The sequence below is a fragment of the Pseudomonas sp. Irchel s3h17 genome, from assembly GCF_900187505.1.
Classification (GTDB): Bacteria; Pseudomonadota; Gammaproteobacteria; order Pseudomonadales; family Pseudomonadaceae; genus Aquipseudomonas.
Window position 1 is genome coordinate 111,031 of record NZ_FYDL01000010.1, and the last position, 177,226, is coordinate 288,256.

Consider the following 177,226-nt stretch of genomic DNA (forward strand, 5'->3'; position numbering starts at 1 on the left):
TGCACATGGTGCTGTGATGTCTGAATCGCTGGGTTTTCGCGAGCTCGGCCAGCTGGCTTACGAGCCGGTTTGGCATGCCATGCAACGTTTTACCAATGAGCGTGGCAGCGAGCGGGCCGATGAAATCTGGCTGGTCGAGCACCCGCCGGTATTCACCCAGGGGCAGGCCGGCAAGGCTGAACACCTGTTGCTGCCTGGCGATATTCCGGTGGTGCAGGTCGACCGGGGTGGCCAGGTGACCTACCACGGTCCGGGCCAGCTGGTGGCTTATCTGCTGCTGGATGTGCGCAAGCTGGGGTTCGGTGTGCGTGACCTGGTCAGCCGGATGGAACAGTGCCTGATCGAACTGCTGGCCAGCTACGGCGTCACCGCCGTGGCCAAGGCCGATGCGCCGGGCGTCTACGTCAACGGTGCGAAAATCGCTTCTCTGGGGCTGCGGATCCGCCACGGTTGCTCCTTTCATGGCCTGGCCCTGAACGTGGATATGGACCTTGAGCCGTTCCGACGGATTAACCCCTGTGGCTACGCTGGGCTGGCAATGACTCAGCTGCGTGACCATGCAGGGCCGATTGAATTTGCCGAGGTAAGTGCCCGGCTGCGCGCGCAGCTCGTCAAACACCTCGACTATGCTGAGCAGACGACCCTAACGGGCGGAATCGACTGATATGACTACTGATGCAGTGCAAACCATGATCCCGACGCTCGATGTCACCGAGCGTCCGGCCCCGCGTGCCAAGGTTGAAGCCGGCGTCAAGCTGCGCGGCGCCGAGAAGGTTGCACGTATCCCGGTGAAGATCATTCCGACCACCGAACTGCCGAAAAAGCCTGACTGGATTCGCGTGCGTATCCCGGTGTCCCCGGAAGTCGACCGGATCAAGGCCCTGTTGCGCAAACACAAGCTGCACAGCGTCTGCGAAGAAGCCTCCTGCCCGAACCTGGGCGAGTGTTTCTCCGGCGGTACCGCGACCTTCATGATCATGGGCGACATCTGCACCCGTCGCTGCCCGTTCTGCGACGTCGGCCACGGCCGTCCGAAGCCACTGGACACCAACGAGCCGGAAAGCCTGGCCATCGCCATTGCCGACCTGCACCTGAAGTACGTGGTGATCACCTCGGTGGACCGCGACGACCTGCGTGACGGTGGCGCCCAGCACTTTGCCGACTGCATCCGTGAAATCCGCAAACTGTCGCCGAACGTGCAGCTCGAGACCCTGGTGCCCGACTACCGTGGCCGCATGGACATCGCCCTGGAAATCACCGCTGCCGAGCCACCGGATGTGTTCAACCACAACCTGGAAACCGTGCCACGCCTGTACAAGGCGGCGCGCCCGGGTTCGGATTACCAGTGGTCGCTGACCCTGCTGCAACGCTTCAAGCAGATGATGCCGCACATCCCGACCAAGTCCGGGCTGATGCTGGGCCTGGGCGAGACCGACGAGGAAGTCATCGAAGTCATGAAGCGCATGCGCGAGCACGACATCGACATGCTGACCCTGGGCCAGTACCTGCAACCGTCCCGCAGCCACTTGCCCGTGCAGCGTTTCGTGCACCCTGACACCTTCGCCTGGTTCGCCGAGGAAGGTTACAAGATGGGCTTCAAGAACGTCGCGTCCGGCCCGCTGGTACGCTCTTCGTACCACGCCGACGAGCAGGCGAAGCTGGTCAAGGCCGAGCTGATGTCGTCCTGATCCGGCACGCCCGCAAGACCTGAAAGTCTTGCGGGCGTTCTTTTTTGTGCTGCCCACTGCCACACCAACCTTTTCCCGCAACCAGCGGGGTGGTTGAACCTCTTCTGTTTGTCCCCGTTCCTGACTACTGTGTGTGCAAGCCGTCACGCAGGGAGAATCACGGATGACCACTCGCTCCACCCTCACCATTAGCGAACACACCCCCGTCCCGGCACTGCCGGCTGAAGGGCGCATTGGCGTCATTGCACCGGCGGGCCCGGCGGCACTGGAGGCCGAGAAGGCGCTGCAGTGGATGCGGATGCGGGGCTACTCGCTGCGGATCTTCCCCGGTGTCCTGGAAAAGGATGGTTACCTGGCCGGCAGCGATGAGGTCCGCCTGAAGGACCTGCATGATGCATTTACCGACCCGGCCATCGACGCCATCCTCTGTCTGCGCGGGGGATACGGCAGCCCTCGCTTGCTGGACCGTATCGACTATGAGCTGCTGCGGCGCCATGCCAAACCGTTCGTCGGCTATAGCGACATCACCGCATTGCACCTGGCGATCAGCCGCTACTCGGGGTTTGTCACGTTTCACGGGCCGATGCTCAACGCGGACCTGCTGGGGGACAAGCAGCAACCGACCGAGGCGTCATTGTTCAGCATGCTCAGGGGGCAGCTCAAAGCCGGCAGCCTGTTGGCGCACCCGGTGGCCTATCCGCTGACGACCATCGAGCCTGGCATCGCTCACGGGCGTTTGCAGGGCGGGAATCTGTCGATGATCGCCGCCACCCTGGGAACGCCGTTCGAAATCGATGCCGACGGGATCATTCTGTTCATCGAGGACATCAACGAGCCGCTGTATCGCATCGATCGACTGCTGACCCACTTGCGACTGGCCGGAAAGTTGAACCGGTTGCGGGGAGTGTTGGCGGGGGATGTGGCCGGTGTGGACAACGAGGCGCTGGCGCAGTTGCTCAAGCAGACCTTCGCGCCGTTCGGCATTCCGGTGCTGGCCGGCTGGCGCAGCGGGCACTGCGACCCGAACCTGACCTTGCCGATGGGCGCGTTGGTAACGCTGGATGCGGGGAGCAAGACGTTGGTGCTGGAGCAGGATGTGGTGGTCAAGCCCTAGCGACAGGTGCTTATGCTGCTCAATAAGGCCTGAACGCTGCTCCCTTGGCGAGCGAGCTTGCTCGCGCTGGGTTGCGCAGCAGCCCAAAAAATGTCACCGAGGTCTTTCTGATAGACCGCAATCACCTCTCAAGGTGCGCTGCGCGCCCCAGCGCGAGCAAGCTCGCTCGCCACGGGGAGGTGTTCGGCGCTCCTCTACGTGGCGAGAACAAGCCTGTGAGCAGGGCAGTTGCTCTTGCCTACGATGCCTTTAGCGGTTACGCAAACTATCCAGCAGCTTGCGCGTCGGATAGCCGTCCGCCGGCCAGCCAAATGACTGCTGGGCTGCGCGAATGGCTTTGCGGGTGTTGGCGCCGATGATGCCGTCGGGGTTGCCGGCGTCATACTGGTTGGCGCTGAGCAGGGTCTGCAGTTCAATGCGCTCGGTGCGACTCAACGGCAGATCGTCCTTGGGCCATTCGCCGTTGATCCGGCCAGCGCCGCTGAAGCGTTCCGACAACAGGTTCACCGCCAGTGCGTAGGACGACGAGTTGTTGTACTTGAGCACCGCACGGAAGTTGTCGAGGATCAGGAAGGCCGGGCCGCGATAGCCGGCGGGCAGCAGCAGGGCAGCGGACAGTTGCTCGGAGCCTGCGGGTACGCTGGCGTCGTTTGGCAGCTTGACGCCCAGTTGCGTCCATTCGGCGACGCTTTTGCGGATGGCGCCGTCGGCCAGCGCGTAATTGAAGGTACCTGGCACTGTGACTTCAAAGCCCCACGGCTGGCCTTTCTGCCAGCCGGAGCTTTGCAGGTAATGGGCGGTCGAGGCCAGCGCGTCGGCCGGGCTGTTCCAGATGTCGCGGCGACCATCGCCATCGAAGTCCACGGCGTGCGTATTGTAGGTGGTCGGGATGAACTGGGTCTGGCCCATGGCGCCGGCCCAGGAGCCGAGCATCTTCTCGGGGGCGATATCACCCTGTTGCAGAATCTGCAACGCCGCCAGCAATTGCGCGTGGGCAAAACCCGGACGCCGGCCTTCGTAGGCCAGGGTTGCCAGCGAGCGAATCACTGACTTGTCACCCTGGAAGCTGCCGAAATTGCTTTCCATTCCCCAGACGGCCACCAGGACCTGGCGATCGACGCCATAGCGCTGTTCGATGGCGCTCAGGGTGTCGGCATACTGGCTGAGCAGTGCCTGGCCTTTGCGCACGCGCAGAGCGGAGAGGGCGCCGTCGAGGTATTCCCACACCGGCCGAGCGAACTCAGGCTGGCTGCGGTCGGCACGGATCACGCTCATGTCCGGCGTGACGCCGGCAAAGGCGCGGTCGAACAGGGAAGGGCTGATGCCGGCGGCGAGGGCGTCCTTGCGGAACGCGGCCTGCCATTGCTCAAACGTCTGGCTGGGTTGGATCTCGAGGTTTTCTGTCGGTACGACGGGCGTAATGACGGCCGGGGCGGTCGTGACCGGTACGGTCTGAAGCGGTTGGGCGTCGGCGGCGGTCGGTTTTTCCGCGCAGGCAACAAGCAGAACAAGGCTGGAAGCCGCAATCAGTTGGCGCAGGTGCCAACGACGGGAAATACAAAAGGGCATGCACAGGTCCAGAGAAAACGAATCAGGTGTCGACCTTATCATGACCGGAGGGCTGGAGGGGCCTCACCTTTCAAGCGGCCAGAAAGCAAGAAGCCTCCCAGCTTTTAGACTGGAAGGCTTCGCGGCGGTAGCTGCCTTTGCCCTTGGCCGGTTGTTCCTGGCGGCTGCGGAACAGTGGTTGGGCGACGATGGACTTGGCCTTATTGGGCCGCTTGTTTCTGCTCATGGGCGGTACGCTCGCTGGGTGGGTTCTTGCGCGGAGAATCATCGGCCGAAGTTTGGACGTTGTCTAGTCCATGGGATAGGCAGGACAGATGATCCGTGGCGAGGGAGCTTGCTCGCGCTGGGTTGCGAAGCGACCCCCAAAGAGCATCCTCATCGACGACGGCTGCACCGGAGCGCAGACCGGCCGGCGGGAGCAAGCCCTCTAGCCACAAAAGGGTTACTCGGCGGGCAAATTCAGGCGCTGGCCAGCCATCAACAGCGACAGACGGCTGAGGCTCATCCACGGCGAGCCGGCGGCCTGGCCCTTGATCTGTGCGTCGATGCGTTGCGCTTCGAGCAACAGTTGCGCCCAGCGCGGTGCCGAGTAGCGTTGCAGGGCCTTGCTCATCAGCGGCTTGCGCTTGTCCCAGACCGGCGGTCGGGCCTGGCTGAAGGCTTTGTCCAGCGGTACGCCCTGGCTGTATTGCAGCGACAGGTTGGCCAGCAGGCGCAGTTCCCGGGCCAGGGCCCAGAGGATGACTGGTGGTTCCACACCTTCGCCGCGCAAGCCTTCGAGCATGCGCAGCGCATGGGCGGCTTCACCGTTGAGGATCGCATCGGTGAGCCCGAATACATCGAAACGCGCACTGTCGGCCACGGCCGCCTGTACCGTTTCCACGGTGATCTGGCCACCTTCGGCCATCAGCTTGAGCTTTTCGATTTCCTGGGCGGCGGCCAACAGGTTGCCTTCCACCCGGGCGGCGATCAGTTCAACGGCATCCTGGCTGGCGGACAGCCCGGCCTGGGACAGGCGCTGGCGAATCCACTGCGGCAACTGGCCGACATCGACCGGCCAGATTTGCACGAACTGGGTCTGCGCACCTTCGACCAGCGCCTTGCCCCATTTGGTTTTCTGCGCGCTGCCGTCAAGCTTGGGCAGGCTGATCAGCAGCAGCGTGTCTTCTGCCGGTCGCGAGCAGTATTCCATCAATGCCGCTGCGCCCTTGTCACCCGGCTTGCCGGACGGCAAGCGCAGCTCCAGCAGACGCTTTTCGGCGAACAGGGACATGCTGGCACCCGCTTGCAGCAGGGTGCCCCAGTCGAAGCTGGCATCGGCACTGAATACCTGGCGCTCGTCAAAACCCTGCTGGCGGGCAGCAGAGCGGATGGCGTCGGCGGCTTCCTGGCACAACAGCGGGTCATCGCCGCTGATGATGTACACCGGAGCGAGGGCACCTTGCAGGTGTTTGCCGAGTTGGGCGGGGGCGAGTTTCATAAGGCGGGGCAAACGGGGCGCAATAGCGCCCCGTAAGACTTACTCGGCAGGTACTTGCAGAGGCGACTGACGCGGGGTGTTCGCCTCGGCTTTCTGGGCCGCTTCCAGCGCCTGGGCTTCGGCCTTGGCACGTGCATCGGCGGATTGTTGCAGCTGATCCAGTTGAGCAGGGCTCAGTTGCTGCAGGCGCAACATCATGCGTTGCACCAGGTCACGGCGTATTTCCTTCTGGGCTTCATCGGCTTCCTGAACGGAGCCGGTGATGTTGCTGCCATCGTGCATGACGACTTTCTGTACTTGGATTTTGTCGCGGATCAGCGACAGGTTGTTCTGGCCGACGATCTGGTAGTCCAGCACGGTGGTCAGTTCGTTCTCCGCGGCACGGCCGGCACCGGAGTAGCTCAGGACGCGCTGGGTCGTCTGCTCATTGGTGAACACCAGTTTGTAAGGTGCGCCGGCAGCCACGTGGACGCCACTGCTTTGCAATACCTGACGCATCATCACCACGGTATCGCCATAGGCGTTACGGGCGCTCAGGTCGAGTTCCTTGATCGCCAGTTCGGTGGAACCGGTGCCACGCAGCTGGAAACCGCAGGCGCTCAGCAGGACCGCGAGGCCCATCACCAGCAGGTTGCGCTTGATCATCTTGTTGCTCCCCTTGAAACCGTGAGGGCCGACAGCGCGGCCCGAAAGGTTTTATACGGCGCCAGGCGAACCTGGCGCCTGATCCAATTAGCTGGCGACGATGTTGACCAGTTTCCCGGGCACCACGATCACTTTACGAATCGTCAGGCCGTCGACAAAGCGCAGCACGTTCTCGTTGGCCCGTGCAGCGGCCTCGACTTCTTCGCGCGTCGCGCTGGCCGGCATCTCGATCTGGCCACGCAGCTTGCCGTTGACCTGGATGACCAGTTGCAGGCTGTCCTGCACCAGCGCGGTCTCGTCCAGCACCGGCCAGCCGGCGTCGATCACCGGATCGGCGTGACCCAGGCGATGCCACAGCTCATGGCTGATGTGCGGCGTGATCGGAGCCAGCAGCAGGGCTACGGTTTCCAGGCCTTCGTGAATCAGTGAGCGGTCCTGGTCGGTCCCTTGCGGGGCTTTTTCCAGCACGTTCATCAACGTCATCACCTGGGCGATGGCGGTGTTGAATTTGTGGTGCTGGCCGACGTCCTGGCTGGCTTGCTTGATGGCCAGGTGGATCGAGCGCCGAATGACTTTCTGCTCGTCGTTCAGTGTGGCGATGTCCAGCTTGCCCGGCAGGCCCTGGCCTACATGAGACTGAGCCAGGCGCCAGACGCGCTTGAGGAAGCGGTGCGAACCCTCGACGCCGGAGTCGGACCATTCCAGGCTCATGTCAGGCGGCGAGGCGAACATCATGAACAGGCGGCAGGTGTCGGCACCGTACTGGTCGATCATCGACTGCGGGTCAACGCCGTTGTTCTTCGACTTGGCCATCTTCTCGGTGCCACCGATTTCCACCGGCAGGCCGTCGGAAATCAGCTTGGCGCCAATGATCTTGGCCTTGCTGTCGCGCTCCAGTTCAACGTCTGCCGGGTTGAACCAGGTGTAGCTGCCGTTGGCTTCGCGACGGTAGTAGGTTTCCGCGATCACCATGCCCTGGGTCAGCAGGTTCTTGAACGGCTCGTTGGAGCTGACCAGGCCTTCGTCACGCATCAACTTGTGGAAGAAGCGTGCATAAAGCAGGTGAAGAATGGCGTGTTCGATACCGCCGATGTACTGGTCCACCGGCAACCAGTGGTCGGCCGCTGATTTTTCTACCAGGCCACCTTCAAAGTGCGGCGAGGCGTAGCGGGCGTAGTACCACGAGGACTCGACGAAGGTGTCCATGGTGTCGGTTTCACGCTTGGCAGGCTGGCCGCATTTAGGGCAGCTGCACTCGTAGAACTCGGGCATGCGCGCCAGTGGCGAGCCAGCGCCGTCGGGTACGACGTCTTCTGGCAGGACGACAGGCAACTGGTCTTCCGGCACCGGCACGTCACCGCAGGTATCGCAGTGGATGATCGGGATCGGGCAGCCCCAGTAGCGCTGGCGGCTGATGCCCCAGTCGCGCAGGCGGAACTGGGTGCGCGAGGCGCCCAGTTCTTTCTTGATCAGGGCGACTTCCATGGCGTCGAACGCGCCTGCGAAATCGAGGCCGTCGAACTCGCCGGAATTGATCAGCGTGCCGTGTTCGCCGTAGGCGTCTTGCCATGGCGCCGGGTTGGTGTCACCTGTGCTGGTGCGCACCACCGATTTGACCGGCAGGTTGTACTTGTGGGCGAACTCGAAGTCGCGCTCGTCGTGAGCAGGCACTGCCATGACCGCGCCATCGCCGTAGTGCATCAGCACGTAGTTGGCGACCCACACTGGCAGTTTTTCACCGGTCAGCGGGTGTTCGACGAACAGTGACGTCGGCAGGCCTTTCTTCTCCTGGGTCGCCATGTCGGCTTCGGCGACGCTACCGCCCTTGCATTCAGCGATGAACGCTTGCAGCTCAGGGTTGTTCTGCGCGGCCAGGGTGGCCAGGTGGTGCTCGGCGGCCACGGCGACGTAGGTCGCGCCCATCAGGGTGTCTGGACGGGTGGTGAAGACTTTCAGTGCGCCGGTTTCGCCGATCGACTCGACGTTGTACGGGAACTGCACTTCCATGCCGCGGGATTTGCCGATCCAGTTGCGCTGCATGGTCTTGACCTGTTCAGGCCAGCCAGTCAGTTCATCGAGACTCTCCAGCAGTTCATCCGCGTAGGCGGTGATCTTGAAGTAGTACATCGGGATTTCGCGTTTTTCGATCAGCGCACCGGAGCGCCAGCCGCGACCGTCGATCACTTGCTCGTTGGCCAGAACGGTCTGGTCGACCGGGTCCCAGTTCACGGTGCCGTTTTTACGGTAGATCACGCCTTTTTCGAACAGGCGAGTGAACAGCCATTGTTCCCAGCGGTAGTAATCGGGCTTGCAGGTGGTCACTTCGCGCGACCAGTCCACCGCCAGGCCCAGGCTGCGCAGCTGGGTCTTCATGTAGGCGATGTTCTCGTAGGTCCATTTGGCGGGCGCTACGTTGTTCTTCATCGCGGCGTTTTCCGCCGGCATGCCGAAGGCGTCCCAACCCATGGGTTGCAAGACGTTCTTGCCTTGCATGCGCTGGTAGCGGGAGATCACGTCGCCAATGGTGTAGTTGCGCACATGCCCCATGTGTAGCTTGCCGCTGGGGTAAGGGAACATCGACAGGCAATAGTAGGTTTCCTTGCCTGGCTGTTCACTGACTTCAAAGGACTTTTGCTCATCCCAGAATGACTGGGCGGCGGCTTCGATTTCACGGGGCTGATATTGTTCGTGCATGGCTACTTTTGAACTGAATAGGGGTGGCCTAATCCTCTTCAATGCAACGCTGGACCCGGATTGCGCCAAATATGGCGTTTTCGATGCCCAGCAGAGCTGGAAGTGGAGTTACAGGAAGCGCCGTAGCATACATGACCGTGCTCGGCCTAGGGAAACTTGATTGTGCAGCGCCGCCCACGCGTGGGGCCGTTGGTCGCGGCGCACGGTCGGTTTGCCCAGTGAGGCTAAGCTCTAGTTGGGGAGTGAGTCTTATCTTCAATGAGGTGAGGGATGGTTGAGTCGCAAACAAAAGTCACAAAACCCGAGTTGTATGAAAAGCTGATAGATCGTCTGGGGGTGGCCCTGGATGCGGCAAAAACAGCTGGGCGGTTGCGCGATGAGCGCCCTCTGGAACTTGAACTTCGCGGGTTGAGCCGCGCAGAGTTCGAACTGATCAAGGCTTATCTGGACCGTAGTGAACGCGAGGCGCATGGCGTCTTGTCAGAAGCGGTGAAGCACAACGATGCCCCTCGTTCGGCCAAAGTCATATGGTTGAAAGACAAGGTGCCTGGCAGTGACGCGGTAAAGGTCCGGTCCCTGCGAGTCAAGTAAGTGTACAGGCGCGTGTTTGTCGCCCCATGCGGGCACATGAAGTCACCGGTGATGGCTTTTTGATGAAAAAGCCAGCCACCTTAGTTGTCGCTTTGCTTCAACCCACTTAGGCTTCGGGCATCTTTCGGAGATGCTCGATGCCTTTTCGCTATTTCGTCAAACAACTACTCTTGCCGCCCGGCATTCTCTTGCTGTTGCTCCTGCTTGCCTGGTGGTTGCGCCGATCAAGGCCGCGCCTGGCAGGGCTGTGTTTCGCCCTCGGGCTGGGCGGGTTCTGGTTGATGAGCTTGCCGGTGGTCGTACAGTGGGGCGCCAGGATCCTTGAGCGCGAACCGCCCCTGGCCCGCAGCGAATGGGCGACCCTGGCCGAGCGTGCCGATGTGATTGTGGTGTTGGGCGCAGGGCGCGAGCGGGGTGATCGGGCCTGGGGCAGTGATCAGCCCACCGGGGTGGTCCTGGAGCGTGAGCGTTATGCCGCGCGGCTGGCCAAGGCCTCGGGGCTGCCAGTGTTGACCAGTGGCGGACTGCATTACGGCACTCCGCCCACCGAAGCCAAGCTCATGGCCGATTCGCTGCAGGATGATTTTGGGGTGACGGTTCGCTGGCAGGAGGGCCGCAGCCGCACGACCTGGGAGAACGCACAGTTCACCGCCGAGCTGCTGCAACCCTTGGGCTTGAGGCGGGTGGTGCTGGTGACGCAGGCCTGGCACATGCCACGCAGTGTCTGGAGCTTCGAGGCGGCGGGATTGACGGTGGTGCCGGCGCCCGTGGGCTTTATGGGTGCCGACAACGGTGAGCCCTTTGGCGGCTGGCTACCGACGGTCAAGTCGGTCTGGCGCTCGGGGCAGTTGGTGAACGAGGCAGTAGGGCAGATGGGTTATACGGTGTTTTACCGATAGTTGAGTCGACACTGTTCCTGTGGCGAGGGAGCTTGCTCCCGCTCGGGTGCGCAGCAGCCGTCACAGGACTGCTGCGGTGTGCCTGATAAATCCGATTTGCTGGATTGGGACCGCTTTGCAGTCCAGCGGGAGCAAGCTCCCTCGCCACAACGGCTCATTCGCCAGCAAGGCCGGGTATAGCGCTTACACCGTCTTGGCGATCCGGCTTGCCAGCAGTGCCCAGCCAAACAGCAGCGTGCAGACAATGATCAGCGGCCATGAGCGCCATTGCAGGTAAGGCGTCAGGTTGTGCATCGGCACCACTTCACCATAGAGAATGCCGCGCTCGAATTGCGGAATCTGCACGGTGATCTTGCCGAACGGGTCAATCAGCCCGGTCACGCCGTTGTTGGTGGAGCGAATCATCCAGCGGCCGGCCTCCAGTGCCCGCATCTGCGCCATTTGCAGGTGTTGCAGGGGGCCAATGGAGGTGCCGAACCAGGTGTCGTTGCTGATGGTCAGCAGCAGATCGCTGCGCGCCGACAGGCTGGCGGCAAATTCCGGATACACCACCTCGTAGCAGATGAACGGTGCAATCTGGTAACCCTTGGCTTGCAGCATCGGCTGATCGGCCGGGCCGCGGGCGAAGTCCGACATCGGCAGGTCGAAGAAGGCGATCAGCCCGCGCAGCACTTCCTGCAGTGGTACGTATTCGCCGAACGGCACCAGTTTTTGCTTGAGGTAGGTGCCTTCACCTTCACCGACCACGGTAATGCCGTTGTAGAAGCGTTTCTCTTGATGCACTTGCTGGCGGATCGGCACGCCGGTGATCAGGGCCGAGTTTCGATCGGCGGCGAAGTTGCCCATCATGTTCAGGTAGCCCTCGGCGGACTCCTTGAGCACAGGCACCGCGGTTTCCGGCCAGATCAGCAGGTCGACGCGCTTGGAGCTCAGGCTCATGTCACGGTACAGCGCCAGCTGCGAGTTGAGCTGCGCCGGGTCCCATTTCATGCTTTGTTCGATATTGCCCTGAATCGCCGCAACGCTCAGCGGATCGCCCGACGGGCTGGTCCAGGCATGCCCCTTGAGCGACAGTCCAACGACCCACGGCGCGGCCAGTAACAGCAGGCCCGCGACGATAAAACCGGTGCGGCCGGCCTTGATCAGGCGCGGCAGGTTGTACAGCAGCGCGGCGCTGAGGGCGATACCGAAGGAGATCAGCCAGATGCCACCCAGCGGTGCCAGGCCGGTCAGCGGGCCGTCGAGTTGACTGTAGCCGGAATAGAGCCAGGGGAAGCCGGTGAGGAACCAGCCCCGGAACGCTTCCTGGCCTACCCACAACGCAGCGAAGGCCAGGGCGTCGGCCAGCGGTGCTTCGTTGCGGCGCAGCCAGCGTGCCCAGACCCAGGCGGGCAGGGCGAAGAACCAGGCAATCGCCGCGGTGAACGCCAGCATCAGCAGGCCGGCCAGCAGCATGGAAGCGCCGCCGAAGTGGTGGATGCTGTAGTAGATCCAGCTGGTGCCAGCGCCAAACAGACCAAAACCGAAGCACCAGCCGCGGCCCAGGGCCTGGCGGGGTGTCAGTTCACGCAAGCCTGCGTAGAAGAACCCGACCGCCAGCAACGCCAGCGGCCAGATATCGAATGGCGCCAGCGCCAGGGTGGTGATTGCACCGGCCGCCACGGCCAGCAGGTTACCGGGCCAGCCGGGGCGGGTCATACGATGCATTTCAGTCCTTAGAATTACCGGGCGATAGGTGTCAGGCGCAGCAAGTGGATACGACGGCTATCGGCATTGAGGATGCGAAAGCGATAAGCGCCGATTTCAGTGATTTCATTGCGTTTTGGCAAGTGCCCGAACGCGCTCATCACCAGGCCACCGACGGTGTCGAACTCGTCGTCGGAAAACTCACTGTCGAAGAACTCGTTGAAGTTCTCGATCGGGGTCAGGGCCTTGATCAGGAAGTCACCGCTGGGCAGCGGCTTGATGTAGCTGTCCTCTTCGACGTCGTGCTCGTCCTCGATGTCGCCGACGATCTGTTCCAGCACGTCTTCAATGGTCACCAGGCCCGCCACTCCGCCGTATTCGTCGATGACGATGGCCATGTGGTTATGGTTGGCGCGGAATTCGCGCAGCAGCACGTTCAGGCGCTTGGACTCGGGCACGAAGGTGGCTGGACGCAACAGGTCCTTGATGTTGAAGTTGTCGCCGTTCTCCTTGAGGATCAACGGCAGCAAGTCCTTGGCCAGCAGCACGCCCATCACGTCGTCGTGGCTTTCGCCAATCACCGGGTAGCGGGAGTGGGCCGAGTCGAGCACGGCGGGCAGGAACTCGCGGGGTGTCTGGGTCGCCTTGATGCTGATCATCTGCGAGCGCGGGACCATGATGTCCCGTACTTGCAGGTCAGCCACCTGGATGGCGCCTTCGACGATGGCCAGCGCTTCGCTGTCCAGCAACTTGTTCTGGTGGGCATCGCGCAGGAGTTCAAGCAGCTCCTGACGGTTTTTCGGCTCATGGGCAAAAGCTTGGGTGAGTTTACCCAGCCAGGACTTTTGCCCGTTGCTCGATCGATCTTCGCTCATAGCGATTACTCTGAATCCTTTGTTGTAACGATAGGGGGTGTTTCGGTTTCGTCGTCCGCATAAGGGTCCGGATGACCCAGTTCTGCAAGCAACGTTCGTTCCAGCGCTTCCATTTCTTCGGCTTCGTCATCATCTATATGGTCGTAACCCAATAGATGCAAGCAGCCATGAATCACCAGATGTGCCCAGTGGGCCTTCAATGCCTTGCCTTGCTCGGTCGCTTCGCGCTCGACCACGGCCACGCAGATCACCAGGTCGCCCAGTAACGGGATGTCGAGGAACTCGTCAGGCACATCGGCCGGGAACGACAGGACGTTGGTGGCGTAATCTTTTTGACGCCAGGTGTGATTGAGTTCACGCCCTTCCGCTTCGTCGACCAGGCGAATGGTCATTTCCGAGTCGGCGCTGCGTTGGCGCAGGGCCAGCTCGCACCATTGGCGGAATTCGGCTTCGCTTGGGGCAGGCGCCTGGGTCGCCCGTTGCAGGTCAAGCTCAAGCATCGCGGTGGCTGTCCTTCGGGTTTTGTGCAGCGGCATGGTTTTCATAGCGCTCATAGGCTTCGACGATGCGCTGGACCAGCGGATGACGCACGACGTCTTTGGGCTTGAAGTGAGTAAAGCTGATACCTGGCACGTCCTTCAGTACTTCGGTCACATGGATGAGTCCGGACTTGGTGCCTTTGGGCAGGTCGATCTGGGTGACGTCACCGGTAATGACCGCCGTCGAACCAAAGCCGATCCGGGTCAGGAACATTTTCATCTGCTCGACGGTGGTGTTCTGGCTTTCGTCGAGGATGATGAAGCTGTTGTTCAGCGTGCGGCCGCGCATGTAGGCCAGCGGCGCGACTTCGATCACCTGGCGTTCGATCAGTTTGGCCACCAGTTCGAAACCGAGCATTTCGTACAGCGCGTCATAGAGCGGGCGCAGGTACGGGTCGATCTTCTGCGACAGGTCGCCAGGCAGGAAGCCGAGTTTCTCGCCAGCCTCGACCGCCGGGCGTACCAGCAGGATGCGGCGGATCTGCTCGCGCTCCAGCGCATCGACTGCACAGGCTACGGCCAGGTACGTCTTGCCGGTACCGGCCGGGCCGATGCCGAAGTTGATGTCGTTGGCCAGGACTTCCTTCACGTAGCGCTGCTGGTTCAAGCCGCGAGGGCGAATCATGCCCTTCTTGGTGCGCAGCGCGACGGCGGGTTCGGCGGGCGAGTGATTGTTCAGCTCTTCCACGGCCGACTCCTGCAGGAACAGGTGGACCATGTCCGGCGACAGCTCGCTACCCTTGGTTTCACGGTAGAGCCGGCGCAACAGGTGTTCCGCGGAGGTGGTGTGTTTGAGCTCGCCGATCAGTTCGAACTGATTGCCGCGATTGCGGATCACGATCGCCAGGCGCTGCTCGATCAAGCGCAGATGCTCGTCGAATTGCCCGCACAGATTGGCAAAGCGATGAGCCTCAAAGGGCTCGAGTATGAAGCGATGGGGTTCTATGGGTGCGTTCAAAGTTGTTTTTAGCCGCCCTTGGGCAATGAAGATGAAATCAAGGATAACGCCAGAGGGCTGGGTGCGAAAGCTCTTATACGGAGCAATGTAGCCGGCGATGATTCTGTAGGAGCGAGCGTGCTCGCGAAGGACTCGAGAGCACCACGCTCATTCAGGATGCAAGCGTCATCGTTGACGATCATCGCGAGCACGCTCGCTCCTACAGCAGTGAACCGCGCAGCGAGTGCGGCTGTGCGGCGTCGATGTGCACGTCCGCGAACTGGCCGATCAGGGTTGGAGTATCGCAGCGGAAGTTGACGATACGATTATTCTCGGTGCGACCTTGCAGTTCGCCGGGGTCTTTTTTCGAGTAATCGGTCACCAGGATTCGCTGGACCGAGCCGACCATTTGTCGGCTGATCTCGAAGCCTTGCTGGTTCAGGCGATGCTGCAGGGCATTCAAGCGCTCTTTTTTCAGCTCTTCCGGCGTTTCGTCGGCCAGATCGGCGGCCGGAGTGCCCGGGCGCTGACTGTAGACAAAGGAATAGGAGAAGTCGAAACCGACGTCTTCGATCAGCTTCATGGTTTGCTCGAAGTCTTTTTCGGTCTCGCCGGGGAAACCGACGATGAAGTCCGAGCTGATGCAGATGCCGGGTACGGCGGCCCGCAGCTTGCGCAGTTTGGACTTGTACTCGAGCGCGGTATGGTTGCGTTTCATGGCGCTGAGAATCCGGTCCGAGCCCGATTGCACTGGCAAATGCAGGTGCTTGACCAGCTCGGGGACGTCGGCGTGGGCCTGGATCAGGCTGTCGGAGAACTCCAGCGGGTGCGAGGTGGTGTAGCGAATGCGGTCGATCCCCTCGACGGCGGCGACTACCCGGATCAGTTCGGCCAGGTCGGCCAGGCGGCCATCGTGAGTGGTGCCGCGATAGCCATTGACGTTCTGCCCCAGCAGGGTGACCTCGCGCACGCCATGCTCGGCCAGGTGGATGATCTCGGCGATCACGTCGTCGAACGGCCGGCTGACTTCCTCGCCCCGGGTGTACGGCACCACGCAGAAGGTGCAGTACTTGCTGCAACCTTCCATCACCGATACGTAGGCGCTTGGGCCATCGATGCGCGGTTCGGGCAGGTGGTCGAACTTTTCGATTTCCGGGAACGAGACGTCGACTTGCGGCAATTTGGTGATGCGCGCGGCGTCGATCATTTCCGGCAGGCGGTGCAGGGTCTGCGGGCCAAAGACCACATCGACGTAGGGCGCGCGGTCGCGAATGGCCGCCCCTTCCTGGCTGGCCACGCAACCGCCGACCGCAATCACCATGTCCGGGTTGGCGAGCTTCAGTTCGCGCCAGCGCCCCAATTGGGAGTAGACCCGGTCCTGGGCACGCTCGCGGATCGAGCAGGTGTTGAGCAGAATCACGTCCGCATCTTCAGCGCGAGCTGTCACTTCCAAGGCCTGATGTTCGCCCAGCAGATCGACCATGCGCGAGCTGTCGTACTCGTTCATCTGGCAACCGTGGGTTTCGATGTAAAGCTTCTTGGCCATGGAGGGAGTCATCACGTGATTCAAAGAACCGCGCATTATAGGGAACAAGTCCCCAGGTTCCTACCATCGTGCGTCCAGCGGCTATGCTATAGTTCGCGCCCTCATTTTTATCCCTCGATGTGTTACCCGCCCACCATGACCAAACGTGAAGCTCCAATCTACAAGGTGATTTTCCTCAACCAGGGCCAGGTGTTCGAAATGTACGCCAAGCAGATCTATCAAAGTGATCTGTGGGGCTTCCTGGAAGTGGAAGAGTTCGTCTTTGGCGAGCGCACGCAAGTGGTCGTCGATCCGAGCGAGGAAAAGCTCAAGGCTCAGTTCGAAGGCGTGGTGCGCAGTTTTGTACCGATGCATTCGATTGTGCGCATCGATGAAGTCGAGCGCCTGGGTACCCCGAAAATCAGCGAAGCCCGTGGCTCGGTTGGCAATGTCATGCCGTTTCCGATGCCGATGCCTGAGAAGTAAACAGGTTGCCCCTGTGGCAAGGGAGCTTGCTCCCGCTCGGCCGGTCCGCGTTCGGGCGAAGCAGTCGTAACGCCCAGGAGTGCGGTCTGCCAGATCGACAGTGATTGCAGGGTTCAGGGCCGCTTCGCGCCCCAGCGGGAGCAAGCTCCCTCGCCACGTAGGTCCGCCAGTCGTTCAGCAGTATTCAGGGCAGTGGCGCGAAAGGCGTGCGCCCGTCCGCGCTTTGCAGTTCCATCAGGTATTTACGGAAAATCTGCCCCAGCACCTGGGTGGCCACTTCCAGTTCATCGCGCTGCATGTGTTCGGCGACTTCGTCGGCGGTGTCCAGCGCATCTTCCGCACCGTTGACCGCTGCCATTTTCAGCACGATGTACGCCTGGATGTTATTGGCCGGCACACCTTCGCCCCGGAAGAACATGGTGCCAAGTTTGAATTGCGCCTGGGCATGGCCTTGCAGCGAGGCCTTTTCGAAGTAGCTCAGGGCTTGATTGAGGTCGCGCGGCGCGCTTTTGCCTTCGTAGTAGAACTCGCCCAACTCGTATTGCGCTTCCGCATCCCCGGCATCCGACGCTTTCTGGCAGGCATCGAGTGCCTCCTTCAGGTCTTCAGGCTGGGTATTGAGGGTGCAACGACCCATTGCCGGGATCAACAACGAGTTGCCGCCTGCTTGTGCGTGCGCGAGCAGGGGCTGAAGGAGCAACAGGCAGCCCAATGCAAGGGTGCGGCCGGTGCGGTTCATGGGAATCGACTTACCTCTGGAGGGCGCGTGGACCCGTCGAGGGATCCAATAAGCGCGCATTATGAAATAAGCAGGACCATCCTTACAAAGTCTTTACTCGTTTTTCTGCCGCGTGGGGACTATATCTACCGCATTTAAGGGTAATTGAGCCTGTCAGGTCAGAAAATAAATAGAAATGTAGGGTAACGCTGACGTCGACAACGGTTGTCGACGTCAGCGCATCCCTTATTTCAGGGCGGCGAATGCGCGCTCTGCGGCGTCCAGCGTCAGTTTCAGTTCGGCTTCGCCGTGGGCGATCGAGGTGAAACCGGCTTCGAAGGCACTTGGTGCCAGGTACACGCCGCCTTCGAGCATCAGGTGGAAGAAGCGCTTGAACAGGTTGGCATCGCTGGCCATCACGTCATCGAAGGTCACGATGTCATCGGCGCCACTGAAGTACAGGCCAAACATGCCGCCGGCCTGGGTGGTCACGAACGGAATGCCCGCCGCATCGGCACGCTGTTGCAGCCCGTCGAGCAGGCGGCTGGTGTAGTCGCTGAGTTCGTCGTGGAAGCCGGGGCGGCTGATCAGGCGCAGGGTAGTCAGGCCGGCGGCCATGGCCAGCGGGTTACCCGACAGGGTGCCGGCCTGGTAGACCGGGCCCAGAGGTGCGATGTGCGCCATGATTTCGCGCTTGCCGCCGAAGCAGCCAACCGGCATGCCGCCGCCGATGATCTTGCCGAAGGTGCTCAGGTCCGGTGTCACGCCGTAATGCGCCTGGGCGCCGCCGAGTGCCACGCGGAAACCGGTCATCACTTCGTCGAAAATCAGTACCACGCCGTGCTTGTCGCACAGGCTGCGCAGGCCTTCGAGGAAACCTGGTGCCGGCGGTACGCAGTTCATGTTGCCGGCGACCGGCTCGACGATGATGCACGCGACTTCCTGGCCGACGTCGGCAAGCATTTGTTCAACCGCATCGATGTCGTTGAACGGCAGTGTCAGGGTGTGTTTGGCAAAGGCGGCGGGTACACCGGCGGAGCTTGGCACACCTTGGGTCAGCAGGCCGGAACCGGCCTTGACCAGCAGGCTGTCGGAGTGGCCGTGGTAGCAGCCTTCGAATTTGATGATGCTGTCGCGACCGGTAAAGCCGCGAGCCAGACGAATGGCGCTCATGGTGGCTTCGGTGCCAGAGCTGACCATGCGCACCATTTCCATCGACGGCACGATCGAGCAGACCAGGTCGGCCATCTCGGTTTCCATCGCGGTAGGGGCGCCGTAGGACAGGCCGTGTACCAACTGCTTGCGCACGGCGTCCAGTACGTCCGGGTGGCTGTGGCCGAGAATCATCGGGCCCCAGGAGCCGACGTAGTCGACATAGCGCTTGTCGTCTTCGTCCGTCACATAGGCGCCTTCGGCGTGCTTGAAGAACAGCGGCGTGCCGCCGACGCTCTTGAATGCACGAACGGGCGAGTTCACGCCGCCGGGAATGTGTTTCTGGGCATTGGCAAACAGGGTTTCGGAACGAGACATGATTGGGCTCTCAAAAATCGGTAGTTGAATACTTAAAACAAATCGTTGAAGGCGCGCGCGCGGCGCGTCACTTCCCGGGTGCTTTCGGCTCCGAACAGGCCGTGCACCACCGCCAGCAGATCAACCCCATGGGCCACCAGCGGGGCGGCGTTGTCCAGGGTGATGCCGCCGATCGCGCAGATCGGCAGGTGCAGCGTGCTGCGGGCCTGGTCGAGCAGATCGAGGTTGCAGGTCGGCGCGCCGGGTTTGGTGCTGGAGTTGAAGAAGCGGCCGAAGGCGACATAGCTGGCGCCTTCGGTTGCCGCTTGCTCGGCGAGCTCGAGCTGCGCGTGGCAGGTCGAACCGATGATTGCCTCGCGGCCCAGCAGCGAGCGGGCCGGGGTCAGCGGGCCGTCGGTTTGCCCCAGGTGTACGCCAACGCCCAGGCGCGCGGCCAGTTCGGCGTCATCGTTGATGATCAGTTGGGTCTTGTAGCGCCCGCACAGGTCATGCAGGGCTTGCGCCTCGCGCAGTCGACGGGCGTCGTCGCTGCTCTTGTCGCGGTACTGCAGCAGGGTGACGCCGCCATCCAGCGCGGCCTCCACGTACTGAAGAAATTTCCCGGCCAGTAACTGGCTGTCGGTAATGGCGTACAGGCCACGTAGTTTCATCGGGCAGGCCTCATGACGTTACGAGCAGAAGTCCAGCGGCAGGCGGCGCGGCACGAACTGGCCTTTGCCCAGTTGCTCGGCGTCACGCAAGGTGCGCCAGGTGTAGTCGAGTGCCGATTTGACCGCGCTCGCCAGGTGTTCGCCTTGCGCCAGGCGACCGGCCAGGGTGCTGGCCAATGTGCAGCCGGAGCCGTGATAGCTGCCCGGCAGGCGTTGGCAGGTAAAGGTTTCACGGCGCCCGTCGCGGCTGTACAGGCGATTATGCACTTCGTGTTCGTCGCCATGGCCACCGGTGATCAGCAGGTGTTTGACGTAAGGCAGGAGCTTTTCCGCGCATTCGTCGGCCGTGCCTTCAGGCAGTTCGGCAAGGATGCGCGCTTCAGGAAGGTTGGGGGTGGCGATGATCGCCAATGGCAGCAGGCGCTCGCGCATGGCGTAGCCGACTTCGTCCTTGCCCAGGCGGCCACCGCCACCGGCGCGCAGCACCGGGTCGCAAACCACTGGCAGGTGCGGGTGCGCCTGGAGCAGTTCGACCACGGTGTCGACCATTTCCAGTGAGCCGAGCATGCCCAGCTTGACCGCCGCCACCTGCGAGTCGTTGAGCACGGCGTTGGCTTGTGCCAACACCCACTCACGGTCGAGGACGCGAAAATCACTGACATTGACGGTGTCTTGCACGGTCAGGGCAGTGACGGCCGGGGCCGCATGACAACCCTGTGCGAGCAGGGCTTCGATATCTGCCTGCAAGCCGGCGCCACCACTTGGGTCGTGGCCGGAGAGACAGAGGACAACGGGGCGAGAGCTGTAGATATTCATGGTGCGCGAGCTTACCACCAAACCTGTTTTTTCGGTGTGTCGTGCCGCGTAATGCGCTCGCCACGGGTATCCAATGGTCGTAATGGCGCTTTGATGTCTTGGTCTGAGGCGCCTGTCTAGATGGGTTATGTGCTCTGTAATGCCCGTTCTAGAGCCTTCAAACTAAAGATTTCGGTGGTGTTCAAACGCCACCACCGGCTATGCTAGAGTGGATCCAAATCAATAACAGGTCATGCCGGTTTTACGTCTACTCAAAAGGAAATGGGGGGGCTTCCTGACGCAACCGGACAGGCCATGCTGGGGCTTTATGCGCTATTTGCTGATGTTGCTGTTGAGCTTGCCCTTGCTGGCGACCGCGGCTGATTTTAACGAGCTCACCCAAAGCCTCCCCTTGGGTCGCAGCATGCAGGTCTACGAAGACGTCGCCGGCACTGCGACGATTACCGATGTCCTCGCGCAAGCCGCGGCTGGCCAGTTCAAGCCCCACGATAAAGACACACTGAACGCCGGTTACTCGCGCTCCGCGTTCTGGTTGAAAATCGACCTGCATTATCGCCCGAACAATCCTGATGCCCGGCACACCTGGCTGCTGGAGCTGGCCTATCCGCCCCTCGATCATCTCGATCTGTACCAGCCCGATGAGGCTGGCCGCTATCAACTGACTCAACGCACGGGTGACGCCTTGCCCTTTGCCAGCCGGGAGATCCGTCAGAACAATTACCTGTTCGACCTGGACTTTGCCGCGAACGAGCAGAAAACCCTGTACTTGCGCCTGCAGAGCCAGGGCTCGATACAAGCGCCGGTGACGTTGTGGTCGAGTACCGCCTATCTGGAAGAACAGCCGGTGCGCCTCTATGTGTTGGGGCTGATCTACGGCGTGCTGCTCGGAATGCTGGTCTACAACCTGTTCATTTACCTGAGTGTGCGCGACACCAGTTACCTCTATTACATCTTCTATATCGCTTCGTTCGGCCTCTATCAGCTGTCGGTCAACGGGGCAGCGGTGGAGTATTTCTGGCCGGACAACCCGTGGTGGGCCAACGCCTCGACGCCGTTCTTCATCGGCTGTGCCGGATTGTTCGGAAGCCAGTTCGCCCGCAGCTTTTTGCAGACCGCCAGACACAGTCGCTGGATGGACCGCCTGTTGCTGGTGCTGATCGCATACGGCGCCTTGGTGGTAGGGTTGTCATTGATGACCAGCTACGCCCTGGCCCTGCGCCTGGCCACGGCCTTGGCCTTGATCTTCACCGTGGTGATTTTCGCGGCGGGGATTTTCGTCTGGTGGCGAGGCCTGCGGGTCGCACGCTACTTCATCATTGCCTGGTCGGCGTTCTTGCTGGGCGGCATCGTCAATACCCTGATGGTGCTGGGTTACCTGCCTAACGTGTTCCTGACCATGTACGCCAGCCAGATTGGCTCGGCGATCGAGGTGGCGCTGCTGTCACTGGCGTTGGCCGACCGTATCAACGCCATGCGCGAGCAGCAGGCGCAAACGCTGTTTGATGCTGGGCAGAAGCTCGAAGTGTTGAACCAGCAACTGGCTCACAGTAACCAGCTCAAGGATGAGTTCCTCGCGACCCTGACCCATGAACTGCGCACCCCGATGAATGGCGTGATCGGTTCGCTGGAGTTGATGCAGACCGTCGAGCTCGATCCGGAGCTTGAGCAATACCAGCAGACGGCGGCCGGTTCCGCACGCGACATGATGCGCATGGTCAACGGCATTCTGACCTTGACCGAATTGCAGGCTGGCCGACTCAGGGCCTGCCCCGAACCGTTCAGCTTGCGCTCGGTGGTCGACAACGTACGGCGGCAGTTCGCGGCCAATGCCTCGGGCAAGGGGCTGGATTTCAAGGTCGAGGTGGCCCCGGGTGTGCCGGACCGGTTCAACGGTGACAGTGCCAAGCTGGTGCAGTGCCTGGAGTGTCTGCTCGACAATGCAATCAAGTTCACTCGCGTGGGTGGGCTGGCCTTGCGGGTCAGCGGCAAATCCACCGAGCCGGGACGCCAGAACCTGTCCTTCGCGGTGATCGATACCGGTATCGGTTTCACCGACCTTGGGGAGGCGACCATGTATCAGCGCTTCTTCCAGCTCGATGGCTCCATGACGCGCGAATATGGCGGCCTGGGCGTTGGCCTGGCCATCTGCCGGCAATTGGTCGAGCTGATTGGCGGGCGCCTGACCCATCGCTCCGAACCCGGACGCGGTAGTCGTTTTCAGCTGGATGTCGAGTTCGACGTGGTCACGGTACGCCCGGTGGCGGCACCTTCCCGTCAGCCCCCGGAAGTCATGAGTGTGCGTGCCCCGCAGGAGTGCACGGTGTTGCTGATCGATGACAACAGCATCAATCAATTGGTGATGCGCGGCATGTTGCTCAAGCTGGGTTATCGGGTACGCAGTGTCGACAGTGTCCCGGCGGCACTGGACAGCTTGCGCCGCGAGCGGTTTGACGGGGTGCTGCTCGACAGTCTGGTATCGCCTGTCGACGGTTCATCGGTGTGCAGCCAGATCCGCGCTTTACCGGGGTATTCCGGGTTGCCGGTGCTGGCGGCCGTGGCCTCGATACAGGGCATTGACCTGGAGGCGGGGTGGACCGATTGCCTGAATAAACCGGTGAAATTCGATGAGTTGCAGGTGGCACTCTACCGGCGAGTGCTGTGTCAGAATCAAGGTGAAAGCGCCGATATTTAGGCGGATATGCCACTTTGTCCACGGGCAAGGCGGTGCTTAACTGAGGGTCTCAACGGACCCGAGGAGGCCCCGCCATGAACCTGCACCAGTTCGCCGAAACCCACGAAGTCACCAACCAGCCACCCTCGCTGGACGGCGCCAACCTCTATCGCATCGACCTGCCGTTGCAAGAGTGGACCCGGCGATTCGGGGCCGGTTGGGCGGACTCGCGCATCGATGCTTATGGCGCGCTGGCCGGTGGTCCGTTGATGGAAGCCGGTTTTTTGGCCAACCAGAACAAACCGGTGTTCTCCAGCCATGATCGTTACGGTCACCGCGTCGATCTGGTGGAGTTCCACCCGGCCTACCATGAACTGATGCGCACGGCGGTCGAGCACGGTTTGACCTCCTTGCCCTGGACAGACCCCAAGCCTGGCGCCCATGTGGCCCGCGCCGCGATGAGCTATCTGCACAGCCAGGCCGAAGCCGGCAGTGGCTGCCCGTTGACCATGACCTTCGCCAGCGTCCCGGCAATGCGCCTGCAACCGGACCTCGCCAGGCAGTGGCTGCCGAAAATCCTTGCCACCGAGTATGACCCGCGCAACGTCGGCATGGCCCACAAGGCGGGCGTGACCATCGGCATGGCGATGACCGAGAAGCAGGGCGGTACCGACGTGCGGGCCAACACCACCAAGGCCTATCCGGTCGGCGCGGCGGGTCCGGGGCAGGCGTATGAACTGGTGGGCCACAAGTGGTTCTGCTCGGCACCGATGTGCGATGCCTTCCTGACCCTGGCACAAACCGACAAGGGCCTGACCTGTTTCCTGCTGCCCCGTCATCGACCGGACGACACCCGCAACCAGTTCTACATCCAGCGTCTGAAAAACAAACTCGGCAATTGCTCCAATGCCTCCAGCGAAGTTGAGTTTCGCGGTGCGCTGGCGTGGATGGTGGGTGAAGAGGGGCGCGGTGTGCCGACCATCATCGAGATGGTGGCCATGACTCGTTTCGATTGCATGGTCGGCTCAAGCGCGCTGATGCGTCAGGCACTGACCCAGGCCAGCCATCACTGCGCTCACCGCAAGGTGGGTGGCAAGGTACTCAGCGAACAGCCGCTGATGCAAAACGTCTTGGCCGACCTGGCATTGGAAAGCGAGGCGGCGCTGGCCTTGAGCCTGCGCATGGGCCGGGCGCTGGATCACCTGGACGACGCCCGGGAGGACAAGTTTGCCCGTCTGGTCACGGCGGTGGGCAAGTACTGGATCTGCAAACGTGCCCCGGCCATGATCAACGAAGCGGCCGAGTGCATGGGCGGCGCGGGGTATGTCGAAGAAAGCATCCTGCCCCGGCTGTACCGTGAGGCGCCAGTGAACTCGACGTGGGAAGGTTCCGGTAACGTGCAGTGCCTCGACGTGCTGCGCGCCTTGTCGAAGGAGCCGGGCGTGCTGGATGCCTTGTTCAGCGAACTGGGCGACGGTCATGGCGACAAGCGCCTGGCCGCCCACATCAGTCAGCTACAGGCGGCGTTCAAGGACACCGGCGACATTCAATACCGTGCCCGACAACTGACCGAAGACATTGCCCTGGGCCTGCAGGCCAAGCTATTGCTCGAAGCCGGCAATGCCGCCGTCAGCGATGGGTTCATCGCCAGCCGACTGGGTACGGCCGGACGGGTGTATGGCACCTTGCCGAGGGGCGTGGATGTGGAAGCAATTGTCGCCCGCTCGACCCCTCACGGGTTCTGACCAACGGTTGATGAACATCACGGATCCTGTGCGGGAGTGGGCAGCCTGCTCCCGCAGGGTTCCCGTGCGCCGCGGTTGCAGGCAAGATGAAGGTCTGCAAGTCAGAACACAGGAAGCTGATCGTGACCGAAGCGTTTATTGTCGTCGAAACCGCTGAACAAGCCGTGGATCGTCTTGCCGCTCTGCACGAGCGGGCCACTTCTGCGCTGAACCAAGCGCTCAAGCGCTACCTCAAGGATCGCATCGAACCCGATGCCGAGCAGCGTGCACTGTTTCGTTACCCTGAACTGCGTCTGACCTACCTTTGCCAGGGCGAAGTCCCGCAAACCACGCGTGCCTACGCCAAGGTGCAGCTGCCCGGGACCTACAGTGTTACCGTCACCCACCCGGCCGCGTTCCGCAAATACTTGCTGGAGCAACTGGAACCCCTGATGCACGACTTTACCGTGACGGTGGAAGTGGGCGTCAGCGAGCAGAACATTCCGTACCCGTACGTGGTCGAGCAAGGTGATGAGTTGGCCGGCTCCGGCGTGACCGCCGCGGTGCTGGCGCGGGTTTTCCCCAGTACCGACCTGTCCGCCGCCACCGATGGCATTGCCGATGGCTTGTACGATTGGGAAAACACCGATCCGTTGCCACTGGCGCTGTTCGATGCCGCGCGGGTGGATTTTTCCCTGCGTCGCCTGGTGCATTACACCGGCAGCGACTGGCGCCATGTGCAGCCGTGGATTCTGCTGACCAACTACCACCGCTACGTCGACCAGTTCATCGTTCATGGCCTGGAGCAACTGCGCAACGATCCACGCTTCGTGCGTATGGTCCTGCCGGGCAACGTGATCATCGAAAAGTCCATGGACCACGGCGAAGCGTCGGCCATTGCGGCCGGTGTGGTCTGGCACCGTTATCAGATGCCGGCCTATCACCTGCAGGCGTCGGACGGCCACGGCGTGACCCTGGTGAACATCGGTGTCGGCCCTTCCAACGCCAAGAACATCACCGACCACCTGGCGGTGTTGCGCCCTCATTGCTGGCTGATGATCGGCCACTGTGGCGGTCTGCGGCAGTCGCAAACCATTGGCGACTATGTGCTGGCGCACGCGTATATGCGTCGCGACGGGATTCTCGATCGCGTGGTGCCGCCGAACATTCCGATCCCGGCGTTGGCCGAAGTCCAGCTGGCCTTGCAGCAAGCCGCCGCCAATGTCACCGGCGAGCAGGGCGAGGCGCTGAAAAAACGCCTGCGTACCGGCACTGTGCTGACTTACGACGACCGTAACTGGGAGCTGCGCTGGGCCCAGGAACGGCCGTTGATCAACCTGTCCCGAGCCGTGGCGGTGGACATGGAAAGTGGCACCGTCGCCGCGCAGGGCTACCGTTTGCGGGTACCGTACGGCACCTTGCTGTGTGTGTCGGACAAGCCGTTGCACAGCGAAATCAAGCTGCCAGGTTCGGCCAACGCCTTCTATGAGCGCGCGGTCAGCCAGCACTTGAAGATCGGCATTGCTGCCGTGGATTTGCTGCGTACCGAACTCAACTCGTTGCACTCGCGCAAACTGCGCAGCTTCGACGAGCCACCGTTCCGCTGATCGGGAGGTGGTTATTTAACGGTCAGGCCACTAGCATTGTCGGTCCTGACCGTTAGATGTTGTGTTTGCCATGTCGCGTCCCCCTCGTCCCCCTTCCCGTCGCCCGGGTATGAAGCCTGCACCATCCTCTTCTGCCCCTCGGCGGGTGGCCAAGGCACCGCCGGCCGAGCCGAAACTGATTCTGTTCAATAAACCCTTCGATGTGCTGACGCAGTTCAGTGACGGAGAGGGGCGGGCAACGCTCAAGGACTTCATCGAGATCCCCGGGATCTACCCGGCCGGTCGGCTGGATCGCGACAGCGAGGGTTTGTTGTTGCTGACCAACGATGGTCAGCTCCAGGCGCGCATCGCTGATCCGAAGCACAAGCTGGCCAAGACCTATTGGGTGCAAGTGGAGGGTGAGCCAAACGCCGGGCAACTGCAGCGTTTGCGCGACGGTGTGGAGCTCAATGACGGCATGACCTTGCCGGCCGAGGCGCGCCAGCTGGAAGAGCCCGAGCTGTGGCCACGCAACCCGCCGGTGCGCTTTCGTAAAAGCGTGCCGACCAGTTGGCTGGAATTGGTGATCCGTGAAGGACGCAACCGTCAGGTGCGGCGCATGACCGCCGCGGTTGGCTTGCCGACCCTGCGTCTGGTGCGCGTGCGGATTGGCGACTGGACGATCGAGGGGCTCGATCAGGGCCAGTGGAAGGAAGTGCCGGCGCGCTTATAGCGTGCCGGATTCGATCAGGCCGATGACCACGCTTTTGATGATGAACGCGGCCACGCCCAGGCCCAGCACGAAGAACAGAATGAACGAACCGAAGCGTCCGGCCTTGGACTTCTTCGCCAGATCCCAGACGATGAAACCCATGAAAATGATCAGGATGGTCACCAGGCCGGTCATCATCCACTCTTCAAATACTGCAGGATCCATCGAACATCTCCAGCGCGGGCAGGGCAAAAAGGGCGGGGCGAGTATACGCCATGGGGGATTGGTGGAGTATTGGCCTGCGTCGGTGTGCCGCACCTGTGGCGAGCGAGCTTGCTCGCGCTGGGCTACGTAGTAGCCCCATAACCGGCTACCGGGTTTTTATCTGAAAGACTGCAATCGTCTTGTTGGGGGCGCTGCGCACCCCAGCGCGAGCAAGCTCGCTCGCCACGGGGATTGCGTTCACACGTTTATTCAGCCGCGCAGATGAGTCAACGGCAGCTCGGTGCTGTTGAGCACCTGGTTGAGCACGAAGCTCGAGCGCACGCTGGTCACGCCTTCGATGCGGGTCAGGTGCCCCAGCAGCAGTTTCTGGTAGTGGTCCATGTCCGGCACCACGACCTTGAGCTGGTAGTCGGCGTCCATCCCGGTCACCAGGCTGCATTCGAGCACTTGCGGCAGGGTGCGGATAGCGGCCTCGAAGTTTTCGAAACGCTCCGGGGTGTGGCGGTCCATGCCGATCAGTACATAGGCGGTCAGGCTCAGGCCGAGCATTTTGCGATCCAGCAGCGCCACCTGGCGGGAGATGTAGCCATCGTCCTCCAGTTGCTTGACGCGTCGCGAGCAGGGCGATGGCGACAAGCCGATGCGTTCGGCCAGCTCCTGGTTGGAGATGCGAGCGTCACGCTGCAATTCAGCCAAAATGCTCAAGTCGTATCGGTCGAGTTTGCTCATGGATCAGGCCTTTATCATAGCAATTGCGGTGGATTATCTATCCGGGGTGAAAAATTGCGCAAGTCATGTTTATTTGAGCAATCTTCGCAATCCTCTACCGCGGGCCAAAGCCTATTCTTATCACCAGAATCACTGCCCGGACAAACAGTCCACAGCGGCCCGCCGAATCAGGCTAGCCGCGGCCACCTTCTCCCACAGGAGCTGAGTCGGCCCCCGGGCTACACACTGTCCACAAGACGGCGTGAGGTGAGCCGGCGTCAAAAGCGTCGAGCAGGGACGAAGTTCTCAAAGGGAGGCCGACGGGTCTCCCTTTTTTATTGCCTGCGAAATCAGTTTAAAGCGTGTAGCTAACGTCCTAGCCCTTGCTCATTGTTGCGACCGGATCGGCATGCACCAGGACTTCGGCTTGCGGGTAGACCGCACGAATGGCATCGGCCGCCTGGTCGCTGAGGCCGTGGGCCACTGTCAGGGTCAACTCCCCCGGTAACTCCAGGTGCAGTTGCACGAACCAGTGATTGCCGGAGACCCGGGTGCGCAGGTCGTGGGCCCCGAGTACCCCGGGCACGCTGCAAGCCAGTTCGAGCATGCGCTGGCTGACGTCCGGGGGCAGTTCCTGATCCATCAGTACGGCAAAGCTTTCCCGGGCGATCTGGATGGCGCTCCACAGGATGTAGGCGGCGATGGCCAGGCCGAACCAGGCATCGAGCTGATACCAGCCGAATCCGGCGAGCACCAGCGCGATCAGGATGCTGCCATTGAGTAGCATGTCCGAGCGGTAGTGCAGCGAGTCGGCCCGTACCGCATTGGAACCGGTTTCGCGCACCACGCGCTGTTGCAGCACCAGCAATGCCGCTGTCAGCAGCAAGGAAAAGATAATCACGCCAATGCTGAGCCAGGCCGCGCCAATCGGTTCAGGGTGTTTGATCCGTTCGACGGCTTGCAGTGCGATCAATACCGCACTGCCGGAAATGAACAGCGCCTGGGCCATGCCGGCCAGCGACTCGGCCTTGCCGTGTCCGTAACGGTGATCGTCGTCCGCCGGGCGCAGCGCGTAATGCACCGCCAGCAGGTTGAGCAGTGAGGTCACGCCATCGAGGGTCGAATCCGTCAGGCCGGCGAGCATGCTCACCGACCCGCTCATCCACCAGGCGATGGCTTTGGCGACGATCAGGATGCTGGCCACGGCCACCGATGCGCGGGTGGCCAGGCGTAACAGGCGGGCGTGTTCCGTGCTGCTGGTCATAGGTGCATCGTTCCTTCGGTGCGGTGCCTCAAGCGGCGGGTTGCAGGCCGAGCATGGCCAGTTGCTGGGCGCTGCCCTTGTGCTGGATCAGGCGTGGGTCGTCCAGCGGCAGATGACGACCCAACTCGCTTTCGAGAATAGCCTGCAACTTGATGTTATCGACCTTGCCATCGGCGTCGATGGCCTGCTGGAGTTTCTCCGGTGCCACCTGCGCGGTCTTGCCCGGCTCGAAGTAAATCGCGCCGGTGGCGAAGTCCACGGCAAAGGCGATCAGCCCCGGGATGATATAGAACAGTAGGCCCACGGCGTCGAGCGCGGCAATGGCCGGGTCGATCTTGCCTTCGATCTGGCCGCGGCGATCGGGATAGAGAATCGAACCGCATGCGGTGATCTGGGTCAGCAGGGTCGCGATCAGTACACCGCCCATCAGGCGAAAGGGAGCACGCATGGAAAATCTCCTGAGCAAACTTGAAACGAAACGTCGTCGGTCAACATTAGGACCTTGATTAACGTCAGGCAGTTCGCCGTTATACTCGCCGCTCTGTTTTGGAGCCAGCATGATTTCTTTGCCGATCGATGATGTTTTACCCGCGCTGCGTGACGCCCTGTCGACACGCCACGAAGCGGTGCTCGAAGCACCGCCCGGTGCCGGCAAGACCACCCGCGTGCCCTTGGCACTGCTGAATGAGCCTTGGCTGGCGGGGCAAACCATCCTCATGCTTGAACCGCGCCGGCTGGCGGCGCGGGCGGCGGCCGAGCGGCTGGCCAGCGAGTTGGGGGAAAAGGTCGGCGAAACGGTCGGCTACCGGATTCGCCTGGACAGCAAGGTCGGGCCGAACACCCGTATCGAAGTGGTGACCGAAGGCATTCTCACCCGACGCCTGCAGGAAGACCCGGCGCTCGAGGGTGTGGGCCTGCTGATCTTCGACGAGTACCACGAACGCAGCCTCGACGCCGACCTGGCCCTGGCCTTGAGCCTGAACGGTCGTGAGTTGTTTCGGGACGAACAGCCACTGAAGATCCTGCTGATGTCGGCGACCCTGGAAGGCGAACGCCTGGCCGGCTTGCTCAATGATGCGCCGATCCTGCGTAGCGAAGGCCGCATGTACCCGGTGACGATGCGCTGGGGCCGGCCGTTCCAGCCGGGCGAGTTCATCGAGCCGCGGCTGGTGCAGACCGTCCTGGAAGCGCTGGACGATGAAACCGGCAGCCTGTTGGTGTTCCTGCCGGGGCAAGCGGAAATCCGGCGTGTCCATCAACAGTTGGCGGATGCGCTGGGCGAGCGCCCTGAAGTGCTGCTGTGCCCGTTGCACGGTGAACTCGACCTGGCGGCGCAACGGGCGGCCATCGACCCGGCGCCACCGGGGCAGCGCAAAGTGGTGCTGGCCACCAACATCGCCGAGACCAGCCTGACCATCGACGGTGTACGCGTGGTGATCGACGCCGGCCTGGCGCGGGTGCCCCGTTTCGATCCCGGCAGCGGCATGACCCGTCTCGACACCCAGCGCATCTCCCGCGCCAGCGCGACCCAGCGTGCCGGTCGGGCGGGGCGCCTGGAGCCGGGTGTGTGTTATCGCTTGTGGTCGCAGGATCAGCACGAACAACTGGCGGCCTATGCCAGCGCCGAAATTCTCTCCGCGGACCTCGCCGGCCTGGCCTTGCAGCTCGGTCGTTGGGGCGTTCTACCAGGGCAATTGGTCTGGCTCGATGCACCCCCGACGGCGGCGTATGCCCAGTCCCAGGACTTGCTCGAGCGCCTGGGGGCGCTTGAGGGGGCTTCGCCCGAAGACTGGAAACTGACCCGTCACGGCCAGGCCATGGCCGAACTGCCGGCCCATCCGCGCATTGCCCATTTGCTGCTGCGCGGTCAGGCGTTGGGGCTGGCGAACATGGCGTGCGACGTGGCGGCACTGCTCGGCGAGCGGGATATCTTGCGCGGCGCCGGCGCTGACCTGCACAGCCGCCTGGTGCTGCTGTCCGGTGAAGAGCGTGCGGCGCGTGGTGCCCAGGGCGGCGTGCAGCGGGCGCGGCAATTGGCCCGGCAGTATCGCGGCTATCTGCGTGGCAAGGCCGAACAACCGGTCAGCGACCCGGACCATCCGCGCTGGCTCGGTGCGTTGCTGGCGCTGGCCTATCCGGACCGGGTAGCGCAGCAGCGTCGCGCAGGGGGGGCGGAGTACCGCCTGGCCAACGGTCGCGCGGCCTTGTTCGCCGAGGCCGATAGCCTGATGAAGCAGCCCTGGCTGGTGATCGCCGACCTGGGCAGCCGTCAGGGGCAGCGTGAAGAACGGATTTACCTGGCCGCCGATTTTGATCCGGCGCTGTTCGATTCGGTATTGGCAGAGCAAGTGCGTTGCGTCGATCAGCTGGACTGGGATGAGCGTGAAGGCGTGCTGCGGGCCGAGCGCCAGCGCAAGGTGGGCGAACTGGTGCTGAGTCGCGAACCCCTGACCGGCCTGGACGAAGCGGCGCGCAGCCAGGCGCTGATCAATCTGGTGCGACGCAAAGGGCTGGAACTGTTGCCGTGGACACCCGAGCTGCGCCAGTGGCAGGCGCGGGTGGCGTTGTTACGTCAGTTGGACCTCGGCAGTAAGGACCAGAGTGAATGGCCGGATGTCAGCGACGCCGCACTGCTTAAAAGCCTCGAACACTGGTTGATGCCGTATTTGGGCAAAGTCTCGCGGCTCAGTCACTTCGCCAACCTGGACCTGTCCAGCATCGTCCATAACTTGCTGCCGTGGCCCCTGCCACAGCGCCTCGATGAGCAGGCGCCGCATCACCTGAGCGTGCCTTCCGGTTCGTCGATTCGCCTGGACTACAGCGAGCAGCCACCGATTCTGGCGGTGCGCTTGCAAGAGTTGTTCGGCCTGGCCGAAACCCCGCGCATTGCCGGTGGCCGTCAGGTGGTCAAACTGCATTTGTTGTCACCGGCGCGGCGGCCGGTGCAAGTGACCCAGGATCTGGCGAACTTCTGGCGCAGTACCTACGCCGAGGTGAAGAAGGATCTCAAGGGCCGGTATCCGAAGCACTACTGGCCGGATGACCCGCTGGTGGCGGAGGCCACGGCGCGGGCCAAGCCGCGCAAATAGGGAGGTACATGCGCGGCCTCACCCAGGCGATGGGTTCATCCGGTATTGCAATCGTTCAGGCCTCCCCGTAGAGGTCCTGCGAAACACTGCGTTTGTGCTTGATGCCATAACAAACCCACATCAGCGCAATCCACACCGGAATGGCATAGACCGAGATCCGAATGACGGGATCCATCAACATGACGCCCAATATGAATACCAGGAATGCCAGGCATACATAGTTGCCGTAGGGGTACCACAGCGCCTTGAACAGCGGTTTCTGTCGGGTACGGTTCATGTGCTGGCGAAATTTGACGTGGGACAGGCTGATCATCGCCCAATTGATCACTAACGTCGCAACCACCAGCGACAGCAGCACGACGAGCACGCCGATGTAGAAAATCAGGATGCGGTAGATCACCTGATTGATGGCTTTGGGGATCATGGTGCGAGGTTTTTCCGCCTCGGCAGCGGTGAAGCCGAGCATTTCCAGGCCGCCAAAGGACAGCATGATGATTGCCATGGACATAGCCAGTCCGCTCAGCCCATGGGGGAAAAAACCGCCGTGTTGCCACAGGTTGCTCAGCGAGGCTTGTGGCCCTGCGTTGCCGCTGACCAGGAGATAGCTGCCCATGGCAATCATGCCGATCACGGCCAGGACCTTGATGATGGCAAACCAGAATTCGGCCTCGCCGAATATTTTGACGTTTGTCAGGTTGATTGCATTGATCAACACGAAGAAGACTGCGGCCGATACCCAGGTCGGAATCTCTGGCCACCAGTAGTGCACGTATTTGCCGACGGCTGTCAGTTCGGACATGCCAACCAGGATGTACAAGATCCAGCAGTTCCATCCCGACAGGAAACCGGCAAACCCGCCCCAGTACTTGTGGGCGAAGTGGCTGAAAGAGCCGGCGACGGGTTCTTCAACAATCATTTCGCCCAGTTGTCGCATGATCATGAAGGCGATGAAACCGCAAATCGCGTAGCCGAGGATTATTGAGGGGCCGGCAGACTTGAGTGCTCCCGCCGAGCCCAGGAACAGGCCGGTACCCACTGCCCCACCCAGGGCGATCAGTTGAAGGTGTCGATTTTTCAGGCTGCGCTTCAGCTCGCCGCGCATTGGGTCCGCTCATGAGAAGGGGCCCACGTAAGGTTTGATGAGGAGTGTTGCAGGGTGCTTGAGGGCCTGCTCACGCAGTACCGATGAACCGCCTGCGCATGCAGCAGGTGATTGCGATTTTTCCACGGTCATACGGCCTCTGATTATTTAAATTATTTTTCATATATATCAATCGGTTGGTTTTTTTGACGCGACCTTCGACGATGTTCCGTGCGTAGTCATAAAAAATCCAATGGAAGAAACATATTTCTATCTGTTGAGTTTGTAAAAGGAGAATGGTATCTAATGCATCGCAGACGGAGATGCCGACGATTCCAGGGAAGTGAGGAGCGATGAATGTGAAGGGCAGTGATACAGAAGGGGCATTCGATTTCGTGGCCAGCGCATACGCTGATCCGGGACGCAATTTTTCAGACGACGCGGACGACCTCCATAAACAGCTGCTGAATGACGGGGCCGTTGTCATTCGTGCCGCCGATCAGTGCAGGGACCCTGGCGTGTTTGAAAAGGCCATTGGCGCATTGGGCATTCAGACCCGGGATTACGTCGGCGGGAGCTCTCCACGCTCGACTATTCAGGGGAAGGTCATGGAAGCTCTCGATGATTCGCAAGGGTTTCCAACGCAACTCAGTGAGACCTTACTCGAGGTGAAAATGAGCGAAACACTGCCCTTATTTCACGAAAAGCCGTATCTGAAGCAGCTGGAATGTCGAGTCGATCTGCTTGAACGCGACGACGGGGGGCTTCCTTTTGCACTCCTTGGCGAGACAGTTTTCTACCCGCAAGGAGGCGGACAGCTCGGAGATCGAGGCGTGTTGAATATCCCGGGCCCTGGGAAGAATGAGGCACCGCGAGCGTTGGAGATTGTGTCGACCAAGAAAAGGGATGATCAGATCAGGCATTACCTGAGCGTTGACGATGAGGTGTTCACGCTGCTGAGAGAGTGCGCGATTGGCCAGCAGGCTACGGCAACGCTTGATTGGCCGTTGCGATATCATCAGATGCGTCTTCATTCAGCCATGCATTTGATGCACTGCATGCTAGAGCAGACGCTTGGGCGGTCCATTCCACACCCGGTACGCTCTCCGTTGAGTGACGAGGGTGGGGAGAATCAATACGAGTTTATCGGAGAGTTCGACGAAGACAGTTTGAGGCGGGCGACGGATGCCTTGAACGAGTTTTGCTCTGCAAGTCATGAGATTCGTACGGAAGCGGATACGAGCAAAGGACATGGATTTCGTTGGTGGCAATGCGAAGATTGGTCAATTCCCTGTGGGGGAGTTCATGTGCGTAATACGCAGGAAATAGGCGTGGTAACTTCAAGTATGAAAATCAAGAAAAATACGACCAGAGTGGCTGTCACTGTGTCGGCAGAGGCTGAAGAGCTTGGATAGTAAACGAGCGTTTGGTGCGTTTCTCATGCAGTTGCGGATCGAAACGGGGCATCTGAAGATTTCAACGTTTCTCGATGAGGTCAATATTCCATTTTCGGCCAATTACTATCGTGACGTTGAGGCCGGAAGGAAATACCTGAGCATTGATGCCGCAGTGGAGTTGCATGACCATCTTGGTATCGACGCCTCAAGCAAAGTCAGTTTTGATTATTTTTGGCATTACTTCAGAGACTTGCTGCCCGCTAACGTCCACGAGATGTTGTTTGGCAAAGGTGTCGAAGTCACGGATCTTTCTTCCAGGCTTGAGCTGAGAGAGCATGATTCGAAAATTTTACGTCGGGCGCTGAGTTTAAGTCGGTATGAGCGTGAGTTCATCATCACCCAAGAGGTGATTGCAGCATTCGAAGAGAACTTTGAACTGCTGCCATTGATGACTTATCTCTATATGGTGGACAGTGCCTCCGTTGCTGAAATCCAGTTGGTGTGCCAGCAAATTGGCCTTGCCTACGATCAACATACGGAAGCTTTCTTGAGCCTTGTCTCAAAAGAACGAACAGCACCTGAAGATCCCTTTGTTCGTCATGCACCAACGCTGAGGATGCCCAGAACAGTTGATGCATTGAGGCTAAAGGATCAGTTCCTGCGCTACGAAGTGGAACGGTCGCTGCTCAAGCCTGAAAAAAGTGAATACTTTGATGTTTCAGGTTCTTTCAAATACAGCTCGATGGTGACACTGAAAGACGCGGAAATAGAACAGATTCAGGACCGTCTTGTGGATCTTTTCTCTCTCATTGAAGTGCATAACAAGTCAGGGAGTCAGCTCGAGGACTCGGGCGCCCAACCTTATTTCTTCGGGCTAATTGTTTCTGGCCGTCCAGAATACGACGGGCGTGCGGCCCGAGCGGCCAAAAGAACCAAGAATTGAACATGTAGAAGGCGGATGTCACCGCCTTCTCAGTTCAATGATCTGCGACAGTCGACCGCTCACAGCGGTAATCCCCCCATTTTTAGTACTCGTCAGAAGTAGAATTTTCTCCTAATCGGATCAAGGAAATTTTGCGTGAAGACATCCCGTTTTTCGGACAGCCCAATCATTGCCATCCTCAAGCAAGCCGAGACTGGAAGCCCAGTGCCAGAGCTGTGCCGATCGAACGCCCACGGACCCTGAGCATGGTCATGGAACGCTCGTTCATCGACATGAAGCGCAAGATCTTCGGGTTATTGCATGACGAACTAGAGGAGGAGCATTGATTGAGCCCTAAGGCGCTGCCGGCAACAGGAACCGGGCGATCACCGGCAAGTGGTCGGAGATTCGCAAGGTATCGTCCTGCCTCACCATCGCCTCGACTCGTTTGAGTCGCGGGCTGTAGAACAGGTAGTCGACGGTGCGGTCCGGGCCGTTGAGGCCGGGGTCGTTGGGGTAATGGGTCAACCAGCGGACGCGATCGATGCCACTCGCCTCGTTATTGGTCGGGATCATCGGGTATTTGTCCCACAGCCCATGCAGCGGGCTGTCGGCGGAGTAGGGCGTGCGCTGCTCGGGGGGCAGGCGCTGGAATTGCCCCAGCGGGAGGAGGTTGAAGTCGCCTCCGATCAGCCATGGCGTGCCGTGTGCCTCGTACTTGTCCAGCACCTTGGCGACGGCCGCGACCTTGGCTTGCAATGTCTCGTTCGGTTCGGTGGCGCGGTCGAGGTGTGTGTTGAGGACCGCTATTTGCCCGCCGTCGCGCAGCGGCAGGTAGCTCACCAGCAAGGCATTCCTGGGCTGGAACTGGCGGCTGATGACATTCGCGGTTGCTTCAGGCAGTTGCAGGCGTTCGGCGTGTTCGATCTGGTAGCGGCTCAAGGTTGCCAGTTGCCGGCCAACGCTGCCGAAGATGTGCCGGTCGGGAACGAAGTCGGCCTTCCAGTCGAAGGCGTGGGTGCTGCAGGGGTAGAGGTCGGCGAGGCGTTCCTGGAGCAGCTTGAGCTGGTTCTGGTAGTCGCTGGCCTTGGCGCCGTCATCCAGTTCCTGCAGCAGCACCAGGTCCGGCTGCTCGTCGCGGATGACCCGCGCCACCTCATCGAGGCTGAAGGCCATGTCTTCCGGTGTCGGTTTTTCGTCACTGCCTTGGGCCAGGTCATTCCAGAACACATAACGTTTACCGGCCAGGTACTGAACGTTCCAGGTCATCACCTTCAAGGCTTGGCCGGGGACCAGGGTGGGCGCCTGGGCGCCGCAACTGACTTCCAGTGTTTCCTTGGCCTCGGGGCGCCAGGTCAGGCTGTAGAGCAACGCCAGCAGCAGGCAGGTGAGAGACAGCAGGCCCAACAGGGTGTAGCGCAGTAGACGGGTCATGGCTCGGCTTATGGCGTTACAAAGTTGATAGCGAGCATAACCGAGTGCAAGGCCTAACCCAAAGGGTAGAGCGGTCAGGCATTGCCTTCAGTGTTGTCAGGGGCTTCGCTGATCAGCATGAACAGGCGAAACAGCACCACGCTGGTGAACAGTTGCAGGAAGCTGTGGATGCTTTCCAGGAGCAGCGCAATGGCCGGGTTCTGTGACTCCGGATAGATCGACAGGCTGGCGCCCTTGAGCAGCCACAAAGGGCCCATCACGCAGAGAATGCACACCAGGATCCGCAGGAAATTACCGCGCGCCAGGCGCATGCTTTCGCGGATGGCGGCCAGTGGTTGCATATTGCGCAGTACCAACAGGTATTCGGCAAACGCCAGCATCACCATCAGCCAGATGCCCGGCAGGAAATACAGCGACAGCCCGATCAGAATCAGCAGCGTGTTGACCGCCGTCAGCAAGGCAAAGCGCGGCCACAGGCTGGCCGATGCCGCCAGCAGGTCGCGAGTGCGCGGGTTCTCGCCACGGCTGCGCGCATCGAGAAACAGGATCAGTGCGGCCGTGTAGAGCGGATACACCAGCAGCCCGACTATCACGCTGTAGCCGGGAAAGGCTTGCGGCCCCTGCGAGTGATCGACCAGTTGCTGCAGCAGGGCTTCGAACACCACCAGGGGCAAGCACAGCGGCACGATCCGGCCCAGATTGCGCTGGAAGAAATAGAAGGAGTCGCGGAGTACGTCTAACGGATTCATCGGTCGCATTCGCAGGTTGCACAATATGCAGACACTGTAACCGATGCGACTGGCACCTGGACAAAGGTAAACGTTCGGTAAAGCGCATTGAAAGCGCCGGCGACACCCCCATTACGGAGGAGCACCTTTTCCATCGGGAGAAGGGCACCGATTTCCCGGCAATCTATGAGGTCGCCATGAACAGCGAAGAACAAACCCTGATCGATGGACTGTTTTCCCGGCTGCAGCAGGCCGAAACGGACGGCGCGGCGCGCGATGCCGAGGCCGAGGCACGGATCAAGGAGCACCTGGGGCGCCAGCCGACGGCGGGTTATTTCATGACCCAGGCGATCCTGGTGCAGGAGGCCGCCCTCAACAGCCTCGATGAACAAAATAAACAACTGGCCCAACAGGTCCAGCAATTGCAGGCCCAATTGCAACAAGCCAAGGGGCAGGTGGCTGCACCGGCAGCGACCGGCGGCTTCTTGTCGAGCATCTTCGGCGGTGCCCGTGATGCCCGGCCGGTCCCAGCCCAAGGTTCGTCCGCATTCAGCGGTAATGGATGGCGTGAACCGGGGCGGCCTTCGTCCGATACACCGTCGCCTCAGCCACGTTTCGGTGGCCCGCAACAGCCCTATGCGGGCCCTGCGCAACAGGCTCCCGCCGCCAGCAGCTTTCTTGGCGGTGCCTTGAAAACCGCAGCGGGGGTGGCCGGTGGCGTGATGCTGGCGCAGGGCCTCAGCAGCCTGTTTCACAGCAACGCGCAGCCCCAGGAAGTGGTCGAAGTCATCAAGGAGGAACCGGCCCAGGTCAACGACGACAGCAACAGCGGTTGGGGAGACGACTCGCGGCTGGCGGGCAACGCTAACGACGGCAACGACCAGGGTGGTTTTACCGATGCCGACTACGGTGATGACAGTTCATCGCTGTTTGGCGACGACGATTCCTTCGTCTGAGACGCCATTCGTCCGGGGCGCGCTGGCGCCCCGGACTGATTATTCGCTGAACGTTCCTTCCGGCTGGCATACTGGGCGACTTTTCGGGCCTTGGGTCTGATCAATCGCCTGCGCTTGTGTGCGCCAAGAGGATGTGCGGTGAAAAAGATCGCAGTGTTCGCCGATGTCCAGAACCTCTACTACACCGTGCGCCAGGCTTACGGCTGTCATTTCAACTATGCCGCCCTGTGGGCTGACATCAGCAAGCAGGGGCAAATCGTCGAGGCCTACGCCTACGCCATTGACCGCGGCGACAGCAAGCAGCAGCAGTTCCAGCAGATCCTGCGCAACCTCGGTTTCACCGTGAAGCTCAAACCCTACATCCAGCGTAGCGATGGCTCGGCCAAGGGCGACTGGGACGTGGGCATCACCCTCGATATCATGGACGCCGCCGATCACGTCGACGAAGTGGTGCTGGCGTCGGGGGACGGTGATTTCGACATGCTGCTGGAGCGCATCATCAACAAACACGGGGTAGAAGCCGTTGCCTACGGTGTGCCCGGGCTCACGGCCAACTCGCTGATTCGCGCGGCCACACGCTATGTGCCGATCGAAGGCGCGTTGCTGCTTAAAAACTGATTATTGAACGCAAGGAACAGGTTTGGAACGCATAGCCGTCATCGACTTTGAAACCACCGGGATCACCCCGAGCAGCAGCTGCCGGGCCACGGAAATTGCCGTGGTGATACTTGAACAGGGGCGCATTGTCGAGCGTTACCAAAGCCTGATGAACGCGGGCGTGCGGGTCCCGGCGTTTATCGAGCAGTTGACCGGCATCAGCAATGCCATGCTGCGCACCGCGCCCAGTGCCGAGCAGGTGATGAACGAGGTCAACGAATTCGTGGGCACCACGCCACTGCTGGCGCACAACGCCGCGTTCGACCAGAAATTCTGGGACTTTGAACTGGGGCTGATCAAGCGCACCCGCTTGCAGAACTTCGCCTGCTCGCTGCTACTGGCCCGGCGCCTGATGCCGACGGCACCGAACCACAAGCTCGGCACCTTGACCACCTTCGCTCGACTGCCTCATACCGGCCAGGCTCACCGGGCCATGGCCGATGCGGAAATGGCGGCCAACCTCGCCACGTATCTGGAACAGGAGTTGCTGCAGAAGTATGGCGTGCGCGAGTTGTCCCATGATTTTCTGCGCAGTTTGCAGAAAGTCCCGGCGGCGAAAATCGACGAACACCTCAAGCGGCATCGCGGGCTCTAGCGGCAACACACGTCCACCGTGGGGGCGAGCAGGCGCGCGCTCACACGTGATTTATTTCCCGCTCCCCTCCAACTGCCCCAGCGGCACGCGCTTTTCGATGGCGCTGGACAACACAATCGAAGTCTTGCTGAACCCGAACGTGGCCACGCGGTTGATCAGCGCCTCCAGCTCCTGCATCGAACCCACGGCGGCTTGCATGATCACGCAGGGGTCACCCGTCACCCGGTGGCACTCGGTCAGCTGCGGGATCTTGATCAGGTCATCGTAGGCTTTCTGGTTGCCGTGCTGGTTCAGACGCAGTTCGATGACGCACTGGATAGGCAGCCCGAGCTTGGCCATGTCGACCTTTGCCGCGTAGCCGGTAATCACCCCGCAGGCTTCGAGCTTGGCCACGCGTTCGGCCACGGCCGGGGCGGACAGGTTTACTTTGCGCGCCAGCTCGGCGTAGGACGCACGACCGTTTTCCAACAGGGCGCTGAGCAGCATGCGGTCGAATTTGTCCATTGTGCGGATTCCTGAACATGACTGACTTTCGAAAGTACGGGTTACAGCGAAAATCTCCGTGCTTTTAAAAGTGTACTGGCCCGATAAACAGGTTTTGTAACTTATTTTCCAGTGTTGGCCTTTCTAGAATAGCGGCTCTCATTGACCTGCCTTCGAGCTGCCCATGCCTGGCCTACGTCGCTTTCCCTTACCGTTGATCGCCGCCTTTTTCGCGTTGTATGTGATTTGGGGGTCGACCTACCTGGTGATTCGCATCGGCGTGGAGTACTGGCCACCGTTGCTGCTGGCCGGTATCCGCTTTGTGATTGCCGGGACCTTGATGTACGCCTTCCTGCGTTGGAGAGGGGCGCCGGCACCGACCTGGACACAATGGAAAGCCGCCGGGATCATCGGGATTCTGCTGCTCAGCTGTGGCAATGGCGCGGTCAGCGTGGCTGAGCACATGGGCGTGGCCTCCGGGGTGGCGGCGTTGGCGGTGGCGACGGTACCGCTGTTTACCCTGCTCTGTGGTTATTTCTGGGGCGCACGTAATACCCGTCTCGAATGGGCCGGGATTGTGCTCGGCCTGGTCGGCATTGCCATGCTCAACCTGGGGTCCAACCTGCAATCGAGTCCGTTGGGCGCGGCGCTGCTGATTTTCGCCGCAGCGACCTGGGCGTTCGGTTCGGTGTGGAGCAGGCATTTGCCCTTGCCCCAGGGCGCGATGGCCAGCGCGGTAGAAATGCTGGTCGGTGGCGTGGTGTTGCTGATCGGCAGCGCGATCAGCGGTGAACGCCTGGAGAGCCTGCCGCCGATCGAAGGCTGGGCGGCGCTGGCCTACCTGACCGTGTTCGGTTCGATCATCGCATTCAATGCCTACATGTACCTGTTGAAACACGTGCGGCCGGCGGCGGCCACCAGCTATGCCTATGTCAACCCGGCAGTGGCGGTGTTGCTGGGGATCGTGTTCGTCGGCGAGACCATCGGTATCGAGGAAGCGCTGGCCATGCTGGTGATCATCAGTGCCGTGGTGCTGATCGGCTTGCCGCAGTGGCGCCGGGGTGCCGATCGACCCGCCGCTGTCACGCCGACAGAATCCCGTGTGAATTAGGGTAAACTGCGCGCCATTGCATACCCGCGCTGATTTATTCCTACGGTACTCCCATGACTTTCGCCACTCTTGGCCTGATCGAACCCTTGCTGCGCGCCCTTGAGACGCTCGGCTACCAGACCCCGACCCCGGTGCAGGCGCAAGCCATCCCGGCGGTGCTGGCCGGTCGCGACCTGATGGCCGCGGCCCAGACCGGCACCGGCAAGACCGCCGGTTTCGCCGTGCCGCTGTTGCAGTTGCTGGCCATGGAAGGGCCGAAAGTCACCAGCAACTCGGTGCGTGCGCTGATCCTGGTGCCGACCCGCGAGTTGGCCGAACAGGTCCATGAAAGCGTGCGCCAGTACGCCGAGCACCTGCCGTTGAGCACCTACGCGGTGTATGGCGGCGTCAGCATCAACCCGCAAATGATGAAGCTGCGCAAAGGCGTCGACCTGCTGGTGGCCACGCCGGGTCGCCTGCTGGACCTGTTCCGCCAGAAGGCACTGAAGTTCAATCAGCTGCAAACCCTGGTGCTGGACGAAGCCGACCGCATGCTCGACCTGGGCTTTTCCGAAGAGCTGGCGAACATTTACAAGGCGCTGCCGAAAAAGCGTCAGACCCTGCTGTTCTCCGCCACCTTCTCGGACCAGATCCGCCTGCTGGCCGGACAAATGCTCAACGATCCGCTGAGCATCGAAGTCAGCCCGCGCAACGTCGCCGCCAATACCGTCAAGCAATGGGTGGTGACGGTCGACAAGAAGCGCAAGCCGGAGCTGTTCGTTCACTTGATGCGGAAGAACAAGTGGAAGCAGGTGTTGGTGTTCGCCAAGACCCGTAATGGCGTGGACGCACTGGTGGAGAAGCTCCAGGGCCTGGGCGTGAACGCCGACGGTATCCACGGCGACAAGCCACAAGCCACTCGCCAACGTGCACTTGATCGTTTCAAGGCCAGTGAAATCCAGATACTGGTGGCCACTGATGTGGCAGCCCGTGGACTGGATATCGAGGACTTGCCGCTGGTGGTCAACTTCGACCTGCCGATCGTCGCCGAGGACTACATCCACCGTATCGGTCGTACCGGTCGTGCGGGTTCCACCGGCGAGGCCATTTCGCTGGTGTGTGCCGATGAGGTGAACCTGCTGTCGGCCATCGAGATGCTGACCCGTCAGGCCTTGACCCGCCACATGGAGCAGGACTTCGAACCGGAGCATCGGGTGCCGGACACCGATGCCAGCGGTCAGGTGATCAAGAAGCCGAAAAAGCCGAAGAAACCCAAGGCGTCGGGTGGCGGCAAACGCAACCTGGGCAAATGGGTCGACAGCGGTGAGACGGTGGCCGATGTGCCCGTCAAGCCGGTACGCAAGGTGCCGGTGTTCAACACCGGACCGCGCAAGCGTAAGCCTTGAAAGCAGCGACAGACGGCAAGCTTCAAGCGGCAAGAAAGGAGCAGGTCGTGCGCCTGCTCTAGCTTTCAGCGTGTGGCTTGCCGCCGCTCCTCAGCCATTCGACCATCCCCATCCCCGCCGCGCGCCCACTGGCGAAGCAGGCGGTCAGTAGATAGCCGCCCGTCGGCGCTTCCCAGTCGAGCATTTCCCCAGCGCAGAACACGCCGGGCAATTGCTTGAGCATCAGCTGTTCATTCATGGCCTCGAAGGTCACGCCACCGGCGCTGCTGATGGCTTCATCCAGCGGCCGGGTTCTGGCCAGTGTCAGTGGCAGGGCCTTGATGGCATTGGCCAGTGCCAGCGGGTCGGCGAAGCATTCGGCGGCGGTCAGCTCGCGCAGCAGTGCCGCCTTGACGCCGTCCAGGCCCAATTGGCTGTGCAAGTGCTTGGCCATGGAGCGTGAGCCGCGAGGCTTGTTCAATGCGGCCTGGATTTTATCCACAGGCCGGCCCGGCAGCAGGTCGAGGTGAACAGTGGCTGAACCGTATTGATTGATGGCCTCGCGAATCGGCGCCGACAGTGCATAAATCAGGCTGCCTTCAATGCCGGTGGCGGTGATCACGCATTCCCCGAGTCGCGGCGTGTCGTCGTTCAAGCCCATGGCGATATTTTTCAGCGGCGCGCCGGCGAATTTGCTGACCATCAGTTCGCTCCAGGCGTTCACTTCAAACCCGCAATTGCTCGGCTGTAGCGGCGCCAGGTCGATACCTTGTTGTTCCAGCGCCAGCATCCACGCACCGTCCGAGCCCAGGCGCGACCAGCTGCCGCCACCCAGTGCCAGCAACAGGGCATCGGCGTTGATCGTTTTCTCGCCGTCGGGGCTGTCGATGCGCAGGCTGCCATCGGCGTTCCAGCCCAGCCAGCGGTGGCGGGTGTGGATCGCCACGCCAGCATCACGCAAGCGTTTGAGCCAGGCACGCAGCAGTGGGGCGGCTTTCATGTCCGTGGGAAACACGCGGCCAGAGCTGCCGACGAACGTGTCGATGCCCAGCCCGTGAATCCATTCACACAGCGCGGGCGCACCGAACTCACGCAGCAACGGCGCGATGTGCGGGGCGCGCTCGGCGTAACGCGAAAGGAACGCCGGGTAGGCTTCGGAGTGGGTGATGTTCATGCCACCGACACCGGCCAGCAGGAACTTGCGGCCCACCGAGGGCATGCCGTCGTAGAGGTCTACCTTGACGCCCGCCTGGCTCAATACCTCGGCGGCCATCAGGCCGGCAGGGCCGCCGCCGATGATGGCGACGTGATGAGGGCGGTTGGCGGAAGGCTGGGTCATGGCGTGCGCTGCGGTTCGGCGAAAGAGGGCCGGCATTCTATCAGCACAGTAATGTCATCGTCGTGGCGGCAGTTGATCAAAAAACACTCAGCACCTTGCAGGCTATATAGGCTGTGGCCTGTAGGTACTTCCGCTCAGGTTATCCACAGGCCGTTACACAGGCATTGTGGGTAAAGCATCCACAACTCAATGACAACCTGATGACTGCCAGACCCGTTGTGCGCTGTGGTGCAGGATCCCGTGGCGTCGCGCCAGGGCTTGTCGATCCTTGCTGTAACCGCCGCCGATCACACCCATCACGGGAATATCCCGCCCCAGGCAATGGCGCAGCACGCTTTCATCACGTGCCGCGACGCCGGTATCGGTCAGTTTCAGGTAGCCCAGTGCATCGTCCTTGTGCACATCGACACCGGCGTCATACAGCACCAGGTCCGGCTGGTAGAGCGGCAGCAGGTAATTGAGCGCGTCATCGACCACCTTCAGATAGTCCGCATCGCCCATGCCCATGGGCAACGGAATGTCCCAGTCGCTTTTGGCCTTGCGTGCCGGAAAGTTCTTTTCGCAGTGCAGGGAAACCGTCACCGCATCCGGGGTATGTTCGAGAATCCGTGCAGTACCATCGCCCTGATGCACGTCGCAGTCAAAAATCAGCACCCGACCGACCCGGCCGCTTTCCAGCAGGTAATGGCTGATCACTGCCAGGTCATTGAAGATGCAGAAACCGGCGGGGTGATCGTAATGGGCGTGATGGGTGCCACCGGCCAGGTGGCAGGCCAGGCCGTGTTCCAGTGCCTGCTCGGCGGCCAGCAATGAACCGCCGACTGCCCGCACGGTGCGCCGGGCCAGCGCTTCGTTCCAGGGCAGGCCGAGGCGCCGCTGGTCTTCGCGGGACAACTCGCCGCCCATATAGCGTTCTATATAGGCAGGGTCGTGGGCCAGGGCGAGGATCTCGGGTGGGCAGATGTCGGGGCGCAGCAAGTGCCGGTCCTGGGTCAGGCCACTTTCTACCAGGTGATCGCGCAGCAACCGGAACTTGTCCATGGGGAAGCGATGTTCCGCCGGGAATTCGGGGCTGTAGTCTTCGTGGTAGATCAGCGGTAGCGACATGGCAACTTCAGGGCGTGAATGAGTGAAGGATCCTACCAGCGATGTAGACTTGTTTGCAGGGAAACGGAAGGGGGGGGAAAGATGGAGCCGATACTGCAACTGGAGAGTGCGCGACTGTTGATGCGCCAGTGGCGCGACGACGATTTGCCGGCATTCGCGGCCATGTGTGCCGATCCGCAGGTCATGCGCTATTTCCCGGCACCCTTGAGCCGGCTGGAAAGTGCGGCATTGATCGGGCGAATCCGTGGGCATTTCGCGGAGCATGGTTTCGGTTTGTGGGCACTGGAGCGCAAGGACACGGGGGCGTTCATCGGGTTTACCGGTTTGGGCGTGGTCGGGTTCGAGGCTTCCTTCACCCCCGCGACCGAAATCGGCTGGCGCCTGGCGCGCGAGCATTGGGGCCTGGGCTACGCCAGTGAGGCGGCCTGGACCGCTCTGCGCTGCGGCTTTGACCGTTTGCCCCTGGAGGAGGTGGTGGCCTTTACCACGGAGACCAATTTGCCGTCGCAGAAAGTCATGCAGGCCATTGGCATGCATCACGCCCCGGCGGGGGATTTCGACCACCCCAGGCTTGAGCCCGATCATCCGTTGCGCCGCCACGTGCTGTACCGCATCAGCCGCGAGCAATGGTTGGAAACCTTGCATGGCTAAGCTGGCCGGGATGTTTACAATGTGTCCATCAGTTGGCCCGGGCCAACGTCTGAATTGACCGACGCAGCCAAGACTGCGCGGCATTGCTCTGTGTGAGGAGAGTCTGAATGAGCCATGTGTTGGATGATCTGGTCGACTTGCTGACCCTGGAACCGATCGAAGAAAACCTGTTTCGCGGTCGTAGCCAGGACCTGGGGTTTCGTCAGCTGTTCGGCGGCCAGGTGCTGGGCCAGTCCCTTTCCGCGGCCAGTCAGACGGTCGAGGAAGCACGTCACGTGCATTCGCTGCACGGCTATTTCCTGCGCCCGGGCGATGCCGGTCTACCGGTGGTCTACCAGGTGGACCGGGTGCGTGATGGCGGCAGTTTCAGCACGCGCCGCGTGACCGCCATTCAGAAAGGCAACCCGATCTTCACCTGCAGTGCATCGTTCCAGTACGACGAAGAAGGCTTCGATCACCAGACCGCGATGCCGCAGGTGGTGGGCCCGGAAAACCTGCCCTCGGAACTGGAAATCACCCAGCAGCGCGCGCACCTGATCCCGGAGCACATGCGCGAGAAGCTGTTGTGCCCCAAGCCGATCGAAGTACGCCCGGTCACGGAACAAGACCCGTACAACCCGCAAGCGGCCGACCCGGTCAAATATGTCTGGTTCCGCGCCGATGGCACCTTGGCCGATTCGCCGGCCCTGCACAAATATCTGCTGGCCTATGCCTCGGACTTCGGATTGCTGACCACGTCGATGTTGCCGCACGGCAAGTCGGTCTGGCAGAAAGACATGCAGGTCGCCAGCCTGGATCACGCCCTGTGGTTCCACGCCGACCTGCGCGCCGATGACTGGCTGCTCTATGCCATGGACAGCCCATGGGCCGGCAACTCGCGTGGTTTCTCCCGTGGCAGCGTGTACAACCGCGCGGGCAAGCTCGTGGCGTCGGTGACCCAGGAAGGCCTGATTCGTCATCGCAAGGATTGGGCATGAGCCTGTCCTGCGTGCAGCACTGGGTGTTCGACATGGACGGCACCCTGACGGTTGCCGTGCATGACTTTGCCGCGATTCGCCAGGCCCTGGCGATTCCTGCCGACCACGACATCCTGACCCACCTCGCCGCGCTGCCGGCCGATGAGGCGGCTGCCAAGCATGCCTGGTTGCTGGAACACGAGCGGGATCTGGCGCTGGGCTCAAAGCCGGCCCCCGGGGCGGTCGAGCTGGTGCGGGAGCTGGCGGGGCGCGGTTATCGCCTGGGGATCCTGACGCGTAATGCGCGGGAACTGGCCCATGTCACGCTGGAGGCGATTGGCCTGGCTGACTGCTTTGCCGTCGAGGACGTGCTAGGCCGTGACGAGGCCCCCCCAAAGCCCCATCCCGGTGGCTTGCTGAAGCTGGCCGAGGCCTGGGATGTCGCACCGAGCGAGATGGTGATGGTGGGGGACTACCGTTTCGACCTGGATTGCGGTCGCGCCGCGGGCACGCGAACGGTGCTGGTGAATCTGCCGGACAATCCGTGGCCCGAGTTGACGGACTGGCATGCGTCCGATTGTGTGGCGTTGCGGCAGATGCTGTTCATCTGAGGGGCAGACCCTCCAACACCACACTGTTCACCCGCGAAACACCTCCGGCGACCCATCGGGCGAAGGGGCTTCTCCGCCCTGGGTGTATGCCGTCAGAGGCTCTTCGAGGCGAAGGTGTCGCATTGGCCGATCTGGCCTTGGGCGAAACCGGTCTTGAACCAGCGTACCCGCTGAGCTGAAGATCCATGGGTGAAGGAGTCGGGCACGACGCGGCCCTGACCTTGCTGCTGCAAGCGGTCGTCACCAATGGCGTTGGCGGCGTTCAGGGCTTCTTCGATATCCCCGGGTTCCAGCCAGTTCAACCGTTGTTGGGCGTTGTGGGCCCAGACCCCCGCCAGGCAGTCGGCCTGCAACTCCTGGCGTACCAGCAAGCCACCGTCGCCTTCCATACGCTGACCCTGCTGGCGAGCCGCCTGGATCTTGGCGGAAACGCCGAGCAGGGTTTGTACGTGGTGACCGACTTCGTGGGCGATGACATACGCCTGGGCAAAATCACCGGCGGCGCCAAAGCGCTGAGACATCTCCTGGAAGAAACTCATGTCCAGATACACCCGCTGATCGGCCGGGCAATAGAACGGACCGGTTGCCGATGACGCGCCACCGCAGGCCGAGTTGACCCGGCCGCTGAACAGCATCAACTTGGGGGCTGCATACTGACGCCCGGCCTGCTGAAAGATCTGCCCCCAGGTGTCTTCAGTGTCGCCGAGGATCCGGGCCACGAACTCTGCCTGTTCGTCATTGGCCGGCGGCGTCTTGCGGGTTTGCGTGGTGGCCGGGGCCGACTGCTGATCCATCTGTCCGACCAGTTGGCCAAGAATCTGCAACGGATCCTGCCCGGTAATCCAGCCGATGCCCACGATCAACAGGATGGCCGTCAGGCTCAACCCCTTGCCACCACCAAAACGCATCCCACCGCCACCACCGCCAGCATCCTCTGCGCGTGAATCGACCACGTTGTCACTGCGGCGGCCTTTTTTCCATAGCATGTGGGAATCCTCTGTTTGAGCGTGGTGATGAGTGTTGATGCTGAGCGCAGTCGACGCCAGTCCGGTCGTCAGACGAAAGGCATATGCTACTCGACGGTTGACGTTGCCGGGCTACAGTTGCGTGGCGCTGAAGGTGTCGCACTGCTCGACCCGGCCCTCGTCGAAGCCGGCCTGGAACCAGCGAGCGCGCTGTGCCGACGTGCCGTGAGTGAAGGTCTCAGGCATCACGCGGGCCGTTTGGTTCCCCCGTCGGTAATCGTCTCCGAACACCGCGGCCGCCTGCAAGGCGCCTTCCAGATCGCCAGGCTCCAGCCAGTTCAGGCGCTGTTGCGCATGGTGCGCCCAGACCCCCGCCAGGCAATCGGCTTGCAACTCCGAGCGGACCTCGAGCCCATCGTCGCCGGCCGTGGGTCGGCCTGCTTTCAGTGCGTCCTCAAAGGGCAGGGATAGGCCCAGCTGGATTTGCACATGGTGGCCGATTTCATGGGCAATCACGTAGGCCCGGGCCAAATCGCCTTCCACCGAAAACCGTTGTGACATCTGCCGGAAAAACCCCAGGTCGAGATAAAGCTGCTGGTTTTCCGAGCAATAGAATGGCCCGATGGCCGAGGACGCATACCCGCAGGCTGATGCCACGCCCTGCTCGAAAAGGGTCAGCACGGGTTCCGGGTACTGACGTTCGAGCGAGCGAAACACCTGCGTCCAGGTGTCTTCGGTATCCCCGAGCACGGCCCGGACAAACGCCAGTTCTGTGTCCTCGTTCAATGCCGTGATGGTGCCGGGAGGCAGTGGGTCAATGCTGTCGTCAATTTCCAGCGGTGGTGTCGGTCGGGCCAGCGCGAACACACCCGCCAATGCGGCCGCGCCGAGTGTGACGCCGAGTGTCTTGCCGGTGGTGAAGCGCTTGGTCGTGTGCTTGCGAGTGTCTTTCACATTGTCGCTGGGACGGGCTTTGTTCCATAGCATGTTGACGTTCCTTGTGGGTTGAGCGGCATTCATTGCCTCCTGCATGGATACCAGTTGTAGCGAATCGCTTGGGCGAAAATGTGTAAAAGCGCATTAATGCTGCCGCCCACGATGGCGAAGTCACGCAGCGGTGCCGCTCGCCAGGCCAAGTTGTAGGAAAATCGTAAGCGTGGCAGCACGTGGCGGTGACGGAGCTTCCTTCACTGCATCGTGCGGCCCATAATCGCCAGTCTGTGCAGTGATGGCCATGAGCCCGGAATGAGAATGACCACAGACCTCACCGTAGCGCCCGACCTGTCCGTGGTCGAGCCGCGCAAGAGTCGCAAGAACAACCCGGAAAAAACCCGCGAGAATATTCTTCAAGAAGCCATTGTCGAGTTCGTTCAGCAGGGGTTGTCCGGCGCGCGCGTGGACGCCATCGCCGAGCGAATTCACACCTCAAAACGCATGATCTATTACTACTTCGGGAGCAAGGAGCAGCTCTACGTTGAAGTGCTGGAGAAGCTGTACGGCGATATCCGCCGCACCGAAAGCCGCCTGCACCTGGCCGAGCTTGCCCCGCGCGACGCGATCCGGCGGCTGGTGGAGTTCACCTTCGATCACCATGACCGCAATGTCGACTTTGTGCGCATCGTCTGCATCGAGAACATTCACAACGCCGAGTACGTGAAGCAGTCCCAGGTGATCAAGGCGATGAACACCACTATCCTCGATTCGCTGGGCGTGATTTTGCGTCGCGGTGCTGAAGAGGGCGTGTTTCGCAGCGGGTTGAATGCGTTGGACGTTCACTTGCTGATCAGTTCGTTCTGTTTCTACCGGGTATCGAACCGCCATACCTTCGGCGAGCTTTTCCAGGTCGACCTGCCCAATGAAGCCATCAAGCAGCGTCATCGGGAAATGATCTGCGAATCGGTCCTGCGCTATTTGCAGGCCTGACCCGTGGCGAGGGGCTGGTCCCCTCGCCATGCTTGCCTGCGCTGGGGTTTACCCCGTCATACCGTGAAAGTGCGCGAGCATGCGCTGCGTGTCCGGCACGACGCCGCTGAACAACTCAAAGGCCTTCACTGCTTGAAATACCGCCATGTTGCCGCCATCGAGTGTCCGGCACCCCAGGCTGCGGGCGGTGCGTAGCAGTTCCGTTTCCAGTGGAAAGTAAACAATCTCCGCGACCCACAAGGGCGTGCGCAACAGTGCCGCCGGCACCGGCATGCCAGGCAGCTTGGCCATGCCCATTGGGGTGGTGTTCACCAGGCCATCGGCTTGTGCCATTGCGCTTGGCAGGTCATGACCGGCGCAGGCCCGGTCCCTGCCGAAATGTTGATTGAGGTTTTGCGCCAGGCTGCGCGCGCGATCTTGGTCCACGTCGAAAATACTCAGCTGGCGGACGCCTTCACTCAGCAGGGCATGAGCCACTGCGGCCCCGGCGCCACCAGCCCCCATTTGCACCACGCGCTCGCGAGCCACGCCTTCCAGGCCCCGGCGAAAACCTTCGGCAAACCCCAGGCAGTCGGTGTTGTGGCCGATACGCTTGCCATCCTTGAGCACCACGGTGTTCACCGCTCCGATGCCCTGGGCTTCGGGCGAGAGTTCGTCGAGCAGCGGGATGATGGCTTGCTTGCACGGAAACGTGATGTTCAAACCAGTGAAGTTCATGCGCTCAGCGGCCATCAGCAGATCCGGCAGGGCCGAGCTGTCGAGGTGCAACTGATCGAGGTCGATCAACCGATAGACGTAGCGCATGCCCTGGGCATCGCCTTCGTGCTCGTGCAGCGCGGGCGTTCGGGAGGCCTGGATGCCGGCGCCTATCAGCCCGGCGAGTACGCCTGTGTTCTGTGTCATGTCGATTACCCCTGCAAGCGCTGACTGAAGTGCTCCAGTGCCAGACGATAGCCGTGGCTGCCAAACCCGCACAGCACGGCGGTCGCAATGGCGGAAACAAAAGAGTGATGACGAAAGGGCTCTCGCGCATGGACGTTGGACAAATGCACTTCGATCACCGGTAGCTCGCTGGCGATCAGGGCATCGCGGATCGCCACCGAGGTGTGCGTCCAGGCGGCCGGGTTGATCACGATCCCGGCGCAACGACCACGGGCCGAGTGAATCCAGTCCAGCAACTCGCCTTCATGGTTGGTCTGGCGAAACTCCACTTTCAGGCCGAACTCCTCGGCGGCGCGACCACACAGGGCCGAGATATCGGCCAGGGTTTCGTGACCATAAGTCGCCGGCTCACGAGTGCCGAGCAGGTTCAGGTTAGGGCCGTTCAGCACCAGGATGATCGGGGGCATGGGGGTATCTCCATTGTTATTGTTGGCATCGGTCAGTGGTGGACCGGCCTGTGGAGATAAAATGTACCGTTTGGTTAATTTTTACAATTGACGTTCAGCGGTAGGACTTGTTCGCTCGCAATATGTGTTCGCTGATCGGACAGGTCGCTGCGGTGTTGGCTGTTGGCGGGTGGGTAAAGAAAGGATTTCTTACCCATTACCTCGGTAAATGGCAGGTGTCCGGTGTTTTCCAGAACTAGCCTGAGAGGCAGTTGCCGATGGCCGACCGTCGGATTCTCAATGGAATGTCAGGTCTCCCGACCTCAACAACCTAACGGATGGGTTAGCATGAAAGTATGCAGCTACAAAGGGCTTTCGCTGGTGATCATGTTGCGTGACGAGCACTGTCCACCGCACGTGCATGTCGACGCGGGTACATGGAGTGCACGATTCATCTTCTGCTTTTGGCATGACGGCGTGGAGTTGTGGGATGTCATTCCACTATCACGCCGTCCACCATTGGCGGTCCTGGAGGGGCTACGACTGGCACTCAAGCAGCCCGCGCACTTGCGCCGTGCCCGGAGCATCTGGTGGCTGAAGTTGCAAACAACCTGCCTGGGCAATCAGTTATGGGATTGGCAGGCGAATGAGGTGGTGCTGATGAACAGGGACACCAGCGTGATTTACCGGATTGCTACGGCTCATTATGCGGTCAAGGACAATAAAACCTTGATGCAGCTGATAGGCGCACCTGAATGTGTGGAGATAGCACTATGAGAACGATACAGGCAAAGACCCAACCCGATCGGCCGCTGACAGAGGCCGCTCTGGATGATGCCATTGAGCGGGGTGTGACGCATCGTAGCGGGGTGAACGCCATTGCGGTGAGTGTCGACGGGGTGAGTCTGTCGATTGGCTTCACGGATGGCAGCGCGGTGTTGTTGCCCGTGAAGAACTACCCGGAGTTCGATGGCTTTGATGCCACTGATTTTGAGCAATTGAAGGTGGGTTTTGCAGGTGCTGCGCTCTGCCATGAAGGCAGGGACCTGCAGATATCCATTGTCGGGATGATCCTGGCAAGCAAACCGTTGATGGACCTGGCGGCCACGGCGATTGCAAGCCGCAACGGTCGCCAGAGCAGTGTCGCCAAGGCTCAGGCTGCCCGCGCCAACGGCAGGAAGGGCGGTCGCCCGCGAAAAGTCGATAGTGCATTGTGATCACCGACAAAAAAGCCGTCATCAAGACGGCTGTTTTGTGAGGGGCAAACTCAATCAGCGGCGGGTCAGCAAGACCCCGGATTCCATGTGGTGGGTCCATGGGAACTGATCGAATATTGCACAGCGGGTGATGCGGTGAGTGTCGTGCAATTGGGCGATGTTGGCGGCCAACGTTTCCGGGTTGCACGAGATGTACAGGATGTTCTCGAAGCGTCGGGTCAGCTCGCAGGTGTCCGGGTCCATGCCAGCGCGCGGCGGGTCGACGAACACGCTGCCGAACGCGTAGCTCTTCAGGTCAATGCCGTGGAGGCGACGGAACGGTCGCACTTCATTCAGGGCTTCGGTCAGCTCCTCGGCAGACAAACGTACCAGCGTGACGTTATCCACAGCGTTTTCGCTGAGGTTGCTGAGCGCGGCATTCACCGAGGTCTTGCTGATTTCGGTGGCCAGTACCTTGCGCACGCGGGTGGCCAGGGGCAGGGTGAAGTTGCCATTGCCGCAGTACAGCTCCAGCAAATCATCAGCGCGCGGGCCCAAGGCATCGTACGCCCAGTTGAGCATCTTCTGGTTCACCGTGCCGTTCGGTTGGGTGAACGCACCTTCCGGTTGGCGATAGCTGAAGGTGCGACCGCCGACTTCCAGTTGTTCCACCACGTAATCATGGCCGATCACTTCGCGCTTGCCCTTGGAGCGACCGATCACGCTGACGTTGAGGTCCGTGGCCAGTTTGCTGGCCGCCGCGTGCCAGTGCTCGTCCAGCGGGCGGTGATAACACAGGGTGATCATCGCGTCGCCCGCCAGGGTGGTCAGGAACTCCACCTGGAACAGCTTGTGGCTCAGGGCCGCGCTGGCTTGCCAGGCGGCCTTGAGCTGCGGCATCAACTCGTTGATGCGCAGGCTGGCGATCGGGAACGCTTCGATCAGGATCGGCGTGCGTTTGTCTTCCTGGGAAAACATCGCGTAGTGCCGCTCGCCGGCTTCGCGCCACAGGCGGAACTCGGCACGCAGGCGAAAGTTGGCCAGCGGCGAGTCGAACACTGCAGGTTCTGGTGCATCGAATGGCGCCAGCAGGTCACGCAAACGCGTGACCTTGTCCTGGAGCTGAGCGGCGTAGGCCTGGGAATCGAATGTCATGCGTTGAACCAACCCAACTTGATCACAAACAGAATCGACAGAATCACCAGTGCCGAGTTCAGCTCACGGCCACGGCCGGAGAGCAGCTTGATCGCGGTCCAGGAGATAAAGCCGAACGCAATGCCGTTGGCAATGGAGTAGGTGAACGGCATCGCCAGGGCGGTAATGACCACCGGTGCGGCAACGGTAATGTCGTCCCAGTCTATTTCCGCCAGGCCCGAGGTCATCAGTACGGCGACGAACAGCAGGGCCGGTGCCGTGGCGAAGGCTGGCACGCTGCTGGCCAGTGGGGCAAAGAACAGGGCCAGCAGGAACAGGATGGCAACCACGATGGCCGTCAGGCCGGTACGGCCGCCGGCGCTGACACCCGCTGCCGATTCGATGTAACTGGTGGTGGTCGATGTGCCCAGCAGGGAACCGGCCATGGCGGCGGTACTGTCGGCGATCAGTGCACGGCCCATTTTCGGCATGTGGCCGTCCTTGCCCATCAGGCCGGCGCGCTTGGCGACACCGATCAGGGTGCCGGAGTTATCGAACAGGTCGACGAACAGGAAGGCGAAAATTACGCTGACAAGGCCAATGTCCAGTGCGCCCATGATGTCCAGTTGCAGGAAGGTCGGCGCCAGCGAAGGCGGCATCGACATCACGCCACCGAACGGGGTGAAGCCCAGGGCAATGGAGGCGATGGTGACGGTCAGGATGCCGATCAGCACCGCGCCGCGCACTTTCAGTGCCTCAAGGGCGACGATCATGGCAAAGCCCAGGGTCGCCAGGATCGGTGCCGGTTGCTTCAGGTCACCCAGGCCAACCATGGTGGCCGGGTTGCTGACCACGATGCCGGCGTTGTGCAGGGCGATCAGGGCCAGGAACAGGCCGATACCGGCGGCAATCGCCGAGCGCAGTGGCAGCGGGATGCTGTTGATGATCCATTCACGGATGCGGAAGATCGACAACAGGAAGAACAGCACCGCGGAAATGAACACCGCCCCCAATGCCACTTGCCAGGTGTGGCCCATGTGCAGCACGACGGTGTAGGTGAAGAACGCGTTCAGCCCCATGCCCGGTGCCAGCGCAATCGGGTAGTTGGCGATCAGGCCCATGACCGTGGAGCCGATGGCGGCTGCCAGGCAGGTCGCGACAAACACCGCGCCCTTGTCCATGCCGGTCTCGCCGAGAATGCTCGGGTTGACGAACAGGATGTAGGCCATGGCCAGGAAGGTCGTGATACCGGCAAGAATCTCGGTACGCACGTTGGTGTTGTGTGCCTTGAGTTGAAACAGCCTTTCCAGCATCTCTGCTCCCCGTGGCGCGTCTTGCGCCGTGAATGTATCGACCTGAACAGCAAAGCACAGGCCACTCAAGGCGCCTGAAAATTTTGTGTCGGTCGGAAAAAGCCGCGCATCATACCAGCAGCGTGGGGCAATGGCTGCTTAATGGCAGCGCTCGTCGTCGAAGTTTTGCCGTCAGGGGGAGTGGGGCATACTGCGCGCTGGCTTCGGGAGTGGTTATGTCGTCTATCAAGAGCAAGGTCGTTCGGGTATTTGGTGTGTTTGGCGCCTTGTTGCTGGGAACACAAGCCGCCACGGCGGCGTCGGCACCACCGCTGACCGAAATCAAGGTGCTCAAGGTCCAGTCGCAGTCCTGTGGCCTTGAAGACATTGCCGAGGGGCAGGCGCAGACGAAGTGCGATCACCAGGGGCCCAACATCAAGCTGTATGTACTGGAAGTCGGGTATGGTCGCTCGCCCCAGGCCGGGCTGGATGGCGCTGACATCGACGGCGTACGTACCCGGGTGTGTGCCTACGATAATGGCAACCTGACCGAGTGCTCCGGCATGGTCAGCAAGATCGTCGGCTACCTGTACATTTTTGACCTGGCTGGCAAGCAGCGAGGTACGTTCACCTTCCGCAATACCTCGATCAATGCCCCGGGCCAGAGCCTGTCGACCCAGCTGTACATCAAATAGGGAGCAGCGGGTCAGGACATTGACCGAACAGCGGTCGACAAAGCTGACTACGCTTTAAAGATCACCCTGTGGATGCAGATCATGACCTTTAGAGCCCTGATTACCCTTGCCGAAGGCATCGACGACCTGCAAACCGTCACCCTGATTGATGTGTTGCGCCGGGCGAAAGTCGAAGTGGTGGTGGCCAGCATCGAGGCACGGCGCATGCTGACCTGTGCCCGAGGTACTCGCCTGACCGCCGACGCAATGTTGGTGGATGTGCTGGCACAACCGTTCGACCTGATTGTCCTGCCCGGCGGTGCCGTGGGTGCCCAGCACCTGGCGGCCCATCAACCCTTGCTACAACTGCTCCAGGACCAGTCCGCCGCCGGGCGCTGGTTCGCCGCGATTGCCGAGTCGCCTGCATTGGCTTTGCAGGCCTTTGGCGTACTGAGGCAGCGGCGCATGACCTGTCTCCCCTCCGTCAGCCAGCAGTTGTCCGGCTGTACCTTCATTGATCAACCGGTGGTGGTCGATGGCAACTGCATCACGGCCCAGGGTTCAAGCGCGGCCCTGGCGTTTGCCTTGATGCTGGTCGAGCAGGTGTGCGGCAAGAGTGTCAGGGCGAAGGTGGCAGGGGACTTGCTGGCTTGACCGATACCGTTGGGGCTCTGGGGCGGGCATTGGCTGGCGGATTCGAACGGGAGGGCACCGAGGCGATCATCAAGTTGTAACTAATGGTTGCGGTGATCGACCTGAAGCCCGTTTGTCGTCGAAAAGACGGCACTGAGGCAACCTGTCACGCGTCAAAAGACCACACACGCCAGCCGCGAAAATGGGACTACTCTTTCATCGTTACTTGATCCAGATCAAAGCCCTTGGCGGAATTGTTCTGACGGCCAGATGGCCAGACTCCCTGCGTTGTGATGCGTACATAAAAAGAACGAATTTGAATTCGCCACATTCCATATCCGTGGGGGCGGTGGGTGCAGGCCAGGTGTCTGCAGCCGTAATACCTGACAGAGGAAGACTTATGTTCGGTTTGGAGGCACTTGATCTCGCCCGAATTCAGTTCGCGTTCACCATTTCATTCCACATCCTGTTCCCGGCGATCACCATCGGCCTGGCGAGTTACCTGGCGGTGCTCGAAGGTCTATGGCTGAAAACCCACAACAACACCTACCGTGACCTGTACCACTTCTGGTCGAAGATCTTTGCCGTCAACTTCGGCATGGGAGTGGTCTCGGGGCTGGTCATGGCCTATCAGTTTGGCACCAACTGGAGTCGCTTCTCTGACTTCGCCGGTTCCGTCACCGGCCCCTTGCTGACCTATGAAGTGCTCACGGCCTTCTTCCTGGAGGCCGGTTTCCTGGGCGTCATGCTGTTCGGCTGGAACAAGGTGGGGCGCAAGCTGCACTTCTTCGCCACGGTCATGGTCGCCATCGGCACGCTGATCTCGACCTTCTGGATCCTGGCTTCCAACAGCTGGATGCAAACCCCGCAGGGTTACGAAATCGTCAACGGCCAGGTCATTCCGGTGGACTGGATCGCGGTGATTTTCAACCCCTCGTTCCCTTATCGCCTGATGCACATGGCCACGGCAGCCTTTGTGGCGACGGCGTTCTTCGTCGGCTCGTCAGCCGCCTGGCACCTGTTGCGCGGCCGTGATAACCCGGCGATCCGTACCATGCTCTCGATGGCCATGTGGATGGCCTTGATCGTCGCGCCGATCCAGGCGGTGATCGGTGACTTCCACGGGCTCAACACCCTCAAGCACCAGCCCGCGAAAATCGCGGCGATCGAAGGCCACTGGGAAAACCATGGCAACGAAGCGACCCCGCTGATCCTGTTCGGCTGGCCGGACATGAAGGAAGAGAGAACCAAGTACGCGGTCGAGATTCCGTACCTGGGCAGCCTGATCCTGACCCACTCGCTGGACAAACAGGTCCCGGCGCTCAAGGAGTTCCCGCCGGAAGACCGGCCGAACTCGACCATTGTATTCTGGTCGTTCCGGATCATGGTCGGGCTGGGCATGCTGATGATTTTCACCGGCCTCTGGAGCTTGTGGCTGCGCAAGCGCGACACGCTGTATTCCAACCGCGCGTTCCTGTACCTGACCTTGTGGATGGGACCTTCGGGCCTGATTGCGATTCTTGCGGGCTGGTTCACCACGGAAATCGGTCGTCAGCCGTGGGTGGTGTACGGGTTGATGCGCACCGCCGATGGCTCGTCCAACCATAGTGTGGTGCAAATGAGCATCACCCTGGCGCTGTTTGTCGTGGTGTATTTCTCGCTGTTTGGTGCAGGGCTGGGCTACATGATGCGCCTGGTGCGCAAAGGTCCGAAGCTCAACGAAGGTGCCGAACCGAGCCACGGTGGCCCCGGTCAGCATCGCACACCGGCCCGTCCGCTTTCCGCTGCCGATGGCGGTGCTGAAAGTGACCACGGCGACAGCCTGAACAAGGGGAATTGAGTCATGGGTATTGATCTTCCGCTGATCTGGGCCGTGATCATCATCTTCGGCATCATGATGTACGTGGTCATGGACGGCTTCGACCTGGGGATCGGGATTCTCTTCCCGTTCATCAAGGGCAAGAGCGACCGAGACGTGATGATGAACACTGTGGCGCCGGTCTGGGACGGTAATGAAACCTGGCTGGTGCTGGGCGGGGCGGCCTTGTTCGGGGCTTTCCCGCTGGCGTATTCGGTGGTGCTGTCGGCGTTGTACCTGCCGCTGATCCTGATGCTGGTCGGGCTGATTTTCCGGGGCGTGGCCTTCGAGTTCCGCTTCAAGGCCAAGGACGACAAGCGCCATCTCTGGGACAAGGCATTTATCGGTGGCTCGATCACCGCGACCTTCTTCCAGGGCGTGGCCCTCGGTGCATTCATCGACGGTTTCCCGGTGGTTGATCGGCAGTTCGCCGGCGGCACGCTGGACTGGCTGACGCCGTTCACGCTGTTCTGTGGCGTGGCGTTGGTGGTGGCGTATGCACTGCTGGGATGTACCTGGCTGATCATGAAGACCGAAGGCAAGTTGCAGGAGCAGATGCATGACCTGGCGCGACCACTGGCGCTGGTGCTGCTGGCGGTGATCGGGGTCGTCAGCATCTGGACCCCGCTGACCCATGCCGAGATCGCCGCGCGCTGGTTCACCTTGCCTAACCTGTTCTGGTTCCTGCCGGTGCCGATCCTGGTGCTGGTCACCCTGTACGGATTACTGCGCGCCGTGGCCCGCAATGCCCACTACACGCCGTTCCTGCTGACCCTGGTGCTGATCTTCCTTGGCTACAGCGGCCTGGGCATCAGCCTGTGGCCGAACATCGTGCCACCGTCGATTTCGATCTGGGACGCCGCCGCGCCGCCACAAAGCCAGGGGTTCATGCTGGTCGGCACGTTGTTCATCATTCCGTTTATCCTGGGCTACACCTTCTGGAGCTACTACGTGTTCCGCGGCAAGGTGACCCACGAAGACGGTTACCACTAGTCACGCACACGCTGTAGGCGTTGGCTTGCCAGCGCCCACCAGGAACGCTCAACACGAGGCGCACGGTTATGGCCAACAAGCATTCTTTGCAGGAAATCGAACAGGCGGAAAAGAAGCCGCTCTGGCAGCGGCTCGGTTGGCTGGCAATGATCTGGACGGGCAGTGTGCTTGCGTTGTTTGTCGTGGCAAGCCTCATGCGCCTGTTCATGAATGCCGCAGGCCTGAGCACTCACTGAACACCCGAACATCCCATCCCGTTGCCTAACGGCACGGATTTATAACCCTCCATTGGAGGGTTTTTTTTGCCTGGATGCCAGGCGTTATTTTCGGGCCTTGAGGATCACGAATTTCGGGGTGGCCGCGACTTGTTCGACGCCGCGGAACAACCGCGCCAGCTTGCTGTGATAACCCAGGTGCCGATTGCCGACGATGTACAGCGCGCCCCCGACCACCAAGGCTTCGCGAGCCTGCTGAAACATACGCCAGGCCAGGAAATCACCCACCACCTGTTGCTGGTGGAATGGCGGATTGCACAGCACCACGTCCAGCGATTGCGGCTCTTGCCCCGCCAGGCCATCGCCCGCCCGCACGATCACTTCGCGGTCACCCAGGGCGGCCTGCCAGTTTTGTGCGGCGGACTGCACGGCCATGAACGACTCGTCCACTAGCGTGTATTGGGCTTGCGGATTGTGCAGGGCGCTGGCGATGGCCAGTACACCGTTGCCGCACCCCAGGTCGGCGACTCGCGCGGTGCCAAGGTTTTTCGGCAAATGGGGGAGAAACGCCCGCGTACCGATGTCCAGGCCTTCGCGACAGAACACGTTGGCATGGTTGAGCAGTTCGATGGCGGGTTCGTCGAGGGTGTAGCGCGTCGGGTACGGCGAAGGCACAACGGGCCTGGCCTGCGGGGTAGCAATCAGCAAGCGCGCTTTCTTCACGGCAAGGGAGGCCTGCATCGGACCGATGTAGCGTTCCAGCAGGTCTCCCGCCGCCCTTGGCAGGTGCTTGACCATGGCGGCGGCCACCACCTGGGCGCCGGGGGCCAGTTGCCCTTGCAGGCGAATCAGTTGCTCTTCCAGCAGGGCAAGGGTCTTGGGAACCCGGATCAGGGCCCGGTCGAATGGCCCGACCAGTGGCGCGCTGGCCGGTAACAGCGAGACGGCATCAAAGGGCTGGTCATTGCGTACCAGGTTCTTTTCCAGGGCCTGGGCGGCCAGGAACGAGTCGCCGCTGGTGGTCAGTGAAACCTTGCCGACCAGGCTCGCCGCCAGTGCCCCAAAACTGTCGTTGAGCACCAGAACCCGGGTGTTGGCGGCAGGTTGCTGCTCGGCCAGGTGGTTGAGCAAGTATTCGTCAGCCGCGTCGAAGGCTTGCAGCGGTTCGTTTTGCTGTTCCGGCTGGCGAATCAGGTCGAGTTGGGCGAAGGGCGTTTCAAGCAGGGGCATGGGGCGGGGGCTCTGGGTAATCAACGGGTGTCCCGCCGCTGTGCCTGGGTGAAAGGCTGGCGGGACCGACTGAGCGGGCAGCCATGCGTGGCTTCGGAGGTATCACTCAGTCGGGGGGCAAATGGTACGTTTTTTTCTTCAGGATTACTCGCAGGTTTTTCTACGGCACTGCGTGTCCGTCAATGGTCGGGGGGGCGGAACGGCTTAGATCATATGATGTCTGGTGGCTCGTACCACGGCGGAGATCTTGTTGTTCACCCCCAGTTTCTTGATCGCGCTGTTGACGTGGTAGTGCACCGTTCGTTCAGTCAGGCAGAGAATGATGGCGACTTCCGAGGCGGTCTTGCCGTCAGCCGACCACTTCAGGACTTCAATTTCTCGTGGCGACAGATACACCTGAGTCTCGCTGTCGGCGTGACTGCCTGACAGTTTGTCGATGGCCAGGGCATAGAGTTTTTGGCTGATGAAGGTCGCGTAGCCGAGGTGTTCGTAGAGTTCGTAAACGCTCAGCCTACGATGACTGCGAGCCATGCTGAGCATTCCGATGCTCTGGCTGTTCAGATCATGCACAGGCTGTGACCAGCCGTAGCGCAAGCCTTGATCCTGCAGTGCCCGCCAGAGGTCAGGGGTTTTCGCAAACGTCGCACGGTCCCAGAGAATGGGCAGCATCGAGTGGCTGCAATGGGTGACTGTCGGGTCGATCGAACAGTAGTTGTTCTGTTTGTATTGGGTGTTCCATTCATGTGGGTAATTGTTGAGGTTTATAGCGGCTGAACGATGACTCAGGCTGCAAGAAGTCATTGAAAAACAGCAGTATTCGTAACCAAGATTGTTGAAGAAATTGAGTGCGGCCTTGTAGGCTGATTCGATGCTTGATGCGCTGGTCAATTGCTTGAGCTGCGCTTCTATCCAGATCTCCATTGATTACACTCCGTGTGTCCGCTTCATATGTGCCGATGGCGTCCAATTGTCGGCAAGCCGTGAGTGTAGGACATGTCCTACTATTGTGGTGTGACTTTTTAGCTATTGGATCCATTTTCTGGTTGGGTGAATAGTTATTAAGGTGGTGGCTTTGTAATGGCTGTTTATATGCTGTTGTTGATTTTAATGTGGAGTGATTCGTAGGCTTTACAAAGGGGCAAGGTATATAGGAGGTTGTTCTTCTGTTAAATATTGGTCGGCATTGTTTTGGATTATTATTTATCTGTTTAGTTAATTTGTCGTGGGTCGAGGCGTAATACCACTACCAATCGAAGGTGTTCCTGCGCTTGGCTTTGCGGGACACTGGGCCCATCAGACCTACGGAGCCCCCCATGACCGCCAGCGAAGAGAAGTTCACCCGCCAGACCCTGCTTGATGTCCAGCCGCTGACTCCGAGTCTGTTCACCCTGCGCGCCACCCGGGACCCAGGCTTTCGCTTTCGGGCCGGGCAGTTTGCCCGCCTGGGCGTCACCAAGGCCGATGGCAGTACCGTGTGGCGCGCGTATTCCATGGTGTCAGCGCCCCATGACGAGTTTCTCGAATTCTTTTCCATTGTCGTGCCCGGTGGCGAGTTCACCAGCGAGCTGAGTCGCCTGGAGGCAGGCGATACGCTGATGGTCGATCGTCAGGCCTTTGGCTACCTGACCCTGGATCGATTTGTCGACGGGCGTGATCTGTGGTTGTTGTCCACGGGCACGGGGATTGCCCCTTTTCTGTCGATCCTGCAGGACTTCGAGGTGTGGGAGCGGTACGAGCGGATCATTCTGGTGTACAGCGTGCGCGAAGCCCGGGAGTTGGCGTACCAGGCATTGATCGAGGGGTTGGCCGGGCGCGAGTACCTGGCGGAATATGCCCACAAGTTGCAGTTCATTGCCACGGTGACCCGCGAGCATCACCCGAGGGCGCTGAACGGTCGAATTACCCACTTGATCGAGAATGGCGAGCTGGAGCGGGCGGCAGGCGTCGAGCTGACGGCCGAGCACTCGCGGGTGATGCTGTGTGGCAACCCACAAATGATCGATGACACCCGTCAACTGCTCAAGGCGCGTGACATGCAATTGAGCCTGAGTCGTCGTCCGGGTCAGGTGGCGGTTGAGAACTACTGGTAATGGAGGTACGGCGCCACCAGGCGCCGTTTGTTGTCGCGGTCTAGCCCTCAGGGCTTGTTGTTTTGCGCCTTGAGCAGGTCGCGGATCTCACTCAGCAGGACTTCTTCCTGGGTCGGAGCCGGTGGCGCGCTGGGGGCTGCGGCCTCTTCGCGCTTGAGCTGGTTGATGGCTTTCACGCCCATGAAGATGGCGAATGCAACGATCACGAAGTCGATGATGCTCTGGATGAATTTGCCGTAGGCCAGCATCACGGCCGGGGCTTCGCCCTGCGCCGCCTTCAGGGTGATGGCCAGGTCCCCGAAGTCCACCCCACCGATCAGCAGGCCGATGGGTGGCATGACCACGTCACCGACGAACGATGTAACGATCTTGCCGAACGCAGCGCCGATGATGATCCCGACGGCCATGTCGACCACATTCCCTTTGACCGCGAAGGCCTTGAATTCACTTATCACGCCCATGGGTTATTCCTTGTTACAGATGAGGTTGGTAGACGCAGTGTAAATCAGCAAACCGGGTCTTGCTGGTCTGAGTGATCGCTGCGGGCGTCGCTATCGACCGGTTTGTTGGCAAAAAGTTTACAAAGTGCCATCAGGTGGGCGCCGGGAACGAGGGGCATCTCCTTGGGTTCTGGTTGCCGAGTTGGGATTTCGGTGTGGGTTTGTTTGGCGTTATAGCGTGTCATGTTGGGCGGGTAGGGGTGAAGCCGATCGTGCGGGTTGTAGTTACTGATGGGGGATAAACGCTCAGGTTTAATATGGGCACAATAGTTGTGCGCGGAACGGAAGTGTTGGGTCTTTGTAAATTGGTGATAAAAACTGTAAATAAGTCAATTCGATTTTAAGGTTTGTATAAGAATAATGGTCTGTTTGCGGCGGGATGATGGACTGTTGTTAGGCAGGAGTTGGACAATTAGGGTTGCTTTGTAGAGTATTTGTCCGTGAGTGTTGCTCTGATGATGGACGCGGAATTAACCATGCTGTTTATAAGGTTGAACGCTCATCACTCTATTATGGTTATCACTGGAAATACGCGCCACGGTATTCGGTAGCGGCCATCCGGACATTGCACGGTATTTTGCCAACTGGGCTATCATCGCGTTTTTTTTCGGGGGTTCAGATGGCCAAGGCCAAGCGCATGTATGGCTGCACCGAGTGCGGCTCGACCTTTCCCAAGTGGGCCGGCCAGTGTGGTGAATGCGGAGCCTGGAACACCCTGACCGAAACCCTGGTGGAAAGTGGTGGTGCGGCTGCACCCAGCGGTCGTACCGGCTGGGCCGGGCAACAGGCGCAGATCAAGACGCTGGCCGAAGTCAGTGTCGAGGAAATCCCGCGGTTTTCCACCGCGTCCGGTGAACTGGACCGTGTGCTGGGGGGTGGCCTGGTCGACGGTTCAGTCGTACTGATCGGCGGTGACCCGGGCATCGGCAAGTCGACCATTCTCCTGCAGACCCTGTGCAACCTGGCGATGCGCATGCCAGCGCTCTATGTCACTGGCGAAGAGTCCCAGCAGCAAGTGGCCATGCGTGCCCGGCGTCTGGGGCTGCCCCAGGACCAATTGCGGGTGATGACCGAAACCTGCATCGAAACCATCATCGCCACTGCGCGGGTGGAAAAACCCAAGGTCATGGTGATCGATTCGATCCAGACGATCTTCACCGAGCAATTGCAGTCGGCGCCGGGCGGCGTGTCCCAGGTGCGTGAAAGTGCCGCGTTGCTGGTGCGCTATGCCAAGCAAAGTGGCACGGCGATCTTCCTGGTCGGCCATGTGACCAAGGAAGGCGCGTTGGCGGGGCCGCGGGTGCTGGAGCACATGGTCGACACCGTGCTGTATTTCGAAGGTGAGTCGGATGGGCGTTTGCGCCTGTTGCGCGCGGTGAAGAACCGTTTCGGGGCCGTCAACGAACTGGGCGTGTTCGGCATGACCGACAAGGGCTTGAAGGAAGTCTCCAACCCGTCGGCGATCTTTCTCACGCGGGCCCAGGAAGAAGTGCCGGGCAGCGTGGTGATGGCGACGTGGGAAGGAACCCGGCCCATGCTGGTCGAAGTGCAGGCGCTGGTGGACGACAGTCATCTGGCAAACCCGCGCCGGGTGACCCTGGGCCTGGATCAGAATCGCCTGGCCATGCTCCTGGCGGTCCTGCACCGCCACGGCGGAATCCCGACCCATGATCAGGATGTGTTCCTCAACGTGGTCGGCGGGGTCAAGGTGCTGGAAACGGCTTCGGACCTCGCGTTGATGGCGGCGGTCATGTCCAGTTTGCGCAACCGGCCATTGCCCCATGATCTGCTGGTGTTCGGCGAGGTCGGGCTGTCCGGTGAAGTGCGGCCGGTGCCCAGCGGCCAGGAGCGCCTGAAGGAAGCGGCCAAGCACGGCTTCAAGCGCGCCATCGTGCCCAAGGGCAATGCGCCGAAGGAAGCGCCCGCCGGGTTGAAGATCATTGCGGTCAGCCGTCTGGAGCAGGCCCTGGACGCCCTGTTCGAATAGCGCTCAGGCGTCGATCAGCGCGCCCAGCTCCCGTTCCAGCTCGGCCGGGTCCCCCAGGTTCAGTTCGATCAGCCGCCGCAGGCTGCTGATGGACTCCAGGCTGATGTAGCGGCAGACGAATCCGAGCTGGCCGTGCTCCTCATGGGTGAGTTGCACGTCCATGCGGATCTCGGCTTCCTCGCTCAAGTGGATATCGACCGAAAACATTTTGTGCGCGTCGCCTGACCAGGGTTCCGGGCGCTCGACCAGCAACCCCTTGAGCGACAGGTCGATCAACTTCACCGGCCAATGGTTCGGCCCCTGGATCAGCTCGGTCCTGGCGTCGAAGGCGATGCGTTTGAAACGGCGACGATTGGCAGCGTGCTTGCTCATGGCGCAGTCCTCGGGTAGTACGCTGACTATAGACCGGCCTTTAGCCGGACTGCCACCCAGGGCTCTAGACCAATGTCGGGTATGGTCTTTGGGGTAATCGGCGCTAAACTCGGGGTGGCTTTCTCTCAAGTCCACCTGGCTGGAATAAAAAAATGAAAAATAATAATAGCCTGCTACGCCACATTCCCTGGCTGCTGCTGGCAATTGTCGGGGCGTGCGCCCTTGGGGTAGTGGCATTGCGTCGGGGCGAGGCGATCAACGCCTTGTGGATTGTCGTGGCCGCGGTGGCCATCTATCTGGTCGCGTATCGCTACTACAGTCTGTTCATCGCCACCAAAGTGATGCAGCTCGACCCACGGCGAGCCACCCCCGCTGTACTCAACAACGACGGTCTGGACTATGTGCCGACCAACAAACACATTCTTTTTGGTCACCACTTTGCGGCGATCGCGGGCGCAGGGCCATTGGTGGGTCCGGTGCTGGCCGCGCAGATGGGATATTTGCCAGGCACCTTGTGGTTGATTGCCGGCGTGGTGCTTGCGGGGGCCGTCCAGGACTTCATGGTCCTGTTCATGTCCACCCGGCGCAACGGTCGCTCCCTGGGTGACATGGTCCGTGAGGAAATGGGCCGTATCCCGGGCACCATCGCGTTGTTTGGCTGCTTCCTGATCATGATCATCATCCTGGCGGTGCTGGCGCTGATCGTGGTCAAGGCCCTGGCCGAAAGCCCGTGGGGCATCTTCACGGTCATGGCGACCATCCCGATCGCGATGTTCATGGGCATTTACATGCGCTACATCCGTCCGGGCCGCATTGGCGAAATCTCGGTCATCGGCGTATTGCTGTTGCTGGGCTCCATCTGGCTGGGCGGGCAGATTGCCGCTGATCCGGTATGGGCCAAGGCGTTCAGCTTCACCGGGATCCAGATCACCTGGATGCTGATCGGCTATGGTTTCGTTGCTGCGGTGTTGCCGGTATGGCTGATCCTGGCGCCGCGCGACTACCTGTCGACTTTCCTCAAGATCGGCACCATCGTGGCCCTGGCCATCGGTATCCTGGTGACCATGCCCGAGCTGAAAATGCCCGCACTGACCCAGTTCATCGACGGCACCGGCCCGGTATGGAAAGGCGGCCTGTTCCCGTTCCTGTTCATCACCATCGCCTGTGGCGCGGTCTCGGGTTTCCACGCGCTGATTTCCTCCGGTACTACGCCAAAGCTGCTGGATAACGAAACCAACGCCCGTTACATCGGTTACGGCGGCATGTTGATGGAGTCCTTCGTGGCCATCATGGCGATGGTTGCCGCCTCGGTGATCGAGCCTGGCGTGTACTTCGCCATGAACAGCCCGGCGGCCGTGGTCGGCAGTGATGTAATGACGGTGGCGCAGACGGTCAGCGGCTGGGGCTTTGCCATTACCCCGGAAGCCCTGCAGGCGGTCGCCCATGACATTGGTGAAACCACCATTCTGGCGCGCGCTGGCGGTGCACCGACACTGGCGGTGGGGATTGCGCAGATCCTGCACAGTGTCCTGCCGGGTGAAAACACCATGGCATTTTGGTACCACTTCGCGATCCTGTTTGAAGCGCTGTTCATCCTGACCGCCGTGGACGCCGGTACCCGTGCCGGACGTTTCATGTTGCAGGACCTGCTCGGCTCCTTCGTGCCCGCGCTCAAGCGCACCGAGTCCTGGACCGCGAACCTGATCGCGACCGCCGGTTGCGTGGCCATGTGGGGCTGGTTGTTGTATCAGGGCGTGATCGATCCACTGGGCGGTATCAACACCTTGTGGCCACTGTTCGGCATCTCCAACCAGATGCTGGCCGGTATCGCGCTCATGCTCAGCACCGTGGTGCTGATCAAAATGAAACGCCAGCGCTACATCTGGGTCACCATGCTGCCAGCGGTATGGCTGCTGATCTGCACCACCACCGCAGGCTTCATCAAGCTGTTCGACGCCAACCCGGCAATCGGCTTCCTGTCGCTGGCCAAGAAGTACAGCGATGCCCTGGCCAATGGTCAGGTGCTTGCACCGGCCAAGGACATCACGCAGATGCAGCACGTGATCTTCAATGCCTACACCAACGCAACGCTGACGGCATTGTTCCTGTTCGTGGTCTTCAGCATCCTGTTCTACGCGCTCAAGGTGGGTATCACCGCCTGGGGCCATAAGGAACGTACGGATAAAGAGTCGCCATTCAAGGCTCTGCCGGACGCATGATCGAGGATTGCAAGCATGTTCAATGACCTGAGTCGCCTCGGTAAATACCTCGGTCAGGCCGCGCGCCTGATGGTGGGCATGCCCGACTACGACACCTACGTCGAGCATATGCAAACCAAACACCCGGACAAACCGGTGATGAGCTACGAGATGTTCTTCCGGGAACGTCAGGAGGCGCGTTACGGTGGCAAGGGTGGGCCCAAGTGCTGTTGATCTGACAGCCAGGTTGATGCAATCCCTGTGGGAGCGGGCTTGCCCGCGATAGCGACTTTACATTCAACATCAATGTTGAGTGATAGTCCGCCATCGCGGACAAGCCCGCTCCCACATTTGTTTTGTGTTTCTTTTCAATTTTGTGAAACAGGAGATCGAACGTGTCCTCTCCCATCCCGGTAACGATCCTCAGCGGCTTCCTCGGTGCCGGCAAGACCACGCTGCTGCGCCACCTGCTTAAAGCCGAGCACGGGCTGAAAATCGCCGTGATCGAAAACGAATTCAGTGACGCCGGTATCGACACCCAGCTCCTGGGCGATGAGCCGGTACAAGTGATGACGCTGTCCAATGGCTGCGTCTGCTGCACCATCCACACCGACCTGACCAAGGCCCTGTACCTGCTGCTCGAGCGCCTGGACAGCGGTGAGATCGCCTTTGACCGCCTGGTGATCGAGTGCACCGGCCTGGCTGACCCGGCGCCGGTGGCACAAACCTTTTTCATCGATGAAGAACTCAGGGAGCGCTACATCCTTGACGGCATCATCACCCTGGTCGACGCCGCGCATGCCGGCGTGCACCTGACCCAGACCATTGCCCAGGCGCAGATCGGCTTCGCCGACCGCCTGCTGGTGAGCAAGCGCGACCTGGTAGACGAGGCGACGTTCACGGCGTTGAGCGAGCGCCTGACCCGGATCAATCGCCGCGCCCCGATCCGGGTGGTTGAACACGGCAGGATCGACCTGGCCGAGCTGCTCGATGTGCGTGGTTTCAACCTCAATGCCGATCTCGGTGGCGGAGTCAGTCTGCGCCCGGTCAGCAAGGCCCCCACGCTTGACCGCATTTCCAGCCTGGTGCTGCGCACCGACCAGGCGCTGGATATCGACCAGCTCAGCGGGTTCATGAACGAACTGCTGGAGGCGCATGGCAAGCAACTGCTGCGCTACAAGGGCGTGCTGAACATTGTCGGCGAACCCCGGCGCCTGGTGTTTCAGGGCGTGTTGAAGCTGTATGGCTTCGACTGGGACACGGAGTGGCTAGAGGGGGAAGTGCGGGACAGTGTGATGGTGTTTATAGCCGATGACCTGCCGGAGGAAAAAATCCGCGAAGGGTTTGCACGGATGGTGGCCGATCAGGGGCGGTAATCTTCAGCGTGTTCCAGAGCGCTTTCGAAGGAACACCGCCCCGACGACGATGGCGAACTACCCGACAATGCGGTTGCGAGCAGCTACGGGTTCCGGGCTCAGCAGTATTTCTGCCAGATGATCCAGATGCCGGCTGATCAGCGTCACCGCCATTGCCGCGTCCTGACGTTCCAGTGCGTCGACCATCGCCGCCTGTTGCTGCCATGCGCAATAAAAGCGCGCTTGCGCATCACGTTGTGCAAGCGCCAGCGATGTCAGGGGTACCAGGCTGCCAAGAAAATGCGCCAGCGGTGCGTTTCCAGCCATTTCGGCCAATTGCAGGTGAAACTCTCCCGACAACCGGATCGAGGGGCCGCGCTGGTTCCGCTCGACGCATTGGCGCTGGCGCTCGATCAACCCTCGCAGGCGCTTCAGCTCTTCGGGGCGGGGCTGCTGACAGGCCAGCCGAACCAGTGTGGTCTCGGTCAATCGTCGGGCGTGGAGAATTTGTCGGGAGTGTTCGAGGTCAGGGACCGCAATCTGAGGCTGGTGGTTCGGCCGCAGAATGAGGATCTGCTGATGGGACAGTCGCGCCAGTACCTGGCGAACAACGCTGCGGCTGATGCCGAGTCTCTCGATCAATCGCTCTTCACTGAAGCGGCGGGTCGGGGCGAAGCGCTGGTCGAGAATGGCGTCGAAGATTTGTGGGTAGATGTCATCCACCGAAGGAGGGCGATGACACGTGCGCGAAAAGGGCAGGGCAACAGACGTATTGGGGGTGTGCTGCGCTGAAGCAAAGCTGTTCATGGCCTGTCTCCGGTTCGAAGAGGGATCAACTGCCGAGGTTGTCGTCTGGAATGTTGAGTTCGATGCCCATGCGCTGGCCTTCGCGAAGAATATGCCGGCGCATTTCGGCGCTGGCCTGGGCGCTGTTCTTGCTGCGGATGGCGCGTACCACGGCTTCGTTTTCCTCAAGGCGTTCAGCCAGGTGCTCTGGAGAGTTGCGCAGCACCTGCGCGCTTTGCTTGAGGGCAACACTGGTCTGCTGCACCACGCTCTGGAAGATCGGGTTGGAGGTCAATGTGAACAGCTCTTCGTGGAAGGCGATGTAGGCGTTCACGCCAGCTTCGCTGTCATTGGCTTCCAGGGCCTCGCGCATGTCCATCAAGGTCAGGCGCAGTTGTCCGACTTCCTTGCTGCTGATGGACTGCGCCACCAGCCCGACGATGAACGGTTCGAGGGTGTAGCGCAGTTGCAGTACATCTTCCAGGCTTGCGCCGGCCACCGCGCTTTCATGGCCTTGGCTCTCACTGATGTCGGCCTCCAGCACCACCACGCCTTTACCCGGCATCGAGCGCACCAGCCCGAGGGTTTCCAGCACGATCACCGCTTCGCGCAGGCTCGGGCGGCTGATGCCCATTTGTTCGGCCAGTTCGCGCTGCCCCGGCAGCATTTCGCCGGAGCGCCACTGACCCCTGGCCAGCGCGGCCCGAAGTTTTTCTACCACTGAATTTACGACGGTTGACGAGCTGATCACGGTTCGCTTCCTGAGCATCGAAATGGATTAACGGTGGTACCTGCCCTTGGGCAGGCACCGGGGTTGTTCAGAATTCCTGCTGATGGCCGGCGGCAGGCTTTCTAGCCTGGAAGGTATAGCCCTGCTGGCCAGAAAGCACCTTGTGCGCCCGCTGGACATCAATGTCTTTTTCCCAGCGTGCGATGGCCACGGTGGCGACGCAGTTGCCGATCAGGTTGGTCAGTGCCCGCCCGATGCCCATGAACCAGTCCACGGCCAACACCAGCACCAGGCCTACCACCGGAATCGCCGGGATCGCGGTCAGTGTGGCTGCCAGAATCACCAGCGCCGACCCGGGAATCCCGTGGGCGCCTTTGGAGGTGATCAGCGAGACCAGCAAGATCGTCAGCAAATCACTCATGGCCAGTGGGGTGCCAGTGGCATTGGCGATGAACACGATGGCCAGGGTCAGGTAGATCGAAAAACCGTCGAGGTTGAACGAATAGCCGGTGGGAATGACCAGGCCAACCGTCGAACTGCCAATGCCCAGGTGTTCCAGCTTGCGCATGATTTGCGGCAGCACGGCGTCCGAGGAGGCGGTCCCCAGGACAATCAGCAACTCTTCACGCAGGTACTTGAGGAACGGCAGCATGCGCAGGCCGGACAGGCGCATCACCAGGCCCAGGATCAGTGACACGAACGCGACACAGGTCAGGTAGAACAGGCCGATCAAGCTGCCGAGGTGTTGCAGGGAATCCAGGCCATATTTGCTGGTGGTGAAGGCTATCGCGCCGAACACGCCAATCGGCGCCAGGCGCACGATCATGCCCATGATGCGGAAGATCACATGACTGAGTTCGTTGATCAGCCGCGAGATGCCTGACGCCGACTCGCCCACCAGGTTCAGCGCACTGCCGAACAGCACCGAAAACAGTAGGACCTGCAGGATGTTGTTATCGGCAAAGGCACCGATCACCGAGCTTGGAATCAGGCCCATCAGGAACTGGGTGGTGGTGTGCATGTGCTCGCTGCGCTGGGCAATGTCGCCCATGTCACTGGCAGACAGTTGATCCAGGTGGATGTTTGCACCACTGCCGATGCCGGTGCTGAAGGCGAACACCAGGCCGATCACCAGCGCTATGGTGGTCAGGATTTCGAAGTAGATGACCGACTTGAGGCCGATACGCCCGACCTTCTTCAGGTCGCCGGCACCGCTGATACCGCTGACCACCACGCAGAACACGATCAGGCCGATGAGCATCTTGATCAGCTTGATGAAGCCGTCGCCGAGGGGTTTGAGTTGGGCGGAGTATTCGGGAAGGGTCAGCCCGCAGACGATGCCGAGCACCAGGCCGAGCACCACTTGAAGGAAGATTGAACGCGAGCACCATCTGAGCATGGGAGGAATTCCTGATCGGTGTCCTGGCTGCCAACGCTAAGCGCATCAGATTCAGGACTTAATTATTGTGGTCTTACCGGTATGTCCAGTGCAGGCGCAGTCTAGGCTCGGTTTTTTCCGAAATACAAGTGGAAATCTAAAAAATGGCATGACCGGTCTGACCAGTTGTGTGATGCATCACTACCCAGTGAAAAATACGGATGAAAAAAGCCCGGCCATTACTGGCCAGGCTTTCTAGTGCTACAGGCCCACTGGTTAACCATGATGCGCAGGCGGTATCAGCGCCGCGACTTCCCCTAATAAGGCACATTACGTTGAAGGATGTTCAATTTGAAGTCCAGGATGCTTGAGCTGCGGGTCGCGTTGGTCCGAATGAATGTTCCGACCTTGGGATCATATTTATTGCGGCTCAGGCCTGCCCGCAGAAGTTGACTCCCTCGTGTCTGTATCCTGAGGGTGGGTGTGTCGTTATCGAGTTGATCCAGCGTGATGATTTTACCACTTGCATCCAGCAAGTTGAAGGTTGTCTGGTCGCCGTCGTCCGTTGCATAAGCGTTCAAGAAATCTTTCTCCTCTCGACTAACTGTCATGTAGTAGTACTCGCCAGGAGTGAATATATAGAGGGTGTAATAGTCGTCGAGACACCTGAAGTAAAATGTCAGGGCGTGGAGTTGTGATTTTTTTGCGGTACGTCAACTTTGGACAATGAGGGTGGCCAAAGCGAGTGCTGAGAGTTGCAATGAATGATTTTTCCTGGTCAGTGCTCATGTTTGTACCTGATGGTTTTGAGTATTGATGGGTAGGTGCTGTACTGACAGCGGGAATGGAGTGCGAGAGATGTTTGCGCTGTGTTGTCAGACTTCGTTCGGGGCACCCAGGAACGATGCATTGCGCTCGATGATTCGCAACTTGAATACCATGCCTTTATCATCGATTTCGGCTAGATAGCTATAAGGCGCGCCCCTGCGGCGGATGCTGCCGATTTGCTTCGAGTGACGAACCTTCAGCCGGACCCGCTGGATATCACTGCCCATGTCTTGCAGGGTGACGATCCGGTTTTCCAGGCTCAGGAGGTTGAACGATGAGGTGTCGCTGCCAGCGGGAAGAAATGCACCTAGAACCCCGGAAAAATCCTTGCTCACGCAATGCCCTGTGTAAGTGGTATGGGAGCGAATGTAAAGGTGGTAGTAATCATCTGTGCAACGGAAGTAAATCGTAATCGGCACAGCGTTTTGGACTTCCTGAGCAGGACGACGGCCTAGCAGATGAGAGTCGTCCCGTGGTGTTGGTGCACCGGTGTAAAAACCGCCAGAGAACAATGTTTCGTTGCGTATGGCGGGTGTGCCATGCAATGCACCTAGAAAGTCAACATGTTGATTATCCAGTTCCAATGTTGCTATGAAAGACTTTTGTCTGTTTGTAGTCATTAGTTCATCCTTGAATTTTATGAGTTGTTTTTTTAGTGTCGGGTGCTACTTTCGATATCGTCAGTTCGACCAAATGCAGGTAGGTCGATGTGAGTCGGAAAGTTTTCGGTGGTAAATGCAGTTGGTTGGTCGTTTGGTTATTGTTTTTGTGAGCGAACAGTAACAGTTAAGTCTCTGTTCTAGACGGATTTTGAAGGGGGTTATTGTTTCAGGTTTTGAGTGTTGAGCGCAGAACAACGGCGGCAGATGTGTGTTCGACGAGTGGAGACATTAGTACAGACGAAAAAAAACCGGCCAATCACTTGGCCGGTTCTTCATGCTACGGATTTAACGGGGCAATTAAGCGCCGTATACCGGCAGCTTCTTGCAGATGGCCTTGACCTTCTCACGAACGGCGTCGATCACCGCGTCGTTGTTCAGGTCTGCCAGGATGTCGCAGATCCAGCCAGCCAGTTCCTTGCACTCTGCTTCCTTGAAGCCACGAGTGGTCACAGCCGGAGTACCGAAGCGCAGACCGGAGGTGACGAACGGGGAGCGTGGATCGTTTGGCACGGAGTTTTTGTTCACGGTGATGAAGGCTTTGCCCAGTGCGGCGTCGGCATCTTTACCGGAGATTTCCTGCTTGATCAGCGACAGCAGGAACAGGTGGTTCTCGGTACCGCCGGAAACCACGTCAAAACCGCGCTCGATGAACACGCCGGCCATGGCCTGGGCGTTTTTCACCACTTGTTGCTGGTAGGTCTTGAACTCAGGCTGCAGGGCTTCCTTGAAGCAGATCGCCTTGGCGGCGATCACGTGCTCCAGTGGGCCACCCTGGGCGCCCGGGAATACGGCGGAGTTCAGTTTCTTCTCGATGTCGGCGTTGGCGCGAGCCAGGATCAGGCCGCCACGTGGACCGCGCAGGGTCTTGTGGGTGGTGGTGGTCACGACGTCAGCGAATGGAACCGGGTTCGGGTAGACGCCAGCGGCGACCAGACCGGCTACGTGAGCCATGTCGACGAACAGGTACGCACCGACCTTGTCGGCGATTTCGCGGAAGCGCGGGAAGTCGAGGATCTGCGAGTAGGCAGAGAAACCGGCCACGATCATTTTTGGCTTGTGTTCAACAGCCAGGCGCTCGACTTCGTCGTAGTCGATCAGGCCATTGGCGTCGATGCCGTACTGGACAGCGTTGTACAGCTTGCCGGAGGAGGAAACGCTGGCACCGTGGGTCAGGTGACCACCGTGGGCCAGGCTCATGCCCAGGAGGGTGTCGCCAGCCGACAACAGGGCCAGGTAAACGGCGCTGTTGGCTTGCGAGCCGGCGTGCGGCTGAACGTTGGCGTAATCGGCACCGAACAGTTCTTTTGCACGGTCGATGGCCAGTTGCTCAACCACGTCGACGTACTCGCAACCGCCGTAGTAGCGCTTGCCCGGGTAACCTTCGGCGTACTTGTTGGTCAGTACCGAGCCTTGAGCTTCCATCACCGCTGGGCTGGTGTAGTTTTCCGAAGCGATCAGCTCGATGTGTTCTTCCTGGCGCTGAGCTTCTTGCTCCATGGCGGCAAAAAGGTCGGCGTCGTACTTGGCAATGGTCAAATCACGGCTGAACATGGCGGTCCTCAAGGATCGGGGGGGGGGGGCAGAAAAGGAGGGCATTCTAACCCAATGGGTTTTGTCTGGCATATGAAACGACATCATGTCGCAGACAAGTGGTGTTCATGTCGGGATCAGCGGTGATCTTGCAGGTCCCATCACGGGCAAGCCCGCTCCCGCGGTGGGGGATGCACTTCAAATGTGGGAGCACGCCGCCCGCATCACCACAACACTTCAGTCAAACATGAACAACGCATCATTGCTGAACTGCGCTTCGAACTGTGGGGCCGGCATCGGCCGTCCGAACAGATAACCCTGTACCTCGTCGCAGCCATGCTCGCGCAGGAAGTCGAGTTGCTCATGGGTTTCCACGCCCTCGGCGATCACCGCCAGGTTGAGGCTGTGGGCCATGGCAATGATTGCCCGGGCGATCTGCGCGTCCTGCTCGCCGGAGGGCAGGCCGTCGACGAAGGTGCGGTCGATCTTCAACACGTCGATGGGAAATTGCTTGAGGTAGTTCAGGGATGAGTAACCGGTGCCAAAGTCATCCACCGCGATACTCAGCCCAAGGTTTTTCAGCCCGGCGAGAATCTGCATGGCCTCGCTGACTTCGCGCATCAGGATACTTTCGGTCAGCTCCAGTTCCAGGCAGGCGGGTGGCAGGCCCGTTTCCTTGAGGATGGTGGCGATGCGCGTGCCGAGCTGGCCGTCGGAGAACTGCCGGGCGGAGATGTTCACCGAGACTTTGGGGACGCGCACCTTGGCCTGGTGCCAGGCCTTGAGCTGACGACAGGCCTCGCCGATCACCCAGTCGCCGACATCCACTACCAGCCCGAGCTCTTCGAGCACCGGAATGAAATCCCCCGGTGGTACCAGTCCGCGCCGCGGATGACGCCAGCGCAACAGAGCCTCGGTGCCGGTCAGGCGCTTGCCGTCGCCACTGAATTGCGGCTGGTAGTAGAGAACGAATTCGTTTTGTTCGAGGGCGTGACGCAGGTCGCTTTCCAGTTCCAGGCGCTCCAGGGCGCTCGCGTTCATGTCCGCCTGGTAGAACTGGAAGTTGTTCTTGCCGCGCTCCTTGGCGTGGTACATCGCGGTGTCGGCATTTTTCATCAACTGGCTCAGTTCGTTGCCGTCCTGCGGGCTCAGGGCAATGCCGATGCTGGCGGTGACAAAGAACTCGCGACCTTCGAGAACGAAGGGTTTCACCAGGCTGGCGAGAATCTGTTCGGCGACATGAATCGCCCGGTTCAGGGCGACTTCACGGTTGGCGCGCGGTTGCAGCAACAGGGTGAACTCGTCGCCCCCCATGCGCGCCACGGTGTCATCGTCATCGACGCACCCGAGCAGGCGCGTGGCCATTTCCTTGAGCATGCGATCGCCGGCGGCGTGGCCCAGGGAGTCGTTGATCGGCTTGAAACGGTCCAGGTCCAGGAACATCAGCACCACCCATGACTTCTGCCGTTCCGCCGACTGCAAGGCCGTGTGCAGGCGGTCCTGGAACAGCGTGCGATTGGGCAGGTGAGTCAGGGCGTCATAGTAGGCCAGGCGATGAATGCGCTGCTCGCTGGCCTTGCGTTCGCTGATGTCGCTGAAGAAACACACGTAACTGGCCAGGTCACCTTCGTCGTCGAGTACGGCGGTGATGCCGACCCAGGCCGGGTAATGCTCGCCACTGCGGCGTTTGAGCCAGACTTCGCCTTCCCAGGTGCTGTGTTGATGCAATTGCTTGAGCACATAGCGCAGGTGGGCTTCCTGCTGGTCGTCGACGGTCAGCATGTTCGGCAGCTGGTCGAGCACCTGTGCCACCTCGTAGCCACTGACGCGGCTGAACGCTTCGTTGGCCTGCACGATGTAGCCGGCCGGATCGGTGATCAGAATGGCCGAGGTCGAGTGCTCGAATACGGTGGCCGCCATGCGCAGGTCTTTCTCGGCGCGGCGCTGCTGGCTGATATCACGACCGACCCCCAGCACACCCTCGAAGGCGCCGTGTTCGTCCCACACCAGGACCAGCCGCAGCTCGATCGGGATCTTGCGTCCGTCGGCGCGCAGGCAGTCGAACAGGAACAGTTGGGTCTGCACCTGGTCGCGCAGTTGTGCCAGCTGCTCAGGTTTGTTCAGGGCCTTGCTGACCCGGTCCATCAGGCTGTAGATACCGGTCAGCTGTTGTGGGTTGGCGATGATCGATTGCCAGCCGTTCTGGAATATCCAGTCAGCGTCATAGCCGAGTACAGCCTGTACGGACGGGCTGACATAGTTGAGCGAGAGTTTGTTGTCAGTGGAGAAAATGACGTCGCTGATGCTTTCGGCAAGCATCCGGTAGCGTTGTTCGCTGTCGCGCAGGGATTCGCTGGCCGCGATCTGGTCGGTGATGTCCTTGGCCACGCCGATGATGCGAGTGACCTGATCGTGGGTGTCCCGTGCCAGCGCCTGCTCGCGAATATCAAAGCAGCGCCATTTGCCGTCGCGGTGACGGAAGCGCAGCAGGCACTGCAGCAGTTGGCTGTACCCGGTCTGGCGCTGTTCCTGGCGCAAGCGGTGGTAGTGATCCGCGTCTTCGGGGTGCAGCAGGATTTCCCAGAAGTACTCACCCATCTGGTGCAGTTCGGTTTTGTTGTACCCCAGCGTCTGCCCCAGGTGGTGGTTGCTGAAAATCATGCGCTGGCTGATCACATCCTGGACATACAGGTGATCCGGGACGGTGCGCACCACATCGGACCAGAAACCTTCACGCTCCAGCAGCGAGAGTTCGACGAGCTTGCGGCTGGTGATGTCGTTGATGCTGAGAATGACCGCGTTGTAGTCGTGCTGTGCCTCCGGCAAACGCAGGACCAGCCACAGGTGCTGATCGCGGCCCTGGGTGTCCTTGAGCTTGATTTCCAGCTCCAGCTGTTTCTGTCGGTTGACCACCGCCTCCAGCAGCGGGGTGCCGATGGCATTGCCAGCCAGTGACCGGCCTTCGATCAACAATTTCCAGGCTTGCTCGCATGACTCGACGTTGAGCAGGCGCAAGGCGAGCTGGTTGACTTCAGTGATGCGTAATTCCTGTAGCAGTGGTTGGCGATGCTCGGTTTTTTCCAGCCATGCGTGCAGCTGCTTGCCAGAGTGCAGGCCGGCTTTGTCGAGGGCGGTTCTGAGTCCGGAAAGGTCCAGCACGCACAGCGCTACACCGGTGCCATCGAAGATGTCCTGATAGCGTCGACGGCCTTCATGCAACTGGCGTTGCCGGCGACGCATGCTGAGCAAGGCGATGAGCGGCAGCAGTGAGAAGGCCAGGCCCAGCAGGCACTTGCCAATGAAGGCCGGTAACAGCTGTTCAATCACTCGTTGCCGGTCGAACAGCCCGCGCAGCTGCCAGTCGCTACTACTGAGGGGCACGATCAGCACGCTGTTGGCCTGGTCCTCGGGGGTCAACACGTTGGGCCGGGTCGACGGCATCAGGTCGTCGCGGCTGACGATCTGTTGGTTGATGCGGTTTTCCACCACCCACATCGGTCGGATGCCGGACTCGCCTTGTTTGGTCAGCGACGAGAAAAACGTCGGACGCAGGCGCAGCGCCCAGTAGCCGCGAGTACTGCCGCTGGCCTGACGCAGTAACAGGTGCACCACGGAGCCGTCGTTGGCGTTGCTGAAGTAATGCGCCTGGGCCCGACTGCGCTTGACCAGCTCGCCCAGGTATTCGGCGTCCGCGCTGTCGTTGGCACTGTCGCTGAGTACCTTTCCCGAGGGGCTGAGCAGGGCCACGCTGAGCAGCTCCGGCAGGGACTGCTGCAGTTTTCGCAACACGGCCTGCAGTTGTTCATCGGTCTGAGGTTGTTCGACGATCGGTAGCAGGTTGAGCGCGATCTGGGCATTGAGCGCCATGTTCAGGCTGACTTGCGCGGCCAGGTCGGCGGTGTAGTCAATGGTGTACTGGCGCTGGTTTTTCTGGGTCTCGCGAAGCTGGTCCAGCAGTTGCCAGAACAACAGTCCGAGCAACAGCAACACCAGCGTCGCCAGCGTGCCCTTGAGTGTCCCGCGCAGGGGCGACCCGGTCGCAGGATTCAGTGCGCGCACGGAGGAAGGCGGAGTGGCATTGGACAAACTGTAATCCTGCGATAGAGCTGCACTGGTGCGACGCGCACTATAAGCCGGACGCCCGGAGGGCGGCTAGCATGCCTTGAGTTGTGGCAAAGTGCCAGCCCCGTCCGGCTGGACGGTTACCCCGCATTGAGGTAGCTTTGCCGGTTACGCAGGGCGTTCCAGCCCCAGACATTCAGGCTTTATTTTCGCCCGCAGGCATTGATCTCGATCCATGCCCGCGCGGTGCATGGCCTGACACGGGCTTCGCCCGCTTTTATTCAACCGTTACTGACGCTAGGTTCTCCATGGCTCAATACGTCTTCACCATGCATCGGCTGGGCAAGGTTGTTCCGCCGAAGCGGGAAATCCTGAAAAATATTTCGCTGTCGTTCTTCCCGGGCGCGAAGATCGGCGTACTCGGCCTCAACGGTTCGGGTAAATCCACGCTGCTGAAAATCATGGCCGGTGTCGACACCGAATTTGACGGCGAAGCCCGTCCAATGCCGGAGCTGAACATCGGCTACCTGCCACAGGAACCGATCCTGGACCCGACCAAGACCGTGCGTGAAGTGGTCGAGGAAGCCGTCAGCGTGATCAAGAACGCGCAAGCGCGCCTGGACGAGGTGTACGCCGCCTACGCCGAGCCGGATGCCGACTTCGACAAACTGGCCGCCGAACAGGCCAAGCTCGAAGCCATCCTGCAAGCCAGCGACGGTCATAACCTGGAGCGCCAGCTGGAAGTCGCCGCCGACGCGCTGCGCCTGCCGGCCTGGGATGCCAAGGTCGAAGTCCTGTCCGGTGGTGAAAAGCGTCGTGTGGCCCTGTGCCGTCTGTTGCTGTCCGCGCCGGACATGCTGCTGCTCGACGAGCCGACCAACCACCTGGACGCCGATTCCGTGGCCTGGCTGGAGCACTTCCTGCACGACTTCCCGGGTACCGTGGTTGCGATCACGCACGACCGCTACTTCCTGGACAACGTTGCCGGCTGGATTCTGGAACTCGACCGCGGCGCGGGCATTCCTTACGAGGGTAACTATTCGGGTTGGCTGGAAGCCAAGTCCGATCGTCTGGCTGCCGAATCCAAGCAGCAGTCGGCCCACGAAAAGGCCATGAAAGAAGAACTGGAGTGGGTGCGCAAAGGCGCCAAGGCCCGCCAGTCGAAATCCAAGGCCCGTCTGCAACGCTTCGAAGAAATGCAGTCGCAGGAATTCCAGAAGCGCAGCGAAACCAACGAGATCTACATCCCGGCCGGTCCGCGCCTGGGTGACAAGGTCATCGAGTTCAAGAACGTTTCCAAAGGTTATGGCGACCGCGTGTTGATCGACAACCTGTCGTTCGCCATGCCTAAAGGCGCCATCGTGGGTGTGATCGGTGGTAACGGTGCGGGTAAATCCACGCTGTTCCGCATGCTGATGGGTAAGGAAACACCGGATTCGGGCAGCATCGAAGTCGGCGAAACCGTGCAGCTTGCTTGCGTGGACCAGAGCCGCGAAGACCTGGACGGCAGCAAGACCGTGTTCCAGCAGATCTCCGACGGTTCCGACCAGATCCGCATCGGCAACTACGAGATCCCGTCGCGTACCTACGTCGGTCGCTTCAACTTCAAGGGCGGCGACCAGCAGAAGTTCGTCAAGGACCTGTCCGGTGGTGAGCGCGGTCGCTTGCACCTGGCCCTGACCCTGAAAGAGGGCGGCAACGTCCTGCTGCTCGACGAACCGTCCAACGACCTCGACGTTGAAACCCTGCGTTCCCTGGAAGAGGCCCTGCTGGACTTCCCGGGCGCCGCCATTGTGATCTCTCACGATCGGTGGTTCCTTGACCGCGTCGCGACGCACATCCTGGCGTACGAAGACGACTCGCAAGCAGTGTTCTTCGAAGGCAACTACACCGAGTACGAAGCCGATCGCAAAAAGCGCCTTGGCGATGCAGCGGCCCAGCCACACCGGGTACGCCACAAGAAACTGGCCTGATTTGGGGTTGGTTGCATGAAAAAGCGGAGCCTTCGGGCTAATGCCGATCAGTTAAGCCAAAGACCAGCCGAACATAGTACCCGTGGCGAGGGAGCTTGCTCCCGCTGGGCTGCGTAGCAGCCCAAAAACAGGGCCGCTTTGCGCCCCAGCGGGAGCAAGCTCCCTCGCCACGGGTTTCGTGTTCGGCTTTATTTCTCTTAACTGACTAGCATTAAGCCTTCGGGCTCCGTTTTTTTTGCCCGCGCGTTTGTCAGCAATACTGCGGCGCGCCCTTCGCGAGCACGCCCGCTCCCACATTTGAAACGCGTTCCCATGTGGGAGCGAGCGTGCTCGCGAAAGCGCTATTCAAGACAGTGCAGAAGCTGAATTGAATATCCCTGTTTAGGTGCGAAAAACGTCAAAAACCGAATTAATTTATATCCTATGCACCATTTAATTTCATAAGTGCGACATTTTGCGCTGTTCCGGTGCTCCTGTCGTTTGCTACAGTCCGGCTCAATCTCTCCAACGACAATAAATTTGCCGAGACTTTTCCATGATCGAATCCGTCGAATCCTTCCTTGCCCGCTTGAAAAAACGTGACCCGGACCAACCCGAATTCCACCAGGCGGTGGAAGAAGTCCTGCGCAGCCTGTGGCCGTTTCTCGAAGCCAATCCACATTACCTGACCTCCGGCATTCTGGAGCGGATTTGCGAGCCGGAGCGTGCCGTGGTGTTTCGGGTTTCCTGGGTAGACGATCAGGGCAAGGTGCAGGTCAATCGCGGGTTCCGCATCCAGATGAACAGCGCCATCGGCCCGTACAAGGGCGGTTTGCGTTTCCATCCGTCAGTGAACCTGGGAGTGTTGAAGTTTCTCGCGTTCGAGCAGACCTTCAAGAATTCCCTGACCTCCCTGCCGATGGGCGGTGGCAAGGGCGGCTCGGACTTCGATCCAAAGGGCAAGAGCGACGCGGAGGTGATGCGTTTCTGCCAGGCCTTCATGAGCGAGCTGTACCGCCACATTGGCTCGGATGTCGACGTTCCGGCCGGTGACATCGGCGTCGGTGCGCGGGAGATCGGTTTCCTGTTCGGCCAATACAAGCGCCTGAGCAACCAGTTCACCAGCGTGCTGACCGGCAAGGGCATGAGCTATGGCGGCAGCCTGATTCGTCCGGAAGCCACCGGTTTCGGCTGCGTGTACTTCGCCGAAGAAATGCTCAAGCGCAGCGGTGATAAGGTCGAAGGCAAGCGCGTGGCGATCTCGGGGTCAGGTAACGTGGCGCAGTACGCGGCCCGCAAGGTCATGGACCTGGGGGGCAAGGTGATCTCGCTGTCCGACTCCGAGGGTACCTTGTTCTGCGAGGCCGGCTTGACCGAGGAGCAATGGCAGGCACTGCTGGAGCTGAAGAACGTCACCCGTGGGCGGATCAGCGAGCTGGCCGCGCGTTTCGGCCTGGAGTTCCGCGCCGGGCAACGTCCGTGGAGCCTGGCCTGCGACATCGCCCTGCCATGCGCCACACAGAACGAGCTGGATGTCGATGACGCCCGCACGCTGCTGCGTAACGGCTGTATCTGCGTGGCGGAAGGCGCGAACATGCCGACCACCCTGGCGGCTGTGGATATCTTTATCGAGGCCGGCACCCTGTTTGCCCCGGGCAAGGCGTCCAATGCCGGTGGTGTCGCGGTCAGCGGCCTGGAAATGTCGCAGAACGCCATGCGCCTGTTGTGGAGCGCGGGTGAGGTCGACAGTAAATTGCACAACATCATGCAGTCGATTCACCACGCCTGCGTGCATTACGGCGAAGAGAACGGGCGGATCAACTACGTGAAGGGCGCGAACATCGCAGGCTTCGTCAAAGTCGCTGACGCGATGTTGGCCCAGGGTGTGGTCTAACCCGGCTCGATGCGGATGACTTCAATCAGTTGATCGCCCGCCGGGCGCTGCCAGAGCACTTCGTCGTTCAGTTGCGCGCCAAGCAGCGCACGCCCAAGCGGTGAAGCCCAGTTGATCAGGCCCTTGGCGGCAACGGCCTGGTCTTCACCCACCAATTGCACGCGGCGCTCGGTGCCCAACTCATCGGCGTAGGTCACCCAACTGCCAATCTGCACCTTGCGGGTGGAGGTGGCTGGCGACACGACCTGGGCGCTTTGCAGGCGGTGGATGTAGTAGCGCAGGTCGCGGTCAAGTTCGGCCAGGCGCTGCTTGTCGGCCTGCTCACCCTGCGCCGATTGTTCGTCATGCGCGGCGTGCAGCTCGGCAACCTTGCCTTGCAGCAAGTTCAGGCCTTCGGGCGTGACGTAGTTGGGCTGGCTGCTGACCTGGCGTTCTACCGGCAGGTCAGTTTGTTCACCAGCAATATCTTCATTGACGAAAGCGCGGCTCATGGCAGTTCCCCCCTGTGTGGAGTTTAGGCCATGCTCGCAGGCTTTGGGTTTCCCCGGTTATCCGAAAACGACCTGTTGCGAGCGATAAGTCCACGCCTTGCGGGAATCAGTAGTGATACCACTTCAGCTCCAGCAGCACTTCGTTCTCGGGTGAGGCGACGTGGCTGAATTCACGCTGGGCGCTCAGGCGCAGGCCGAGGTTGCGTGACAGTTCCCATTGCTGGTTCAGGCTCAGGCTGCGGCGTACTTCGCCGTTGGTGAAGAAGTCGCCGCGGGTTTCCAGGCTCAGGTTGCCCATCGGGTTTTTCCACAGCACGCCGCTGTTGAAGCCGGCCGCCGGGGAGAGGAACTGCGCGACTTCATTGTTGTGCTCGACGCGTACCGTGCCCAGGGCGAACCCCAGCACATCCTCGCCCAACTGCCAGGTGCCGCCACCGCCGCCATTGACGTGACTGACCAGGGTTTCGTCGACGTGCTTGCCCGGCACACGTTCGAGGCCGCCGGTCACCTGCCATGACCAGGGTTGCAGCAGTTCATTGCGCGGGGTCAGTGAGCGGATCGTCGCCAGGTCGAGTTGTTGCAGCTGCCACTCGTTGCCTTCGTACTGGCGCAGCTTCATCTGCAGGATCTCAATCTGCGCACCGAGCGGGAAGCTCTCGGCATTGTCGTTGAGGTCGTGATAGGCCATGCGCAGGCCGTACTCACCAAAAGCCTTGTCGCCACGGGTGCCAAGGCCCGCCTGCCAGGTTCGCGACTGATGACCGTCTTCCGGCAGTCCCGGGCGTTCGATGGACAACTCCGGCGGTGGGTTCTGGTTAATTGCCCGTAGCAGCTCGAAACTGCGTTGCGCGCGCGCCGGGTCTCGCTCCTGGCCGTTGGCCCGGTAGCGCTCGAGGCGATAGGCGGCATCGATGATCAGCGCCTGGCGGTCCCGTGGCAGGGCCTTGAAAGTCGGTGCCTGCAAGTACTTCTGGTCGGCGCTGACCTGCAGCACCCACTGTTGTTCGTCGTCGGACAGCGTTTCGGCCCGGCTCAGCAGTTCCCGTTCGCGGGACGGGCGGTAATCGATCTTTTCCACCAGCCCTGCGTCTTTCACTGCCTTGACCGTGTCGGTGGGGATCGCGGTCAACGGGAATTGCTCGGTGAGCCTGAGGCCCGGCCGCGCGACTTGCAGCAGCTCCAGCAAGCGGTAGGAGCAGTTTTCATCAAAGAAGAAATAGTCGAACTGGATCTGCTTGAGCTCCCAGACGTGTTCAACCATGCGCTCGGTTTCGGCTTGCGTCAGGTTCAGCCGGTACTCCCACAGGTCACGGTTCTCCAGACTGCGGTATTCCGAGAGTTTTTCCTGGTAGGGCACCAGTGCAAACAGACCCGGATAGCCGCCCATCAGGCCTTTCCAGGCGTACAAAATGCTGTTGTCCGAACCTTCGATGTAGGCGCCGAAGTTGATCGCGTAGCTGAGCAGGGCGGTGTTGTCGCTTTGTACGCCGGCCTGGTCGATACGCAGTAGCGTATGGCCGAACATCGAGGAGGGGCTGTTGAGGTAGGCCGCGGGGAAAATCATCACGGCGCTGTGGGGCGAGACGTCCTTGAACCATTGCTTGAATTCGCTGCAGTCCACCGCCGGCAAGTCGGTGAGGTTGAGCTGCGCTTTCAGCCAGCGGGTGCGGGCCGGGTAAACGCATTGGGCATGCTGCTGGCCCAGGCTGGCCGGGCCGTAGAGCGCTTGCACGGTGGCCGCCAGTTCCGCGTCGGGGTGCTCGGCACCCTGGGCTGCCAGGAAGAACTTTTTATCGCTGATGTAGCTGCGCCAGCCACCCAGTTTGGCGGTTTCGTAATGGCCCAGGGAAATCCAGAACGGGTCGTTGGCCAGTTGCTGCAAGCGTTGGTTGTCGATGTGAGGCGCAGCGGAAAGCGGGGCGCAGACAAACAGCGCCAGACAGGCAAGGCGTTTGAGCATGGTGGGCAACTTGAGTCGAAAAAATAAAGACCAAAGGCAGTCAGGTCCAAAAAATAAAGCCCGCTCCGGTGACGGAGCGGGCGAGGTCGAGCTTAAGCAGGGGTCGCGTATTTGGCCAGGCGGGCGTCGCCCTTGAGCACAGCCAGGGTGTTGGTATGCACATCGTCAGCGGTCACGTCAGCTTTGCTGAAGATCTGCTGGAAGTGCTCGTGAGTGACGGCAGCGAAATGTGCACGGTCTTCTGGTGCGACGCCCAGGACCACCGCGTAGGTAGTCAGCGCTTCGCCCTGGCCCTTGGCCATGTCTTCGGAGAGCTCGTTCATCATGCCGTTCATGGCGACCCAGGACTTGCCGCCATAGGTCAGTGCAGCGTTGGTGGCGCAGCCGTTGGTGCCCGAGGTCATGCCGAAGGTGGCGTTGCCGGAGGTGCCGTTGGTGGTGGACGCCAGGAAGTGCGCCGGGGTGCCACGCTGACCTTCGAACAGCATGTTGCCCCAACCGCAATCCGGTCCGCCTGGCGCCTGGGCCATGGCGTTGAGGGATGCAACGGTGAAGAGAGTACCAAGAAGAATCCGTTTCATAGCTGTGTTCTCTTTTATGTGCGTACCAATGGACAGGAGTTCTGAGGCCAAATTGGCATCAGTGGGCCGGTTATTAGTCCAGCCGCGCAGGGTGGAGTTTAGGCACGATCCGCCGGATCTGTGTAGTTTTGCATGACTCTCCTGCATAACCATTGATTTGACCCCCGCTGCGCTGGGGGCGGCGGCGCTTGGCGATGCTTTTAGCCAAGGCGCGCCTTGCCAGTCTGGTGCGGGCAGCGCCAGAATGCCTCAACTGCCCCGCCTGAAGTAAGGAAGCCCGATGCCTGATCCTGTTGCTGCCAGTTTGCGTCTAGCGCCTGAAGCGCTGACTCGTCCGTTTTCCGCTGAACAGTTCAGCTTCTCTACCACCAATGAGCTGGAGCCTTTTCGCGGTGTGCTCGGCCAGGAACGTGCGGTCGAAGCCTTGCAGTTCGGTGTGGCCATGCCCCGCCCCGGTTACAACGTGTTTGTCATGGGCGAGCCAGGCACTGGTCGCTTCTCGTTCGTCAAACGCTACCTCAAGGCCGAAGGCAAGCGCCTGCAGACCCCGGCGGACTGGGTCTACGTCAACAATTTCGATGAGCCGCGCGAGCCCCGGGCGCTGGAGTTGCCATCAGGCACGGCGGGTGCGTTTATTGCGGACATCAATGGCTTGATCGACAACCTGCTGGCGACCTTTCCGGCAGTCTTCGAGCACCCGTCCTACCAACAAAAGAAAAGCGCCATCGACCGGACCTTCAACCAGCGCTACGACCGCGCCCTGGATGTGATCGAGCGCCTGGCACTGGAAAAGGAAGTCGCGCTGTACCGTGACAGCAGCAACATTGCCTTTACCCCGATGAGTGAAGGCAAGGCGCTGGACGAGGCGGAATTCGCCCAACTGCCGGAAGCCGTTCGCGAGCGCTTTCATGAAGACATTTCCGTCCTGGAAGAGCGTCTGAACGAAGAACTGGCCAGTTTGCCGCAGTGGAAGCGCGAGTCGAGCAACCAGTTGCGCCAGCTCAACGAAGAGACCATCACCCTGGCCCTGCAGCCGTTGCTTTCGCCTCTGTCGGAAAAGTACGCGGAAAACGCGGCGGTGTGCGGTTACCTGCAAGCGATGCAGGTGTACCTGCTCAAGACAGTCGTCGAGCAATTGGTCGATGACAGCAAGACCGATGCGGTCGCGCGCAAACTGCTGGAGGAGCAATACGGCCCTAGCCTGGTGGTGGGTCATCCGTTCAGCGGTGGCGCACCGGTGGTGTTCGAGCCGCATCCTACCTACGACAACCTGTTCGGCCGCATCGAATACAGCACCGATCAAGGCGCGCTGTATACCACCTATCGGCAATTGCGCCCGGGCGCACTGCACCGCGCCAACGGCGGCTTCCTGATTCTCGAAGCTGAAAAGATGCTCAGCGAGCCCTTTGTCTGGGATGCGCTGAAGCGGGCCCTGCAGTCACGCAAACTGAAAATGGAGTCGCCGCTGGGCGAGCTGGGCCGGCTGGCCACGGTGACCCTGTCGCCGCAACATATCCCGTTGCAGGTCAAGGTCGTCATCATCGGTGCGCGCCAGTTGTATTACACGCTGCAGGACCTGGATCCGGACTTCCAGGAGATGTTCCGGGTGCTGGTGGACTTCGACGAAGACATCCCGTTGGTCGACGAGAGCCTGGAGCAGTTCGCCCAGCTGCTCAAGACCCGCACCTCGGAAGAGGGCATGGCGCCGCTGACGGCCGATGCGGTCGCGCGTCTGGCGACTTACAGTGCGCGCCTGGCCGAACACCAGGGGCGTTTGTCGGCACGTATTGGTGATCTGTTCCAGTTGGTCAGCGAGGCGGACTTCATTCGTCACCTGGCGGCTGACGAGATGACCGACGCCGGGCACATCGAGCGTGCGCTCAAGGCCAAGGCCACCCGTACCGGGCGTGTGTCGGCGCGGATTCTCGATGACATGCTGGCCGGAATCATCCTGATCGACACCGATGGTGCAGCGGTGGGCAAGTGTAACGGCCTGACCGTGCTGGAAGTCGGTGACTCGGCCTTCGGTATACCGGCGCGGATCTCCGCCACGGTCTACCCGGGGGGCAGCGGTATTGTCGACATCGAGCGAGAGGTCAACCTCGGCCAGCCGATTCACTCCAAGGGGGTGATGATTCTCACCGGGTATCTGGGCAGCCGTTATGCCCAGGAATTCCCCTTGGCGATCTCGGCGAGTATCGCGCTGGAGCAGTCCTACGGTTATGTCGACGGCGACAGCGCGTCCCTGGGCGAGGCCTGCACGCTGATTTCGGCCTTGTCGAAAACCCCGCTCAAGCAATGCTTTGCCATCACCGGCTCGATCAACCAGTTCGGTGAAGTGCAGGCGGTGGGTGGGGTCAACGAGAAGATCGAAGGCTTCTTCCGGCTCTGTGAGGCGCGCGGCTTGACTGGCGAGCAGGGCGCGATCATTCCCCAGGCCAACGTGGCCACGCTGATGCTCGATGAGCGGGTGCTGGCGGCCGTCCGTGCCGGTTTGTTCCATGTCTATGCGGTGCGTCAGGCCGACGAGGCATTGAGCCTGCTGGTGGGCGAAGCGGCCGGTGATCCGGATGAAGAGGGCCAGTTCCCCGAGGGCAGCGTCAACGCGCGGGTGGTGGAGCGCTTGCGGGTGATTGCGGAGATGATCAGCGAAGAGGACTTGAAAGAGGCCGAGAAGGAACTGGCCCACGAAGCCCTGAGGGCGGCCAAGCCGGCCTGATTCGAGAAACATGGCGTTGCCATAGTGGCGAGGGAGCTTGCTCCCGCTCGACCGGTCCGCGCTCGGGCAAAGCAGTCGTAAACGGGTATCTGCGCGTTGCCTGAACATCCGCGTTGCCCGTTTTAGGACCGCTTCGCGGTCCAGCGGGAGCAAGCTCCCTCGCCACGGGTTTGTTGTAGGCCTCAACAGGTTCGCTGATTGCCACCCAGGTGGCGCCAATAAAACACCCAATGACCATTCGGCGCCTTCCAGGCGCCGTCAACCTGCTGATTCCGCTTTTCTTCTATGCTCAGCTCAAGGACATCGACAGTCATCACTGGATCGAGCCAGCCTTCGCGTGGAGGCTGAACACCGGATCTACCGAGGGTCGCCGCTATGTCGCGCAACCTCTGCCTCACCCGTCAGTGCCTGGGCCTGGTCACCCGTATCGAATGCAGTATTCGCCCGCTTGCCGGGGATACGGGCATGTGGACCTTATTGTTTGCCGCCGGCATGGCTGGTGAGCAACCATCGGCAATCAAGGCCCAAGGCCCGTTTCATGGTCCGTACGTGGCTGAATCCATCCTCGATACCATCGTTGAAAGCCTGACCATGCATGGTTACCAGTTGACCGATGATCCGCAAATCTGGTGCTTGCACCTGCAGGCCCAACTGCGGGAAATCAACGGTGGCCGTTGCCGCAACCCGAGTGGTTTCGAGTTCCGTCCCGAGCATTAGGCGGCTACTCGGCAGGGGCTGGGGGTGGGGGCTTGTCGAGTTTGACTTCGAATCCATATTCGACCGTCTCAAGGTCGGTGCGCTGGTACGTTTCCAGGCTGGTCGGCTGGCCGTAGAAATAGTGCGCATCGAACGCTGCGATGCCCTTCTGGCCGGTGTCATGGCGGATTTTCAGAATCTCCTTCAGGTAGAGACCGCTCGCGTCCTTGGCGAAGAAGCGCCAGTCTTGCGCGGGGAACAGCTTCTGATCCACCACCAGAACGTTGCCCTTGAGTGCCAGGCCTTTGGGCAGCTTGCCGGCGCCGAGGCTGTTTTTTTCAATGATGGCGAGAAACAGAGGCATCGAGCCGACAACGTAGGCGGGGGGTTGGGGGAACAGCGTCAGGTCGTACGTAATGGTCGCCCGAAGCGGGTCGACGGCAAAGGCCTCGGGGGGCAGGTCGACAGGTTTGCCGCGGTTGCCTTTTTCATCCTCGGTGAAGAAGGTCACGGGTGTATCGCCGGGGCTGAAGGCGTTGCCGAGCAATTCGTCGTTGAAGCTTCTGGGGTGGTCAAACTCGATGCTTGCAGCGCTGGCATCCTCCACCGACTGGCTGATACGAACACTCTTTTTCAGTTGCTCCTCATTCAGCGAGGCGCCTTTGAGCCAGCTGCCGACTTGATCGTCATACACCGTGACCGGAAGTTTCAGGCTTTGGATGGTTTTGTCGGTGGTGGTGCGTTCAAGGCGACGTACCGGCAAGTCGAGGTCCTTGCGGGTGACCGTGACGGTTGAAAAGTCCGCGATGTGGACGTCCAGGCTGTCGATCGGGCCGTTGAAATACACTTTGGCGTACTGGTGTGTTTGCTGTTGCTCAAAGGTGCGAAGCTCGTCGTTGAGCTGATTTTCCAGGGCATCGCTCCAGGCGGTCTGCTGCTGCATCCTGGCGAGCTGTTTCTGGTAGAAGGCAATTTGCGTGGGGTCCTGATTGATTGAGCCGGCGCGGGAAAGAAATTGCCCGGTCTGGTCTTTGGCCTGGACGATCAGCGGGTTGACCGAAATGCCCCTGACTTCGAGGGCCAGTGCGGCATGGTTGTAGAACTCGATTTCGGCGTAGTGCTTGTCCAGGGTGCGCAAGACGAGGCTGATGTTGCCGTCGCTTTGGGTTTGCCCGATGTCCTTTTTCGTCAGGTTGAAGGTCACCACCTCGCGAGGTGCGATGACTTTGATCTTGCCCTGCAGCGTCTGCGGTTGCGGCTGGTTCTTGTTGTCGACCTTCAGCCCCTCGGTAAAGGGGTAAGCGACAGTCAGGACATCCGGATCGGTCAGGTTGGCGCTGGACGGGCTCAATTGAATGCCGGGGTTGGTTTCCGACCACTCGGGCCGGAAGGGGATGACCTGCCTGTTATTCAGCGTGACGGATTGCCATTCCAGGCGATAAGGCAGGGGGAGGCCGGCGGGCGTGTTGAAGCTGAAGGGAAAGACCGGTTGCAGGTCGGTCAGGTAATCGGAGCTGGAATGCTTGCGCAGTACGAACAGGCCATCGATGTAGGTGTCGACCAGCGCTTGCAGGCTGGAGTAGTGCCTGAGCGGTGCCAGGGTGTCTTCGGCGTATTCGGTTTCGATTGGCTTGCTGTCGAGCGCTTGTTGTGCACGTTCGAGCAGGAGCAGCGAGCTACCGAGGTGGCTCACGGCATCCTTGAGCTTGGGGTCCTGAATCGCGTCCAGCGACTTTTCGAACTGCGCGGTCTTGTCCTCAAGGCTCTGCGGTGGGGTGTCAGCGCTGGGCGAGCAGCCACCCATCAGCACCGCGAGGCAAAGGCCGATAGTCGTCGAGGGCAATCGCCAATCCATTTTCCGGTTTCCTGTACGGCGCCACGCAGCGGTGCGGATGCTTTGGACGTTAGCAGAAAATCGCCTTGCCACACTCGCAGGTTATGGATTTGTCTGCGGTTTATGGGGATTTGAGCGGCTGATATACTCGCCGCCATTTCCAGCCCTGATGTGAGATTCAATGGAACGCTTTATCGAAAATACAATGTACGCGTCGCGCTGGTTGCTGGCGCCGATCTACTTCGGCCTGTCCCTGGGTTTGCTGGCCCTGGCCCTGAAGTTCTTCCAGGAAGTCTTTCACGTTATTCCCAACGTGTTCACGATGGCCGAGTCCGACCTGATCCTGGTGCTGCTGTCGCTGATCGACATGGCGCTGGTGGGGGGGCTGCTGGTGATGGTGATGATCTCCGGGTACGAAAACTTCGTGTCCCAGCTCGACATTGATGAAACCAAGGAAAAGCTCAACTGGCTGGGCACGATGGACTCTTCTTCGCTGAAGATGAAAGTCGCGGCCTCCATCGTGGCGATTTCCTCGATCCACCTGCTGCGTATCTTCATGGACGCCAAGAACGTCGATCCCGAGCACCTGAAGTGGTACGTGATCATCCATATGACGTTCGTGATTTCCGCGTTCGCCATGGGTTATCTGGACAAGCTGACCAAGCACTGATTGTTCGCTCCTGTGCAGCACCTTGCCGCCCGGCCGTTGAGAAACGGACGGGCGGTGGCGTTTCTGGCTTGTGCTTTGCGGCGCCGGGGAATATCCCTGTAAGGGCTCGGGGTCGCCATTGCGCGGGGTGCACTCATGAATCTGCAGGAGTTGAACGCCTATGCCATCGCCCGGAAGGTCGATGAGCTGAACCTGATCTCCATGGAAGGCGGGATCTACGTGCTTGAAGCCCGAATGCACGGAGCGGCTCACGTGGTCGAAGACCGACACGGCCAGGTGATGCACCTGCGTTCGGTGGAGCATGCGCGGGAGGTGCTGCACGCCTTTCCCGACCTGCCGTTCAACCTGGTCCATACCTCGGTGCATGACGAGATGTGCGGCCTGGGCTCCAGCGGGGAAGAGAGCCTGAAGGTGCCGCTCTAGGCGTTGGGCCGGGTATGTAGGGGGTGGCCTGACAGGGCTTCCCCCCTGATCACGGCAATCGCATCTGTGCTAGTCTGCTCGCCCTTTTGGTTCCGGGCGCTCCGGGATGCGCTGTGCTCGCACGGCGATGTCTCGGGCCGTCCGCACAGCGGAGCAGTGTCATGTCCGAAGTAAATCTGTCCACCGACGAAACCCGCGTCAGCTACGGCATTGGCCGTCAGTTGGGCGACCAGCTGCGCGACAACCCGCCACCGGGCGTTAACCTGGACGCGATCCTGGCCGGTCTGACCGACGCATTCGCCGGTAAGGAAAGCCGTGTTGGCCAGGAAGCCATGTCGGCCAGCTTCAAGGTTATCCGTGAAGTCATGCAAGCCGAAGCGGCTGCCAAGGCTGAAGCCGCGGCCGGTGCTGGCCTGGCATTCCTGGCTGAAAACGCCACACGTGATGGCATCACCACCCTGGCTTCCGGCCTGCAATTCGAAGTGCTGACTGCCGGTGAGGGCGCCAAGCCATCCCGTGAAGACACCGTGCGTACTCACTACCACGGCACCCTGATCGACGGCACTGTGTTCGACAGCTCCTACGAGCGTGGCCAGCCTGCAGAGTTCCCGGTTGGCGGCGTGATCGCTGGCTGGACCGAAGCCCTGCAACTGATGAACGCCGGTAGCAAATGGCGCCTGTACGTGCCGAGCGAACTGGCTTACGGCGCTCAAGGCGTTGGCAGCATCCCGCCGCACAGCGTTCTGGTATTCGACGTCGAGCTGCTGGACGTTCTGTAAGACCTGAGTGTGGAGCGGGCTCGATAATGTAGGAGCGGGCTTGCTCGCGAAGACGGAAGGTCAGGCAGCATCAATGTTGGATGCCAGATCGTTTTCGCGAGCAAGCCCGCTCCCACAGGGTTCGCTCCGACATTTTGCATACAGCCTTCATATCTCGAGCTTGTTGTTCAGCTCATTTGTCGGGCGCAACGCCCGGGCATAGCAAAACAGGAACAGATTGCGCACCAGTTCCTTGAGTACCACCGGCTCGCTGGAACTCAGGCCGTTGACGTCCAGATCACCCTGGTCCTGTAGCTCGTTCAAGGCTTCTTCTTCAAGTACCGCGCAGACTTCCCCAGTCTCCCGATGCAGGATCCTGAGGTAAGGGTGCGGGCGGTCCAGCCAGGCATCGATCAAGTAAGTCATGATGCTCATCTCCTTGTTAATGGTTTGATGAGAATAATTCTTATTCAATTAATAGCAAGTGCCTATTGGCGGTTTGTGCTGTTTTTTGCGTGGGAATTGCTGAAGATCAAAACGGCTGGCGTTTTGCTACTGGGCGGGACGGGGGCGGGGAATGCACCCTCCCACGCGGGGCGCGGGAGGGTATGCAGCGGGCTCAGACCTTTCTGACGAACTCGGACTTGAGTTTCATCGGGCCAATGCCGTCGATCTTGCAGTCGATGTCGTGGTCGCCATCGCACAGGCGGATGTTCTTGACCTTGGTGCCAACCTTGACCACCAACGAGGTGCCTTTGACCTTGAGGTCCTTGATCACGGTGATGGTGTCGCCATCTTGCAGGACATTGCCGACCGAATCCTTTTTCACGGTTTCATCGGACGCGGCTTCGGCTTCGCCATTGGCGGACCACTCGTGGGCGCACTCAGGGCAGATCAGCTGGGCGCCGTCTTCGTAGGTGTATTCGGAATTGCATTTTGGGCAGGGTGGCAACGTGCTCACTAAGGCTCCTTGGATTCAGGATCGCTAAAAGCGCACATTGTATAGGGTTTTACACGGGAGAGGGCACGACGGTGATGACCTGTGGGAGCGGGGTTGCTCGCGAAGGGGTCATAACATCCAACATCATCGTTGAATGGCACACCGCCTTCGTCGGAGCGCCGCCCCCACAAGGGACCGCTTTTAGTGCGTACGGGCGACCGCAAACTCGCTCAATTCGACCAATGCATCGCGGTATTCACTGGCAGGCAGTGTTTCGAGGCAGGTAATCGCCCGGGCCACATAGTCGCGGGCCAGTTGCGCGGTGTAGTCCAGCGAGCCCGAAGCCTCCACGGCAGCACGGATGCTTTCCAGGTCTTCGATGCCGCCTTTCTGGATCGCCTGGCGCACCAGTGCCGCCTGTTCCGGCGTGCCTTCGCGCATGGTGTAGATCAGTGGCAGGGTCGGCTTGCCTTCGGCCAGGTCGTCGCCGACATTCTTGCCCAGGGTTTCTGCATCGCCACGGTAGTCGAGCAGGTCGTCGACCAGTTGGAAGGCTACGCCCAGGTGGTCGCCGAAGGTGCGCAAGGCTTCGCTCTGTTCCACTGTCGCGCCCGCGAGGGCGGCAGCACTGTGGGTCGAGGCCTCGAAGAGCATCGCGGTTTTGCCGCGGATGACTTCCATGTAGGTTTCTTCGGTGGTGCTGGCATCGCGCACCTTGGACAGCTGCAGCACTTCGCCTTCGGCGATGATCCGCGTGGCTTGCGAGAGGATCTTCATCACCGGCATCGAGCCCAGTTCGACCATCATCTCGAACGAGCGCGAGTACAGGAAATCACCGACCAGCACGCTTGGCGCGTTGCCCCACATGGCGTTGGCGGTCGAGCGTCCACGGCGCATGCCGGACATGTCGACCACGTCGTCATGCAACAGGGTGGCGGTGTGCAGGAACTCGATAGTGGCCGCCAGCAGGCGCATGTCGTCGCCTTCGCGACCCAGGGCCTTGCCGCACAGCAGCACTAATAGAGGACGCAGGCGTTTACCGCCAGCCGAGGTGATGTAGTCGCCGATTTTCGATACCAGCGGCACTCGGGAAGTCAGCTGCTTCTTGATGATGCCGTCGACGGCGTTAAAATCGTCCGCCACCGCGCGGTAGAAAGCTTGGGGTTGCATCAGCGACAGTTGCTCCAGAAGGGTTGCGCGGCATGCTAGGACCCACGCCAGCAGGTGTCAAGGCGCGGTCAGACGCCATGAAAGCTGCTGCACTCGGTAATCCTACGTCAAAAGCAGGCTCGGAATGCTCATTTACAACTCGTAAACTCCGCTTCCTCGCCTGCTTTTTCCTTGTCTTCCCTTCGCTCGCGACGCTTTCAAAGCGTCTGAGGGCCCCTTGCAAGGTGCTTGCGCCTTGCGTACAATCGCGCACCCTGAACTTCCTGGGCAGCACCTGCCTTACGCAATTGCAATCGGGCCTTCCAGCCTTATGCAGCCATGCCAGCCAATACCTCTTCTTATAAAGAGCTGGGTGAGCAGGATTATCGGAGAAATACCATGTCTTATGCAGTAATCGTTACTGGTGGCAAGCAGTACAAAGTTGCTCCAGGTGAATACCTGAAGATCGAAAAACTGGAAATCGCTACCGGCGAATCCGTTACTTTTGATCGCGTTCTGTTGGTTGCCAATGGCGACGACGTGAATATCGGCGCTCCAGTTGTTGCTGGCGCTACCGTTGTGGCTGAAGTGATCTCCCAAGGTCGTCACGATAAAGTCCGCATCATCAAGTTCCGTCGCCGTAAGCACCACATGAAGCGTATGGGCCACCGCCAGTGGTACACCGAGATCAAAATCACCGGTATTCAGGCTTAATTTCAGCCTAATTCCTCACTAGGAGAATTGAACTCATGGCACACAAAAAAGCTGGTGGTAGTACCCGTAACGGTCGCGACTCAGAAGCCAAACGCCTTGGCGTGAAGATGTATGGCGGCCAGGTTATCATCCCGGGCAACATCATCGTGCGTCAGCGCGGCACCCAATTCCACGCTGGCTACGGCGTTGGCATGGGTAAAGATCACACTCTGTTCGCGAAAATCGACGGCGTGATCAAGTTCGAAGTAAAAGGCGCTTTCAACCGCCGTTACGTGAGCATTGTCCCGAAGACTCCAGTCGTCGCGGCATAATTACGTAGTTGCTGGAAAAGCCCTGTCTTGCGACGGGGCTTTTTCGTTTGTGGGGTGAGTCTCTTGCAAAGCTGTTTGTGATGGGCTCCAGCGCTGGATTTGCGGTCGTTGATTGAGGTCGCTGCGCTCATTTTTGCAAGAGTCTTATGTCTTAGTATTTTTCGGCTCGTCCGTATGGCGAGAGGCGTTTTGTTATGAAGTTCGTTGATGAAGTATCGATTCGAGTAAAAGCTGGCGACGGCGGCAATGGCTGCATGAGTTTCCGTCGCGAAAAATTCATCGAAAACGGTGGTCCTAACGGTGGTGATGGGGGTGACGGCGGTTCGGTCTACATGATCGCCGACGAAAACCTCAACACCTTGGTCGACTACCGTTACACCCGGCACTTCGATGCCGAGCGTGGCTCGAACGGCGGCAGCACCGACTGCACCGGCAAGAAGGGTGAGGAGCTGGTGTTGCGGGTTCCGGTCGGCACCACGGTGATTGACTCGGCGACCCAGGAAGTCATTGGCGACCTGACCAAGGCGGGTCAGCGTCTGTTGGTGGCGCATGGTGGCTGGCACGGTCTGGGTAACACCCGATTCAAGTCCAGTACCAACCGCGCGCCGCGCCAGACTACACCAGGCAAGCCGGGCGAGCAGCGTGACCTCAAGCTGGAAATGAAGGTGTTGGCCGACGTCGGTCTGCTGGGCTTGCCGAACGCCGGTAAAAGTACCTTTATCCGTTCGGTTTCTGCCGCTAAGCCGAAAGTGGCTGATTACCCGTTCACCACCCTGGTGCCAAACCTGGGCGTGGTCAGTGTCGACCGCTGGAAGAGCTTTGTGGTCGCCGACATTCCAGGTCTGATCGAAGGGGCTTCCGACGGCGCGGGCCTGGGGATTCGCTTCCTCAAGCACTTGTCGCGTACCCGTCTGTTGTTGCACCTCGTCGACATGGCGCCGCTGGATGATACTAGTGCTCCAGATGCGGCTGAAGTGATCGTCAGCGAGCTGACCAAGTTCAGTCCGTCCCTGGCTGAGCGTGATCGCTGGCTGGTGCTGAACAAGTGCGACCAGATCCTCGAGGAAGAACACGAAGAGCGGGTCAAGGAGATCGTTGATCGTCTGGAGTGGACCGGTCCGGTCTACGTGATCTCGGCTATCGCTAAAGACGGCACCGAGCGTCTGTGCCATGACATCATGCGTTACCTGGAAGATCGTGCTGATCGCCTGGCCAATGATCCTGTCTACAAGGAAGAGTTGGCTGACCTCGACCAGCGCATCGAAGATGAAGCGCGGGCCCAGTTGCAGGCGCTGGATGATCAGCGTGCCCTGCGCCGCAGCGGCGTGAAGTCGGTCCATGACATCGGCGACGATGACTGGGACGAAGAAGATGTGGATGATGAAGATGGTCCGGAAATCATTTACGTGCGTGATTGATTCGTTGCGATAAACTTAAGCGCCGCTCCCTGGAGCGGCGTTTTAGTATCTGGAAATCGGTAGTCACGAATAACGTTATGGGCAGCGCTGGGTCGTGCTGTCCTCAAGCTAAGGTTGAAGATCATGCGGAGCAAGGTGACAGGTGCGCAGCGTTGGGTCGTGAAGATCGGCAGCGCTTTGCTGACGGCTGACGGCAAGGGTCTGGATCGCGCGGCAATGGGCGTCTGGGTTGAGCAAATGGTTGCGCTGCATGAGGCGGGTGTCGAGCTGGTGCTGGTGTCCTCCGGGGCGGTGGCGGCGGGCATGAGTCGCCTTGGCTGGACCGCACGACCCAGTGCGATGCATGAGCTGCAGGCGGCTGCCGCCATCGGACAGATGGGGTTGGTGCAGGCCTGGGAATCGAGCTTTGCCGAGCATGGCCGGCACACGGCGCAGATTCTCCTGACTCATGACGACTTGTCCGACCGCAAGCGTTACCTCAATGCGCGTAGCACCCTGCGTGCGCTGGTCGAGCTCAAGGTCATTCCGGTGATCAACGAGAACGATACGGTGGTCACTGACGAAATTCGTTTCGGTGACAACGACACGCTGGCGGCGCTGGTGGCCAACCTGGTCGAGGCTGATCTGTTGGTGATTCTCACCGATCGTGACGGCATGTTCGACGCTGATCCGCGCAACAATCCGGATGCCAAGCTGATTTACGAGGCGCGTGCCGATGATCCGGCGCTGGATGCGGTGGCTGGCGGTACGGGTGGCGCATTGGGGCGTGGCGGCATGCAGACCAAGTTGCGTGCGGCGCGTCTGGCGGCGCGTTCCGGGGCTCATACCATCATCGTGGGTGGGCGCCTGGAGCGGGTGCTCGATCGCCTGAGGGCGGGTGAGCGCATTGGTACCTTGCTGTCGCCTGAGCGCGGCATGCTGGCTGCGCGCAAGCAGTGGCTGGCCGGGCATCTGCAGACCCGTGGCACGCTGGTGCTGGACGAGGGGGCGGTGGCGGCATTGTCCCAGGGCAACAAGAGCCTGCTGCCGGTCGGCGTAAAGTTGGTCCAGGGTAGCTTTCGTCGGGGTGAGATGGTGGTTTGCGTGGCGCCGGATGGTCGTGAGATTGCCCGTGGCCTGGCCAACTACAGCGCGCTTGAGGCGCAAAAAATCATCGGTCAGTCGTCCGAGTCGATTGTCGGACTGTTGGGGTATATGGCGGAACCTGAACTGGTTCACCGCGATAACCTGATTCTGGTTTAAGGAAAATGCGTATGCACATGGCGAAAGGATTGCTGGGGTTGTTGCTGGCGATGCCACTGCTGGCATCGGCGGAGGAAATTGGCCAGGTGTCGACGGTATTCAAGTTTGTCGGGCCAAACGACCGTATCGTCGTCGAGGCGTTCGATGATCCGAAGGTGGATGGCGTGACCTGCTACCTGTCTCGCGCCAAGACGGGTGGGGTGAAGGGTGGGCTGGGGCTGGCGGAAGACCGGGCCGAGGCGTCTATCGCCTGTCGCCAGGTTGGGCCGATCAGCTTCAAGGGTGAGCTCAAGGATGGTGATGAGGTGTTCAAGGAGCGTACCTCCCTGGTGTTCAAGACCATGCAGGTGGTGCGCTTCCTCGACAAGAAGCGCAATACCCTGGTGTATCTGGTCTACAGCGATCGTTTGATCGAGGGCAGTCCTCAGAATGCGGTGACGGCGATCCCGATTTTGCCTTGGGCGCACGCTCAGTAAGTCAGCGAAGATCCTGATGTGGGGGCGGCCAGGCTCGCCCCCACATTTTTTTTGCGCTGTGATCACTGAATCGCAGGCAATAAAAAACCGACCCGGAGGTCGGTTTTTTAATGAGCGTGTCGCTTAGGCAGCAGCGGCAACGTTCAGGGCCTTGACGTGGCCATTCAGGCGGCTCTTATGGCGAGCGGCTTTGTTCTTGTGGATGATGCCTTTATCGGCCATACGGTCGATAACAGGCACGGCCAGAACGTAAGCGGCTTGCGCTTTAGCAGCGTCTTTTGCGTCGATGGCTTTAACTACATTCTTGATGTAGGTACGAACCATGGAACGCAGGCTGGCGTTGTGGCTGCGACGCTTCTCAGCCTGTTTTGCACGTTTTTTGGCGGAAGGTGTGTTGGCCACCGTCGAGCTCCTCGAAAGACTTTTTGGGAAATAGCAAACAAAATAGGCCGCGAATCATGCCGATGAGTTGAAGTCTTGTCAAGGGCGGTTGAGACGTTCCGCTAAGTGGTAGGTATAAATCACCGGGATATTTCATTCCGGCGTACGACCTGTAAACTCGCGAGCTTTGGCTCTGTGCTGTTGCGGCGCGGAGTATCGCATAAGTAGGCGCATTGTTCGCCTGCTGTTTATCGACAGGCACAAAACTCTTCAATGAACCTGCTCAAATCCTTGGCTGCCGTCAGCTCCATCACGATGATTTCCCGGGTCCTGGGGTTTGTCCGTGACACCCTCATCGCCCGTATATTCGGCGCCGGCATGGCCACGGACGCCTTTTTCATTGCCTTCAAGCTGCCCAACCTGCTGCGGCGGATCTTTGCCGAGGGGGCTTTTTCCCAGGCGTTCGTACCGATCCTGGCGGAGTACAAAAGCCAGCAAGGCGAGGAGGCGACGCGGACTTTCGTTGCTTACGTTTCCGGTTTGCTGACACTGGTGCTGGCGCTGGTCACGGTGCTTGGGATAGTTGCCGCGCCTTGGGTGATTTGGGCTACAGCCCCCGGTTTTGTTGATACTCCGGAAAAATTCGAGCTGACCACCAGTCTGTTGCGAGTGACGTTTCCCTATATATTGCTGATCTCGCTGTCCTCGCTGGCCGGGGCCATCCTCAACACCTGGAACCGTTTTTCGGTACCGGCCTTCGTGCCGACGCTGCTCAACGTCGCCATGATCATCTTTTCGCTGTTCCTGACGCCGTACTTCGATCCGCCGGTCATGGCCCTCGGATGGGCGGTACTGGCCGGTGGCCTGGCTCAGTTGCTCTATCAGCTGCCGCACCTGAAAAAAATCGGCATGTTGGTGCTGCCGCGCCTGAATCTGCGCGACAGCGGCGTCTGGCGGGTCATGAAGCAAATGCTGCCGGCGATCCTCGGGGTTTCGGTCAGTCAGATTTCATTGATCATCAATACTATTTTTGCCTCGTTCCTGGTGGCGGGGTCGGTGTCCTGGATGTACTACGCCGATCGCTTGATGGAGTTGCCATCCGGTGTGCTGGGGGTGGCGCTGGGGACCATTCTGCTGCCGACCCTGGCCAAGACCTACGCCAACAAGGACCGTCACGAGTACTCGCGCATCCTCGACTGGGGCCTGCGCCTGTGTTGTGTGCTGGTATTGCCGTGCGCCCTGGCGCTGGGGATCCTGGCCGAGCCGCTGACCGTTTCGCTGTTCCAGTACGGTCAGTTCAGCGCCTTTGATGCCGCCATGACTCAGCGCGCGCTGGTGGCCTATTCGGTGGGGTTGCTCGCAATTATCCTGATCAAGGTGCTGGCGCCGGGCTTTTATGCGCAACAGAACATCCGCACGCCGGTAAAAATCGCGATTTTCACCCTGGTGGTCACCCAGTTGTTCAACCTGGCCCTGATCGGTTCTCTGAAGCACGCAGGCCTGGCGCTGGCCATCAGTCTCGGCGCCTGCCTCAATGCGGGATTGTTGTTCTATCAACTGCGCAAGCAGAAGATGTATCAACCGCAACCGGGCTGGGGGAAGTTCAGCCTCAAGCTGGTGCTGGCCGTGGGCGTGATGTCGGCGGTGCTGCTGGGGCTGATGTATTTCATGCCCTCCTGGGGCGAGGGCGGCATGCTGGAGCGTTTCCTGCGCCTGGGGGCATTGGTGGTTGCCGGCGTGGTCGCGTATTTCGGCATGCTGGCGCTGTTGGGTTTCCGCCTGCGGGACTTCAATCGCAAGGTGTTGAGCTAAGGACATTGGCTCAATAATGGCGGCTCAAGTGGCGGTTTTGTCGGTTCGATCACTTTGGGTTACGGTGTTGCCTGTCGTCGGCCGCCGGGTGTGGTTATAATCGACCACTTTATGAGCAAGAAGCGCGTTATGCAGCTGGTTCGAGGCCTCCACAATCTGCGCCCCCAGCATCGGGGCTGCGTCGCCACTATTGGCAACTTTGACGGTGTTCACCGTGGCCACCAGGCTATCCTGGGCCGGCTGCGCGAACGTGCGCTTGAGTTGGGCGTGCCCAGCTGCGTGGTGATTTTCGAGCCGCAGCCGCGTGAGTTCTTTGCGCCCGACACCGCGCCCGCCCGCCTGGCACGCTTGCGTGACAAGTTGCAGTTGCTGGCTGACGAAGGCGTCGACCGGGTGTTGTGCCTGGCGTTCAACCAGCGGTTGAGCAAGCTCAGCGCCGCCGGGTTCGTCGAGACCATCCTGGTCGACGGCCTGGGCGTGCAGCATCTTGAGGTCGGTGACGACTTCCGTTTCGGCTGTGACCGGGTAGGGGATTTCGATTTCCTGCAGCAGGCCGGGAAGGTTCACGGGTTTACGGTTGAAGCCGCGCAGACGGTTGAACTCGAGGGTTTGCGTGTCAGCAGTACCCAGGTGCGTAATGCCCTGGCGGCCGCTGATTTCGCCTTGGCCGAGCGCTTGCTCGGTCGTCCGTTCCGGATTGCCGGGCGGGTCTTGCATGGGCAGAAGCTGGCGCGCCAACTGGGTACGCCGACGGCCAATGTGCAACTCAAGCGTCGTCGTGTGCCACTGTCCGGGGTCTACCTGGTCAGCGTCGACATCGACGGCAAGACCTGGCCGGGTGTCGCCAATATCGGCGTTCGGCCAACGGTCGCAGGTGATGGCAAAGCCCACCTGGAAATTCATGTTCTAGATTTTGCCGGCGATCTGTATGACCGGCGTTTGACGGTGGTTTTCCACCAAAAGCTGCGTGAAGAGCAGCGTTTCGCCTCTCTGGAGGCGCTTAAGACGGCGATCAATGCGGATGTCGCCGCCGCCCGTGCCTATGCCGCACCTAGCGCCCATCGCTAATGAAGAGCCTTAAATGACCGACTATAAAGCCACGCTAAACCTTCCGGACACCGCCTTCCCAATGAAGGCCGGCCTGCCTCAGCGCGAACCGCAGATTCTGCAGCGCTGGGACAGCATTGGCCTGTACCAGAAGTTGCGTGAGATTGGTAAGGATCGTCCAAAGTTCGTTCTGCACGACGGTCCTCCGTACGCCAACGGCACCATTCATATCGGTCACGCGCTCAACAAGATCCTCAAGGACATGATCATCCGCTCGAAAACCCTGTCGGGTTTCGACGCGCCTTATGTTCCGGGCTGGGACTGCCACGGCCTGCCGATCGAGCACAAGGTCGAAGTGACCCACGGCAAGAACCTCACCGCGGATAAAACCCGTGAGCTGTGCCGTACCTACGCCACCGAGCAGATCGAAGGCCAGAAGTCCGAGTTCATCCGCCTGGGTGTGCTGGGCGACTTCGCCAACCCGTACAAGACCATGGATTTCAAGAACGAGGCCGGTGAAATCCGTGCCCTGGCTGAAATCGTCAAGGGTGGTTTTGTGTTCAAGGGCCTCAAGCCTGTGAACTGGTGCTTCGACTGCGGTTCGGCCCTGGCGGAAGCGGAAGTCGAGTACGAGAACAAGAAGTCCTCGACCATCGACGTCGCGTTCCCTATCGCCGATGAAGCCAAGCTGGCGGCCGCGTTCGGCCTGCCGTCCCTGGGCAAGCCGGCTTCGATCGTGATCTGGACCACCACCCCGTGGACCATCCCGGCCAACCAGGCGCTGAACGTTCACCCCGAGTTCAACTACGCCCTGGTCGACGTCGGCGACAAGCTGCTGGTGCTGGCTGAAGAGCTGGTCGAGTCCTGCCTGGCGCGCTACAACCTGGAAGGTTCGGTCATCGCCACCGCCACCGGTGCGGCGCTGGAACTGATCAATTTCCGTCACCCGTTCTACGACCGCCTGTCGCCGGTTTACCTGGCCGAGTACGTTGAGCTGGGCGCCGGCACTGGCGTGGTTCACTCCGCGCCCGCCTATGGCGTCGACGACTTCGTGACCTGCAAGCACTATGGCATGGTCAACGATGACATCCTGAACCCGGTGCAAAGCAACGGCGTTTACGTGCCTACGCTTGCGTTCTTCGGTGGCCAGTTCATCTGGAAAGCCAACCCGGCCATCGTCGACAAGCTGTCGGAAGTCGGCGCGCTGCTGCACACCAGCATCATCGAACACAGCTACATGCACTGCTGGCGCCACAAGAGCCCGCTGGTCTACCGCGCCACCGCGCAGTGGTTCATCGGCATGGACAAAGAGCCTGTCGAGGGCGACACCCTGCGCAAACGTGCGATCAAAGCCATCGAAGACACCCAGTTCGTGCCGGCCTGGGGCCAGGCGCGCCTGCACTCGATGATCGCCAACCGTCCGGACTGGTGCATCTCCCGTCAACGCAACTGGGGCGTGCCGATCCCGTTCTTCCTGAACAAGGAAAGCGGCGAGCTGCACCCGCGCACCGTCGAGCTGATGGAAGAAGTGGCCAAGCGTGTCGAAGCCGAAGGCATCGAAGCCTGGTTCAAGATGGACGCCGCCGAGCTGCTGGGCGATGAAGCGCCACAGTACGACAAGATCAGCGACACCCTGGACGTCTGGTTCGACTCGGGCACCACGCACTGGCACGTCCTGCGCGGTTCGCACCCGATGGGCCATGAAGCCGGCCCGCGTGCCGACCTGTACCTGGAAGGTTCGGACCAGCACCGTGGCTGGTTCCACTCGTCCTTGCTGACCGGTTGCGCCATCGATAACCACGCGCCGTACCGCGAGCTGCTGACCCACGGTTTCACCGTCGACGAAGCGGGCCGCAAGATGTCCAAGTCCCTGGGCAACGTCATCGCGCCGCAAAAGGTCAACGACACCCTGGGCGCCGACATCATGCGCCTGTGGGTCGCGTCCACCGACTACTCGGGCGAAATAGCGGTTTCCGACCAGATCCTGCAACGCAGTGCGGACGCCTACCGGCGTATCCGTAACACCGCGCGCTTCCTGCTGTCCAACCTGACCGGTTTCAACCCGGCCACCGACATCCTGCCGGCAGAAGAAATGCTCGCGCTGGACCGTTGGGCCGTGGACCGTACCTTGCTGCTGCAACGCGAGCTGCAAGAGCATTATGGCGAGTACCGCTTCTGGAACGTCTACTCCAAGGTGCACAACTTCTGTGTGCAGGAGCTGGGCGGTTTCTACCTGGACATCATCAAGGACCGCCAGTACACCACGGGCGCCAACAGCAAGGCCCGTCGTTCGGCGCAAACCGCGCTGTTCCACATCTCCGAGGCGCTGGTGCGCTGGATCGCGCCGATCCTGGCCTTCACCGCCGACGAGCTGTGGCAGTACCTGCCAGGCGAGCGCAACGAATCGGTGATGCTCAATACCTGGTACGAAGGTCTGACCGAACTGCCGGAAGGCTTCGAGTTGGGTCGCGCGTACTGGGACCGGATCATGGCGGTCAAGGTCGCGGTCAACAAGGAAATGGAAATCCAGCGTGCGGCCAAGGCCGTCGGTGGCAACCTGCAAGCCGAAGTGACGCTGTTTGCCGAAGACGCACTGAGCGACGACCTGGCCAAGCTGAGCAACGAACTGCGCTTCGTCCTGATCACCTCCACCGCCAGTGTTGCACCGTTCGTGCAGGCGCCGGCCGACGCAGTGGTCACCGAAGTCAGCGGCCTCAAGCTCAAAGTGGTCAAGTCGAGCCATGCCAAGTGCGCCCGTTGCTGGCACTGCCGTGAAGACGTCGGCGTGAACCCTGAGCATCCGGAAATCTGCGGTCGTTGCGTCGACAACATCAGCGGCGCTGGCGAGGTTCGTCACTATGCCTAATGCAGCGGGTCGTTTCGGACGACTGGGCTGGCTTTGGTTGAGCCTGCTGGTCCTGGTCATCGACCAGGCCAGCAAGTTCTACTTCGAAAGCTCGCTGACCCTGTACCAGCAAATCGTGGTGATCCCCGATTACTTCAGCTGGACCCTGGCCTACAACACGGGCGCGGCCTTCAGCTTCCTGGCTGACAGCTCTGGCTGGCAGCGCTGGTTGTTCGCCCTGATCGCCATCGGGGTCAGTGCGGTGCTGGTGGTCTGGCTCAAGCGCCTGGGGCGCAATGAGACCTGGCTGGCCGTCGCCCTGGCACTGGTGCTGGGTGGCGCGCTGGGTAATCTTTACGACCGCATTGCCCTGGGCCATGTGATCGACTTCATTCTGGTGCATTGGCAGAACCGCTGGTATTTCCCGGCGTTCAACTTTGCCGACAGCGCCATCAGTGTCGGCGCGGTGATGCTCGCGCTGGATATGTTCAAAAGCAAGAAAACCGGAGAAACCGTTCATGACTGAACAGGTATTGGCTGAGCAACGCATCGGTCAGAACACGGAAGTCACATTGCACTTTGCATTGCGCCTGGAGAACGGCGACACGGTCGACAGCACCTTCGACAAGGCCCCGGCGACCTTCAAGGTCGGTGATGGCAACCTGTTGCCAGGTTTCGAAGCGGCGCTGTTCGGCTTCAAGGCCGGCGACAAGCGTACACTGACCATCGGGCCGGAAAACGCCTTTGGCCAGCCCAACCCGCAAAACGTACAGATCATCCCGCGTTCGCAGTTCCAGGACATGGAGCTGTCCCCGGGCTTGCTGGTGATCTTCAACGATGCGGCGAACACCGAGCTGCCAGGTGTGGTGAAGGAGTTCGATGACGCGCAAGTGACCATCGACTTCAACCACCCGTTGTCCGGCAAGACCTTGACCTTTGACGTTGAGATCATCGACGTCAAGGCGCTCTAACCGACTAAGCCGGCCTTTTGTAGGAGCGAGCTTGCTCGCGATGATCGTTAACGATGACGCGTATATCCTGGATAAACGCGGTGTCTTTGAGTTTTTCGCGAGCAAGCTCGCTCCTACAGGGCAAGACACGAGGCACAGCATGCAAATCAAACTCGCCAACCCCCGTGGCTTCTGCGCCGGTGTGGACCGGGCGATCGAAATCGTCAACCGCGCCCTGGAAGTCTTCGGGCCGCCGATCTATGTGCGTCACGAAGTGGTCCACAACAAATTCGTCGTGGAAGACCTACGCGCCCGTGGGGCGATTTTCGTCGAGGAACTGGATCAGGTGCCGGACGACGTCATCGTGATTTTCAGTGCCCACGGCGTTTCCCAGGCCGTTCGCAGCGAAGCCGCAGGCCGTGGCCTGAAGGTGTTCGATGCAACGTGCCCATTGGTCACCAAGGTGCATATCGAAGTGGCGCGCTACAGCCGCGACGGCCGCGAATGCATCCTGATCGGCCATGCCGGACATCCGGAAGTGGAAGGCACCATGGGCCAGTACGACGCCGGCAATGGTGGTGCGATCTATCTGGTCGAAGACGAAAACGACGTGGCCGCCCTGCAGGTGCGCAACCCGGAGAAGCTCGCCTTCGTCACCCAGACGACCTTGTCGATGGACGACACCAGCCGTGTGATCGATGCCTTGCGCACGCGCTTCCCGGCCATTGGTGGTCCACGCAAGGACGACATCTGCTACGCCACGCAAAACCGCCAGGATGCGGTCAAGCAACTGGCCGACGAATGCGATGTGGTACTGGTGGTGGGCAGTCCGAACAGTTCCAACTCCAACCGCCTGCGTGAACTTGCCGAGCGCATGGCCACTCCGGCGTACCTGATCGATGGCGCCGAAGACATGCAGCGCAGCTGGTTTGATGGTGTCGAGCGTATTGGTATCACGGCCGGCGCTTCGGCACCGGAAGTCCTGGTGCGCGGCGTGATCGAGCAGTTGCATGCCTGGGGAGCCACCGGTGCCGATGAACTGGCCGGTCGCGAGGAGAACATCACGTTCTCCATGCCCAAGGAACTACGGGTTCGCTCTCTGCTTTGACGCTGTATCCCTCGTACACAAGGCTTGCTCGGCCTTGTCGCTGCGCAAGCTGACGCGACCGCTTCTGGACAGCACCACCTGATGGTGGCTGACCGGTTTGCCGGTCGCGCAGATGTGCAAGGTCCCGATTTGAAACCCGCCATTGTGCGAGAGTGGCTCGCCCAGGCTGCTGAAGCGCACAAAGTGCTTCACGGTTTGATTGCCGACGATCGGCAGCGGCGTGCCGGTCTGGCGCTGCAGCAACAGCGGGTTGCTGTTGTCCTGATGGCCCAGGCCGCTGATGTCCAGAATCACCCGCCAACCTTGTCCCCAGTCATCGTTCAAGCCATGCACGACCACCGCCTGATTACGCATCAGCGCCTCGGTGCGGGCGTTACGCAGGCCACTGGCAAGTGACTGCGCGGCACTCTCCCGACGTATTGATTCGGTTAACTCACTGAATGCCGGGCTGACGAGTTGCAGAACGATCGTGGCGATTGCCAGTCCCATAAGCAGTTCGATCAGGCCGAAGCCTTTCTGACACATAAAGTCTCCTTCCCTGGAGTTCGTGTGGGTGGGCCGCGAGCGCTCCCGGACAAACGTTCGGGGCGTCCGCTAGGTGTAGCCGCTGACAGCGAAGGGGCGCGATGAATCGTCGTACAAAAGGTTTCACGTTGATCGAGTTGCTGGTGACCTTCGCCGTTCTAATGAGCGTGATCACCCTGGCCGCCCCTGCGTTGACTCGCGTGGTGCAGAACACCCGGGCCGATACCGAGGTCGGCGCTTTGCAGCGGGCGCTCAACTACGCCCGGTTGGAGGCGATCAACCGTTCACGCCATACGTGGGTTCAGCCAGCCACGGGCGGGAACGATTGGACCGCGGAGCTGGCGGTGTACGACAGCACAGGCATGCCGGCGAATGTATTGCGGGTTGTTCCGGCGATGAGCAGCGCAGCGACTCTGACACTAACCTCGGGAGTGGCCCGTATCGACTTCGACGACATGGGCGGGCTGTCGGGGGTGGATGAGGCGGTGGTTATCCATTACGTATCGGGGCGCTCGAGCCGGACGCTGAGCGTGTGTTTGAACGGACGGATTGTCGTGGGTGGAAGCTGCGGATGAAGAGGCTGCGTGCACAGGACGGGATGACACTGATCGAAGTGTTGGTAGCGCTGGTGATACTGGCCGTCGGGCTATTGGGGGCGGCAGCGATTCAGCTCAAGGCGCTCAAGTACACCGACAGCTCGCTGATGACCAGCCAGGCCAGTTTCATTGCCTACGACATGATGGACCGGATTCGCGCCAACTCAGGGGCCGACTACAGCATCACACCACCGACGGCGGGCAATCTGGCGCTCGCCCGGGATCAGGACCTGCATGACTTCACCCGCAACATCACCGCCTTTGGCGGTCCGACCGCGACGGGCAGCATCAGCCTGAACCAGCGGGTGTATACCATCACCATCTCCTGGGATGACTCCCGTGCCGCCGGCACCCCGGACGAGCGCCGCAGCTTTGTGTTGAGCAGCCGCGCGACCACTGACCCGGTGGGCGCGCCATGAAGGGCTCGTGCCGTGGATTCAGCCTGATCGAGTTGATGGTCGCTCTGGCGATCAGCCTGACTTTAGTGCTGGGGGTGGCACAGGTCTTCATCTCGGCAAAAAACACCTACCTCAGCCAGAGCGCGTCTGCCGGGATGCAGGAAGATGCGCGTTTTGTCCTGAGCAAGATGATTCAGGAAATCCGCATGGTTGGTATGTTCGGCTGCCTGGAGACCATCGTTGATGCCAGTGCCGCCGGCGACTTCGCGGCCAACCGCGCCACGCCCATCCACTGGGATAACGCCGCGCGCCAACTGACCCTGGTGACGTCGGATGTCGGCGACCAGGGCAGTGTGCCCACCTGGACCGTGGTGTCAGACTGCCGGACCAGTGCGACGGCCTACACCCAACGTCACGCCCCGGCCGCCGGGCAGTTGGCATTGCCGATTCGACGCCTGGATTACCGCTGGCGAGATGGCGAGATTCTGCTGACCACGAGCACCAGAACGGCGGCGCTGGTGAGTAATGTCAGTGCTTTTGATGTCAGCTTTGGCATTGCCGACAGTGCCACTGACATTGCGGTTTCCCGTTACAGCCAAAACCCCGTCGAACCGGCGCTGATCCGCAGTGTGCGGATCAGCCTGACCCTGACGGACCCGCAGCATCGCGTGCGCGATCAGACGTTCAATGTGGTTGCCGCCTTGCGCAACCGGCTGATGTAGAGGATATGTCGATGCCGTCTGCGCCCCTAGCGACAAACGCCCAGCGTGGCATGGCGCTGCTCATGAGCCTGGTGTTTCTGTTGTTGCTGACCATGATCGGCCTGGCGTCGATGCAGAGCGCCACGCTCCAGGAAAAAATGGCCGCTGGCGTGACCTTGCGCAACCAGTCATTCCAAGGGGCGGAAGCGGCATTGCGCATTGGCGAAAGTGCGGTGCAGCACAACGGCTACCATCTGGCGGTATGCGCGAACCACATCCACTGCGCACCGCCCGCCGAGTCCTCGACGGTCACCGGCGCCGGGTTCAATTCGACCTCGGGCGTCACCTGGATCACCGCCGGCAGCGGCTTTTACGGGGTGCAGAACCTCGGTGTCAGTAAGGGGGCGGTGAATGTCCCGCTCAATACCCCGGCCACCCTGTACCGGGTCACCGCCATCGGTTTGGCCGGCCACTCGCGTAGCGTGGTAGAGAGTATCTATGCCAAATATTGAACCTGGGCGTGGCTGGCGTCGCGGATGGTTGGGGCTTGGCCTGGCCGCTTTCGCATGCACGTTATCCGCGTCGGATTTACCTTCGCTCTGGCAGTGCAAGGTAGTGCGGGGCATGCCCGCGGGCTACGAGGGTGCCCAGTTCCAGGTCTGGCGGGTGAAGGGCTGGGTCATGTTCAACCTTGCAGGTGTGGCCTCATCGACACCTTGTTGGCGTTATGACAGCGGCAAACCGGGCGAATCCGATGCGTTCAGCGGTAAGATGCTCGACACCAATGGCGATGGTCAGGTCGACAGCATCGACACGCCCTCCGAAGGGGTGGTCTTCATTGGTGAAATCCCGGCACTCGACGGCGAGGCCGGCGAGAGCGAGAACGATTCCAGCGACGGTACGACCTCCCAGGCTGAACAGGCCGGTGGCAGCCGTCGAATCATGTGGCGACAAATACAGTAAGTGAGAGTTGAGGCAATGCGTAGATTCAACCAAGGTTTTACCCTGATCGAAATCATGATTGTGATCGCGATCATCGGGCTTGTGCTGACCATATCCGCTCCGCTGCTGACCGAGTACGTGAAGAAAACCCACCGCACCGAGATTGCCGGATTGCTGTCCGAGCAGGCGCAGACGCTTGAGCGGTTCTATTCGAAAAACTCGGTGTACACCAACGCTCCGGGGCTGAGCGCGGGCAACGAGTTCTACAGCATTACCGCGACCCTGACTGACCAGGCCTTCCTGTTGACCGCCGTGCGTAAAGCCGAGGCCAGCATGGCCACCGACAAGTGTGGCGATTTCACGCTGACCAACACGGGCGTGATGGGCATGAGCAACGCGGCAGACGGGTTGACCAGCAAAGATTGCTGGGGGCGCTGAGTACCTACTTCGGGCGCACGTTGCGCCTTCTGTCTTCTTAATGGTTGGATTAGATGATGGCCAAGCAACAGCAAGTGGTGGTTGTCGGCGGCGGGGTGATTGGCCTGCTGACGGCGTTTAATCTGGCGCCCCATGTAGAGCGCGTCGTCCTGCTGGATCGCTCGGACCTTGGCCGGGAATCGTCCTGGGCCGGCGGCGGTATTGTTTCGCCGCTGTACCCGTGGCGCTACAGCTCGGCCGTCACGGCGTTGGCCCACTGGTCCCAGGACTTTTATCCACAACTGGCCGAGCAACTGTTCGCCAGTACCGGCGTCGATCCTGAAGTTCACACCACGGGTCTGTACTGGCTGGACCTGGAAGACGAAGCCGAAGCGCTGGCCTGGGCAAAACGGGAAAGTCGTCCGCTGAGCCCTGTGGATATCTCGGCCACCCGCGATGCCGTACCGGTGTTGGGCACAGGTTTTTCCCGGGCGATTTACATGGCGGATGTGGCCAACGTCCGTAATCCGCGCTTGGTGAAGTCCCTCAAGGCGGCACTGTTGGCGCTGCCCAACGTGACCGTTCACGAGCAGTGCGAGGTCAGCGGGTTCATTCGTGAGGGCGCTAAAGTCGTCGGCGTCGAGAGTGCGCGGGGCCCGATCCATGGCGATCAGGTGGTGCTGACCGCGGGCGCCTGGAGCGGCGACCTGCTCAAGACCCTTGGCCTGGTGCTGCCGGTCGAGCCGGTCAAGGGCCAGATGATTCTCTACAAGTGCGCGTCGGACTTCCTGTCGAGCATGGTTCTGGCCAAGGGCCGTTACGCCATTCCCCGTCGCGACGGGCATATTCTGATCGGCAGCACCCTGGAACACGAGGGGTACGACAAGACCCCGACGCAAGACGCACTGGAAAGCCTGAAGGCCTCGGCGATCGAGCTGATTCCGGCGTTGGCGCAGGCCGAAGTGGTCGGTCATTGGGCCGGGTTGCGGCCAGGGTCTCCAGAAGGGATACCCTATATCGGCGCAGTGCCGGGGTTTGACGGGCTGTGGCTCAACTGCGGGCATTATCGCAATGGTCTGGTGCTCGCACCGGCCTCCTGCCAGTTGTTCGCCGATGTGCTATTGGGGCGCGAACCGGTTATCGATCCAGCGCCTTATGCGCCGGCCGGTCGCCTCTAGAAACCGAGTGGGAGCAAGCTCCCTCGCCATGCGCTGCTTCAATCAAGGCCGAGCTTTTTGAGCCGGTAACGCAGCGAGCGAAACGACAAGCTCAGCCGTTGGGCCGCCGCCGTGCGGTTCCAGCGGGTTTCCTCCAGGGTGTGCAGGATCACCTGGCGCTCGATGCTTTCCAGGTAGTGGGGGAGGTTGTCGACGCTCGTCGGGTCCGGCATGGCGCTTTCGCGCCTGCCATTGCCTTCTGCCAGGCGCAGGTCGTCCGCGCCGATCTGTCTGTTTTCGCAGAGCGTATGCGCGCGTTCCAGCATGTTTTCCAGTTCGCGGACATTGCCCGGAAAACGGTAGCGCTTGAGTGCTTCAAGTGCTTGTGGCTGCAAGTGAGCGACCGGCAGGCTGCTCTGCGACGCCAGGCGTTCGAGCACGTGAGTGGCCAATAGCTCGATATCATCACGGCGTTCCCGTAGCGCTGGAACGCGCAGCTCAATCACGTTCAATCGATAGTACAAGTCCTGACGGAAGCGCCCGGCGGCCACCTCCGCGTCCAGGTCCTTGTGCGTGGCGCAGAGTACCCGCACATCAATCGGCATTTCCTGCTGCCCGCCGATGCTGCGCACGGCCTTTTCCTGAATGGCTCGCAGCAGCTTGACCTGCATGGCCAGCGGCAGGTCGGCGACCTCATCGAGAAACAGAGTGCCTGTGTTCGCCACCTGGAACAGTCCGGGCTTGTCTTCGATGGCGCCGCTGAAGCTGCCTTTGCGATGGCCGAAGAACTCGCTTTCCATCAGCTCCGCGGGAATGGCCCCGCAATTGATGGCTACAAACGACTGGCCGGCGCGTGAGCCCTGATCGTGAATCAATCGGGCGACCAGCTCCTTGCCGCTGCCGGATTCACCGCTGATGTACACCGGGGCCTGGCTGTGGGCCAGTTTGTCGATCTGTTTGCGCAAGCTGCGCATGGGCAGCGAGTCCCCGAGCAAGCGCCGCTCGAGGGGTTGAGCAATGCCGGTCGGCTGGCGCACTGCGCGGACCACAAGCTCTCGCAGCCGTACAAGGTCCACGGGCTTGGTCAGAAAGTCGAAAGCCCCGGCTTTCAGGGCATTGATGGCGACTTCCAGGCTGCCGTTGGCGCTGATCATCGCCACCGGCAGTTGTGGATGGCGCTGTTGGATGTGTTGCAGCAGTTCCAGGCCCGTACCGTCGGGCAGCGGTATGTCGGTCAGGCACAGGTCGAATTGCTGGTGGCTGAGCAGGCTTCGGGCTTCACTGACATTGCGGGCGGTCGAGGTGTCGAGTTTCATTCGACCCAGGGCAATTTCGAGGAATTGGCGAATGTCCGGTTCGTCATCAACGATCAGGACTCTTGGCGCTGGGGGCATCTTCAACGTTGTGTCCATCCATGGGCTAACGTTTGCCGGCGACGGGAAGGCCGCGAGGGGTGTTCTATCGCCCGATTCATTCGATGACTGTGACCGTGAGTAATCTGTCTCAGACGCCGATCCGATTCCTTCAGTTCCTCAGCCTGTTCACTCTCTGTGCCGGGCGGTCGACGCGAGCAGGTCGATGGTGATGTTCAAAGAGGTTTCTGCCGTCGGTCGGGACAGGCGGCAGGGGGCGAGCGATCGGGCGGGTTCAGCGATCACGGGGGCCGGGGCCTTGCTCAAGATGAGCCTGGCTGCAATACCACTGCTGGTGCAGGCTCAGCGCGCGGTCGCGAGGCAGGTGCACGCCACAATGGGCACAGCGGACCATGGGCGGTGCGTTTTGCTCGCTCGGCGGCTGGGGGGTATTGACGGGACGCTTGAGCTTGCGCCAGAGCCATACCGCAGCAGCAATCAATGCAATCCAGAACAGTAAACGAAGCATGGTGAACCGCTTTTCGACGAATGTTTTGCCAGTTTAGCCAAGGACTCATCCAGCGCACAGCGCTATAAAATCCGGAAATAAAAAAGGGAGACTCGAAAGTCTCCCTCTGGTGCCTCGGGCGAGTATCAGTCGAATACGCCGAAGGTCATGTAGCTGAACCACGAGCGGTCGTCGTCGTTGCCTTCCGCTTCGTGCTGCTCTTCTTCGGCGGCATCGCCGTCTTGAGGCTTGAGCTCGGGCGGAATGGCATCCTTGGCGTTCTGGTACTGGCGCATGATGTCCTGGTTGGCGCGGGTTTCACCCGGCGGCAGCGGCGGACGGGACTCGATCAGGCCCAGGGTAACCTTGCTGGCCCACGAACGGTTGTCGGCTTCGGCAACCCGGGGTACGAACTGACCGTCCACCAGGCTTGGGTGGTTCGGGTAGTTCAGCTTCAGGGTTTCGAGGCTGGTGCTGGCCAGTTCGTCCAGGTGCAGGCGCTGGTAGGACTCGACCATCACGGCCAGGCCGTCACCGACCGCAGGGGTTTCCTGGAAGTTCTCCACCACATAGCGGCCACGGTTGGCGGCGGCGACATAGGCCTGGCGGGTCAGGTAGTAGTCGGCTACGTGGATTTCGTAGGCCGCCAGCAGGTTACGCAGATAAATCATGCGCTGCTTGGCGTCCGGCGCGTAGCGGCTGTTCGGGTAGCGGCTGGTGAGCTGGGCGAACTCGTTGTACGAGTCACGTGCGGCGCCCGGGTCACGCTTGGTCATGTCCAGCGGCAGGAAGCGCGCCAGCAGGCCGACGTCCTGGTCAAACGAAGTCAGGCCCTTGAGGTAGTAGGCATAATCGACGTTCGGGTGCTGCGGGTGCAGGCGGATGAAACGCTCGGCGGCAGACTTGGCGGCCTCGGGCTCGGCGTTCTTGTAGTTGGCATAAATCAGTTCAAGCTGGGCCTGATCCGCATAGCGACCGAACGGATAGCGCGATTCCAGAGCCTTGAGCTTGGCGGTGGCGCTGGTGTAGCTGTTGTTGTCCAGATCGGTCTGAGCCTGCTGGTACAGCTCGACTTCGCTGAGGTTTTCGTCTACGACTTCCTTCGACGAGCAAGCAGCGGTCAATGCGAGGATGGCGATCAGCAGCAGGTGTTTCACTTGCATGGCGGCTTGCGTCCCTATGACGGCCGCTGTCTTGGGCGGGGCCGTCCTGTTATGATGAGTGCCCCGTTGAATAGCCTCGGGGCAAAAGACGCCGTATTTAACCACAAGCGCGCAGCCGAAACCAAAGGCTGTGCCGACGCCTAGTCTGAGCATGTCCGATAAAATTGAACTCCGCGCAGAGGTGCCGTCCGAATTGGGCGGCCAACGCCTCGACCAAGTCGCCGCACAACTATTCGCTGAGCACTCGCGCTCGCGCCTTTCCGCCTGGATCAAAGACGGCCGCCTGACTGTGGATGGAGCGGTTATCCGCCCGCGAGACATCGTCCACGGCGGTGCCATCCTCGAGTTGACTGCCGAGCAGGAAGCTCAGGGCGAATGGGTCGCTCAAGACATCGCCCTGGACATCGTCTATGAAGATGACGACATCCTGGTGATCAACAAGCCTGCCGGGCTGGTGGTGCATCCTGCCGCCGGTCACGCCGATGGCACGTTGCTCAACGCCTTGCTGCACCACGTGCCGGACATCATCAATGTACCGCGCGCCGGTATCGTGCACCGTCTGGACAAGGACACCACCGGCTTGATGGTGGTGGCCAAGACCATTCAGGCGCAGACGCAACTGGTTACACAATTGCAGAGCCGCAGCGTCAGCCGGATCTACGAGTGCATCGTGATCGGCGTGGTCACCGCGGGCGGCAAGATCAACGCGCCCATCGGTCGTCACGGCCAGCAACGCCAGCGCATGGCGGTGATGGAAGGCGGCAAGCAGGCGGTGAGTCATTACCGCGTGCTCGAACGTTTCCGCTCCCACACTCACGTGCGGGTCAAGTTGGAAACCGGTCGTACGCACCAGATTCGCGTGCACATGGCCCACATCAACTTCCCGTTGGTCGGAGACCCTGCCTACGGCGGTCGTTTCCGGATCCCGCCGGCAGCCAATCCAACCATGGTCGAGTCGCTGAAAAACTTCCCGCGTCAGGCACTGCATGCGCGTTTCCTGGAACTGGATCACCCGACCACGGGCAAGCGCATGAGCTGGGAATCGCCGTTGCCGGAAGATTTCGTCTGGTTGCTGACGCTGCTCAAGCAGGACCGTGAGGCGTTCATCGGATGATGGACTGGCTGATTCCTGACTGGCCCGCGCCGGCCGGGGTCAAAGCCTGTGTCACCACCCGTGCGGGCGGCGTCAGCTTGGCGCCGTTCGACAGCCTCAACCTGGGGGATCACGTCGACGACAATCCCGTGGCGGTGGCCGAGAATCGCCGTCGCCTGACCGAGCACTTCGCCATTCAACCGGCCTGGTTGCAGCAGGTTCACGGGGTTGTCGTGGCGCACGCCGACCCAGCGGTGGTCGCCACGGCGGATGCCAGTTGGACGGCCACCCCCGGGATCGCCTGTACGGCGATGACAGCGGACTGCCTGCCGGTGTTGTTCTGCGACCGAGCCGGTACTCGCGTTGCCGCGGCTCATGCCGGTTGGCGCGGGCTGGCGGCGGGTGTGCTGGAAGCCACCCTCGACAGCCTGGCAGTGGAGCCGACACAGGTCCTGGCCTGGCTCGGCCCGGCCATCGGCCCGAAAGCCTTTGAGGTCGGCCCGGAAGTTCGCGACGTGTTCATTGCGCAACTGCCGCAAGCGAGCGAGGCTTTTGTGCCCAGCCACAACGCTGGCAAGTTCATGGCTGACATTTACCGGCTGGCGCGCCTGCGTCTGGCGGCTTGCGGTGTCACGGCCGTCTACGGTGGCGGTTTGTGTACCGTGACCGATCCTCGCTTCTTCTCTTACCGCCGCGCGCCTCGCACGGGTCGGTTTGCCTCCCTGATCTGGCTGGAACGCTAGAGTCTTCTGACCTGTATCAACTGTACGACGCTTGAATCCCCCAGAATCGACCGCATCTAGTGAGGTATCTGGCAGGTTTCTCTATTTAGGTGTGTCCATCGCTCCGGCCTGCTCAAAGGAAGGTGACCAATGCGTATAGACCGTTTAACCAGCAAATTACAGTTAGCGTTATCCGATGCCCAATCCCTGGCCGTAGGCCTCGATCATCCAGGCATCGAACCTGCGCACCTGATGCAAGCGCTGCTTGAACAGCAAGGCGGCTCAATCAAGCCGTTGCTGATGCAAGTGGGCTTCGACGTCAACAGCCTGCGCAAAGCGTTGAGCAAAGAGCTCGACCAGCTGCCAAAAATCCAGAACCCCACCGGCGACGTGAACATGTCGCAGGACCTGGCGCGCCTGCTCAACCAGGCCGATCGCCTGGCCCAGCAGAAGGGTGACCAGTTCATCTCCAGCGAACTGGTGCTGCTTGCGGCCATGGACGAGAACAGCAAGCTCGGCAAGTTGCTGCTCGGCCAGGGGGTCAGCAAGAAGGCCCTGGAGAATGCGATCAATAACCTGCGCGGTGGCGAGGCAGTGAATGACCCCAATGCCGAGGAGTCGCGCCAGGCACTGGACAAATACACGGTCGACCTGACCAAGCGCGCCGAAGACGGCAAGCTCGACCCGGTGATTGGCCGTGACGACGAGATTCGCCGGACCATTCAAGTGCTGCAGCGCCGTACCAAGAACAACCCGGTGCTGATCGGTGAGCCTGGCGTGGGTAAAACCGCGATTGCCGAAGGCCTGGCCCAGCGCATCATTAATGGCGAGGTGCCGGACGGCCTCAAAGGCAAGCGTCTGCTCTCGCTGGACATGGGCGCGCTGATTGCGGGTGCCAAGTACCGTGGCGAGTTCGAGGAGCGCCTCAAAGGCTTGCTCAATGAACTGTCGAAGCAGGAAGGGCAGATCATTCTGTTCATCGACGAGCTGCACACCATGGTTGGCGCCGGCAAGGGCGAAGGCTCGATGGACGCCGGCAACATGCTCAAGCCGGCCCTGGCCCGTGGTGAGTTGCATTGCGTGGGTGCGACCACGCTCAACGAGTACCGCCAATATATAGAGAAGGACGCGGCCCTCGAGCGGCGCTTCCAGAAAGTACTGGTGGATGAGCCGAGCGAAGAAGACACCATTGCGATCCTGCGTGGCCTGAAAGAGCGCTACGAGGTTCACCACAAGGTAGCGATCACCGACGGTGCGATCATCGCGGCGGCCAAGTTGAGCCATCGCTACATTACCGATCGCCAGTTGCCGGACAAGGCCATCGACCTGGTCGATGAGGCCGCCAGCCGCATTCGGATGGAAATCGACTCCAAGCCGGAAGTGCTGGATCGCCTGGAGCGTCGGTTGATTCAGCTCAAGGTCGAATCCCAGGCCCTGAAGAAAGAAGACGACGAAGCGGCGATCAAGCGCCTGGAGAAATTGCAGGAAGAGATTGCTCGGCTGGAGCGTGAGTATTCCGACCTGGAAGAAATCTGGACCTCGGAAAAAGCCGAAGTGCAGGGCTCCGCGCAGATCCAGCAAAAAATCGAACAGTCCCGCCAGGAACTGGAAACAGCGCGTCGCAAGGGCGACCTGAACCGCATGGCCGAGTTGCAGTACGGGGTGATCCCGGATCTGGAGCGCAGCCTGCAAATGGTCGACCAGCATGGCAAGAGGGAAAACCAGTTGCTGCGTAGCAAGGTGACTGAGGAAGAGATCGCCGAGGTCGTGTCGAAGTGGACCGGCATCCCGGTGTCGAAGATGCTCGAAGGCGAGCGCGACAAACTGCTGAAGATGGAAAGCCTGTTGCACCAGCGTGTGATTGGCCAGAACGAGGCGGTCGTGGCAGTGGCCAACGCCGTGCGACGTTCCCGCGCCGGGTTGTCCGACCCGAATCGCCCAAGCGGCTCGTTCATGTTCCTGGGCCCTACCGGTGTGGGCAAGACGGAACTGTGCAAGGCCCTGGCCGAGTTCCTCTTCGATACCGAAGAGGCGATGGTACGGATCGACATGTCCGAGTTCATGGAGAAACACTCGGTGGCCCGCTTGATCGGCGCACCACCAGGCTATGTGGGCTATGAAGAGGGCGGTTACCTGACCGAGGCCGTGCGTCGCAAGCCGTACTCGGTGATCCTCCTGGACGAGGTCGAGAAGGCCCACCCGGACGTGTTCAACGTGTTGCTGCAAGTGCTGGAAGACGGCCGCCTGACGGACAGCCATGGGCGCACCGTGGACTTCCGCAATACAGTGATCGTCATGACCTCCAACCTGGGATCGGTACAGATCCAGGAACTGGTGGGTGATCGTGAAGCACAGCGTGCGGCGGTGATGGATGCGGTATCGACGCACTTCCGTCCGGAGTTCATCAACCGGATCGATGAAGTAGTGATCTTCGAGCCTCTGGCCCGTGATCAGATTGCCGGCATCACCGAGATCCAGTTGGGCCGCCTGCGCAGCCGTCTGGCCGAGCGCGAGCTGAGTCTGGTGCTGAGCAGTGAGGCGCTGGATAAGTTGATTGCGGTGGGTTACGACCCGGTTTATGGCGCACGACCGCTCAAACGAGCGATCCAGCGCTGGATCGAGAACCCGTTGGCACAGCTGATCCTGTCCGGCAGTTTCCTGCCAGGCAGCAGCGTGACGGCCACTGTTGTGAACGACGAGATCGTTTTCAACTGACCGTTTACCCAGCGTTAATGGAGGAGGCCCCGCATTGCGGGGCCTTTTTTTTGGAGCGAGCACGCTCGCGATGGTCTCAAGAGCAACGCGTTGAGTCAGAAAGTACGCGTTATCGTTAACGCCCATCGCGAGCGCTCGAGCGTCGACCGGCTGCTCCTACAAGGGTTGACCTTCGTTTAGCGAACTTTTTTTTCTTAGGGTGTTGAACTGTAAGGAAAAGGCTTGTAAAGTGCGCCCCGCAGTAAGTCGCTCCAAGGGTTTCTTCTCCCCAAGAAGAAATCTGAAATAAGTTGCAAATCAGTGTCTTGAAAGCAATTTAGGGGGTTGACAGAGGTGTTTAAGCTTGTAGAATAGCGCGCCTCAGACACACGAACGCAGCGATGCGAACGGGTCGAAGAGAGTGCAGTAAAGCGTCAAATGTTGTAATTGAAATATGTAGTTCCGTGATAGCTCAGTCGGTAGAGCAAATGACTGTTAATCATTGGGTCCCAGGTTCGAGTCCTGGTCACGGAGCCAATTTCAAACCGGGGTATAGCGCAGTCCGGTAGCGCGCCTGCTTTGGGAGCAGGATGTCAGGAGTTCGAATCCCCTTACCCCGACCATTTTTGGGTCGTTAGCTCAGTTGGTAGAGCAGTTGGCTTTTAACCAATTGGTCGTAGGTTCGAATCCCACACGACCCACCATTTTTGAAACCAGTTAGCGCTGGAATCGAATCTTAAGATCAGAGGCCAAAAGCACTGATCGTGGAAGGCGCCTTTTAAAAGGTGCCTTTTTTTTACCGGGGTATAGCGCAGTCCGGTAGCGCGCCTGCTTTGGGAGCAGGATGTCAGGAGTTCGAATCCCCTTACCCCGACCATATTAAAAATCCTCGTATCGAAAGATATGGGGATTTTTTTTGTCCATAGGAAACTCAAGAGCGCCGCAAAGCCAATGTGGGAGCGGGCTTGCTCGCGAAGGGAGTGTGTCAGTCGACATAAGTGTTGAATTACACGGTCTCTTCGCGAGCAAGCCCGCTCCCACACGGGTTTGTTTTAGTGCAGCTTCAGGCGCGGCTCGGTCCCGCGTCCGATCTTGCTGCCCAGCATCAGCATTGCCGTGCGGAAAGGGCCGTACAGCGCCATCTGGTGCATGCGGTACAGCGACACGTAGAACATCCGCGCCAGCCAGCCCTCGAGCATCACGCTGCCGGTGAGGTTGCCCATCAAGTTACCCACAGCCGAAAAACGCGACAACGAGATCAGCGAACCGTAATCGGTGTATTTGTAGCTCGGCAGGGGCTTGCCCTCGATCCGCAGTTTCAGAGACTTTGCCAGCAGCGAGGCTTGCTGGTGGGCGGCCTGGGCCCGTGGCGGCACATTGCGATCGGTACCGGGTTGCGGGCACGCGGCGCAGTCACCGAAGGCGAAAATATTCTCGTCACGGGTGGTTTGCAGGGTCGGCAACACCTGCAGTTGGTTGATGCGGTTGGTTTCCAGGCCATCGATGTCCTTGAGGAAGCCCGGTGCGCGTATGCCCGCCGCCCAGACTTTCAGGCTGGCATTGATTGTTTTGCCATCAGCCGTGATCAGGCTGTCAGTCGTCACTTCGCTGACCGCGGCATTGGTCATGACGTTGACCCCGAGCTTCTCCAGGGTTTTATGCACCGGCCCACCGATACGCTCGGGCAGGGCAGGCAATACCCGTGGCCCGGCCTCGATCAGGGTGATGTGCATGTTTTCCGGCTTGATCCGGTCCAGGCCATAGGCCGCCAGTTCATGGGCCGCGTTGTGCAGTTCGGCGGCCAGTTCGACACCGGTGGCACCCGCGCCGACGATGGCCACGCTGATTTGCTCGACCTGGTCGGTCTGCCCGGCGTGGGCGCGCAGGTAGTGGTTGAGCAACTGTTGGTGGAAACGTTCGGCCTGCTTGCGGGTGTCGAGGAACAGGCAGTGTTGCGCTGCGCCCAAGGTGCCGAAGTCGTTGGTGGTGCTGCCGACTGAAATCACCAGCGAGTCGTAGGCCACTTCACGGGCCGGCACCAGTTCCAGGCCGTGTTCGTCGTAGGTCGCGGCCAGCTGGATTTTTTTCTGTGCCCGATCGAGCCCGCTCATGCGCCCGAGCTGGAACTCGAAGTGGTTCCATTTGGCTTGGGCAACATAGTTGAGTTCGTCTTCGGAGGAGTTCAGGGAGCCGGCGGCCACTTCATGCAGCAGGGGTTTCCAGATGTGGGTCAGGTTCGCGTCGACCAGCATCACGCTGGCCGTGCCGCGTTTACCCAGAGTCTTACCCAGACGGGTAGCCAACTCCAGGCCGCCGGCGCCGCCGCCGACGATGACAATACGATGAGTCATGGGGATATCTCGCAAGGCTAAAAGAAATCGGTGCAATTACCCGAGCGAGCATGAGGGTCTGTTGACGTTTGATGACGACCACATGGGCGTCCGTCCCTTCGGGTTGCGCTCCAACGAGCGCGAGGCTGCGTTGCGGGATTTGCCAAGGGAACAACCATTGGCGGCATCCCGCGCCTTGCCTCGCGCTCGTTGGAACGCAACGCGGTTCGTCATCAAACGTCAACAGACCCTCGGCGGCTCATAGCGTCAGGTAACTGATTAAACGGCTCAACAGGCCCAGGCCAATGGTCACTGCCAGTACCACCACCAGGAGCATCCACGGCCGGAAAGGCCGGCGCTCGACTTGGTGCTGGGACAGTTGCAGGTACTCTTCGACATGCTGTTGGTCGTCGGGGTTCAGGCGGCTGGTCATATAAGGCCTCGTCAGGTAGACGTTGCTAAATGTATGGAAGCTACAGCGCGCAGCCAGGTTATACGCTGGTCGGCATTGGACGGAGCATAGCCGCTCGCGGGCAGGGGGCCGATGCACAGGGTACCCCCCAGGCGAATGATGCCACTTTGTAACATTGGAGCGCTGATTGCACCATGTCCGTCCCCTGAACGTGTCGACAATCTGTCGGCAATCAATCCTGCACAGGGCTCACAGACTGATTCCGACGTCGAAGACAATGCTGCGGCCCAGGTTGCCGCGCAGAAAGTCCGGGGCGTCGGGGTGGGCAAACAACACGCGGGCGAAGGTTGGACCGACCAGTGACAACGAGCGCCAGCCCTGGCGCAGGTATTCGGTGGGGGGCGGGAAGTGGCTGTTGAGGTCCAGCACTTCGCGCTTGAGGCTGGCGAAGGCGATGATGTCCAGCTCGCCCAGGTCCATGCCGCGTTCTTTGTAGTTGTGCGCTTTTTTGCGCAAGGTGGGCGCCAATCGCAACAAGAACTCGTTGGCCGGAATGCGCCTGGGCTTGGCTTCGCGGCGCACCAGTTGGCTCAGGGAGAAGGCGCTGCGTCGACGTTGCAGTTCGTCGCGCCACTCGTCATTGAGCCGTCGGCCTTCATCGAGCACGAAGAAGACTTCGAAATTGGCCTCGCGAAACAGCACGTCCGGCGGCTCGCCCGCCGGGCTGAACTCGTCGGCGCGGTAGGGGATGTTCAAGCCTTGTAGCAGGCGTTGGCAGACCCAACGCTCACGCTCCCATTTGCGGGCATTGGAAAGGAAGGCGTTGGCTTGCTCGGCCGCGATGGTCAGCAGGCGTAAGTAGTCTGAATCATCCATAGGCCAAGCTTAGCGCCCAAATGCGATCGCAAAGAAGACATTTGTCGTCTCTGCTCGGCCAGATGGGTCCGTCGGCGTGCCGCCGTTCAACGCGTTACCAACTCATACGCAATCCCAGGGTGCCGGAGACACCGTCCATATCGTTGCTGTCCAGATGGGTGTTGTAGTCGACGCTCGTGTAGACGCTGACACTTACCGACAGTTTGGCCACCACCCCCAGGCCAAGGTCGGCGGTGGATGATTCATGCTCGCTCTTGATTCGGTCTGCGCCGTCGTAGGTCACCGTGTCGTAACCACCAAACGTTTTCCAGGCATTGGCTCTCAGGTAAGGCTCCAGCGGGATATTCTGCACCCGGTAGCGGCCCTTGAGACGGGCACCGAGACGGCCCGTCCAGTAGTCCTGGGAATCGAACGAGACTTCGGAAATACCGTCATTCTGGTTATCCAGATCAATCTGCTGGTGGATCACCTGAACCTGGGGTTCGACGACCCAGTTTTCCGACACAGCCAATGGGTAACCGGCTTCCAGTGACAGCGCCAGCGCATCGCCTTCAGTGTCCATTTTCACCCCGCGCTCGGAGCGGTTGTCGCCATCCAGGCGCGACCACATAGCGACGGCGTCGACATAGCCATTGCTTGAATCAATCAGGGTCCAGTAGGCGCCGACATGATCGCCGTCGAGTTTCACCCGCCCCGAACGCCGATCCTGGAAGCCTTCGGCAAAGCCGTCGACATCGCCCTGCAGGTGGCTGTGACCCACGAAGAAGCCGAAGCGCTGGAGTTGCCCGCCACCGTTCTGTGACGCATACAGGTCATGACCGATCTGGAAACCCTGGAGCGAGCCGTCGAAATGGGGGGACACGGTGCCGGACCAGCTCTTTTGCAAATCACTGCCATAAGCCCGGCCCCAGCCTGCGGGGACCGCGCCGGTTTCAGTCAACAAGCTTTGCTCGCCCTGGCGTTCATGGAACGTGCCGAGTGCCTGCAGGGTCATCAGTTGGGCGGCAGGGATCACCACGGAGTACACCGGTACTTCCAGGCGATACAACGGAATCGGATCCGCGCCGGCTACTGCTGTCGGTACGGGTGGGGTGGTGGCGGCAGGCACTGGCGAGCTTTCAGCGACAAGCTGGGTGGGGGCGGGCGTGGCTGGCTCTTCGGGTGCGACAGGTCGAGCGGTCGGTGGCTCGATTGGCGGCTCATCTGGATCAACAATCAGAACAGGCGGCGCCACGGGTGGCGGGGCGGGAGGCACTGCGGGGGGAGGGTTCACCACCGGCGGGACGGTGGGGGGCGGGACGGCCACCACGGATGAACGCAGGTACCAGCTGTTTTCCGAGCCGGCTGTGACCCCGCCTTTGAACAGGTAGTACTGATACGCCCCGGCCGACAGTGAGCCCTTCAGGGCGAAGGCATCGTTGCTGCTGATGGCGCCATTTTGCGCCTGCACTACCTGGATGCCGTTCTGCCGGGTCAACCCGCCCAGACCGCCCAGATTGCTGATACCCAGCTGGGTATTGCCGCTGAGGGTGCCTTGGGAGACCACGAGTTTGTCGCTGGCCGCGTTGTCGTCGCCGAGTACAGTTTGCAGCAGCAACTGTCCGTTATGGCCGACGTAGTTGCCGTGCACCGTCAGCGAGTCGGTTGTGCTGTTGCTGCCGGTGGTCATGTCGATGCTGCCGGCGTTGTTCAGTGTCGCCAGCCCGCCTGCGGTATAGGGCCGGACACTGCCCCGGGTGACCGCCATGACGCTGCTGTCATCGATGGCGAAGGTACCGGTTGCGGTTGCACTGTCACCGAGAAAAAAGTCCCCGGCCAGAGCAAAGTGCGAGTGGTTGTTCAGCTCGACGTTCTCCCAGCCAAGGTAGCGCGAGGCCCCCGCCGAGGTGGTGTTGTCGAAGGTCAGGCGGTCATTGCCCATCCCGCCATCCAGTGACGGGCTCAAGGCCAGCGTGCTTTCGCTCAGTTGGCTGAGCAAGGCTATGTCGTCGCCATCGCCCATCAGTATGTCCGAGGTGATCTGGCCGCCGGTCCAGGTGAGGCTGTCGTTGCCGGCGCTGGCGCGTATTTGCCCGGAAATCACTCCACCCGTGATGGTAATGCTGTCGTCGCCACCGCTGACACTGACATTGCCACCGATGCTGCCGCCAGAAACGATGATGGTGTCCTGGCCGAATGCGCTGACCAGGTTACCCAGAATGCTGCCGCCAGACAGCTCGAAGATGTTGTTGTCCAGCTTCATGTCCACCCGGCCGATGGTACCGCCAGTCATCTTCGCCACATCGCCATCTTCGAAGGCCTTGACTATGGTGCCAGCGGTCATGAGAAATGTATCTCGGCTGTCGCCTTGAGCCAGGGACCGGACCTGCCCCCCATTCATCACGAAGTCATCAATGCCATTGCCCTGTAGCACTGCTCCGTCGATCTGGCCGGCGTTGATGTGCAGGCTGTCCTGGCCATCTCCTTGATCGAGCGAGCCTGTGAGGACGCCGGAGTTCATCAACACCCGGTCGGCACCGGCCCCGAAGCGGACGTTGCCGTTGATGACGCCGCTGCCATCGGTCGGGAAGGTCAGGCTGTTGTTGCCTGAAAGGTCGGTCAGCGAACTGCCGGTGCCACTGTCACAGACATAGCTGCTGTCACCGCTCCCGGGTGTCAGGGGGCAGGCCGCGTGAACCGGGAGGCAGGTGAGTATCAGCAGTGAAGTGGGCAGTGCAAAGACAGATGGCAGGTTGCTGAAATGTCTGAAGTGACGACGCATGGCCTATCCCTGTTGGATTAATGACAGATCGTCCTGATCCTGAACAGGGCCCAAGCGGTGCCGCTGAAACCACCCAAACCTGTGACCTGACAACGTGCAATGGCTGTTCCGTCAGCCATGTGAAGGTCTAGTCGGATTTTTTCAGTCCGCCAGTCTGTCCCGACAAATGGACTGTTATAACTGACAGTTGTGTAATGTATTTTTTTCTGAATGCGGGGCTGCCATGCAGTGTTTCCCTGGCATCCGTGCCTGCACAAAACGGATAACGATCTGCGCTGAGCGGATATTGCCGCGCCCCTGACATCCCTACCCTCGGTTCTACGCACGTTTACCGCGTTACCGACGCTCATAAAAAAACAACAACAAGAGACAGATGCCATGCGCAAGATCGACGTACATGAGGTTATCGACAACGCTCGTTTCAACCGCTTTCACTGGATGGTGCTGTTCTGGTGTGCCCTGATCATCATCTTCGACGGCTACGATCTGGTGATCTACGGCGTGGTGCTGCCGATGCTGATGAAAGAGTGGGGGCTCAGCCCTCTGCAGGCCGGTGCGCTGGGCAGTTATGCCCTGTTCGGGATGATGTTCGGGGCGCTGTTTTTCGGCCCGCTGTCGGACAAGATCGGCCGTAAGAAAGCCATCACCCTGTGCGTGATCCTGTTCAGCGGCTTTACCGTGCTCAACGGTTTTGCCCGCAACCCCACGGAGTTCGGTCTCTGCCGGTTCATTGCCGGGTTGGGCATTGGCGGGGTGATGCCCAATGTGGTGGCGCTGATGAACGAGTACGCGCCGAAAAAAATCCGCAGCACCCTGGTGGCCATCATGTTCAGCGGCTACTCGGTGGGCGGCATGCTCTCGGCCGGGCTGGGCATCGTGCTGATCCCCAGCTTTGGCTGGCAATCGGTATTTTACGTGGCGCTGCTGCCGTTGCTGCTGTTGCCGCTGATCATGTATTTCCTGCCCGAGTCGGTGGGTTTCATGCTGCGTCAGGGGCGCCATGCAGAAGCACGCAAGGTGCTGGAGCGAATCGATCCGGCCTACGTCGCGCAGACCGGCGATCAACTGCACATGAGTGAAGTGAAGGGCACCGGCACACCGGTGTTGCAGCTGTTTCGCGAAGGCCGGGCACTGCGCACGCTGATGCTGTGGCTGGCATTTTTCTGCTGCCTGCTGATGGTCTACGCCCTGAGCTCCTGGCTGCCGAAACTGATGGCCAACGCCGGTTATAGCCTTGGCTCGAGCCTGTCGTTCCTGCTGGTGCTGAACTTCGGTGCGATCTTCGGTGCGGTGGGTGGAGGTGTACTGGGTGACAGGCTCAACCTGCCACGAGTGCTGGCGGTGTTTTTCGCCATGGCGGCGGTGTCGATCACCTTGCTCGGCTTCAATAGCCCGATGCCGGTGTTGTACCTGCTGATCGCCATTGCCGGTGCCACCACCATCGGCTCGCAAATTCTGCTGTATGCCTGCGCCGCGCAGTTCTACTCCATGGCCATTCGTTCCACCGGCCTGGGCTGGGCCTCGGGCATTGGCCGTAACGGTGCCATCGTCGGCCCGCTGTTGGGCGGTGCCTTGCTGGGGATCAGCCTGCCGCTGCAGCTGAACTTCATGGCGTTCGCGTTGCCCGGGGCCGTGGCGGCCATCGCCATGACGGTGTTCGCCATCAGCAGTCAGCGCAGCGCCAAAGGCGTTGCCCAGGCAATGACACCGACTAGCGCCTGACCTGGGCTGTCCGTTGATGTTCCCCAAACAAGAGCGACCGGCCCAGTGCCACGGATCGCCTGATGAGTCTTGCGGCGAGGTGCCATGAAAGCGTTACTCCACGACTTTTCCCTGTCTGCCGCGGTCGCAGGATTTATCGCCACGGTGATTTCCTACGCCGGTCCCCTGGTGATTATTTTTCAGGCAGCCGAGGCGGCACACCTCTCGCGGGAAGTGCTGTCGTCCTGGATCTGGGCGATTTCCATTGGCAGCGCGCTGCTGGGCATCGGCTTGAGCCTGCGCTACCGGGTGCCGGTGATCATCGCGTGGTCGGCACCGGGCTCGGCGTTGCTGGTGGCGTTGCTGCCGGGCATTTCCATGCCCGAAGCGGTGGGCGCCTACCTGGTCAGTAGCCTGATCATTTTTCTGGTCGGGGTGTCGGGTGCCTTTGACCGGATCATCGGCAAACTGCCTGCCGCGATTGCGGCGGCGATGCTGGCGGGGATTCTGTTCAGCTTCGGCACCGGGTTGTTTGTGTCCTTGCAGGGCAAGCCGTTATTGGTACTGGCGATGTTTGCCACGTACCTGGTGTGCAAGCGTGTCATGCCACGCTACGCGGTGTTGATGGTGCTGCTGGTCGGTTGCTCGATCGCCTTTGTGTCAGGGGAGTTGCAGCGTGATGCGCTGGTGATCGGTCTGGCGACGCCGGTCTGGATCACCCCCGAATTCAGCCTCGGTGCAACGCTCAACATTGCCTTGCCGCTGGTGATGGTGGCCCTGACCGGGCAGTTCGTCCCGGGCATGGCAGTGCTGCGTGCCAGCGGATACACCACGCCGGCCAGCCCGATCATCGCCAGCAGCGCGCTGGGGACCGCGTTGTTGGCACCGTTCGGCTGCCATGGGCTGAACCTGGCGGCCATTACCGCCGCGATCTGCACCGGGCGCGAGGCCCACGAAAATCCGCGCAAGCGTTATGTGGCCGGGGTCGTGGGCGGGCTGTGCTACCTGATGCTGGGGATCTTCGGCGCCACCCTGGTCTCGCTGTTCTCGGCCTTTCCCAAGGAGCTGATCGCGGCCCTCGCCGGGCTCGCTCTGTTTGCCGCCATTGCCGGTGCCCTGGCCGGCGCGATGGCCGTGCCGAATGACCGCGAAGCGGCGCTGGTGACCTTTCTCGCCACCGCCTCGGGTATGTCGCTGTTCGGCTTGTCCGCCGCGTTCTGGGGGCTGATTTTCGGCATGGTCACGCACTTGATGTTGAGTGTGCGGCGTCCCGCTTCTGCCGCCCAGGCGGCGGATTCCCGAGAGGTCGCGCGCTGACGCCTGTCAGCGTTCGCTCGCTCGGCTTCAACCTGCTTCAGCGTCCCCGCAACCAGTGCATGCGGGTGGCGCCCTTCAACCTGTCGATCCATAACAATAAGAGAACAACGATGAAACAGAGTCTCCCAACAACCGGTTCCGTGTTGTCCCTGGCGCTCGCCTCGGGTTTTTCCACTGGCGCACTGGCTGCCGAGAGTGGCTTCATCGAAGACACCAGCGCCACCTTGCAGGCCCGCAATTACTACTTCAGCCGGGACTTCTCCGACATCGTCGGGGCTAACCCGCAATCGAAGGCCGAGGAGTGGGCGCAGGGCTTCATCCTCAACGTCAAGTCCGGGTATACCCAGGGCACCGTCGGGTTCGGCATGGATGTCATCGGCCTGCTGGGCCTCAAGCTCGACAGCAGCCCGGACCGGGTCAATACCGGCTTGCTGCCGGTGCAGGGTGACGGGCGTGCCGCCGATGACTACAGCCGCCTGGCCGGCGCGTTGAAAGTGAGTTATTCCAGGACCGAGTTGAAGGTCGGGGAGTTACAGCCGAACCTGCCGGTACTGGTCTTCAGCGATATTCGCTTGCTGCCGCCCAGCTACCAGGGCGCAAGTATCAGCTCCAGCGAGATCAATGGCCTGACCGTGCAGGGTGGCCACCTGCGGTCGACCAGCCTGCGTAACGAAGCCGGCGACGAGAAGATGCAGGCCATGCTCGGCCATGTACCGCAGCGCCAGGTCAGCAGCGACGGCTTCAACTTTGCCGGTGCCGATTACGCCTTCAAAGACCAGCGCAGTTCGCTCAGTGCCTGGTACGGGCAACTGGAAGACATCTACAACCAGCGCTTCCTCGGCCTCAAACACAGTGAGCCGGCGGGCGACTGGGTCCTGGGCGCGAACCTGGGCTATTTCGATTCGCGGGAAGACGGCCAGCAGTTGTTGGGCAACATCGACAACCAGGCGTTCTTTTCCCTGCTGTCGGCCAAGCGCGGCGGTCACACCTTTTATGTCGGCTACCAGGGCATGTTCGGCGACAGCGCCTTCCCCCGAGTGTTTGCCAATATCTCACCGCTGGGCAACGAAGTGCCGACCTATGAATTTGCCTACACCGATGAGCGCTCCTGGCAGGCCCGTTACGACTACGACTTTGCCGCCCTCGGCGTGCCGGGGTTGACCAGCACCGTGCGGTACATCAGCGGCAATAACGTCGATACCGGCAAGGGGTATGAGGGCAAGGACCGCGAGCGGGACCTGGATATCGGCTATGTCCTGCAGAGTGGCAGCCTCAAAGGCCTGGGGATACGCGTACGCAATGCCATGGCGCGTTCCAACTACCGCAGCGACATCGATGAAAACCGTCTGATCTTCAGTTACACCTGGACACTGCACTGAGCCGGTGACTACAGGCCACTGGTGCAGTTGCCCATGACCTGATACGTCACGCGGTGGGTCTGGCCTTGGTGATCGACATAGACCATGGTGGCCGGTTCGACGTCGCAGGCCGTAGCGGTGGGCGTGATCGACACCACCCTGGCAATGTCCAGCGGCTGCGCCGCAGGGTAGGGCGTGGCGGCGGACTCAGTGCCGGCGGCCATCGCAGAGGTGGCGACAATCGTCAGCAACAGGCTGATCAGGATTTTCATCATTGGGTACTCCGTGTTGATTCCGATGCCTGAAGTCTAAGCTTCGCCCGTTATCGAAAAAGGGCTGGATACCTGATGCAGCCTTACATGAAGCGTAACAGTCACGGCCCCTGGAGGCTTATGGATGTGCTCAACAACGTGCGGGTGTTTGTCCGCGTCGTGGATTGCGGCAGCTTTACCGCCGCCGCCGATGCGCTCGACCTTTCTACCGCGCAAGTGTCCCGCCTGGTCGCGGACCTGGAGCAGCATGTACAGGCGCGCTTGCTGCAACGCACCACTCGACGATTGAGCCTGACGGAGGCCGGCGAGCGCTTCCTGCTGCGCAGCCGGCAAATACTCGAGGAAATGGAGGAGGCCACGGCAGAGGCCCGTGGCGCTCACCTGAAACCCAGTGGCCGGCTGCGGGTGCACAGCATGAATGGCCTGGGCGTGTTGATCACGCCATTGATCGCTCGATACTGTGAGCTGTACCCGGACGTGGTGTTCGAACTGACCCTGTCACAACGCAATCCCGACCCCCTGGAGGAAGGCTTTGACGTGGTGATTTCGATTGCCCTTGAACTGGCCGATTCGCAGTCGGTCGCCCAGCCTCTCGGGCAGATCTACAGCGTGCCCTGTGCCGCCCCGGCGTACCTGCAACGCCAGGGTGTGCCGCAGCATCCGCTGGCGCTGAACGATCACTGTTGCCTGCGCATGCTCGACCCCCTGTACAGCGATCAATGGCTGTTTCATGACGCGTCCGGCGAGCATGCGGTCAGCCCCGCCAGGACATTCCAGTGCAACGTTGCCGAGTCGATGGTCAAGGCCTCCGAGTCGGGCATGGGCATCAGCCTGATTCCGTTTTATGCGGCGACGCGGCCATTGAGCGACGGCAGCTTGTTGCGTCTGCTCCCGACCTATCGTCCCCGTGAGCGCAATGTGTACGCGCTGTACCCGTCGCGGCGCTTTCTCGATGCCAAGGTTCGCACCTGGGTCGACTTCCTCAGGGTCGAGTTACCGAAGGTGTTCGCCGAGCACGACGCGGTGATCAATGACCCACGGCACTGGGCCTGAGGTCGAAGGCGGGGCGAAGGGCGGTGTAGACTGACGGCCTGTTCCCGTTCCAAGGAGTCTGACGTGAAGGTCTGCACAGTGGGGTTGCCAGGTGTTGGGCGCGAGTGTGTCCAGCCATGATCGGTGCCGAGTTGCTGTCACCCGCAAGCCTCACGGTGGGCTGGTTGATCTACGTGCCCGTGCTGGTCTGGGCTGCGTTGCGGGCGCCCTGGGTCGAACTGTTCAGTGACAGTCGCCGCCAGCATTTGCTGTTCGGCACGGTGTTTGCGCTGTTCATGCTGTGGCTGGTGCGGCGGGACTTCGAGACGGGCGTGTCCTATCACTTTATCGGCATGACCGCCGTGACCCTGCTGCTCGATTGGCCGCTGGCGATAGTCGGTGGCCTGGTCGCCCAGTTGGGGCTGGTGCTGCTGGGGCGCCAGGACCTCGCGGCGCTCGGGGTCAATGGTGCCTTGCTGATTCTTTTGCCGGTGCTGGTCACTGAAGGCTGCGCGATCCTGGTGGAGCGTGCCCAACCGCGTAACCCCTTTGTGTACATCTTCTGCTCGGGTTTTTTTGCCGCCGCGCTCTCGGCCTTGCTCTGCCTGCTGGCGGCCCTGGGGCTGTTGTGGTTCGACGGACGCTTTGCGATGCCGGAGTGGCTGGAGGACTTTGTCGGCTACCTGTGGCTGATCATCTTCCCCGAGGCGTTCATCAACGGCATGGTCGTCAGCGCGCTGGTGGTGTTCTGCCCCGAATGGCTGGAGACGTTCAACCGTACGCGTTACTTGTCGGCACCGTGGAAGGACGACGACAAGCCTTGATCCTTATCAAGGGCGCGGCGCGCAGGCGAACTTATGCTCCGGGAAATCCTCAGGAGTATCGGTATGAGTGTTTACGAGTGGGCGAGGCAAGAGCTGCGCGACAGTCTGGTGTCGGCGCAGGAGGCCGGCTTTGAACCGGGTTTGAGCCTGCGCGCCTTGCTCAGCGCGGTGGTGCAGCAGAGCAAGGCGGTACGCAGTGCCGAGGATCTGGCCGATGAGCTGCAGTTTCTCGCCGAGAACCTCGATGACGGTGAGGACTACAGTTTCATGCGGCCCTGATCCGCGGGATCAGTGGCGGGGTTCGAAGTCTTCGCTGAACAGATCGTCCTCGGCGTCCGGGCTCACCGGGATCTTGTGTTCCTCCGAGGCCCAGGCACCCAGGTCGATCAGTTTGCAACGGTCCGAACAAAATGGCCGGAAGGTGCTGGACGGGCTCCATTCAACTGGGGCACCGCAGGTTGGACAAACAACGACAGGGGGTTGGCTCATGACTGGCCTCCACGCAAAGTAAGATAAAAGTGATGCAGGCGTTCGACTTCGCTGTGCAGCCAGGCGAGGTCGCGGTCGTTGACCACCACATCGTCGGCGCGGCTGAGACGATCCTGACGGCTGGACTGGGCCTTGAGGATTGCCCGGACCTGTTGTTCGCTGGTCTGGTCGCGCTGCAGGGTGCGTTCGATCTGCAGCTGCTCCGGCGCATCGATCACCAGAACACGCTGGGTCATGGCGCACTGTCCGGACTCGATCAGCAAGGGCGAGACCAGAATCGCATAAGGCGATTGGGCGCGGGCCAGGTGAGCGGCGATTTCCTGGGCTATCAGCGGGTGCAGCAGCTTCTCGAGCCAGCGGCGCTCATCCGGGATTTCGAAGATCAATTGACGCAGGGCGGCGCGATCCAGCTGGCCGTCGGCTTGCAGCACGCCGGCACCGAAGTGCTCGGCAATCCGTGCCAGCGCCGGGCGACCGGGTTCTACCACCCAGCGGGCGGCATGGTCGGCATCGACCGTGTGTATGCCCAGGTCGATGAAGTGCCGGGCCGCGGCGCTTTTGCCGCTGCCGATGCCACCGGTCAGGCCGAGAATCCAGGGTTTTTCCACAGGGGTATTCATTTCAAACCGACAGACTGCCAATAGAAGTTGGTTATTTGACCACCCCAGAGCAAGGCAATCCAGCCGGCAATGACCAGATAAGGACCGAAGGGGATCGGCGTCGAGGTCTCGACCTGTTTCAAACGCAACCAGATCACCCCCGCGACCGCGCCCACCAGCGACGACAGCAGGATCGTCAGAGGCAGGATCTGCCAGCCACCCCAGGCGCCGAGCAGCGCCAGCAGCTTGAAGTCACCGTAGCCGATGCCTTCCTTGCCGGTGATCAGCTTGAACAGCCAATACACCGACCACAACGCCAGATAGCCCGCGACCGCGCCCCACAGGGCATCGTGCAGCGGCACGAACAGCCCGAACGCGTTGACGATCAACCCCAGCCACAACAAGGGCAACACCAGCACGTCCGGCAGCAACTGATGATCGGCGTCGATCAGGCACAGCGCCAGCAGCCCCCAGCTCAAGACCAGCACCATGACCGCCTGCCAGCCGAAGTCGAAGTGCCAGGCGATAAACCCCGACAACACGCCACAGGCCAGTTCGGTCAAGGGATAACGGGCACTGATCGGGGCCTTGCAGCTTGAGCAGTGGCCGCGCAGGAGCAGATAACTGAGCAGCGGAATGTTTTCCCAGGCACGCAGTGGATGCTGGCAATGCGGGCAGTGCGAGTGCGGCAGCATCAGGTTGTAGGCGGGGCCCGGTGTTTCGCTGGGCAATTCCAGCACTTGCCGAGCCTGTTCCCGCCATTCGCGCTCGAGCATTTGCGGCAGGCGCCAGGCCAGCACATTGAGAAAACTGCCGATCACCAGCCCGAGCAAGCAGGCGGTGGCGGCAAAGGCCGTGGGGTAATCGGCGAATAAGTCACTCAAGGGCATGTTCAGATCGCTGAGCCAAGTTGGAAGATGGGCAGGTACATGGCAACCACCAGCCCGCCGACGATAACGCCGAGCACCACCATGATGAGGGGTTCCATCAGGCTGGTCAGATTATCGACCAGCGAGTCGACTTCCGCTTCATAGTAGCTCGCGACGTTGTCGAGCATCTCCTCCAATGCACCCGATTCTTCGCCAATCGCTGTCATCTGCACCGCCATGCCAGGAAACACGCCGCTGGTACGCATCGAGAAGTTCAGTTGCATGCCGCTGGCGACGTCCTGCCTGATGCGCAGTACCGCCTGTTTGAACACGCTGTTGCCAGTCGCGCCGGCCACTGCGTTCAGGGCCTCCACCAGCGGCACACCGGCTGCGAAGGTGGTCGACAAGGTACGGGCATAACGGGCCACCGAGGACTTGCGCACGAGTGTGCCGACCAGGGGCAACTTCAGCCATTGGCCGTCCAGCCAGTCGCGAAAAGCGGGTGAGTGTCGATGGGCATGGCGCAGCCCCAGTGCGCCGGCAATCAACCCTGTCAGCAGCAGCCACCACCAGCGCTGCAAGAGTTCGGACAGACCGATCACCATCAGGGTGAACCCCGGCAGTTGCGCGCCGAAGCCGGCAAACACCGACTGGAATTGCGGCACTACGTTGATCAGCAGGATGGCACTGACGATCACCGCGACCAGGACCACGGCCAGCGGATAAGTCATGGCGTTCTTGATCCTGGCCTTGAGGCTCTCGCTCTTTTCCTTGTAGGTCGCGACCCGCTCCAGCAGCGTGTCGAGGGCGCCGGCCTGTTCGCCGGCGTCGACCAGGTTGCAATAGAGTTCGTCGAAACATGCGGGCTGTTTGCGCAGTGCGTTGGCGAAGCTGCTGCCGGCCGCGACGTCCTTTTTAAGTTCTGTCACCAGGGTGCGCATACCCGGGTTGTCGAAACCTTCGCCAATGATGTCGAACGACTGCAACACCGGCACCCCGGCCTTGATCATGGTCGCCATCTGCCGGGTGAAGACGGCAATATCCTGCGCCTTGGGCCGATGTGTGACGCTGAACAGCGAGATGGACTTCTTGCGTACCTTCCCCGGGACAATCCCCTGCTTACGCAACCGGGCCTTGATCAGGGCCGGGCTATGGCCGCTCAGCTCGCCGGTGACGGCATGGCCTTTGCTGTCACGGCCTTCCCAGGTGTACATGCTGATCTTTGTTGCCTTGACCGCCATTGTTCAATCCTTGGTGACCGGGTTGATTGCTTCAAGGCGGGTGCCGCCTTCGGCTGTGCAGGCCTTGGGTTCGTAGATCCTCAAACGACGGTTGCGTTCCCGTGGAGCCTTCCTTGAGTGGCCATTGATCCGCAAGCCTAGCCAAAGGACGGCAGGGGGTGGGCGCTCTGAGGTGACAAATAGTGTCAGTTAGTACGGTTTTTCAGAGCCGTTGAGCGGCAGCGGTCGACCGGGCCCCCATCAAACATGGGGCGAAGAGGTTGGCATGTGCTGTGCTTCGACCGGCCTGGATCATGAGATTTCAGCTCATGCAGGGGGGCTAGATGTATGAAGCAACAAAACGGTTTCACCCTTATCGAATTGCTGGTCGTGGTAGCGATCATTGGCATCCTGGCGACCGTCGCCTTGCCGATGTACTCCAAGTACCAGGCGCGTACCAAGGTCACCGCCGGGCTGGCCGAGATTTCGGCGTTGAAGGTGCCCTTTGAAGACGTGATCAACCAGGGCGATGACCCGACACTGGAGCGGCTCGGCGGACGGGCCAGCACCAGTAACTGCACCATCACCGCTTCAGGAACCGCATCCACCGGTGCCGGCAGTATCGGCTGCACGATTGTCAGTGCGCCGGGGGCGGTGCTGAGTAAAACCATCACCCTGTCGCGTACGCAGGACGGTGGCTGGACCTGCGTGACCACGGTTGGGGCGGACTATTCGCCTAAAGGCTGTACCGCCAGCGACACCTGAGTGCCTGAGCGTTTTTCGAGATGCCTTGCCTGAAATGACGAGGCATTTTTGTTGGGACGACGGGAGGCTGGGGCAGCATGAGACTTCGGCTGGTTCATGACCTCTGGCCTGCAACAGAGCCGGCAACTTGCATGTCGAGAATGCCCGGTTCATGCAAATTGCATGATCGCGGGGTGTTGGATTTTTTGTAACTAATTGATTTATAAGGTTGTAACTGTTGATCGGGCGTTGGCACAACCTTCGCACTATCCTTGTTAACCCTGCTGGGAATGCACACAGCAGACTTTCTGGTTAACAGGAGTTACTCGTATGAAGAAGTTCGCTATCGCTGCTGCAACGGCTACCGCTCTGACCCTGACCATGGCCAACGCTGCTTTTGCGCAGACCACTCAAACCACCCAGTCACCCATGACGCTGGCGGCCGGAGAGATGGATAAAGCTGCCGAAGCTACTTCCGATACCTGGATCACGACCAAAGTCAAAAGCGATCTGATCACCGAGAAAGGCATTCCGGGCACCGACATCAAAGTCGAAACCAACAAGGGGGTCGTGTCATTGTCCTCGACTGTCGCACTCACCGCCGCCCAGAAAACCACCGCGGTGAACATCACCAAGAGCATCAAGGGCGTCATGGCCGTATCGGCTGACGGCTTGAAAACCCAGTAACAGGCAAGGCTTCTCGCCTGGACCGGGAGAAGACGCGACAAGCGGGCCGAGCCATACGCTTGTCGCAACTCTCAGCCCACAGGCTGTGCTCATTACAGGCCCCGGCATGCATGTCGGGGCCTGTTCTTTTGGGGAGGGGAACTGATCCGGTGCCCTTACTCGGCGTCCAGGTGCATCGGTGTGATGACCCGGCCATCGCTCTGGGCCTGACCCAGGTTGGCATCAATGAAGTACACCCGGTCATCGGCCAGTTGGCCTTTGTCCACCAGGTAGTCCTTGATGCTGCTGGCGCGGTCCTGGCCCAGTTGACGCAAGAGCACGTCGCTGGAAGCCCAGAAGTTGATCACCCCTTCACGCATTTTCGCCGCACGTTCTTCCTTGCCCAGATCCTTCCATTCGGCCGGTGGCTGGGTTTTCAGACGGATCCGGTAAATGCCTTCCAGCAGTGGTGTTTTTTCACTCTCGGGGACTTCCAGCAATGAGGCCTGGGCGGGCACTTTGTCGCCGCGACGCTGGAGTATTTTGTAGTAAGTGTACTGGTACTCGCGCTCCAGTCGTTGCTCGGCAATCAATGGGCCGTCGCTGCTTTGTGCAGCGGTGCCTTCGATTTCCAGGCGCAGGGCCGGGCGTTCCTTGAGTGCACTGGCCAGTTTGACCAGTGCGCCTTCAGCGTCTTTGCTCAGTTCGCTGGAACCCGGTGCGAACGAAACGGTGCCCAGGTCCTCGGAACCGCCGCCGGCAACCAGCCCGCCAATGAGTTTGAAGGGAGCGGCAGCCGCCTTCACGATCAGGTTGCGCAGGGTTTGCCAGACAATCGGCATCACGCTGAATTGTGGATTGTTCAGGTCGCCGGTGACCGGAAGCTCGATGGAGATCTTGCCGTCGACATCCTTGAGCAGGGCGACGGCCAGTTTCAGCGGCAGGCTCACGGCGTCCGGGCTGTCGACTTTCTCACCCAGTTCCAGCTGTTCGACCACCACTTTGTTCTCAGCCTTGAGCTGGCCCTTGGTGATCAGGTAGTGCAGGTCGAGGTTGAGCCGGCCCTTGCGGATCCGGTAGCCGGCGAATTTGCCGGAGTAGGGCGTCAGGGTGGTCAGTTCGACCCGTTTGAAACTGGTGGCGATATCCAGTGCCGCCATCGGGTCGAACGGGTTGACGCTACCCTTGATGGTCACCGGGGCGTAGCGGTCCACCTTGCCTTTGACGTCAACGCTGGCAGGTTTGGCCTGGCGACTGTCGATGGTGCCGATCTGGCCGTTGAGTTGCTGGATGGCGGTGGCGAAGTTGGGCGTCAGGCTGAAGTCGGCGAAGTTGGCCGAACCGTCGTTGATCGCAATCCCGCCGATGTGGATGCCCAGCGGCTTGTCCTTGCTCGCGGCGGGTTTCGCCGCGCTGGTCTTGGCGCCGCTGTCGGCTGGTTGCGGGATCAGCAGGTCATCGATGTTGGTGGTGCGGTCTTCGTTGATCATGAAGCGCGCATAGGGTTGCTGCAGGTTGATCCGGTCGATCGACAGGCTGTCGCCATGCTGGTAGTTCAGCCCCTCGACCATGACTTTCTGCCATTTGAGAAAGTCGCGGGACTTCAAGGTGTCGAGGGTGTGCAACTGATCGACCTGGGCCTTGCCGGTGACGTTGAAGGCCAGGGGCTCCGTGCTTTTCAGGTTGACGGCCAGGTCGCTGCCGAGCATCCCGGAACGCAGTTCCAGGAGAATGAACGGGTTGATGTAGGACTGGGCGACACGCAGGTCGATGTCCTGGGTCTTGACCTTGAGCTGGGCGCTGACGGGCGCCAGGTTGACCTCGCCTTCAGCCATCAGCTTGCCTTGCTTGCCCAGGCCGGTGTCGAGCTTGAGGGTAAAGGGCGAGCCATTGAGGCTATCGAAGTTTTTCAGGTCCAGGTTCAGTGGACCCAGCTCCAGCGCGACCGCAGGTGTTGCCTGGCGATCGGCCAGATGCACCTGATAGTTGCGCAACTCGACATCCTTGAGCAGCACCTGCCAGGGTTTGCTCGGCGCGACAGGCTCCGGTGTTGCTGCGGGTGCCGGTGCGTCGACGGTAGCCGGAGCGCTGCTGGCCTGGGCTTTTACCGCAGGCTTGGCCGGTTGACTGGCAAAGAGTTTCTGCCAGTCGAGTTGGCCATCGGCTTCGCGGGCGGCCCAGGTTTCGAGTTTCTGGCTGCGGATCTTGCCAACGACTACTTGCTGTTTGGCCAGGTCGACGGTGGTTTCACTGACGTCCAGGCGCTCCAGGCGCACCAGCGGTCGACCATCCGGAGTCTTCATGGCGAAGGGTGCGACATTGACCGAGGCGTTGCTCAGCAGCAACTCGGTTTCCTTGTCCAGGTTGAGCGTGTAGTCGGTGCTCAGGCTGAGGACGCCATCTTCCAGGACCAGCGGCAGCGCATCACGGACATAGGGCCAGAAGGACTTCATCTTGCCGTCGGTGATTTTCAGGTTGCCTTGCGAGGCGATGGGCACCAGGCTGAAGTTACCGGTCCACTCCACCTTGCCTCCCGCCGGGCCGATGGCAACCAGGTTCATGTCGGTGTTGTCGTCGGGCAGGGTGCTGAGGTGTTTAAGCTCGAAATCAAGCTTGTCGTAGATGAACTCGATCGGCTCGCTTGGGCGCAGATCCTGGAAGTGCACATAGCCGCGGTTCAGGTCGATGCGGTCGATGCGCAGCGGAAAAGGTTGGGCGTCCGGGTCGGCGGGTGTCGGTTCACTGGCCGGCAACTTGAACAGTTGGGTGAGGTTCAGGCCGCCGTCCTTGCTGAACAGGAGCGCGGTCTTCGGCTTGTCCAGTTGCACGTCAGCCAGGTGCACGGCGCGGGTCCAGAGGCTGTCGAGCTGCAGGTCGGCGTACAGGCGCTCGAACCCGACTTGCTCGTTGCCGGGTTCCCCGATGTTCAAGCCCCACACGGTCAGTTCAAGGCTGAAGGGGTTGAGTTCGATCCGCTGGATGCTCGCGGGCACCGTTGCGTAGTGGGCCAATTGCTGATTGGCGACCCGCAGGGCGATGCCCGGCAAAATCAGAAAACCCAGCAAGCTGTAGAGGGCCAGAGCAGTCAACAAGGCGCCGATGGCGCGAATCAATCCTTTGGGCATGTGTGGCTTCATCTGTCTGAATCGGAAGTGCCTTGGAGTATGGCATGCGACTCTGGTTCCAAAGCAATGACCTTGATCAGCAATGTTCAGATTTTGCCGGGGATTTCACAGCTGCAAAATCAGGGTCTTGAGCGGTGGTTGCTGGTCCATCGATGGAAAGTCGCTACCCGGTGTCAGCACCTTCCAGTCGCGCACGGGGCGCCCGGCTTTTTCCGCGCAGCGCAGCACCTGCTCGCGCCAATCGTCCAGGCTGACTTTTGCCAGGTTGTTGCAGCAGATCAGCACACCGTCTTCGGCCGTGGCCAGCAAGGCCGGTTTGAGCAGGCTTTGATAGTCGCGCAGCAGGTCGACCGTGCCGAATGCGCTTTTGGCCCATGCTGGCGGGTCGAGCAGCACCAGGTCATATTGACGCTGTTCCAGGCGCGGGTAGCTGGGCAGCTTTTGCCCGCGCCGCTGGCTGATGGGCAGGCCAGCGAGCTGGCGGATGGCTGGAAAATAGTCGGACTGCACGAACTGCATGGTGGGCAGCTGCGGATTGAGCAGGCCGTTTTCACGGCCGACCGCCAGATTACCCTCGGCGAAGTCCAGGTTGCACACTTCACGCGCGCCGCCGGCCGCGGCGCTCAGGCCAACGCCGCAGGTGTAGGCAAACAGGTTCAGTACGCTTTTGCCGGCACTGTGCTCCTTGACCCAGCCACGGGCGTTGCGCAGGTCGAGAAACAACAGAGGATCCTGCCCGGCATGACGACCGCGAACCCGGTAATTCAGACCCCACTCGTGGCCAACCAAGTCGGCAAGGGCGGCTTCGTCGGCACGGTAAACCGTGTCTTCACGGTCGATCCGCGAGTTGCCCCGGGAACGGTCGTTGTAGACCAGAAGAGTGTCCAGGTTCAGCTGTTGATTGACGGTCGCGTGCAGGGCCAACAGTTCGTCGCGCTCCAGTGACTGGTGAAAGCTCTGCACCAGCAGTTGCGGGCCGTAACGGTCGATGGTCAGGCCGCCGGCGCCTTCCTGGCTGCCATGGAACAGGCGGTAGCAGTCCGTGCCTTGCGCGTGCAGTTCGGCGAGCAAGTCTTGGCGATGATCGAGGGCGGCGCACAGCGCCTGATTCAAGGAAGACATGCTGGGCGCCTTGCAGGAGGGAATTGGGCGCTGGAGTTTAACAGGATTGTGCTCGATGGTTTCCCTGTGGCGAGGGAGCTTGCTCCCGCTGGAGTGCGAAGCACTCCAAAATCTATCAACCGAGCCTTTCAGGTAGAACCCAGTCGAAGGCTTTACGGCCGCTGCGCGCCCGAGCGGGAGCAAGCTCCCTCGCCACAGGTAAGCGCTCGGCGACGGGCTGCAGTCCCGGTTCAGCAGATTCAGCTCGGCAAACCCATACGCCGATTGGCCCGCTGCACCGACCCATTACGCACCGCCCAGCGCAGCATCGGCGCGCTGCGGTTGACGCTGGCACGTATCAGCTTGCGCTGGATGGGGTTCTGACTGACACCCAGCATGGCACTGGCCCAGTCGGGCAGCAGGTCGATGCCGGCCTGCATCATCAGCCCGCCAAAGGGCTTGGCCAGGCGGCTGGGGGACGGGGCATTCAACAGCAGGCGCAACACTTCGCGGCTGCGCTCATCGCACAGTAACTGTGGGCGGATTCGTTCAAGGTAGTCGGCGACTTCGCGGCGCGAGCGCGGCACATCGCGGGCGCCCAGACGCTCGGCGATCAAGGCGATTTCAGCGTAGTAGCGGTCCTGGTCGGCGGCTGAGAGCCGTGGGTTGCGATAACGCAAATGGGCGGCGAGGAAGTTGCTGACCTCGGCCACATGCACCCAGGTCAGCAGGTCGGGATCGCTGGCGGCGTAGGGTCGGCCATCGGGCGCGGTGCCGCTCACTTGCAGGTGAATGGTGCGGACTTTCTCTATCAGCCAGTCGGCATCCTGCCGCGAACCGAAGGTGGTGCCGGAGATGAATTGCCCGGTGCGGCGCAGGCGTCCGAGCATGTCTTCACGAAAGTTCGAGTGATCCCAGACGCCCGCCAGTGCCAGTGGGTGCAGGGCCTGCAGCATCAAGGCACTGATGCCGCCGATGAGCATGCTGCTGAAGTCGCCGTGTACCTGCCAGCTGACCGAGTCGGGACCGAAGAGGCCGGGGTCGCCCTTGGGGTTCTCCAGGTCGAGTTTGCCCAGGGAAAGACCGCTCAGGCTCATGATCTGGGTTTCGATGCGGGTACGAATGAATTCCATGACAACTCGGTGGCGGTAGCATTGAAGGGTGCGCGGCCATTGGCCGCGCCTGGGTTATTGAATGACTGGCTCATGGGTTCAGGCGCGTGTCGATCAATCCCTCGACCACACTTGGATCGGCCAGGGTCGACGTGTCGCCGAGGCTGTCGAGTTCATTGCAGGCGATCTTGCGCAGGATACGGCGCATGATCTTGCCCGAGCGGGTTTTCGGCAAGGCTGGCGCCCACTGGATCAGGTCCGGTTTGGCGAAACTGCCGATTTCCTTGCTGACGTAAGCCAGCAGCTCTTTTTTCAGGGCCTCGTCCGGTTCGGTGCCGTTCATGGGGGTGACGAAGGCATAGATGCCCTGGCCTTTGACATCGTGGGGGTAACCGACCACCGCGGCTTCGGCGATGCTGTCGTGCAGCACCAGCGCGCTTTCGACCTCGGCCGTGCCGATGCGGTGGCCGGAAACGTTGATCACGTCATCGATACGTCCGGTGATCCAGTAGTCGCCATCCTCGTCGCGGCGCGCACCGTCGCCGGTGAAATAGTAGCCGGGGTAAGGTTTGAAGTAGGTATCGACCATCCGTTGCGGGTCGCCATAGACGCTACGGACCTGCGCCGGCCAGCTGGATTTCAACGCCAGCACGCCGCTGCCGGGGCCGCTGATTTCCTTGCCTTGCTCGTCGAGCAGCACCGGTTGCACGCCGAACATCGGCCGGGTCGCGCAGCCGGGTTTGATCCACTGTGCGCTGACCAGAGGGCTGAGCATGATGCCGCCGGTTTCGGTCTGCCACCAGGTATCGACGATCGGACAACGCTGCTCGCCCACCGCATTGAAGTACCACTCCCAGGCTTCCGGGTTAATCGGCTCACCGACGGTGCCGAGCAGCCTGAGACTGGCGCGGGAAGTTTCTTTCAACGGCTCGGGGCCTTCACGCATCAATGCGCGCAGGGCGGTCGGGGCGGTGTAGAAGATGTTCACTTTGTGCTTGTCGATGACTTGCCAGAAGCGTGAGGTACTCGGGTAGCTCGGCACGCCTTCGAAGATCAACGTAGTCGCGCCGTTGGCCAGCGGGCCGTAGACGATGTAGCTGTGCCCCGTGACCCAGCCAACGTCGGCGGTGCACCAGAACACTTCACCGTCGCGGTAGTCGAGCACGTACTTGAAGGTCATCGCCGCTTGCAGCAGATAACCACCGGTGGTGTGCAGCACCCCCTTGGGTTTGCCGGTGCTGCCGGAGGTGTAGAGGATGAACAGCGGGTCTTCGGCGTCCATCGGCTCGGGCGAGCACTGGTCGCTGACATCGCGCAGCGCCTGGTGATACCAGAGGTCGCGCCCCTCGACCCAATTGACCTCGCGCTGGGTGCGTTCAACCACGATGACGGTGCTGACCTTCGGGCAACTGAGCAGGGCGTTATCGACGTTCTGTTTGAGCGGTACATATTTACCGCCACGCACCCCTTCGTCAGCGGTCATCACGGTGCGGCAGTCGGCATCGAGGATCCGGTCGCGCAGGGAGTCGGGAGAGAACCCGCCAAAGACCACCGAATGCACCGCGCCGATGCGCGCGCAGGCGAGCATGGCGTAGGCGGCCTCCGGGATCATCGGCATGTAGATGCACACCCGGTCGCCTTTCTTCACGCCACGGCTTTTCAGCACGTTGGCCAGGCGGCAAACAGAGTGATGAAGTTTCTGGTAGGTGATATGCACCGATTCGGCCGGATCGTCGCCTTCCCAGATGATCGCGGTCTGTTCGCTGCGTTTGGCCAGGTGACGGTCAATGCAGTTGTAGCTGACGTTAAGCTGGCCGCCGGCGAACCACTGGGCCTTGCCGGTCCTGATGTCTGATTGCTGAACGGTTTGCCAGGGGCTGGTCCAGTCGAGGAAGCGCCTGGCCTGTTCGGCCCAGAAGGTGTCGGGTTGCTCGATGGATTGGCGGTACAGGCGCTGATAGTCGTCCTGACTCAGCTGTGCAGCCCGGCGGACGGCATCGGCGATGGGGAAGGTGCTGATATCGAACATGACGGCTCCTTATTCTTGTTTTGCGACAAGGAATAAAGATGCGCCGAGTGACTATCGGGTTCAAGTTGTACATGGATCCAGTGTGGGAACAACTGTCTTGATCGCATGGCTTGCTCTGGCAACGCAGAAGAGCGCCGAACACCTACCCCGTGGCGAGCGAGCTTGCTCGCGCCGGGCTGTGCAGCAGCCCAAAAAACGCTCAGCGAAGTTTGTCTGAAGGTCTGCAATAGCCTTGTTGGGGGCGCTTTGCACCCCAGCGCGAGCAAGCTCGCTCGCCACGGGGCAGCGTTCATGTTTGATTACGCGGCATGCATTGTGGGAGCGAGCTGGCGGAACGCCGCCCGGCTCTCTCCCACAGGGTTCGGCGCTGGATCAGCCGCGGTGACGACCACGGAAGTAATTGATCAGGCCCTGGGTGGACGCATCATCGGCAGGTGCTTCGTCGCTACCCACCAGACGGTTGTAGACGCCCTTACCCAGCTCCTTGCCCAATTCCACGCCCCACTGGTCAAAGGCGTTGATGCCCCAGACCACGCTTTGCACAAACACCTTGTGTTCATACAGGGCCACCAGCGCACCCAGGCGGCGCGGGCTGATGCGCTCGACCACCAGGGTGTTGCTCGGACGGTTGCCCGGGATCACCTTGTGCGCGGCCAGCTTCTGCACGTCGGCGTCGCTCATGCCCTTGTCACGCAGTTCCGCTTCGGCCTCGCTGCGGGTTTTACCCAGCATCAGGGCCTGGCTTTGCGACAGGCAGTTGGCATACAGCCACTGGTGGTGGTCGGACACCGGGTTGAAGCTGACGATAGGCACAATGAAGTCAGCCGGGATCAGCTGGGTGCCCTGGTGCAGCAACTGGTGATAGGCGTGCTGGCCGTTGCAGCCCACGCCACCCCAGATCACTGGACCGGTGTCAGTGGAGACCGGTGTGCCGTCCTGGCGCACGCTCTTGCCGTTGGATTCCATGTCCAGTTGCTGCAAGTGCTTGGTGATGTTGCGCAGGTAGTGGTCGTACGGCAGGATCGCGTGGCTTTGCGCGCCCCAGAAATTGCCGTACCACACACCCAGCAAGGCCATCAGCACCGGCATGTTCTGTTCGAACGGAGCCGTCTGGAAGTGCTGGTCCATGGTGTAGGCACCGGACAGCAGTTCCTTGAAGTTGGACATGCCGATGGCCAGGGCAATCGGCAGGCCGATGGCCGACCACAGCGAGTAACGCCCGCCGACCCAGTCCCACATCGGGAAGATGTTCTCTTCACGGATGCCGAAGGCCACGGCGGCGGCGTTGTTGCTCGATACGGCGATGAAGTGACGATACAACTCGGCTTCCGAGCCGCCCTGAGCCAGGTACCAGGCACGTGCGGCCTGGGCGTTTTTCAGGGTTTCGAGGGTATTGAAAGACTTCGAGGAAACGATGAACAGCGTGGTCTCGGCCCGCAGCTTCATGGTCAGCTCGTGGAACTCACTGCCGTCGATGTTCGCCAGGTAGTGGCAGCGCACGCCTTTCTGGGCGTAGGACAGCAGCGCTTCGGAGACCAGTTCGGGGCCGAGGAACGAGCCACCGATGCCGATGTTCACCACGTCGGTGATCGGCTTCTCGGTATAGCCACGCCACAGGCCGTCATGAATACGGCCGACCAGGTCGGTGATCTGGTTCAGCACCTTGTGCACGTCCGGCATCACGTTGACGCCATTGACCGACAACTTGTCGCCCACCGGGCGACGCAGGGCGGTGTGCAAGGCCGGACGGCCTTCGGAAGCGTTGACGATCTCGCCGCTGAACAATGCCTTGATCGCGTCCTGCAGGCCGACTTCGTTCGCCAGGCCCACCAGCAGGTTGCGCGTTTCGGCGGTGATCAGGTTTTTCGAATAATCCAGAAACAATCCACAGCTGCTGAGGGTGAATTGCGTGAAGCGCTGCGGATCGGCATTGAACGCTTCGCGCATGCTGAAATCCTGCATGGCCTGGCGGTGATCATTCAGCGCCTGCCAGGCTGGCAGAGCGGTAACGTCTTGAGGAGTGCGGTAATACGCCATCGCTGCGGGTTTCCTTTTACTTGAACTGCCTTTAGGACACTGAAAAACCCGGAATGTGCTGTCCGAAGGCAGGCATTGTCCGGTCAAACTGCGAATAAACGATTAAATAGTGCAGGGCGCTAACAGTAAACCTCGGCGCAAGATCTGTCTTGGCGTTGTCCGACCCGCGACCGGTACCATTTTGTACCGGTGCATTGGCGTGTCGGACGGATTTTCTGTGTGCAGAGTACGGGGGGAGGTCTCAGGCGACCTGGACCGGGATAGCGTTGCTGGTGTGGCTCAGTTCGTTGCCTGGCGCCATGTAGAGCATGCGTGGCTTGAAGTCCTGCAGCTCGGCTTCGCTGTAATGCGCGTAGGCGCAGATGATCACTCGGTCGCCGACCTTGGCCTTGTGCGCCGCGGCGCCGTTGACCGAGATCATGCGCGAGCCTTCTTCGCCACGAATGGCGTAGGTGGTGAAGCGCTCGCCGTTGTCGACGTTGTAGATCTGGATCTGTTCGTATTCACGGATCCCGGACAAGTCCAGCCACTCGCCGTCGATGGCACAAGAGCCTTCGTAGTCGAGCACAGCGTGGGTAACTTCGGCGCGATGGAGCTTGGCCTTGAGCATGATGGCGTGCATGAGTGATTCCTTGGGCTGATCCGAACGGCGGGCAGTTTGCCCGAAGCCTTTGCGGCCGGCAATACGGCGGGGGCGTTGTGCCAGGAGGGCCACAGAACCGGTGGGGAGGGGGCAAGCCCCCTCGCCACAGATGGATTCCTCGGTCGTTGTGCGTTGTTCAGGCGCAGGTGTCGAGGTTCAGGTGCAGGTTGTCGATCAGCCGGGTGGTGCCCAGGAAGGCGGCCACCAGAATGACCAGGTCACGATCCTGTGCGATGGCCGGACGCAGGGTCAGCCCATGGCGGATTTCCAGGTAGTCAGGGCGCAAGCCGGCGGCCTGCAGCTGTTCGACTTTCCCGGCCAGCAGTGCCGGGTAATCCCGTTCACCCTGTTTGATGGCCTCGGCGATGTCACTCAGCGTGCGATACACCACGGGCGCGACGGCACGTTGCTCTTGGCTGAGGAAGCCGTTGCGCGAAGACAGCGCCAGGCCATCGGCGGCCCGTACGGTCGGTTCGCCGATGATCTGGATCGGCATGTTCAGGTCATGAACCAGGGCACGAATCACCGCCAGTTGCTGGTAGTCTTTCTGACCGAAGACCGCCAGGTCCGGCTGGACCATGTTGAACAGCTTGCTGACCACGGTCGCCACGCCTTCGAAATGCCCGGGACGGCTGGCACCGCACAGGCCTTCAGCCAGCTGTGGAACGCTGACGCGGGTCTGGCCAGCCATGCCGTCGGGGTACATTTCTTCGACGCTTGGCGCGAACAGCAGGTGGCAGCCAGCCTGGAGCAGTTGCTCCTGGTCGGCGGCCAGGGTCCGCGGGTACTTGTCGAGGTCTTCGCCAGCGCCGAACTGCAGCGGGTTGACGAAAATGCTCGCCACCACGAAATCCACTCGCTGGGTGGCCTTGGTCACCAGCGCAACGTGACCGCTGTGCAGGTTGCCCATGGTCGGCACGAAGCCGATACGTTTACCTTCGCTGCGGGCGCGGGCGACGGCGGCACGCAGTTCGCGTACGGTCTTGACGGTGTTCATGCCGAGAACCCGTGCTCAGCGCCCGGGAAGGTCGCGGCCTTGACTTCGCTGACGTAGGCACTCAGGGCCGCCTGGATGCTGTCCTGGCCGGCCATGAAGTTTTTCACGAACTTGGGCGCGCGGCCGGTGAGCGACAGCCCCAGCATGTCGTGCAGGACCAGGACCTGGCCGTCGGTGGCGTTGCCAGCACCGATGCCGATCACGGGGATCTTCACGGCCTGGGTGATTTCTGCGGCCAGCTCGCTCGGTACGCATTCGAGCAGCAGCATCGCCGCGCCGGCCTGTTCCAGGGCGATGGCGTCGGCGCGCATCTGCCGCGCCTGGTTTTCATTGCGGCCCTGGACTTTATAGCCGCCCAGAATGTTCACCGACTGTGGGGTCAGCCCCATGTGGGCACAGACCGGGATACCGCGTTCGGCCAGCAGGCGAATCGAGTCGGCCAGCCACAGCGCGCCTTCGACTTTGACCATGTGCGCGCCGGCCTGCATCAACAGGGCGCTGTTGACCATGGCTTGCTCATTGGTGGCATAGGCCATGAACGGCAGATCCGCGAGGATCAAGGCATCGGTGTTACCGCGCTTGACTGCCGCGACGTGGTACGCCATTTCGGCGGTGGTCACGGGCAGGGTGCTGTCATGTCCCTGCAGCACCATGCCGAGGGAGTCGCCCACCAGTAACACTTCAACGCCGGCTTCATTGCAGGCGTGAGCGAAGGTAGCGTCATAGCAGGTCAGCATGCTGATCTTTTCACCTTTCTGCTTGAGGCTCTGCAGGGTGGTGAGGGTAATAGCTGGCATGTAAAGGATCCTCATTCAGGCGCTTGGAAAACTACTGCGAGTAACGCGCGTGATTCTTCATTTACTCAGGCGCACGGTCTTTTGTCGTGCTTGAAAAGCCTGGATGGCGCCCTTTAGTGCCGTGTTGGCGGCAGCGGGACGCCTATAGTCGTGAGGAGAACTCGGGAAGTCAATTGGATGTGTTACCGCAAGGTTACTGCCTGGGTGTTACCGGCGTTACTGATGCGATTCAGCAGAAACCGTCGCAGTACCCTCGGCCTGTGGGGGCGGTGCCCCTACAGGCTGGGGGTGCGCTCCAGCCCGACGAACGGACAGGCCGCCAGCAGGTCGCGCAACAGACGGCCATCTGCCAATTGCAGGTCGGCGGGGGCCAGTTCGGCCAGCGGGTAGAGCACAAAGGCCCGTTCCTGCATATGGTAATGGGGCACCTTGAGGCGTGGTTCGTCGATCAGGCGGTTGCCGAACAGCAGAATATCCAGGTCCAGCGTGCGCGGCCCCCAGCGTTCGAGGCGCTCGCGGCCCTGGTCGTTTTCGATGGCTTGCAGCGCGTCGAGCAGTTCGAGCGGCGCCAATAGGCTGTCCAGCGCTGCCGCCGCGTTGGTATAGCGCGGCTGGCCAGGCAGCAAGGAGTCACTCTGATAGAAGGTCGAGACCCCGGCCAGTGTTGTCCGGGGCAATTGCGCCAGCGCGTCAACAGCGCTGCGCAACTGTTCAGCGGGGGCCGCGAGGTTGCTGCCCATGCCTATGTAGATGCGTTCCATCGACTTACTCGCCTGACGAGTTCGTGCTGCCGGCGGCACGTTTGCGCTTGGCGCCACCGCTGCGGCGACGTTTGCGCGGTGCACCGCTGGCGCCCTCGTCCTTGTTGCCGAGGTCGCGAATCATGTCGCGACGCTCACTGTCGTTGGCGTCCTGATAGTCCGTCCACCACTCGCCCAGGCCGTCGGTCTGCTCGCCGGCGCTTTCGCGCAGCAGCAGGAAGTCGTAGCCGGCGCGGAAGCGCGGATTGTCCAGCAGCAGATCGGCGCGTTTGCCGCTGCGACGTGGCAAGCGTTCCTGCATGTCCCAGATCTCGCGGATCGGCAGGGTGAAGCGCTTGGGAATCGCGATACGCTGGCACTGCTCGCTGATCAGTTCGTGGGCGGCTTCCTGCATCGCCGGAATCGGCGGCATGCCACGGTCCTGCAGGCGCAGTACGCGGGCTGGCAGGGCTGGCCACAGGAGGGCGGCGAACAGGAAGGCAGGTGTCACCGGCTTGTTCTGCTTGATCCGCAGGTCAGTGTTGATCAGCGCTTCACTGATCAGGGTGTGGGTATAGGTCGGATTGTGTTCCAGTGCTTCGGCGCTGGCCGGGAACAAGGGATCGAACAATTGCAGGTCGACCAGCATCTCGAAGGTATCGGCCGCATGCCCCGAGAGGAACAGCTTCAATACTTCTTCGAACAGGCGGGCCGACGGGATCTCGCGCAGCATCGGTGCCAGGCCACGAATCGGCAGGGCGCTGTGCTTCTCGATGCCGAAGTCGAGCTTGGCGGCGAAGCGCACGGCTCGCAGCATGCGTACCGGGTCTTCCTGGTAGCGCTGGGTCGGGTCGCCGATCAGGCGGGTCAGGCGGTTGCGGATGTCGTGTACGCCGTTGGCGTAATCGAGAATGCGCTCGCTGACCGGGTCGTAATACAGGGCATTGATGGTGAAGTCGCGGCGTTGCGCGTCTTCTTCCAGGGTGCCGTATACGTTGTCGCGCAGAATGCGCCCGCTTTCGTTACGCGAGGACTGGTTGCTGTCTTCCTCTTCGTCGTTTTGCGGGTGATTGGCGCGGAAGGTCGCGACCTCGATGATTTCGCGGCCAAAGTGGATGTGTACCAGCTTGAAGCGGCGGCCAATGATCCGTGCATTGCGAAACTCGGCGCGGACCTGTTCCGGCGTGGCGCTGGTGGCGACGTCGAAATCCTTGGGGGTGATGTTGAGCAGCATGTCGCGCACGCAGCCGCCGACCAGATAAGCCTGGTACCCGGCGTTCTGCAAGCGTTCGACGATGTTCACCGCATAACGGCTGAACTGGGCCTTCTGCAGCGAATGTTGGCCGCTGTTGAGGACTTCAGGCGTGCTACGAATGTGTTGCGTACGACGCAAGGGAGAACGGAATGACTGGAACAGCTTCTTCAGCATGGGATGCACTGTTTGAAGGAATGTTCGGCCATAACGAAGAATGACCGCATGATGGGCGGGGATTCTAGCATTTAGTCGAGGGATGGTGTAGGACACAGCAAATATGAGCTGCAGTCCATGGCTACAAAGGTAAAGCGCAGGGGGGAGGGGCTGAATCGCGGACGCTACAAAAGCTACAGAAACCACAAGGGGAGCCGAAGCTCCCCAAGAAGTAGTTGCATGCTCTATTTTTATTATTGGTTTCGGGCTTCTTGTTTTTGTGTCGCGCCCTTGTCATGAGGTTTTCCCTTCATGACCCTCCCAATCGGGAGCCAAGAGCAAACGGATTGCTTTGATCGCTGTGTTGCAATGATCGATCTGATCCAACCAGTTCAGGCTCTGCCTTAGGGCAGTTTTTGTTGTTCTCGGCCTGGTTGTGGGGCAAGCCCCAAATACAACGCCTCTCCAAAAGAATCAGTTAGCTACGCCTCTCGCCGTCTTGTTTTTATTGTGCGTGAGTCGATTCGTCTTATTTTTATTGTCTTGTGCATTGCTTGTTATTGTTCTTGTACCAGACATATAGCAGGAGCCGTGCCAACTGTTGTGATCCCCAGCAAAACAAGGGGTTAGGTGGGTTTTACGCTTTGTTTCAGGCGAAAAAAAACCGGGGCTTCGTTACCGTAAGCCCCGGCTTCTGTTACGAAAAAAGCTGCGGTAACAGTTTTTTCACATATTTAGGTGTTACTTGCACATTCGACAGGTGACATTCAGCTCTCGCTGGCCACACCGGTCTTGCGCCGTGGGATACCCAGGCGCTGGCGACGTTCCCACAGGCATTTACGGCTGACCCCGAGTTTGCGAGCCAGCTCGGTTTCGGTCATGTGGTCCTGGTGTTCGAGCACGAAGTGCTGGAAGTAGTCTTCCAGCGACAGGTCTTCGGTGGGTTCGTGACTGGTGTTGGTGGCACTGCCCTGTTGCGGTGCCAATCCGATGAATTCGTCTTCTTCCAGGTCACCGAGTTCGATGTCGATGCCCAGCAGCTCGGCAGAAATCTCCGGGCTTTCGCACAGAATCACCGCACGCTCGACAGCGTTCTCCAGTTCGCGCACGTTACCTGGCCAGCTGTAGTGACGAATCGCCTGCTCGGCGTCGGGTGCGAACTTCAGGTCGTTGCGATTGACCCGTGCGCTTTGGCGCACGAGGAAGGCATTGGCGATTTCGTTGACGTCGGCGCCGCGCTCACGCAAGGCTGGCAGTTTCAGGGCGATCACGTGGAGACGGTAATACAGGTCTTCACGGAACTGGCCGATCTTGGCCAGGCTCTTGAGGTCGCGGTGTGTCGCCGCGATCAGGCGTACGTCGACCTTCTGCGATTGAACCGAACCGACGCGGCGGATCTCGCCTTCCTGCAGTACACGCAGCAGGCGAGCCTGGGCTTCCAGTGGCAATTCGCCGATCTCGTCGAGGAACAGGGTGCCACCGTCCGCGGCTTCCACCAGGCCTGCGCGCCCGGCGCTGGCACCGGTAAAGGCGCCTTTCTCGTGGCCGAACAGTTCGGACTCGATCAGGCTTTCCGGAATGGCCGCGCAGTTCACCGAAATCATGGGTGCCTTGGCGCGCCTGGACAAGTTGTGCAGGGCGCGGGCGACCAGCTCCTTGCCGGTACCGGATTCACCCTGGATCAGCACATTGGAGTCCGTCGGTGCCACTTTGCGGATTTTGCCGTACAGGTCCTGCATGGGCGGGCAGGAACCGATGATGCCGATTTCGCCGTTGCTGGCGTCGACCCCGGGCTTGTCGCTGCCATTGGCCGCTTTGCCAGCCGGGCGTTCACCGGTCGTGCTCTGGGTGGTTTGTCGGTCACGCAGAATGCGTGCGACGGCCTGGAGCATTTCGTCGTGGTCGAAAGGCTTGGCGATGTAGTCCACCGCACCCATCTTCATCGAATCGACCGCCGAGCGCAGGCTGGCGTAGCTGGTCATGATCAGCACCGGAGTGCCCTGGCCAAGCTTGATCAGCTCGGTGCCCGGGGCGCCCGGCAGGCGCAGGTCACTGACAATCAGGTCGAACGTGGGAATGCTGAAGCGTTCTTGTGCTTCCTGCACTGAACCGGCTTCGCTGACCTGGTACTGGTTACGTTCCAGCAGGCGGCGCAAGGCGGAGCGGATAATGGTTTCGTCTTCGACGATCAAAATGTGCGGCATTGATTCGATTCTCTCGACGGTCTCAGTTCACAGCGGACGTCGCTTCGACATGACGCGGTAAGGTCACCCGGATACGGGTGCCGCGTTGGCTTTGTGTGTCAGCCGGGCTGTCGATGGTGATTTGTCCATAATGCTCTTCAACGATGGAATAGACCAGTGCAAGGCCCAGACCGGTGCCTTCGCCAGGATCCTTGGTGGTGAAGAAGGGTTCGAACAATCGGTCCATGATGCTCGAGGGTATACCGCTGCCTTCGTCTTCGACGATCAGATCGATCGTGTGTTCGTTGGCTTCGCTCTTGACCCGTACCGCACTGCCGGCTGGCGAGGCGTCACGGGCGTTGGACAGCAGATTGATCAGGACCTGGGCGAGCCGTTGCGGGTCGCCATCGACCCAGTGTTCAGGGTCGCACAGGTTGAAGAACTGGACTTCGAAGTTGCGTCGGTTCAAGGCCAGCAGGCCAATGGCGTCCTGGGCCACTTCGGCCAGGCAGACCGGTTCGTCATTGTGCTGGTGGCTGCCGGCGTGGGCGAAGCTCATCAAGGATTGCACGATGCGTGACACACGCTTGGTCTGTTCGAGGATCTGCCCGCTGATTTCCGTGATTTCGCCGTCTTCTTCACGCTCTTCGCGCAGGTTCTGCGCCAGGCAGGCGATGCCGGTGATCGGGTTGCCGATCTCGTGGGCCACGCCGGCGGCCAGGCGACCGATGCTCGCCAGGCGTTCGGAATGCACCAGTTTGTCTTCGAGCATCTGGGTTTCGGTCAAGTCCTCGACCAGTAACACCAGGCCGCTGTTGCCCGGCGCGAGGGGTTCATCGATCGCCGCTTTGTGCAGGTTCAGCCAGCGGGTCTGGCCATCGAGGGCCAAGTGCTGTTTGTGCAAGTGTTCGTCCGGCACGTTGATGAAGCCTTGCAGCAATTCTTTCCAGGGCTCGCCCAGGGTGCTCAGGCGTGAACCGACCACGCGCTGCGCGGCAATCCCGGTCAGCTCCTCCATGGCTTTGTTCCACATGAGGATTTCCTGGTCCTTGGCCAACGAACACACGCCCATTGGCAACTCTTGCAAGGTCTGGCGGTGATAACGGCGCAGGGCATCGAGTTCGGCGGCAAGGCCGGTGAGCCGCGAGTGGTAATCCTCGAGGCGGCTTTCGATGAAGTGAATGTCCTCGGTGACGTAGTTTTCGCCGCCGGCCTTGTACGGCAGGAAGGTTTCCACCATGTCCTGGGCAACACTGGGGCCCATCAGCCCGGACAGGTTGGCTTCGATCCGGTCGCGCAAGCGGCGCAGCGCGTAGGGGCGACGTTCATCGAACGGCAGGTAGAGGTCGCGCAAGGCTTGCTCGACTTCTTTTTGCGCGGCCTTGGCGCCCAAGGGCTTGGCCAATTGGGTGGCGAACTCCTGGGGTGAGGCGGCGTGCAGTTCACGGCGCTGCGGACGGTGCACGTTGTCCACCGCACACGCTTCGGCGGCACTGGCTTCTTCGGTGCTGGCGTTGGTGAACAGCGAGACCAGCGTGAATATCAGTACGTTGGCGGCCAGCGAGGCAATCGCCGCCATGTGCCAGCTGGTGTCGTCGAGCACATAGATCATGTTCAGCAGCGGTATGTAGAACCCCTGCAGATTGCCCACCAGTGGCAACAGCATGGTCACCAGCCAGACCAGGACCCCCGCCATCAATCCGCCGATAAAACCGCGACGGTTGGCGGTCGGCCAGTAAAGAACGGACAGCACGCCCGGCAGGAACTGCAGGGTGGCGACGAACGCGACGATGCCCAGGTTGGCCAGGTCTTGCTCGGCGCCCAGCATCAGGTAGAAACCATAACCGGCCATGATGATCGCGACGATCAGCGCCCGGCGGGTCCACTTCAGCCAGCGGTAGATGTTGCCTTCGGCAGGCGGCTGGTACAGCGGCAGCACCAGGTGGTTCAGGGCCATCCCGGACAGCGCCAGGGTGGTGACAATGATCAGGCCGCTGGCGGCCGACAACCCACCGACATAGGCCAGCAGGGCCAGCGCCTTGTTGTTGGCGGCGATGCCGATGCCAAGGGTGAAGTACTCCGGGTTGGTGGTGGCGCCCAGTTTCAGGCCGGCCCAGAGAATCAGCGGCACGGCCAGGCTCATCAGCAACAGGAACAGCGGCAGGCCCCAGCTCGCACTGACCAGCGAGCGCGGGTTGAGGTTTTCGGTGAAGGTCATGTGGTACATGTGCGGCATCACGATGGCCGAGGCGAAGAACACCAACAACAGTGTGCGCCATGGACCTTCTTGCAGCGGGGTGTGCAGGGCGGCGAGGGCGGTCTGGTTTTGCAGCAGCCACAGCTCCAGCTGTTGCGGGCCGTCGAACACGCCGTACAAGGCATACAGGCCGACGCCGCCAATGGCGATCAGCTTGATGACCGACTCAAAGGCAATCGCGAACACCAGGCCTTCGTGTTTCTCCCGGGTCGCGATGTGCCGCGAGCCGAAGAAAATCGTGAACAGGGTGATCAGGGCGCAAAAACTCAAGGCGACCCGGTGTTGCACGGGCTCGCGGGTGAGGATGCCGATGGAGTCGGCGACCGCCTGGATCTGCAGGGCAAGCAGGGGCAGCACGGCAATCAGCATGAAGATCGTGGTCAGCGCGCCCGCCCAGGTGCTGCGAAAGCGAAACGCAAACAGGTCGGCCAGCGACGACAGCTGATAGGTGCGGGTGATTTTCAGGATCGGGTACAGCAGCACCGGTGCCAGCAGAAACGCCCCGGAAACCCCGAGGTAGCTGGAGAGAAAGCCGTAGCCGTACTGGTAGGCCAGGCCTACCGTGCCGTAGAACGCCCAGGCGCTGGCATAGACACCCAGTGACAGGGTGTAGGTCAGCGGGTGGCGAATGATCGCTCGCGGGATCATTCCGCGTTCACTGACCCAGGCAACGCCGAACAGCACCGCCAGGTACGCGGCGCTGATCAGGATCATCTGGGTCAGGCTAAAGCTCATCGGCATCTTTTTGGCTCTGCAGGATGAAGGTCACGACGATCAGGATCAGCCACAGCAAGTACGGCCGATACCAGGCGCCAGTAGCGTCGATCCACCAGTCCATGATGGCGGGGGAGAACAGATAGATCCCCACTACCAGGAGCAGGACCAAGCGATAGATGTACATCCCGGCCTCTCTTTATTGTGTGCGTGCCCGAAAACGTGCGGCGATGGTAACGGATGGGCGCCAACCTGCAAGCTTAGTCAGCGTAATTGCGCTTCGGGCAGTGTCAGTGTGCGGGGAATCAGCAGAGCATCCCAGTGCCTGGTCCCCCACGTAAGTACCTCGGCGGGCGTTGCGCCATCGAGTGCCGGGTCCGGCTGTTGTCCCAGTGCACGCAGGGCGCGCAACAATAGTGGGGTGGCCTGGTCTTCGGTCAGCGGCGGCGAACGGTAGGATTTACCGAGTTTGTTACCGTCCGGCTGGGTAATCAATGGCAGGTGCAGGTAACGCGGTTGCGCCAGGCCCAGCAGTTCCTGCAGGTACAGTTGGCGCGGGGTGGAGTCGAGCAGGTCGGCACCGCGCACGATGTCGGTGACGCCTTGCCAGGCATCGTCCAGCACCACCGCCAGTTGATAGGCGTACAGCCCGTCGCGGCGGCGAATCACGAAATCGCCGACATCACGGCCCAGGTGCTGGCGGTACTCGCCCTGCACCCGGTCGGTGAAGTGATACTCAAGCTCTGGAACCCGCAGGCGGATCGCCGCGTCTTCGCGGGCGTGGCCGGCGTTGCGGCACAGCCCCGGGTATATCCCGTGGTAGGGCGCCAGTTGTTTGCGCGAGCAGGTGCAGGCGTAGGCCAGTCCGTGGTTGAACAGTTGGTTCACGACCTGCAGGTAGGCGTCGTGGCGTTCGCTCTGGCGGACCATCTCGCCGTCCCATTCAAAGCCGTAGCTTTCCAGGGCCTTGAGGATCGCGGTCTGGGCACCGGGTTCTTCCCGGGGTGGGTCGAGGTCTTCCATGCGCAGCAGCCAGCGGCCGCCGGCGGCGCGTGCGTCGAGGTAGGACGCCAGTGCCGCGACCAGCGAGCCAAAATGCAGGTGCCCGCTGGGGGTGGGGGCGAAGCGCCCGATGTAGGGGGAGGTGGTGGCAGTCATGAGGGCGATGTTACTTGTATGGGCTAACACGGACCACCTGTGGGAGCGGGCTTGCTCGCGAAGGGGTCATCAGCTTCAACACTTATGCTGACTGATACACCGCTTTCGCGAGCAAACCCGCTCCCACAGGGTTTGTGGCGTGGCAAATGCCGGAAACAAAAAACGGAGCGTTCGCACGCTCCGTTCTTGAGTCAAATCGACGCTTATTTGCCGACTTGTTTTTCCTTGATTTCTGCAAGGGTCTTGCAATCGACGCACATGTCGGCGGTAGGGCGGGCTTCAAGACGACGAATGCCGATCTCGACACCGCACGACTCGCACCAACCGTATTCTTCGTCTTCGATCAGTTGCAGGGTCTTGTCGATCTTCTTGATCAACTTGCGTTCACGGTCGCGGGCACGCAGTTCGAGGCTGAATTCTTCTTCCTGGCTGGCACGGTCGGCCGGGTCGGGGAAGTTGGCCGCTTCGTCTTTCATGTGATCAACAGTGCGGTCGACTTCCTGCATCAAGTCCTGTTTCCACTTGTTCAGGATCTTGGTGAAGTGATCGCGCATGGGCTTGCCCATGTATTCCTCACCCTTTACTTCTTTGTAGGGATCGAAGCCGCTGATCGACTGGTTTGGCTGCTGCTTTGCTTGGGTGGGCATGAAATGGACCGCCTCTACTCTTGTAATCCATTGCGCAGGATTGCTCCATCACCGACACCTGCCGGCCCTGCGGCTGCAAGCGGGCGAACTTACCAGATCAAATCAGACCGCGCTACTCCCTGATGCCAAGGCTGCGGCCCGTAAGGCTTGCAAATGGTTGCAAAGCCTTGTCTGGCGGCTCTGGAGACCTGATCAATTATTGATTTTAGTCAATCCTGACACTTGTGCAGGCACTCACTTGCCAGTGAGTCCGGGCTTTGTGACTGTATTAGGTTCTCGCTTGTTCCCGCGCTTGGGTAGAATCAGTTTTTTACCCCCGTTGAAGGAAGGCTAATGGCCCAGCCCTACAGTGCGCGCAGCCGCGCTATCGAACCTTTCCACGTCATGGCATTGCTGGCGCGCGCCAATGAGTTGCAAGCGGCCGGTCATGACGTCATTCACCTGGAAATCGGCGAACCGGACTTCACCACGGCCGAGCCGATCATCAAGGCCGGCCAGGCGGCACTGACGGCGGGGAAAACCCGTTACACCGCGGCGCGGGGCATTCCCGAGCTGCGCGAAGCCATTTCCGGCTTCTATCAGCAGCGTTACGGCCTGGACATCGACCCGCAGCGCATCATGATCACCCCGGGAGGCTCTGGCGCGTTGCTGCTGGCCAGCGCCTTGCTGGTGGATCCGGGCAAGCACTGGTTGCTGGCCGATCCGGGTTATCCATGCAATCGTCATTTTCTACGCCTGGTAGAAGGCGCGGCGCAGCTTGTTCCCGTAGGGCCGGACGTGCGTTACCAGCTGACCCCGGACCTGATTGAGCGTTACTGGGACCACGACAGCGTCGGGGCCCTGGTGGCCTCGCCCGCCAACCCGACCGGCACGATTCTGACCCGCGACGAACTGGCCGGGTTGTCCACCGCGATCAAGGGGCGCAACGGTCACCTGGTGGTGGATGAGATCTATCACGGCCTGACGTATGGCACCGATGCCGCCAGCGTGCTGGAAGTCGATGACAGCGCCTTTGTGCTCAACAGTTTCTCCAAGTATTTCGGCATGACCGGCTGGCGCCTCGGTTGGCTGGTGGCCCCGCAAGCCGCTGTCAGCGAGCTGGAAAAGCTTGCGCAAAACCTCTACATCAGCGCACCGAGCATGGCCCAGTACGCGGCCCTGGCCTGTTTCGAGCCTGCGACCTTGAGCATTCTCGAAGAGCGGCGGGCGGAGTTCGGGCGTCGGCGCGATTTCCTGCTGCCGGCCTTGCGTGAGCTGGGCTTCGGTATCGCGGTGGAACCGGAAGGCGCGTTCTATCTGTATGCCGATATCAGCGCCTTTGGCGGTGATGCGTTTGCCTTCTGTCGGCACTTTCTGGAAACCGAGCACATCGCGTTCACGCCGGGCCTGGATTTCGGCCGGCACCAGGCCGGTCATCACGTTCGTTTCGCCTACACCCAAAGCCTGCCGCGCCTGCAGGAGGCGGTGGAGCGGATTGCCCGTGGCCTGCGGAGCTGGCAAGGCTGATGCGCTTCGATCCTCCCCTGGAAAAAGGCCGGCTGATTCGACGCTACAAGCGCTTTCTCGCCGATATCGAAACCGTTGGCGGCGAGATGATCACGATTCACTGTCCGAACACCGGGTCGATGTTCAACTGCATGGTCGAGGGCGGACAGGTCTGGTTCAGTCGCTCCAACGACCCGAAACGTAAATTGCCCGGCACCTGGGAAATCAGCGAAACCCCGCAAGGGCGGCTGGCCTGTGTCAATACGGCGCGGGCCAATGCCTTGGTCGAGGAGGCGCTGAAGGCGGGGGTGATCACCGAGCTCAACGGCTTTACCGCCCTCAAGCGTGAAGTGCCCTACGGCCAGGAAAACAGTCGCATCGATTTTCGTCTCGACTACCCGCAAGGGCAGGCCTTCGTCGAAGTCAAAAGCGTGACCCTGGGCTTCGACGGTTCAGCGGTCGCGGCGTTTCCGGATGCCGTGACCCAGCGAGGAGCCAAGCACTTGCGCGAATTGGCGTGCCTGGCGCGGGACGGTATTCGCGCGGTGCAACTGTATTGTGTGAACCTGACGGGGATCGACGCGGTGCGTCCGGCCGAGGAAATCGACCCGGGGTATGCGGCCGCCCTGCGTGAGGCGAAGGCGGCCGGCGTCGAGGTGTTGGCGTATGGCGTGAGCTTGACCGCTGAAGAAGTTCGCGTCGAACGCCGGCTGGAGGTGCTGCTCGGCGCTTAAGACTGCACCCAGATGCCCTGAGCGTCTTCCCGGCATGCCAGGGCGCTGAGTGACTGGCCGGCGCAAGGGCCGGCCACGCATTCGCCGTTTTCGATCAGGAACAGAGCGCCATGCGTGGCGCACTGGATCAGGCTGGCGCTCGGGTCGAGAAACTGATCGGGGTGCCATTCCAGTGCGACCCCGCGATGGGGGCAACGGTTCTCGTAGACATAGACCCGGCCTTCGCGGCGCACGGCAAACAGCCGCTGGCCATCGATCTCGAACCCGCGGCTGCTGGCATCGACCAGCTCGGCGCTGGTGCAAAGAAACTTCATGACTGTCCTCTTGTGCCGAAGGCGCGGGCCTCTGGCGGCTATGCTGTGGGCGAGTACACATTAGTAAATGTGTCAGTGCTTGACGTGCAAATGGTAACAATTATCAAATGCCGGTTCCGCCCGTGGTGAGCGCGTGGCTGAACATGCCTCGATTCTGCGGGAAAACTGTGCAAAGGAAACCCTGTTATGCGCCTGAGTACCCGCGCCATTGCGCTCTGTGTCGGACTTTTGGTCAACCATGGGGCCGCAGCGGCCGAGTTGCCGCAACGCTGGGTCAGTGCCGGGGGCGCGTTGTCGGAATGGGTGAGCGCGCTGGGCAGTGAGTCCAGGCTGGTCGGCGTCGACACTACCAGCCAGCACCCTGAATCGCTCAAGGCCTTGCCGAGTATCGGCTATCAGCGCCAGTTGTCGGCCGAGGGCATTCTGAGCCTGCGTCCGCAGATGTTGATCGGCACCGAAGAAATGGGTCCGCCGCCCGTGTTGTCGCAGATTCGCAGTGCCGGGGTGCAGGTCGAGTTGTTTTCGGCACAACCGGACCTGGCCACCCTTGAGCGCAATCTGCAGCACCTGGGGCGGTTGCTCGGCAGCGAGGCCCGGGCCACGACGGTGTTCCAGGGCTATCGACAGCAAATCGAGCAGCAGCGGGACTGGGTCGCGGCGGCGCAGGCCAAACAGAAGGCACCAGGGGTGTTACTGCTGCTGGGGCATGCGGGTGGCAAGCCGTTGATCGCTGGTAAAGACACGGCGGCTGACTGGCTGTTGCAGCAGGCGGGTGGGCGTAACCTGGCCACCCATACGGGCTACAAGCCGTTTTCCGTCGAATCACTGGCGGGGCTGACCCCGGATGTCCTGGTGTTCTCCGATCGCGCACTGACCGGTGACGCGGCGCGTGCGGCGTTATTCAAGGAAAACCCGATACTGGCCACGACGCCGGCCGCCAAGGCCGGGCGCGTACTGGAGCTGGACCCGACCCTGTTGGTGGGCGGCCTGGGGCCGCGCTTGCCGCAAAGCCTGGTCACGCTGTCGGCCGGGTTCTATCCCGCTGAGACTTCCACGGCAACTGCGACCCAATGAGCACTCTGGTCAAGCCGCGTTCGCTGTTCATTGGCCTGAGCCTGCTGTGTGTATTCGCCATTTGGCTGTCATTGGCGTTGGGGCCGGTCAGTTTGCCGTTGCTCGATACCTTGCGCGCGGCGATGCGCCTGATCGGCCTGCCGGTGGCGGCTGAAGGCCTGGAGCAGGCCGAACTGATTCTTGGGCAGATTCGCCTGCCGCGTACCTTGCTTGGCCTCGCGGTGGGCGGTGTGCTGGCCTTGTCCGGTGTGGCGATGCAGGGCCTGTTCCGCAACCCGCTGGCGGACCCGGGGCTGGTGGGGGTCTCCAGTGGTGCCGCCCTGGGCGCTGCAATCGCGATTGTCGGCGGCTCGCTGTCTGGTGGCCTGCCCGAGGCGATCGGTCCTTATGTGTTGTCAGTGTCTGCGTTTCTTGGCGGGCTCGGGGTGACGGCACTGGTGTATCGCCTCGGCCGGCGTAATGGGCAGACTAACGTGGCGACCATGTTGCTGGCAGGTATCGCGCTGACTGCACTGGCCGGCTCGGCGGTGGGCTTGTTCACCTATCTGGCGGACGACGCGACCTTGCGCACACTGACGTTCTGGAACCTGGGCAGTCTGAATGGCGCCAGTTATGCGCGGCTGTGGCCATTGCTGCTGGTGAGCATGGCGGTGGCGCTCTGGTTGCCACGCCGGGCGGCGGCGTTGAATGCGTTGTTGCTCGGCGAGTCCGAGGCCGGCCATCTGGGGATCAATGTCGAGCGGCTCAAGCGCGAACTGGTGTTTTGTACTGCGCTGGGCGTGGGCGCTGCGGTGGCGGCGGCGGGAATGATCGGCTTCGTCGGGTTGGTGGTGCCGCACCTGGTGCGCTTGCTGGCCGGGCCCGATCACCGTGTGCTGCTTCCGGCTTCGGTGCTGGCCGGCGCGAGCCTGTTGCTGTTTGCCGACCTGGTGGCACGCTTGGCACTGGCTCCGGCCGAATTGCCGATCGGTATCGTGACCGCGTTCATCGGCGCGCCGTTCTTTCTCTATTTGCTGCTGCGAGGTCGCGCCTGATGCTGCGTGTAGAGAACCTGCAGATCCGCCGTGGCCGGAAAATCGTGCTCACGGACATCGATCTTGAACTCCGGCCAGGTGAAGTACTGGGTGTGCTGGGGCCTAACGGTGCGGGTAAAAGTACACTGCTCGGCGCCTTGTGCGGTGAGCTGCGCCCCGATCAGGGGCGGGTCTGGCTTGATCAGCGCGAACTGAGTGATTGGCAGGGGGCGCTGCGTGCCCAACGCCTGGCCGTACTGCCCCAGGCTTCGACCCTGGACTTTGCCTTTCGTGTCGAGGAAGTGGTCGGCATGGGCCGCTTGCCTCATCAAACAGGCCGGATACGCGATGCGCAGATTATTGCCGCCGCGCTGCAGGCCGCCGATGTCGGGCATCTGACCGGGCGCAGCTACACCGCGCTGTCCGGTGGCGAGCGTCAGCGGGTGCACCTGGCGCGGGTGCTGGCGCAGCTCTGGCCGGGCGAGGCGGGGCAGACCCTGCTGCTCGACGAGCCGACCTCCATGCTCGACCCGCTGCATCAGCACACTACCTTGCAGTCGATACGCGAGTTTGCCGATCACGGCGCGGCGGTACTGGTGATACTGCATGATCTGAATCTGGCCGCGCGCTACTGCGACCGCATTCTGCTGCTCGAGAATGGCCGTCCCCATGCGCTGGATACGCCGCAGCAGGTCTTGCGCCCTGAACCGCTCAAGGCCGTGTTCGGTCTGGATGTGTTGGTGCAGCCGCACCCGGAGCGCGGGCATCCGCTGATTATTGCCCGCTGAAAGAAAGGGCGCCGGATGGTCGTGGGGGGTAATCACTGTTGGGCGGGCAAAAAAAGACCCGGCAAGAGCCGGGTCAAATAACCGTGATTAGCCTGATGAGGAGATAATCTGAGAGTCCGAACCAAGGGCCTTTCAGAAGATCGGCTGGTCTCGCGACCAGATGCGATAATCATAACGATTCTCATTTCTAAGTCAATCAGTCTTTTTTGATTTTTTTTGCCTTTTGCCAAACGCTTGTTTGGATTGGCCGTCACATACGGGTTCCCGGACCAGCCCTTGCTCAATTCTTGTGTCGCGATGAAATGGCGTCCAGTTGCTTGTTGAGGGCGTCTTTGCGTTCGGCGGGGATGTCATTCCAATGCACATCCATCAGTGCCCCCTCAATGGCATACAACAACACCTTCGACGCGCGAAAACCGCGAGTGCGCACCGCCCGGTAAGCGTCCACCGCCCCCAGGCGGCGCAAATCCGAGGCGCTGTGAATGCCTACGGCATGCAGCCATTGGGCTGACGTCTTGCCAAGGTTTTTCAGATGCTGCAGTTCATCATTCATCAAGCCTCCTTGCGACGGCCGAAGAGTGCGTGGGGCGAGCTTCAAAGGAGTGTAGCGGTCAGTAGGAAAAGCGTGGTTCTTTGGTCGGTTTGAACGCAAAAGCTTCTAAGGCGATGTGCCAGATGGCTCTGGAAGAAGCATTGAGGTTCGTGGGCCGAGTCGTAAAACGATCACCCAGGCCCGGCGCGGACAGGGACGCCGGACGTAGGCGGACACTTCGCGCGTTAACGGGTACGGTAGCGCAGGCGAGTGCCGAAATTCATCGACATCAGAATTTCGTCGGCCGAGAGCTCCGGGGGAAAGTACGTGCCGGAGATTTGTGCGTGGGCCAGGCTCGCGCCTTCCAGGGAGGCATGGCGAAAGTCGATGCCGCGCAGGTCGGCGGAGCGGAAATAGGCATCACTGAAGTCGACACCTTCGGCGTTCAGTTCGCGCAGGTCGAGGCCACGAAAGTCGCCGCCCACCATGTCGATGGGGCCGGTTTTTGGCCTTTCGCGATTAAAACCGGTGATGTCGTCTTTATGCAGCAGGGCGTACAGCGGGGTGTCGAGAAGTCTTGGCTGGCTCATGGGGCGTCACCTGTTGGTTTTATGACGCCAGTATAGTGCCACTATCCTGCAAGCGCGAAGCCGGTCAGGGCTTCACGCTTGAAATAGTGTTTACAGGCCCGGCAAGCGCTGGCGGATTTGTGCCACTACCGTGTCGAGGGTGCCGCTTTCGTTGGTCTGTACCCGTTTGCTGCAGAGGATTTCTGCGGGGGTCAGGGCCTCACGATTGGCCTGCTGCGCGGCGATGACCGCCAGGTTGGCGTCGGACGGGTCGTTCTTGTCTGCCTGACGCTGGGCCAGCCAGCTCTCGATCACCGCTTGAGGGGCGTTGCAATCGAGGATCAGGAACGGGGCGCCGGTGGCCTCGGCAATCTTCGCCGCGCCGTCGCGTTGTTCACGCTTGAGGTACGTTGCGTCGAGCACGACCGGGAAGCCGGCACGCAGGATCACACCGGCAATCTCGTGCAGGCGGGCGTAGGTCGCCGCACTGGCATCACTGCTGTAGATACCGGCTTGCGGATCGTTAGGCACCTGCTGTTCGCCGAACAGGCGCTTGCGCTCGACATCGGAACGCAGACGGATAGCGCCCAGGGCTTCGACCAGGCGCATGGCGACGCGGCTTTTGCCGACGGCGGAAACACCATGGGTGATGGCCAGGAAGCGTGACGGGATGGTGCTGTAGCTTTCCGCCAGGTTGGCGTAGTTGCGGTACTGGCGCAGGGTAGTGGCGCGCTGCACCGGAGTGGCGTCGGCGGGCATGCTGAACAGGCTGACCTTGGCGCGAACCAATGCACGGTAGGCCTTGTAGAAGTTCAGCAGTTCAAGACCCTGGTAGTCGCCGGTCAGTTCCAGGTACTGGCTCATGAAGCGCCGCGCCAGGCTTTTCAGGCCGCGGTCTTCCAGGTCCATCGCGAGAAACCCGGTGTCGGCATAAACGTCGGTGAAGCGGAAGGGTTCGTTGAATTCGATGCAGTCGAAAATTACCACGTTGCCATCGATCACGGTGGCGTTGCCCAGGTGGATGTCACCGTGGCATTCGCGGATGAAGCCTTCGGCCTTGCGCTGGGCAAACAGCGGCTTGAGGCGTTCGAAACTGCTCTCGGCCCAGGCTTGCAAGGCCTCGAGTTGCAACAGGTCGGCCTTGTCGCTGAGGAATGGGCGGATCTGTTCGAAGTTCTGGCGCACGGGGGCCATGACGCTGTCCGGGGTGCCGGCTTCATGGTCGGCCGACACGCGCGGTGCATTGAGGTGGAACCGGGCAATCTGGCTGGCCATCTGGTCGATGTGCGCAGGGGTCAGTTCGCCGTTGGCCTGCAGGGTGCTGAGCAGCTGGCTCTGCGGGAACTGGCGCATCTTCAGGGCGTAATCGAGCACCGGCCCGGTGCCGCCCAGTTGCGGTGCCTCGATGCTCCCGGTGATCGGCAGCACTTCCAGGTACAGGTCGCTGGTCAAGCGCTGGTTCAGGCGCAGTTCTTCGCCGCAGAAGTGCTCGCGTGCATCCAGCGCGGTGAAGTCGAGGAAGCCGAAATTGACTGGCTTCTTCACTTTATAGGCATAGGGGCCGGTGAGCAGCACCCAGGAGATGTGCGTCTCGATGACCTGGAATCCATCCACAGGATGCGGATAAAGGGCCGGGTTTTGCAGGGCTGCGATCAGGGATTGGCTCACGGGCGATCCTTCAGAGTCTGGGGGAATTCAAGGCCGCCATTATGGCCGCAAGCGGGGCCAACGCAAACCTCGCGGGGCTCATGTTGATCAGGAACAAAGTGCGTATAATCCGCCGCCATGACTCGTACCCGATCCCCCCGTACTGCTAAAAAACGTCCCTCCAATGGCCCGCGCCCTTGGCTGGCCTGGGCTTTGAAGCTCAGCCTGGTCGGCCTCGTGGTGCTCGCAGGGTTCGCCGTTTATCTCGATGCCGTGGTTCAGGAGAAGTTCTCCGGCAAGCGCTGGACCATTCCGGCCAAGGTTTACGCGCGCCCGCTCGAGCTGTTCGTCGGACAGAAGCTCAGCAAGGAAGATTTCCTCACTGAGCTCGATGCCCTTGGCTATCGTCGCGAGAGCGTGGCCAATGGTCCCGGTGCGGCAGCGGTCAGCGGCAACACCGTCGATTTGAATACCCGTGGCTTCCAGTTCTATGAAGGCATGGAACAGGCCCAGCCGGTGCGTGTGCGCTTCTCGGGTGACTATGTCGCCGAGCTGTCGGCGACCAACGGCGCCAAACTGTCGGTGGTGCGCCTGGAGCCGCTGCTGATCGGTGGCCTGTACCCGAAAAATCTCGAAGACCGCATCCTGATCAAGATCGATCAGGTGCCGCCGTACCTGCTCGAGACCCTGGTGGCGGTAGAGGATCGCGATTTCTATAGCCACTTCGGTGTGTCGCCCAAGTCGATCATGCGGGCGGTCTGGGTCAACACCTCGGCGGGGCAGATGCGTCAGGGTGGCAGTACCTTGACCCAGCAACTGGTCAAGAACTTCTACCTGACCAACGAGCGCAGCCTGAGTCGCAAGCTGACTGAAGCCATGATGGCGTTGCTGCTCGAGTTGCACTACGACAAGCCTGAAATTCTCGAGGCCTACCTCAATGAAGTGTTCGTCGGCCAGGATGGCCAGCGCGCGGTGCACGGCTTCGGCCTGGCCAGCCAGTTCTTCTTCAGCCAGCCGCTGGCCGAACTGAAGCTGCATCAGGTGGCGTTGCTGGTGGGCATGGTCAAGGGGCCGTCCTACTACAATCCGCGTCGTTATCCTGAGCGCGCGCTGGAGCGCCGCAACCTGGTGCTCGACCTACTGGAGCAGCAGGGTGTGGCCACGGCCGAGCAGGTCGCGGCGGCGAAGAAAATGCCGCTGGGCGTGACCAAGCGCGGCAGTCTGGCGGACAGCTCCTTCCCCGGCTTCCTCGACCTGGTCAAGCGCCAGTTGCGCGAAGACTATCGCGACGAAGACTTGACCGAAGAAGGGCTGCGGATTTTCACCAGTTTCGATCCGATCCTGCAGATGAAAGCCGAAGCCTCGGTCAGCGATACCTTCAAGCGCCTTGCCGGTCGCAAGGGCTCGGATGAAGTCGAAGCCGCGATGGTGGTGACCAACCCGGAAACCGGTGAAGTCCAGGCCATGATCGGCAGTCGCCAGGCCGGTTTCGCCGGTTTCAACCGGGCGCTGGACGCGGTGCGGCCGATCGGCTCGCTGATCAAGCCGGCGGTCTACCTGACCGCGCTGGAGAAGCCGAGTCAGTACACCTTGACCAGTTGGCTGTCCGACGAGGCCTTTTCGGTGAAGGGCGCCGATGGCCAGGTCTGGAAACCGCAGAATTATGATCGTCGCTCCCACGGTACGGTGTTCCTGTACCAGGGGCTGGCCCATTCCTACAACCTGTCGACGGCGCGCCTGGGGCTTGAAGTTGGCGTGCCGAACGTCCTGAAGACCCTCGGGCGCCTGGGTGTGACCCGTGAGTTCCCGGCGTTCCCGTCGATGCTGCTGGGGGCCGGCGGCCTGAGTCCGATCGAAGTGGCCACCATGTATCAGACGCTGGCCAACGGTGGTTTCAATACCCCGATGCGCGGGATTCGCAGCGTGCTGACCGCTGAAGGCGAACCCCTCAAGCGTTACCCGTTCCAGATTCAGCAACGCTTCGATCCGGCGTCCATCTACCTGATCCAGAGCGCCATGCAGCGGGTGATGCGCGAAGGTACCGGTAGCTCGGTCTACAACGTGCTGCCCAAGACATTGACCCTGGCGGGCAAGACCGGCACCAGTAACGATTCGCGAGACAGTTGGTTCGCAGGTTTCAGCCAGGATCTGCTGGCGGTGGTCTGGCTGGGGCGTGATGACAACGGCAAGACGCCGTTCACCGGCGCCACAGGCGCGCTGCAGGTCTGGACCAGTTTCATGCGCAAGGCCGACCCGCTGCCGCTGGATATGCCGCAACCGGACAACATCGTTCAGGCCTGGGTCGACTCGCGTACCGGGCAGGGCTCGGACGCCAGCTGTCCCGGCGCCGTCCAGATGCCGTATATTCGTGGCAGTGAACCACCTCCCGGCGCCACCTGTGGTGGCGTAGACCCCGCGGTTGATTCGGTGATGGATTGGGTCAAGGGATGGATGAATTAAGCAAAGAGGGATTCAAGTGAACAAGTGGTTTATTCCAGCGGTGACGGTGACCGCTCTGGCTTTGCTCAGCGGTTGCTCTTCGGTGCAGCGTGGCTCGATTCCGGTGGTCGATTCGGGTACTAACGTTTCCAGCAGTGAGCGTATGTCGGCCAATGGCGGCTTTCGTAAAAGCACCGTGACACGTCCAGCGCAAGCGCAGACCCAGGCCATTCCCCAGGGCGATACCAGCGTGGTGGTGATGGTGCCGGGTGGCGGCGCAACGACATCGACGCCGATCAGTACTCAACCGATCACGCCTGGTCCGGTCAGCTCGGGTCCGATTACCCCGGGACCGGTCGACAGCGGGCCGATCAACCAGGGCAGCTACAGCATGCCGTCTTCGCCAAGCGGGATTCCTTCGGCGAGTAACAGCGTCGGAGGCTTGTCTGCCGATGAGCAACTGGACGGCCCGGTGCTGGCCTTGCTGACCACTGCCCAGCAGCAGCAGGCCAGCGGTGACCTCAATGGTGCCTCTTCCAGCCTTGAGCGTGCCCAGCGGGTTGCCCCGCGCGAGCCGCAGGTGCTTTATCGCCTGGCGCAGGTGCGTATGGCCCAGGGCGATGCCGCGCAGGCCGAGCAGTTTGCCCGTCGTGGCCTCACCCTTGCCAATGGTCGTCCTGACCTGCAAGCCAGCCTGTGGGCGTTGATTGCTGATGCCCGCGAGAAGCAGGGTGATGCCGCCGGTGCTGCTCAGGCTCGCCAGAAAGCCAGGGTTGCGCTCTGATGGATGTCCGGTTTCTGCAAATCGCCGAGCAGCTGTTGCTGATCGAGCGTGAGTTGCGGCTTCAAGGCTGGTGGGACGATGTCCCGCCTTCCGCCGCCGCGCTGTCCAGCGTCGAGCCTTTCTCGGTCGATACCCTGGAGTTTGAGCAGTGGCTGCAATGGATCTTCCTGCCACGCATGAAGGCGATCCTGGAACAGGATCTGCCATTGCCCAATGCCTCGGGTATTCAGGAAATGGCCGAGATGGTCTTCGGCGCTCGCAGTCTCCAGGGCAAGGACCGGCAGTTGCAGGTTCTGCTCAAGGAATTCGACCAGCTCATCAGCGCCTCTCACTGATGCGAACACTGCCGGCGCCCGCTGGCAGTTCCTTCATATTCCTCAAGAAAATCCACTCTGCGAGCGTGCGCCAGTGCGTTCGCATGCCATTTCCTTGCCAAAAATGCGCAATTGAAGTTATCCGACCCGGGCTTTAGAGGTTTTTTCTTGCGTTCTCATGCGCTTAGTTCGAATTAAGCACATTGACGGCTTGACTTGCAGAGGGCGAAACAGAAGAATCCAAAGTCCGCTGTAGAGGGACTGCCAGAAGCAGACCCACTCAGCAGATCATGAGGCGCACACCCGCGCCGACTTGTTACACCCGCAACGCGTTACCTCGCGCTGGGTGGGAAAGCCCCGCAACACTTGGGACGATCCCAATACTTGCTCAGTCAGTGCTGACGTAGTCGGCGACCACCGTCGCTCATGCTCTGCTGGGAAGTAAACCTATTAAGACCCGTCCCCTTATGTGGGCGGTATTCTGGCGTTTTAGAGGTGAACAACGTGGAGCTTTTATCTGGCGGTGAGATGCTCGTCCGCTTTTTGCGTGACGAAGGCGTCAAATATATCTACGGGTACCCAGGTGGTGCTCTCCTTCATGTATACGATGCCCTGTTCAAAGAACCGGAAGTGACTCACATCCTGGTTCGTCACGAACAGGCTGCGACCCATATGGCTGACGGCTATGCCCGTGCCACCGGTAAAGCCGGCGTGGTACTGGTTACCTCTGGCCCGGGCGCAACCAACGCCATCACCGGTATTGCCACGGCCTACATGGACTCCATTCCGATGGTGATCATTTCCGGCCAGGTGCCTAGCACCATGGTAGGCACCGATGCGTTCCAGGAAACCGACATGATCGGTATCTCCCGGCCGATCGTGAAGCACAGCTTCATGATCAAGCACGCGTCGGAAATCCCGGAAGTCATGAAGAAAGCGTTCTACCTGGCGCAATCCGGTCGTCCGGGTCCTGTCGTTGTCGATATCCCGAAAGACATGACCAACCCGGCCGAGAAGTTCGAATACAGCTTCCCGAAAAAAGCCAAGCTGCGCTCCTACAGCCCGGCTGTTCGCGGTCACTCCGGGCAAATCCGCAAGGCGGCAGAAATGCTCCTGGCGGCCAAGCGTCCTGTGTTGTACGCAGGCGGCGGCGTGATTCTCGGTGGCGGCTCCGCGCCGTTGACCGAGCTTGCGCAAATGCTCAACCTGCCCGTGACCAATACCCTGATGGGCCTGGGTGCCTACCCTGGCACCGACCGTCAGTTCATCGGCATGCTCGGCATGCACGGCAGCTACACCGCCAACCTGGCCATGCACCACGCCGACGTGATCCTGGCGGTCGGTGCGCGTTTCGATGACCGCGTGATCAACGGCCCGGCCAAGTTCTGCCCGAACGCCAAGATCATTCACATCGACATCGACCCGGCTTCGATCTCCAAGACCATCAAGGCCGATGTGCCGATCGTTGGTCCGGTTGAAAGTGTCCTGACCGAAATGGTCGCGATCCTCAAGGAAATCGGCGAGACCCCGAACAAGGAGTCCGTTGCCAGTTGGTGGAAGCAAGTCGATGAGTGGCGTGGCGACCGCGGCCTGTTCCCTTACGACAAGGGCGATGGCAGCGTCATCAAGCCGCAGACCGTGATCGAGACCCTGTGCGAAGTGACCAAGGGCGATGCCTTTGTGACCTCCGACGTGGGCCAGCACCAGATGTTCGCCGCGCAGTACTACAAGTTCAACAAGCCTAACCGCTGGATCAACTCCGGTGGCCTGGGCACCATGGGCTTCGGTTTTCCGGCGGCCATGGGCATCCAGTTGAGCTTCCCGGATGCAGACGTTGCCTGTGTAACGGGCGAAGGCAGTATCCAGATGAACATCCAGGAACTGTCGACCTGCCTGCAATACGGTTTGCCGGTGAAGATCGTCATCCTGAACAACGGTGTTCTGGGCATGGTTCGCCAGTGGCAGGACATGAGTTACGGCAGCCGTCATTCGCACTCGTACATGGAGTCGCTGCCTGACTTCGTCAAGCTGGCCGAGGCTTATGGGCATGTTGGAGTGCGCATCACCGATTCGAAAGATTTGAAGTCGAAGATGGAGGAAGCGTTCGCCATGAAGGATCGCCTGGTGGTACTCGACATTTCGGTCGATACCAGCGAGCACGTCTACCCGATGCAGATCAAAGACGGCTCCATGCGCGATATGTGGCTGAGCAAGACGGAGCGTACTTAATCATGCGGCACATTATTTCCTTGCTTCTGGAAAACGAACCCGGTGCTTTGTCTCGCGTAGTCGGCCTGTTCTCGCAGCGCAACTACAACATCGAAAGCCTGACCGTGGCCCCAACCGAAGACCCGACCTTGTCGCGCCTGACGCTGACCACTGTGGGCCACGATGAAGTCATCGAGCAGATCACCAAGAACCTGAACAAGCTGATCGAAGTGGTCAAGCTGGTCGACCTGTCGGAAAGCGCGCACATCGAGCGTGAGCTGATGCTGGTCAAGGTCAAGGCCACCGGTGCCCAGCGCGCCGAGATCAAACGCACCACCGATATTTACCGTGGACAGATCGTCGATGTCAGCGCCAGCGTGTATACCGTTCAACTGACCGGTACCAGCGACAAGCTCGACAGCTTCATTCAGTCCATTGGCACCGCTTCGATTCTGGAGACCGTCCGCAGTGGCGTCACCGGTATTGCCCGCGGCGACAAAGTACTCAGCATCTAAACCAAATTAGCGAATGGCCTGAACGGCCTGATATAGGGGAATTTCATGAAAGTTTATTACGAAAAAGACTGCGACCTGTCGATCATCCAGGGCAAGAAAGTTGCCATCATCGGTTACGGCTCCCAAGGTCACGCTCAAGCGTGCAACCTGAAAGATTCCGGCGTTGACGTTACCGTTGGCCTGCGTAAAGGTTCGGCTACCGTTGCCAAGGCTGAAGCTCACGGCCTGAAAGTGACTGACGTGGCTTCCGCTGTTGCAGCTGCCGACCTGGTCATGATCCTGACCCCGGACGAGTTCCAATCTGCCCTGTACAAGAACGAAATCGAGCCGAACATCAAGAAAGGCGCCACCCTGGCCTTCTCCCACGGCTTCGCGATCCACTACAACCAGGTTGTGCCACGCGCTGACCTCGACGTGATCATGATCGCGCCGAAGGCTCCGGGCCATACCGTGCGTTCCGAATTCGTGAAGGGCGGTGGTATTCCTGACCTGATCGCGATCTACCAGGACGCCTCGGGCAACGCCAAGAACGTTGCACTGTCCTACGCGGCAGGCGTGGGTGGCGGTCGTACCGGCATCATCGAAACCACCTTCAAGGACGAGACTGAAACCGACCTGTTCGGCGAACAAGCCGTTCTGTGCGGCGGTACCGTCGAGCTGGTCAAGGCCGGTTTCGAAACCCTGGTTGAAGCGGGCTACGCGCCAGAAATGGCCTACTTCGAATGCCTGCACGAACTGAAGCTGATCGTTGACCTCATGTACGAAGGCGGTATCGCCAACATGAACTACTCGATCTCCAACAACGCCGAGTACGGCGAGTACGTGACCGGCCCTGAAGTCATCAACGCCGAATCCCGTCAGGCCATGCGCAACGCCCTGAAACGCATTCAGGACGGCGAGTACGCCAAGATGTTCATCAGCGAAGGTGCAACCGGCTACCCTTCGATGACCGCCAAGCGTCGTAACAACGCTGCACACGGCATCGAGATCATCGGCGAGCAACTGCGTTCGATGATGCCGTGGATCGGCGCCAACAAGATCGTCGACAAAGCTAAAAACTAAGTCACGAATGAGTACGAAAAACGCGGCTTAGGCCGCGTTTTTTCGTTTGGGTGGCTGGTTCTGGTATAAAGCTGCATCGTTTGCGATACGAACCGTTGTCGCAGGCACCTGTCGAAACTTTCCACACCGTTGCAAGGTAATGTCCATGAGCGAACGTCCCGAAGAGCCAAACAAGGCCTCTGACGCCGATAGCCTGCTACCGATCGATGAGCATGTCGAAGAAGGGCATGATGCTGAAGGCCGTAAAGTCCGGCATCGTGGCATCTATCTGCTGCCCAATCTGTTCACCACTGCGAACCTGTTCGCGGGCTTCTATTCCATCATCAACTCCATGAGCGCCCAGAGCGCCTTGAGTGCCGGTGATGCTGCCGGCGCCAGCAAGTACTTTGCTTTCGCGGCAATCGCCATCTTTGTCGCCATGGTGCTGGACGGCCTCGATGGCCGGGTTGCACGCATGACCAATACGCAAAGCGCGTTCGGTGCCGAGTACGACTCACTGTCGGACATGGTGGCCTTTGGTGTCGCGCCGGCCCTGTTGGCATTCGGCTGGGCGCTGGGCGATATGGGCAAGGTTGGCTGGATGGTTGCCTTCATCTATGTCGCAGGGGCGGCGTTGCGTCTGGCGCGCTTCAATACCCAGGTCGGTACGGCGGACAAGCGTTACTTCATTGGCCTGGCCAGTCCGGCGGCTGCCGGTGTGGTTGCCGGGATCGTCTGGGCCTTCAGTGACTACGGCATCCAGGGTTCCAAGATGTCGTTCCTGGTGGCGCTGATGGTGGCGGCGGCTGGCATGCTGATGGTCAGCAATATCAAGTACAATAGCTTCAAGGAGCTGGACTTGAAAGGGCGCGTACCTTTCGTGGCGATTCTGGCGGTGGTGCTGGTGTTTGCGGTGGTCTTCAGTGATCCGCCACGCATTTTGCTGCTGGTATTCCTCGTTTACGCCGCGTCCGGTCCGGTGCAGTACCTGTTGCACCTTCGTCGTCACAAAAACGTCGAGTGATGTAATTTCCCCCATACTCCGCAGTCTATTGGTGCATCTGTCCTCCAATGCTGCGGAGTTGCCATGTTATTCAAGTTCCCCAAGCCGTCTGACTGCCATGAGTCGGACGTCACGCCCGAATCCCTCTACCTCTCTCGTCGTAACGTTCTCGGTGCCGCTGTTGCCGGTTTGGCCGTGAGCAGTCTGCCGCGTTGGGCCAGTGCCGGTGATGTCGCGCGTTATGCGAATGTTGAGCCTGGCAAGGCGCCTTTCTGGTTTGCCGAGAAGCTTCCTTCTACCCAATGGGGCGCGATCAACGTCAAGGACGAGGCAATCACACCATTCAAGGATGCCACCCACTACAACAACTTCTATGAGTTCGGCACCGATAAAGGTGACCCGGCCGCCAACGCTGGCGCGCTGAAAACCGAGCCATGGAGTGTGGTGGTGGACGGTGAAGTGGGTAAGCCCGGTCGATATGCGCTGGAAGACTTCATGAAGCCGTATCAGTTGGAGGAGCGCATCTATCGCCTGCGCTGCGTAGAAGCCTGGTCGATGGTAATTCCCTGGATTGGTTTTCCCATCTCGGCATTGCTCAAGCAGGTCGAGCCGACCTCCAGGGCCAAATACATTCGTTTTGAAACCTTGCAGGATCCCAAGAGTATGCCGGGGCAGCGCTCTGGATTCGCCCTGATCGACTGGCCTTATGTCGAAGGGCTGCGCCTGGATGAAGCGATGAATCCATTGGCGATTCTCGCGGTCGGGATGTATGGGCGTGAGCTGCCTAATCAGAATGGCGCGCCATTGCGGTTGGTCGTGCCGTGGAAGTATGGGTTCAAGAGCATCAAATCCATTGTGCGTATCAGTCTGGTCAGCGAGCAGCCGAAAACCACTTGGCAGAGTATCGCGGCCGATGAGTATGGTTTTTACGCAAACGTGAATCCGACAGTTGATCATCCGCGCTGGACCCAGGCCCGGGAGCGACGTTTGCCGAGCGGGCTGTTCAAGCCCAACGTGCGTGACACGCAGATGTTCAACGGCTACTCGGATGAAGTCGCTTCTTTATATGCAGGGCTCGATCTGAGGAAGAACTACTGATGCGATATCCATTCTGGCGTATGGGGGTCTTTATAGCGGCTGCAGTGTGGCCGCTGCTCTGGTTGTTCCAGGCCTTGGGGGATGTGTTGGGGCCTGACCCTGGCAAAGTGCTGGTTGATCGGTTGGGTCTGGGCACGCTTGTACTGTTGCTGATTACCTTAAGCATGACGCCTTTGCAGAAAATCACCGGTTGGGCGGGGTGGATTGCTGTCCGGCGGCAGTTAGGGTTGTGGTGTTTCGCTTATGTGGTTCTGCATCTGAGCGGTTATACGGCATTTATCCTTGGCTTTGATTGGTCGCAGTTGGGTGTTGAGCTGCAAAAGCGCCCGTACATTATTGTCGGCACGTTGGGGTTTCTCTGTTTGTTGGCGTTGGCGGTGACATCCAATCGCTATAGTCAGCGACGTTTGGGGGCTCGCTGGAAGAAACTGCACCGGTTGGCCTATGTGATTCTCGGGCTTGGATTGCTGCATATGCTGTGGATCGTTCGCGCTGATCTGAAGGAGTGGGCTGTTTATGCATCTATAGGTGGTTTGCTGTTAATGCTTCGCTTGCCACCTGTAGTCCGTCGAATCCCTCGTTTTAAAGCTCGAAAAACACCTTCTGCAACAAAAGCGTAATTAACCCTTGACGGCAGATTCTGGGAGTCTATAATTCGCCCCACTTCCGGCGCAGTCGAAACGGAAAACTCCTTGGTAAACAAAGAGTTACGCAGTTTTCGGCAGCAGGGTGCTTCAGGTCATCGAAGCCAAAAGGAAGTTGAAAAAGAGGTGTTGACAGCAGCGTGTAACGCTGTAGAATTCGCCTCCCGCTGACGAGAGATCGGAAGCGCAAGTGGTTGAAGTTACAAGGGAAACTTTGAAAACTTCTGAAAATAAC

General features: G+C 60.7%; 166 protein-coding genes, 4 tRNA genes and 1 pseudogene (1 of these 171 cut by a window edge). 90 read left to right on the forward strand and 81 right to left on the reverse strand.

What is annotated here, in order from left to right; genetic code table 11:
* The 4 genes from CKW25_RS16225 to CKW25_RS16240 all read left to right on the forward strand — a co-directional run.
* Positions 1-17, forward strand: the final stretch of a protein-coding gene (locus tag CKW25_RS16225; RefSeq protein ID WP_095080600.1) for a DUF493 domain-containing protein. It extends 259 nt beyond the left edge of the window; the window shows 17 of its 276 coding nt (coding positions 260-276); the start codon falls outside the window, past its left edge; its stop codon occupies positions 15-17.
* Positions 17-664, forward strand: coding sequence for a lipoyl(octanoyl) transferase LipB (gene lipB / locus CKW25_RS16230; protein ID WP_095080602.1), 648 nt, complete (start codon positions 17-19; stop codon positions 662-664). Before CKW25_RS16225 ends, lipB begins: the two co-directional genes overlap by 1 nt.
* 1 nt (position 665) lies before the next feature.
* On the forward strand, positions 666-1,688 hold the full coding sequence (gene lipA, locus CKW25_RS16235) for a lipoyl synthase (protein WP_095080604.1): 1,023 nt from the start codon (positions 666-668) through the stop codon (positions 1,686-1,688).
* 163 nt (positions 1,689-1,851) lie between these two features.
* Positions 1,852-2,802 (forward strand): LD-carboxypeptidase, encoded by a 951-nt coding sequence (locus CKW25_RS16240; protein WP_095080606.1) that lies wholly within the window; start codon positions 1,852-1,854, stop codon positions 2,800-2,802.
* Positions 2,803-3,051: 249 nt separating this feature from the next.
* Here the strand turns inward: CKW25_RS16240 and CKW25_RS16245 are convergent, their stop codons facing one another.
* From CKW25_RS16245 to leuS, 5 genes are all read right to left on the reverse strand, one after another.
* Positions 3,052-4,371: a lytic murein transglycosylase gene (locus CKW25_RS16245; RefSeq protein ID WP_095080608.1), complete on the reverse strand. Its 1,320-nt coding sequence runs from the start codon at positions 4,369-4,371 to the stop codon at positions 3,052-3,054.
* A gap of 70 nt (positions 4,372-4,441) precedes the next feature.
* Positions 4,442-4,597: an alternative ribosome rescue factor ArfA gene (gene arfA, locus CKW25_RS16250; protein ID WP_095080609.1), complete on the reverse strand. Its 156-nt coding sequence runs from the start codon at positions 4,595-4,597 to the stop codon at positions 4,442-4,444.
* A gap of 216 nt (positions 4,598-4,813) precedes the next feature.
* Positions 4,814-5,851 (reverse strand): DNA polymerase III subunit delta, encoded by a 1,038-nt coding sequence (holA, locus tag CKW25_RS16255; protein WP_095080611.1) that lies wholly within the window; start codon positions 5,849-5,851, stop codon positions 4,814-4,816.
* A gap of 39 nt (positions 5,852-5,890) precedes the next feature.
* Positions 5,891-6,496, reverse strand: coding sequence for an LPS assembly lipoprotein LptE (gene lptE / locus CKW25_RS16260; protein WP_095080612.1), 606 nt, complete (start codon positions 6,494-6,496; stop codon positions 5,891-5,893).
* An 87-nt stretch (positions 6,497-6,583) separates the two neighbouring features.
* Positions 6,584-9,190 carry a leucine--tRNA ligase gene (gene leuS, locus CKW25_RS16265; protein ID WP_095080614.1) on the reverse strand — a complete coding sequence of 869 codons (2,607 nt, stop codon included), beginning with the start codon at positions 9,188-9,190 and terminating at the stop codon, positions 6,584-6,586.
* 270 nt (positions 9,191-9,460) lie between these two features.
* On the opposite strand from leuS, the gene CKW25_RS16270 reads away from it, so the two are divergent.
* On the forward strand, positions 9,461-9,781 hold the full coding sequence (locus CKW25_RS16270; protein ID WP_095080615.1) for a hypothetical protein: 321 nt from the start codon (positions 9,461-9,463) through the stop codon (positions 9,779-9,781).
* A gap of 137 nt (positions 9,782-9,918) precedes the next feature.
* Entirely contained in the window at positions 9,919-10,680 is a 762-nt protein-coding gene (locus CKW25_RS16275; RefSeq protein ID WP_095080617.1) for a YdcF family protein, read from the forward strand.
* A gap of 183 nt (positions 10,681-10,863) precedes the next feature.
* Here the strand turns inward: CKW25_RS16275 and lnt are convergent, their stop codons facing one another.
* The 5 genes from lnt to miaB all read right to left on the reverse strand — a co-directional run bounded on the left by lnt (position 10,864) and on the right by miaB (position 16,263).
* Positions 10,864-12,387 (reverse strand): apolipoprotein N-acyltransferase, encoded by a 1,524-nt coding sequence (gene lnt / locus CKW25_RS16280; protein ID WP_095080618.1) that lies wholly within the window; start codon positions 12,385-12,387, stop codon positions 10,864-10,866.
* Positions 12,388-12,401: 14 nt separating this feature from the next.
* Entirely contained in the window at positions 12,402-13,241 is an 840-nt protein-coding gene (locus tag CKW25_RS16285; protein WP_095080620.1) for an HlyC/CorC family transporter, read from the reverse strand.
* A 5-nt stretch (positions 13,242-13,246) separates the two neighbouring features.
* Positions 13,247-13,741, reverse strand: a complete 495-nt coding sequence (gene ybeY / locus CKW25_RS16290) for an rRNA maturation RNase YbeY (RefSeq protein WP_095080622.1) — start codon at positions 13,739-13,741, stop codon at positions 13,247-13,249.
* Positions 13,734-14,738 carry a PhoH family protein gene (locus CKW25_RS16295; protein WP_095080623.1) on the reverse strand — a complete coding sequence of 335 codons (1,005 nt, stop codon included), beginning with the start codon at positions 14,736-14,738 and terminating at the stop codon, positions 13,734-13,736. The genes ybeY and CKW25_RS16295 overlap by 8 nt, the downstream gene beginning before the upstream one ends.
* 199 nt (positions 14,739-14,937) lie before the next feature.
* Positions 14,938-16,263, reverse strand: a complete 1,326-nt coding sequence (gene miaB / locus CKW25_RS16305) for a tRNA (N6-isopentenyl adenosine(37)-C2)-methylthiotransferase MiaB (protein WP_172736537.1) — start codon at positions 16,261-16,263, stop codon at positions 14,938-14,940.
* 135 nt (positions 16,264-16,398) lie between these two features.
* Between miaB and CKW25_RS16310 the strand changes: the two genes are divergently transcribed.
* Complete coding sequence (locus CKW25_RS16310) at positions 16,399-16,728, forward strand: DUF1820 family protein (protein ID WP_095080627.1); 330 nt, start codon at positions 16,399-16,401, stop codon at positions 16,726-16,728.
* 184 nt (positions 16,729-16,912) lie between these two features.
* Here CKW25_RS16310 and CKW25_RS16315 read toward each other — a convergent pair whose 3' ends face one another.
* From CKW25_RS16315 to CKW25_RS16330, 4 genes are all read right to left on the reverse strand, one after another.
* The gene (locus CKW25_RS16315; RefSeq protein ID WP_095080628.1) at positions 16,913-17,467 is read right to left on the reverse strand and encodes a tetratricopeptide repeat protein; all 555 of its coding nucleotides are present in this window, start codon (positions 17,465-17,467) and stop codon (positions 16,913-16,915) included.
* 225 nt (positions 17,468-17,692) lie between these two features.
* Positions 17,693-18,976 (reverse strand): glutamate-1-semialdehyde 2,1-aminomutase, encoded by a 1,284-nt coding sequence (gene hemL, locus CKW25_RS16320; RefSeq protein WP_095080630.1) that lies wholly within the window; start codon positions 18,974-18,976, stop codon positions 17,693-17,695.
* A 32-nt stretch (positions 18,977-19,008) separates the two neighbouring features.
* Positions 19,009-19,626 carry a thiamine phosphate synthase gene (gene thiE / locus CKW25_RS16325; RefSeq protein WP_095080632.1) on the reverse strand — a complete coding sequence of 206 codons (618 nt, stop codon included), beginning with the start codon at positions 19,624-19,626 and terminating at the stop codon, positions 19,009-19,011.
* Positions 19,627-19,644: 18 nt separating this feature from the next.
* Positions 19,645-20,442 (reverse strand): hydroxymethylpyrimidine/phosphomethylpyrimidine kinase, encoded by a 798-nt coding sequence (locus CKW25_RS16330; protein ID WP_095080634.1) that lies wholly within the window; start codon positions 20,440-20,442, stop codon positions 19,645-19,647.
* Between the two features lie 307 nt (positions 20,443-20,749).
* Between CKW25_RS16330 and CKW25_RS16335 the strand changes: the two genes are divergently transcribed.
* The 4 genes from CKW25_RS16335 (at position 20,750) to CKW25_RS16350 (ending at position 27,156) form a co-directional block, all read left to right on the forward strand.
* Positions 20,750-23,134: a hybrid sensor histidine kinase/response regulator gene (locus CKW25_RS16335; RefSeq protein WP_095080637.1), complete on the forward strand. Its 2,385-nt coding sequence runs from the start codon at positions 20,750-20,752 to the stop codon at positions 23,132-23,134.
* A gap of 74 nt (positions 23,135-23,208) precedes the next feature.
* A complete protein-coding gene (locus CKW25_RS16340) occupies positions 23,209-24,858 on the forward strand; it encodes an acyl-CoA dehydrogenase family protein (protein WP_095080639.1) in 1,650 nt (549 codons plus the stop codon).
* 86 nt (positions 24,859-24,944) lie between these two features.
* The gene (gene amn / locus CKW25_RS16345; RefSeq protein ID WP_172736539.1) at positions 24,945-26,444 is read left to right on the forward strand and encodes an AMP nucleosidase; all 1,500 of its coding nucleotides are present in this window, start codon (positions 24,945-24,947) and stop codon (positions 26,442-26,444) included.
* A 145-nt stretch (positions 26,445-26,589) separates the two neighbouring features.
* Positions 26,590-27,156: a pseudouridine synthase gene (locus CKW25_RS16350; protein WP_172736550.1), complete on the forward strand. Its 567-nt coding sequence runs from the start codon at positions 26,590-26,592 to the stop codon at positions 27,154-27,156.
* Here the strand turns inward: CKW25_RS16350 and CKW25_RS16355 are convergent.
* The 4 genes from CKW25_RS16355 to CKW25_RS16370 form a co-directional block, all read right to left on the reverse strand.
* A complete protein-coding gene (locus CKW25_RS16355; protein ID WP_015096955.1) occupies positions 27,151-27,360 on the reverse strand; it encodes a DUF2788 domain-containing protein in 210 nt (69 codons plus the stop codon). The genes CKW25_RS16350 and CKW25_RS16355 overlap by 6 nt on opposite strands.
* A gap of 249 nt (positions 27,361-27,609) precedes the next feature.
* A complete protein-coding gene (locus CKW25_RS16360) occupies positions 27,610-28,089 on the reverse strand; it encodes an Lrp/AsnC family transcriptional regulator (protein WP_054052470.1) in 480 nt (159 codons plus the stop codon).
* Between the two features lie 355 nt (positions 28,090-28,444).
* Positions 28,445-29,332 (reverse strand): cation diffusion facilitator family transporter, encoded by an 888-nt coding sequence (locus tag CKW25_RS16365; protein ID WP_095080647.1) that lies wholly within the window; start codon positions 29,330-29,332, stop codon positions 28,445-28,447.
* Positions 29,333-29,360: 28 nt separating this feature from the next.
* Positions 29,361-29,780 carry a polyribonucleotide nucleotidyltransferase gene (locus CKW25_RS16370; protein WP_095080650.1) on the reverse strand — a complete coding sequence of 140 codons (420 nt, stop codon included), beginning with the start codon at positions 29,778-29,780 and terminating at the stop codon, positions 29,361-29,363.
* Between the two features lie 109 nt (positions 29,781-29,889).
* Here CKW25_RS16370 and hrpB point away from each other — a divergent pair, with 109 nt between their 5' ends.
* The gene (gene hrpB / locus CKW25_RS16375) at positions 29,890-32,421 is read left to right on the forward strand and encodes an ATP-dependent helicase HrpB (RefSeq protein WP_095080651.1); all 2,532 of its coding nucleotides are present in this window, start codon (positions 29,890-29,892) and stop codon (positions 32,419-32,421) included.
* A 55-nt stretch (positions 32,422-32,476) separates the two neighbouring features.
* On the opposite strand, the gene CKW25_RS16380 is transcribed toward hrpB, so the two are convergent.
* Positions 32,477-33,523 (reverse strand): amino acid permease, encoded by a 1,047-nt coding sequence (locus CKW25_RS16380; RefSeq protein WP_095080652.1) that lies wholly within the window; start codon positions 33,521-33,523, stop codon positions 32,477-32,479.
* 332 nt (positions 33,524-33,855) lie between these two features.
* Here CKW25_RS16380 and CKW25_RS16385 point away from each other — a divergent pair, with 332 nt between their 5' ends.
* The 3 genes and pseudogenes from CKW25_RS16385 to CKW25_RS16395 form a co-directional block, all read left to right on the forward strand.
* The gene (locus CKW25_RS16385) at positions 33,856-34,917 is read left to right on the forward strand and encodes an alanyl-tRNA editing protein (protein WP_256577986.1); all 1,062 of its coding nucleotides are present in this window, start codon (positions 33,856-33,858) and stop codon (positions 34,915-34,917) included.
* A gap of 25 nt (positions 34,918-34,942) precedes the next feature.
* The gene (locus CKW25_RS16390) at positions 34,943-35,842 is read left to right on the forward strand and encodes a hypothetical protein (RefSeq protein WP_256577987.1); all 900 of its coding nucleotides are present in this window, start codon (positions 34,943-34,945) and stop codon (positions 35,840-35,842) included.
* 215 nt (positions 35,843-36,057) lie between these two features.
* Positions 36,058-36,168, forward strand: a pseudogene (locus CKW25_RS16395) (ABC transporter ATP-binding protein); the annotation flags it as partial.
* A 7-nt stretch (positions 36,169-36,175) separates the two neighbouring features.
* On the opposite strand, the gene CKW25_RS16400 reads toward CKW25_RS16395, so the two are convergent.
* On the reverse strand, positions 36,176-37,255 hold the full coding sequence (locus CKW25_RS16400) for an endonuclease/exonuclease/phosphatase family protein (RefSeq protein ID WP_095080655.1): 1,080 nt from the start codon (positions 37,253-37,255) through the stop codon (positions 36,176-36,178).
* Positions 37,256-37,329: 74 nt separating this feature from the next.
* Complete coding sequence (locus CKW25_RS16405) at positions 37,330-38,004, reverse strand: YciC family protein (RefSeq protein ID WP_095080656.1); 675 nt, start codon at positions 38,002-38,004, stop codon at positions 37,330-37,332.
* Positions 38,005-38,180: 176 nt separating this feature from the next.
* On the opposite strand from CKW25_RS16405, the gene CKW25_RS16410 reads away from it, so the two are divergent.
* From CKW25_RS16410 to CKW25_RS16420, 3 genes are all read left to right on the forward strand, one after another.
* Entirely contained in the window at positions 38,181-38,939 is a 759-nt protein-coding gene (locus CKW25_RS16410) for a DUF2076 domain-containing protein (RefSeq protein ID WP_095080657.1), read from the forward strand.
* Between the two features lie 138 nt (positions 38,940-39,077).
* Positions 39,078-39,557 (forward strand): NYN domain-containing protein, encoded by a 480-nt coding sequence (locus tag CKW25_RS16415; protein ID WP_095080658.1) that lies wholly within the window; start codon positions 39,078-39,080, stop codon positions 39,555-39,557.
* Between the two features lie 22 nt (positions 39,558-39,579).
* Positions 39,580-40,191, forward strand: a complete 612-nt coding sequence (locus CKW25_RS16420; RefSeq protein ID WP_095080659.1) for a PolC-type DNA polymerase III — start codon at positions 39,580-39,582, stop codon at positions 40,189-40,191.
* A gap of 51 nt (positions 40,192-40,242) precedes the next feature.
* On the opposite strand, the gene CKW25_RS16425 is transcribed toward CKW25_RS16420, so the two are convergent.
* Complete coding sequence (locus tag CKW25_RS16425) at positions 40,243-40,695, reverse strand: Lrp/AsnC family transcriptional regulator (RefSeq protein ID WP_095080660.1); 453 nt, start codon at positions 40,693-40,695, stop codon at positions 40,243-40,245.
* Positions 40,696-40,858: 163 nt separating this feature from the next.
* Here CKW25_RS16425 and yedA point away from each other — a divergent pair, with 163 nt between their 5' ends.
* Entirely contained in the window at positions 40,859-41,785 is a 927-nt protein-coding gene (gene yedA / locus CKW25_RS16430; protein WP_095080661.1) for a drug/metabolite exporter YedA, read from the forward strand.
* A gap of 53 nt (positions 41,786-41,838) precedes the next feature.
* The gene (locus tag CKW25_RS16435) at positions 41,839-43,170 is read left to right on the forward strand and encodes a DEAD/DEAH box helicase (RefSeq protein ID WP_095080662.1); all 1,332 of its coding nucleotides are present in this window, start codon (positions 41,839-41,841) and stop codon (positions 43,168-43,170) included.
* Between the two features lie 58 nt (positions 43,171-43,228).
* Here CKW25_RS16435 and CKW25_RS16440 read toward each other — a convergent pair whose 3' ends face one another.
* Both CKW25_RS16440 and CKW25_RS16445 read right to left on the reverse strand, forming a co-directional pair.
* The gene (locus CKW25_RS16440; protein ID WP_173919074.1) at positions 43,229-44,488 is read right to left on the reverse strand and encodes a TIGR03862 family flavoprotein; all 1,260 of its coding nucleotides are present in this window, start codon (positions 44,486-44,488) and stop codon (positions 43,229-43,231) included.
* A 186-nt stretch (positions 44,489-44,674) separates the two neighbouring features.
* Positions 44,675-45,595, reverse strand: a complete 921-nt coding sequence (locus tag CKW25_RS16445; RefSeq protein ID WP_095080665.1) for a histone deacetylase — start codon at positions 45,593-45,595, stop codon at positions 44,675-44,677.
* An 81-nt stretch (positions 45,596-45,676) separates the two neighbouring features.
* Here CKW25_RS16445 and CKW25_RS16450 point away from each other — a divergent pair, with 81 nt between their 5' ends.
* The 3 genes from CKW25_RS16450 to CKW25_RS16460 all read left to right on the forward strand — a co-directional run bounded on the left by CKW25_RS16450 (position 45,677) and on the right by CKW25_RS16460 (position 47,813).
* Entirely contained in the window at positions 45,677-46,246 is a 570-nt protein-coding gene (locus tag CKW25_RS16450; RefSeq protein ID WP_095080667.1) for a GNAT family N-acetyltransferase, read from the forward strand.
* Between the two features lie 107 nt (positions 46,247-46,353).
* Positions 46,354-47,223: an acyl-CoA thioesterase II gene (tesB, locus tag CKW25_RS16455; RefSeq protein WP_095080668.1), complete on the forward strand. Its 870-nt coding sequence runs from the start codon at positions 46,354-46,356 to the stop codon at positions 47,221-47,223.
* Complete coding sequence (locus CKW25_RS16460; RefSeq protein ID WP_095080670.1) at positions 47,220-47,813, forward strand: HAD family hydrolase; 594 nt, start codon at positions 47,220-47,222, stop codon at positions 47,811-47,813. Before tesB ends, CKW25_RS16460 begins: the two co-directional genes overlap by 4 nt.
* 92 nt (positions 47,814-47,905) lie before the next feature.
* On the opposite strand, the gene CKW25_RS16465 is transcribed toward CKW25_RS16460, so the two are convergent.
* The gene (locus CKW25_RS16465; protein ID WP_095080671.1) at positions 47,906-48,799 is read right to left on the reverse strand and encodes a neutral zinc metallopeptidase; all 894 of its coding nucleotides are present in this window, start codon (positions 48,797-48,799) and stop codon (positions 47,906-47,908) included.
* 111 nt (positions 48,800-48,910) lie between these two features.
* On the reverse strand, positions 48,911-49,765 hold the full coding sequence (locus CKW25_RS16470; RefSeq protein WP_095080672.1) for a neutral zinc metallopeptidase: 855 nt from the start codon (positions 49,763-49,765) through the stop codon (positions 48,911-48,913).
* 258 nt (positions 49,766-50,023) lie between these two features.
* Between CKW25_RS16470 and CKW25_RS16475 the strand changes: the two genes are divergently transcribed.
* A complete protein-coding gene (locus tag CKW25_RS16475) occupies positions 50,024-50,701 on the forward strand; it encodes a TetR family transcriptional regulator (protein WP_095080673.1) in 678 nt (225 codons plus the stop codon).
* Between the two features lie 48 nt (positions 50,702-50,749).
* Here CKW25_RS16475 and CKW25_RS16480 read toward each other — a convergent pair whose 3' ends face one another.
* On the reverse strand, positions 50,750-51,604 hold the full coding sequence (locus CKW25_RS16480) for a shikimate dehydrogenase (RefSeq protein WP_095080674.1): 855 nt from the start codon (positions 51,602-51,604) through the stop codon (positions 50,750-50,752).
* A 5-nt stretch (positions 51,605-51,609) separates the two neighbouring features.
* Complete coding sequence (gene aroQ, locus CKW25_RS16485; RefSeq protein WP_095080675.1) at positions 51,610-52,050, reverse strand: type II 3-dehydroquinate dehydratase; 441 nt, start codon at positions 52,048-52,050, stop codon at positions 51,610-51,612.
* Positions 52,051-52,377: 327 nt separating this feature from the next.
* Between aroQ and CKW25_RS16490 the strand changes: the two genes are divergently transcribed.
* Together CKW25_RS16490 and CKW25_RS16495 are read left to right on the forward strand one after the other, a co-directional pair.
* Positions 52,378-52,806, forward strand: coding sequence for a DUF4160 domain-containing protein (locus CKW25_RS16490; protein ID WP_095080676.1), 429 nt, complete (start codon positions 52,378-52,380; stop codon positions 52,804-52,806).
* Positions 52,803-53,246 (forward strand): DUF2442 domain-containing protein, encoded by a 444-nt coding sequence (locus CKW25_RS16495; RefSeq protein WP_095080677.1) that lies wholly within the window; start codon positions 52,803-52,805, stop codon positions 53,244-53,246. Before CKW25_RS16490 ends, CKW25_RS16495 begins: the two co-directional genes overlap by 4 nt.
* Before the next feature lie 54 nt (positions 53,247-53,300).
* Here the strand turns inward: CKW25_RS16495 and trmA are convergent, their stop codons facing one another.
* Both trmA and CKW25_RS16505 read right to left on the reverse strand, forming a co-directional pair.
* A complete protein-coding gene (gene trmA, locus CKW25_RS16500; protein WP_095080678.1) occupies positions 53,301-54,380 on the reverse strand; it encodes a tRNA (uridine(54)-C5)-methyltransferase TrmA in 1,080 nt (359 codons plus the stop codon).
* Positions 54,377-55,672: an NCS2 family permease gene (locus tag CKW25_RS16505; RefSeq protein WP_095080679.1), complete on the reverse strand. Its 1,296-nt coding sequence runs from the start codon at positions 55,670-55,672 to the stop codon at positions 54,377-54,379. The genes trmA and CKW25_RS16505 overlap by 4 nt, the downstream gene beginning before the upstream one ends.
* A gap of 215 nt (positions 55,673-55,887) precedes the next feature.
* Here CKW25_RS16505 and CKW25_RS16510 point away from each other — a divergent pair, with 215 nt between their 5' ends.
* The 5 genes from CKW25_RS16510 (at position 55,888) to CKW25_RS16530 (ending at position 60,045) form a co-directional block, all read left to right on the forward strand.
* Positions 55,888-56,346: a DUF4879 domain-containing protein gene (locus CKW25_RS16510; RefSeq protein ID WP_095080681.1), complete on the forward strand. Its 459-nt coding sequence runs from the start codon at positions 55,888-55,890 to the stop codon at positions 56,344-56,346.
* An 81-nt stretch (positions 56,347-56,427) separates the two neighbouring features.
* On the forward strand, positions 56,428-56,979 hold the full coding sequence (locus CKW25_RS16515) for a DJ-1 family glyoxalase III (RefSeq protein WP_095080881.1): 552 nt from the start codon (positions 56,428-56,430) through the stop codon (positions 56,977-56,979).
* A 379-nt stretch (positions 56,980-57,358) separates the two neighbouring features.
* Positions 57,359-58,798 (forward strand): cytochrome ubiquinol oxidase subunit I, encoded by a 1,440-nt coding sequence (locus tag CKW25_RS16520; RefSeq protein ID WP_095080682.1) that lies wholly within the window; start codon positions 57,359-57,361, stop codon positions 58,796-58,798.
* A 3-nt stretch (positions 58,799-58,801) separates the two neighbouring features.
* Positions 58,802-59,809, forward strand: a complete 1,008-nt coding sequence (gene cydB / locus CKW25_RS16525; RefSeq protein ID WP_095080683.1) for a cytochrome d ubiquinol oxidase subunit II — start codon at positions 58,802-58,804, stop codon at positions 59,807-59,809.
* A gap of 68 nt (positions 59,810-59,877) precedes the next feature.
* Complete coding sequence (locus CKW25_RS16530; protein WP_095080684.1) at positions 59,878-60,045, forward strand: DUF2474 domain-containing protein; 168 nt, start codon at positions 59,878-59,880, stop codon at positions 60,043-60,045.
* An 84-nt stretch (positions 60,046-60,129) separates the two neighbouring features.
* Here CKW25_RS16530 and CKW25_RS16535 read toward each other — a convergent pair whose 3' ends face one another.
* Together CKW25_RS16535 and CKW25_RS16540 are read right to left on the reverse strand one after the other, a co-directional pair.
* On the reverse strand, positions 60,130-61,254 hold the full coding sequence (locus tag CKW25_RS16535) for a class I SAM-dependent methyltransferase (RefSeq protein WP_095080689.1): 1,125 nt from the start codon (positions 61,252-61,254) through the stop codon (positions 60,130-60,132).
* A 204-nt stretch (positions 61,255-61,458) separates the two neighbouring features.
* Positions 61,459-62,175 carry an autoinducer binding domain-containing protein gene (locus tag CKW25_RS16540; protein ID WP_095080690.1) on the reverse strand — a complete coding sequence of 239 codons (717 nt, stop codon included), beginning with the start codon at positions 62,173-62,175 and terminating at the stop codon, positions 61,459-61,461.
* 392 nt (positions 62,176-62,567) lie between these two features.
* On the opposite strand from CKW25_RS16540, the gene CKW25_RS16545 reads away from it, so the two are divergent.
* Positions 62,568-63,344 carry a ferredoxin--NADP reductase gene (locus CKW25_RS16545; protein ID WP_095080691.1) on the forward strand — a complete coding sequence of 259 codons (777 nt, stop codon included), beginning with the start codon at positions 62,568-62,570 and terminating at the stop codon, positions 63,342-63,344.
* 47 nt (positions 63,345-63,391) lie between these two features.
* On the opposite strand, the gene mscL is transcribed toward CKW25_RS16545, so the two are convergent.
* Positions 63,392-63,805: a large-conductance mechanosensitive channel protein MscL gene (gene mscL / locus CKW25_RS16550; RefSeq protein WP_095080692.1), complete on the reverse strand. Its 414-nt coding sequence runs from the start codon at positions 63,803-63,805 to the stop codon at positions 63,392-63,394.
* A gap of 658 nt (positions 63,806-64,463) precedes the next feature.
* Here mscL and radA point away from each other — a divergent pair.
* A complete protein-coding gene (gene radA / locus CKW25_RS16555) occupies positions 64,464-65,831 on the forward strand; it encodes a DNA repair protein RadA (protein ID WP_095080693.1) in 1,368 nt (455 codons plus the stop codon).
* 3 nt (positions 65,832-65,834) lie between these two features.
* Here radA and CKW25_RS16560 read toward each other — a convergent pair whose 3' ends face one another.
* Positions 65,835-66,203 (reverse strand): PilZ domain-containing protein, encoded by a 369-nt coding sequence (locus CKW25_RS16560; protein WP_095080694.1) that lies wholly within the window; start codon positions 66,201-66,203, stop codon positions 65,835-65,837.
* A 152-nt stretch (positions 66,204-66,355) separates the two neighbouring features.
* Here CKW25_RS16560 and CKW25_RS16565 point away from each other — a divergent pair, with 152 nt between their 5' ends.
* The 3 genes from CKW25_RS16565 (at position 66,356) to yjiA (ending at position 69,777) form a co-directional block, all read left to right on the forward strand.
* Entirely contained in the window at positions 66,356-68,422 is a 2,067-nt protein-coding gene (locus tag CKW25_RS16565; protein WP_095080696.1) for a carbon starvation CstA family protein, read from the forward strand.
* A gap of 15 nt (positions 68,423-68,437) precedes the next feature.
* Positions 68,438-68,635, forward strand: coding sequence for a YbdD/YjiX family protein (locus tag CKW25_RS16570; RefSeq protein ID WP_003228401.1), 198 nt, complete (start codon positions 68,438-68,440; stop codon positions 68,633-68,635).
* Positions 68,636-68,796: 161 nt separating this feature from the next.
* A complete protein-coding gene (yjiA, locus tag CKW25_RS16575) occupies positions 68,797-69,777 on the forward strand; it encodes a GTPase (RefSeq protein WP_095080698.1) in 981 nt (326 codons plus the stop codon).
* A gap of 57 nt (positions 69,778-69,834) precedes the next feature.
* On the opposite strand, the gene CKW25_RS16580 is transcribed toward yjiA, so the two are convergent.
* The 7 genes from CKW25_RS16580 to CKW25_RS16615 all read right to left on the reverse strand — a co-directional run bounded on the left by CKW25_RS16580 (position 69,835) and on the right by CKW25_RS16615 (position 79,756).
* Positions 69,835-70,563 carry a GntR family transcriptional regulator gene (locus CKW25_RS16580; RefSeq protein ID WP_095080700.1) on the reverse strand — a complete coding sequence of 243 codons (729 nt, stop codon included), beginning with the start codon at positions 70,561-70,563 and terminating at the stop codon, positions 69,835-69,837.
* A gap of 25 nt (positions 70,564-70,588) precedes the next feature.
* Positions 70,589-71,293 (reverse strand): FadR/GntR family transcriptional regulator, encoded by a 705-nt coding sequence (locus tag CKW25_RS16585; RefSeq protein WP_095080702.1) that lies wholly within the window; start codon positions 71,291-71,293, stop codon positions 70,589-70,591.
* A 67-nt stretch (positions 71,294-71,360) separates the two neighbouring features.
* The gene (locus CKW25_RS16590; RefSeq protein WP_095080704.1) at positions 71,361-72,671 is read right to left on the reverse strand and encodes a C4-dicarboxylate transporter DctA; all 1,311 of its coding nucleotides are present in this window, start codon (positions 72,669-72,671) and stop codon (positions 71,361-71,363) included.
* Between the two features lie 296 nt (positions 72,672-72,967).
* Positions 72,968-73,231 carry a hypothetical protein gene (locus CKW25_RS16600; protein ID WP_143497356.1) on the reverse strand — a complete coding sequence of 88 codons (264 nt, stop codon included), beginning with the start codon at positions 73,229-73,231 and terminating at the stop codon, positions 72,968-72,970.
* A 294-nt stretch (positions 73,232-73,525) separates the two neighbouring features.
* Positions 73,526-74,098: a hypothetical protein gene (locus tag CKW25_RS16605; RefSeq protein ID WP_095080708.1), complete on the reverse strand. Its 573-nt coding sequence runs from the start codon at positions 74,096-74,098 to the stop codon at positions 73,526-73,528.
* Positions 74,099-74,437: 339 nt separating this feature from the next.
* The gene (glyA, locus tag CKW25_RS16610; protein ID WP_095080711.1) at positions 74,438-75,691 is read right to left on the reverse strand and encodes a serine hydroxymethyltransferase; all 1,254 of its coding nucleotides are present in this window, start codon (positions 75,689-75,691) and stop codon (positions 74,438-74,440) included.
* A gap of 216 nt (positions 75,692-75,907) precedes the next feature.
* Entirely contained in the window at positions 75,908-79,756 is a 3,849-nt protein-coding gene (locus CKW25_RS16615; protein WP_095080713.1) for a bifunctional diguanylate cyclase/phosphodiesterase, read from the reverse strand.
* A gap of 284 nt (positions 79,757-80,040) precedes the next feature.
* Here CKW25_RS16615 and ettA point away from each other — a divergent pair, with 284 nt between their 5' ends.
* Together ettA and gdhA are read left to right on the forward strand one after the other, a co-directional pair.
* Positions 80,041-81,705 carry an energy-dependent translational throttle protein EttA gene (gene ettA, locus CKW25_RS16620; protein WP_095080715.1) on the forward strand — a complete coding sequence of 555 codons (1,665 nt, stop codon included), beginning with the start codon at positions 80,041-80,043 and terminating at the stop codon, positions 81,703-81,705.
* A gap of 535 nt (positions 81,706-82,240) precedes the next feature.
* Positions 82,241-83,578 carry an NADP-specific glutamate dehydrogenase gene (gene gdhA / locus CKW25_RS16625; protein WP_095080716.1) on the forward strand — a complete coding sequence of 446 codons (1,338 nt, stop codon included), beginning with the start codon at positions 82,241-82,243 and terminating at the stop codon, positions 83,576-83,578.
* Here the strand turns inward: gdhA and CKW25_RS16630 are convergent.
* The 3 genes from CKW25_RS16630 to CKW25_RS16640 all read right to left on the reverse strand — a co-directional run bounded on the left by CKW25_RS16630 (position 83,575) and on the right by CKW25_RS16640 (position 86,610).
* Positions 83,575-84,069, reverse strand: coding sequence for a GreA/GreB family elongation factor (locus tag CKW25_RS16630; RefSeq protein WP_095080717.1), 495 nt, complete (start codon positions 84,067-84,069; stop codon positions 83,575-83,577). The genes gdhA and CKW25_RS16630 overlap by 4 nt on opposite strands.
* A 106-nt stretch (positions 84,070-84,175) precedes the next feature.
* A complete protein-coding gene (locus CKW25_RS16635) occupies positions 84,176-86,029 on the reverse strand; it encodes a DUF4105 domain-containing protein (protein WP_095080718.1) in 1,854 nt (617 codons plus the stop codon).
* Between the two features lie 92 nt (positions 86,030-86,121).
* Positions 86,122-86,610, reverse strand: a complete 489-nt coding sequence (locus tag CKW25_RS16640; protein WP_095080720.1) for a DUF3015 domain-containing protein — start codon at positions 86,608-86,610, stop codon at positions 86,122-86,124.
* A 280-nt stretch (positions 86,611-86,890) separates the two neighbouring features.
* On the opposite strand from CKW25_RS16640, the gene CKW25_RS16645 reads away from it, so the two are divergent.
* Entirely contained in the window at positions 86,891-89,329 is a 2,439-nt protein-coding gene (locus tag CKW25_RS16645; protein WP_095080721.1) for a Lon protease family protein, read from the forward strand.
* Positions 89,330-89,704: 375 nt separating this feature from the next.
* Positions 89,705-90,046: a hypothetical protein gene (locus CKW25_RS16650; RefSeq protein ID WP_095080723.1), complete on the forward strand. Its 342-nt coding sequence runs from the start codon at positions 89,705-89,707 to the stop codon at positions 90,044-90,046.
* Positions 90,047-90,050: 4 nt separating this feature from the next.
* Here CKW25_RS16650 and CKW25_RS16655 read toward each other — a convergent pair whose 3' ends face one another.
* A complete protein-coding gene (locus tag CKW25_RS16655; RefSeq protein WP_095080726.1) occupies positions 90,051-91,880 on the reverse strand; it encodes a hypothetical protein in 1,830 nt (609 codons plus the stop codon).
* Between the two features lie 160 nt (positions 91,881-92,040).
* On the opposite strand from CKW25_RS16655, the gene CKW25_RS16660 reads away from it, so the two are divergent.
* The 3 genes from CKW25_RS16660 to CKW25_RS16670 all read left to right on the forward strand — a co-directional run bounded on the left by CKW25_RS16660 (position 92,041) and on the right by CKW25_RS16670 (position 93,731).
* Positions 92,041-92,529, forward strand: coding sequence for a TIGR00645 family protein (locus CKW25_RS16660; RefSeq protein ID WP_095080728.1), 489 nt, complete (start codon positions 92,041-92,043; stop codon positions 92,527-92,529).
* A gap of 135 nt (positions 92,530-92,664) precedes the next feature.
* Entirely contained in the window at positions 92,665-92,952 is a 288-nt protein-coding gene (locus CKW25_RS16665) for a DUF6482 family protein (protein ID WP_095080730.1), read from the forward strand.
* Positions 92,953-93,113: 161 nt separating this feature from the next.
* A complete protein-coding gene (locus tag CKW25_RS16670; RefSeq protein WP_095080732.1) occupies positions 93,114-93,731 on the forward strand; it encodes an FKBP-type peptidyl-prolyl cis-trans isomerase in 618 nt (205 codons plus the stop codon).
* Positions 93,732-93,878: 147 nt separating this feature from the next.
* On the opposite strand, the gene CKW25_RS16675 is transcribed toward CKW25_RS16670, so the two are convergent.
* From CKW25_RS16675 to CKW25_RS16685, 3 genes are all read right to left on the reverse strand, one after another.
* The gene (locus CKW25_RS16675; protein WP_095080883.1) at positions 93,879-94,136 is read right to left on the reverse strand and encodes a hypothetical protein; all 258 of its coding nucleotides are present in this window, start codon (positions 94,134-94,136) and stop codon (positions 93,879-93,881) included.
* Positions 94,137-94,329: 193 nt separating this feature from the next.
* The gene (locus CKW25_RS16680; RefSeq protein WP_027617845.1) at positions 94,330-94,671 is read right to left on the reverse strand and encodes a zinc ribbon domain-containing protein YjdM; all 342 of its coding nucleotides are present in this window, start codon (positions 94,669-94,671) and stop codon (positions 94,330-94,332) included.
* 180 nt (positions 94,672-94,851) lie between these two features.
* Positions 94,852-95,820 carry a polyprenyl synthetase family protein gene (locus CKW25_RS16685; RefSeq protein ID WP_095080734.1) on the reverse strand — a complete coding sequence of 323 codons (969 nt, stop codon included), beginning with the start codon at positions 95,818-95,820 and terminating at the stop codon, positions 94,852-94,854.
* A gap of 378 nt (positions 95,821-96,198) precedes the next feature.
* On the opposite strand from CKW25_RS16685, the gene rplU reads away from it, so the two are divergent.
* The 5 genes from rplU to CKW25_RS16710 all read left to right on the forward strand — a co-directional run bounded on the left by rplU (position 96,199) and on the right by CKW25_RS16710 (position 99,960).
* Positions 96,199-96,513, forward strand: coding sequence for a 50S ribosomal protein L21 (gene rplU / locus CKW25_RS16690; RefSeq protein WP_003176051.1), 315 nt, complete (start codon positions 96,199-96,201; stop codon positions 96,511-96,513).
* A gap of 35 nt (positions 96,514-96,548) precedes the next feature.
* Positions 96,549-96,824, forward strand: coding sequence for a 50S ribosomal protein L27 (gene rpmA / locus CKW25_RS16695; RefSeq protein ID WP_093419745.1), 276 nt, complete (start codon positions 96,549-96,551; stop codon positions 96,822-96,824).
* 194 nt (positions 96,825-97,018) lie between these two features.
* Complete coding sequence (cgtA, locus tag CKW25_RS16700) at positions 97,019-98,242, forward strand: Obg family GTPase CgtA (RefSeq protein WP_095080736.1); 1,224 nt, start codon at positions 97,019-97,021, stop codon at positions 98,240-98,242.
* A gap of 123 nt (positions 98,243-98,365) precedes the next feature.
* Positions 98,366-99,484 (forward strand): glutamate 5-kinase, encoded by a 1,119-nt coding sequence (proB, locus tag CKW25_RS16705; RefSeq protein ID WP_095080738.1) that lies wholly within the window; start codon positions 98,366-98,368, stop codon positions 99,482-99,484.
* 11 nt (positions 99,485-99,495) lie between these two features.
* Positions 99,496-99,960, forward strand: coding sequence for a CreA family protein (locus tag CKW25_RS16710; RefSeq protein ID WP_095080740.1), 465 nt, complete (start codon positions 99,496-99,498; stop codon positions 99,958-99,960).
* Between the two features lie 123 nt (positions 99,961-100,083).
* On the opposite strand, the gene rpsT is transcribed toward CKW25_RS16710, so the two are convergent.
* On the reverse strand, positions 100,084-100,362 hold the full coding sequence (gene rpsT, locus CKW25_RS16715) for a 30S ribosomal protein S20 (RefSeq protein WP_007901883.1): 279 nt from the start codon (positions 100,360-100,362) through the stop codon (positions 100,084-100,086).
* 252 nt (positions 100,363-100,614) lie between these two features.
* Between rpsT and murJ the strand changes: the two genes are divergently transcribed.
* From murJ to ispH, 6 genes are all read left to right on the forward strand, one after another.
* Complete coding sequence (gene murJ, locus CKW25_RS16720) at positions 100,615-102,153, forward strand: murein biosynthesis integral membrane protein MurJ (protein ID WP_095080742.1); 1,539 nt, start codon at positions 100,615-100,617, stop codon at positions 102,151-102,153.
* Between the two features lie 129 nt (positions 102,154-102,282).
* Positions 102,283-103,221, forward strand: a complete 939-nt coding sequence (ribF, locus tag CKW25_RS16725; RefSeq protein ID WP_172736541.1) for a bifunctional riboflavin kinase/FAD synthetase — start codon at positions 102,283-102,285, stop codon at positions 103,219-103,221.
* A gap of 13 nt (positions 103,222-103,234) precedes the next feature.
* Positions 103,235-106,066, forward strand: coding sequence for an isoleucine--tRNA ligase (ileS, locus tag CKW25_RS16730; RefSeq protein ID WP_095080752.1), 2,832 nt, complete (start codon positions 103,235-103,237; stop codon positions 106,064-106,066).
* Entirely contained in the window at positions 106,059-106,571 is a 513-nt protein-coding gene (lspA, locus tag CKW25_RS16735; protein WP_095080758.1) for a signal peptidase II, read from the forward strand. Before ileS ends, lspA begins: the two co-directional genes overlap by 8 nt.
* 7 nt (positions 106,572-106,578) lie before the next feature.
* The gene (gene fkpB / locus CKW25_RS16740; protein ID WP_172736552.1) at positions 106,579-107,016 is read left to right on the forward strand and encodes an FKBP-type peptidyl-prolyl cis-trans isomerase; all 438 of its coding nucleotides are present in this window, start codon (positions 106,579-106,581) and stop codon (positions 107,014-107,016) included.
* A 139-nt stretch (positions 107,017-107,155) separates the two neighbouring features.
* On the forward strand, positions 107,156-108,103 hold the full coding sequence (gene ispH / locus CKW25_RS16745; RefSeq protein ID WP_095080768.1) for a 4-hydroxy-3-methylbut-2-enyl diphosphate reductase: 948 nt from the start codon (positions 107,156-107,158) through the stop codon (positions 108,101-108,103).
* Here the strand turns inward: ispH and CKW25_RS16750 are convergent.
* Positions 108,080-108,628, reverse strand: a complete 549-nt coding sequence (locus tag CKW25_RS16750; RefSeq protein ID WP_095080772.1) for a GspH/FimT family pseudopilin — start codon at positions 108,626-108,628, stop codon at positions 108,080-108,082. The genes ispH and CKW25_RS16750 overlap by 24 nt on opposite strands.
* A gap of 101 nt (positions 108,629-108,729) precedes the next feature.
* On the opposite strand from CKW25_RS16750, the gene CKW25_RS16755 reads away from it, so the two are divergent.
* The 7 genes from CKW25_RS16755 (at position 108,730) to thiO (ending at position 112,860) form a co-directional block, all read left to right on the forward strand.
* Positions 108,730-109,203 carry a GspH/FimT family pseudopilin gene (locus tag CKW25_RS16755; protein WP_095080777.1) on the forward strand — a complete coding sequence of 158 codons (474 nt, stop codon included), beginning with the start codon at positions 108,730-108,732 and terminating at the stop codon, positions 109,201-109,203.
* The gene (gene pilV / locus CKW25_RS16760; protein ID WP_095080780.1) at positions 109,200-109,643 is read left to right on the forward strand and encodes a type IV pilus modification protein PilV; all 444 of its coding nucleotides are present in this window, start codon (positions 109,200-109,202) and stop codon (positions 109,641-109,643) included. The genes CKW25_RS16755 and pilV overlap by 4 nt, the downstream gene beginning before the upstream one ends.
* Positions 109,640-110,344: a PilW family protein gene (locus CKW25_RS16765; RefSeq protein WP_095080783.1), complete on the forward strand. Its 705-nt coding sequence runs from the start codon at positions 109,640-109,642 to the stop codon at positions 110,342-110,344. Before pilV ends, CKW25_RS16765 begins: the two co-directional genes overlap by 4 nt.
* 11 nt (positions 110,345-110,355) lie before the next feature.
* Positions 110,356-110,835: a PilX N-terminal domain-containing pilus assembly protein gene (locus CKW25_RS16770; RefSeq protein WP_095080786.1), complete on the forward strand. Its 480-nt coding sequence runs from the start codon at positions 110,356-110,358 to the stop codon at positions 110,833-110,835.
* A gap of 112 nt (positions 110,836-110,947) precedes the next feature.
* Positions 110,948-111,286, forward strand: a complete 339-nt coding sequence (locus tag CKW25_RS16775) for a hypothetical protein (protein ID WP_095080787.1) — start codon at positions 110,948-110,950, stop codon at positions 111,284-111,286.
* 15 nt (positions 111,287-111,301) lie between these two features.
* Positions 111,302-111,703: a type IV pilin protein gene (locus CKW25_RS16780; protein WP_095080788.1), complete on the forward strand. Its 402-nt coding sequence runs from the start codon at positions 111,302-111,304 to the stop codon at positions 111,701-111,703.
* A gap of 56 nt (positions 111,704-111,759) precedes the next feature.
* Positions 111,760-112,860 carry a glycine oxidase ThiO gene (thiO, locus tag CKW25_RS16785; protein ID WP_095080790.1) on the forward strand — a complete coding sequence of 367 codons (1,101 nt, stop codon included), beginning with the start codon at positions 111,760-111,762 and terminating at the stop codon, positions 112,858-112,860.
* A gap of 38 nt (positions 112,861-112,898) precedes the next feature.
* Here the strand turns inward: thiO and CKW25_RS16790 are convergent, their stop codons facing one another.
* The 3 genes from CKW25_RS16790 to CKW25_RS16800 form a co-directional block, all read right to left on the reverse strand.
* Positions 112,899-114,233, reverse strand: a complete 1,335-nt coding sequence (locus CKW25_RS16790) for a sigma-54 dependent transcriptional regulator (RefSeq protein ID WP_095080885.1) — start codon at positions 114,231-114,233, stop codon at positions 112,899-112,901.
* Between the two features lie 253 nt (positions 114,234-114,486).
* Entirely contained in the window at positions 114,487-114,720 is a 234-nt protein-coding gene (locus CKW25_RS16795; protein ID WP_095080791.1) for a PP0621 family protein, read from the reverse strand.
* A gap of 125 nt (positions 114,721-114,845) precedes the next feature.
* Positions 114,846-115,862 carry an outer membrane protein assembly factor BamD gene (locus tag CKW25_RS16800; RefSeq protein WP_095080792.1) on the reverse strand — a complete coding sequence of 339 codons (1,017 nt, stop codon included), beginning with the start codon at positions 115,860-115,862 and terminating at the stop codon, positions 114,846-114,848.
* A gap of 151 nt (positions 115,863-116,013) precedes the next feature.
* Here CKW25_RS16800 and rluD point away from each other — a divergent pair, with 151 nt between their 5' ends.
* From rluD to CKW25_RS16835, 7 genes are all read left to right on the forward strand, one after another.
* A complete protein-coding gene (gene rluD, locus CKW25_RS16805) occupies positions 116,014-116,976 on the forward strand; it encodes a 23S rRNA pseudouridine(1911/1915/1917) synthase RluD (protein ID WP_093230124.1) in 963 nt (320 codons plus the stop codon).
* Positions 116,973-117,698: a peptidoglycan editing factor PgeF gene (gene pgeF / locus CKW25_RS16810; RefSeq protein ID WP_095080793.1), complete on the forward strand. Its 726-nt coding sequence runs from the start codon at positions 116,973-116,975 to the stop codon at positions 117,696-117,698. Before rluD ends, pgeF begins: the two co-directional genes overlap by 4 nt.
* Before the next feature lie 129 nt (positions 117,699-117,827).
* Complete coding sequence (gene clpB / locus CKW25_RS16815; RefSeq protein WP_095080795.1) at positions 117,828-120,392, forward strand: ATP-dependent chaperone ClpB; 2,565 nt, start codon at positions 117,828-117,830, stop codon at positions 120,390-120,392.
* A gap of 440 nt (positions 120,393-120,832) precedes the next feature.
* A tRNA-Asn gene (locus tag CKW25_RS16820) sits at positions 120,833-120,908 on the forward strand.
* A 9-nt stretch (positions 120,909-120,917) separates the two neighbouring features.
* A tRNA-Pro gene (locus tag CKW25_RS16825) sits at positions 120,918-120,994 on the forward strand.
* A 5-nt stretch (positions 120,995-120,999) separates the two neighbouring features.
* Positions 121,000-121,075, forward strand: a tRNA-Lys gene (locus CKW25_RS16830).
* A 96-nt stretch (positions 121,076-121,171) separates the two neighbouring features.
* Positions 121,172-121,248 (forward strand) — tRNA-Pro (locus CKW25_RS16835).
* Between the two features lie 175 nt (positions 121,249-121,423).
* On the opposite strand, the gene CKW25_RS16840 is transcribed toward CKW25_RS16835, so the two are convergent.
* The 4 genes from CKW25_RS16840 to CKW25_RS16855 form a co-directional block, all read right to left on the reverse strand.
* Positions 121,424-122,722, reverse strand: a complete 1,299-nt coding sequence (locus CKW25_RS16840; RefSeq protein WP_095080796.1) for an NAD(P)/FAD-dependent oxidoreductase — start codon at positions 122,720-122,722, stop codon at positions 121,424-121,426.
* Positions 122,723-122,960: 238 nt separating this feature from the next.
* Positions 122,961-123,134 carry a DUF3094 domain-containing protein gene (locus CKW25_RS16845; RefSeq protein WP_095080798.1) on the reverse strand — a complete coding sequence of 58 codons (174 nt, stop codon included), beginning with the start codon at positions 123,132-123,134 and terminating at the stop codon, positions 122,961-122,963.
* Between the two features lie 228 nt (positions 123,135-123,362).
* Entirely contained in the window at positions 123,363-123,989 is a 627-nt protein-coding gene (locus tag CKW25_RS16850; RefSeq protein WP_095080799.1) for a DUF1780 domain-containing protein, read from the reverse strand.
* 94 nt (positions 123,990-124,083) lie between these two features.
* On the reverse strand, positions 124,084-126,750 hold the full coding sequence (locus CKW25_RS16855) for an autotransporter outer membrane beta-barrel domain-containing protein (protein WP_095080801.1): 2,667 nt from the start codon (positions 126,748-126,750) through the stop codon (positions 124,084-124,086).
* A 378-nt stretch (positions 126,751-127,128) separates the two neighbouring features.
* Here CKW25_RS16855 and CKW25_RS16860 point away from each other — a divergent pair, with 378 nt between their 5' ends.
* The 3 genes from CKW25_RS16860 (at position 127,129) to CKW25_RS16870 (ending at position 131,147) form a co-directional block, all read left to right on the forward strand.
* Entirely contained in the window at positions 127,129-128,472 is a 1,344-nt protein-coding gene (locus tag CKW25_RS16860) for an aromatic acid/H+ symport family MFS transporter (RefSeq protein WP_095080802.1), read from the forward strand.
* 84 nt (positions 128,473-128,556) lie between these two features.
* Positions 128,557-129,768, forward strand: a complete 1,212-nt coding sequence (locus tag CKW25_RS16865; RefSeq protein WP_095080803.1) for a benzoate/H(+) symporter BenE family transporter — start codon at positions 128,557-128,559, stop codon at positions 129,766-129,768.
* A gap of 110 nt (positions 129,769-129,878) precedes the next feature.
* Positions 129,879-131,147, forward strand: a complete 1,269-nt coding sequence (locus CKW25_RS16870; protein WP_095080804.1) for an OprD family porin — start codon at positions 129,879-129,881, stop codon at positions 131,145-131,147.
* 8 nt (positions 131,148-131,155) lie between these two features.
* Here CKW25_RS16870 and CKW25_RS16875 read toward each other — a convergent pair whose 3' ends face one another.
* Positions 131,156-131,398 carry a DUF2790 domain-containing protein gene (locus CKW25_RS16875; RefSeq protein WP_095080886.1) on the reverse strand — a complete coding sequence of 81 codons (243 nt, stop codon included), beginning with the start codon at positions 131,396-131,398 and terminating at the stop codon, positions 131,156-131,158.
* Positions 131,399-131,518: 120 nt separating this feature from the next.
* Here CKW25_RS16875 and CKW25_RS16880 point away from each other — a divergent pair, with 120 nt between their 5' ends.
* The 3 genes from CKW25_RS16880 to CKW25_RS16890 all read left to right on the forward strand — a co-directional run bounded on the left by CKW25_RS16880 (position 131,519) and on the right by CKW25_RS16890 (position 133,533).
* Positions 131,519-132,451, forward strand: a complete 933-nt coding sequence (locus CKW25_RS16880; RefSeq protein WP_095080805.1) for a LysR family transcriptional regulator — start codon at positions 131,519-131,521, stop codon at positions 132,449-132,451.
* Positions 132,452-132,567: 116 nt separating this feature from the next.
* Positions 132,568-133,254 carry an energy-coupling factor ABC transporter permease gene (locus CKW25_RS16885; RefSeq protein WP_095080807.1) on the forward strand — a complete coding sequence of 229 codons (687 nt, stop codon included), beginning with the start codon at positions 132,568-132,570 and terminating at the stop codon, positions 133,252-133,254.
* A 63-nt stretch (positions 133,255-133,317) separates the two neighbouring features.
* Entirely contained in the window at positions 133,318-133,533 is a 216-nt protein-coding gene (locus tag CKW25_RS16890) for a hypothetical protein (protein WP_095080808.1), read from the forward strand.
* Positions 133,534-133,542: 9 nt separating this feature from the next.
* Here the strand turns inward: CKW25_RS16890 and yacG are convergent, their stop codons facing one another.
* From yacG to CKW25_RS16910, 4 genes are read right to left on the reverse strand one after another with little or no spacing between them, the layout of a single operon-like run.
* A complete protein-coding gene (yacG, locus tag CKW25_RS16895) occupies positions 133,543-133,743 on the reverse strand; it encodes a DNA gyrase inhibitor YacG (RefSeq protein WP_095080809.1) in 201 nt (66 codons plus the stop codon).
* Positions 133,740-134,363, reverse strand: a complete 624-nt coding sequence (coaE, locus tag CKW25_RS16900) for a dephospho-CoA kinase (protein WP_095080811.1) — start codon at positions 134,361-134,363, stop codon at positions 133,740-133,742. Before coaE ends, yacG begins: the two co-directional genes overlap by 4 nt.
* Positions 134,360-135,232 carry an A24 family peptidase gene (locus tag CKW25_RS16905; RefSeq protein ID WP_095080813.1) on the reverse strand — a complete coding sequence of 291 codons (873 nt, stop codon included), beginning with the start codon at positions 135,230-135,232 and terminating at the stop codon, positions 134,360-134,362. The genes coaE and CKW25_RS16905 overlap by 4 nt, the downstream gene beginning before the upstream one ends.
* A 2-nt stretch (positions 135,233-135,234) precedes the next feature.
* Entirely contained in the window at positions 135,235-136,452 is a 1,218-nt protein-coding gene (locus tag CKW25_RS16910) for a type II secretion system F family protein (protein WP_095080814.1), read from the reverse strand.
* Between the two features lie 327 nt (positions 136,453-136,779).
* Here CKW25_RS16910 and CKW25_RS16915 point away from each other — a divergent pair, with 327 nt between their 5' ends.
* Together CKW25_RS16915 and CKW25_RS16920 are read left to right on the forward strand one after the other, a co-directional pair.
* Complete coding sequence (locus CKW25_RS16915; protein WP_095080815.1) at positions 136,780-137,196, forward strand: pilin; 417 nt, start codon at positions 136,780-136,782, stop codon at positions 137,194-137,196.
* Between the two features lie 309 nt (positions 137,197-137,505).
* The gene (locus CKW25_RS16920) at positions 137,506-137,862 is read left to right on the forward strand and encodes a BON domain-containing protein (RefSeq protein ID WP_095080816.1); all 357 of its coding nucleotides are present in this window, start codon (positions 137,506-137,508) and stop codon (positions 137,860-137,862) included.
* Positions 137,863-138,017: 155 nt separating this feature from the next.
* Here CKW25_RS16920 and CKW25_RS16925 read toward each other — a convergent pair whose 3' ends face one another.
* The 15 genes from CKW25_RS16925 to dksA all read right to left on the reverse strand — a co-directional run bounded on the left by CKW25_RS16925 (position 138,018) and on the right by dksA (position 158,789).
* A complete protein-coding gene (locus CKW25_RS16925) occupies positions 138,018-140,978 on the reverse strand; it encodes a DUF748 domain-containing protein (protein WP_095080817.1) in 2,961 nt (986 codons plus the stop codon).
* 93 nt (positions 140,979-141,071) lie between these two features.
* The gene (locus CKW25_RS16930) at positions 141,072-142,088 is read right to left on the reverse strand and encodes a class I SAM-dependent rRNA methyltransferase (RefSeq protein ID WP_095080819.1); all 1,017 of its coding nucleotides are present in this window, start codon (positions 142,086-142,088) and stop codon (positions 141,072-141,074) included.
* Between the two features lie 239 nt (positions 142,089-142,327).
* A complete protein-coding gene (locus CKW25_RS16935; protein WP_095080825.1) occupies positions 142,328-143,200 on the reverse strand; it encodes an oxygenase MpaB family protein in 873 nt (290 codons plus the stop codon).
* Between the two features lie 70 nt (positions 143,201-143,270).
* Entirely contained in the window at positions 143,271-145,208 is a 1,938-nt protein-coding gene (gene acs / locus CKW25_RS16940; RefSeq protein WP_095080828.1) for an acetate--CoA ligase, read from the reverse strand.
* A 372-nt stretch (positions 145,209-145,580) separates the two neighbouring features.
* Entirely contained in the window at positions 145,581-147,245 is a 1,665-nt protein-coding gene (gene pgi / locus CKW25_RS16945; RefSeq protein ID WP_095080831.1) for a glucose-6-phosphate isomerase, read from the reverse strand.
* Positions 147,246-147,486: 241 nt separating this feature from the next.
* Positions 147,487-147,867: an aspartate 1-decarboxylase gene (gene panD, locus CKW25_RS16950; protein ID WP_095080833.1), complete on the reverse strand. Its 381-nt coding sequence runs from the start codon at positions 147,865-147,867 to the stop codon at positions 147,487-147,489.
* Positions 147,868-148,024: 157 nt separating this feature from the next.
* Positions 148,025-148,885, reverse strand: a complete 861-nt coding sequence (gene panC / locus CKW25_RS16955) for a pantoate--beta-alanine ligase (RefSeq protein WP_095080835.1) — start codon at positions 148,883-148,885, stop codon at positions 148,025-148,027.
* Positions 148,882-149,682 carry a 3-methyl-2-oxobutanoate hydroxymethyltransferase gene (gene panB / locus CKW25_RS16960; protein WP_095080837.1) on the reverse strand — a complete coding sequence of 267 codons (801 nt, stop codon included), beginning with the start codon at positions 149,680-149,682 and terminating at the stop codon, positions 148,882-148,884. The genes panC and panB overlap by 4 nt, the downstream gene beginning before the upstream one ends.
* A 275-nt stretch (positions 149,683-149,957) precedes the next feature.
* Positions 149,958-150,443: a 2-amino-4-hydroxy-6-hydroxymethyldihydropteridine diphosphokinase gene (gene folK / locus CKW25_RS16965; protein ID WP_095080840.1), complete on the reverse strand. Its 486-nt coding sequence runs from the start codon at positions 150,441-150,443 to the stop codon at positions 149,958-149,960.
* 4 nt (positions 150,444-150,447) lie between these two features.
* Positions 150,448-151,851 (reverse strand): polynucleotide adenylyltransferase PcnB, encoded by a 1,404-nt coding sequence (locus CKW25_RS16970; RefSeq protein ID WP_095080841.1) that lies wholly within the window; start codon positions 151,849-151,851, stop codon positions 150,448-150,450.
* Between the two features lie 746 nt (positions 151,852-152,597).
* Positions 152,598-154,034 carry a sigma-54 dependent transcriptional regulator gene (locus CKW25_RS16975; RefSeq protein ID WP_095080843.1) on the reverse strand — a complete coding sequence of 479 codons (1,437 nt, stop codon included), beginning with the start codon at positions 154,032-154,034 and terminating at the stop codon, positions 152,598-152,600.
* 22 nt (positions 154,035-154,056) lie between these two features.
* Complete coding sequence (locus CKW25_RS16980) at positions 154,057-157,011, reverse strand: sensor histidine kinase (RefSeq protein ID WP_172736543.1); 2,955 nt, start codon at positions 157,009-157,011, stop codon at positions 154,057-154,059.
* Positions 156,995-157,171 (reverse strand): hypothetical protein, encoded by a 177-nt coding sequence (locus CKW25_RS16985; RefSeq protein WP_003176118.1) that lies wholly within the window; start codon positions 157,169-157,171, stop codon positions 156,995-156,997. Before CKW25_RS16985 ends, CKW25_RS16980 begins: the two co-directional genes overlap by 17 nt.
* A 77-nt stretch (positions 157,172-157,248) precedes the next feature.
* The gene (gluQRS, locus tag CKW25_RS16990; RefSeq protein ID WP_095080848.1) at positions 157,249-158,142 is read right to left on the reverse strand and encodes a tRNA glutamyl-Q(34) synthetase GluQRS; all 894 of its coding nucleotides are present in this window, start codon (positions 158,140-158,142) and stop codon (positions 157,249-157,251) included.
* A gap of 203 nt (positions 158,143-158,345) precedes the next feature.
* On the reverse strand, positions 158,346-158,789 hold the full coding sequence (dksA, locus tag CKW25_RS16995; RefSeq protein ID WP_095080851.1) for an RNA polymerase-binding protein DksA: 444 nt from the start codon (positions 158,787-158,789) through the stop codon (positions 158,346-158,348).
* A gap of 333 nt (positions 158,790-159,122) precedes the next feature.
* Here dksA and CKW25_RS17000 point away from each other — a divergent pair, with 333 nt between their 5' ends.
* Positions 159,123-160,295 (forward strand): pyridoxal phosphate-dependent aminotransferase, encoded by a 1,173-nt coding sequence (locus CKW25_RS17000; RefSeq protein ID WP_095080853.1) that lies wholly within the window; start codon positions 159,123-159,125, stop codon positions 160,293-160,295.
* The gene (gene sfsA, locus CKW25_RS17005; RefSeq protein WP_095080855.1) at positions 160,295-161,008 is read left to right on the forward strand and encodes a DNA/RNA nuclease SfsA; all 714 of its coding nucleotides are present in this window, start codon (positions 160,295-160,297) and stop codon (positions 161,006-161,008) included. The genes CKW25_RS17000 and sfsA overlap by 1 nt, the downstream gene beginning before the upstream one ends.
* Here the strand turns inward: sfsA and CKW25_RS17010 are convergent.
* The gene (locus CKW25_RS17010) at positions 161,005-161,322 is read right to left on the reverse strand and encodes a Rieske (2Fe-2S) protein (protein ID WP_095080857.1); all 318 of its coding nucleotides are present in this window, start codon (positions 161,320-161,322) and stop codon (positions 161,005-161,007) included. The genes sfsA and CKW25_RS17010 overlap by 4 nt on opposite strands.
* 186 nt (positions 161,323-161,508) lie before the next feature.
* On the opposite strand from CKW25_RS17010, the gene CKW25_RS17015 reads away from it, so the two are divergent.
* The 3 genes from CKW25_RS17015 to CKW25_RS17025 are packed head-to-tail and all read left to right on the forward strand — an operon-like array spanning position 161,509 to position 164,197.
* Entirely contained in the window at positions 161,509-162,396 is an 888-nt protein-coding gene (locus tag CKW25_RS17015; RefSeq protein ID WP_095080858.1) for a hemin ABC transporter substrate-binding protein, read from the forward strand.
* Positions 162,393-163,430: an iron ABC transporter permease gene (locus tag CKW25_RS17020; RefSeq protein ID WP_095080860.1), complete on the forward strand. Its 1,038-nt coding sequence runs from the start codon at positions 162,393-162,395 to the stop codon at positions 163,428-163,430. Before CKW25_RS17015 ends, CKW25_RS17020 begins: the two co-directional genes overlap by 4 nt.
* Entirely contained in the window at positions 163,430-164,197 is a 768-nt protein-coding gene (locus CKW25_RS17025) for a heme ABC transporter ATP-binding protein (RefSeq protein WP_095080861.1), read from the forward strand. The genes CKW25_RS17020 and CKW25_RS17025 overlap by 1 nt, the downstream gene beginning before the upstream one ends.
* Positions 164,198-164,477: 280 nt before the next feature.
* Here the strand turns inward: CKW25_RS17025 and CKW25_RS17030 are convergent, their stop codons facing one another.
* The 3 genes from CKW25_RS17030 to CKW25_RS17040 form a co-directional block, all read right to left on the reverse strand.
* A complete protein-coding gene (locus tag CKW25_RS17030; RefSeq protein ID WP_064392505.1) occupies positions 164,478-164,750 on the reverse strand; it encodes a TfoX/Sxy family protein in 273 nt (90 codons plus the stop codon).
* Between the two features lie 224 nt (positions 164,751-164,974).
* On the reverse strand, positions 164,975-165,319 hold the full coding sequence (locus CKW25_RS17035) for a pentapeptide repeat-containing protein (protein WP_095080862.1): 345 nt from the start codon (positions 165,317-165,319) through the stop codon (positions 164,975-164,977).
* A 90-nt stretch (positions 165,320-165,409) separates the two neighbouring features.
* Positions 165,410-166,966 (reverse strand): bifunctional aminoglycoside phosphotransferase/ATP-binding protein, encoded by a 1,557-nt coding sequence (locus CKW25_RS17040; RefSeq protein WP_095080863.1) that lies wholly within the window; start codon positions 166,964-166,966, stop codon positions 165,410-165,412.
* Between the two features lie 117 nt (positions 166,967-167,083).
* Here CKW25_RS17040 and mrcB point away from each other — a divergent pair, with 117 nt between their 5' ends.
* From mrcB to msrQ, 9 genes are all read left to right on the forward strand, one after another.
* Entirely contained in the window at positions 167,084-169,405 is a 2,322-nt protein-coding gene (mrcB, locus tag CKW25_RS17045; RefSeq protein WP_095080865.1) for a penicillin-binding protein 1B, read from the forward strand.
* 16 nt (positions 169,406-169,421) lie between these two features.
* On the forward strand, positions 169,422-170,168 hold the full coding sequence (locus CKW25_RS17050; RefSeq protein ID WP_095080867.1) for a M48 family metallopeptidase: 747 nt from the start codon (positions 169,422-169,424) through the stop codon (positions 170,166-170,168).
* Entirely contained in the window at positions 170,168-170,503 is a 336-nt protein-coding gene (locus tag CKW25_RS17055; protein ID WP_095080869.1) for a YqcC family protein, read from the forward strand. Before CKW25_RS17050 ends, CKW25_RS17055 begins: the two co-directional genes overlap by 1 nt.
* A gap of 483 nt (positions 170,504-170,986) precedes the next feature.
* Positions 170,987-172,711 (forward strand): acetolactate synthase 3 large subunit, encoded by a 1,725-nt coding sequence (locus tag CKW25_RS17060; protein WP_095080887.1) that lies wholly within the window; start codon positions 170,987-170,989, stop codon positions 172,709-172,711.
* 2 nt (positions 172,712-172,713) lie between these two features.
* Positions 172,714-173,205 (forward strand): acetolactate synthase small subunit, encoded by a 492-nt coding sequence (gene ilvN, locus CKW25_RS17065; protein WP_003176102.1) that lies wholly within the window; start codon positions 172,714-172,716, stop codon positions 173,203-173,205.
* A 45-nt stretch (positions 173,206-173,250) separates the two neighbouring features.
* A complete protein-coding gene (gene ilvC, locus CKW25_RS17070) occupies positions 173,251-174,267 on the forward strand; it encodes a ketol-acid reductoisomerase (RefSeq protein ID WP_007948647.1) in 1,017 nt (338 codons plus the stop codon).
* A gap of 145 nt (positions 174,268-174,412) precedes the next feature.
* Positions 174,413-175,270: a CDP-diacylglycerol--serine O-phosphatidyltransferase gene (pssA, locus tag CKW25_RS17075; protein ID WP_095080871.1), complete on the forward strand. Its 858-nt coding sequence runs from the start codon at positions 174,413-174,415 to the stop codon at positions 175,268-175,270.
* Between the two features lie 63 nt (positions 175,271-175,333).
* Positions 175,334-176,347 (forward strand): protein-methionine-sulfoxide reductase catalytic subunit MsrP, encoded by a 1,014-nt coding sequence (msrP, locus tag CKW25_RS17080; RefSeq protein ID WP_095080873.1) that lies wholly within the window; start codon positions 175,334-175,336, stop codon positions 176,345-176,347.
* Positions 176,347-176,967, forward strand: a complete 621-nt coding sequence (msrQ, locus tag CKW25_RS17085) for a protein-methionine-sulfoxide reductase heme-binding subunit MsrQ (RefSeq protein WP_095080874.1) — start codon at positions 176,347-176,349, stop codon at positions 176,965-176,967. Before msrP ends, msrQ begins: the two co-directional genes overlap by 1 nt.
* The last annotated feature ends 259 nt before the right edge of the window (positions 176,968-177,226 follow it).

Coding starts and splice junctions, on each gene's coding strand:
- gdhA (WP_095080716.1), top strand. CDS start 82,241: ATGATCGAATCCGTCGAATCCTTCCTTGCCCGCTTGAAAAAACGTGAC.
- CKW25_RS16970 (WP_095080841.1), bottom strand. CDS start 151,851: ATGCTGAAGAAGCTGTTCCAGTCATTCCGTTCTCCCTTGCGTCGTACG.
- CKW25_RS16980 (WP_172736543.1), bottom strand. CDS start 157,011: ATGCCGATGAGCTTTAGCCTGACCCAGATGATCCTGATCAGCGCCGCG.
- lipB (WP_095080602.1), top strand. CDS start 17: ATGTCTGAATCGCTGGGTTTTCGCGAGCTCGGCCAGCTGGCTTACGAG.
- CKW25_RS16240 (WP_095080606.1), top strand. CDS start 1,852: ATGACCACTCGCTCCACCCTCACCATTAGCGAACACACCCCCGTCCCG.
- trmA (WP_095080678.1), bottom strand. CDS start 54,380: ATGACATTCGATTCCCAGGCCTACGCCGCTCAGCTCCAGGACAAGGTC.
- cydB (WP_095080683.1), top strand. CDS start 58,802: ATGGGTATTGATCTTCCGCTGATCTGGGCCGTGATCATCATCTTCGGC.
- CKW25_RS16605 (WP_095080708.1), bottom strand. CDS start 74,098: ATGACTACAAACAGACAAAAGTCTTTCATAGCAACATTGGAACTGGAT.
- CKW25_RS16440 (WP_173919074.1), bottom strand. CDS start 44,488: ATGACCCAGCCTTCCGCCAACCGCCCTCATCACGTCGCCATCATCGGC.
- lspA (WP_095080758.1), top strand. CDS start 106,059: ATGCCTAATGCAGCGGGTCGTTTCGGACGACTGGGCTGGCTTTGGTTG.
- CKW25_RS16920 (WP_095080816.1), top strand. CDS start 137,506: ATGAAGAAGTTCGCTATCGCTGCTGCAACGGCTACCGCTCTGACCCTG.
- CKW25_RS16635 (WP_095080718.1), bottom strand. CDS start 86,029: ATGCTCAAACGCCTTGCCTGTCTGGCGCTGTTTGTCTGCGCCCCGCTT.
- CKW25_RS16400 (WP_095080655.1), bottom strand. CDS start 37,255: ATGACCCGTCTACTGCGCTACACCCTGTTGGGCCTGCTGTCTCTCACC.
- CKW25_RS16535 (WP_095080689.1), bottom strand. CDS start 61,254: ATGCCCCTGCTTGAAACGCCCTTCGCCCAACTCGACCTGATTCGCCAG.
- ribF (WP_172736541.1), top strand. CDS start 102,283: ATGCAGCTGGTTCGAGGCCTCCACAATCTGCGCCCCCAGCATCGGGGC.
- CKW25_RS16975 (WP_095080843.1), bottom strand. CDS start 154,034: ATGCCGCACATTTTGATCGTCGAAGACGAAACCATTATCCGCTCCGCC.
- CKW25_RS16640 (WP_095080720.1), bottom strand. CDS start 86,610: ATGAAACGGATTCTTCTTGGTACTCTCTTCACCGTTGCATCCCTCAAC.
- pssA (WP_095080871.1), top strand. CDS start 174,413: ATGAGCGAACGTCCCGAAGAGCCAAACAAGGCCTCTGACGCCGATAGC.
- CKW25_RS16985 (WP_003176118.1), bottom strand. CDS start 157,171: ATGTACATCTATCGCTTGGTCCTGCTCCTGGTAGTGGGGATCTATCTG.
- CKW25_RS16315 (WP_095080628.1), bottom strand. CDS start 17,467: ATGAACCGCACCGGCCGCACCCTTGCATTGGGCTGCCTGTTGCTCCTT.
- yacG (WP_095080809.1), bottom strand. CDS start 133,743: ATGAGCCAACCCCCTGTCGTTGTTTGTCCAACCTGCGGTGCCCCAGTT.
- CKW25_RS16710 (WP_095080740.1), top strand. CDS start 99,496: ATGCACATGGCGAAAGGATTGCTGGGGTTGTTGCTGGCGATGCCACTG.
- CKW25_RS16840 (WP_095080796.1), bottom strand. CDS start 122,722: ATGACTCATCGTATTGTCATCGTCGGCGGCGGCGCCGGCGGCCTGGAG.
- CKW25_RS16915 (WP_095080815.1), top strand. CDS start 136,780: ATGAAGCAACAAAACGGTTTCACCCTTATCGAATTGCTGGTCGTGGTA.
- CKW25_RS16445 (WP_095080665.1), bottom strand. CDS start 45,595: ATGTCGCTACCGCTGATCTACCACGAAGACTACAGCCCCGAATTCCCG.
- yedA (WP_095080661.1), top strand. CDS start 40,859: ATGCCTGGCCTACGTCGCTTTCCCTTACCGTTGATCGCCGCCTTTTTC.
- CKW25_RS16775 (WP_095080787.1), top strand. CDS start 110,948: ATGCCCGCGGGCTACGAGGGTGCCCAGTTCCAGGTCTGGCGGGTGAAG.
- CKW25_RS16865 (WP_095080803.1), top strand. CDS start 128,557: ATGAAAGCGTTACTCCACGACTTTTCCCTGTCTGCCGCGGTCGCAGGA.
- CKW25_RS16540 (WP_095080690.1), bottom strand. CDS start 62,175: ATGGAGATCTGGATAGAAGCGCAGCTCAAGCAATTGACCAGCGCATCA.
- CKW25_RS17030 (WP_064392505.1), bottom strand. CDS start 164,750: ATGAATGATGAACTGCAGCATCTGAAAAACCTTGGCAAGACGTCAGCC.
- CKW25_RS16480 (WP_095080674.1), bottom strand. CDS start 51,604: ATGACACAGAACACAGGCGTACTCGCCGGGCTGATAGGCGCCGGCATC.
- CKW25_RS16360 (WP_054052470.1), bottom strand. CDS start 28,089: ATGAGCAAACTCGACCGATACGACTTGAGCATTTTGGCTGAATTGCAG.
- amn (WP_172736539.1), top strand. CDS start 24,945: ATGAAGGTCTGCAAGTCAGAACACAGGAAGCTGATCGTGACCGAAGCG.
- CKW25_RS17035 (WP_095080862.1), bottom strand. CDS start 165,319: ATGAGCCAGCCAAGACTTCTCGACACCCCGCTGTACGCCCTGCTGCAT.
- miaB (WP_172736537.1), bottom strand. CDS start 16,263: ATGGCCAAGAAGCTTTACATCGAAACCCACGGTTGCCAGATGAACGAG.
- ilvC (WP_007948647.1), top strand. CDS start 173,251: ATGAAAGTTTATTACGAAAAAGACTGCGACCTGTCGATCATCCAGGGC.
- CKW25_RS16675 (WP_095080883.1), bottom strand. CDS start 94,136: ATGACTTACTTGATCGATGCCTGGCTGGACCGCCCGCACCCTTACCTC.
- mrcB (WP_095080865.1), top strand. CDS start 167,084: ATGACTCGTACCCGATCCCCCCGTACTGCTAAAAAACGTCCCTCCAAT.
- CKW25_RS16520 (WP_095080682.1), top strand. CDS start 57,359: ATGTTCGGTTTGGAGGCACTTGATCTCGCCCGAATTCAGTTCGCGTTC.
- gluQRS (WP_095080848.1), bottom strand. CDS start 158,142: ATGACTGCCACCACCTCCCCCTACATCGGGCGCTTCGCCCCCACCCCC.
- CKW25_RS16410 (WP_095080657.1), top strand. CDS start 38,181: ATGAACAGCGAAGAACAAACCCTGATCGATGGACTGTTTTCCCGGCTG.
- CKW25_RS16910 (WP_095080814.1), bottom strand. CDS start 136,452: ATGGCGGTCAAGGCAACAAAGATCAGCATGTACACCTGGGAAGGCCGT.
- CKW25_RS16275 (WP_095080617.1), top strand. CDS start 9,919: ATGCCTTTTCGCTATTTCGTCAAACAACTACTCTTGCCGCCCGGCATT.
- folK (WP_095080840.1), bottom strand. CDS start 150,443: ATGGAACGCATCTACATAGGCATGGGCAGCAACCTCGCGGCCCCCGCT.
- CKW25_RS17020 (WP_095080860.1), top strand. CDS start 162,393: ATGAGCACTCTGGTCAAGCCGCGTTCGCTGTTCATTGGCCTGAGCCTG.
- panC (WP_095080835.1), bottom strand. CDS start 148,885: ATGAACACCGTCAAGACCGTACGCGAACTGCGTGCCGCCGTCGCCCGC.
- rluD (WP_093230124.1), top strand. CDS start 116,014: ATGTCCGATAAAATTGAACTCCGCGCAGAGGTGCCGTCCGAATTGGGC.
- CKW25_RS16475 (WP_095080673.1), top strand. CDS start 50,024: ATGAGAATGACCACAGACCTCACCGTAGCGCCCGACCTGTCCGTGGTC.
- CKW25_RS16880 (WP_095080805.1), top strand. CDS start 131,519: ATGGATGTGCTCAACAACGTGCGGGTGTTTGTCCGCGTCGTGGATTGC.
- CKW25_RS16470 (WP_095080672.1), bottom strand. CDS start 49,765: ATGCTATGGAACAAAGCCCGTCCCAGCGACAATGTGAAAGACACTCGC.
- CKW25_RS16310 (WP_095080627.1), top strand. CDS start 16,399: ATGACCAAACGTGAAGCTCCAATCTACAAGGTGATTTTCCTCAACCAG.
- CKW25_RS16890 (WP_095080808.1), top strand. CDS start 133,318: ATGAGTGTTTACGAGTGGGCGAGGCAAGAGCTGCGCGACAGTCTGGTG.
- CKW25_RS16460 (WP_095080670.1), top strand. CDS start 47,220: ATGAGCCTGTCCTGCGTGCAGCACTGGGTGTTCGACATGGACGGCACC.
- CKW25_RS17025 (WP_095080861.1), top strand. CDS start 163,430: ATGCTGCGTGTAGAGAACCTGCAGATCCGCCGTGGCCGGAAAATCGTG.
- ybeY (WP_095080622.1), bottom strand. CDS start 13,741: ATGCTTGAGCTTGACCTGCAACGGGCGACCCAGGCGCCTGCCCCAAGC.
- dksA (WP_095080851.1), bottom strand. CDS start 158,789: ATGCCCACCCAAGCAAAGCAGCAGCCAAACCAGTCGATCAGCGGCTTC.
- CKW25_RS16365 (WP_095080647.1), bottom strand. CDS start 29,332: ATGACCAGCAGCACGGAACACGCCCGCCTGTTACGCCTGGCCACCCGC.
- lnt (WP_095080618.1), bottom strand. CDS start 12,387: ATGCATCGTATGACCCGCCCCGGCTGGCCCGGTAACCTGCTGGCCGTG.
- CKW25_RS16765 (WP_095080783.1), top strand. CDS start 109,640: ATGAAGGGCTCGTGCCGTGGATTCAGCCTGATCGAGTTGATGGTCGCT.
- CKW25_RS16875 (WP_095080886.1), bottom strand. CDS start 131,398: ATGAAAATCCTGATCAGCCTGTTGCTGACGATTGTCGCCACCTCTGCG.
- CKW25_RS16465 (WP_095080671.1), bottom strand. CDS start 48,799: ATGCTATGGAAAAAAGGCCGCCGCAGTGACAACGTGGTCGATTCACGC.
- CKW25_RS16545 (WP_095080691.1), top strand. CDS start 62,568: ATGACCGCCAGCGAAGAGAAGTTCACCCGCCAGACCCTGCTTGATGTC.
- CKW25_RS16495 (WP_095080677.1), top strand. CDS start 52,803: ATGAGAACGATACAGGCAAAGACCCAACCCGATCGGCCGCTGACAGAG.
- CKW25_RS16855 (WP_095080801.1), bottom strand. CDS start 126,750: ATGCGTCGTCACTTCAGACATTTCAGCAACCTGCCATCTGTCTTTGCA.
- murJ (WP_095080742.1), top strand. CDS start 100,615: ATGAACCTGCTCAAATCCTTGGCTGCCGTCAGCTCCATCACGATGATT.
- CKW25_RS16450 (WP_095080667.1), top strand. CDS start 45,677: ATGGAGCCGATACTGCAACTGGAGAGTGCGCGACTGTTGATGCGCCAG.
- ilvN (WP_003176102.1), top strand. CDS start 172,714: ATGCGGCACATTATTTCCTTGCTTCTGGAAAACGAACCCGGTGCTTTG.
- arfA (WP_095080609.1), bottom strand. CDS start 4,597: ATGAGCAGAAACAAGCGGCCCAATAAGGCCAAGTCCATCGTCGCCCAA.
- lptE (WP_095080612.1), bottom strand. CDS start 6,496: ATGATCAAGCGCAACCTGCTGGTGATGGGCCTCGCGGTCCTGCTGAGC.
- CKW25_RS16850 (WP_095080799.1), bottom strand. CDS start 123,989: ATGGATGATTCAGACTACTTACGCCTGCTGACCATCGCGGCCGAGCAA.
- CKW25_RS16660 (WP_095080728.1), top strand. CDS start 92,041: ATGGAACGCTTTATCGAAAATACAATGTACGCGTCGCGCTGGTTGCTG.
- CKW25_RS16780 (WP_095080788.1), top strand. CDS start 111,302: ATGCGTAGATTCAACCAAGGTTTTACCCTGATCGAAATCATGATTGTG.
- CKW25_RS17055 (WP_095080869.1), top strand. CDS start 170,168: ATGGATGTCCGGTTTCTGCAAATCGCCGAGCAGCTGTTGCTGATCGAG.
- CKW25_RS16755 (WP_095080777.1), top strand. CDS start 108,730: ATGAATCGTCGTACAAAAGGTTTCACGTTGATCGAGTTGCTGGTGACC.
- CKW25_RS16750 (WP_095080772.1), bottom strand. CDS start 108,628: ATGTGTCAGAAAGGCTTCGGCCTGATCGAACTGCTTATGGGACTGGCA.
- CKW25_RS16560 (WP_095080694.1), bottom strand. CDS start 66,203: ATGAGCAAGCACGCTGCCAATCGTCGCCGTTTCAAACGCATCGCCTTC.
- CKW25_RS16565 (WP_095080696.1), top strand. CDS start 66,356: ATGAAAAATAATAATAGCCTGCTACGCCACATTCCCTGGCTGCTGCTG.
- mscL (WP_095080692.1), bottom strand. CDS start 63,805: ATGGGCGTGATAAGTGAATTCAAGGCCTTCGCGGTCAAAGGGAATGTG.
- CKW25_RS16645 (WP_095080721.1), top strand. CDS start 86,891: ATGCCTGATCCTGTTGCTGCCAGTTTGCGTCTAGCGCCTGAAGCGCTG.
- tesB (WP_095080668.1), top strand. CDS start 46,354: ATGAGCCATGTGTTGGATGATCTGGTCGACTTGCTGACCCTGGAACCG.
- CKW25_RS16935 (WP_095080825.1), bottom strand. CDS start 143,200: ATGGAATTCATTCGTACCCGCATCGAAACCCAGATCATGAGCCTGAGC.
- CKW25_RS16665 (WP_095080730.1), top strand. CDS start 92,665: ATGAATCTGCAGGAGTTGAACGCCTATGCCATCGCCCGGAAGGTCGAT.
- glyA (WP_095080711.1), bottom strand. CDS start 75,691: ATGTTCAGCCGTGATTTGACCATTGCCAAGTACGACGCCGACCTTTTT.
- CKW25_RS16530 (WP_095080684.1), top strand. CDS start 59,878: ATGGCCAACAAGCATTCTTTGCAGGAAATCGAACAGGCGGAAAAGAAG.
- CKW25_RS16650 (WP_095080723.1), top strand. CDS start 89,705: ATGTCGCGCAACCTCTGCCTCACCCGTCAGTGCCTGGGCCTGGTCACC.
- CKW25_RS16870 (WP_095080804.1), top strand. CDS start 129,879: ATGAAACAGAGTCTCCCAACAACCGGTTCCGTGTTGTCCCTGGCGCTC.
- hrpB (WP_095080651.1), top strand. CDS start 29,890: ATGATTTCTTTGCCGATCGATGATGTTTTACCCGCGCTGCGTGACGCC.
- CKW25_RS17010 (WP_095080857.1), bottom strand. CDS start 161,322: ATGAAGTTTCTTTGCACCAGCGCCGAGCTGGTCGATGCCAGCAGCCGC.
- radA (WP_095080693.1), top strand. CDS start 64,464: ATGGCCAAGGCCAAGCGCATGTATGGCTGCACCGAGTGCGGCTCGACC.
- CKW25_RS16795 (WP_095080791.1), bottom strand. CDS start 114,720: ATGCTTCGTTTACTGTTCTGGATTGCATTGATTGCTGCTGCGGTATGG.
- CKW25_RS16335 (WP_095080637.1), top strand. CDS start 20,750: ATGCGCTATTTGCTGATGTTGCTGTTGAGCTTGCCCTTGCTGGCGACC.
- CKW25_RS16860 (WP_095080802.1), top strand. CDS start 127,129: ATGCGCAAGATCGACGTACATGAGGTTATCGACAACGCTCGTTTCAAC.
- coaE (WP_095080811.1), bottom strand. CDS start 134,363: ATGAATACCCCTGTGGAAAAACCCTGGATTCTCGGCCTGACCGGTGGC.
- holA (WP_095080611.1), bottom strand. CDS start 5,851: ATGAAACTCGCCCCCGCCCAACTCGGCAAACACCTGCAAGGTGCCCTC.
- cgtA (WP_095080736.1), top strand. CDS start 97,019: ATGAAGTTCGTTGATGAAGTATCGATTCGAGTAAAAGCTGGCGACGGC.
- CKW25_RS16505 (WP_095080679.1), bottom strand. CDS start 55,672: ATGCTGGAAAGGCTGTTTCAACTCAAGGCACACAACACCAACGTGCGT.
- CKW25_RS16285 (WP_095080620.1), bottom strand. CDS start 13,241: ATGAGCGAAGATCGATCGAGCAACGGGCAAAAGTCCTGGCTGGGTAAA.
- msrQ (WP_095080874.1), top strand. CDS start 176,347: ATGCGATATCCATTCTGGCGTATGGGGGTCTTTATAGCGGCTGCAGTG.
- CKW25_RS16570 (WP_003228401.1), top strand. CDS start 68,438: ATGTTCAATGACCTGAGTCGCCTCGGTAAATACCTCGGTCAGGCCGCG.
- CKW25_RS16630 (WP_095080717.1), bottom strand. CDS start 84,069: ATGAGCCGCGCTTTCGTCAATGAAGATATTGCTGGTGAACAAACTGAC.
- lipA (WP_095080604.1), top strand. CDS start 666: ATGACTACTGATGCAGTGCAAACCATGATCCCGACGCTCGATGTCACC.
- CKW25_RS16355 (WP_015096955.1), bottom strand. CDS start 27,360: ATGGATCCTGCAGTATTTGAAGAGTGGATGATGACCGGCCTGGTGACC.
- panD (WP_095080833.1), bottom strand. CDS start 147,867: ATGCACGCCATCATGCTCAAGGCCAAGCTCCATCGCGCCGAAGTTACC.
- CKW25_RS16770 (WP_095080786.1), top strand. CDS start 110,356: ATGCCGTCTGCGCCCCTAGCGACAAACGCCCAGCGTGGCATGGCGCTG.
- aroQ (WP_095080675.1), bottom strand. CDS start 52,050: ATGCCCCCGATCATCCTGGTGCTGAACGGCCCTAACCTGAACCTGCTC.
- clpB (WP_095080795.1), top strand. CDS start 117,828: ATGCGTATAGACCGTTTAACCAGCAAATTACAGTTAGCGTTATCCGAT.
- thiO (WP_095080790.1), top strand. CDS start 111,760: ATGGCCAAGCAACAGCAAGTGGTGGTTGTCGGCGGCGGGGTGATTGGC.
- pgi (WP_095080831.1), bottom strand. CDS start 147,245: ATGGCGTATTACCGCACTCCTCAAGACGTTACCGCTCTGCCAGCCTGG.
- pgeF (WP_095080793.1), top strand. CDS start 116,973: ATGATGGACTGGCTGATTCCTGACTGGCCCGCGCCGGCCGGGGTCAAA.
- panB (WP_095080837.1), bottom strand. CDS start 149,682: ATGCCAGCTATTACCCTCACCACCCTGCAGAGCCTCAAGCAGAAAGGT.
- CKW25_RS16385 (WP_256577986.1), top strand. CDS start 33,856: ATGAATGTGAAGGGCAGTGATACAGAAGGGGCATTCGATTTCGTGGCC.
- CKW25_RS16885 (WP_095080807.1), top strand. CDS start 132,568: ATGATCGGTGCCGAGTTGCTGTCACCCGCAAGCCTCACGGTGGGCTGG.
- acs (WP_095080828.1), bottom strand. CDS start 145,208: ATGTTCGATATCAGCACCTTCCCCATCGCCGATGCCGTCCGCCGGGCT.
- CKW25_RS16245 (WP_095080608.1), bottom strand. CDS start 4,371: ATGCCCTTTTGTATTTCCCGTCGTTGGCACCTGCGCCAACTGATTGCG.
- CKW25_RS16490 (WP_095080676.1), top strand. CDS start 52,378: ATGAAAGTATGCAGCTACAAAGGGCTTTCGCTGGTGATCATGTTGCGT.
- pilV (WP_095080780.1), top strand. CDS start 109,200: ATGAAGAGGCTGCGTGCACAGGACGGGATGACACTGATCGAAGTGTTG.
- CKW25_RS16790 (WP_095080885.1), bottom strand. CDS start 114,233: ATGCCCCCAGCGCCAAGAGTCCTGATCGTTGATGACGAACCGGACATT.
- CKW25_RS16655 (WP_095080726.1), bottom strand. CDS start 91,880: ATGGATTGGCGATTGCCCTCGACGACTATCGGCCTTTGCCTCGCGGTG.
- ettA (WP_095080715.1), top strand. CDS start 80,041: ATGGCTCAATACGTCTTCACCATGCATCGGCTGGGCAAGGTTGTTCCG.
- CKW25_RS16590 (WP_095080704.1), bottom strand. CDS start 72,671: ATGCTCAGATGGTGCTCGCGTTCAATCTTCCTTCAAGTGGTGCTCGGC.
- rplU (WP_003176051.1), top strand. CDS start 96,199: ATGTCTTATGCAGTAATCGTTACTGGTGGCAAGCAGTACAAAGTTGCT.
- sfsA (WP_095080855.1), top strand. CDS start 160,295: ATGCGCTTCGATCCTCCCCTGGAAAAAGGCCGGCTGATTCGACGCTAC.
- CKW25_RS16515 (WP_095080881.1), top strand. CDS start 56,428: ATGACCTTTAGAGCCCTGATTACCCTTGCCGAAGGCATCGACGACCTG.
- CKW25_RS16510 (WP_095080681.1), top strand. CDS start 55,888: ATGTCGTCTATCAAGAGCAAGGTCGTTCGGGTATTTGGTGTGTTTGGC.
- thiE (WP_095080632.1), bottom strand. CDS start 19,626: ATGAAACTACGTGGCCTGTACGCCATTACCGACAGCCAGTTACTGGCC.
- CKW25_RS16685 (WP_095080734.1), bottom strand. CDS start 95,820: ATGCAACCCCAAGCTTTCTACCGCGCGGTGGCGGACGATTTTAACGCC.
- leuS (WP_095080614.1), bottom strand. CDS start 9,190: ATGCACGAACAATATCAGCCCCGTGAAATCGAAGCCGCCGCCCAGTCA.
- CKW25_RS16330 (WP_095080634.1), bottom strand. CDS start 20,442: ATGAATATCTACAGCTCTCGCCCCGTTGTCCTCTGTCTCTCCGGCCAC.
- CKW25_RS16270 (WP_095080615.1), top strand. CDS start 9,461: ATGGTTGAGTCGCAAACAAAAGTCACAAAACCCGAGTTGTATGAAAAG.
- CKW25_RS16800 (WP_095080792.1), bottom strand. CDS start 115,862: ATGCAAGTGAAACACCTGCTGCTGATCGCCATCCTCGCATTGACCGCT.
- msrP (WP_095080873.1), top strand. CDS start 175,334: ATGTTATTCAAGTTCCCCAAGCCGTCTGACTGCCATGAGTCGGACGTC.
- CKW25_RS16405 (WP_095080656.1), bottom strand. CDS start 38,004: ATGAATCCGTTAGACGTACTCCGCGACTCCTTCTATTTCTTCCAGCGC.
- CKW25_RS16380 (WP_095080652.1), bottom strand. CDS start 33,523: ATGCGCGGCGAGCTGAAGCGCAGCCTGAAAAATCGACACCTTCAACTG.
- hemL (WP_095080630.1), bottom strand. CDS start 18,976: ATGTCTCGTTCCGAAACCCTGTTTGCCAATGCCCAGAAACACATTCCC.
- CKW25_RS17015 (WP_095080858.1), top strand. CDS start 161,509: ATGCGCCTGAGTACCCGCGCCATTGCGCTCTGTGTCGGACTTTTGGTC.
- CKW25_RS16370 (WP_095080650.1), bottom strand. CDS start 29,780: ATGCGTGCTCCCTTTCGCCTGATGGGCGGTGTACTGATCGCGACCCTG.
- CKW25_RS16845 (WP_095080798.1), bottom strand. CDS start 123,134: ATGACCAGCCGCCTGAACCCCGACGACCAACAGCATGTCGAAGAGTAC.
- CKW25_RS16580 (WP_095080700.1), bottom strand. CDS start 70,563: ATGAACAGCTTTGCTTCAGCGCAGCACACCCCCAATACGTCTGTTGCC.
- CKW25_RS17000 (WP_095080853.1), top strand. CDS start 159,123: ATGGCCCAGCCCTACAGTGCGCGCAGCCGCGCTATCGAACCTTTCCAC.
- CKW25_RS16670 (WP_095080732.1), top strand. CDS start 93,114: ATGTCCGAAGTAAATCTGTCCACCGACGAAACCCGCGTCAGCTACGGC.
- CKW25_RS16925 (WP_095080817.1), bottom strand. CDS start 140,978: ATGAAGCCACACATGCCCAAAGGATTGATTCGCGCCATCGGCGCCTTG.
- ispH (WP_095080768.1), top strand. CDS start 107,156: ATGCAAATCAAACTCGCCAACCCCCGTGGCTTCTGCGCCGGTGTGGAC.
- CKW25_RS16930 (WP_095080819.1), bottom strand. CDS start 142,088: ATGTCTTCCTTGAATCAGGCGCTGTGCGCCGCCCTCGATCATCGCCAA.
- proB (WP_095080738.1), top strand. CDS start 98,366: ATGCGGAGCAAGGTGACAGGTGCGCAGCGTTGGGTCGTGAAGATCGGC.
- CKW25_RS16905 (WP_095080813.1), bottom strand. CDS start 135,232: ATGCCCTTGAGTGACTTATTCGCCGATTACCCCACGGCCTTTGCCGCC.
- rpmA (WP_093419745.1), top strand. CDS start 96,549: ATGGCACACAAAAAAGCTGGTGGTAGTACCCGTAACGGTCGCGACTCA.
- CKW25_RS16390 (WP_256577987.1), top strand. CDS start 34,943: ATGCAGTTGCGGATCGAAACGGGGCATCTGAAGATTTCAACGTTTCTC.
- CKW25_RS16435 (WP_095080662.1), top strand. CDS start 41,839: ATGACTTTCGCCACTCTTGGCCTGATCGAACCCTTGCTGCGCGCCCTT.
- ileS (WP_095080752.1), top strand. CDS start 103,235: ATGACCGACTATAAAGCCACGCTAAACCTTCCGGACACCGCCTTCCCA.
- CKW25_RS16340 (WP_095080639.1), top strand. CDS start 23,209: ATGAACCTGCACCAGTTCGCCGAAACCCACGAAGTCACCAACCAGCCA.
- CKW25_RS16425 (WP_095080660.1), bottom strand. CDS start 40,695: ATGGACAAATTCGACCGCATGCTGCTCAGCGCCCTGTTGGAAAACGGT.